Origin of the sequence: Bacillus sp. FSL K6-2841 (assembly GCF_037976435.1) — a bacterium.
Taxonomy (GTDB): domain Bacteria; phylum Bacillota; class Bacilli; order Bacillales; family Bacillaceae; genus Bacillus; species Bacillus pumilus.
On sequence record NZ_CP150266.1, the window covers coordinates 1,091,477 to 1,322,162 of the forward strand.

243 protein-coding genes, 1 tRNA gene, 2 pseudogenes, 7 riboswitches and 2 other annotated features (2 of these 255 cut by a window edge) are annotated in these 230,686 nt (G+C 41.0%); of the genes and pseudogenes, 171 read left to right on the plus strand and 75 right to left on the minus strand.

Features of this window, described 5'->3' with window-relative positions; all coding sequences use genetic code 11:
* The 4 genes in view from addA to MHH68_RS05330 are tightly spaced (at most 26 nt apart) and all read left to right on the plus strand, a layout consistent with a single transcriptional unit that may run on beyond the window.
* Positions 1-1,833 carry the final stretch of a helicase-exonuclease AddAB subunit AddA gene (gene addA / locus MHH68_RS05315; RefSeq protein WP_339165443.1) on the plus strand. It extends 1,866 nt beyond the left edge of the window, so 1,833 of the gene's 3,699 nt are visible here — the last part of the coding sequence; the start codon falls outside the window, past its left edge; the stop codon is at positions 1,831-1,833.
* Positions 1,834-1,859: 26 nt separating this feature from the next.
* Positions 1,860-3,035 carry an exonuclease subunit SbcD gene (gene sbcD / locus MHH68_RS05320; protein ID WP_058014359.1) on the plus strand — a complete coding sequence of 392 codons (1,176 nt, stop codon included), beginning with the start codon at positions 1,860-1,862 and terminating at the stop codon, positions 3,033-3,035.
* Positions 3,032-6,427, plus strand: coding sequence for an SMC family ATPase (locus tag MHH68_RS05325; RefSeq protein ID WP_339165445.1), 3,396 nt, complete (start codon positions 3,032-3,034; stop codon positions 6,425-6,427). The genes sbcD and MHH68_RS05325 overlap by 4 nt, the downstream gene beginning before the upstream one ends.
* Before the next feature lie 17 nt (positions 6,428-6,444).
* Positions 6,445-6,744 carry a hypothetical protein gene (locus tag MHH68_RS05330; protein ID WP_017360217.1) on the plus strand — a complete coding sequence of 100 codons (300 nt, stop codon included), beginning with the start codon at positions 6,445-6,447 and terminating at the stop codon, positions 6,742-6,744.
* Between the two features lie 47 nt (positions 6,745-6,791).
* On the opposite strand, the gene MHH68_RS05335 is transcribed toward MHH68_RS05330, so the two are convergent.
* The 8 genes from MHH68_RS05335 to MHH68_RS05370 form a co-directional block, all read right to left on the minus strand.
* Positions 6,792-7,010 (minus strand): spore germination protein, encoded by a 219-nt coding sequence (locus MHH68_RS05335; protein WP_003211468.1) that lies wholly within the window; start codon positions 7,008-7,010, stop codon positions 6,792-6,794.
* 22 nt (positions 7,011-7,032) lie between these two features.
* A complete protein-coding gene (locus MHH68_RS05340) occupies positions 7,033-7,467 on the minus strand; it encodes a spore germination protein GerPE (protein ID WP_058014356.1) in 435 nt (144 codons plus the stop codon).
* Positions 7,467-7,643, minus strand: a complete 177-nt coding sequence (locus MHH68_RS05345) for a hypothetical protein (RefSeq protein WP_058014355.1) — start codon at positions 7,641-7,643, stop codon at positions 7,467-7,469. The genes MHH68_RS05340 and MHH68_RS05345 overlap by 1 nt, the downstream gene beginning before the upstream one ends.
* Positions 7,640-8,254: a spore germination protein GerPC gene (locus MHH68_RS05350; protein WP_058014354.1), complete on the minus strand. Its 615-nt coding sequence runs from the start codon at positions 8,252-8,254 to the stop codon at positions 7,640-7,642. The genes MHH68_RS05345 and MHH68_RS05350 overlap by 4 nt, the downstream gene beginning before the upstream one ends.
* 31 nt (positions 8,255-8,285) lie before the next feature.
* Positions 8,286-8,519, minus strand: a complete 234-nt coding sequence (locus MHH68_RS05355) for a spore germination protein GerPB (protein ID WP_058014353.1) — start codon at positions 8,517-8,519, stop codon at positions 8,286-8,288.
* Positions 8,520-8,533: 14 nt separating this feature from the next.
* A complete protein-coding gene (locus tag MHH68_RS05360; RefSeq protein WP_003211745.1) occupies positions 8,534-8,755 on the minus strand; it encodes a spore germination protein in 222 nt (73 codons plus the stop codon).
* Between the two features lie 127 nt (positions 8,756-8,882).
* Positions 8,883-9,044, minus strand: a complete 162-nt coding sequence (locus MHH68_RS05365) for an aspartyl-phosphate phosphatase Spo0E family protein (protein WP_012009503.1) — start codon at positions 9,042-9,044, stop codon at positions 8,883-8,885.
* A gap of 122 nt (positions 9,045-9,166) precedes the next feature.
* The gene (locus MHH68_RS05370; protein WP_180309266.1) at positions 9,167-10,261 is read right to left on the minus strand and encodes a CotH kinase family protein; all 1,095 of its coding nucleotides are present in this window, start codon (positions 10,259-10,261) and stop codon (positions 9,167-9,169) included.
* Positions 10,262-11,204: 943 nt separating this feature from the next.
* Between MHH68_RS05370 and MHH68_RS05375 the strand changes: the two genes are divergently transcribed.
* Positions 11,205-12,110, plus strand: a complete 906-nt coding sequence (locus MHH68_RS05375; RefSeq protein ID WP_058014351.1) for a fumarylacetoacetate hydrolase family protein — start codon at positions 11,205-11,207, stop codon at positions 12,108-12,110.
* A gap of 92 nt (positions 12,111-12,202) precedes the next feature.
* Positions 12,203-12,571, plus strand: a complete 369-nt coding sequence (locus MHH68_RS05380; protein ID WP_058014350.1) for a YisL family protein — start codon at positions 12,203-12,205, stop codon at positions 12,569-12,571.
* Positions 12,572-12,609: 38 nt separating this feature from the next.
* Here MHH68_RS05380 and MHH68_RS05385 read toward each other — a convergent pair whose 3' ends face one another.
* Entirely contained in the window at positions 12,610-13,137 is a 528-nt protein-coding gene (locus MHH68_RS05385) for a DUF2777 family protein (protein ID WP_268466943.1), read from the minus strand.
* 156 nt (positions 13,138-13,293) lie between these two features.
* Here MHH68_RS05385 and asnB point away from each other — a divergent pair, with 156 nt between their 5' ends.
* The 4 genes from asnB (at position 13,294) to MHH68_RS05405 (ending at position 19,105) form a co-directional block, all read left to right on the plus strand.
* Entirely contained in the window at positions 13,294-15,135 is a 1,842-nt protein-coding gene (gene asnB / locus MHH68_RS05390) for an asparagine synthase (glutamine-hydrolyzing) (protein WP_306011968.1), read from the plus strand.
* Between the two features lie 148 nt (positions 15,136-15,283).
* On the plus strand, positions 15,284-16,801 hold the full coding sequence (gene crtI, locus MHH68_RS05395) for a phytoene desaturase family protein (protein WP_339165451.1): 1,518 nt from the start codon (positions 15,284-15,286) through the stop codon (positions 16,799-16,801).
* Entirely contained in the window at positions 16,798-18,273 is a 1,476-nt protein-coding gene (crtI, locus tag MHH68_RS05400; RefSeq protein ID WP_339165453.1) for a phytoene desaturase family protein, read from the plus strand. The genes crtI (MHH68_RS05395) and crtI (MHH68_RS05400) overlap by 4 nt, the downstream gene beginning before the upstream one ends.
* Positions 18,266-19,105: a phytoene/squalene synthase family protein gene (locus MHH68_RS05405; RefSeq protein ID WP_339165454.1), complete on the plus strand. Its 840-nt coding sequence runs from the start codon at positions 18,266-18,268 to the stop codon at positions 19,103-19,105. The genes crtI (MHH68_RS05400) and MHH68_RS05405 overlap by 8 nt, the downstream gene beginning before the upstream one ends.
* Positions 19,106-19,129: 24 nt before the next feature.
* Here the strand turns inward: MHH68_RS05405 and MHH68_RS05410 are convergent, their stop codons facing one another.
* Positions 19,130-20,506: an MATE family efflux transporter gene (locus tag MHH68_RS05410; protein WP_339165456.1), complete on the minus strand. Its 1,377-nt coding sequence runs from the start codon at positions 20,504-20,506 to the stop codon at positions 19,130-19,132.
* 113 nt (positions 20,507-20,619) lie between these two features.
* Here MHH68_RS05410 and MHH68_RS05415 point away from each other — a divergent pair, with 113 nt between their 5' ends.
* The 4 genes from MHH68_RS05415 (at position 20,620) to MHH68_RS05430 (ending at position 22,693) form a co-directional block, all read left to right on the plus strand.
* The gene (locus MHH68_RS05415) at positions 20,620-21,486 is read left to right on the plus strand and encodes an AraC family transcriptional regulator (protein ID WP_339165458.1); all 867 of its coding nucleotides are present in this window, start codon (positions 20,620-20,622) and stop codon (positions 21,484-21,486) included.
* A gap of 14 nt (positions 21,487-21,500) precedes the next feature.
* Positions 21,501-22,061, plus strand: coding sequence for a GNAT family protein (locus MHH68_RS05420; protein WP_339165459.1), 561 nt, complete (start codon positions 21,501-21,503; stop codon positions 22,059-22,061).
* Between the two features lie 68 nt (positions 22,062-22,129).
* A complete protein-coding gene (locus MHH68_RS05425; protein WP_339165461.1) occupies positions 22,130-22,396 on the plus strand; it encodes a hypothetical protein in 267 nt (88 codons plus the stop codon).
* Positions 22,397-22,432: 36 nt separating this feature from the next.
* A complete protein-coding gene (locus tag MHH68_RS05430) occupies positions 22,433-22,693 on the plus strand; it encodes a hypothetical protein (RefSeq protein WP_081042294.1) in 261 nt (86 codons plus the stop codon).
* On the opposite strand, the gene MHH68_RS05435 is transcribed toward MHH68_RS05430, so the two are convergent.
* Positions 22,688-23,227 carry a serine acetyltransferase gene (locus MHH68_RS05435; protein WP_235567023.1) on the minus strand — a complete coding sequence of 180 codons (540 nt, stop codon included), beginning with the start codon at positions 23,225-23,227 and terminating at the stop codon, positions 22,688-22,690. The genes MHH68_RS05430 and MHH68_RS05435 overlap by 6 nt on opposite strands.
* Positions 23,228-23,610: 383 nt before the next feature.
* Here MHH68_RS05435 and MHH68_RS05440 point away from each other — a divergent pair, with 383 nt between their 5' ends.
* Genes MHH68_RS05440 through MHH68_RS05465 form a run of 6 tightly spaced genes read left to right on the plus strand, consistent with a single transcriptional unit; the run spans position 23,611 to position 31,921 of the window.
* On the plus strand, positions 23,611-24,957 hold the full coding sequence (locus MHH68_RS05440; protein ID WP_058014339.1) for an aspartate aminotransferase family protein: 1,347 nt from the start codon (positions 23,611-23,613) through the stop codon (positions 24,955-24,957).
* Positions 24,944-26,440, plus strand: a complete 1,497-nt coding sequence (locus MHH68_RS05445; protein ID WP_339165463.1) for an aspartate aminotransferase family protein — start codon at positions 24,944-24,946, stop codon at positions 26,438-26,440. The genes MHH68_RS05440 and MHH68_RS05445 overlap by 14 nt, the downstream gene beginning before the upstream one ends.
* Positions 26,437-28,218, plus strand: coding sequence for an IucA/IucC family protein (locus tag MHH68_RS05450; RefSeq protein ID WP_339165465.1), 1,782 nt, complete (start codon positions 26,437-26,439; stop codon positions 28,216-28,218). Before MHH68_RS05445 ends, MHH68_RS05450 begins: the two co-directional genes overlap by 4 nt.
* The gene (locus MHH68_RS05455) at positions 28,215-28,769 is read left to right on the plus strand and encodes a GNAT family N-acetyltransferase (RefSeq protein ID WP_061407324.1); all 555 of its coding nucleotides are present in this window, start codon (positions 28,215-28,217) and stop codon (positions 28,767-28,769) included. The genes MHH68_RS05450 and MHH68_RS05455 overlap by 4 nt, the downstream gene beginning before the upstream one ends.
* Positions 28,744-30,093: a lysine N(6)-hydroxylase/L-ornithine N(5)-oxygenase family protein gene (locus MHH68_RS05460; RefSeq protein ID WP_144462366.1), complete on the plus strand. Its 1,350-nt coding sequence runs from the start codon at positions 28,744-28,746 to the stop codon at positions 30,091-30,093. Before MHH68_RS05455 ends, MHH68_RS05460 begins: the two co-directional genes overlap by 26 nt.
* A 13-nt stretch (positions 30,094-30,106) precedes the next feature.
* The gene (locus MHH68_RS05465; RefSeq protein WP_339165468.1) at positions 30,107-31,921 is read left to right on the plus strand and encodes an IucA/IucC family siderophore biosynthesis protein; all 1,815 of its coding nucleotides are present in this window, start codon (positions 30,107-30,109) and stop codon (positions 31,919-31,921) included.
* Between the two features lie 245 nt (positions 31,922-32,166).
* Here MHH68_RS05465 and MHH68_RS05470 read toward each other — a convergent pair whose 3' ends face one another.
* The 4 genes from MHH68_RS05470 to MHH68_RS05485 form a co-directional block, all read right to left on the minus strand.
* Positions 32,167-33,024 (minus strand): GNAT family N-acetyltransferase, encoded by an 858-nt coding sequence (locus MHH68_RS05470; RefSeq protein ID WP_339165469.1) that lies wholly within the window; start codon positions 33,022-33,024, stop codon positions 32,167-32,169.
* Between the two features lie 125 nt (positions 33,025-33,149).
* The gene (gene metH / locus MHH68_RS05475) at positions 33,150-36,578 is read right to left on the minus strand and encodes a methionine synthase (RefSeq protein WP_339165470.1); all 3,429 of its coding nucleotides are present in this window, start codon (positions 36,576-36,578) and stop codon (positions 33,150-33,152) included.
* Positions 36,562-38,403, minus strand: a complete 1,842-nt coding sequence (locus MHH68_RS05480; protein ID WP_339165472.1) for a bifunctional homocysteine S-methyltransferase/methylenetetrahydrofolate reductase — start codon at positions 38,401-38,403, stop codon at positions 36,562-36,564. Before MHH68_RS05480 ends, metH begins: the two co-directional genes overlap by 17 nt.
* A 78-nt stretch (positions 38,404-38,481) precedes the next feature.
* Positions 38,482-38,600, minus strand: a riboswitch (SAM riboswitch).
* 81 nt (positions 38,601-38,681) lie between these two features.
* A complete protein-coding gene (locus MHH68_RS05485) occupies positions 38,682-39,173 on the minus strand; it encodes a YajQ family cyclic di-GMP-binding protein (protein WP_003211707.1) in 492 nt (163 codons plus the stop codon).
* 237 nt (positions 39,174-39,410) lie between these two features.
* Between MHH68_RS05485 and MHH68_RS05490 the strand changes: the two genes are divergently transcribed.
* From MHH68_RS05490 to MHH68_RS05500, 3 genes are all read left to right on the plus strand, one after another.
* Positions 39,411-40,259: a S1 RNA-binding domain-containing protein gene (locus tag MHH68_RS05490; RefSeq protein WP_339165474.1), complete on the plus strand. Its 849-nt coding sequence runs from the start codon at positions 39,411-39,413 to the stop codon at positions 40,257-40,259.
* Positions 40,260-40,490: 231 nt separating this feature from the next.
* Positions 40,491-41,468 carry a BMP family ABC transporter substrate-binding protein gene (locus tag MHH68_RS05495; protein ID WP_268498104.1) on the plus strand — a complete coding sequence of 326 codons (978 nt, stop codon included), beginning with the start codon at positions 40,491-40,493 and terminating at the stop codon, positions 41,466-41,468.
* Entirely contained in the window at positions 41,465-43,114 is a 1,650-nt protein-coding gene (locus MHH68_RS05500; RefSeq protein WP_058014328.1) for a methyl-accepting chemotaxis protein, read from the plus strand. Before MHH68_RS05495 ends, MHH68_RS05500 begins: the two co-directional genes overlap by 4 nt.
* A 48-nt stretch (positions 43,115-43,162) precedes the next feature.
* On the opposite strand, the gene MHH68_RS05505 is transcribed toward MHH68_RS05500, so the two are convergent.
* A complete protein-coding gene (locus MHH68_RS05505; RefSeq protein ID WP_061407345.1) occupies positions 43,163-44,020 on the minus strand; it encodes a DegV family protein in 858 nt (285 codons plus the stop codon).
* A 140-nt stretch (positions 44,021-44,160) separates the two neighbouring features.
* Here MHH68_RS05505 and MHH68_RS05510 point away from each other — a divergent pair, with 140 nt between their 5' ends.
* Positions 44,161-45,003 carry a YitT family protein gene (locus MHH68_RS05510; protein ID WP_003211320.1) on the plus strand — a complete coding sequence of 281 codons (843 nt, stop codon included), beginning with the start codon at positions 44,161-44,163 and terminating at the stop codon, positions 45,001-45,003.
* 14 nt (positions 45,004-45,017) lie between these two features.
* Complete coding sequence (locus MHH68_RS05515) at positions 45,018-45,473, plus strand: BsuPI-related putative proteinase inhibitor (protein ID WP_144462354.1); 456 nt, start codon at positions 45,018-45,020, stop codon at positions 45,471-45,473.
* Between the two features lie 59 nt (positions 45,474-45,532).
* Here MHH68_RS05515 and MHH68_RS05520 read toward each other — a convergent pair whose 3' ends face one another.
* From MHH68_RS05520 to MHH68_RS05530, 3 genes are all read right to left on the minus strand, one after another.
* Positions 45,533-45,724, minus strand: a complete 192-nt coding sequence (locus MHH68_RS05520; protein WP_024425070.1) for a DUF3813 domain-containing protein — start codon at positions 45,722-45,724, stop codon at positions 45,533-45,535.
* On the minus strand, positions 45,721-45,870 hold the full coding sequence (locus MHH68_RS05525; RefSeq protein WP_058014325.1) for a hypothetical protein: 150 nt from the start codon (positions 45,868-45,870) through the stop codon (positions 45,721-45,723). The genes MHH68_RS05520 and MHH68_RS05525 overlap by 4 nt, the downstream gene beginning before the upstream one ends.
* Positions 45,871-45,958: 88 nt before the next feature.
* Positions 45,959-46,771 (minus strand): Cof-type HAD-IIB family hydrolase, encoded by an 813-nt coding sequence (locus MHH68_RS05530; RefSeq protein ID WP_117729925.1) that lies wholly within the window; start codon positions 46,769-46,771, stop codon positions 45,959-45,961.
* A 136-nt stretch (positions 46,772-46,907) separates the two neighbouring features.
* Between MHH68_RS05530 and MHH68_RS05535 the strand changes: the two genes are divergently transcribed.
* From MHH68_RS05535 to MHH68_RS05595, 13 genes are all read left to right on the plus strand, one after another.
* A complete protein-coding gene (locus MHH68_RS05535) occupies positions 46,908-47,693 on the plus strand; it encodes an alpha/beta fold hydrolase (protein WP_058014323.1) in 786 nt (261 codons plus the stop codon).
* A gap of 45 nt (positions 47,694-47,738) precedes the next feature.
* Positions 47,739-48,047, plus strand: a complete 309-nt coding sequence (locus MHH68_RS05540; RefSeq protein WP_003211530.1) for a metal-sulfur cluster assembly factor — start codon at positions 47,739-47,741, stop codon at positions 48,045-48,047.
* A gap of 122 nt (positions 48,048-48,169) precedes the next feature.
* Positions 48,170-49,615 (plus strand): FAD-binding oxidoreductase, encoded by a 1,446-nt coding sequence (locus MHH68_RS05545; RefSeq protein ID WP_339165479.1) that lies wholly within the window; start codon positions 48,170-48,172, stop codon positions 49,613-49,615.
* Positions 49,612-50,160: an MFS transporter gene (locus MHH68_RS05550; RefSeq protein ID WP_012009539.1), complete on the plus strand. Its 549-nt coding sequence runs from the start codon at positions 49,612-49,614 to the stop codon at positions 50,158-50,160. The genes MHH68_RS05545 and MHH68_RS05550 overlap by 4 nt, the downstream gene beginning before the upstream one ends.
* 137 nt (positions 50,161-50,297) lie before the next feature.
* Positions 50,298-51,335 (plus strand): N-acetyl-gamma-glutamyl-phosphate reductase, encoded by a 1,038-nt coding sequence (argC, locus tag MHH68_RS05555; RefSeq protein WP_058014496.1) that lies wholly within the window; start codon positions 50,298-50,300, stop codon positions 51,333-51,335.
* 20 nt (positions 51,336-51,355) lie between these two features.
* Positions 51,356-52,576 carry a bifunctional ornithine acetyltransferase/N-acetylglutamate synthase gene (gene argJ / locus MHH68_RS05560; RefSeq protein ID WP_339165482.1) on the plus strand — a complete coding sequence of 407 codons (1,221 nt, stop codon included), beginning with the start codon at positions 51,356-51,358 and terminating at the stop codon, positions 52,574-52,576.
* Positions 52,577-52,590: 14 nt separating this feature from the next.
* Positions 52,591-53,367: an acetylglutamate kinase gene (gene argB, locus MHH68_RS05565; protein ID WP_058014320.1), complete on the plus strand. Its 777-nt coding sequence runs from the start codon at positions 52,591-52,593 to the stop codon at positions 53,365-53,367.
* Positions 53,364-54,515 carry an acetylornithine transaminase gene (locus MHH68_RS05570; RefSeq protein WP_058014319.1) on the plus strand — a complete coding sequence of 384 codons (1,152 nt, stop codon included), beginning with the start codon at positions 53,364-53,366 and terminating at the stop codon, positions 54,513-54,515. The genes argB and MHH68_RS05570 overlap by 4 nt, the downstream gene beginning before the upstream one ends.
* A gap of 69 nt (positions 54,516-54,584) precedes the next feature.
* Positions 54,585-55,646 (plus strand): carbamoyl phosphate synthase small subunit, encoded by a 1,062-nt coding sequence (locus MHH68_RS05575; RefSeq protein ID WP_058014318.1) that lies wholly within the window; start codon positions 54,585-54,587, stop codon positions 55,644-55,646.
* Positions 55,639-58,719 carry a carbamoyl phosphate synthase large subunit gene (locus tag MHH68_RS05580; RefSeq protein ID WP_339165484.1) on the plus strand — a complete coding sequence of 1,027 codons (3,081 nt, stop codon included), beginning with the start codon at positions 55,639-55,641 and terminating at the stop codon, positions 58,717-58,719. The genes MHH68_RS05575 and MHH68_RS05580 overlap by 8 nt, the downstream gene beginning before the upstream one ends.
* A complete protein-coding gene (argF, locus tag MHH68_RS05585) occupies positions 58,716-59,666 on the plus strand; it encodes an ornithine carbamoyltransferase (protein ID WP_144462346.1) in 951 nt (316 codons plus the stop codon). The genes MHH68_RS05580 and argF overlap by 4 nt, the downstream gene beginning before the upstream one ends.
* Positions 59,667-59,768: 102 nt before the next feature.
* Complete coding sequence (locus MHH68_RS05590) at positions 59,769-59,948, plus strand: YjzC family protein (protein WP_003211282.1); 180 nt, start codon at positions 59,769-59,771, stop codon at positions 59,946-59,948.
* A 169-nt stretch (positions 59,949-60,117) separates the two neighbouring features.
* A complete protein-coding gene (locus MHH68_RS05595; protein WP_058014315.1) occupies positions 60,118-61,383 on the plus strand; it encodes an MFS transporter in 1,266 nt (421 codons plus the stop codon).
* A gap of 116 nt (positions 61,384-61,499) precedes the next feature.
* Here the strand turns inward: MHH68_RS05595 and MHH68_RS05600 are convergent, their stop codons facing one another.
* Entirely contained in the window at positions 61,500-61,694 is a 195-nt protein-coding gene (locus MHH68_RS05600) for a YjzD family protein (RefSeq protein ID WP_339165487.1), read from the minus strand.
* Between the two features lie 211 nt (positions 61,695-61,905).
* On the opposite strand from MHH68_RS05600, the gene MHH68_RS05605 reads away from it, so the two are divergent.
* The 4 genes from MHH68_RS05605 to MHH68_RS05620 all read left to right on the plus strand — a co-directional run bounded on the left by MHH68_RS05605 (position 61,906) and on the right by MHH68_RS05620 (position 64,558).
* Complete coding sequence (locus MHH68_RS05605) at positions 61,906-62,646, plus strand: hypothetical protein (protein ID WP_058014314.1); 741 nt, start codon at positions 61,906-61,908, stop codon at positions 62,644-62,646.
* 75 nt (positions 62,647-62,721) lie between these two features.
* Positions 62,722-63,297 (plus strand): nad binding enzyme, encoded by a 576-nt coding sequence (locus tag MHH68_RS05610; RefSeq protein ID WP_339165489.1) that lies wholly within the window; start codon positions 62,722-62,724, stop codon positions 63,295-63,297.
* Positions 63,298-63,387: 90 nt separating this feature from the next.
* Positions 63,388-64,350, plus strand: coding sequence for a BMP family ABC transporter substrate-binding protein (locus MHH68_RS05615; protein WP_058014312.1), 963 nt, complete (start codon positions 63,388-63,390; stop codon positions 64,348-64,350).
* Between the two features lie 10 nt (positions 64,351-64,360).
* Positions 64,361-64,558: a ComZ family protein gene (locus tag MHH68_RS05620; protein ID WP_169056285.1), complete on the plus strand. Its 198-nt coding sequence runs from the start codon at positions 64,361-64,363 to the stop codon at positions 64,556-64,558.
* Between the two features lie 10 nt (positions 64,559-64,568).
* Here the strand turns inward: MHH68_RS05620 and MHH68_RS05625 are convergent, their stop codons facing one another.
* A complete protein-coding gene (locus tag MHH68_RS05625; protein ID WP_339165491.1) occupies positions 64,569-64,802 on the minus strand; it encodes a hypothetical protein in 234 nt (77 codons plus the stop codon).
* Between the two features lie 169 nt (positions 64,803-64,971).
* Here MHH68_RS05625 and MHH68_RS05630 point away from each other — a divergent pair, with 169 nt between their 5' ends.
* The 9 genes from MHH68_RS05630 to MHH68_RS05670 all read left to right on the plus strand — a co-directional run bounded on the left by MHH68_RS05630 (position 64,972) and on the right by MHH68_RS05670 (position 74,955).
* Positions 64,972-65,910: a beta-ketoacyl-ACP synthase III gene (locus MHH68_RS05630; RefSeq protein WP_012009552.1), complete on the plus strand. Its 939-nt coding sequence runs from the start codon at positions 64,972-64,974 to the stop codon at positions 65,908-65,910.
* Between the two features lie 21 nt (positions 65,911-65,931).
* Complete coding sequence (gene fabF, locus MHH68_RS05635; protein WP_339165493.1) at positions 65,932-67,173, plus strand: beta-ketoacyl-ACP synthase II; 1,242 nt, start codon at positions 65,932-65,934, stop codon at positions 67,171-67,173.
* A 76-nt stretch (positions 67,174-67,249) separates the two neighbouring features.
* Positions 67,250-68,053 carry a DUF2268 domain-containing protein gene (locus tag MHH68_RS05640; protein ID WP_339165494.1) on the plus strand — a complete coding sequence of 268 codons (804 nt, stop codon included), beginning with the start codon at positions 67,250-67,252 and terminating at the stop codon, positions 68,051-68,053.
* Between the two features lie 160 nt (positions 68,054-68,213).
* A complete protein-coding gene (locus MHH68_RS05645; protein ID WP_339165496.1) occupies positions 68,214-69,194 on the plus strand; it encodes an ABC transporter ATP-binding protein in 981 nt (326 codons plus the stop codon).
* Entirely contained in the window at positions 69,191-70,213 is a 1,023-nt protein-coding gene (locus tag MHH68_RS05650; RefSeq protein ID WP_065098859.1) for a dipeptide ABC transporter ATP-binding protein, read from the plus strand. Before MHH68_RS05645 ends, MHH68_RS05650 begins: the two co-directional genes overlap by 4 nt.
* Before the next feature lie 83 nt (positions 70,214-70,296).
* Positions 70,297-71,931, plus strand: a complete 1,635-nt coding sequence (locus tag MHH68_RS05655) for a peptide-binding protein (protein ID WP_339165498.1) — start codon at positions 70,297-70,299, stop codon at positions 71,929-71,931.
* A gap of 213 nt (positions 71,932-72,144) precedes the next feature.
* Positions 72,145-73,095, plus strand: a complete 951-nt coding sequence (locus MHH68_RS05660) for an ABC transporter permease (RefSeq protein ID WP_044139928.1) — start codon at positions 72,145-72,147, stop codon at positions 73,093-73,095.
* Positions 73,096-73,128: 33 nt separating this feature from the next.
* Complete coding sequence (opp4C, locus tag MHH68_RS05665; protein ID WP_339165781.1) at positions 73,129-74,028, plus strand: oligopeptide ABC transporter permease; 900 nt, start codon at positions 73,129-73,131, stop codon at positions 74,026-74,028.
* A gap of 174 nt (positions 74,029-74,202) precedes the next feature.
* A complete protein-coding gene (locus MHH68_RS05670; protein WP_339165501.1) occupies positions 74,203-74,955 on the plus strand; it encodes a YjbA family protein in 753 nt (250 codons plus the stop codon).
* Positions 74,956-74,990: 35 nt separating this feature from the next.
* Here the strand turns inward: MHH68_RS05670 and trpS are convergent, their stop codons facing one another.
* A complete protein-coding gene (gene trpS / locus MHH68_RS05675; RefSeq protein WP_169056293.1) occupies positions 74,991-75,986 on the minus strand; it encodes a tryptophan--tRNA ligase in 996 nt (331 codons plus the stop codon).
* Between the two features lie 53 nt (positions 75,987-76,039).
* Positions 76,040-76,258, minus strand: a binding site (T-box leader).
* A gap of 482 nt (positions 76,259-76,740) precedes the next feature.
* On the opposite strand from trpS, the gene MHH68_RS05680 reads away from it, so the two are divergent.
* The 8 genes from MHH68_RS05680 to spxA all read left to right on the plus strand — a co-directional run bounded on the left by MHH68_RS05680 (position 76,741) and on the right by spxA (position 84,071).
* Positions 76,741-78,378, plus strand: coding sequence for a peptide ABC transporter substrate-binding protein (locus MHH68_RS05680; RefSeq protein WP_339165504.1), 1,638 nt, complete (start codon positions 76,741-76,743; stop codon positions 78,376-78,378).
* Between the two features lie 116 nt (positions 78,379-78,494).
* Positions 78,495-79,439 carry an ABC transporter permease gene (locus tag MHH68_RS05685; RefSeq protein ID WP_061407358.1) on the plus strand — a complete coding sequence of 315 codons (945 nt, stop codon included), beginning with the start codon at positions 78,495-78,497 and terminating at the stop codon, positions 79,437-79,439.
* A 3-nt stretch (positions 79,440-79,442) separates the two neighbouring features.
* Complete coding sequence (locus MHH68_RS05690) at positions 79,443-80,360, plus strand: ABC transporter permease (protein ID WP_058014299.1); 918 nt, start codon at positions 79,443-79,445, stop codon at positions 80,358-80,360.
* Positions 80,361-80,363: 3 nt separating this feature from the next.
* Positions 80,364-81,452, plus strand: coding sequence for an ABC transporter ATP-binding protein (locus MHH68_RS05695; RefSeq protein WP_106072466.1), 1,089 nt, complete (start codon positions 80,364-80,366; stop codon positions 81,450-81,452).
* A gap of 1 nt (position 81,453) precedes the next feature.
* Positions 81,454-82,374, plus strand: a complete 921-nt coding sequence (locus MHH68_RS05700; RefSeq protein ID WP_058014297.1) for an ATP-binding cassette domain-containing protein — start codon at positions 81,454-81,456, stop codon at positions 82,372-82,374.
* A 105-nt stretch (positions 82,375-82,479) separates the two neighbouring features.
* Complete coding sequence (locus tag MHH68_RS05705; protein ID WP_058014296.1) at positions 82,480-82,767, plus strand: hypothetical protein; 288 nt, start codon at positions 82,480-82,482, stop codon at positions 82,765-82,767.
* Positions 82,768-82,903: 136 nt separating this feature from the next.
* Positions 82,904-83,482 carry a GNAT family N-acetyltransferase gene (locus tag MHH68_RS05710; RefSeq protein WP_058014295.1) on the plus strand — a complete coding sequence of 193 codons (579 nt, stop codon included), beginning with the start codon at positions 82,904-82,906 and terminating at the stop codon, positions 83,480-83,482.
* A 193-nt stretch (positions 83,483-83,675) separates the two neighbouring features.
* On the plus strand, positions 83,676-84,071 hold the full coding sequence (spxA, locus tag MHH68_RS05715) for a transcriptional regulator SpxA (protein ID WP_003211421.1): 396 nt from the start codon (positions 83,676-83,678) through the stop codon (positions 84,069-84,071).
* 40 nt (positions 84,072-84,111) lie between these two features.
* Here spxA and MHH68_RS05720 read toward each other — a convergent pair whose 3' ends face one another.
* A complete protein-coding gene (locus tag MHH68_RS05720) occupies positions 84,112-84,777 on the minus strand; it encodes a TerC family protein (RefSeq protein ID WP_058014294.1) in 666 nt (221 codons plus the stop codon).
* A gap of 262 nt (positions 84,778-85,039) precedes the next feature.
* On the opposite strand from MHH68_RS05720, the gene mecA reads away from it, so the two are divergent.
* The 4 genes from mecA (at position 85,040) to pepF (ending at position 90,675) form a co-directional block, all read left to right on the plus strand.
* Entirely contained in the window at positions 85,040-85,705 is a 666-nt protein-coding gene (gene mecA / locus MHH68_RS05725; protein ID WP_012009573.1) for an adaptor protein MecA, read from the plus strand.
* A gap of 85 nt (positions 85,706-85,790) precedes the next feature.
* Positions 85,791-87,311, plus strand: coding sequence for a cardiolipin synthase (gene cls / locus MHH68_RS05730; RefSeq protein WP_339165508.1), 1,521 nt, complete (start codon positions 85,791-85,793; stop codon positions 87,309-87,311).
* A gap of 162 nt (positions 87,312-87,473) precedes the next feature.
* On the plus strand, positions 87,474-88,634 hold the full coding sequence (locus MHH68_RS05735; protein WP_339165510.1) for a competence protein CoiA family protein: 1,161 nt from the start codon (positions 87,474-87,476) through the stop codon (positions 88,632-88,634).
* 214 nt (positions 88,635-88,848) lie between these two features.
* The gene (pepF, locus tag MHH68_RS05740; protein WP_284906233.1) at positions 88,849-90,675 is read left to right on the plus strand and encodes an oligoendopeptidase F; all 1,827 of its coding nucleotides are present in this window, start codon (positions 88,849-88,851) and stop codon (positions 90,673-90,675) included.
* 103 nt (positions 90,676-90,778) lie between these two features.
* Here pepF and MHH68_RS05745 read toward each other — a convergent pair whose 3' ends face one another.
* The 5 genes from MHH68_RS05745 to MHH68_RS05765 form a co-directional block, all read right to left on the minus strand.
* Positions 90,779-90,952 (minus strand): hypothetical protein, encoded by a 174-nt coding sequence (locus tag MHH68_RS05745; protein ID WP_044139629.1) that lies wholly within the window; start codon positions 90,950-90,952, stop codon positions 90,779-90,781.
* A gap of 296 nt (positions 90,953-91,248) precedes the next feature.
* On the minus strand, positions 91,249-92,160 hold the full coding sequence (locus MHH68_RS05750) for a ClpXP adapter SpxH family protein (RefSeq protein ID WP_169056298.1): 912 nt from the start codon (positions 92,158-92,160) through the stop codon (positions 91,249-91,251).
* Positions 92,157-92,555 (minus strand): thiol management oxidoreductase, encoded by a 399-nt coding sequence (locus tag MHH68_RS05755; protein ID WP_008355333.1) that lies wholly within the window; start codon positions 92,553-92,555, stop codon positions 92,157-92,159. Before MHH68_RS05755 ends, MHH68_RS05750 begins: the two co-directional genes overlap by 4 nt.
* A gap of 276 nt (positions 92,556-92,831) precedes the next feature.
* A complete protein-coding gene (locus MHH68_RS05760) occupies positions 92,832-93,599 on the minus strand; it encodes a lytic transglycosylase domain-containing protein (protein ID WP_339165513.1) in 768 nt (255 codons plus the stop codon).
* A 21-nt stretch (positions 93,600-93,620) separates the two neighbouring features.
* Positions 93,621-94,199 carry a CYTH domain-containing protein gene (locus MHH68_RS05765; protein ID WP_339165515.1) on the minus strand — a complete coding sequence of 193 codons (579 nt, stop codon included), beginning with the start codon at positions 94,197-94,199 and terminating at the stop codon, positions 93,621-93,623.
* A 236-nt stretch (positions 94,200-94,435) separates the two neighbouring features.
* Here MHH68_RS05765 and MHH68_RS05770 point away from each other — a divergent pair, with 236 nt between their 5' ends.
* From MHH68_RS05770 to MHH68_RS05785, 4 genes are all read left to right on the plus strand, one after another.
* Positions 94,436-94,801, plus strand: coding sequence for a hypothetical protein (locus tag MHH68_RS05770; RefSeq protein ID WP_058014288.1), 366 nt, complete (start codon positions 94,436-94,438; stop codon positions 94,799-94,801).
* A gap of 33 nt (positions 94,802-94,834) precedes the next feature.
* Entirely contained in the window at positions 94,835-95,464 is a 630-nt protein-coding gene (locus MHH68_RS05775; RefSeq protein WP_003211990.1) for a GTP pyrophosphokinase family protein, read from the plus strand.
* Between the two features lie 65 nt (positions 95,465-95,529).
* Positions 95,530-96,330 (plus strand): NAD kinase, encoded by an 801-nt coding sequence (locus MHH68_RS05780; RefSeq protein WP_058014287.1) that lies wholly within the window; start codon positions 95,530-95,532, stop codon positions 96,328-96,330.
* A 44-nt stretch (positions 96,331-96,374) separates the two neighbouring features.
* Positions 96,375-97,241, plus strand: coding sequence for an RluA family pseudouridine synthase (locus MHH68_RS05785; RefSeq protein ID WP_058014286.1), 867 nt, complete (start codon positions 96,375-96,377; stop codon positions 97,239-97,241).
* A 42-nt stretch (positions 97,242-97,283) separates the two neighbouring features.
* On the opposite strand, the gene prpE is transcribed toward MHH68_RS05785, so the two are convergent.
* Positions 97,284-98,027 (minus strand): bis(5'-nucleosyl)-tetraphosphatase PrpE, encoded by a 744-nt coding sequence (prpE, locus tag MHH68_RS05790; RefSeq protein WP_058014285.1) that lies wholly within the window; start codon positions 98,025-98,027, stop codon positions 97,284-97,286.
* 162 nt (positions 98,028-98,189) lie between these two features.
* Between prpE and MHH68_RS05795 the strand changes: the two genes are divergently transcribed.
* The 10 genes from MHH68_RS05795 to MHH68_RS05840 all read left to right on the plus strand — a co-directional run bounded on the left by MHH68_RS05795 (position 98,190) and on the right by MHH68_RS05840 (position 107,210).
* Positions 98,190-100,031 carry a monovalent cation:proton antiporter family protein gene (locus tag MHH68_RS05795; RefSeq protein WP_058014284.1) on the plus strand — a complete coding sequence of 614 codons (1,842 nt, stop codon included), beginning with the start codon at positions 98,190-98,192 and terminating at the stop codon, positions 100,029-100,031.
* Positions 100,032-100,090: 59 nt separating this feature from the next.
* A riboswitch (TPP riboswitch) is annotated at positions 100,091-100,200 on the plus strand.
* A 78-nt stretch (positions 100,201-100,278) separates the two neighbouring features.
* Positions 100,279-100,989, plus strand: a complete 711-nt coding sequence (tenA, locus tag MHH68_RS05800; protein ID WP_061407363.1) for a thiaminase II — start codon at positions 100,279-100,281, stop codon at positions 100,987-100,989.
* Positions 100,964-101,581, plus strand: coding sequence for a thiazole tautomerase TenI (gene tenI / locus MHH68_RS05805; protein WP_061407366.1), 618 nt, complete (start codon positions 100,964-100,966; stop codon positions 101,579-101,581). Before tenA ends, tenI begins: the two co-directional genes overlap by 26 nt.
* Entirely contained in the window at positions 101,565-102,677 is a 1,113-nt protein-coding gene (thiO, locus tag MHH68_RS05810; protein WP_339165518.1) for a glycine oxidase ThiO, read from the plus strand. The genes tenI and thiO overlap by 17 nt, the downstream gene beginning before the upstream one ends.
* Entirely contained in the window at positions 102,674-102,877 is a 204-nt protein-coding gene (gene thiS / locus MHH68_RS05815; RefSeq protein WP_180309222.1) for a sulfur carrier protein ThiS, read from the plus strand. The genes thiO and thiS overlap by 4 nt, the downstream gene beginning before the upstream one ends.
* A 4-nt stretch (positions 102,878-102,881) precedes the next feature.
* Positions 102,882-103,649, plus strand: a complete 768-nt coding sequence (locus MHH68_RS05820) for a thiazole synthase (protein ID WP_058014279.1) — start codon at positions 102,882-102,884, stop codon at positions 103,647-103,649.
* A complete protein-coding gene (locus tag MHH68_RS05825) occupies positions 103,646-104,659 on the plus strand; it encodes a thiazole biosynthesis adenylyltransferase ThiF (protein WP_339165521.1) in 1,014 nt (337 codons plus the stop codon). The genes MHH68_RS05820 and MHH68_RS05825 overlap by 4 nt, the downstream gene beginning before the upstream one ends.
* Positions 104,660-104,675: 16 nt before the next feature.
* Positions 104,676-105,482 (plus strand): bifunctional hydroxymethylpyrimidine kinase/phosphomethylpyrimidine kinase, encoded by an 807-nt coding sequence (thiD, locus tag MHH68_RS05830; protein ID WP_339165523.1) that lies wholly within the window; start codon positions 104,676-104,678, stop codon positions 105,480-105,482.
* 150 nt (positions 105,483-105,632) lie between these two features.
* Entirely contained in the window at positions 105,633-106,409 is a 777-nt protein-coding gene (fabI, locus tag MHH68_RS05835; protein ID WP_003211867.1) for an enoyl-ACP reductase FabI, read from the plus strand.
* Positions 106,410-106,523: 114 nt separating this feature from the next.
* Entirely contained in the window at positions 106,524-107,210 is a 687-nt protein-coding gene (locus MHH68_RS05840; RefSeq protein WP_339165525.1) for a CotO family spore coat protein, read from the plus strand.
* 35 nt (positions 107,211-107,245) lie between these two features.
* On the opposite strand, the gene MHH68_RS05845 is transcribed toward MHH68_RS05840, so the two are convergent.
* The 5 genes from MHH68_RS05845 to MHH68_RS05865 form a co-directional block, all read right to left on the minus strand.
* Entirely contained in the window at positions 107,246-107,689 is a 444-nt protein-coding gene (locus MHH68_RS05845) for a CotY/CotZ family spore coat protein (protein WP_339165526.1), read from the minus strand.
* 205 nt (positions 107,690-107,894) lie between these two features.
* Positions 107,895-108,386, minus strand: a complete 492-nt coding sequence (locus MHH68_RS05850) for a CotY/CotZ family spore coat protein (protein WP_003211658.1) — start codon at positions 108,384-108,386, stop codon at positions 107,895-107,897.
* Between the two features lie 146 nt (positions 108,387-108,532).
* The gene (locus tag MHH68_RS05855) at positions 108,533-109,021 is read right to left on the minus strand and encodes a spore coat protein (protein ID WP_058014275.1); all 489 of its coding nucleotides are present in this window, start codon (positions 109,019-109,021) and stop codon (positions 108,533-108,535) included.
* A gap of 88 nt (positions 109,022-109,109) precedes the next feature.
* On the minus strand, positions 109,110-109,445 hold the full coding sequence (locus tag MHH68_RS05860) for a hypothetical protein (protein ID WP_058014274.1): 336 nt from the start codon (positions 109,443-109,445) through the stop codon (positions 109,110-109,112).
* Between the two features lie 44 nt (positions 109,446-109,489).
* Entirely contained in the window at positions 109,490-109,876 is a 387-nt protein-coding gene (locus tag MHH68_RS05865; protein WP_058014273.1) for a spore coat protein, read from the minus strand.
* Positions 109,877-110,053: 177 nt separating this feature from the next.
* On the opposite strand from MHH68_RS05865, the gene MHH68_RS05870 reads away from it, so the two are divergent.
* From MHH68_RS05870 to MHH68_RS05890, 5 genes are all read left to right on the plus strand, one after another.
* Positions 110,054-110,404, plus strand: a complete 351-nt coding sequence (locus MHH68_RS05870) for a DUF1360 domain-containing protein (protein WP_058014494.1) — start codon at positions 110,054-110,056, stop codon at positions 110,402-110,404.
* Positions 110,405-110,476: 72 nt separating this feature from the next.
* On the plus strand, positions 110,477-110,605 hold the full coding sequence (locus MHH68_RS05875; protein WP_003211271.1) for a hypothetical protein: 129 nt from the start codon (positions 110,477-110,479) through the stop codon (positions 110,603-110,605).
* 86 nt (positions 110,606-110,691) lie between these two features.
* Positions 110,692-110,913 carry a hypothetical protein gene (locus tag MHH68_RS05880; RefSeq protein WP_061407379.1) on the plus strand — a complete coding sequence of 74 codons (222 nt, stop codon included), beginning with the start codon at positions 110,692-110,694 and terminating at the stop codon, positions 110,911-110,913.
* An 84-nt stretch (positions 110,914-110,997) separates the two neighbouring features.
* Entirely contained in the window at positions 110,998-111,135 is a 138-nt protein-coding gene (locus MHH68_RS05885) for a YjcZ family sporulation protein (RefSeq protein ID WP_003212017.1), read from the plus strand.
* A gap of 138 nt (positions 111,136-111,273) precedes the next feature.
* Positions 111,274-111,531, plus strand: coding sequence for a stage VI sporulation protein F (locus MHH68_RS05890; protein ID WP_003212292.1), 258 nt, complete (start codon positions 111,274-111,276; stop codon positions 111,529-111,531).
* A 16-nt stretch (positions 111,532-111,547) separates the two neighbouring features.
* Here the strand turns inward: MHH68_RS05890 and MHH68_RS05895 are convergent, their stop codons facing one another.
* Positions 111,548-113,860, minus strand: a complete 2,313-nt coding sequence (locus MHH68_RS05895) for an ATP-dependent helicase (protein ID WP_339165527.1) — start codon at positions 113,858-113,860, stop codon at positions 111,548-111,550.
* Positions 113,861-113,986: 126 nt separating this feature from the next.
* Here MHH68_RS05895 and MHH68_RS05900 point away from each other — a divergent pair, with 126 nt between their 5' ends.
* Positions 113,987-114,244 (plus strand): hypothetical protein, encoded by a 258-nt coding sequence (locus MHH68_RS05900; RefSeq protein ID WP_058014270.1) that lies wholly within the window; start codon positions 113,987-113,989, stop codon positions 114,242-114,244.
* 83 nt (positions 114,245-114,327) lie between these two features.
* On the opposite strand, the gene MHH68_RS05905 is transcribed toward MHH68_RS05900, so the two are convergent.
* The 3 genes from MHH68_RS05905 to MHH68_RS05915 are packed head-to-tail and all read right to left on the minus strand — an operon-like array spanning position 114,328 to position 116,077.
* Complete coding sequence (locus MHH68_RS05905) at positions 114,328-114,762, minus strand: GNAT family N-acetyltransferase (protein WP_058014269.1); 435 nt, start codon at positions 114,760-114,762, stop codon at positions 114,328-114,330.
* Positions 114,763-114,768: 6 nt separating this feature from the next.
* The gene (locus MHH68_RS05910; RefSeq protein ID WP_058014268.1) at positions 114,769-115,284 is read right to left on the minus strand and encodes a YjcG family protein; all 516 of its coding nucleotides are present in this window, start codon (positions 115,282-115,284) and stop codon (positions 114,769-114,771) included.
* A gap of 52 nt (positions 115,285-115,336) precedes the next feature.
* On the minus strand, positions 115,337-116,077 hold the full coding sequence (locus tag MHH68_RS05915; protein ID WP_339165529.1) for an esterase family protein: 741 nt from the start codon (positions 116,075-116,077) through the stop codon (positions 115,337-115,339).
* Between the two features lie 221 nt (positions 116,078-116,298).
* A riboswitch (SAM riboswitch) is annotated at positions 116,299-116,420 on the plus strand.
* Positions 116,421-116,500: 80 nt separating this feature from the next.
* Here MHH68_RS05915 and MHH68_RS05920 point away from each other — a divergent pair.
* From MHH68_RS05920 to MHH68_RS05930, 3 genes are all read left to right on the plus strand, one after another.
* Complete coding sequence (locus tag MHH68_RS05920; RefSeq protein WP_169056315.1) at positions 116,501-117,619, plus strand: methionine biosynthesis PLP-dependent protein; 1,119 nt, start codon at positions 116,501-116,503, stop codon at positions 117,617-117,619.
* Positions 117,616-118,794 (plus strand): cystathionine beta-lyase, encoded by a 1,179-nt coding sequence (gene metC / locus MHH68_RS05925; protein WP_339165532.1) that lies wholly within the window; start codon positions 117,616-117,618, stop codon positions 118,792-118,794. Before MHH68_RS05920 ends, metC begins: the two co-directional genes overlap by 4 nt.
* Before the next feature lie 128 nt (positions 118,795-118,922).
* Positions 118,923-118,995: transfer RNA gene (locus MHH68_RS05930), tRNA-Val, on the plus strand.
* A 255-nt stretch (positions 118,996-119,250) separates the two neighbouring features.
* Here the strand turns inward: MHH68_RS05930 and MHH68_RS05935 are convergent.
* The gene (locus MHH68_RS05935) at positions 119,251-120,237 is read right to left on the minus strand and encodes a YhdH/YhfP family quinone oxidoreductase (RefSeq protein ID WP_169056317.1); all 987 of its coding nucleotides are present in this window, start codon (positions 120,235-120,237) and stop codon (positions 119,251-119,253) included.
* Between the two features lie 112 nt (positions 120,238-120,349).
* Between MHH68_RS05935 and MHH68_RS05940 the strand changes: the two genes are divergently transcribed.
* Both MHH68_RS05940 and MHH68_RS05945 read left to right on the plus strand, forming a co-directional pair.
* Positions 120,350-120,769: a MarR family transcriptional regulator gene (locus MHH68_RS05940; protein ID WP_034325091.1), complete on the plus strand. Its 420-nt coding sequence runs from the start codon at positions 120,350-120,352 to the stop codon at positions 120,767-120,769.
* Between the two features lie 164 nt (positions 120,770-120,933).
* Positions 120,934-121,092, plus strand: a complete 159-nt coding sequence (locus MHH68_RS05945) for a hypothetical protein (RefSeq protein WP_081042292.1) — start codon at positions 120,934-120,936, stop codon at positions 121,090-121,092.
* Between the two features lie 199 nt (positions 121,093-121,291).
* Here the strand turns inward: MHH68_RS05945 and MHH68_RS05950 are convergent, their stop codons facing one another.
* Both MHH68_RS05950 and MHH68_RS05955 read right to left on the minus strand, forming a co-directional pair.
* The gene (locus MHH68_RS05950; protein ID WP_058014262.1) at positions 121,292-122,233 is read right to left on the minus strand and encodes an acetyl-CoA carboxylase carboxyltransferase subunit alpha; all 942 of its coding nucleotides are present in this window, start codon (positions 122,231-122,233) and stop codon (positions 121,292-121,294) included.
* A gap of 32 nt (positions 122,234-122,265) precedes the next feature.
* Positions 122,266-122,712, minus strand: a complete 447-nt coding sequence (locus MHH68_RS05955) for a MarR family transcriptional regulator (protein WP_058014261.1) — start codon at positions 122,710-122,712, stop codon at positions 122,266-122,268.
* A 1,270-nt stretch (positions 122,713-123,982) separates the two neighbouring features.
* On the opposite strand from MHH68_RS05955, the gene hag (MHH68_RS05960) reads away from it, so the two are divergent.
* Complete coding sequence (gene hag / locus MHH68_RS05960) at positions 123,983-124,951, plus strand: flagellin Hag (RefSeq protein WP_058014260.1); 969 nt, start codon at positions 123,983-123,985, stop codon at positions 124,949-124,951.
* Positions 124,952-125,607: 656 nt separating this feature from the next.
* On the opposite strand, the gene MHH68_RS05965 is transcribed toward hag (MHH68_RS05960), so the two are convergent.
* The 3 genes from MHH68_RS05965 to MHH68_RS05975 form a co-directional block, all read right to left on the minus strand.
* The gene (locus tag MHH68_RS05965) at positions 125,608-126,003 is read right to left on the minus strand and encodes a hypothetical protein (RefSeq protein ID WP_061407382.1); all 396 of its coding nucleotides are present in this window, start codon (positions 126,001-126,003) and stop codon (positions 125,608-125,610) included.
* A gap of 458 nt (positions 126,004-126,461) precedes the next feature.
* Positions 126,462-127,685: an MFS transporter gene (locus tag MHH68_RS05970; protein ID WP_268498073.1), complete on the minus strand. Its 1,224-nt coding sequence runs from the start codon at positions 127,683-127,685 to the stop codon at positions 126,462-126,464.
* An 87-nt stretch (positions 127,686-127,772) separates the two neighbouring features.
* Positions 127,773-128,570: a dihydrodipicolinate synthase family protein gene (locus MHH68_RS05975; RefSeq protein ID WP_061407387.1), complete on the minus strand. Its 798-nt coding sequence runs from the start codon at positions 128,568-128,570 to the stop codon at positions 127,773-127,775.
* A 285-nt stretch (positions 128,571-128,855) separates the two neighbouring features.
* Here MHH68_RS05975 and MHH68_RS05980 point away from each other — a divergent pair, with 285 nt between their 5' ends.
* The 6 genes from MHH68_RS05980 to MHH68_RS06005 all read left to right on the plus strand — a co-directional run bounded on the left by MHH68_RS05980 (position 128,856) and on the right by MHH68_RS06005 (position 133,933).
* Complete coding sequence (locus tag MHH68_RS05980; RefSeq protein ID WP_061407390.1) at positions 128,856-129,770, plus strand: LysR family transcriptional regulator; 915 nt, start codon at positions 128,856-128,858, stop codon at positions 129,768-129,770.
* A gap of 115 nt (positions 129,771-129,885) precedes the next feature.
* On the plus strand, positions 129,886-130,716 hold the full coding sequence (locus tag MHH68_RS05985) for a sialate O-acetylesterase (RefSeq protein ID WP_061407393.1): 831 nt from the start codon (positions 129,886-129,888) through the stop codon (positions 130,714-130,716).
* 127 nt (positions 130,717-130,843) lie between these two features.
* Complete coding sequence (catA, locus tag MHH68_RS05990; protein ID WP_339165536.1) at positions 130,844-131,506, plus strand: type A chloramphenicol O-acetyltransferase; 663 nt, start codon at positions 130,844-130,846, stop codon at positions 131,504-131,506.
* Positions 131,507-131,711: 205 nt separating this feature from the next.
* Positions 131,712-132,830 (plus strand): Rap family tetratricopeptide repeat protein, encoded by a 1,119-nt coding sequence (locus tag MHH68_RS05995; RefSeq protein ID WP_061407399.1) that lies wholly within the window; start codon positions 131,712-131,714, stop codon positions 132,828-132,830.
* Positions 132,820-132,993 carry a hypothetical protein gene (locus MHH68_RS06000; protein WP_012009624.1) on the plus strand — a complete coding sequence of 58 codons (174 nt, stop codon included), beginning with the start codon at positions 132,820-132,822 and terminating at the stop codon, positions 132,991-132,993. The genes MHH68_RS05995 and MHH68_RS06000 overlap by 11 nt, the downstream gene beginning before the upstream one ends.
* 109 nt (positions 132,994-133,102) lie before the next feature.
* Positions 133,103-133,933 carry an SMI1/KNR4 family protein gene (locus tag MHH68_RS06005; RefSeq protein WP_061407402.1) on the plus strand — a complete coding sequence of 277 codons (831 nt, stop codon included), beginning with the start codon at positions 133,103-133,105 and terminating at the stop codon, positions 133,931-133,933.
* 41 nt (positions 133,934-133,974) lie between these two features.
* Here MHH68_RS06005 and MHH68_RS06010 read toward each other — a convergent pair whose 3' ends face one another.
* On the minus strand, positions 133,975-134,223 hold the full coding sequence (locus MHH68_RS06010) for a DUF2651 family protein (protein WP_058014254.1): 249 nt from the start codon (positions 134,221-134,223) through the stop codon (positions 133,975-133,977).
* Between the two features lie 541 nt (positions 134,224-134,764).
* On the opposite strand from MHH68_RS06010, the gene MHH68_RS06015 reads away from it, so the two are divergent.
* On the plus strand, positions 134,765-135,661 hold the full coding sequence (locus MHH68_RS06015; RefSeq protein ID WP_058014252.1) for a macrolide 2'-phosphotransferase: 897 nt from the start codon (positions 134,765-134,767) through the stop codon (positions 135,659-135,661).
* Positions 135,662-135,705: 44 nt separating this feature from the next.
* Here the strand turns inward: MHH68_RS06015 and MHH68_RS06020 are convergent, their stop codons facing one another.
* From MHH68_RS06020 to MHH68_RS06035, 4 genes and pseudogenes are all read right to left on the minus strand, one after another.
* Positions 135,706-136,581, minus strand: a complete 876-nt coding sequence (locus MHH68_RS06020) for a LysR family transcriptional regulator (protein WP_268498071.1) — start codon at positions 136,579-136,581, stop codon at positions 135,706-135,708.
* A gap of 23 nt (positions 136,582-136,604) precedes the next feature.
* Positions 136,605-137,303: an amino acid racemase gene (locus tag MHH68_RS06025; RefSeq protein WP_268498070.1), complete on the minus strand. Its 699-nt coding sequence runs from the start codon at positions 137,301-137,303 to the stop codon at positions 136,605-136,607.
* 112 nt (positions 137,304-137,415) lie between these two features.
* Positions 137,416-137,970, minus strand: a pseudogene (locus tag MHH68_RS06030) (GNAT family protein).
* A 9-nt stretch (positions 137,971-137,979) separates the two neighbouring features.
* On the minus strand, positions 137,980-138,876 hold the full coding sequence (locus MHH68_RS06035; protein WP_339165540.1) for a LysR family transcriptional regulator: 897 nt from the start codon (positions 138,874-138,876) through the stop codon (positions 137,980-137,982).
* Between the two features lie 127 nt (positions 138,877-139,003).
* Here MHH68_RS06035 and MHH68_RS06040 point away from each other — a divergent pair, with 127 nt between their 5' ends.
* Complete coding sequence (locus MHH68_RS06040; protein ID WP_339165542.1) at positions 139,004-140,158, plus strand: MFS transporter; 1,155 nt, start codon at positions 139,004-139,006, stop codon at positions 140,156-140,158.
* Between the two features lie 117 nt (positions 140,159-140,275).
* On the opposite strand, the gene lpdA (MHH68_RS06045) is transcribed toward MHH68_RS06040, so the two are convergent.
* Positions 140,276-141,670 carry a dihydrolipoyl dehydrogenase gene (lpdA, locus tag MHH68_RS06045; protein ID WP_339165544.1) on the minus strand — a complete coding sequence of 465 codons (1,395 nt, stop codon included), beginning with the start codon at positions 141,668-141,670 and terminating at the stop codon, positions 140,276-140,278.
* A 186-nt stretch (positions 141,671-141,856) separates the two neighbouring features.
* Here lpdA (MHH68_RS06045) and MHH68_RS06050 point away from each other — a divergent pair, with 186 nt between their 5' ends.
* The 11 genes from MHH68_RS06050 (at position 141,857) to hag (MHH68_RS06100) (ending at position 152,015) form a co-directional block, all read left to right on the plus strand.
* Complete coding sequence (locus tag MHH68_RS06050) at positions 141,857-142,426, plus strand: TetR/AcrR family transcriptional regulator (RefSeq protein WP_339165546.1); 570 nt, start codon at positions 141,857-141,859, stop codon at positions 142,424-142,426.
* Between the two features lie 31 nt (positions 142,427-142,457).
* On the plus strand, positions 142,458-142,883 hold the full coding sequence (locus MHH68_RS06055) for a GNAT family N-acetyltransferase (protein ID WP_339165548.1): 426 nt from the start codon (positions 142,458-142,460) through the stop codon (positions 142,881-142,883).
* Positions 142,884-143,052: 169 nt separating this feature from the next.
* Entirely contained in the window at positions 143,053-143,574 is a 522-nt protein-coding gene (locus MHH68_RS06060) for a ClbS/DfsB family four-helix bundle protein (RefSeq protein ID WP_339165550.1), read from the plus strand.
* Between the two features lie 172 nt (positions 143,575-143,746).
* On the plus strand, positions 143,747-144,880 hold the full coding sequence (locus MHH68_RS06065) for a Rap family tetratricopeptide repeat protein (protein WP_058014243.1): 1,134 nt from the start codon (positions 143,747-143,749) through the stop codon (positions 144,878-144,880).
* 224 nt (positions 144,881-145,104) lie between these two features.
* Positions 145,105-145,338, plus strand: a complete 234-nt coding sequence (locus MHH68_RS06070) for a hypothetical protein (RefSeq protein WP_041815429.1) — start codon at positions 145,105-145,107, stop codon at positions 145,336-145,338.
* 227 nt (positions 145,339-145,565) lie between these two features.
* Positions 145,566-146,015 carry a GyrI-like domain-containing protein gene (locus MHH68_RS06075; protein ID WP_144462280.1) on the plus strand — a complete coding sequence of 150 codons (450 nt, stop codon included), beginning with the start codon at positions 145,566-145,568 and terminating at the stop codon, positions 146,013-146,015.
* Between the two features lie 137 nt (positions 146,016-146,152).
* Positions 146,153-146,782, plus strand: coding sequence for a hypothetical protein (locus MHH68_RS06080; RefSeq protein WP_339165553.1), 630 nt, complete (start codon positions 146,153-146,155; stop codon positions 146,780-146,782).
* Between the two features lie 165 nt (positions 146,783-146,947).
* Entirely contained in the window at positions 146,948-148,129 is a 1,182-nt protein-coding gene (alr, locus tag MHH68_RS06085; protein WP_339165554.1) for an alanine racemase, read from the plus strand.
* A 108-nt stretch (positions 148,130-148,237) separates the two neighbouring features.
* Positions 148,238-149,833, plus strand: coding sequence for a kelch repeat-containing protein (locus tag MHH68_RS06090; protein ID WP_339165556.1), 1,596 nt, complete (start codon positions 148,238-148,240; stop codon positions 149,831-149,833).
* Between the two features lie 231 nt (positions 149,834-150,064).
* The gene (hag, locus tag MHH68_RS06095; protein WP_095285038.1) at positions 150,065-150,904 is read left to right on the plus strand and encodes a flagellin Hag; all 840 of its coding nucleotides are present in this window, start codon (positions 150,065-150,067) and stop codon (positions 150,902-150,904) included.
* A gap of 289 nt (positions 150,905-151,193) precedes the next feature.
* The gene (hag, locus tag MHH68_RS06100; protein WP_044141245.1) at positions 151,194-152,015 is read left to right on the plus strand and encodes a flagellin Hag; all 822 of its coding nucleotides are present in this window, start codon (positions 151,194-151,196) and stop codon (positions 152,013-152,015) included.
* A 31-nt stretch (positions 152,016-152,046) separates the two neighbouring features.
* Here the strand turns inward: hag (MHH68_RS06100) and MHH68_RS06105 are convergent, their stop codons facing one another.
* Entirely contained in the window at positions 152,047-153,519 is a 1,473-nt protein-coding gene (locus MHH68_RS06105) for an FAD-dependent monooxygenase (protein ID WP_339165559.1), read from the minus strand.
* Positions 153,520-153,739: 220 nt separating this feature from the next.
* On the opposite strand from MHH68_RS06105, the gene MHH68_RS06110 reads away from it, so the two are divergent.
* Positions 153,740-154,564, plus strand: a complete 825-nt coding sequence (locus tag MHH68_RS06110) for a methyl-accepting chemotaxis protein (protein ID WP_058014231.1) — start codon at positions 153,740-153,742, stop codon at positions 154,562-154,564.
* Between the two features lie 36 nt (positions 154,565-154,600).
* Here the strand turns inward: MHH68_RS06110 and MHH68_RS06115 are convergent, their stop codons facing one another.
* Positions 154,601-154,972: a DUF5412 domain-containing protein gene (locus MHH68_RS06115; RefSeq protein ID WP_058014230.1), complete on the minus strand. Its 372-nt coding sequence runs from the start codon at positions 154,970-154,972 to the stop codon at positions 154,601-154,603.
* A 244-nt stretch (positions 154,973-155,216) separates the two neighbouring features.
* Between MHH68_RS06115 and MHH68_RS06120 the strand changes: the two genes are divergently transcribed.
* Positions 155,217-155,840, plus strand: a complete 624-nt coding sequence (locus MHH68_RS06120) for a poly-gamma-glutamate hydrolase family protein (protein ID WP_061407445.1) — start codon at positions 155,217-155,219, stop codon at positions 155,838-155,840.
* 16 nt (positions 155,841-155,856) lie between these two features.
* Here the strand turns inward: MHH68_RS06120 and MHH68_RS06125 are convergent, their stop codons facing one another.
* Positions 155,857-156,405 carry an ImmA/IrrE family metallo-endopeptidase gene (locus MHH68_RS06125; RefSeq protein ID WP_061407448.1) on the minus strand — a complete coding sequence of 183 codons (549 nt, stop codon included), beginning with the start codon at positions 156,403-156,405 and terminating at the stop codon, positions 155,857-155,859.
* A gap of 310 nt (positions 156,406-156,715) precedes the next feature.
* Between MHH68_RS06125 and MHH68_RS06130 the strand changes: the two genes are divergently transcribed.
* Positions 156,716-157,615 (plus strand): N-acetylmuramoyl-L-alanine amidase, encoded by a 900-nt coding sequence (locus MHH68_RS06130; protein ID WP_061407451.1) that lies wholly within the window; start codon positions 156,716-156,718, stop codon positions 157,613-157,615.
* Here the strand turns inward: MHH68_RS06130 and MHH68_RS06135 are convergent.
* The 6 genes from MHH68_RS06135 to MHH68_RS06160 form a co-directional block, all read right to left on the minus strand.
* The gene (locus tag MHH68_RS06135; protein ID WP_260850301.1) at positions 157,604-157,735 is read right to left on the minus strand and encodes a hypothetical protein; all 132 of its coding nucleotides are present in this window, start codon (positions 157,733-157,735) and stop codon (positions 157,604-157,606) included. The two genes, MHH68_RS06130 and MHH68_RS06135, sit on opposite strands and share 12 nt — an antisense overlap.
* A 100-nt stretch (positions 157,736-157,835) precedes the next feature.
* On the minus strand, positions 157,836-158,012 hold the full coding sequence (locus tag MHH68_RS06140; RefSeq protein ID WP_080984789.1) for a type II toxin-antitoxin system SpoIISB family antitoxin: 177 nt from the start codon (positions 158,010-158,012) through the stop codon (positions 157,836-157,838).
* On the minus strand, positions 157,981-158,751 hold the full coding sequence (locus tag MHH68_RS06145) for a type II toxin-antitoxin system SpoIISA family toxin (protein ID WP_339165562.1): 771 nt from the start codon (positions 158,749-158,751) through the stop codon (positions 157,981-157,983). The genes MHH68_RS06140 and MHH68_RS06145 overlap by 32 nt, the downstream gene beginning before the upstream one ends.
* A gap of 137 nt (positions 158,752-158,888) precedes the next feature.
* The gene (locus tag MHH68_RS06150) at positions 158,889-159,887 is read right to left on the minus strand and encodes an inorganic phosphate transporter (protein ID WP_058014225.1); all 999 of its coding nucleotides are present in this window, start codon (positions 159,885-159,887) and stop codon (positions 158,889-158,891) included.
* A gap of 15 nt (positions 159,888-159,902) precedes the next feature.
* The gene (locus tag MHH68_RS06155; protein ID WP_003212390.1) at positions 159,903-160,520 is read right to left on the minus strand and encodes a DUF47 domain-containing protein; all 618 of its coding nucleotides are present in this window, start codon (positions 160,518-160,520) and stop codon (positions 159,903-159,905) included.
* 206 nt (positions 160,521-160,726) lie between these two features.
* A complete protein-coding gene (locus tag MHH68_RS06160; protein ID WP_339165564.1) occupies positions 160,727-161,185 on the minus strand; it encodes an ASCH domain-containing protein in 459 nt (152 codons plus the stop codon).
* Between the two features lie 227 nt (positions 161,186-161,412).
* On the opposite strand from MHH68_RS06160, the gene ggt reads away from it, so the two are divergent.
* The 14 genes from ggt (at position 161,413) to MHH68_RS06230 (ending at position 175,397) form a co-directional block, all read left to right on the plus strand.
* On the plus strand, positions 161,413-163,164 hold the full coding sequence (ggt, locus tag MHH68_RS06165) for a gamma-glutamyltransferase (protein ID WP_339165566.1): 1,752 nt from the start codon (positions 161,413-161,415) through the stop codon (positions 163,162-163,164).
* Between the two features lie 653 nt (positions 163,165-163,817).
* The gene (locus tag MHH68_RS06170) at positions 163,818-164,285 is read left to right on the plus strand and encodes a PTS sugar transporter subunit IIA (protein WP_058014222.1); all 468 of its coding nucleotides are present in this window, start codon (positions 163,818-163,820) and stop codon (positions 164,283-164,285) included.
* Between the two features lie 53 nt (positions 164,286-164,338).
* Positions 164,339-165,712, plus strand: a complete 1,374-nt coding sequence (locus MHH68_RS06175) for a PTS transporter subunit IIC (RefSeq protein ID WP_058014221.1) — start codon at positions 164,339-164,341, stop codon at positions 165,710-165,712.
* Between the two features lie 19 nt (positions 165,713-165,731).
* Positions 165,732-166,010 (plus strand): PTS sugar transporter subunit IIB, encoded by a 279-nt coding sequence (locus MHH68_RS06180; RefSeq protein ID WP_003212259.1) that lies wholly within the window; start codon positions 165,732-165,734, stop codon positions 166,008-166,010.
* Positions 166,011-166,073: 63 nt separating this feature from the next.
* The gene (locus MHH68_RS06185; protein WP_339165569.1) at positions 166,074-166,520 is read left to right on the plus strand and encodes a hypothetical protein; all 447 of its coding nucleotides are present in this window, start codon (positions 166,074-166,076) and stop codon (positions 166,518-166,520) included.
* Positions 166,517-167,548 carry an alcohol dehydrogenase catalytic domain-containing protein gene (locus MHH68_RS06190; protein ID WP_339165570.1) on the plus strand — a complete coding sequence of 344 codons (1,032 nt, stop codon included), beginning with the start codon at positions 166,517-166,519 and terminating at the stop codon, positions 167,546-167,548. Before MHH68_RS06185 ends, MHH68_RS06190 begins: the two co-directional genes overlap by 4 nt.
* 182 nt (positions 167,549-167,730) lie before the next feature.
* Entirely contained in the window at positions 167,731-168,714 is a 984-nt protein-coding gene (locus MHH68_RS06195) for a thiamine pyrophosphate-dependent dehydrogenase E1 component subunit alpha (protein WP_058014219.1), read from the plus strand.
* A 31-nt stretch (positions 168,715-168,745) separates the two neighbouring features.
* Positions 168,746-169,726, plus strand: a complete 981-nt coding sequence (locus tag MHH68_RS06200) for an alpha-ketoacid dehydrogenase subunit beta (protein ID WP_144462509.1) — start codon at positions 168,746-168,748, stop codon at positions 169,724-169,726.
* A 17-nt stretch (positions 169,727-169,743) separates the two neighbouring features.
* Positions 169,744-171,069: a dihydrolipoamide acetyltransferase family protein gene (locus MHH68_RS06205; protein ID WP_323640227.1), complete on the plus strand. Its 1,326-nt coding sequence runs from the start codon at positions 169,744-169,746 to the stop codon at positions 171,067-171,069.
* Between the two features lie 12 nt (positions 171,070-171,081).
* The gene (lpdA, locus tag MHH68_RS06210; protein WP_339165572.1) at positions 171,082-172,464 is read left to right on the plus strand and encodes a dihydrolipoyl dehydrogenase; all 1,383 of its coding nucleotides are present in this window, start codon (positions 171,082-171,084) and stop codon (positions 172,462-172,464) included.
* A 25-nt stretch (positions 172,465-172,489) separates the two neighbouring features.
* Entirely contained in the window at positions 172,490-173,191 is a 702-nt protein-coding gene (locus MHH68_RS06215) for an SDR family oxidoreductase (RefSeq protein ID WP_199800893.1), read from the plus strand.
* Entirely contained in the window at positions 173,169-173,954 is a 786-nt protein-coding gene (locus tag MHH68_RS06220) for an SDR family oxidoreductase (RefSeq protein ID WP_058014215.1), read from the plus strand. Before MHH68_RS06215 ends, MHH68_RS06220 begins: the two co-directional genes overlap by 23 nt.
* A 93-nt stretch (positions 173,955-174,047) precedes the next feature.
* Complete coding sequence (locus tag MHH68_RS06225) at positions 174,048-175,004, plus strand: sugar-binding transcriptional regulator (protein ID WP_058014214.1); 957 nt, start codon at positions 174,048-174,050, stop codon at positions 175,002-175,004.
* Between the two features lie 63 nt (positions 175,005-175,067).
* Positions 175,068-175,397, plus strand: coding sequence for a hypothetical protein (locus MHH68_RS06230; RefSeq protein WP_008358910.1), 330 nt, complete (start codon positions 175,068-175,070; stop codon positions 175,395-175,397).
* A 124-nt stretch (positions 175,398-175,521) separates the two neighbouring features.
* Here MHH68_RS06230 and MHH68_RS06235 read toward each other — a convergent pair whose 3' ends face one another.
* Positions 175,522-176,847, minus strand: a complete 1,326-nt coding sequence (locus tag MHH68_RS06235) for an amino acid permease (protein ID WP_058014213.1) — start codon at positions 176,845-176,847, stop codon at positions 175,522-175,524.
* A 318-nt stretch (positions 176,848-177,165) separates the two neighbouring features.
* Between MHH68_RS06235 and MHH68_RS06240 the strand changes: the two genes are divergently transcribed.
* Positions 177,166-178,122, plus strand: a complete 957-nt coding sequence (locus tag MHH68_RS06240) for a ring-cleaving dioxygenase (RefSeq protein WP_339165573.1) — start codon at positions 177,166-177,168, stop codon at positions 178,120-178,122.
* Between the two features lie 121 nt (positions 178,123-178,243).
* Here MHH68_RS06240 and MHH68_RS06245 read toward each other — a convergent pair whose 3' ends face one another.
* On the minus strand, positions 178,244-179,560 hold the full coding sequence (locus tag MHH68_RS06245) for a trypsin-like peptidase domain-containing protein (protein ID WP_339165575.1): 1,317 nt from the start codon (positions 179,558-179,560) through the stop codon (positions 178,244-178,246).
* Between the two features lie 168 nt (positions 179,561-179,728).
* On the opposite strand from MHH68_RS06245, the gene proG reads away from it, so the two are divergent.
* The 10 genes from proG to MHH68_RS06295 all read left to right on the plus strand — a co-directional run bounded on the left by proG (position 179,729) and on the right by MHH68_RS06295 (position 190,124).
* Positions 179,729-180,553, plus strand: coding sequence for a pyrroline-5-carboxylate reductase ProG (gene proG / locus MHH68_RS06250; RefSeq protein WP_339165577.1), 825 nt, complete (start codon positions 179,729-179,731; stop codon positions 180,551-180,553).
* A gap of 189 nt (positions 180,554-180,742) precedes the next feature.
* Positions 180,743-181,567 (plus strand): M55 family metallopeptidase, encoded by an 825-nt coding sequence (locus tag MHH68_RS06255; protein ID WP_058014209.1) that lies wholly within the window; start codon positions 180,743-180,745, stop codon positions 181,565-181,567.
* 18 nt (positions 181,568-181,585) lie between these two features.
* Positions 181,586-182,521 carry an ABC transporter permease gene (locus MHH68_RS06260; RefSeq protein WP_003211100.1) on the plus strand — a complete coding sequence of 312 codons (936 nt, stop codon included), beginning with the start codon at positions 181,586-181,588 and terminating at the stop codon, positions 182,519-182,521.
* Positions 182,518-183,480 carry an ABC transporter permease gene (locus tag MHH68_RS06265; RefSeq protein WP_044138912.1) on the plus strand — a complete coding sequence of 321 codons (963 nt, stop codon included), beginning with the start codon at positions 182,518-182,520 and terminating at the stop codon, positions 183,478-183,480. The genes MHH68_RS06260 and MHH68_RS06265 overlap by 4 nt, the downstream gene beginning before the upstream one ends.
* A gap of 7 nt (positions 183,481-183,487) precedes the next feature.
* Entirely contained in the window at positions 183,488-184,498 is a 1,011-nt protein-coding gene (locus tag MHH68_RS06270) for an ABC transporter ATP-binding protein (RefSeq protein ID WP_339165579.1), read from the plus strand.
* Positions 184,498-186,120, plus strand: a complete 1,623-nt coding sequence (locus MHH68_RS06275; protein WP_339165581.1) for a peptide ABC transporter substrate-binding protein — start codon at positions 184,498-184,500, stop codon at positions 186,118-186,120. The genes MHH68_RS06270 and MHH68_RS06275 overlap by 1 nt, the downstream gene beginning before the upstream one ends.
* Positions 186,121-186,231: 111 nt before the next feature.
* The gene (locus MHH68_RS06280; protein ID WP_339165583.1) at positions 186,232-187,173 is read left to right on the plus strand and encodes an LD-carboxypeptidase; all 942 of its coding nucleotides are present in this window, start codon (positions 186,232-186,234) and stop codon (positions 187,171-187,173) included.
* Entirely contained in the window at positions 187,170-188,249 is a 1,080-nt protein-coding gene (locus MHH68_RS06285; RefSeq protein ID WP_058014204.1) for a dipeptide epimerase, read from the plus strand. The genes MHH68_RS06280 and MHH68_RS06285 overlap by 4 nt, the downstream gene beginning before the upstream one ends.
* Positions 188,249-189,166: a C40 family peptidase gene (locus MHH68_RS06290; protein WP_339165586.1), complete on the plus strand. Its 918-nt coding sequence runs from the start codon at positions 188,249-188,251 to the stop codon at positions 189,164-189,166. The genes MHH68_RS06285 and MHH68_RS06290 overlap by 1 nt, the downstream gene beginning before the upstream one ends.
* A complete protein-coding gene (locus MHH68_RS06295; RefSeq protein ID WP_058014202.1) occupies positions 189,156-190,124 on the plus strand; it encodes an oligopeptide/dipeptide ABC transporter ATP-binding protein in 969 nt (322 codons plus the stop codon). Before MHH68_RS06290 ends, MHH68_RS06295 begins: the two co-directional genes overlap by 11 nt.
* A gap of 38 nt (positions 190,125-190,162) precedes the next feature.
* On the opposite strand, the gene MHH68_RS06300 is transcribed toward MHH68_RS06295, so the two are convergent.
* Positions 190,163-191,044: a dimethylarginine dimethylaminohydrolase family protein gene (locus tag MHH68_RS06300; RefSeq protein WP_339165588.1), complete on the minus strand. Its 882-nt coding sequence runs from the start codon at positions 191,042-191,044 to the stop codon at positions 190,163-190,165.
* A gap of 179 nt (positions 191,045-191,223) precedes the next feature.
* Here MHH68_RS06300 and MHH68_RS06305 point away from each other — a divergent pair, with 179 nt between their 5' ends.
* The 5 genes from MHH68_RS06305 (at position 191,224) to MHH68_RS06325 (ending at position 194,109) form a co-directional block, all read left to right on the plus strand.
* Positions 191,224-191,745 (plus strand): acyl-CoA thioesterase, encoded by a 522-nt coding sequence (locus MHH68_RS06305; protein WP_058014491.1) that lies wholly within the window; start codon positions 191,224-191,226, stop codon positions 191,743-191,745.
* A gap of 114 nt (positions 191,746-191,859) precedes the next feature.
* On the plus strand, positions 191,860-192,186 hold the full coding sequence (locus MHH68_RS06310) for a PadR family transcriptional regulator (RefSeq protein WP_058014200.1): 327 nt from the start codon (positions 191,860-191,862) through the stop codon (positions 192,184-192,186).
* Positions 192,187-192,190: 4 nt separating this feature from the next.
* Entirely contained in the window at positions 192,191-192,943 is a 753-nt protein-coding gene (locus MHH68_RS06315; RefSeq protein ID WP_339165590.1) for a hypothetical protein, read from the plus strand.
* Positions 192,944-193,057: 114 nt separating this feature from the next.
* Positions 193,058-193,546, plus strand: coding sequence for a small multi-drug export protein (locus MHH68_RS06320; protein WP_061407489.1), 489 nt, complete (start codon positions 193,058-193,060; stop codon positions 193,544-193,546).
* A gap of 17 nt (positions 193,547-193,563) precedes the next feature.
* Positions 193,564-194,109, plus strand: a complete 546-nt coding sequence (locus MHH68_RS06325; RefSeq protein ID WP_339165594.1) for a GNAT family N-acetyltransferase — start codon at positions 193,564-193,566, stop codon at positions 194,107-194,109.
* 15 nt (positions 194,110-194,124) lie between these two features.
* Here MHH68_RS06325 and MHH68_RS06330 read toward each other — a convergent pair whose 3' ends face one another.
* On the minus strand, positions 194,125-195,168 hold the full coding sequence (locus MHH68_RS06330; RefSeq protein ID WP_339165595.1) for a trifunctional transcriptional activator/DNA repair protein Ada/methylated-DNA--[protein]-cysteine S-methyltransferase: 1,044 nt from the start codon (positions 195,166-195,168) through the stop codon (positions 194,125-194,127).
* Positions 195,169-195,359: 191 nt separating this feature from the next.
* Positions 195,360-195,494 (minus strand): YrzI family small protein, encoded by a 135-nt coding sequence (locus MHH68_RS06335; protein WP_081042291.1) that lies wholly within the window; start codon positions 195,492-195,494, stop codon positions 195,360-195,362.
* A gap of 220 nt (positions 195,495-195,714) precedes the next feature.
* Positions 195,715-195,823: riboswitch (guanidine-I (ykkC/yxkD leader) on the plus strand.
* Positions 195,824-195,889: 66 nt separating this feature from the next.
* Here MHH68_RS06335 and MHH68_RS06340 point away from each other — a divergent pair.
* Both MHH68_RS06340 and MHH68_RS06345 read left to right on the plus strand, forming a co-directional pair.
* The gene (locus tag MHH68_RS06340; protein ID WP_339165597.1) at positions 195,890-196,219 is read left to right on the plus strand and encodes a multidrug efflux SMR transporter; all 330 of its coding nucleotides are present in this window, start codon (positions 195,890-195,892) and stop codon (positions 196,217-196,219) included.
* Positions 196,216-196,530 (plus strand): multidrug efflux SMR transporter, encoded by a 315-nt coding sequence (locus MHH68_RS06345; protein ID WP_012009690.1) that lies wholly within the window; start codon positions 196,216-196,218, stop codon positions 196,528-196,530. The genes MHH68_RS06340 and MHH68_RS06345 overlap by 4 nt, the downstream gene beginning before the upstream one ends.
* A 32-nt stretch (positions 196,531-196,562) precedes the next feature.
* On the opposite strand, the gene MHH68_RS06350 is transcribed toward MHH68_RS06345, so the two are convergent.
* Positions 196,563-196,748: a hypothetical protein gene (locus MHH68_RS06350; protein WP_058014194.1), complete on the minus strand. Its 186-nt coding sequence runs from the start codon at positions 196,746-196,748 to the stop codon at positions 196,563-196,565.
* A 162-nt stretch (positions 196,749-196,910) separates the two neighbouring features.
* Here MHH68_RS06350 and purU point away from each other — a divergent pair, with 162 nt between their 5' ends.
* From purU to MHH68_RS06385, 7 genes are all read left to right on the plus strand, one after another.
* The gene (gene purU, locus MHH68_RS06355) at positions 196,911-197,813 is read left to right on the plus strand and encodes a formyltetrahydrofolate deformylase (protein WP_058014193.1); all 903 of its coding nucleotides are present in this window, start codon (positions 196,911-196,913) and stop codon (positions 197,811-197,813) included.
* A 43-nt stretch (positions 197,814-197,856) separates the two neighbouring features.
* Positions 197,857-198,075 (plus strand) — a binding site (T-box leader).
* Positions 198,076-198,130: 55 nt separating this feature from the next.
* Positions 198,131-199,228 (plus strand): glutamate 5-kinase, encoded by a 1,098-nt coding sequence (gene proB, locus MHH68_RS06360; RefSeq protein WP_180309119.1) that lies wholly within the window; start codon positions 198,131-198,133, stop codon positions 199,226-199,228.
* 12 nt (positions 199,229-199,240) lie between these two features.
* Positions 199,241-200,488, plus strand: a complete 1,248-nt coding sequence (locus tag MHH68_RS06365; protein WP_339165600.1) for a glutamate-5-semialdehyde dehydrogenase — start codon at positions 199,241-199,243, stop codon at positions 200,486-200,488.
* Positions 200,489-200,612: 124 nt separating this feature from the next.
* Entirely contained in the window at positions 200,613-201,749 is a 1,137-nt protein-coding gene (locus tag MHH68_RS06370) for a Rap family tetratricopeptide repeat protein (RefSeq protein ID WP_058014190.1), read from the plus strand.
* The gene (locus MHH68_RS06375; protein ID WP_339165602.1) at positions 201,739-201,873 is read left to right on the plus strand and encodes a phosphatase; all 135 of its coding nucleotides are present in this window, start codon (positions 201,739-201,741) and stop codon (positions 201,871-201,873) included. Before MHH68_RS06370 ends, MHH68_RS06375 begins: the two co-directional genes overlap by 11 nt.
* Positions 201,874-202,116: 243 nt before the next feature.
* The gene (locus MHH68_RS06380) at positions 202,117-202,953 is read left to right on the plus strand and encodes an ETX/MTX2 family pore-forming toxin (protein ID WP_339165604.1); all 837 of its coding nucleotides are present in this window, start codon (positions 202,117-202,119) and stop codon (positions 202,951-202,953) included.
* 398 nt (positions 202,954-203,351) lie between these two features.
* Positions 203,352-203,780: an organic hydroperoxide resistance protein gene (locus tag MHH68_RS06385; RefSeq protein WP_044138892.1), complete on the plus strand. Its 429-nt coding sequence runs from the start codon at positions 203,352-203,354 to the stop codon at positions 203,778-203,780.
* A gap of 32 nt (positions 203,781-203,812) precedes the next feature.
* On the opposite strand, the gene MHH68_RS06390 is transcribed toward MHH68_RS06385, so the two are convergent.
* Positions 203,813-204,259 (minus strand): MarR family transcriptional regulator, encoded by a 447-nt coding sequence (locus MHH68_RS06390; protein ID WP_339165606.1) that lies wholly within the window; start codon positions 204,257-204,259, stop codon positions 203,813-203,815.
* Between the two features lie 161 nt (positions 204,260-204,420).
* Here MHH68_RS06390 and MHH68_RS06395 point away from each other — a divergent pair, with 161 nt between their 5' ends.
* Positions 204,421-204,837 (plus strand): organic hydroperoxide resistance protein, encoded by a 417-nt coding sequence (locus MHH68_RS06395; protein WP_106049103.1) that lies wholly within the window; start codon positions 204,421-204,423, stop codon positions 204,835-204,837.
* Positions 204,838-204,895: 58 nt separating this feature from the next.
* Here MHH68_RS06395 and MHH68_RS06400 read toward each other — a convergent pair whose 3' ends face one another.
* The 3 genes from MHH68_RS06400 to MHH68_RS06410 form a co-directional block, all read right to left on the minus strand.
* Entirely contained in the window at positions 204,896-205,366 is a 471-nt protein-coding gene (locus MHH68_RS06400) for a nucleoside deaminase (RefSeq protein WP_012009701.1), read from the minus strand.
* Between the two features lie 139 nt (positions 205,367-205,505).
* Positions 205,506-207,794: a 5-methyltetrahydropteroyltriglutamate--homocysteine S-methyltransferase gene (gene metE, locus MHH68_RS06405; protein WP_339165609.1), complete on the minus strand. Its 2,289-nt coding sequence runs from the start codon at positions 207,792-207,794 to the stop codon at positions 205,506-205,508.
* A gap of 153 nt (positions 207,795-207,947) precedes the next feature.
* A riboswitch (cobalamin riboswitch) is annotated at positions 207,948-208,140 on the minus strand.
* A 113-nt stretch (positions 208,141-208,253) separates the two neighbouring features.
* A complete protein-coding gene (locus MHH68_RS06410) occupies positions 208,254-209,213 on the minus strand; it encodes a S8 family peptidase (protein WP_012009704.1) in 960 nt (319 codons plus the stop codon).
* Positions 209,214-209,659: 446 nt separating this feature from the next.
* On the opposite strand from MHH68_RS06410, the gene MHH68_RS06415 reads away from it, so the two are divergent.
* The 7 genes from MHH68_RS06415 (at position 209,660) to MHH68_RS06445 (ending at position 215,645) form a co-directional block, all read left to right on the plus strand.
* A complete protein-coding gene (locus MHH68_RS06415; RefSeq protein WP_058014183.1) occupies positions 209,660-210,346 on the plus strand; it encodes a response regulator transcription factor in 687 nt (228 codons plus the stop codon).
* Between the two features lie 3 nt (positions 210,347-210,349).
* A complete protein-coding gene (locus MHH68_RS06420; RefSeq protein ID WP_339165612.1) occupies positions 210,350-211,699 on the plus strand; it encodes an ATP-binding protein in 1,350 nt (449 codons plus the stop codon).
* Positions 211,700-211,765: 66 nt separating this feature from the next.
* Positions 211,766-212,455, plus strand: coding sequence for a PepSY domain-containing protein (locus MHH68_RS06425; RefSeq protein WP_058014181.1), 690 nt, complete (start codon positions 211,766-211,768; stop codon positions 212,453-212,455).
* A 93-nt stretch (positions 212,456-212,548) separates the two neighbouring features.
* On the plus strand, positions 212,549-213,067 hold the full coding sequence (locus MHH68_RS06430) for a PepSY domain-containing protein (protein ID WP_058014180.1): 519 nt from the start codon (positions 212,549-212,551) through the stop codon (positions 213,065-213,067).
* Between the two features lie 76 nt (positions 213,068-213,143).
* Positions 213,144-213,284 (plus strand): hypothetical protein, encoded by a 141-nt coding sequence (locus tag MHH68_RS06435; protein WP_003212346.1) that lies wholly within the window; start codon positions 213,144-213,146, stop codon positions 213,282-213,284.
* Between the two features lie 131 nt (positions 213,285-213,415).
* Positions 213,416-213,579: riboswitch (M-box (ykoK) riboswitch) on the plus strand.
* A gap of 207 nt (positions 213,580-213,786) precedes the next feature.
* Positions 213,787-215,145 (plus strand): magnesium transporter, encoded by a 1,359-nt coding sequence (mgtE, locus tag MHH68_RS06440; protein WP_058014178.1) that lies wholly within the window; start codon positions 213,787-213,789, stop codon positions 215,143-215,145.
* A 101-nt stretch (positions 215,146-215,246) separates the two neighbouring features.
* Positions 215,247-215,645: a hypothetical protein gene (locus MHH68_RS06445; RefSeq protein WP_339165615.1), complete on the plus strand. Its 399-nt coding sequence runs from the start codon at positions 215,247-215,249 to the stop codon at positions 215,643-215,645.
* A gap of 85 nt (positions 215,646-215,730) precedes the next feature.
* Here the strand turns inward: MHH68_RS06445 and MHH68_RS06450 are convergent, their stop codons facing one another.
* Positions 215,731-216,594, minus strand: coding sequence for a LysR family transcriptional regulator (locus MHH68_RS06450; RefSeq protein WP_339165617.1), 864 nt, complete (start codon positions 216,592-216,594; stop codon positions 215,731-215,733).
* A 215-nt stretch (positions 216,595-216,809) separates the two neighbouring features.
* Here MHH68_RS06450 and MHH68_RS06455 point away from each other — a divergent pair, with 215 nt between their 5' ends.
* Positions 216,810-217,181, plus strand: a complete 372-nt coding sequence (locus MHH68_RS06455) for a cupin domain-containing protein (RefSeq protein ID WP_081042290.1) — start codon at positions 216,810-216,812, stop codon at positions 217,179-217,181.
* 398 nt (positions 217,182-217,579) lie between these two features.
* Here MHH68_RS06455 and MHH68_RS06460 read toward each other — a convergent pair whose 3' ends face one another.
* Entirely contained in the window at positions 217,580-217,909 is a 330-nt protein-coding gene (locus tag MHH68_RS06460; protein WP_012009715.1) for a MerR family transcriptional regulator, read from the minus strand.
* A gap of 190 nt (positions 217,910-218,099) precedes the next feature.
* On the opposite strand from MHH68_RS06460, the gene MHH68_RS06465 reads away from it, so the two are divergent.
* The 3 genes from MHH68_RS06465 to MHH68_RS06475 all read left to right on the plus strand — a co-directional run bounded on the left by MHH68_RS06465 (position 218,100) and on the right by MHH68_RS06475 (position 219,278).
* Entirely contained in the window at positions 218,100-218,255 is a 156-nt protein-coding gene (locus tag MHH68_RS06465; protein WP_200964041.1) for a hypothetical protein, read from the plus strand.
* A 38-nt stretch (positions 218,256-218,293) separates the two neighbouring features.
* Positions 218,294-218,458, plus strand: a complete 165-nt coding sequence (locus MHH68_RS06470; RefSeq protein ID WP_058014174.1) for a hypothetical protein — start codon at positions 218,294-218,296, stop codon at positions 218,456-218,458.
* A 355-nt stretch (positions 218,459-218,813) separates the two neighbouring features.
* On the plus strand, positions 218,814-219,278 hold the full coding sequence (locus MHH68_RS06475; protein ID WP_144462220.1) for a MarR family transcriptional regulator: 465 nt from the start codon (positions 218,814-218,816) through the stop codon (positions 219,276-219,278).
* Between the two features lie 30 nt (positions 219,279-219,308).
* Here MHH68_RS06475 and MHH68_RS06480 read toward each other — a convergent pair whose 3' ends face one another.
* Positions 219,309-221,732, minus strand: a complete 2,424-nt coding sequence (locus MHH68_RS06480) for an EAL domain-containing protein (protein ID WP_058014172.1) — start codon at positions 221,730-221,732, stop codon at positions 219,309-219,311.
* 245 nt (positions 221,733-221,977) lie between these two features.
* Here MHH68_RS06480 and MHH68_RS06485 point away from each other — a divergent pair, with 245 nt between their 5' ends.
* From MHH68_RS06485 to MHH68_RS06500, 4 genes and pseudogenes are all read left to right on the plus strand, one after another.
* Positions 221,978-222,592, plus strand: a complete 615-nt coding sequence (locus tag MHH68_RS06485; RefSeq protein ID WP_058014171.1) for a DedA family protein — start codon at positions 221,978-221,980, stop codon at positions 222,590-222,592.
* Positions 222,593-222,671: 79 nt separating this feature from the next.
* Positions 222,672-222,779, plus strand: a riboswitch (yybP-ykoY riboswitch).
* A pseudogene (locus MHH68_RS06490) lies at positions 222,775-223,666 on the plus strand (TerC family protein). It overlaps the preceding riboswitch by 5 nt.
* Before the next feature lie 215 nt (positions 223,667-223,881).
* Entirely contained in the window at positions 223,882-224,637 is a 756-nt protein-coding gene (gene sigI / locus MHH68_RS06495) for an RNA polymerase sigma factor SigI (RefSeq protein WP_034662939.1), read from the plus strand.
* The gene (locus MHH68_RS06500) at positions 224,634-225,818 is read left to right on the plus strand and encodes an anti-sigma factor domain-containing protein (protein WP_339165620.1); all 1,185 of its coding nucleotides are present in this window, start codon (positions 224,634-224,636) and stop codon (positions 225,816-225,818) included. The genes sigI and MHH68_RS06500 overlap by 4 nt, the downstream gene beginning before the upstream one ends.
* A 39-nt stretch (positions 225,819-225,857) precedes the next feature.
* Here the strand turns inward: MHH68_RS06500 and MHH68_RS06505 are convergent, their stop codons facing one another.
* Complete coding sequence (locus tag MHH68_RS06505; protein ID WP_003211343.1) at positions 225,858-226,052, minus strand: alpha/beta-type small acid-soluble spore protein; 195 nt, start codon at positions 226,050-226,052, stop codon at positions 225,858-225,860.
* A 122-nt stretch (positions 226,053-226,174) separates the two neighbouring features.
* On the minus strand, positions 226,175-226,888 hold the full coding sequence (locus tag MHH68_RS06510; protein WP_061407541.1) for a DUF1836 domain-containing protein: 714 nt from the start codon (positions 226,886-226,888) through the stop codon (positions 226,175-226,177).
* Positions 226,889-227,169: 281 nt separating this feature from the next.
* On the opposite strand from MHH68_RS06510, the gene htpX reads away from it, so the two are divergent.
* From htpX to MHH68_RS06535, 5 genes are all read left to right on the plus strand, one after another.
* Positions 227,170-228,069 carry a protease HtpX gene (gene htpX, locus MHH68_RS06515; RefSeq protein ID WP_339165621.1) on the plus strand — a complete coding sequence of 300 codons (900 nt, stop codon included), beginning with the start codon at positions 227,170-227,172 and terminating at the stop codon, positions 228,067-228,069.
* Positions 228,070-228,212: 143 nt separating this feature from the next.
* Positions 228,213-229,559 carry a TrkH family potassium uptake protein gene (locus tag MHH68_RS06520; RefSeq protein WP_339165622.1) on the plus strand — a complete coding sequence of 449 codons (1,347 nt, stop codon included), beginning with the start codon at positions 228,213-228,215 and terminating at the stop codon, positions 229,557-229,559.
* Between the two features lie 97 nt (positions 229,560-229,656).
* Positions 229,657-230,175 (plus strand): YetF domain-containing protein, encoded by a 519-nt coding sequence (locus MHH68_RS06525; RefSeq protein WP_058014165.1) that lies wholly within the window; start codon positions 229,657-229,659, stop codon positions 230,173-230,175.
* A gap of 6 nt (positions 230,176-230,181) precedes the next feature.
* Complete coding sequence (locus MHH68_RS06530; RefSeq protein WP_200964040.1) at positions 230,182-230,346, plus strand: hypothetical protein; 165 nt, start codon at positions 230,182-230,184, stop codon at positions 230,344-230,346.
* Positions 230,339-230,521: a hypothetical protein gene (locus MHH68_RS06535; RefSeq protein WP_339165625.1), complete on the plus strand. Its 183-nt coding sequence runs from the start codon at positions 230,339-230,341 to the stop codon at positions 230,519-230,521. The genes MHH68_RS06530 and MHH68_RS06535 overlap by 8 nt, the downstream gene beginning before the upstream one ends.
* 27 nt (positions 230,522-230,548) lie before the next feature.
* On the opposite strand, the gene MHH68_RS06540 is transcribed toward MHH68_RS06535, so the two are convergent.
* Positions 230,549-230,686 carry the 3' end of an acyltransferase family protein gene (locus MHH68_RS06540; RefSeq protein WP_339165627.1) on the minus strand. Its footprint extends 882 nt past the window's final position, so only the last 138 of its 1,020 coding nucleotides appear in the window; the start codon falls outside the window, past its right edge; it ends in the stop codon at positions 230,549-230,551.

Genomic DNA, 230,686 nt, shown 5'->3' on the forward strand with positions numbered 1-230,686 from the left:
ACAGAGGTGTCTGTCATTCTTTCTTTGTTAAAAGTCATCGATAATCCATATCAGGATATCCCGCTTGCTGCTGTTTTAAGATCACCTCTTGTTCATTTAGATGAAAATGAATTGGCTCTGATTCGAACAAGTGATAAAAAAGGCACGTATTATGATGCTGTAAAGGCATTTATGAGTGTGACGCATTCTGATCACCCTACATGCAAAAAGCTAGAGCGATTTTTCCAATTCCTGCGCAAGTGGCGTGATTTTTCTATCAATCATTCGGTGGCAGAATTAATTTGGGAAGTCTACCGTGACACGCAGTATCTTGATTATGTTGGCGGGATGCCTGGAGGTAAGCAGCGGCAGGCGAATCTTCGTGCCCTTTATGACAGGGCCAAGCAATATGAAAAAGCTGCCTTTAGAGGGCTATTCCGATTCCTTCGTTTTATTGAAAGAATGCAGGAGCGTGGGGATGATCTTGGTGCGGCAAAAACGTTCAGTGAAACAGAGGACGTTGTGCGTATGATGACGATCCACAGCAGTAAAGGATTAGAATTTCCAGTCGTCTTTACCGCAGGACTCGGCAGGAACTTTAATATGATGGACTTAAACCAGTCCTATTTACTTGATAAAGAACTAGGGTTTGGAAGCAAGTACATCCATCCTGAACTGAGAATTAGTTATGCGACATTACCGCTTGTGGCGATGAAAAAAAAGATGAGAAAAGAGTTATTATCTGAAGAGCTGAGAGTCCTATATGTGGCACTCACAAGGGCTAAAGAAAAATTATTTCTGGTCGGCTCTGTCAAAAATCAGGTGAAAGCATTAAGTAAATGGCAAAATGCCGCAACCGGAGAAGAGTGGCTGCTTCCTGATTTTGAACGGTATCAATCAAAAACATACTTAGATTTCATTGGACCTGCCCTCATCCGTCATCAAGCGATGGCATCTGTTTTAGAAGAAGCAGGAGATGTTGTTCTTTCACATCCGTCTACATTCACTATCTCATTTACGCAAGCTTCTGATCTTTTAACGGAAGATATGTCACTTGAAAAGAAGGAGCAAGACGAGATTGTACAAGCATTGATGGATGGTCTGCCTGTTGAAGGATATGGTGATGCTGATGAGAAGGTGGCAGAGAGGCTCTCATGGAAATATCCGTATCTAGCGGCCTCGCAAGTCGGCACAAAGCAGTCAGTTTCCGAGATAAAAAGAATGAAAGAAATACAGGATGAGTACAGTGTTCCTTCTTCTATTCGAAAAGCTCGTGCAACATTGTATGACCGGCCGGCTTTCATGAAGAAAAAAACACTCACTGCCGCAGAGCAAGGCACCGCAATGCATACAGTGATGCAGCATATCCCGCTTCCTTCTGAGGAGCCTTATGATGAATCACAGATAGGACACTTGCTCGAATCTTTACAGCAGCGAGATTTGCTAACAGATGAGCAGATCCGGTCAATTAATCAAGAAGGAATTGCATCTTTCTTCTCTACTTCAATTGGCCAAAAACTGCTAAAAGCGGACTGGGTGAAACGAGAGGTGTCTTTTAGTATGGTGTTACCTGTTAAAGAGGTATACCGTCATATAGATACTGAGGGAGAGCCTGTTCTGATTCAAGGAATGATTGACTGTTTATTTGAAACAGATGGAAAGCTATATTTACTAGATTATAAAACTGATAGAGTACAAGGCAGATATACAGTTGACGCTGCTGAATCGATCTTGAAAAAGCGTTATGAAACCCAAATAGCATTATATGCAAAAGCTGTAGAGCGTTTGACAAACAGAACATTAGAGGAGAAAATTCTTTATTTCTTCGATGGGAATTTAGAAATCTCTTTATAAATGTATCGAAATGAGAGGTGAATCACATGAGGATTCTGCATACAGCGGATTGGCATTTAGGGAAAACCCTTGAAGGTCGAAGCCGGCTCGATGAGCAAGCACAGTTTTTAGATGAGCTGTATCAAATCGTGAAAGACGAACACATTGATGTCATTGTGATGGCCGGTGATGCCTTTGATACAGTGAATCCGCCTGCTAGAGCAGAGCAGCTTTTTTATGAAAGTCTATCTGCTTTATCTGATAAAGGAAAACGCCAGGTAGTGGTCATTTCAGGCAACCACGATAATCCGGATCGTTTATCAGCCGCATCTCCTTTAACAAATGATCAAGGGATTCATTTAATTGGATATCCGACAAATGACATCATCCGTGTCGATGTTTCTTCTGCGGATGAACGTTTATCCATTGCAGCACTCGCTTATCCGTCTGAGGCGAGGCTAAATGAGGTGCTGGCTGAAACATTCGAAGAGAAATTGCTTCGTGATCATTACAATTTAAAGATTCAACAAGCGTTTCAACATTTAAGTACTCAATTTCAACCGGATACGGTCAATATCGCAACAAGCCACATTTATGTGGCAGGAGGAAGTCAAACAGATTCAGAAAGACCGATTGAAGTAGGCGGCGCATATACCGTTGCGGCTGAAAGCCTGCCAGAATCCGCTTGCTATGTTGCACTTGGTCATTTGCACAGGCCGCAAACGATCAAACGTGCCAAAACGATTGCTCGTTATTCTGGATCACCTCTTGCTTATAGCTTTTCTGAATCAGGCTATGCCAAATCAGTCACAATTGTGGAGGCAAAACCGAATGAAAAAGCGAGCTGGAAAGAAGTGTTTTTATCAAGTGGAAAACCACTTATGAAATGGAAGGCGACTGAGGGACTGAGTCAAGTGTACGAGTGGCTGGATGAAAAACGGGATCTTCAGGCATGGATTGATCTAGAGATTCATTTAACAGATCAGCTCTCTATTGAAGAGATTCATCAACTCCGAAAGCAGCATAGTGGGTTTGTTCACATTCGTCCAAAATTCAAAGAACTACAGCAAATAGAAGAGCAAAAGCAAGTGGAAAAACTCTCGATCGAAGAGAGATTCGTGAAGTTTTATGAGCGCCAGACAGGTGGCGGTCTGCCTGATGAAAAAACAGTCAAACTGTTTTTAGAGCTAGCCAATGATATGCAAGAGGAGGAAGCGACTTGAAGCCGATTACGCTGACCATTAAAGGACTTCATAGCTTCAGAGAAGAACAAACAATTGACTTTAGCTCATTATGTGATGCGGGTGTGTTTGGCATATTTGGACCGACAGGAAGTGGAAAGTCGTCCATATTAGACGCTATGACACTGGCACTCTATGGCAAAGTGGAGCGTGCGTTAAATAATACACATGGTATTTTGAACCAAGCGGAAGAAAAGCTGTCGGTTTCCTTTACATTTGCTTTGCAAAAGGAACACCACATTTCTTATAAAGTCGAGCGTGCTTTCAAACGAGCGGATGAAATGAAAGTCAGAACGACTTTATGCCGCCTGATTGAAATCGGTGATACGCAGACAGTTCTCGCAGATAAAGCGAGTGAGGTGAATCGTAAAGTAGAAGAACTACTCGGATTAACCATTGATGATTTTACCCGTGCGGTCGTCTTACCTCAAGGGAAGTTTGCAGAATTTCTCTCCTTAAAAGGGGCAGACAGACGTCAAATGCTTCAGCGGTTGTTTAACTTGGAGAAATATGGGGATCAGCTCGTCAAGCGATTGCGTGCAAAGGCTCAAAAGCATTATGGACAAAAAAATGAACTGCTGGCTGAACTGAATGGTTTAGGAGAAGCTGGCCCAGAGGCGCTGGCAAAAGCAAAGGAAGCAGCAGAGCAGGCAAAGGCTATTTTTCATGAGAAAAAACAAGCGCGGGACGAAGCGCTCACTGCTTTTACAAAGGCGCAAACGATCTGGCAGTATCAAAAGGAACAAGAAGCTTACGAGACTGAACAAAACAAGCTGAATTTACTGGCACCATCAATAGAAGAGAAAAGGGCGAAGCTCCATATCGCAGAGCAGGCAGAGACGCTAAAGCCCTATGCGAATGCATTGACAAAGGCTGAAAAACAGCTTTCTCAAGCATCGAAAGAGAAGCAGGAAGCAGAAAAGCAGCTGCTGCATCAACGAACGATCTATGATCAAATGGCGCGGGAGTATGAGCAAGACCGGCAAAAGAAAATAGAGACAGAGCCAGACCTTCTCCAAAAGAAAGAGCAGCTGATTCAGCTAAAAGAAATTGAACGTAAAAAAGAGGCAGCTCTTCGGGAAAAGACGGGCATAGAGCGCCAAAAAAATGAAAAAGCGCAGCAGCTCCTCCAAAAGAAGAAAGAAGCGGAGAATCTCCAATCTCTATTAGAGCGTGCACTAACGAAACAAACACAGCTGAAGAATGAGCTGGAGCTGTTACAAGTTTCAGTGAAAGAACGCAAAAGTGTACAGGATGCTTTACGTTTAAGTGAAAATCTTGAAAGAATAAACTTTAGCATTCAAAAGGAAAAGCAAAAGCTGGAGGAGTTCAACAAGCGGGCCTTACAGACTTCAGAAGCATATGAAAGGCTTCAAAAGCAGCAAAACGACCATCATGAAAAAATATACCAATCGTTTCAAGCAATTGAACACCTCTATTTTTATGTATGTGAACTCGAACGAGCTCTGACAGAATGGAGTCAAAAAGAACAACAACAGAAACTCGAAAAATTAAAGCAGCGAGATGCTGTAAGAGCGGCAGAATTAAGAAAAGAATTAGCAGCAGAGCTAGTAGATGGTGAGCCATGCCCGGTTTGTGGGTCGATTCATCATGATCCAAAGGCTTTGCAATCCAATGACCATGAAGAAACCGTGGCACAAGTCGATGAAGTCATTCAACGGATGGACAAAGAGCTCAAGCAGGCAGAGGATTATGGAAGAGACATGTATGCCGCAAAGCAGCTTCTCGAAACGCATGCCAATCAATTAGTGAAGCAATTCGCTTTCTTATCTCAGAAAGCCCCTGGAGCGGAAGTCGCTGCAGCAGTAGAAATGGTACAAAATTCGCAGTCTTTGCAGGATCTGATGCAAGAATGGAAAGGCATAAAGCAAGATATTCAAGAAGTTGAGCAGAAACGAGCTCGTTTAATGGATGAAACGCATGATCAATCAGCAGAGATGAGCAAAATGAAAGAGCAAATGACTTTTGAACAGCAGCGCATTGAAGAATTAGAAGTGCTGATCAAAGAGCTTCATGCTGAGCTTTCAGAGCAAACGACTCAATTTGAACAGACCTTCCCGCATCTTACATTGAATCAAGTACAAGAAATGCAAAAGCAAATCGATGAAAAGGACCAACAAGCGGAAGGCTATAAAGAACGAATTGAGAAAAGTATTTCGTTTTTGGAAGAAAAACAGCTAGCAAAAGAGCAGCTGCAGACAGTGATATACAATGTCGAGAAAGAACTTGATAAACTAGCGCATCAGTTAGAAAGTCAGCAGCAGCTTATCCAACAATATGAAATAGATTTAGGCCGATATCCATTAAAAGCTGCCTCTATTTCTGATGAACTTATAGAGGTTGAACACACCCTTTCTCTTCTTAATGAAAAAGAGCAGCAATCGTACAAGCAATTGCAGCACGCGCAGCAGTTGTTTAGTGAGGCGCAAAGTCATTTTTCAAGCAGTGAGCGTCAGCTTCAAGAGGCGAACAAGCGAAAACAAGAAACAGCAGCAGCTTGGGAAACAGCAGCAGAATCTTCTCCTTTTCATATGCCGCAGGAAATTGAGTCTGTTTCAATGGAACAAGCAGTACGTCAATCGGTCAAACAAGAAATTGAGGAATTTGAGGATAAAAGAAAGGAATGTGCCGCAAACTTAAAGCGAATTTCTGAATTATTGAAAGAAGAGTCTCTGGATGAAAAGCAGTGGATGGACATTCAGCACAGAAAAAAGGCAGCTGAAAAAGCATTGGAAGAAGCGACTGCAATGAGTGGGTCCGCACATGAACACCTGCGTGTGATGGAAGAGAATAATCAGCGCTTTGCAAGTATTCACGAACGATTGGAAGCACTGCAGCAAGAAATTGATCGCCTTGATAAACTGCAAACTGTTTTTAAAGGGAATACGTTTGTTGAATTTTTAGCAGAAGAACAGCTGGAAAGTGTCAGTCGTGATGCATCCGCCCGCTTAGGTATGTTGACGAGACAAAGATATGCGATTGAGGTCGACTCAGAAGGCGGCTTTGTTATGCGTGATGATGCAAATGGCGGTGTTAGGCGTCCCGTGTCCAGCTTGTCCGGCGGGGAAACCTTCTTGACATCACTGGCGCTTGCCCTTGCTCTTTCTGCACAAATTCAGCTGAGAGGTGAATTCCCGCTGCAATTCTTTTTCCTTGATGAAGGATTCGGTACGCTCGATCAAGACTTGCTTGATACGGTCATTACCGCATTAGAAAAGCTTCAGTCTCACAATTTAGCAGTTGGTGTTATTAGCCACGTGGAAGAATTGAAAATGAGGCTACCGAAGAAACTGATTGTCCATCCAGCAGATCCAAGCGGGAAAGGAACAACAGTCTCAATGGAATTAATGTAAAGTGAGGTGATGTCAGGATGGCAAAGCAAACGATTGGATTATGTGAGCTGTGCGGAAGACAAGAGGTCGTCCTTACGGAACATCACTTGACCCCAAGAGAAGAGGGCGGAGCCTTTCTACCGACTGCCTTCCTGTGCATCCCTTGCCATAAACAAGTACATGCTCTTTATACAAATCAGGAGCTTGCCGCACGTTTGAACACGCTTGATGCGCTTAGACAAGATGAAAAGCTTGTTCCGTACATCAAATGGATTCGAAAGCAGCCGGCAAGTAAGTTGGTCAAAACAAAGAAATCAAGACAACGTAGAAAGAAATAAACATAAAAAAGCGCTCCTCTAAGTGAAATGGATGTAGAGGAGCCGCTTTATGCATTGCCTACCATATTCTGATCGTTTAAGTCAGGATCCACATAGTTAGTGGCGCTAATGCCATTATTTAAAATCAAGAAATCTCCGGTATTCCCCGCTCCAGAGCCTAAAGCAGATTTTGAAGAACTTTTAGGCGAAAGATAAAATGAGTCACCGACGTTTACGACGCCCCCAGAAATCGAGTTAATGTAAATGGGTCCGACAATTGCTGGCATAATCGACATCCTTTATTCGAAGTCATATCACCATCATATGCGCAGGGAGGTCCAATTGTGAGTTTGGCGGATTTTCGTCGTTGTTGCTAAATAACTCTCGAATATGCTTTACTCGTGCAACGGCATTTATCCCGCACGTAGAGCCGATTTGATAGATAGAGGAGGAAGAGACCCCTTCTACATGAATTGACGAAACTTTAATGAGAGGCTTTTCATGATAAAAGGCCGTTCTAACTTTTCGTTCTGGCAGCATCAATGGGATTGGCTCATAATACACTTCAAATTCTTTTGCATCTAGGTTTTCGGCTTCATTTCCATAAAACAAACTAATCGTTCGCTGAACAGCTAACACCTTCACGTTCGGGCATAACTCTTGTGTATCACCAATTTGAACCACACTCGAAATCCCCACAGAATTCACCTTCGAGAACTTCACTTGAGATGTGCGCTTTATCATTATCGAGGGGATAGAGGAACAAACGGGCCAATAATTAATGATTCTGGCGGTGTATCGAAAATCGATGACAATTGTACATGGTCTGTGTCCCCGATAATAAATAGGGAAGAGGACGATACCCCAACTACTTTGATGCTTCCGGTTTCGATGTTGCGGTTGACGACTGTGAAATTCATCCGTTTTCCTCTCCTTTCGTTTCATTTGGAATATGGGCTAAAAAGTGTTCGATTGCCCGTTTGACATCATGTTTCACATATTCAGCAATTTGCTCGGAACGTTGAAGTGGTGTCATATCTTCCCTTTGTGGCAGCTGTCCCGCGTAATATTTGATTCTGCTGTCTATCTGTTTTCGAATGTCCTCAATGATATGGTGCTTGTTGCTTTCATCAAGCGAGCCTTCGTATCGCTGCTCTAGTTCTTCAAGAAGCTGTGGTGCTTCTTCATTTAAGAATGCATCGACAAGCTGGCGTGTTTGATTGAAAAATTGATCAGCCATTTCTTGCTGCATCATTCCAATTCCCGGGGTTGTTGTTTGACCCACTTCAAAATTTTGAACACTATTTGGATCAGATGGATTGAGGCCGATATTTAATGTGCCTTCCAGCCGCTCGATTTTCAGTTGATCAAATTGATAATCAATCCGTTCAATTGTTGTTGTCGGTTTATCTTTGATCATTTGCATTTCCTGCTGAAGCTCATTAAGCCTTTTTTCAAGCATCATGATTTGCTGTGTTTGCTTTTGAATGATGCCATACATTTGTGAAGCGTTGTTTTGATAGTCATACATATGCATACACCTCCGGGGATTGCAGATGAACTTATGTTGTTGGTGACTGAAGCGGTACAAAAGGTGTCGTGGTTGCGCCTTGAGATTCTGCAATGCCTTGTGTGCCTGCTGCGGCAGGTGCTGATTCTACGTAGCTTCCAGTGTTATACAAATTGGATAATGCCTTGATGGATCCAGCACTTCCGATTTGCAGAACGGATGAGTTACTCACAGACTCCACTCGTAAGTAATTAATTTGTATCGCTTGATTAATATAGAAGTTCAATGGATTCTCACTCCTTACAAGTTACCAACAAGCGGTTGATCAATGACATCACTATCATACGTATTTGTCACACTTTTATAGTTGCTAATGCGTAATTGATCACCAGTATTAAAACTGCCTGCGCCAGCAAACGTTTTAACCTGACTATTTGGAGAAATGGTGATGCAGTCTCCAACATGAACGACTCCGCTCGTTCCGACGGCATTTACTTTAAAGGCTCCAACAATAGCCGGCATAGCGGTGCACATCCTTTATAAAAATAAGGCACTTTGTTTTTGGGCGTTTCACCATAGCTTATGATGGGTCTTTTAATGTGTGATTGTCTTTTTGAAAGCTTTTGATGAGAGGAATGAGGTGTATGGTTTACCCTTTTTTAGAGCATTCATTCGAGGTGTATTTGATGCCTTTATTTAAAAGTGTGTCAAGCTCTTGACTGCACCTGATGGTTTCTTCGGCATTCATCCCGAATTTTTTTGCGGTCTCAATTAAATGTAATCTTTTTTGTTCAATTTCATAATTGATCATAACGGACGCCAACTCTCACATTTTTTATCAAATAGAAGGATATGGTTAGTATACCCTATTTTTCTATAAAAAAAGTTGTTTCGTCAATATGAGTAATAAAGTGACAAAATTCGAAAGCGTCCTTACGTGACATCTCTCTCTTTTCTTATTTCAGTCTGTAAATAACGTCGTCTTTTGTTGATATACTGCCGGATGACCTCTCGTTCTGATCGTAGAATGTCTTTTCGGTCTCTTGTATAAGGATCATCTCCAATTCGCTTCTCAATAGAAGCATGCCATTTCTCAATGATTGGACAAAGCTGGTCTTCTAAAAAATGTGTATCGAGTACGTGCTGGAAAAGCGTGTAATAGGCTCTCTTAAACGAAGGGATATCTAGTAATCTAGCAGTTAACGTATTAAAGCCGCTTACTGGAATATAATCAAACGCCATTTCTTCTCCATGAATGTCACGGCCCCATGTCGCATCATAATCCCAAGGAAGCACTTGGAATCTGCCTTGTTCATTCACATAAAGAGCGTAGTTATGGACAAAGCCGTCAAAGTTTTGTGTGCACACGACACCAATGAGCCAGCGGAAATACTGGGTCACATCTAGGTAATGCCCAATCTTTTCGGCAAATATGTCATCTTTCGCTGTGTTGAGAAAGTAAATAAATTCACTCAGCTGTTGATCATGTTGAGAACTCCCTGTTTTTTTCTCGTACCCGAGGAGAAGGTGTTTTTTTGGCTTTTTATCAAATGAACTCAAAAGGGAAAAGTTGGCGTCGTCATCGACTGCATAATAAATGCCGCCTTCTGAAAGCTCTCTTTTCTGAAAAAAGTGCTCATCGACGGATTCTATTTTTAAATAAATGCCTTCTTTTCTTCCGTTTATCGTGAGAAACACATGAGCCGCAGCAGGACTTAGCACCCCTATCTGCTCGAAGAAATAAAAGGACAGTCTGTTTCGGATAAACGAAGGGTCATTGTATTCTGCATTTAAATGAAAGATCGATTCGCCTTGTCTTTGCTTTGGCTTTCGATATTCAATTTGATAGGACTTTTTTTTCAGCTTTCTGATGTGAGACCCCCGATATGAAGCATAAATGTGTGATTTGATCTGGCCAGTTTTCAAAATGCCCTCAACAGGTTCGTCGTTCCATATGTCTTTTCTTAATTCAATCAGGTCCTTTGGATGAATCCAAATATCCATTTGCTTTAAAGGTTCTGTGGTCATGCGTTCATCCTCCTCCTTTGCTCTTCTTTACGATATGAAAATGAAGGAATGTCCTGTACCCGTTTGTTAGGTATTCATGGAGTTTTAAAAGAAAGGGGCATCCGCCAAGAACACTTGTCTATCAATTCTCGTAACATAAAGCAGAGAAGATAAACAGCTTGATCTGTTTGTTTTGTCAAAGTATAGACTGGGAGGGGAATCGTTCGTGAGCACATTTGATCATTCACATATTGAGCATGCAGTGGATTCACTTAAAAGTGAGGGGCGTGATCATCACTTAGATCGTGAACCAGAATCGAGACGTTCGCATAAGTCAGCTCGTTCTCGTCATTCAAGTCGCGGTCATTGGTTCTTTGGCGGTGGTGGACGCCGTAAATCATGCCGCAGTAAAAAAAGCTACAGAAGCTATCGTTCAAAGAAAAGTTATCGCTCGAAGAAAAGCATGAAGAGTAAAAAGTCATATAAAAGCAAAAAATCTTGCAGAAGCAAAAAGAGCGAACCGAAAAAATCATGTCGCAGCAAACACAGATCCCATCATAAGAAAAGCTGCCGCAAGTCACACCGCAGCAAATGCAGATCGCATCATAAGAAGAGCTGCCGCAAGTCACATCGCAGCAAGCACAGATCGCATCATAAGAAGAGTTGCCGCAAGTCACATCGCAGCAAGCACAGATCCCATCATAAGAAGAGCCACAAGTCGCGCCGCAGCCACTCTTGCAAAAGATGTGGAAAGAAAAAGCATTATTCCCGCAGCAGAGGAAATGTTGATCGTAAATGGGATCAAGGGAACATGTGGGAGTATCGCCGCTACCGCTAAACATCAGATCATCTTTTTTGAAACCCTTTTTAAAAGAGAGTATGATAAAAAAGGGTTTTTTTTATTTCATAGAGAAATAAAATGAGACATCACCACTTAGCGAAATGAAGATTGTGAGGGGAAGACATGAAGTTTTTTACAGGTGAGATACATAGCAGGATGTTTATTGGGGTAGTCATTGATGATGAATGGGTCATGGACGTCAAAAAGGCAGAAGCCAAATTATTCGAGCTAGAGACACTGCCGAACTCTTTAGCTGAATGTATTCATATGGGGGACAAGTTTGTTGAGCATGTCAAACAGCTCCTTGACTGGGCTGAGAAAAAAGAAGAAGACCGCGGTTCTTATGTTTATCCGCTGTCGGACGTGAAACTCCATGCGCCCATTCCAAAGCCAGCTAAAAACATTATGTGTGTTGGAAAGAATTATCAAGATCATGTCATGGAGATGGGAAGTGCAGCGGATATTCCTAAAGATGTGATGATCTTTACAAAGGCACCTACTTCAGTCGTTGGACATGAAGCGGATATCCTCCTTCATGAAGATGTGACGAGTGAACTGGATTATGAAGGGGAGCTTGCGATCGTGATGGGCAAATCGGGAAAGAATATTGCACCTGAAGAAGTCAAGGATTATCTATTTGGTTACACCATTTTAAATGACGTAACGGCAAGAGATTTACAGAAAAAACACAAACAATTTTTTATAGGGAAAAGCTTAGATACAACCTGCCCGATAGGACCTTATATTGTGCATAAGTCTGTAATCGAGGATCATAGCGCGCTTCATGTGGAAACAAAGGTTAACGGAGAGGTTCGCCAGTCTGCAAGTACAGAATTAATGATTTTCTCCATCGAGAACATTGTGTCTACTCTTTCAAAAGGGATGACACTAGAAGCTGGTGACATCATTGCAACGGGAACACCTTCTGGGGTTGGAAAAGGCTTTGAACCGCCTAAATTCTTAGCTTCAGGGGATCAAATCGATATTACGATTGAACCGATTGGAACGCTATCAAATCGCGTCAAATAAAGAGTAATATGACACAGGATTGTCGTTTTGTGTTCGACTTATTTCGTGGTACGATGAGAAGGTAATTGTTCTGATAAAGGGGGAAATAACAAATGGGAACGCATTTACATATTACAGCATGGGTGCTAGGAATTATTTTATTCTTCGTGGCCTTTGCTCTAGCAGGTAAAAACGACAAAGGTGCTAAAATTGTGCACATGATTGTCAGACTATTGTACTTGATCATTATCGCCACAGGCGTAGAGCTGTATGTTCGCACAGGAATGAAGATTCCAGGTTTCGGTGGCGAGTATATCGGTAAAATGATTCTCGGTATCCTTGTGATTGGCTTCATGGAAATGACTCTTGTACGCAAGAAAAAAGGAAAATCGGTGACTGGTGTATTGATTGGTTTTATCGTACTCGCGATCGTGACCATTCTTCTCGGTTTACGTCTGCCGATTGGTTTTCATATCTTTTAACAGAAAAAGGACATTGCTTATACGAAGCAGTGTCCTTTTTATATGCCATCAAACTGTGAAACCGACCGGTGACCGTCAGAAGTGGTCCATTCAAACCGAATTTGACCTGCAGTTGAGTCGTGGTGAGATTGAAGGGCAAGCGATTGTGTATCTGTCGAAAACTGAAAGAAAGTAACTCGTTGAAAAGAATGAAAGGAGGAGAAAACACAATCATAGACGGAAAAGCCAAGCTGCTCGATCTGTGCAATGATTTCATAAAAGACGTTTTCAGGAACAAACATGAGAAGGTCAAGCAAGCCTTTGGCGAGTGATGCCGTATATTGAATTTCTTCACCGCCTTGTACTTCTAACAGCTGTCCATTTTCATGAAGTATCATGGAACCGAGCAGCTCTCCTTTTATCCACCTATCATTCTCCTTCAAACAGATCATCGTGCTTTGAAGACTTTCTGGCAGCATGAGTTCTCCTTCTTCATCTTCAATCAGACAATGCCCATTTTCAATGAGTAAATACCCGCTACACCATCTTCGGCTACAGCGTTCAAGCTGCTTCATTCGTTTTTCCATTTGCAGACGCTCCTTTCCTCTTTCTTTTTCTTACCAAAACAAGCTTGTCCTATACGCCCGAGAAAAAAGGACAAATCAACTATCGAGGAGACGATGCATAAACTAAGAAAGGCTGAATGAGAACACTTGAGGAAAAACGGATGGGAGCTGATGATGATGTGTGGAATAACAGGCTGGGCAGACTTTAAAAAGCAGCTCATCCAACAGGATCATGTAATCAATCAAATGACAGATACATTATCTAAAAGAGGGCCAGACGATACAAATACGTGGAAAAGTGAGCACGTTCTATTTGGGCATAAAAGGTTAGCGGTTGTAGATGTAGAAGGCGGAAAACAGCCGATGACATATACACATCAAAACCATGCTTATACCGTTGTATATAATGGAGAGCTCTATAACACAGAGGATATAAGAAAGGAATTGTTAAAAAGGGGCCACCGCTTTCTTGGGCATTCTGATACAGAGGTACTTCTTCATGCCTACACAGAATGGAAGGAAGAGTGTGTGACCCATTTTAATGGTATTTTTGCATTTGTGATTTGGGATAGTGAGCGTGAATTATTATTTGCAGGGAGAGACCGGCTCGGCGTCAAGCCATTTTTCTATACAGAACGTCATCATTCCTTTTTATTTGGTTCAGAAATCAAAGCGCTTCTTGCTCACCCTGATATGAAAGCAAAAGTCGATCATGAGGGATTATCGGAGATTTTTGGTCTAGGACCATCTAGAACACCAGGCCAAGGAGTGTTTAAAGGGGTAAAAGAGCTGAGACCTGCTCATGCCTTGACCTATTCAAAAGACGGACTATGTGTGTGGAGATACTGGAATGTCCAAAGCAAGGCGCATACGGACTCACTTGATGACACCGCACAGCACGTCAAGGATCTCTTTACAGATGCCGTCACAAGGCAGCTTGTCTCTGATGTGCCTGTTTGTACATTTTTATCGGGTGGCGTCGATTCGAGTGCCATTACCGCCATTGCCGCTAAGCACTTTGAGAAAATAGGGAAAGCACCGCTTCATACGTATTCTGTTGACTACGAAGGGAATGATCAATTCTTTGAAGCAAGTCAGTTCCAGCCGAATGCAGATGGTCCATGGATTGACCGCATGACCAAGGCATTTCAAACGAATCATCACAGCTGCATCATTGGACAAAAGGATCTGGCTGCTTATTTAAAGGAAGCGGTTGAGGTCCGAGACTTACCGGGTATGGCAGATATTGATTCTTCCTTGCTTTGGTTCTGCCGAGAAATTAAAAAGGACTTTGTGGTCGGTTTGTCAGGTGAATGTGCGGATGAAATTTTTGGAGGCTATCCTTGGTTCCATTCGGCAAATGAAACGAATGGTTTTCCTTGGATGAGATCGACGGAAGCTAGAACGCAGCTCTTACAAGACTCGTGGCAAAAAAAGCTGTCACTAAGAGAATATGCACAAAGCAAATATGAAGAAACCGTGGCTGAAACGCCTCTTTTAGATGGAGAAACTGGAATAGATAAAGCACGGAGAGAACTTTTTTACTTAAATATGGTCTGGTTTATGACAACGCTGCTAGATCGAAAAGACCGGATGAGTATGGGGGCGAGTCTTGAGGTACGTGTGCCATTTGCGGACCATCGCCTTGTCGAATATGTATGGAATATTCCTTGGGAAATGAAAATGCATGGAAATCGTGAAAAAGGGGTTTTACGGAAAGCATTAGAGGGAATTTTACCGAATGAAGTGCTTTATCGCAAGAAGAGTCCTTACCCGAAAACACATCATCCAGCCTATACTCAGGCTGTAAAAGAGATGTTAACAGGTTGCCTTGCGCAAAAAGATTCTGTTCTCCATGAATTTCTAGATCCACATCAATTAAAGCAGTTGATTGAAACGGAAGGAGCATCCTTTCAAGTGCCTTGGTATGGCCAGCTCATGAAGGGCCCGCAATTAATCGCTCATCTGGCGCAGATTCATCACTGGTTTGAGACGTATCGAATTGATATAGAAGCGTAATAAAGGGCCGGCTTTCTTACATTTGTTGAAGGGAAGCCGGCTTTTTTTGATACATAACATGAGACAAATAGAGCACATCGAAAGTTGATCTAATCTTTCTAATTTGTATAATTAACTTAAAGTGAATTAATTTGGAGGAAAAAGGATAATGAAAATCATTGTGATCGGAGCAGGACCAGGGGGACTTGCGGCAGCTATGATGCTTCAAAGCAAAGGACACGATGTTCATGTTTACGAAAAACAGCCCTTTGTTGGCGGACGTAATTCTAAGTTTCAACTTGGTGATTTCACGTTTGATACAGGTCCTACCTTTCTCAGCATGATTCATATTGCAGAGGAGCTGTTCACCTTTGCTGGTAAAAATCTTTATGACTATATTGATGTGATCGAATTAAAAGAAATGTATAGATTGATTTTCCGAGACGATCAGCTAGATATGATACGAGATCGTGAAGAAATGTATAGACGGTTAGAAGCCTTTGCACCTGGAGAGGGAGAAGGGTATATACGATTTATGAACGATACGAAACGCAAAATGGATCGACTTACACCTATATTACAAAGTAAAATGGATCGTTTTCATCATTATTTGCGTCCGAAGGTGCTCAAAGCACTTCCGCAGCTTTCATTGAATAAGAGTTTATATGATGTACTGTCAGATTATTTCTCAAATGAATCAGTGAAATATGCCTTTACATTTCAATCAAAGTATTTAGGCATGTCACCGTGGGAATGCCCGGGTGCTTTTTCCATTCTATCATTTATGGAGCATGACACAGGTGTGTTCCATCCGAAGGGCGGGGTCAATCAGCTGTCAGAAGCGATGGCAAAAGCAGCGGTTGAAGCTGGAGCAACGATTCATTTGTCAGCCGGCGTCGAAAAGTTGCTGACAGAAGGCAGGAAAGTAAAGGGCATTCGCTTAGAATCGGGGGAAGAAATAGAGGCAGATGAGGTTGTCGTAAATGGAGATTTTGCACATGTAATGACAAAGCTTGTAGAGCCAGGACTTTTAAAGAAATATAGCGAGAAAAAATTAAAAAAGAAAAAATTCTCATGCTCGACCTTTATGCTTTATTTGGGATTAGATACCATATATGAGGAGCCCCATCATACTATCGTTTTTTCTGATGATTATGCGCAATTCGTCAAAGGCATTACGAAAACATATGAGCTGCCAGATGATCCATCTATTTATATTCAAAATGCTAGTGTCACAGATGACTCACTTGCGCCAAAAGGAAAGTCAGCTCTTTATGTATTAGCACCCGTTGCCAATAATCAAAGCAGCATTGACTGGGAAGCGCATCAAGATGAATTCAGAGAACTTGTACTGGATACACTGGAGCGAAAAACCGGTTTTAAGAATGTAAGGCAGCATATAGAAGTCGAGCGGATGATCACACCGAAGCAATGGGAGGAAGACCTTTACGTATACGAAGGAGCCACTTTTAACCTTGGTCACCAGCTGACGCAGATGATGGTTCTAAGGCCGCACAATGATTTTGATGAATTGGATCATTGCTGGCTTGTAGGAGGAGGAACGCATCCAGGAAGTGGACTGCCGACCATTTTAGAATCAGCACGTATCACGACAAATGCGATTCTTTCAAAAGAGAAACATACGCACAAAACATTGCCGCAAGAAGAAAAGGGGAGCGCCTCATGAAAAAACATATATTGATTGCAGGTGGCGGTATTGGCGGGATGATCTCGGCACTTTATTTAAAAAGAGCTGGACATGATGTGACGCTTGTCGAAAAAAATGAACGACTTGGCGGAAGACTTGCTTTTGTACGTGAGAAAGGATATAAAGTAGATGAAGGTCCGACCATTGTCCTACTTCCAGCTATGTTAAAAGGTATTTTACATGAGGTAGGAATTGACGAAGCATCTCTTGATCTTTTGCAGCTTGATCCGCTGTATACGATTCAATTTCAAGATGGAACCTCCTACACGAAGTATTCTGATGCACTTCGTCAGCTAGAGGAAATCAGACGTGTATTTCCAAAGGAAGATCAAGGATTCCTAAGGTTTATGGAAGAAATGACAGACCGGTTTCAAGAAGGACAGCAAGCCTTTTTAGAGAAATCATTTCATGAAAAGCGGACATTTTTTACAAAAGCAAATATGAAGATTTTAATGAAATTAAAGGCGTATCGCACGGTTCAAAGTGCTCTGAAAAAGTATTTCTCAGACGAACGCCTGCGAGATGCATATGCACTTCAAACCCTCTATGTCGGAGGAAATCCATATGAAGCATCTGCTATTTATTCGCTTGTTTCATATAGTGAGCACGCACATGGCATCTACTATTTAAAAGGCGGCTATGCGAGTTTAGTAGATATATTAGAAGAACAGCTCATGAAAATGGGTGTGCATGTGAGAAAAAATGCTGAAGTCACGGAGCTCGAGTTTGAGGGGAAACGCGTGGTTAAAGCAAAAGTCATTGACGACCAGATAGCAGCTGATGCTTTTGTCATCAACGGAGATTATCCGGCTGCGTTAAAACAGCTTAGTTTAGACGAACAAGATCGGCGAAAATACGTGCCATCTTCTGGCTGTGTGATGGTGTATGTTGGGTTAAACAAAATGTACCATGATGCGCCTGTTCACCAATTCTTTATGGGCGAACACTTTGAACAGCATATGAAAGAGGTTTTTCAAACGAAGACGATCCCTCAAGATCCGTCGTTTTATACATTTAATCCATCGATTATTGATCCATCTCTTGCCCCGGAAGGCTGTAGTGTTTTATATTTGCTGATTCCCGTTCCCTCAGGAGATCATATCAACTGGGAAGAGGAGACAGATTTTGTAGAGAAAATGGTGGATCGTCTTGAGAAAAGAGGCTTTCCGAGATTGCGAGAGTCGATTGTCTGGAAAAAAGTCAGAACACCAAATGATTCCTTGCGGGAAGGGTTGTTTGAAGGCGGCAGCTTTGGACTTGCGCCTAACTTATTTCAATCAGGTGTGTTCCGCCCGCAAGTGAAGGCAGCTGAGACCGATAATCTTTATGCGGTAGGTGCTTCCATCCATCCTGGTGGCGGAGTGCCGATCGTGATGCAAAGTGCGAAGCTGATGACATCTGTGCTGTTAAAAGATTTGAATGACAGAAAGGAAGTGAAACTAAGTGGTTGATGTACAAACAGCATTGAAATTGTGTGAGGAGACCATTCAAACCCATTCCAAAACGTTTTACCGTGCCTTTTCCATGCTGCCTAAAAAGAAACGACAGGCTGTATGGGCCGTGTATTCCTTTTGCCGAAGAGCAGATGATATTGTAGATGAGTCACCCTCGCCAAAAGAGGAGCTTGCCTCCTTTCGAGAGACGTTTGATCGATTTTTACAAGGTGAGGTAGATCGGAATGATCCGATGTGGGTAGCGCTGGAACATACATTTCAAGAGTTTCGTATGGATGAAGCACCGTTCCGTGACTTGCTCCAAGGTCAGGAGATGGATTTAGAGCAGCATCGATATGATACGTTAGATGAACTGCTCATTTATTCCTACCATGTTGCTAGTACCGTTGGACTTATGCTGCTTCCTATTATTGCACCGCGTAAAAAAGAACAGCTAAAAGAAGCAGCGATTTCATTAGGAATTGCCATGCAGCTGACCAATATTCTTCGTGACATTGGCGAGGATAAGGCTGAAAGAGACCGCATTTATTTGCCAAAGCAAGTCATGGATCAATTCGGATATACAGAGCAAGAATTGCAAGAAGGCATTGTCAATCAAGCATTTCAGCACGTATGGGAGTACATTGCCTTTGAGGCAGAGGCATACTACGAGGAGTTTTTTGACCATCTTCATGAATTCCCGCTTTATTCACGTATACCAGTGAAAGCAGCTGCTCACTTTTATAAAGCCATTTTAGATAAAACAAGAGAAAATGAATACCGCGTATTTACACAGCGATCATTTATTTCAAACCAAGAAAAAGCACTTATTTTAGAAGGTATTAAGTAAAAAGGACTGCACCCGCAGTCCTTTTTATGTGGATGAAAAGCGATATTCCGTCCAAACCCTTGAACGCCAACGCCTATACATAAAGATGCCTCTCACCCATTCATCCACGATAAAAGAAATCCAAATTCCAATGAGACCCATCTCAAGCTGTATGCCTAACAAGTAAGCGATCGGAAGCCCGATGCCCCACATTGAAATCATCGCCATATACACTGGAAACTTCGCGTCCCCGGCAGCCCGCAAGGAATTAATAATGACCATATTAAACGAACGGCCCGGTTCTAAAATAATGGTCAAAAGGAGGAGGGTGGCGGCTGTTTGAATGATCTCGCTGTTGCTAGTAAAGAAAGTAAGTAAATGCGTCGATGATAAAGATAAAGCAGTGGAAGAAAGAAGGGAGATGCCAATGGCCCAGTATAAACTTTTCATGCATCTGTGATAGGCAGCATCGAATTCCTTCGCCCCAATATGGCGTCCGATTAAAATTTGTGTCCCTTGGCTAATGGCTGCACCAAATAGCATAATGAACATCATGATATTTTGAGTATAAACCTTTGCTGCTAATGCCTGCGTCCCCATAAATGTAATAAACAGTGTAATAATCATTTGGGAGCCGTTATAAGAAAGCTGCTCTCCAGCAGAAGGAATCCCGATCTTTAGCAGCTTTTTTAAATATGTCCGCTGGATGTGAAACATCTTCTTTAGTGAAAAGCGTAATCCAATTCGGCGGCGTACAATGAGGATCATGGCCATTAATCCGATCAATCGAGCGAGTGAGGTTGAAAAAGCGACCCCCATGACACCTAATATAGGGAAGCCAAACGGACCGAAAATCACCAAATAGTTACCAGCAACATTTAGCAAGTTCATTCCGATGGTGACATACATCGTATCTCTTGTATATCCATAGCTTTTTAAAATAGCACTATACGTCATAATGAGCGCTTGAATAAAGGAAAGCAGCCCGACAATTTGTAAAAATACAGTCGCATCCGGCATGAGCTCACTTGATAGGCCCATCAGATGTAAGATGGGGACAGCTAATACAAACATGAGAAGACTAATAACAAAGCTAATCAAGAAATTGGTCCCTAGCGAGACATAGGCGACTTGAGCCGCTTCCTGCCTGCGGCTTGCTCCTAAAAGCTGCGCAATCACAATCGTCGTTCCAGTTGTAATGAAACTGAACATGACAATCAATAAATTCAACAGCTGATTGCTTACACCAACTGCGGCAACACTATTATCGGAATATTGGCTGAGCATGAGGGTATCAGCGCTTCCCATGAGCATATATAAAGAGATTTCAATAAAAATAGGCCAAGTTAATGCAAATAATGAAGGGTGGTTTTTCTTCCCCCTAGCTTGAACTTTTTGAATTGGCAGTGATTGAGGTTTCATCAATCAACCTCCTTTCGTATAAATCCGATTTATAGTGTACCTTGCATCGACTATAATAAGAAGAGATGAAACCGAAACTTATTGGAGAAATCCGACTTCATAAGGGGATGAATATGAATCGATTTATTACATTTACTGTACCGCCGTTTCCGGTTTATATCGTTTCTGGCAAAGGCGTATTTTATGAAGGAGAAAGACATATCTCTAGAACCTTTACCGTGTTTGATCTTCTTTATGTCACAAGAGGGCAGCTATGGATCACAGAAAACAGGGAGGCTCACCACGTAAAAGAAGGAGAATATATCATTCTCTCACCAGGCTTGTCACATGGCGGACACCTGCCATGCGAAGAAGAAACGCACTATGAGTGGCTTCATTTTTCGATTGATCCTTTTGATTTGACGAATCGGCCGAGAGAACACTGGTTTGATATGAAACAAAATCAAGCCACCTTTGAAAAGCCGGCAACATATGAATTTAGCCTGCCCCGTATAGGAAAAGTGAAGGGGAGAAATGTATTTGAAAAGCACCTTGCACAGATGCGGGCACTAAATGATGACGCGTCTGAATTGCCGCTGAAAAAACAGCTTCAGTTTGAAGAACTGCTCATTCATTTACAAAAAGAAGCATTTCATATTCCAAGTGCAAAGGAGAATGTCGCCTCAGAAGTGGTTCATTATCTTGAGCGTCACTTTATGAAGAAACTACAAATGGAAGAGCTGGCAGAGAAACTGCACTATCATCCTGATTACATGACAAGATGCATGCAGACGGTATATGGACTCACGCCAACCCAATACATCAATCGTCTCAAGGTCGAAAAAGCCAAAAGCATGCTTGCTTCAACGAATAATCAAATCGCAGCGATTGCTGAACAGGTAGGCATTGATGACCCTACTTATTTTTCTAAGCTGTTTCGTCAAAACGAAGGCATGACGCCTATCGAGTACCGTCATCTCGCAAAAAGAACGACAAAGTAAAGGAACGTGAACAGATGAAAAGGGAAAAGGAAAAGCTTGTGAGCATACGACCATTAAATGAAGCTGATTTAGAGATGGTATGGTATTTAAGATTCAAAGCACCAGACCAGTCCTATCGAAAGTGGAATGCCCCATATTTTCATGAACACGAAATCCCGCTTGCTGCATTTAAAAAACGATACTTACAGGATACATCCATTCCGCCAAAGCTATATGGTATTGAAATAGACGGCGAAATCAAAGGCACCGTGTCATATTATTGGGAGAATGAACGTACACGGTGGCTTGAATGCGGCATCCTCATTTATGATTCGCGTTTTTGGAGCGGTGGCGTTGGGACAAAGGCGTTAAGTCTATGGACAGATGAGTTATTTACACACATTGATATTCCTCGAATTGGTCTTACTACATGGTCGGGAAATGAACGAATGATGCGGTGCGCAGAGAAATGCGGATTTGTCCTTGAAGGAAGGCTGCGAAAGGTCCGTTACTATCAAGGAGAATATTATGATTCGATGCGCTATGGGATGCTGCGTGAGGAATGGAAAAGCCTTCTGCAATATTCAACAGAATAATTCCTTTTTTTTTTAGTACAAAAGTAGCTTATGATTGAATAATCTAAAAAAGAAGGGCGGCGAATGAGTTGCGTTGGATTACCGGATGGTTTGTGTCGATCATAGTGGGCGCTTACCTATTTGTAGATGCGCCTAAACAAGGAAAGAATAAATGGCTGTGGGCGATTTTAGGCCTTTTATTCGGGCTCTTTACATTTGGAATATACCTGATCAAAACAGGAAGAAAAGGATTGGGCTGGACGGTTCTGATCGTGTCCATTATCATCTATTCTATTTTCATTCTAGTCTATGTTTTTTATTTCTTATTGCTGATTATCGGATATTCAAACGCATAATAGAAAGCACGAGTGTACATAAGGAGGAGTTTGGACGTGAGACTTACAGGGTTATTCGTTTCACTTGCTGTTGCCATTTATTTATGGTTTGATGCGCCAAAGCATGATAAAGACAAATGGCTGTGGGCCATTTTAGGTATATTATTTAGTACGATCGTTCTCGGTATTTATTTGATCAAGACAGAGAGGAAGGGACTTGGCTGGACCATTCTTATTTTAACGATTTTGTTTTACCTCATGCTGCTCATCTCTGTTTTGATCGGTATCATTCTTTTTTATCAGGTAGGTCCTTCATGATGAAGGGCTTTTTTCTTTTACCTTTTGCGCCGGCACACCTGCAATCACAATTTTCTCCTCGTGGAAGGAACGGTTTACCACAGCATTTGCTCCAATTGAAATATGATCTGCAATATAGATATCCCCAAACAGCTTAGCACCTGGGCCGATCCACACATGATCCCCAATGGTTGGTACATCTTTTTCATGATGATTCTGACCAATATTCACCCCTTGATGAATATCACAAAATGCCCCAATTTTTGCATGCTTGTTCACAATTAAGAGACCCGTATGATTGATTCTAAGACCGGGGCCGAAGACACCAATCGGGATATCAAAACCAAGCTGCATGCCTTTCTTTTTATGTAAATAGCGATAAAGCCATTTGCGAATTGTAGCACCACTATTAGAATAGTATTCATATTTTCGTAAAATCCTTTGATATTTCCATATATCATCTCCAAACCGCTTAGGTCGTTTGCGCTTAATGGCTAATGCTTTCTTGTCCTGAGCTAAGTAGTGGTGAAGATCATGCTTTGTTAAAATCATCATATCCCTCTCCATCCCCTTTTGTTTCAGAGAAATTATACCATTATAACCATTTATATCAATATAGAATGACGTTTCTTTTTTTCCTTTTCTACATCACTTTCATCCACTTTCCCATATAAAATAAGTGCTTTGTCATGAATAGAACAAAAGAACCAGGAAAAATGATTTGTAATTTTTTTCTACATTATTCCGTCTCACGCGTTTATTCTCCTTATAGCAGTAGAGGTTTGTCAAAATGACACGAAATTACTCGTTAAATAGAGAATATAGCATTCATATGCTTTTAGAATCATCTTTTTGAATACAATTGACTTTCATATCTCACATCCTCTAGGCTAGTAAATGAAAATGATAATCTTTATCAATTGGAGGAGTGTTTTATTATGTCCATCAAAACCGTTTCTAAAAATCAGCAATTTTTGGAGCAGCAAAGTCAAAGAGAATCGAATGCAAGGTCTTATCCGAGACGGTTCCCATTAGCCATGCAAAAAGCCGAAGGTATGATCGTGACAGATGCGGATGGTAGAGAGTTTTACGACTGTCTGGCAGGCGCAGGAACACTTGCACTTGGTCACAATCATCCAGTTGTTATAGATGCAATTGAACGTATGCTTCATGAAAAAAGACCATTGCATACGCTGGACATAACCTCAGAAATTAAAGAAGAATTTGTGAATGAAATTTTTTCTCACTTGCCAGAAGAGTTTGCAAAAAGAGCCAAAATTCAATTTTGTGGACCAACTGGTGGTGATGCCATAGAAGCAGCGATTAAATTAGTCAAAACAGCGACAGGGAATCGAAGCATTCTATCATTCCATGGTGCGTATCACGGTGCGACACATGCCACGATGTCATTAAGTGGGAATTTATCTCCGAAGGAAAGAGTGCAAGGGTTAATACCTGATGTTCATTTTATGCCTTACCCATATGAATATCGCTGCCCATTTGGCATTGGTGGGAGGGATTCGCACCGCATTTCAAGTTCGTATATTGAGCGCGTATTAAATGATCCTGAAAGTGGTATTCTTCCGCCAGCCGGCATGATCTTTGAAGCAGTGCAAGGCGAGGGGGGCTCCATTCCAGCATCGATTGAATGGATGAAAGAAATGAGAAGAATCACAAAAGAAAAAGGGATCCCACTCATTATTGATGAGGTTCAATCAGGCATCGGCCGAACAGGGAAGATGTTTGCCTTTGAACATGCAGGAATTGTACCTGACGTTATTGTGCTGTCAAAAGCCATTGGTGGAAGCCTGCCGCTTTCAGTGGTGATTTATGATCAAGATTTAGATCAATGGAATCCAGGTGCACATATCGGAACATTTAGAGGAAATCAAATGGCAATGGCTGCTGGAACCGCTACGCTTAAATTTATCAAAGAAAATAACCTGCTTGATCATGTAGAACGGTTAGGAGATCGTATGCAGGCGCATCTCAAAGACATCCAAAAACAAGTCCCTGCTCTCGGTGATGTTCGAGGAAGAGGTTTAATGATTGGCGTTGAAGTAGTCAATCCAAATGAGAAACAGGATGTTGACGGAAGCTATCCAGCGAATCCAGAGCTGGCCAGTCTTATTCAAAAGAATTGCTTCGACAAAGGGTTAATTGTGGAGACAGGAGGCCGTTTCGGAAGTGTCATTCGATTCCTGCCACCACTCATTATGACAGAAGAACAGCTTGAAAAAGTCATCGCTATTTTTAAAGAGGCCGTGTACGATGCAATCAACTAAGGCTCCAGTGGATTCATTATTTATCAATCAAAGCCAGCTTGGAAGAGAGTCCTTCCAAGCGGCTCTTCATACATCTATCGACAGCTTACTGGATCAATGGCAAAAAGACACAGGACCATACAGTGGGATATTGCCTGGGAAATTAGCGGCTAGTGTCGAATCGCTATTCCGATTTCAACCGTCTGGAGAATCCATTGAATCTGTCTTTCAAGATATAAAAGAACATCTTTTACCGCATTTGATTGATGTATCGCATCCTAAATGCTTGGCACATCTGCATTGTCCACCGCTCATTCCTGCACTTGCCGCAGAGGTAATGGTAAGTTCCTTTAACCAATCAATGGATTCCTTTGATCAAAGCGGTATTGCTTCTTTGGTTGAGGAAGAAATCCTCAAGTGGCTATGTGCGAAGTTTTCTTATGGCGGCCAAGCAGATGGGACATTTACAAGCGGTGGAACTCAATCTAACTACATGGGGCTGCTTCTGGCGAGAGATGCCTTTTGTGAAAACACATGGCAGTGGAATGTTCAGCAGAAAGGCTTACCAAGTGAATCTCACCGCCTGAGAATCCTTTGCTCAAAGAATGCTCACTTCACTGTGAAAAAATCTGCCTCCCAGTTAGGTTTAGGAGAACAGGCAGTCGTACTAGTCGAGACAGATGAGCATCATCGAATGGACCTCACTGATTTGAAAAAGAAGCTGGCTGAGTTGAAGGAGCAGAACTTGCTGCCGTTTGCGGTAGTAGCCACTTGCGGGACAACGGATTTTGGCAGTATTGACCCAGTTCGAGAGGTATATGACCTCGTCAAGCCATACGGTCTTTGGATTCATGCAGATGCTGCCTACGGCGGAGCACTTGTACTAAGCGAAACCTACCGAAAGAAGTTAGACGGTATTGAGCTTGCTGATTCAATCACGATTGACTTTCACAAACAATTTTATCAGCCGATATCCTGCGGGGCATTTTTGCTAAAGGATAAAAGACATTTTGGTTTGATCAATTATCATGCCGATTATCTTAATCCAAAGGAAGACGAGCTCGATGGTATTCTACATCTCGTCAATAAATCTGTCCAAACGACGCGCCGGTTTGATGCCCTGAAATTACTTCTTTCTCTTCGTTTAATTGGAGAAGAAGGCTTTGGAGACATTATTGACCATACCATTCATTTTGCAAAGGATGTGGCTGCGCTTATTGAGAGAAATGATGACCTTGAAGTGATCAATCCTGAGCCAGAAATCAATGCAGTTGTGTTCCGATTTAAGGATGACGACCAAGCAGATGACGTCAATAAAATCATTCATCGGACATTATTCAAAAAAGGAACTGCTGTCATTGCAAAAACAGTGGTTAATGACCGAACATGCTTAAAATTCACTTTGTTAAATCCAAGAACGACAATCACACATATTGAGGAAATCCTTTCTGACATCGTTGATATCGGGATTGCTCATATTCAATCCGGGAGGGTACTACGTTGAGTCAATATAAACAAATGGCTGAAAATGCAACCATGCAAAGCTTTTTAAACTGTTTTTTACGCGAAACAGGAATCGATCGATCTGCAAAAAAAGAGGTGAGAGCAGATGGCTCGTTTGTCTTCATCGCAAAACTAGCAAAACAAGATCTAGAGCTAGTGATTCCGATCCGATATGTTTCATCTGTTGGCCGTCATCTCTTTGATTTTCCGATTCGCTTTCGCCCGCAAGGCAGTGAACAAGAGGGCGCAATCGTCGATTACACGACACTTGTTGCTTTATGTTCAAAGGAGCTTCTCATTGAATATGGCCGTACAGATGCAGAGGATGAATTCATGCTTCGCATCATTTTAAGCTGCCGAAATATTGAACGGTTCTTAAAGGAGAGAGAAAGTGATCGATCCGCTCTTTCTGAAGCCGATTTTGAGTATATCGAGGCTGAGCAGTCACTTCTCCTTGGTCATTTAACGCATCCTACCCCAAAAAGCAGACAAGGAATGACAGAGGAGGAGGAAGCAATCTATTCTCCTGAGCTGAAAGGGACTTTCCAGCTTCATTACTTTAAAGCGCATCATTCGATTGTGCTTCAGGATTCGTCTATTACACAGTCTGCGGCAAGTCTAATGTTAGAGGAGCTCTTGCGCCAAGTGCCAGAAGAAAAAGAGAGGCTGAATACGTTAGTAGAAAACGGAGAATATGTGCTCCTTCCGATTCATCCGCTTCAAGTGAAGGTGGTCATGGAGAAAGCGTTCGTGAACCGTTATATAGAGGAAGGGAAACTCTCTTATTTAGGCCCGATGGGATCTGAATACACAGCGACCTCATCTTTCAGAACCGTCTATCAAAAGGATTCTGCTTACATGCTCAAATTCTCTGTTCCTGTGAAAATTACAAACTCCTTACGTGTTAATAAACAAAAGGAACTCGATCGCGGTGTAGAGATGTCGCGCATTTTAAAAACAGAATTAGGCGTTTCTTTATACGACAAATTTTCTGGATTCCGGGTCATTGAAGATCCCGCCTATTTATCCATTCAAGGAGAAGAGGCGGAATCTGGCTTTGAAGTAGTCATTCGTCAAAATCCATTTTTACATCGTGAAAAAGGAGCGAGCTTAATTGCTGGATTGTGTCAGGATCATGCGTATGGTGGAAAATCGCGATTAGCAGGGATCATTCATGACCTTGCAGACGCAGAAGGCCGATCAACGAATGATGTAAGCCAAGATTGGTTTAAGCAATATTTAACCATTTCGTTAGAACCGATGCTTTGGCTGTTTGAAACGTATGGTCTTGCGCTTGAAGCCCATCAGCAAAACGCTGTTGTGCAAATGAAGGATGGTTACCCGCACACCTTCTATTATCGTGACAACCAAGGCTACTATTATAGTGAATCGAAAAAGGATAAACTCGCAAATCTTGTCCAAAACCTGAGCGTGAGAAGTGAAACGATTTGTGCAGATGAAGTAGCCGTTGAGAGACTGCGTTATTATTTCTTCTTTAATCATTTATTTGGTCTTATTAACGGCTTTGGTACAGAAGGTCTGGCGAAAGAAGAAGACTTGCTCGCCCTTGTGAGAGACACATTGCTCGCTCATGAGGAAACATACGGTGCATCTGAACTGACAAACAGCCTACTTCGCTTAAAGGAACTCCCTTCAAAAGCGAATTTGCTGACACGGTTTGAAGATATGGATGAGCTGACAGGATCTCTGGAAACACAGTCTCGTTACACAGCTGTTTTGAATCCACTTTTTTTACATAAGGAGGCGCTGATTGGATGAGGCATCGTATTCATTTTATTCGGGCTGAATATGAAAGAGATGTCCGGCTTGTCCACAAGTGGATGCAAGAGGAGTATGTTCACCCATTTTGGCATTTGAATATTCCGTTTCCTGCTTTTGAAAAGCATTTTTATCAGGCAATTCATGATCCGCATCAAACCCTTTATTTAGGCACAATTGATGGGACACCCATGAGTTATTTTGAGGCGTACAACGTCAAAGGTGATGTCATTGAATCTTACTATCAGCCTTCTCCGCATGATCAAGGAATCCATCTATTAATAGGGGAGCCGGATTATGTGGGAAAAGGTTTTGCAGCCCCGCTGCTTCAGGCCATGACAGCATTTCAATTTGAGCAGAACAAACGAACAGAAAAAATCGTCGCTGAGCCGGATATTCGCAATGAAAAAATGATCCATGTATTTGAAAAATGCGGCTTTGAACGTGTAAAACCAGTCAATTTACCCGATAAAACCGGTCTTTTGATGTTTTGTGATCGAGAACGATTCGAAAGGAAGTATAACCATGACGCGGTTCAACAAGCAAAATAATGTAGTGGATGTAATAGGAATCGGCATTGGTCCGTTTAACTTAGGTCTTGCCGCATTATCTGAAGAGGTAAATGATATTGACGCTTTGTTTTTTGAAAGAAGTGAAGCCTTTCATTGGCACCCAGGGATGCTTATTGAGGGGACGACACTGCAGGTTCCCTTTTTAGCGGACCTTGTCAGTATGGCAGATGTGAAAAGTAAATATAGCTTTCTTAACTACTTACAGGAACAAAACCGTTTGTATTCATTTTACTTTCTAGAGGATTTTCATATCCCGCGCAAGGAATATAGTCATTATTGCCGCTGGGTCGCAGACCAGTTAGACTCTTGCCGATTTGGCATGAACGTCGAATCTGTCTCATTGATCGAGAAAGCAGGAGAAAAGCGTTATGAAGTGCATGTTCGTCATGTGAAAGACCAAACGGTAGAGGTGTTTGAAAGTAAGCATCTCGTCTTAGGAATTGGTACACAGCCGGCGATACCAGCATCGCTCCAGCCAGCTTTAGGAGAGAAGGTTTTTCATTCCGCCGACTATTTAAAACGAAAAAAAGAAGGCTGTTTCAAAGGGAAATCTGTGACAGTGATCGGCTCTGGTCAAAGTGCGGCAGAAGTGTTCTATGATATTTTATCAGATGATGAGGCTAAGGATATTCACTGGTTCACACGCTCTAAAGGATTTTTCCCAATGGAATATTCAAACCTTGGTCTTGAATATTTCTCTCCAGATTATATTGATTTCTTTTATGAGCTTCCGCAAACAAAAAAGGATGCGTTGTTAAAGCAGCAGGACTTGCTGTATAAAGGCATCAGCTCTGCAATGATCCGTGATATTTATCATTTGCTATATGAACGTTCTGCCTGCGGAAAGCAGTTGAATACAGTGCTTCAAGCGATGACGGAGGTTAACTTGATTGAGGAAACATCTCGCGGCTTGTCCCTTTCATGCACGCAATGGGTCAAGGAGGACTCCTTTACCCACGAGACAGATATTGTCGTGCTGGCGACGGGCTATCAATCGGTACTGCCGCCGTTTATCAACCCAATTTCTCATCACATTCAATGGGACGATCAAGGACGGTTCCAAGTTGAACGTGAATATCGCTTGAAAACAAATACAATGGGTGAAAATGATATATTTGTCCAAAATGCAGAGCTTCATACACATGGTGTTGGCGCCCCGGATTTAGGGCTTGGTGCTTACCGAAATAGTGTGATTATCAATGAACTTGCTCGTCAAACTGTGTATCCACTTTATCAAAAGCACGTCTTCCAGACATTTGGTACACGTATGAACGTCAACACATTTGAAGAAATCAAAGGTTAAGGAGGATGAAGCGATGAGTGTACAAGATGAATTGAAAAAAGCGGTGAATCCTGCTGCTTGGAAAAAGGCAAACCAGCGAATGGTAGCAAAAATGCTGTCTGAATACATGTATGAGGATATGCTTCATCCCGTGCAGCTAGATCATAAGGATGGCATTGCTCAGTATGAATTAATTATTCACGAACAGAAGAAATATCGCTATCTTGCAAAACCTCGTTTGTTTGATAGTTTTGATACAATCGCTGAATCAATCGAGTGCTGTCAAGATGGAAAATGGTCAAAGGATGTCAGTGCAATCGTGTTTTTACTAGACATTCAGCCGCTCATTCCAATGTCTTCTGAGACAACAGGACATCTTATAAAAGAGCTTCACCATACCCTGTTAGCGGATGTCCATTTGCTTTCGAAAAAAGCACTTCGTGCGGATGAGTTAACAGATACTGATTATGCATGGATTGAAGGAGAGATGACAGGCCATCCTTGGATTGTGTATAACAAAGGACGCATTGGATTCAGTTACGATGACTACCTAGCCTACGCACCTGAAAGGCAAGAAAGTGTGCAGCTGTCTTGGATTGCTGTTCACCGGGACCTTGCGACATTCCATGCAGTCGATCATGAAAACTATGAGCAGGTAATCGCCAAAGAGTTAGATGAAGTCACGATCCGTCAATTTCACCGCGTGCTAAAGGATGAAGGATTGATTGTAGCTGATTATTATTTGATGCCTGTTCATAAGTGGCAGTGGACACACATGATTATTCAGCATTTCCCGGAAGATTTGGCGATGCGCCGGATTGTGTATGTAGGAGAGGGACTGGACCAATATATCCCGCAGCAGTCGATCAGAACTTTTACGAACATCTCAAATAAAGGCAAGCATCATATTAAACTGCCAATGAGTATTTTAAATACGCTTGTGTACCGGGGACTTCCGTCAGAACGGACAGTCATTGCCCCTCGTATTACAGCGCATATTAAAGGGATTGCGGACCAAGATTCATTTTTATCTGATGTCTGCCGCGTGATATTACCTGGTGAGAATGCAAGTATTAATGTCGATCATCCTTACTATAGCAAACTACCTGGTGCGCCGTATCAATATCTTGAGATGCTCGGTGTGATTTTTAGAGAAAGTATTTACTCGTACTTAGATGAAGGAGAGACCCCTGTTACACTTGCGGCACTCACCTATGAGGATCATGAAGGTGAGCCATTTGTGAAACAGCTGATTGAAAAATCAGGTCTCTCAGCTAAAGAGTGGATGGCGAAATTTTTCCATGTGGTCATGCCGCCACTGCTGCATTTTATGTATCAATACGGCACCGTCTTTTCACCGCACGGACAAAATACGATTCTTGTGTTAAAAGATCATCAGCCTCATCGTTTGGCGATCAAAGATTTTGTTGACGATGTGAACATTAGTGATCAGCCGCTGCCTGAATTGGCTTCTCTAGGAGACGATTTAAAAGAAGTGCTGCGGAGTGAACCGCCGGAAGGCTTAGTGCAGTTTATCTTTACAGGATTGTTTATTTGCAACCTGCGTTACGTATCAAACGTGTTAGAGAACCATCAGCTATTAGATGAAGTGACACTTTGGAGCTTGCTTGCCGAACAAATTCAGCAGTATCAAAAGCAATTCCCACAGCTGAAGGACCGTTTTGAACTCTTTGATCTATTCCAGCCGAAGCTGACAAAGCTGTGCTTAAATCGTAATCGAATGATTGATTATGGGTATGGAGACGGAGATGACCGCCCGCATGCATCAGAGCATGGAAAGGTCACAAATGCACTCGCACATGTTCTTTCGTCCACCTGTGAGAAGTAATAGAAAAGCTGTAGACATCAAGTGTCTACAGCTCAGCGTGTAGACAAACCCTCGCATTCTTTGTCAGTCCTGTGCGCTGGTGCTCACGAATTGCAAATTCGCTCCGCGCCAGTGCTCGGCCTTCCTAGACTTCAAAGGTTTTCAATCACGTTGAAAAGAAGACAAAGGGCTAAAATAAAGATCATTTTAGCCCTTTGTCAACAATCTGAAGCTGTAGACATCAAGTGTCTACAGCTTTTTATATATTACGAAAATGCTTGAGAGGCAAGGAAATAAAGAAGGGCGGGATCGTTCAGCTTTTCTTTTCCGCGAATCATCATAAAATGAGCTTTGTTTGTTTTCGTAAAACCTGCTTCAACAAGTGATTCATGGAGGCGCTCAGCTGTTTCTTCCTGCATATCTAAACGAATCGGACCCGAATAAGACGAAATGAGCGAACGAACCAGCGAGAGAGCTGTAAGTTCATCATTTGCAGCAAGCGGTCCAATCATTAAATTGGCAGGTGTTTCAACGCCGAACGCAAAGCCAGTTGTTTCGTGATGTTCATTCTTTGCAATGATACGCTGCGCTGCCCGGTTCATCCGGTTTTTTAAAAAGCTTGATCGATTTGTGCCTGCGGCTTTTTCATCTAGTGCTTCAATACACGGAAGGTGCGATTCATCGGCAGGAGACAGGTAAATGTCATCTGACACACGAAGCGCTTCTTGGTTCGGGTTTTGTGCTTTGTAAGTCGTAATGTAACCAGCCGTGTGAAACCCGATTTTTTTGTAAACAGGCCGCCCCTGAACAGTCGCGGTTAAAAAGACAGGAATGCTGTGATCACATTGATCTAGCAGAGTGTCAATCATTTTCCTTGCAAGACCTAAGCCGCGATGTGTCCTAGATACAATGACGGCACCAATTGAAGCCATTCGATCATATTGGAAAAGTCCTGCACATGAGATGACTTGTCCATCCGCTGTTGAAAAACCTGTGAAATACCCACTTGTTAAAAGAGATGTGAGCTCTTCCGCATTGTAATCAGGCCAGTCTACCTCTTGTGACAATGCGATAAGATCTGGTATGTCATCGAGTGTTAATGCTCGTTGAACAACGTTTGTCATGACATGCAACTCCTTCTTAGCTGAATTCATCTATGTGTATCGTACCATAAGAAGGTATAGTGTAAAAATTGAAGTTTATCTAATCTTCCCATCAAAAAAGGACCTCCAATTTCGGAGATCCTGCATTAATGAACATTAAAATATCGAGCTTCAGGATGAGAAACGACGATCGCTGAAACAGATGCTTCAGGTTCCATCATAAATCCTTCTGTCAGATGGATGCCGATTTTTTCAGGCTGAAGCAGCTTGAACAGCTTTTCTTGGTCTTCAAGGTTTGGGCAAGCGGGATAACCAAAGGAATAGCGCTGTCCTTGATATTTCGCTTGGAAACGTTTTTCCATTGTGAAATCGACTGGGTCAGGGAAGCCCCATTTGTCACGAATCACTTGGTGGGTTCTTTCGGCTAACCCTTCTGCAAGCTCAAGCGCCAGAGCTTGAACCGCATGCATTTTTAAATAATCTCCTTCTTGCTTAAATTGCTGCGCGACTTCACGTATACGCGCTCCGGCTGTGACGGCAAATAAGGCAATATAATCTTTCTCCTTTTCACCGCTTCCCCGCACATAATCAGAAATGGAGCGGTATGGAAGCTTCTCCTGTCTTGGAAATTGGAACGTTTCAATGATACGGTCAGGCGCTTTGGGATCATAAATGTGCAGATCATTTCCGTTAGAACTGGCAGGATAAAATTGATAGACAAAAGCAGGCGCAAACCAGTTTTTCTCTCTGCCTTCGTTTAGAAGATCTGTGACAAGCTGCTTTAATTCCAATGCTTTTGGATGCTGTTCAGCCAACAGCTTTTTCACCTTTCCTTTTAATCCAAGGTGGTGGCCAATAAGCATTTGTTCATTCACATAAGGCATAATGTGATGCAGATCGATGTCTCTTACATAATGACGTGCCGTATTTTCTGGTGTGAAAATAGGTGCCTCAGGGAGCGCCGCACGTTTTTCTAGTAATTCAATGACAGCTTGTGGCTGCTTTGTTTCTTTCTCTTTGACAGGAGACACAGGCTCTTCATCGGGCTTTATTTGAAATTGAAGAGGATTTGCTTTTAACTCATTGGCTAAAGATAAGCCGTCCATGGCATCTTTTGCGTAAAGGACCGGTCCGTCATAATGAGGCGAAATCTTCATTTTCGTAAATTTCCGAGAAAGTGCAGCACCACCGACCAAAATAGGCACGGAAATATTCGCTTTTTGTAAATCCTGAGCGGTGAGGACCATTTGCTGGGCTGACTTCACGAGTAATCCTGATAATCCAATCATATCTGGCTTTTCTTTTTGCACAGCTTCGATCAATGTTTGCGGTGTCACCTTGATTCCGAGGTCGACCACTTGAAAGCCGTTATTACTCAAAATGATGTCGACAAGGTTTTTCCCAATATCATGGACATCTCCTTTTACAGTGGCAAGTAGAATTTTACCTTTCCCGCTTGCATGCTGCTTTTCCATATATTGTTCGAGATACGATACAGAAGCCTTCATGACCTCTGCCGATTGAAGAACTTCCGCCACAATCAGTTCGTTTTGATTAAAAAGACGACCAACCTCAGCCATTCCCTGCATTAACGGACCATTGATGATATGAAGTGGTGATTCAAATTGCTGTAGAGCAAGGGATAAATCATCGATAAGACCTTCTTTTGTTCCTTCGACGACATAGAGTGCCAGCCTTTCATCAAGCGATAAGGAGATCTTTGGTTTTTTCTCCGTTTTCTTTTTGCCGCGGTAAAATTGGGTGAATTCAGCAAGGGTTTGATCATTTGTTTCATAGAGCAACGTTTCAGCGAGCTTGATTTCTTCCTTTGGAATAGAAGCGAAGCGTTCAAGCTTTTCTGTATTCACAATGGCGTAGTCAAGTCCTGCTTGGACGCAGTGATACAAGTAGACGGCATTCAAGATTTCTCTCCCAAGAGGCGGGAGTCCAAAAGACACGTTGCTGATGCCTAAAATCGTCAGACACTCAGGCAGGTTTTCCTTGATCATTTTGATGCCTTTGATCGTTTCTTCGGCAGCGCCAATATACTGCTCGTCTCCAGTCCCCACTGGAAAGACAAGTGGATCAAAAATGATGTCACTTGCGGGAATGCCATATTTCTTCGTTAATAGATCATGAGAGCGTACCGCAATCTCGAGCTTTCGTTCTGCTGTTACAGCCATCCCTGTTTCATCGATCGTGCCGACAACAAGTGCACCACCGTACAGCTTCACAAGTGGAAGAATTTCTTCAAAGCGTTCTTCGCCATCCTCAAGGTTAATAGAATTGATGATGGCTTTCCCTTGGGAATATGTCAGCGCCTTTTCGATCACGTGTTTATCCGTTGAATCAATGACAAAAGGGGCTTTGACTTTTTTCATAGCCTCTTGTAAAAAACCTTCCATGTCTGCCGCCTCATCGCGGTCTGGATCAGCAAGACACACATCAATCACGTGAGCACCGTTTTTTACCTGTGCACGAGCAACTTCTGATGCTTCTTCAAACTTTTGTTCCGCAATGAGTCGTTTGAATTTGCGTGAACCAATCACGTTGGTCCGTTCTCCTACAAAAAGAGGTCGCATTGATTCCTCATATAGTAGGGGCTCAATTCCTGATACAGTATGCTGAGACGATTCATGCGTGATGTGACGCGGCTGAATCGTGCGTACTTCATCTGACAATGCCTGTATATGTGCAGGTGTTGTTCCGCAGCAGCCGCCAACAATATTTAACCAGCCTTCCTTGGCAAAGGCGGAAATTTTTTTAGCAAGTGAAGCTGGGGATTCATGATATTGACCTTCTTCATCAGGGAGACCAGCATTTGGATAGCAGCTAACTGCTGACTTGGCGATGGAGGATAGCGTGCGGATATGGTCTGTCATAAATTCAGGACCCGTCGCACAGTTCAGACCGATACTCATCGGTTTCATATGCTCAAGAGAAATATAAAAGGCTTCAATATCCTGACCAGCAAGGGTCGTGCCCATCGGTTCAATCGTACCTGATACCATGAGAGGCAGCTCAATACCTGTCTGCTGGAAGGCTTCCTGAATGCCTTTGAAACCAGCTTTTACATTCAGCATGTCTTGACTTGTTTCTAAAAGAAGGGCATCACATTTGCCATCAATCAGGGCGCGTGCTTGCTCTTCATAGTTTCTGACGAGCTCATCGAAGGTTGTGCCGCCTGTCACAGATAATGTTTTCGTAGTGGGACCCATCGCACCTACAACAAATCGAGGCTGCTCCGGCGTGGAGAAACGGTCAGCTTCTTCCTTTGCCAGCTGGGCAGCCCGTGCATTGAGTTCATAGGCAAGGTGGCCAAGCCCGTATTCGTCAAGGACGAGCTTTGTAGCCCCGAACGTATTCGTTTCAATGAGATCGGCGCTTGCCTCAAGGTATTCTCTATGAATCGTGCGGATGATGTGAGGGGCTGTCACATTCAAATACTCGTTACAGCCCTCATACTCCTCGCCGCCAAAGTCTTCTGCTGTGAGATTGGCATTTTGAATCATGGTCCCCATTGCACCATCAAGGACGAGAATGCGTTTCTTCAGCTGTTCAGTGATAGTTGACATGGATGTTTGACTCCTTTTCTTTCTGATGAATGTAGGTGGTTAGTTCTGCTGTTAAGTCTGATCGAAGGAAAGGAGTAATTAAATAAATGCCATTAAACAATTCACAGGCTGTATCTAATAAAGAGCGGGCAATCGCTAAGCCTTCTGCTCGCTGCTTTTCTTTATCCTCACCAGCCCTCGCCATAATGTCACGAATGGAATCAGATAATTTGATGCCTGGAATTTCATGATGAATAAACTCCGCATTTCGACTGCTTGTTAACGGCATAATGCCAATATAAATCGGTTTATCTAAATGACGGCTCTCCTCATGAATTTTCACAAGCTGTTCCTCAGAATAAACAGGCTGTGAAATAAAATAATCAGCACCGTATTCGATTTTTTTCTCAAGACGTTTGACCGCTTTATCAATGTGACGAACATTCGGATTAAACGCGCCAGCTACTGAAAAATTGGTCTTTTTGCCAAGCGGTTTCCCTGAGAAAGAAAGGCCTTCGTTAAACTGCTTAATCAGCCGGATCAAATCAAAGGAGGTTAAATCATAAACCGACGTTGCACCTGGGAAATCCCCAATCTTAGAAGGGTCGCCTGTAATGGCTAAAATATCAGTTAAACCAAGGGTGTCAAGACCCATCAAATGGGACTGAAGCCCAATCAAATTACGATCACGGCATGTGATATGGACGAGTGAGCGCATATCAAGCTGCTGTTTCAATAATGCCCCGCAAGCCACATTGCTAATGCGCGGGGTTGCAAGAGAATTATCAGCTAATGTCAAGGCATCAATGCCTGCATTCTTTAACTCATTTGCCGCGACGAGAAATTTTTCGAAGTTCAGCTTCTTCGGCGGATCAAGCTCTACAATAATCGTCCGTTTTTTCGTAGCGAGCTCATCAAGACCTGGTTCAGTCCGCTGATCTTGAATCGAAATGATTTCTTCTTTTAAAACTTTCACTTCTTTTTCAGTGATCGGTGCTAAATCCTTGACCGCTTCAGCCATTGCTTGAATATGCTGAGGCGTTGTTCCGCAGCAGCCGCCGATAATACGTGCGCCTTGATTTCTAAATTCAAGTGCACTTTTTCGGAAATAATCGTTATCTGTATCATAGACGAGTCTGCCTTCTTCAAGAGAGGGAAGACTGCTGTTAGGATAGACTGATAAATGGGAATTTTCTAAAATTGGAACGCCTTCGAGTGCCTGAATCATATGATAAGGGCCCAGCCGGCAGTTGATGCCAACGACGTCTGCACCAAGAGAAGACAATTCAGATAAACCATCCTTGAGCGGTGTTCCATCCTGCAACACACCTTGTTCATGCATGGAGACGTTCATGACAATTGGGAGAGTCGTTTCTTTACGTGCAATTTGGAGAATGGCCTTCGCTTCTTCCATGTCATAATACGTTTCTAGCAATAATCCATCAGGCTGCTCGTTTAATAGAATGTATAGCTGCTCTCTAAAGCTTCGTTTAATTTCTTCAATCGTGTAGGCATTTTTGTTAAACGTTCGAATACCACCGATCGTTCCAAGGACATAAGCGGAGCCTGCGGCTGCTTTTGCGATTTGTACCGCCTTTGTATTGATACGCTTTGTTTCTTCCTCTAAGCCGTAGCGGGATAGTTTAATATAATTTGCGCCGTACGTATTCGTTTGAATGATGTCTGCACCAGCCTGCACATATGCTTCGTGCACGCGCTTTACCTCATCTTCTTTCGATAAATTTAATTCTTCAAAGCAGCGGTCAATGCCGTAAGAGTATAAAAGTGTTCCCATTGCACCGTCAGCAATCAGTACGCGGTTTTGTAAGTCTTGTAATAGGCCCATTGGTTTCCTCCTTATTTCTATGTAACAAAAAAAGCCTTCTGATAAGAAGAAGACTTTTTGGCTGTATCGTTATTCTTCTTCTTATCTTCCAAGCAGTTGCTTGCTGGATTTAGCACCTTGGTCATAGAAAATATTTTTCTACTACACCGGTTGCTGAGGCTTCACAGGGCCAGTCCCTCTGCCTCTCTTGATAAGAAAGCGATATGAACATGTCAATGAATTGAACTTCCATCCACTGTATCGAAAAAATCGGAAATAATCAATGGAAAATTTGAAATTTATCGAAAATTTATAAATTGAACGTCAATCGGTAAATCTGCCTTGCGCATAAGAGAGATAACCTCTTGTAAATCATCTTTATTTTTCCCTGTTACACGCACTTGGTCATCTTGAAATTGTGACTTCACTTTGATGCCAGATTGCTTAATGAGTGCATTGATCTTTTTAGCGTTGTCTTGATCAATTCCGCTGATCAGTTTCGCGCGCTGGCGCACTGTTCCGCCAAGGGCATGCTCAGTTTTTCCGTAATCGATGTTTTTAGTTGGAACGTTTCGTTTAATCAGCTTTGACACAAGGACATCTTTTAGCTGCTCCAGCTTGAAGTCATCATCAGAGATGAGAACGAGCTCTTCTTTTTCAAGAGAAATATCACTTTTACTTCCTTTAAAATCATAACGGTTTTTAATTTCCTTGAGCGCTGCTTGAACGGCGTTTTGCACCTCTGGCAGTTCCACCTTCGATACAATGTCAAATGAGCTTTCTTTTGCCATAACACATGACCTCCATGTATAGATATTGCGTCTATTTTATCATGCAACGTGGGGAAGAAGAAACTTTATCGAAGAGACGAGTCAAAGAGTTCTGCCAGTAGCGGTATAAATCGTGTTCGGTTTGTCCACTTTAGCTAACAGAACTAGAGATGTTCATGTGAGGAGAAGTATAGTAGAATAAAGTGAATCAAAAGATGAACGAACGCTCTTTTAAGAGCAGATAGGAAGGAAGAGAACATGAGACCAGGTGAGCAACTGACCTTGCAAATAGAGAACGAGATGGAATACGGTTACTTTTTGACAGATGGAGAAGATTCGGTCCTTTTGCACCGCAGTGAAATGACAGAAGATATTGGTGACCAGGATGAAGTAGAGGTCTACTTATACGTAGATCATGAAGAAAGACTAGCTGCGACGATGAAAATACCTTCAATCAATGTGCATACATATGGCTGGGTAGAAGTCGTAGACGTCGTAGAAGACATGGGTGCATTTGTGGATGTCGGGCTTTCAAAGGATGCACTAGTTGCAACAGAACATCTACCGCCTTTTGAGGAAGCATGGCCGAAAAAAGGAGACAAACTTTACTGTATGCTGAAAGTCACAAGCTACGGCAGAATGTTCGCAAAGCCAGCCACTGAAGATGTGATCAGTGAATTGTTTACTGAGGCACCTGAAACCTTAATGAACAAAGAAATCACTGGAACGATTTACCGCTTAATTGCGACAGGCTCGTTTATGCTGACAGATACAGGCGTGCGAGGGTTTATCCACCGTACGGAACGAAAGGAAGAACCAAGATTAGGATCGACCGTGACAGGACGCGTCATTGCAGTGAAAGAGGATGGAACCGTAAACGTGTCTCTGCTTCCTAGAAAACAGGAAGCGTTATCTGTCGATGCAGAAGAAATCTTAACCTATATGCGAACGAGAAATGGCGCTATGCCTTATGGAGACAAAAGTGATCCAGAAGACATCCGCGAACGATTCCAAATGAGCAAGGCAGCCTTTAAACGAGCATTAGGTCATTTGATGAAAAACGGCCTAGTCTACCAAAAAGAGGGCTGGACATACGAGAAAAAATGAGCAGCGTGAAAGAGAACTCTAACCTCATGGGTTTTCACATTACACTGAAATGAAGAAAAAGGGATAAAATCATGATGATTTTATCCCTTTTTTTATATTTGTTATAAATAATGGTTTTTTTCAGTGAAAAAAGTCATAAAAAATCTGGAAAACCTTCACATAATCATTGAAACAACGCCTCTCAAATCCGATAAGAAAGGAGTAAGGATGATAAAAGGAGTGTGTGTTTGGATGAAAGTGAAAATTTCATTACTTCTGTTGGTAGCCATGCTTATGGTGTTAGCTGCATGCAGCAATCAACAAGGGAAACCACCAGCATCAAATGCGAAGCATATTGGCGTTATGCTCACAGATGATGGTCTTGGTGATCAATCATTTAACGATTCGTCATTTAAAGGATTAGAAAAAGCACGTGATGACCTAGGAATTGAATTTGATTATAGAGAAATTGCAGAAACCGATACATATGAAAAAGGGCTGACCGAGCTCGTAAAAGCTGGCAATGACCTCGTCATCGGGGTAGGCTTTAGTATGCAAGAAGACTTAGAAAAAGTCGCAAAGAAATATCCGAAGAAGCAGTTCTTGCTCATTGATGCTGTATCTGAGCTAAAAAACGTAACCTCCGTGACGTTTAAAGAAGAGCAGGGCAGCTATTTAGCAGGCGCACTTGCTGCGATGACAACGAAAAGTGATGTCATTGGATTTGTTGGCGGTGTCGATGCGGATGTGATTCATCGTTTTGAAAAGGGGTTCCAAAAAGGCGCCAAATCAGTGAATCCGAAAATTAAGATCTTATCCACCTATGCCAATACGTTTAGTGATGCGGGCAAAGGCAGTAAAATAGCCAAAGACATGATCAAAAAGAAAGCAGATGTTTTATATGCCGCAGCAGGCTATACAGGTGTTGGTGTATTAAAAGAAGCACAATCAGAGGGCAAGTATGCCATTGGTGTAGATAGTGATCAGTACTACACCGCTGAAAAAGCGGTGATTTCGTCCATGGTAAAAAAAGTTGACGAAGTGGTCTATCAATTCAGCGAACAGCTCGTCAAGAGCAACAAAATCAAAAATGGGCATGTTATTTACGACTTAAGCAATGACGGAATCGACATGGCAAGAATTCGGGTGCTGAAGAATGCTGAAGCATTGACCAAAAAAGTAAATGAACTGAAGCAGAAATTGCTAAAAGAAGAGGGGGACGCATCATGAGCTTGCGCATCAAAATTTTACTCAACTCACTCGTCTCACTTCTTTTAGCAGTTGGCGTCATCGCCTTTATCATTGTTAGTATGACAAAGATCCAATCATCAAATGAAACAGAAGTTCAAACCTTATTAAACGTTCAAAAAACAAAAGCAAGCTTTGAAAGTGTCGAACAAGCCATGACCAATTACTCAATGACACTGTCTGATGAACAGCTAGAAGTTGTTCAAACCGATATTTCTACAGCAAAAAAACAGCTGCAAACGTTAAACAAAAATGCAGGTAATATCAATAAAGATGCACTAACAAGGTTAAATGCAAAATATGATACGTGGACCAAGGAAGCGAATGGCGCCATTGGTGAAAAAAATGCATCAGATGCAAGGCGGGTAGCAGCAAGAATTGATGGCGTCTTAAACGACGTGCATACAATGAATAAAAGAGCGGAAGAAGCGTATAAACAAAATCTAGAGAATACAGCGGATAATGTGCAATGGATCATCACAAGTGCACTCGTCGCAGCCCTTACACTGATCGTCATTGCTGTCTTTTTAAATATTGGATTAACAAGATCCATCGTGACACCAATTAAATCACTTTCCTACAGAGCGAAGCAGATCGCAGAAGGCAACCTTGCTGTCGAGCGGATGGACATTCAGCGTAAGGATGAAATCGGCGGCTTGAATGAATCCTTTAATCAAATGACAGATCAACTGATTAGTTTGATTAAAGAAATCAGTAATGTCTCAAGTCAAGTAGAGACATTCTCGATCCAGTTAGATGATGAAAACAAAAAGCTGATGGAATCTGCAAATCAAGTATCTGTCTCGACAGACGAGATGGCAAATGGGTCACAAGCCATTTCAGAGGATCTCCAGCATGGCGTCAGCTTGATTGAAAAGATGGATCAGCATGGACGTAAAAATTCCGAACGTTCACAAACAGTCATCCAAAGTACAGCGGACGCGATAGAAGCAGTAGAAAGTGGAAAGCACACGTTAACAGAAACCAAAACGGCGATTGAAAAAAACACACATGCCACAAGACAAATCGAACAGTCGGCAGGAGAATTCACGCAATATGCCAGCGGGATCTCGGCTATGGCCAAAACAGTTTCTGACATTGCGGATCAGACAAACTTACTTTCGCTAAATGCGGCGATCGAAGCGGCAAGAGCAGGTGAGGCTGGAAAAGGCTTTGCCGTTGTCGCAGATGAAATTCGTAAGCTTGCCGACGAATCATCTAACGCTACAAGACAAATCTTTGATATGGTCAGTCATATTGAAAGAGGCATTCAATCCATTAGTCAAACTGTCAAAGAAGGAGTCAAGCTTTCACTTCAGCAGCAGGATGCGATGGACAAAACCTCACACTCCTTTGAAGATATAGAAACAAAAGCGCAGCACATTAAACAAGAAATGGCGGTCTTAAATGACCAAATTGTTCAATCAACAGAGCTTGGCGGACAAGTGCTCAACTCGATTGAAAATATTAGTGCGGTTGTAGAAGAAACAGCAGCTGGCAGTGAAGAAATTTCTGCCTCTGCCAATGAACAGCTGCAATCATTCCATCAAATGAACAAACAAGTAGAAGAACTCATGAGTATGACGGCAAGGCTAAATGAAACCGTCCACCGTTTTAAACTTTCATAAGTCATAAGAAAAGCACCCTTCCCGTGATGTGTCAGGGAAGGGTGCTTTTTATGATGGTTTGCCTGTAAAGAAGATGGCAAGCGTGCCTGGTCCTGAATGGGACCCAACAGCTGCGCCGACAATCTGAATATCAATTTCCTTTGGATGAAATTCGGCTTCAATCAATTCTCTCATGTCTTCTGCAAGTGCAGGATCATCACCATGACTAATGCCAACAGTTTGATTTGACCAATCCGTTCCACGTTCTTTCATCAGTTCAATAATGCGTTTCAACAGCTTTTTACGTCCGCGGATTTTCTCAAGGGGGATGAGCTTTCCGTCCTCGACGTGTAAAATGGGCTTAATACTCAATAAACCACCAACAAATGCGGACGCTTTACTGATTCTTCCGCCTCTTGCTAAATACGATAAATCGTCTACAGTAAAAATATGTTGTAAAGATTCGCAAAAATGCTTTACAGACGTTTCAATTTCTTGTATTGTATTTCCGTCAATAGCAAGTGATTGAGCGTGTTTGACAGCAAGCCCATAGCCGAGTGAAGCACATTTAGAATCAATGATTCGTAAATCAAAATCAGGGTATTCTTCCTTCACTTCGTTTGCCATCATCACAGCCGTTTGGTATGTACCGGAAAGCTCTGATGAAAAGGCAACATAGATTGCAGATGTATGGTTTTGTGCGAGAGAAACAAAGGCTTCTTTGATTCGGTTTGGTGAAGCTTGTGACGTTTTTGGGCTGGCGCCTTGTCTCATCGCATCAAATACTTGTTTTGGTTCAATGGTGATCAAATCTTCAAATTCCTCTTCGCCAAGCAATACACGGAGCGGAATAAGCGTCATGTTATGTTCATCATAATAAGAAAGAGGCAGATCAGCAGCACTGTCTGCTATGATATGAACAGTCATCAAAATCCCTTCTTTCTAAAAAAATCAGCCATATTTTGCAACTTTTTAGCCTAACTATATCACAGAAATCACTTTTTCGTGTTCAAATTCTAAATTTTAGGGAAAACCATAGAGAGAATGGTAAGTGGAGGAATGACAATATGTTCATCGGAGAAGCAAAAAAACTCATTGTCGTCGTCATTGGTGCACTGCTCAATGCGATTGGACTGAATTTATTCTTAATCCCAGCTGATGTATACGCGAGCGGGTTTACAGGGGTAGCCCAGCTGTTATCCAGCTTAATGGATCAATATGCCCCATTTTATGTATCCACAGGAATTCTATTATTTATTTTAAATATTCCAGTCGGCATTTTAGGCTGGATGAAAGTGGGCCGTTCCTTTACGTTTTACAGCATCATCAGTGTTGCCCTGACGACCATTTTCCTCGGCATCTTACCAGAAACGAGTGTTTCACATGATATTTTACTAAATGCTGTGTTTGGCGGCGTGATATCCGCAGTAGGGATTGGGATCACGCTCAAATTTGGGGCATCGACAGGCGGACTCGACATCATAGCCATGATCTTGGCGAAGTGGAAGGATAAACCAGTCGGTACGTATTTCTTCATTTTAAATGGTATCATCATTTTTACAGCAGGATTATTACAAGGTTGGGAGAAAGCATTATATACCCTTGTCACATTATATGTGACCACAAGGGTCATTGATGCCATCCATACAAGACATGAGAAGCTGACCGCGATGATTGTGACAAAGAAGGCTGATGAAATCAAGGAAGCCATTTATGGAAAAATGGTCAGAGGCATTACGACGGTACCTGCAAAGGGGGCTTTTACCAACGAGCCAAAAGAAATGATGGTGATCGTCATTACAAGGTATGAGCTGTATGAACTTGAACAAATTATTAAAGAAGTCGATCCAAAAGCTTTTACAAATATTGTGCAAACAACTAATATTCTTGGATTTTTCAGACGAGATTAAAAGGTGGGTAGCGTATGAAAAAAGGGTTGGTGCTTCTTCTCGTTGTATTGATTTTAACCGCTTGTGGACAACAAAAAAAGGATGAACCAGACAAGGAGGTATCCGGTCAAATGGGAGAAAAAACGGTTGTACTCACAGTAGACCCCGTCCAGAAAGGTTCTTCGGTTCAATTTAACATGTCACTGAAAAATGAATCAGATCGAGATATTGAATTTACCTTTAACACAAGCCAAAAATTCGAGCTCAGTGTGTATGACGAAAGCGGAAATGAACAATACCGCTATTCAAAAGACCGTATGTTCACTCAGGCCATCCAATCGTTTGTGCTAAAGAAAGGCGAAGCCTATGATTTTCAAGATACGTGGTCAAATGGTGTCAAGCCGGGAACGTATGAAGCGGTCGTCACATTTAAAGGAAAAGCAGAAGGGCTGAAGCAAATCACGGAAAAGAAAACATTCCAAGTGAAATAAGTGCTTTCAGCTTCATGAGAATCAGAAAAAGCTGTCCTTAATGGACAGCTTCTTTTATGTTAGAGATCATCGAGCAAGTCTTGGAAGGTGTGTAGCTGGTTTCTTTCTGCATCTGTCGAATTGGCAAATGCAGAAGATACGGCATTTTTGGCTCGTTTGACCGCCTGTTGACGCTCTAACCCAGATGAAAATGAAGAAGTAAGGGCTTCTTCAGTAAATGATTTGGCTTGATCAAAAAGTTCGTTTCTCACAATGAACCTCCAGAAGCATCAGTCTTCATATTTTCTTTGTCTGACACTTCTTCAAGTGTAGAACGATAAGGAAAACGTGCATCATGCAGACTGACTGAATCTTTACCTTGTTGTATAAAGCGTTTCGATTTGCTTCTTTTACCCATTCGGAATCCGCCCCTTTACACAAGCTGACAGGACAACCTGTCTAACGGTAGTATGCCCGCTTCCATCTGCTATGTATGAATGGAAAAATTAAAGCGAGAAGTAATTCGTTAGAAACTTTGCAATCCCATCTTGTTCATTCGTATCAGTGACTTCATTTGAGACACGTTTCACGGCATCAATTCCGTTGCCCATTGCCACACCGCATCCGGCAAATTCAAGCATTTCTAAATCATTGTCTTCATCTCCGAATGCCACAATCCGCTCCTGTGGAACGCCGTAATAATCACTGATCTTTTGCAGTCCAACGGCCTTGTTCATGCCTGTTTTAATGATCTCAATCACGTGCCACGGGGCAGCCCATCGCCTATGATCAATCACTTCTGCATGAACATCTGATAAATAGCTTCGAATAGCTCCAACGTCCTCTTCTTTTGCGTGAATTAACACGCTCGTCACATTCTCTCCAAGGTTGTCCCGAAGGTCTCCAACAGTCACTTTATTTGCATTCATATTAAATATATCAATGAGTTTCTCATCATGATAATGGAAATACAAATCGTCTAACACTTCAGCTAGCACATTGTGTACTTTATACTCCTCACTAATGTCTACAAGCTGTTTAACGACTTGAAGATCAAGTGACGTATGAAATCTGCCCCATTTTTCATCAAGAGGATGATGGACAAACGCTCCATTAAAATTCACAATGGGTGAATCAAGCTGTAATTGCTGATAATAAGGAGAGCTGGAACGAAATGGCCGGCCGGTTGAAATACAGACATGATGCCCGCTGTCTTTCACTTTTTGAATGACGTCAAGTGTATGCGCAGAGATGGTTTTATCATCTTTTAATAACGTGCCATCCAGGTCAAGTGCGATTAGATAAGGTTTAGTCTCCATAAAATCTCCTTTGATCTGTAAGTGATAGGAGGCAGTTCGTGCGGCGCCTCTACCTATAGTGTATCTTTATCACATCTTTGTTGTCTACATGTTAAAATAAACAAAGACGGGAATGATAAAGGAGGATTCATAGGCTGTGATCACCATTGATGAGCAAATTACGCGCGATATTCCATTTTTACATATCGTAAAAGCTGAAAATAAAGACAAACCGCTGCCGCTTGTATTTTTTATACACGGATTTACAAGTGCACGCGAGCACAATTTACACTTCGCCTTTCATTTGGCGGAAAAAGGCATGAGAGTCATTTTGCCTGACTGTGCTTATCATGGTGTAAGATCAGAAAACCTCAGCTTAGAGGAACTGGCGTCAAGGTTCTGGGAAATTGTCCTGAACGAAATACGTGAAATCGATATACTCAAAACATACTTTCAAGAAAAACATTTGATTGAAGCCGATCTGATCGGTGTTGCAGGTACTTCCATGGGCGGCATCACGACCTTTGGTGCACTCGCAAAACATGATTGGATTAAAGCGGCAGTCAGCTTGATGGGCAGTCCGAAATATACGACATTCCTACAAGCACAAATTATGGACATGCGGCACAAAGGGTTGATGAAAGAGATTACAGACGAAGAGGTTCATCAGCAATTAGACGCGCTGCGTCCTTATGATTTAACGCTGCAAACAGATCGATTAAACAAAAGACCGCTGTTATTCTGGCATGCAGAAAACGATCCAGTTGTCCCTTACAGACATGCAAAAGCTCTTTATGACGAGTTGGCAGCAACCCAATATAAAGAAGATCCGCACCTGATTCGTTTTATCACAGATGGACAGGCTGGCCATAAGGTCTCAAGACAAGCAATGTTTGAAACGATTGAGTGGTTTGTGACACATCTGAAAAGCACAAACGTTTAGTCAAAAGAAAAAGTACGTTATACTAATGGAAAAGGAGTGGATATCATGGATGAAGCATTGAAAGAAAATATTTTAGGCGCCCTAGAACAGGTGATTGACCCTGAACTGAATGTCGACATCGTCAACCTTGGACTTGTCTATGATGTCGATCTTGATGAGAATGGAAAAGCGGATATCACGATGACCTTAACATCAATGGGGTGTCCCCTTGCACCAGTTATCGTGGATGAAGTGAAAAAAGCATTAAGTGATCTTCCAGAAGTGAAAGAAACAGAAGTTCACATCGTATGGAATCCGCCTTGGACACGAGACAAAATGTCAAGATACGCAAAAATTGCGCTCGGTATTCAATAAGCACAAATAAAAATGCCTGGTATGAGTTGAACTCATGCCAGGCATTTTTTATGAAAAAATAAGGTGGAGGAAGAGAATAGTACGATATAATGGGTGTAATTTCATAGAACGGAGTACCTATAATGAAACGAAAATGGTTATGGATTGTTCTTTTCATGGGATACGCAGCTGCATTTTTTGCGTCAATCACCATTCGTGAGGAGCAAGCACACAAAAGCCAAGATCTAGAAGCTTTTACAGATGTCAGTCATCTCATGCCTGTCAAAATAAAAAAAATCGTTCAAGGAAAAGAAATAGATACTTTAAAAGAAGTATTAAAAGAAGCGAAAGCAAAAAGCCTGCCGATATCAATTGCAGGGAAACAGCATAGCATGGGTGGCCACACGTATTATGAAAATGGCATCGTGCTCGATATGACCAAATTCCGTCAGATTTTAGCATTTGATGAAAAAAAGAAAACGATTAGGGTCCAAAGCGGCGTTACATGGGATGATATACAAACATATGTGAACCCATATGGCCTTGCCGTGAAGGTCATGCAATCACAGAATATCTTCACGATTGGCGGTTCTCTCAGTGCAAACGCACATGGACGTGACATTCGCTACGGCTCACTCATAGACACAGTTCGTTCCTTCAGGCTGCTTCAGGCAGATGGGGACATCGTTACAGTGAAGCCGGGCGATGATTTGTTTACTGCCGTGATTGGCGGATATGGTTTGTTCGGCGTCATTTTAGATGTTGAGCTTTCGTTAACGAAAGATGAGTTATACAAAATGGAGACAACCTCTCTTGATTATCGCGAATACAGCAATTATTTTCAAAAACATGTCAAACAAAATAAAGAAGTACGCATGCATCTTGCCAGAATCTCAACAGCGAAAACAAACTTTTTGAAAGAGATGTATGTAACGAATTATTCCCTCACTTCACAACAAGAGATCGAATCATATCAAGAGCTGAAAGAGGATCAACTCGTCATGCCACTCAAATTTATGCTCGGCCTTTCAAGAAGATTTGATATGGGGAAAGATCTGCTCTGGCATTTACAAAAGAAGTATTTCCAAAGTCAAAATGATCAGTTGATCACAAGAAACAATGTGATGCGCTCAGATTCTGCTTTTTTAGAATATGAAAATGAGTCAGATACAGATGTGCTTCAGGAATATTTCGTCCCAGTGGACCGCTTTCGTGCGTACATTGATGACATGAGAAGCTATTTACAACAGGAAGAATTGAATTTAATGAACATTACGATACGATACGTACAAAAAAATGAAAAAGCGGATCTCTCATATGCGAAAGAAGATATGTTTGCCCTTGTTCTTTTAGTGAATTATGGTTTTGAGAAAGAAAAGAAGGCAGAAGCAGAGCGGATCATCCGGCAAATGACAGATATCACGCTTCGGCACCATGGAAGCTATTACTTACCGTACATGCCTTATCAAACGAAAGCGCAAATGAAGCGGGCCTATCCTAAAACCGATGTATTCTTCCAAAAGAAACAGCAAGCAGATCCAGATGGCAGATTTATCAATTACTTTTATGAAAGGTACAATACACAATGAATGCAAAAGCAATGAAATGGTTCGTCTACTCACAAAGCCTGCTGTTTTTCGCCAGCAGTTTGATTTTCCCTTTTTACATTCTTTTTATTAAAAATGTTGGTTCAAGCTATTCACAGTTTGGTCTTGCCTATGGCTTGTTTGGTTTAAGTGGAGCGTTTATTCATTTACTCTTAGGAAAACTGCCCGAAACTACTGACAGGCGGCTCTTTTTAATTATTCATTCGTTCGGTATGGCATTTCTTTTACTGCTATTTCCGCATATAACAGAAGTGGAGCAGGTGTATATGATTCAGCTTGCACTTGGTGCGCTTGGCGGCTTTCAAAAGCACGGGGAAAAACTGCTTGTCACGGAACTGACAACAGAGAACAAAAGAATGAAAGAGGTCGGCCGCTATCATTTTTGGACAGCTCTTTTTTCATCGATAGCCATTATGCTTGGGGGCCTGTTTGCAGATTTCTTCACCGTTTATTTCATTTTTTATGCAAGCTCCATATTATATTTATGCAGTGCTCTCATAGTCATCATGATGAAATATGAAAGATAAATCCGCATGTCTTATGAAGATATGTGGATTTTTTTATGAAAAAAAATGAAAAGAAATATTAAATATACAATTGAATTAATTTTTATACATGTTATAATGTTAAATAATTTCACAAAGATCAAGAGGGTGTATTGACGTTGAAAATAGGTATTATAGGTGCTACGGGATACGGTGGTGCGGAATTAGTTCGTATCTTCAAGCAGCATCCACATGTCGATGAATGTATATTGTATTCATCGAGTGGTGATGGACAATTATACAGTCAATCTTATCCGCATCTAACAACGATTACTGATCAAACATTAAAAGCCATTGATCCTGCTGCCATTGTGCGAGAAACAGATGCTGTGTTTTTAGCGACACCAGCAGGCGTATCAAGTGAACTCACACCGAAGCTCATGAACCAAGGAGTGCCTATCATTGATTTATCAGGTGATTTGCGTATTCAAGACGGTGCAACCTATGAAGCTTGGTATAAACGAAGGGCAGCTGATCAAGCATCTGTTCAACAAGCTGTGTATGGGTTATCGGAATTGAATCGTGAAACGATTGAGCAGGCTGAAGTCATTGCAAACCCAGGGTGCTTCCCTACCGCAGTTCTTCTCGGTTTAGCACCGCTGATGAAACAGAATCTAATCGATGAATCTATGATCATCATAGATGCAAAAACAGGAGTGTCCGGTGCAGGACGATCTGCCTCACTTGGAACGCATTTTTCAGAGCTAAACGACAACTTCAAAATTTATAAGGTAAATGAACATCAACATACACCTGAAATAGAGCAAATATTAAGAGAATGGAATCCGCAAACGGCGAACATTACATTTTCAACGCACCTTGTTCCGATGACAAGGGGGATTATGGCGACGATGTATACTCAGCTGAAATCAGATATCACAAAAGAGGAATTGATGAAGCATATGAAAGGCTTTTATGAAGATTCCTATTTTGTCAGAGTGAGAGATCACGAAGTATATCCGCAAACAAGGGAAGTATACGGCAGTAATTTCTGTGACATTGGCTTTCATTTAGATGAACGTACAGGCAGACTCACAATTGTGTCTGTGATCGACAATCTCATGAAGGGCGCAGCCGGTCAAGCGGTTCAAAACTTCAACATCATCAAAGGCTTAGATGAAGAGGCGGGCCTCACAATGACACCTCTCTATCCATAAGAACAAGGGAGACAACAAACATGATCGAATTGAATGAAAAAAGCATTGTTAAAATAGACGGTGACGTATCATCACCAAAAGGCTTTGAAGCAAAGGGGATTCATATTGGATTACGTTATTCAAAAAAAGACCTTGGACTGATCGTCAGTGAAGTGCCAGCAGCGAGTGCAGCGGTATACACACAAAGTCACTTTCAAGCTGCGCCTCTACAAGTCACTCAGAAAAGCTTAAAAAAGACAGGGCAATTAAAAGGTGTCATTGTCAATAGTGCCATCGCCAATGCATGTACCGGTGAGCAAGGTTTGAAAGACGCATACGAAATGCAGGCAGCCTGCGCAGATATGTTAGGGGTAGAACCTGATTACATTGCTGTTTCTTCTACTGGTGTCATTGGAGAGTGTCTGGATATGGATAAAATCAAAAAAGGCATCACTCAGCTGAAAGAAGCAAAAGCAGGAAATGGTCATTTTGAAGAGGCCATCTTAACAACAGATACAGTCATTAAAAACACAACATACACCCTGACGATAAACGGCAAAGAGATTCTCATTTCAGGTGCAGCGAAAGGCTCTGGTATGATTCATCCGAACATGGCAACAATGCTTGGCTTCGTGACAACAGATGCAAATGTCGAACAAGAAGCTCTGCAAAACGCACTTCGTGATATTACAGATGTAACCTTTAATCAAATTACCGTCGACGGAGAAACATCGACAAACGATATGGTACTCGTAATGGCAAATGGCATGGCAGAAAATGAAATTCTAAATGAAGAGCATCCAGAATGGCCATTGTTCAAGGAAGGATTAAAGCTAGCTTGTGAGGATCTTGCCAAAGATATTGCTAGAGACGGAGAAGGTGCAACGAAATTAATTGAAGCGCAAGTCACTGGTGCTAAAAATCATTTAGAAGCCGGCATCATAGCGAAGAAAATCGTCGGTTCAAGTCTAGTGAAAACAGCCGTATATGGCACCGACGCCAACTGGGGGCGTATCATCGGAGCGATTGGCCATAGCGCAGCGTCAGTCACACCACAAGAGGTAGAAGTGTATTTAGGCGGGCAATGTCTGTTTAAACATAATGAACCGCAGCCATTCTCTGAAGAGGAAGCAAAAGCGTATCTAGAGCAGGATGAGATCACGATTTTAATTCAAATGAATGAGGGAAATGGTGAAGCAGCGGCATGGGGCTGTGACCTTACTTATGATTATGTGAAAATTAACGCGAGCTATCGCACATAATGAAGGAGATAGACATGGATAAAACGATCGTATTCAAGTGTGGCGGCAGTGTCATTCGAGAACTTTCAGATACCTTTTACGAAAATGTCCGCTCACTTCAAGCTGCTGGGTTTAAGCTGGCTATCGTCCATGGCGGAGGCCCTGAAATCACGAACATGCTTCAAAAATTAGAAGTGAAAACAGAATTTGTTGACGGGCAGCGCAAAACAACGAAGCCAGTATTAGAGGTAGCCGAAATGGTCCTTTCAGGAACGGTCAATAAATACTTTGTATCAGAGCTCGCAAAGCATGATATCTCATCTGTTGGCGTGTCTGGCAAAGATGGACGGATGCTTGTCGCTGATTTTCTTGATCAAGACGTGTACGGGTACGTTGGTGAAATCAAAGAAGTGCATCCAGAAATGGCAGAAGCATTAATGGAGAAACAATTTATTCCTGTGATTGCACCACTGTCTATGACAGAAGAATGCCAAACGTTAAACGTAAACGCTGATTTAGCAGCATCCGCTGTCGCAGGAGCGATGAAAGCTGATAAGCTCATGTTTGTGACAGATGTCGAAGGCATTTTAAAAAATGGTGAATTATTAGATGTTGTCACCGAACAAGAAGCTCTCACGCTCATTGATGAAGGCATTATTTCCGGGGGAATGATTCCAAAAGTACAATCCGCTTTGAATGCTCTATCAGGAGATGTGGATGAAGTCATGATCGTCAATGGCAAAGGCAGTATCTTTACAGGGGAAACCTTTAAAGGAACAAGAATTGTGAAGGAAAAGGAGGCGGTCCTGTGAGTCATCTCTTTCAAACATATGGACGGTGGAATATTGAAATTAAAGAGGCAGCAGGTTCTTGGGCAGTCGATACAAATGGGAAAAAATATTTAGACTTTATACAAGGCATAGCAGTCACAAATCTCGGTCACAATCACCCAAAGGTCAATCAAGCCATCAAGAAACAGCTTGATCACGTCTGGCATGTATCGAATCTATTTGAAAATGGACTGCAAGAAAAAGCAGCAGAAAAACTGGCTGCAAACAGTTCAGGGGATCTCGTGTTTTTCTGTAATAGCGGAGCTGAGGCAAATGAAGGTGCGATCAAATTAGCGCGTAAAGCAACAGGGAAAACAAACATCGTGACATTTTTGCACTCTTTTCATGGGCGTACGTATGCTGGTATGGCTGCTACAGGTCAAGATAAAATCAAAACGGGTTTTGGCCCCATGCTGGAAGGCTTTCATTATGTACCGTTTAATGATCCAGAAGCGATTGCCGCATGTGAAGTCGATAATGTGGCAGCGGTGATGCTCGAGGTTGTGCAAGGAGAAGGTGGCGTAAATCCAGCGACAACAGAATTTCTAGAAGCTGTTCAAGCGTTTTGCCAAAAGCATGAAGCACTTCTGATCGTAGATGAGATTCAAACGGGTATAGGACGTACAGGAACAGCATTTGCATACGAACAAACGGGACTTGATCCTGATATTATCTCTTCTGCAAAAGGATTAGGGAATGGCTTCCCAGTCGGTGCAATCATCGGGAAAAAGGCTTTAGGAGACGCATTCTCACCAGGTTCACACGGAACAACCTTCGGTGGCAACATGCTTGCCATGGCAGCAGTGAATGCAACACTCGATGTCATTTTCAAAGATGAGTTTCTGACAGAAGTGAAAGAAAAAGGCGCTTATCTGTTAGAAAAGCTGCAAGATCTGAAACAACTGAATATCGTAAAAGAAGTACGCGGAAAAGGATTGATGACAGGGATTGAATGTCATCAGCCAGTGGGGGATTATATCACAGCTTTGAGAGAACAAGGATTGCTAGTACTTCCAGCTGGTCCGAATGTGATTCGGTTATTGCCTCCGCTGAATGTAGAAACAGCAGAAATAGATCAAGCAATAAAAGCGATTACTCATGTTTTAGCAAATGAAACAGTGACGGTATAAATTTTTTTACACCAAAACGCATAAAAATGCATTTATATTACTAATTATTCAATTTGGGGTGACACAAGCATGAAAGGTTATTTAAATTTAGAAGATGGAGCCTCTTTTGAAGGAGATCTGACAGGAGAAGCTGGCAAGACAGGTGAAGTGGTTTTCTTTACAGGGATGACAGGTTACCAAGAGGTACTCACAGATCCTTCCTATAAGGGACAAATCATTGTTTTCACATATCCACTCATCGGAAATTACGGCATTAATCATGAAGACTTTGAGAGCAAAAAACCACAAGTGAAAGCGGTCGTTGTGTATGAAGCAGCCGATCATTTCTCTCACCATCTTGCTGCGGTTAGCTTAAAAGATTATTTACAGAAGTGGAACATCCCGCTTCTGACACATACAGATACACGTGCAGTCGTGCAAAACATTCGGGCAAATGGGACGATGAACGCTGTGATCAGTGTAGACGAAAATGAAACACCGCCGGCCATGAAACAAGACAATGTGGTTGCACAGGTGACAGACGATGATATCTACACTCAAGGCAGCGGCGAGGAACATGTAGCGCTTATTGATTTTGGCTTTAAAAAATCAATAGCAGATTCGCTTGAAGCGCGCGGCTGTAAAGTAACCGTCATTCCGTACAAACAGCTGGAAAAGGTGTTTGAAATGAAGCCAGATGCGGTCCTGCTATCAAATGGACCTGGAGATCCCAAAACATTGAAGCCATATTTAAAAACCATTCATGAGATCATGATGACCTTCCCGACACTTGGGATCTGCTTAGGTCATCAATTAATCGCTCTTGCACTTGGCGGGGATACGTATAAACTTCCATTTGGCCACCGCGGGGCGAATCATCCTGTACAAGATACAGAATCCAAACGTGTGTTCATGACAAGTCAGAATCACAGCTATGTGGTGAATGAAAAAAGCATGAATGACAAAGAAGTGGACGTGAAATTCCTTCATGTTAATGATGGATCTGTTGAAGGATTCATTCATAAAGAGAAGCTCATTATGTCAGTTCAATTTCATCCAGAAGCACACCCAGGGCCTGCTGAAAGTGAATGGGTATTCGATGATTTTATTGAGAAAGTGAAACAAGCAAGGAGAGAAGTCGCACATGCCTAAAGATCAAAGCATACAAACCATTCTAGTCATCGGGTCTGGTCCAATCATCATTGGTCAGGCAGCAGAATTTGATTACTCAGGAACACAAGGATGTATGGCCCTAAAAGAAGAGGGCTACAAAGTGATTTTAGTGAATAACAACCCAGCAACCATTATGACAGACGAATCATTTGCTGATGAAATCTATTTTGAACCGCTTTCAGTTGATTCAGTGACAAGAATCATCGAAAAGGAAAAACCAGATGGTCTTTTAGCCAACCTTGGCGGACAGACCGCTTTAAACCTTGCTGTCGAGCTAGAAAAAGCCGGTGTGCTGAAAAAGCACGGAGTAACCCTGCTCGGAACGTCAGTTGAAACAATTGAAAACGGTGAAGATCGAGAGAAATTCCGTGCTCTCATGAAGCAGTTGAACGAACCTGTACCAGATAGTGAAATTGTGGATAATGCAAAGGATGCCCTTCAATTTGCAAAAGAAGTAGGCTTCCCAGTCATTCTAAGACCAGCATACACACTTGGCGGTAAGGGCGGCGGAATCGCTTTAACAGAAGAAGCGTTTAAACCACTTATTGAAGGAGCCCTTTTAGCGAGCCCGATTCATCAGTGTTTAGTTGAAAAAAGCATCGCGGGCTTTAAAGAAGTGGAATATGAGGTCATGAGAGACCGTCAAAATACGTGTATCACGGTTTGTAATATGGAAAATATCGATCCAGTTGGTGTGCATACAGGAGACTCAATTGTCGTTGCACCTTCGCAAACATTAACGGATCAGGATTATCAAATGCTTCGTTCAGCGAGCCTGAAAATCATTTCAGCACTCGATGTAGTCGGTGGATGTAATATTCAATTCGCCCTTGATCCGCTTAGTAAAGAATACTTTGTCATAGAGGTGAATCCGCGGGTTAGCCGTTCATCCGCTCTTGCCTCAAAAGCAACGGGCTATCCGATTGCTAAAATGGCAGCAAAGCTTGCGGTAGGCTATACACTAGACGAACTCAAAAACCCGCTCACAGGCACAACTTATGCTAGTTTTGAGCCGGCACTCGATTATGTCGTCGTGAAATTCCCGCGCTGGCCGTTTGATAAATTTAAACAGGCAGATCGTCAATTAGGTACAAAAATGAAAGCGACGGGCGAAGTCATGGCGATTGACCGTAATTTAGAGTCAGCCATCCAGAAAGCCGTTGCCTCCCTTGAAATTAAAACAAAGGGCTTCCACCTGCCAGAATTGAAAGGTCAATCGACTGAACAACTATTTGAGCTTGTCAAAACACCAGACGATCGACGTTTCTTCGCTGTTATGGAGCTTCTTTCAAGAAAGGAAACGGTTGAAGCGATCCATCAAGCGACGAAAATCGATCTATTCTTCTTACATGTGTTCAACAATATGATCACGCTCGAACAGGAATTGAAGAACCATGATGGAACGCTCTCTAAAGACACCTTGAAAAAGGTAAAGGAAAAGGGGTTCCTTGATGAAACGATTGCTCTTCTAACAGGCAATAGTGAAGAAGCTATTAGACAGCTTCGTCAAGAATATGGCATTACGGCTTCATTTAAAATTGTCGACACATGTGCAGCGGAATTTGATGCAAAAACGAACTATTTCTATTCCACATACTTTGGTAAAAGTGATGGAGAGCATCAAGAGAAAACAAAACAGCGTGCACTCATCATTGGCTCTGGTCCAATTCGAATTGGGCAAGGAGTCGAGTTTGATTATAGTGCGGTGCATGGCGTTCTTACCCTGCAAAAGCTTGGCTTTGAAACCATCATGATGAACAACAATCCCGAGACGGTCAGTACGGATTATGAAATTGCAGATCGTTTATATTTTGAGCCCATTACATTAGAGCACATCTTAAACGTTGTGGAAGCAGAGCAAATTGATTTTGTGATCGTTCAATTTGGCGGACAGACTGCCATCAATGTAGCAGAAGGCTTAGAAAAAGCGGGCATTACGTTGTTAGGTACATCTTTTGACACGCTAGATGCGCTGGAAGATCGTGATCTGTTCTATCAGCTTCTTGATGAACTGAACCTTCCTCATGCAAAAGGAGATACAGCTCATTCTAAAGAAGAAGCACTCACGCATGCTAAAAGCATCGGTTACCCTGTGTTAATTCGCCCATCGTATGTCATTGGCGGAATGGGAATGATGGTTGTCCAGTCAGAAGCGCATTTGACATCACTACTTGATCAGCCAGATCATTTGCCATACCCAATTTTAATTGATGAGTATGTCACTGGAAAAGAAGTTGAAGTGGATCTGATTTCTGACGGAAAAACGACCTTCATCCCAACGATCGTCGAGCATATTGAGAAAGCGGGCGTCCATTCAGGTGACAGCTTTGCCATCCTACCAAGTGTCTCCATCAGTGAAGACATCAAACAGCAGGTGCATACTGCGTCCGAACAAATAGCGAATAAATTAGCGTTTAAGGGCATTATGAATATCCAATTTGTGATCAAAGGGGATCAGGCGCTTGTACTAGAAGTGAACCCGAGGGCAAGCCGGACCGTTCCAGTTGTCAGCAAGGTAATGGGCATTGACATGATTCCGCTTGCGACTCAATTATTAGCGGGTGCAACGCTTCAAGAACTGAACCCAGTAACGAAAAACAAAGGGGGCACAGCGGTCAAATTCCCAGTTTTCTCATCACATGCCATTCAAGATATTGACTTAAAGCTAACACCTGAAATGAAAGCGACAGGAGAAGGAATGTGTGTAGGTAAGAACGCCGAAAGCGCCTTGAAAAAAGTGTTTGCGTCAATCTGGCATCAGAAAGGCAGCTTATTTATAAAAGGCAGTGAACAATTGGTAGATGAAGCAAAACATGCAGGTTTTGATGTCTGGACGGACAGCTTTGACACTTGGCTGCAAAACGAAGATAAATCCCTTCATATCCATTTAGGCGAAGATGAAGAGGCAAAAGAGCAACGCGTAAAAGCACTCACACATGGCGTCCAAGTTCTAACCGAATATGAAACCGTTCAAGCATTCCTGCAAGGGAAAAATGGAGATGTATCACCAGTATCGCTCCAAGAATTATACAAAAAGGAAGTGACGGCATGAGTCAAGTTGACCTGCAACCGACATTATACGGAAAAGACTTTTTATCATTAAAAGATTTCTCAATCAATGACATTGCTTATTTAATTGAAAAAGCGGAAGAAATGAAACAAAACCCATACCAAGATTTATTTAAAGGGAAAACATTAGCGATGATTTTTGAAAAATCGTCAACTAGAACCCGTGTATCATTTGAAGCGGGAATGACGCAGCTTGGGGGACATGCGCTCTTCCTCAGCTCAAATGATTTGCAAATCGGCAGAGGAGAAACGATCAGTGATACAGCGCAGGTGCTGTCTGGCTATGTAGACGGCATTATGATTCGAACCTTTGAACATGAGAAGGTCGAGGAGCTGGCACAATATGCGTCCATTCCTGTCATCAATGGACTGACTGACTACTCCCATCCATGTCAGGCACTTGCTGATTTATTGACAATAAAAGAAGCAAAAGGAACATTAAAAGGAATCAAAGTCGCCTACATCGGTGACGGAAATAATGTGGCGCACTCCTTGATGGTTGGCTGTGCGCAGCTAGGCTGTGATATTGCAGTTGCATCTCCGAAAGGCTATGAACCACTTCAAGAAGTAACAGACACAGCACGTGAGTTTGCAAAACAATCAGGCGCAGAAGTCATCGTTACGACAGATCCTGTCGCTGCTGTCCAAAATGCAGATGTCATTTATTCTGATGTGTTTACAAGCATGGGGCAGGAAGCAGAAACAGAGAAACGCCTTGCTGAATTTAAAGAATATCAAGTCAATGATGAACTAATGCGTCATGCAGCAAAAGATTATATTTTCCTTCATTGTCTCCCAGCACACCGCGGAGAAGAAGTGACAGCAGACATTATTGACGGACCGCACTCAAAAGTATTTCAGCAGGCAGAAAACCGCCTGCATGTACAAAAAGCATTAATCAAAGAGCTCATGTATCAACAAACCAAATAAATGAAAAGCATCCCTGACTCGTAGGAGCAGGGACTTTTTGCATAAAGGATTGGAGAGGCAAGTCACGGGACATAATAACATCATCGAGAAAGGAGGATGGAAATGGGTCAGCAGCATCAGTTTAAATCAGGGAATAAAGCACCAAATAATGGTGTGTATGTCGAGATCGGTGAAACCGGCAGTATGGTGAAAGATCCTTTAAAGATTAAGCTTCAAGCAGGCGACGTCTTTCCGGATAACTCAAACCATAACCGTGTTTGGACCTATCAGAGAAAGCCGTAAGCAATTGACTAAGAGTCGGTTGGAATAAGTCTTTAGAGGCATGTGTCATGCCTCTTTTTTCTTTATAATAAAAAACAATTAAGTTCAAATTTTCAAATAAATAGTATGAATAAAAGAGAAAATAAGGTAAAATATGTAATTGTAATATATTGTTGAAAGGATTTGTGTGATGGAAAAGACGAATCTCAGTGAAAGTGTTTGGAATAAACGCTTCACCTCATTATTCATATCAAGACTCATTAAAAACACAGGAGAAAGTTTTGCTTTTACATCCGTCCTTTGGCTATTGATTTTGAGAGGGGATGGAGCGCTCGGTACAGGACTTCTCCTAGCAGTAACCGTACTTCCTTCATCTTTGCTAGCCCCAATACTAGGACCTCTTATGAAAAAGCACCATTTGTCTAAATGGATGTTCGCTTCAGACGTCGTTCGAGCAACCATTGTACTCATTATTCCGCTACTGCATTTTTCGCATCTATTGCCTTTATGGTTATTGATCTCATTAATGGTTATTCAATCGGCAACTGGTGCAGCGTATAACCCAGCTTCTGTGGCAATTTTACCTCAGATTGTACCGAAGCATCTGATTCAAAAAGCAAATGCCATCCTGCAATCTTCTTTTGAAATTGTTGCACTTGCAGCAGTCATGGTGGCTGGTCTCTTAGTCAAATTAATCGGACCTGCAGATACCCTGCTTATCACCACTGCCTTATTTATCATATCCGGCCTGTTTATTATCGGCGTTAAATTAAAGAAAACCGATGAAGACAAAGCAGCAGGCATTAAACAAGCAAAGAATACATATTTGTATAACTTAAAAAGAGGGTTTCTCGTCGTTAAAAATCATCATATTTTATTTGCGCTGACGTTGTATTGTATTTTAATGAATGTCGCCGCAGCTCCGTGGCAGGCACTTTCTGCTGTATATGTAGCAGAAGCATTGCAAAGCGATTCCATGGTGTATTCCATTTTAAGAGGAGTTGCTGCAGTAGGTGCCTTTATGATGGGCTTTGCTCTAGCGAAAGTGAAAATTAAGAGATTTGGTTTGTTCTTTATTGTCGCTGGTATGATTGAAGGGGCTGCATTCTTTATCACAGGGATGAGTACATGGCTGCCGGTCGTTTTACTTGCTTCCTTTATATTCGGTGCCGCCGTTAGTGCGATCAATGTACCTGAAATGGTCATTATTCAAACGTCTGTCGACCAAGATGATCAGCCGCAAGTATACGCAGTGATCAATGCTTCATCAAATGTTTTCCTCCCGCTTGCAGCTGTCGTATCAGGCGTCCTGGCAGAAAGATTTGGAGCGGGACCTGTCATTGCTGGCGGTGGGGTCCTTGAAATTTTATCAGGTATCGCAATCTTCCTGTTTACAGGGCTTGCGAAAAGCCATTTGACAGCAGACAAACAGAAGTCCGAAACCGTCGAGGTGTAGGCAATAAAAAACCCCCTGTGGCTGCAGGGGGTTTTAGCGTACCTCTTTTCAAGCAAAAAGAAAAAGAGCTAAAAACAAGATCATTTTAGCTCTTTCTCACATTCATCTCTTACGTATTAAGAGTGTTTTGTTGAACTTTCCGTTTCTTTCAATGGACTTACTTCAGCAAAGATGAATAAAATAACCGTAAACACCACTGCAAGAATAGAAGTCAAAGTAAAGTCATAAGCAGCGCCATTCATCGAAGCAACGATGTAACCAGCCATATGTGTCAGCAGAAAAGTCCAAATGAGGGTGATAATATAATGCATAATCCCACCGTCCTTTATGTAACAATCTATTGATTATCATACCATAGATACGAGTGAGGGGAAAAGACTGTTTTAGCCTTTATGTGACCATTTTTAGACCTTCTGCTATAAAAATAAAAAGAATTCTTCTGTCATTAGGGGATTTCCTTATTCCTACAAGAGTTGTTGTTCATATCATAGAAAGCAGAATCACTGAAAGGAGGCTGGCCATATGGGTGTAAGCGAACGGTTTTTCCAGCTTGGTTCCCAGTGGAACGTCATTCACCTTCCTCAAAAACCAAATGGCTTTGGCATTCTTATCCTCGGTGACCGAAATCACTTTGTGCAGGAAAATACATCATTCTGGCTTCAACACTATGGAAGAAACCAGCTTTTAACTGCCTTAAAGGATGAAGGATATACATTGTTTAATAGTCATCTTCATGGGAATCACTGGGGATGCGAAGATGCTGTTTTTAGTGCAAAGCAGCTCGTTCATCACACATTAAAACAAGAAATATTAAACCGAGAAATTCATGTGCTGGCAGAGGGGATGGGCGCACTCGTTGCTATGAGTCTTGCAGAAGAGATGCCAGAAGTGCTAAGATCCATTGCACTGGTGAATCCATGTCTGCATCTCCATGCACAACGAGAAAGAGAAAAGGAACACAAATTCTTTTATAAACAGCTAATCAAAGAATTAGCGAAGAGCTACGGCTGTTCTGAAAAGGAAGCGGAAACGTATCAGCTCCCGGCTTGCCCTGTTCATTCTGCTCATGTACCAATTCACATATGGCAAAGACTAAACGGTGCACCCTATGCATATGAACTGCATGCAAAGCCTTTTATTGATCAGCACATGAAGAATCCAGAGCATTGTCAGATCGATCTCACTTTGCATATGTTTGATCATCCGAGAAGAATCTTTCAATCCATTCACAAGTTTTATAAATCGCATGAAAAAGAATTGTGATGAATAGGATGATAACAGCCCTTCATGGAAAGGGCTCTTCTTTTTATTCGATAAGCTAAAAAAGGGGACATGAACATGGAGACAGGACTGATCATAGGGGCAGATGAATTTTTTGGCCTAGCGCTGTGTGAATATATGATGAAAGAGGGCATTCAAGTGGAAATCACATGTCCTCATGATCAAACAGAAGAGCAAAAGATGTTATTAGAAGAACGAATGATGTGGCTTGGCAGAAATGAGCTTTTCCGTGTCATTGACCTTCAGGATGGAAAAGACACGTATGATCTGATCTTTATTCAATCAGATGAATCAGATAAAAGACAGGAAGACTTGAAAGCGGCGCATGGCATGTACCGTGTTCTTTACGAAAAAACCGAAGACAAATCATCCAACCAGAATGTGCCGGCAGTTATTCTACCGCGCATGTTTGGACCATGGACACTTGATGAAGAAAGAACGAAGCGTGAAGAAGCATTTTTTGTAGAAGATGTAGCTAGGGATTTGTTCAAGTGGGCATCGGGCTCTGAACAAAGACAGGAAATGACACATGAATTGAAGGTAGAAAGACAAATAGATGACAAACAAGCAGAAGAAATGATAGCAGAATGGAAAAGACAAAACTCAACATTTTTCGACAAAAAGCAAGAATGATCTTCCATCTTATCTTTTTTCAGTATAAAATAAACCTATATTTAACATACAGGTTCATGCCTGCATGTGGCAAAGGGAGTTGAACATGGCATGAAGTATCAGCGGCTTGTCATGATCTTTTCGTTCCTTCTCCTATTATCTGCCTGCTCACAGGCACCTTTAAAAGGACAGATTGAGAAGGTGGGTTTACTCGTCCCCGATACTATTAATGATCAAGTTTGGGGAACGAAAGGTTATAAAGGCTTATTAAATATTCAATCAACATTTGGTGTAGATGTTTATTATAAGGAAGGAATGGTCGACAAAGAGAAAATCGTTGATGCCATTGAAGAATTTCACAAAAAAGGAGTCAATTTGATTATTGGCCATGGCAATGAATACAGCGAAATTTTCAATTTAATCAGTGAAGATTATCCGAAAACACAATTTATCACGGTAAATGGAAACAAGCCTCAGGCGGATAATGTTGCGAATGTGACGTTTAAAGGTGAAGCGATGGGCTTTTTCGGAGGCATGACAGCAGCACATATGTCAAAATCAAAAAAGATTGGTATTCTTGCTACATATGATTGGCAAAGCGAAGTAGACGGCTTTATCAAAGGTGCAAAATATCAAGATGAACATGTACAAGTGCTTGCTGAGTTTGTCGAAAACTGGGATGATGCGGACAAAGCCGTGGAGCTCTATCAAAAATTGAAAAAACAAGGCGTAGATGTTGTATATCCAGCAGGTGATGGTTATAATATCCCTGTCATTGAACAAATCAAAGCCGATAATTTATCAGCGATCGGATATGTCACCGATCAATCCAACCTCGGCAGCCATACCGTTTTAACAAGCACAGTCCAGCATGTGGATAAAGCGTACGGTATTATTGCGAAGAAATTTAATGAAGGCAAGCTAAATGCACAAGGTGAGTACTCCTTTGACTTTAAAGAAGGAGTGATCGAAATGGGGAAATTTAGTTCTACCATTGACCGTGCTTTTTTGAAAGACATTGAAAGTGATATTGCGACTTACAAAAAAACTGGCAAACTGCCAAATGAAAAGTGAGGATACGACGATGCAGCACGAAAAATCGATGGAGTTTTTACAAATTGCCATGAAGTATTTTCCGCAGGCAAAAGAAGAATTAGATAAAGCAGGTATTCAGCTTGAGCCCGAAGCTCTTCAGCCGCTTTTATCATTGTTTACATCTGTCATGCAAGAGGCATATGAGCTTGGAAAAGCAGATGCAGAATCAGGAAAAGCCACAGAATAGTGGCTTTTTTTTATGATAATTTTTTTTTGAAGGCACTAATCATAGGCCCAACATCTTTAAACACAGGCTTCAATTCATCGATGGAGTTCATAATGTTCCCAATTTGATTCATGACATGCATGTAGTCAATGGAGTCTTCACTTGAAGTTGTTTCTGCTCGTTCCTCCTTTGCTTCTGTCTTGTCTTTCTCCTTTTCAAGCGGCTGTCCAAACATCATCGCCGAAAAAATATCTTTTTGTGCCATATCAAATGCTCCTTTCTACTATCGGTATATCAATAATCTATGAAAAAAGTGAGAGGAAAGGTTAGACGTTTGTATTGCCAAGGAGAAAAAAATAAGGTAAAATTAGTACCAGATACTAATATAAGATCACAATATCACATGCTCGTATGAGTAAAAGGAGTCTTATTCAATGAATGCTGGAATTATTGGCCTTGGCCGCTACATACCTGAAAAAGTGTTAACAAATCTTGATTTAGAAAAAATGGTTGAAACTTCTGACGAATGGATTCGTACTAGAACAGGTATAGAAGAAAGAAGAATTGCTTCTGATGATGTCAATACATCACATATGGCGCTTGCTGCTGCAAAAAAAGCATTAGCTGACGCAGATGTAGCTGCAGAAGATATCGATATGATTCTTGTGGCAACAGTCACGCCAGATCAAGCATTTCCGACAGTCGCTTGTATGATTCAAGAGCAGCTCGGTGCACATAAAGCATGTGCAATGGATATTAGCGCTGCGTGTGCTGGCTTTATGTATGGGCTTGTTACTGGAAAACAATTTATCGAATCAGGTACGTTCAAGCACGTGCTCGTCGTTGGCGTTGAAAAACTTTCTCGTATTACCGACTGGGATGACCGCAATACTGCTGTTCTGTTTGGAGATGGAGCAGGTGCTGCTGTGTTAGGAGAGGTCAGCGAAGGGAAAGGAATTCTCTCATTTGAGCTTGGAGCCGACGGAAGAGGCGGTAAGCACTTGTACTTAGATGAAAAAGATCATACAATCATGAATGGACGAGAAGTATTTAAATTTGCTGTAAGACAAATGGGCGAGTCAAGCGTAAACGTCATCGAAAAAGCTGGACTATCAAAAGAAGACGTTGACTTCTTGATCCCGCATCAAGCAAATATTCGCATTATGGAAGCAGCCCGCGAACGCCTAGAGCTGCCAGTTGAAAAAATGTCGAAGACAGTCCATAAATATGGAAACACATCAGCAGCATCTATTCCAATTTCACTATGTGAAGAAATCGAAGCCGGAAAAATTCATGACGGCGATGTGATTGTAATGGTAGGTTTTGGTGGTGGATTAACGTGGGGCGCAATCGCTATGCGATGGGGCCGATAAAAGAGTGAGGTGCACAAATTAATGGATAAAAAACGAGTAGTTGTTACAGGGTTGGGTGCTTTGACACCTCTTGGCAACGATGTAGAATCAACATGGAAAAATGCTTTAGCAGGTGTATCAGGAGTTGGACCAATCACACGTGTCGACTCAAGTGAATATACAGCAAAAGTGGCTGCAGAATTAAAAGATTTTAACATTGAAGATTACATGGAGAAAAAAGAAGCACGAAAAATGGCACGCTTCACGCAATATGCAGTTGTTGCTGCTCAAAAGGCTTTAGAAGATTCACGTCTTGAAATCACAGATGAAATCGCACCGCGTGTTGGTGTATGGGTTGGATCTGGTATTGGTGGACTTGAAACATTTGAAGAGCAGTTTGAAGTGTATTCAAATAAAGGGGCAAGACGCGTAAGCCCGTTCTTCGTTCCAATGATGATTCCAGATATGGCAACAGGCCAAATTTCAATTGCACTTGGCGCAAAAGGAGTTAACTCTTGTACTGTAACAGCATGTGCAACAGGTACAAACTCAATTGGTGATGCATTTAAAGTCATTCAGCGAGGAGATGCAGATGCGATGATCACAGGCGGAACAGAAGCGCCGTTAACAAAAATGTCGTTTGCTGGTTTCTGTGCGAACAAAGCGCTTTCGACAAATCCTGATCCAGAGACAGCAAGCCGTCCATTTGATAAAAACCGTGACGGATTTGTTATGGGTGAGGGTGCAGGGATTGTCGTTCTTGAAGAACTTGAGCATGCATTAAAACGTGGCGCGACGATTTATGCAGAAATCGTTGGATATGGATCAACTGGAGATGCGTATCATATTACAGCACCGGCTCCAAACGGAGAAGGCGGCGTCCGCGCAATGAAAGAAGCGATTCGAGATGCTGGTTTGTCTGTGGAAGAAATTGATTATATCAATGCCCACGGAACAAGCACACCGTACAATGATAAGTTTGAAACAATGGCGATTAAAGAAGTGTTCGGAGAGCATGCGAATCAGCTTGCGATCAGTTCGACAAAATCGATGACAGGTCACTTACTTGGCGCAGCAGGCGGAGTAGAAGCTATTTTCTCTGTACTTGCAATTAAAGACAGCGTCATTCCTCCAACCATTAACCTTGAAACACCGGATGAAGAATGTGATCTTGATTATGTGGCAAATGCAGCACGTTCAAAAGAAGTACAAGTGGCTCTAAGTAACTCACTTGGCTTTGGCGGACATAATGCGACAATTATCTTTAAAAAATACGAAGCATAATATTTCCTAAGAGGCGGCGATCTATAAACAGATCGCCGCTTTTTTGCATATGATGAAAATGGAGGTGTTTAGCAGTATGGGTCTAGTCAATACACAATATCTCATTCATCAATCTTCATCATTTCAGGAGCTTGCGTCGCACTTTGTTCCTTATTTTAAAGGGGCGGAGGAAAAAGAATGGTCCTCTATTCTCTCCCACCTGCAGCATCACGGCATGATTCGGTCTTTTAGATCATGCATAGACATAATCGACAAGCTCAAAGAAAAAGGGTACTTCCAGCTCGTCATGAAAGAATACCGGGCGCTCCAAAAGCAGTGGAAAGGCCCTGACATTCCAGTCTTTATTTTGCCAGTCAATGAGAGCAGCAAAGAAATTAGAGAGCAATTTTATTATCAATCCGGCATGGCATTTGACGACAAGGTCTTTCTCTTTTTGTCGCCAAATACCCCGAAAGAACGTATCGGAACATTGCTGACTCATGAATATCACCATGTATGCAGGTTGCATTTTCTCACGAAAGAAGAAAAAGATTTTACATTCCTTGATACAATCATGATGGAGGGGCTCGCTGAATATGCTGTGTATCATAGATACGGAGAAAGCTATACAGCCAAATGGACCACTCTCTATGACGAAACGCAGCTTCAACGTATGTACCAGAAATGGGTATCCAGTCATCTTGATCAAAAAGTGCAGGACGACGAAAGACTGATACAGAACCTCCTTTATGGAAAAGGGAACTACCCCAAAATGCTTGGTTACGCCACTGGATTTTATATCGTGAAAAAGTATTTCAGTGAACACAGAATCAGCGAGGAGTCTATGATTGCAGAGCCGTCCGAAACTTTTTTAAAGGCGATAGACTCACAAAGTGAATGATTCACATAAAAAGAGACATATTACAAATTTACTAAATTCTTCTTGATTTCGTCATAACAATGTAATAATATACAAATATAAATTTTGATAATTCTTTTTATTCAAAAAAGGCTGAATTTTAGATCCATTTCTATTAATTGATGGTGAAAGGGGCGAATAAATGACCTCACTGCTTGAAGTGCAGAACTTAAAAACCTATTTTTTTCGAAAAAAAGAAGCGATACCTGCTGTAGATGGCGTTGATTTCAGCATCAACAAAGGAGAAACTGTTGCATTAGTCGGTGAGTCTGGATCTGGTAAAAGCATTACGTCCTTATCCATTATGGGCTTGATTAACGGCACTGGTGGAAAAATTATGGACGGTTCCATCAAGCTAAATGGTAAGGATCTCGTTACATATGGTGAAAAGGAATTATGCAGCATTCGTGGTAATGACGTATCGATGATCTTTCAGGAGCCCATGACCTCACTTAATCCCGTCCTAACTATTGGGGAACAAATAACAGAAATCCTCATCTATCACAAAAAACTTTCAAAAAAAGAAGCGACGAAAAAAGCGATTGACCTGCTGAAGCTTGTTGGTTTTTCCAGACCGGAACAAATCATCAAAGATTATCCGCACCGTTTATCAGGCGGCATGCGGCAAAGAGTGATGATTGCCATTGCGCTAAGCTGTGACCCGAAGCTTCTCATTGCAGACGAACCGACAACTGCCCTAGATGTTACGATTCAAGCCCAGGTGCTCACATTGATGAAAGATTTATGCACGACATTTGGTACATCGATTCTCCTCATTACGCATGATCTAGGTGTCGTGTCTGAAGTGGCAGATCGAGTCATTGTCATGTACTGCGGACAGGTTGTTGAAAATGGGACCGTCGAAGAATTATTTGATCAGCCACTTCATCCTTACACAGAAGGGCTGCTTGAATCGATTCCTGTCATTGACGGAGACATACAGCCGTTAACGGCGATAAAAGGGAATGTCCCTGCGCCAGATCAGCTTCCAGCCGGCTGCCGCTTTGCTCCTAGATGCCCGCAAGTGAAGGAGCGATGCCTAGGCGAACTGCCTAAGCTGAGGACTTTTGAAAATGGCAGAAGCGTCAGATGCTTCTTATATGAGGAGGCAGACCGAACATGACCCTTGCTCAAAATCAGCCACATGCAACAGATCTAATAGAGAAAGAAACCATTCTTGAACTGAAACAGATTAAAAAACATTTTCCGATTAAAGCAGGCGTCTTTCAGAAGAAAGTCGGTGCAGTCAAAGCTGTTGACGGCATAGATTTGAAGATTTATAAAGGTGAAACGTTAGGGATAGTGGGGGAATCAGGATGTGGTAAATCGACATTAGGCCGGACCATGATTCGTTTATATGAGCCAACTGACGGTCAAATCCTTTTTAAAGGGCAAGATATCTCCCGCGTATCAGAATCAAAGCTAAGACAATCAACGCGAAAAAACATCCAAATGGTTTTTCAAGATCCCTTTGCATCACTCAACCCTAGAAAAACACTTCGAAGCATCATCAAAGAACCCTACAAAACACACCACTTATATTCCTTAAAAGAAAGAAATGAAAAAGTAGAACAGCTTTTATCAAAGGTGGGCCTTCATCCAAGCTTTGCAAATCGCTATCCCCACGAATTTTCTGGCGGGCAGAGGCAGCGAATCGGCATTGCTCGTGCGCTTGCCATGAATCCCGAAATGATCATCGCAGATGAGCCGGTTTCAGCACTTGATGTATCCATTCAGGCGCAGGTGATTAATCTGATGGAGGAACTTCAGGAGGAATTTGACCTGACATATCTATTTATCTCTCACGACTTAAGTGTGGTCAGGCATATTAGTGATCGAGTCGGCGTGATGTATCTCGGTAAAATGATGGAGCTTGCCGATAAGCATAGCTTGTACGATGAACCGCTCCACCCATATACACAGGCATTGCTTTCTTCTGTCCCTGTTACCCGTAAAAAAGGTCAGATCAAAAGAGAACGGATCATGCTTCAAGGCGATCTGCCAAGTCCTGCAAATCCGCCAAAAGGGTGTGTATTTCACACAAGATGCCCGCATGCGAAACAAATCTGTAAAGAAAAAATACCAGCATTTCAAGAATTAAAACCAAACCACTTCGTTGCCTGTCACCTCTACGACGCTTAATCGGCTTGGATGAATTCATCTTTGAGAGGGGGGATGAAGCGGCTTCTGTCGTCATTTCTAAAAAAGGATAGGGGGAATTGTATATGAAAGGTAGAAATAGAAAATCCATATTGTTCAGTTTACTGCTGATCTTCACGCTCATGCTTGCGGCTTGCTCTAGTGGAAATAAAACCTCTGGAGACAGTGAAAAGAAATCCACCGGTAAACCTGTGCAGGGCGGAGATCTTGTCATCGGTTCCATTGCAGAACCAACATTATTTAACTCGCTTTATTCAACAGATGTGGCTAGCTCAGATATTGAAGAAAGAATCTACAGCTTTTTACTTCAAACTGACGGAAAGCTGAACCCTCAGCTATCACTCGCAGAAGATATTAAAGAATCTAATGACGGCAAGCAGTTTGATGTGACCATTAGAAAAGGCGTGAAGTTTCATGATGGAGAAGAACTGACAGCTGATGATGTTGTGTTTACATACAGCATTCCGATCAATAAGGACTACAATGGGGAGCGCGGATCAGGCTTTGAAGTATTAGATTCTGTTAAAAAGACAGGGGATTACTCAATCGAATTCAAGCTCAATAAAAAAGATCCTTATTTCTATAATGTCACACTAGGAAGCTATGGCATTTTACCTAAGCATATTTTAGGTGATGTGCCTATAAAGGATCTCGGTGAAAATGAATTTAACCGAAAAAAACCAATTGGTTCTGGTCCATTTAAATTTGCCGAGTGGAAAGAAGGCGACTACGTGAAACTAGAAGCCTTTGACGATTATTGGGATGGGCGTCCATATCTTGATACCGTCACGATTAAAACCATTCCTGATCAGAACGCAGCAATCGCCCAGCTTTCAGCAGGTGATATTGATTTCTTTGCGGTACCGGGATCTGAGCTGCAAACAGCCGAAAAAGTCAGCAACATTAAAATTGAATCTGATCTCGGACTCAATTATTCATACATTGGCTGGAACCAGAAAAATGAACTCTTCAAAAGTAAAAAGGTCCGCCAGGCGCTGACACATGCCATTGACCGCCAAACGATTGTCGATCAAGTGTTGGATGGAGACGGCAAAGTAGCCAACATTCCAGAAAGTCCACTGTCATGGAACTATCCAAAGACTGATCGTGTTCCAGTATTTGAGTTTGATCAAGAAAAAGCGAAAAAGATGCTGAAAGAAGAGGGCTGGGAGGATGCAGATGGAGATGGCTATCTTGATAAGGATGGCAAAAAATTCTCTTTTGTCATAAAGACCAACCAAGGAAACAAAGTCCGTGAAGACATTGCTGTCGTTGTCCAGCAGCAGCTCAAGGAAATTGGTGTGGAAGCGAAGCCACAAATTGTGGAATTCAGCGCACTCATTGAACAGACGACACCGCCTAAATGGGATTATGATGCGCTGCTGCTCGGCTGGAGCCTTGCGACATTCCCTGATCAATACAGCATCTTCCACTCAAGCCAGTCAGAAAAAGGCTTGAATAACATTTGGTATAAAAATAAAGAGGTCGATAAGCTGTTAGTAGATGCGAAGAATTTAAGTGATCGAAAAGAATACTCAAAGGCATATGAAAAAATTTATGAACTGATCGCAGAGGATCAACCATATACGTTCCTTTACTATGCCAACTCACATCGCGCGATGCCATCTAATCTCCAAGGCTACTCATACCACCCGAAAGATGAGTATTACAAAATCGAGAAATGGTGGATTGAACAGTAGGCTGCTAGTGAAAGAAGAGGAAAGTTCTCTCAGATAACCCCTTTCATCGGTGTCAATCAGGCGTGCTGGCGCTCACAATTTTATTCACCGTGCACCAGTTAGATTGAGAGGGTTTTCATATCACGATGCAATGAAGACAGAGGGCTAAAAGAAAGATCATTTTAGCCCTTTTTCATCACAGTATGGCGATCCGATGAAAAAGGAGTTGTGCATATGGTTACATATATCATTAGAAGGACATTGCTTTCCATTCCCATCTTATTTGGGATTACCATTTTGTCCTTCGCCATCATGAAAGCAGCACCAGGCGATCCGATGTCACTTATGATGGACCCAACCATTAGTGCGGCAGACCGGGAAGCCTTTATTGATAAGTACGGCTTGAACGATCCTGAATATGTGCAATATATGAAATGGCTTGGCAATATGCTTCAAGGTGATTTTGGCACCTCCATTGTTAAAAAGGGAACGCCAGTGGCTGATTTGATTTTTGCAAGGCTGCCAAATACCCTCATCCTCATGATCTTTTCTACATTAGTTGCCCTGATCATCGCCATCCCATTCGGTGTTCTTTCAGCAAAACGTCCATATACAAAGCTAGACTATGGTATTACAGTTACATCTTTTATCGGACTGGCTATTCCGAACTTTTGGTTTGGACTCATCCTCATTATGGTTTTATCCGTGAATTTAGGATGGTTTCCAACTGGCGGAGTCTCTACCTTGAATGCCGATTTTAATGTGTTTGACCGGCTCCATCACATCATTTTACCAGCCTTTGTTTTAGCAACGGCTGATATGGCAGGGCTCACTCGGTACACAAGGTCGAGTATGCTTGATGTCATGAGGCAGGATTACATTCGTACCGCAAGAGCGAAAGGCTTTCGAGAAAACAAGGTCATTTTCAAGCACGGGTTAAGAAACGGTCTTATGCCTGTCATTACGATTTTTGGATTGATGATTCCATCCTTTATTGGTGGTGCAGTCGTGGTGGAGCAAATTTTCACTTGGCCAGGGCTAGGGAAGCTGTTTATTGATTCTGCTTTTTCGAGAGATTATCCGGTCATTATGGCGATGACTGTTATTTCCGCAGTGCTCGTGGTGGTTGGAAATTTAATTGCGGATATTCTCTATGCGATCGTTGATCCGCGTATTGAATATTAGAAGGGAGCTGAAGCACAATTGGCACAGCCTAATATGGGAACACCTCCTGTTGATCTCAAATTAAAGGAGGGTCTTCCGCCAAAGCCAGAGACGATGCTGCGTTTATTTTGTGAGAAGTTTTTCAAAAATAAATTGGCGGTTGCCGGCTCCGTGATCTTATTGGTCATTATCTATTCAGCCATTTTCGCTCCAGTGATTGCCCCTTACGCACCAGAGCAGCAAGATTTATTAAAACGGCTTCAGCCGCCAAGTGCTGAGCATTTGATGGGAACTGACAAGTTTGGTCGCGATATTTTCTCAAGGGTGCTATATGGCGCGAGGGTCTCTTTATTAGTCGGTTTCGTCTCGGTGGTCGGTGCGATTACCATTGGTACTGTGGTAGGAGCGGTAGCAGGGTATTTCAAAGGATTTGTTGATTCCTTGTTAATGAGATTTGTGGATGTCGTGTTGTCGATTCCCGATATTTTTCTCTTGATCACGCTCGTTACCATTTTCAAACCGGGTATTGATAAATTGATTTTAATCTTTGCTTTGACCGGATGGACCACAACCGCGAGACTAATCCGCAGTGAATTTTTATCACTGCGAACAAGAGAATTCGTACTCGCAGCAAGAACCATTGGAACGAAAAACCATGTCATCATCTTTTCGCATATTTTACCGAACTGTATCGGTCCTATTATTGTGTCAGCTACACTAAAAGTAGGTTCCGTCATTTTAGCCGAATCAACGCTGAGCTATCTAGGGTTTGGCATACAGCCGCCAACGGCGAGCTGGGGCAACATGCTGCAAGATGCACAAAATTTCTCGATTATGGTGCAGGCGTGGTGGTATCCATTGTTTCCAGGTTTACTGATTCTACTGACCGTTTTATGCTTTAATTTCTTAGGAGATGGGCTGAGAGATGCACTTGATCCTAAAAAGTTAAAGTAATGCCTCATTTGTATGACAAGATGAAAGGGACTCTGCGACACCCTTTCTTTTCTTTATGTCATAAAGAAAAGCATGCCATCATTCACTCAGCTTGAAGTTTAATAAAGTTGGAATAATTTCTCTATCCCTTGCCCATACTGTGGACAACAGTTTTTATAAAGTGAGGGATTGGTTATGTTATTTCTTCATGACGTATGGGTGAATTGGTTTGAAGGGGAAGAAAATGGCTACAATGTGTGTCATTTTCATGAGTGGCGTAAGGAGGACAGCGTGGAGCTGTTAGATCAAGTACCTTTACTCAAGGTGCAGAGTCCTTTGTATGATTACATAGAGAATGATCTTTCAGAACTGCCAAAGACGCTGCTAGAAGCAGTATTTGAGAAATCATATATTCGAAAAAATCATGAACGGCGCAAATTAGAGTATTGTTTTGTGGTGACGGACGGTATACGAATTATTGCTGTGGATACGATTGGGTATTCCATTCCTGTGAGGAAAAGCCGCTTAATCCCAAGGCAGGAGCAATTGGTGTATGAAATGGTGAAAGATGTGAGGGCTGAGGAATATGAATTCTCTCAGGACAGTCTTGAGTCAGCGAAGGAGTATCATATTTTGTCTTTGCCGCCGCAGCATATCTGTGGATTAACGAGAAAAGAAAGACAGTTGAAGCAGCTCATGTTTATGGCGCTCGATCAATTAAAAGGTCTTCAAAACAGGGCGGAGATTGCGTATTGGTATACGGAATGGAACCCTCGCATGTACAATCAAATCAAACGAATGTCATTCGAAGAGATTTGGAACATGCTTTACAATGAAACCATTGATGGATGGTCAGAAAATCATTTAACATTTTGTGAAAAAATGATTAAGGGACAGCCGTTTTTTGAAAAGCTTTGGGAAATAGAAAACGAATCAAAGGTGAATTAGAAAAAGCTTGCAGCGTGATGTGCTGCAAGCCTTTTTTATTTGCGTTTTCTGCCAAGACCCATTGCATTCTCCATTTTTTTCAGCATTTTATTTGCTGCGCGGTTTGCTTTTTCAGCACCTTCGTCAAGAATACGATCAAGCTCGTCTGACTCAATGAGTTCATTGTATCGATCTTGAATTGGTTTTAAAGCATCAATGACGACGTTCGCAAGATCTCCCTTAAACTCACCATACCCTTTGCCTTCATACTTTTGCTCAAGCTCTGCAATCGATATGTTACCTAATACAGAGTAAATCGTCAGCAAGTTGGCAATTCCAGGCTTGTTCTCTTTGTCATACTTAACGATGCCTTCTGAATCCGTCACAGCACTTTTGATTTTCTTTTCAAGCTGCTTTGGTTCATCTAATAAAGTAATGAAGGATTTTTGGTTCGGATCGGATTTGCTCATCTTTTTCGTTGGATCTGCTAAAGACATAATCCGAGCGCCTTCTTTTGGAATCTTCACTTCAGGTACAGTGAAGATGTCATTGTATTTTCGGTTAAAACGTTCAGCAAGCGTTCTAGTCAATTCAAGATGCTGTTTTTGATCTTCTCCGACAGGAACTAAATCAGTACCATATAATAAGATATCGCCAGCCATTAATGGAGGATACGTTAATAGTCCTGAAACAACCGCTTCCTTACCAGCGGATTTATCCTTAAATTGGGTCATTCTCTCTAATTCCCCAATATAAGCAACACATTGAAGCATCCATCCTGCCTGGGCGTGAGCAGGTACCTCTGATTGGATAAACAATGTCGCCTTCTCAGGATCAAGTCCCACTGCTAAATAAAGAGCTGCTAAGCTTCTAATATTTTGTCGAAGGGCTAAACGATCCTGATTCACCGTGATGGCATGCTGATCGACTACACAAAAGTAGCCATTATAATCATGCTGGAGATCGACAAATTGCTTCATCGCTCCAATATAGTTCCCCAATGTCACAGAACCGCTCGGCTGAATGCCTGAAAAAATCGTCTTCTTTGTCATACTAAAACCTCTTTTCCTCAATATAAAAAGGCCCACCCGTCACTTTTCAACAGAAAAGGGACGAATGAACCGTGGTACCACCCTTGTTATTTCACATGGAAATCACTCAAGACGTTGATATCGGAGACTGCTCCGTCTAAGCCTACTTACTTTCAAAAGTGTTCGGTTAGCTGCTCCAAAGCCCATTCCATATATGCCATTGTCTGCTCGCACCGGCCGCAGACTCTCTGTTAATGGTGAATATATGTACTCTTCTTTTTCATCGCAACAGTATGTCTATCTATTATAAAGGATGACCATAAAAAAGTCACGAAGCCCCTTATGTGACCTTCTCATCATGTCGTTTGACACTTAAAATTTTAGGTAAAATACCAACTATCTGTCACAATTTTTTAAAAAGGGATGATTAATTATATGTATAAAACATTATTCCTGCTGAATTTGTTAAATTATTTTAATCAATTTCCGCTTTAATTTGTTGAAGTGATTGAGACTTTAGTTTATAAAAATCCCTCTTTATCCCCATTTACGTTTTTTAAAAATATATGAAATTGATATTGCAATAAATTATTCTATTCATTATAATTAATTTGTTCACACGTTTGTGCTAGGCTCTTTACATAGTGAAAATTCAGAAAAAACAAAAGAAATAGAAAGTAAGCTATTTAGGGACTTTTTTACGCTATTTCTTAAATCTGAATCTCATCTTTTATCGAGACCTTTGAACTAAAACATATTATAAGGGGGAATACAGTTGAAAAAGCGTTGGTCTGTTGTTACTTTAATGCTTATTTTCACACTTGTATTAAGCGCTTGTGGTTTCAGCGGAAACAAATCAGGCGACAGCACGAGCAGTTCTGGAGAGGCTAAAACAACACTAAATGTGAATATCTCCACTGAGCCTTTTTCTCTACATCCGGGATTGGCAAATGATTCAACTTCAGGAAGTGTCATCCGTCAGACTTTTGAGGGATTAACAAGAATTAACGCTGAAGGTAAGCCAGAAAATGCAATGGCTTCTGATATCAAAACAAGTGCTGATGGTAAAACATACACATTCACACTTCGTGATGCAAAATGGTCTAATGGTGACCCTGTCACAGCTGAAGATTTCGAATATGCTTGGAAATGGGCATTAGATCCTAAAAATGAATCTCAATATGCTTACCAGCTTTACTATATTAAAGGTGCTGAAGAAGCCAACAAAGGGAAAGCGAAAGTTGCTGATGTTGGCATTAAAGCAAAAGACAAAAAGACGCTTGTCGTTGAGTTAGAGAACCCAACACCGTTCTTTACTGAACTAACTGCATTCTATACGTATATGCCAGTCAACAAAAAAGTGGCTGAAAAGAATAAAAACTGGTACACAAATGCTGGTGAAAACTACGTATCTAACGGACCATTCGTTCTTTCTAAATGGAAACATGGCGGTTCTATCACGCTTGAAAAGAACAATGAATACTGGGATAAAGATACTGTGAAATTGAAAAAAATCAACATGTCTATGATCAAAGATACAAACACTGAGCTTAGCATGTTCAAAAAAGGCGAGCTTGACTGGGCTGGTATGCCAACTGGAAGCCTTCCAACTGAGTCTTTAAAAACATTGAAAAAAGAAGGCGGTCTGAAAATCCAAACGATCGCAGGTATTTATAACTACAAATTCAACACAAAAGTAAAACCATTAAACAATGCAAACATCCGTAAAGCCCTTACTTATTCAATCAACCGTCAAGCGATCGTTGATAAAATTACGCAAGGTGAACAAGTTCCAGCAATGGCAATCGTTCCACCAACAATGAAAGGGTTCACTGATAACAAAACTGGCTACTTCAAAGATCATGATGTAGCAACTGCTAAAGAACTTCTTGAAAAAGGTGTGAAAGAATTAGGTTATAAGTCTGTTTCTGATCTTCCAACATTGAAACTTTCTTACAACACAGATGAAGGCCACCAAAAGATTGCTCAAGCAATTCAAGAAATGTGGAAAAAAGATTTAGGTGTAAAAGTTGAACTTGATAACTCTGAGTGGAACGTATACATCGACAAAATCCACAGCGGAGACTACCAAATCGGACGTATGGGCTGGTTAGGTGACTTCAACGATCCAGTGAACTTCCTTGAGCTGTACAAAGATAAAGACGGTGGAAACAACGACACTGGCTGGGAAAACAAAGAGTACAAACAATTGTTGAATGATTCTGCAAAAGAAACAGATCAAACGAAGCGTGAAGAAATGCTGAAAAAAGCAGAAGAAATCATCATCAACGATATGCCTGTAGCACCAATTTACTTCTACACTCAGCCTTGGGTACAAGATCCAAAACTAAAAGGTGTGGTTGTATCTGGACTAGGTGATGTTCAATACAAATGGGCACATTTCGAAAAGTAAGAATTATAGTGTAAGAGATCTACGGCAAGGATCTTAAGGTATATGGAGGATGTCTCTCCATATACCTTTCTTGCTGATTAGAGAAAATGTTGTAAAATCATGGAGGTGCAATTCCGTTGCTTAAATATATCGGTAAGCGATTAATATATATTTTAATCACACTGTTTGTTATTGTAACTGCAACTTTCTTTCTCATGCAGGCAGCACCGGGTGGTCCATTCTCTGGTGAGAAGAAACTTCCTGCTGAAATTGAAGCAAACCTAAACGAGCACTACGGGTTGGACAAGCCCTTATTTGTTCAATATGTAAGCTACTTAGGTTCAGTTGCAAAATTAGATTTTGGTCCCTCATTTAAATATAAAGGACAAACTGTAAATGACTTAATCAGTTCTGGATTCCCCGTTTCCTTTACCCTCGGAATTGAGGCAATTCTCCTCGCATTAGCATTTGGTGTATTGTTTGGGGTCCTTGCAGCGCTCTATCATAACAAGTGGCAAGACTATACGATTGCCATTTTAACGATCTTTGGAATTTCAGTTCCAAGTTTCATTTTAGCTGCGCTACTACAATATGTATTTGCATCTGAGGCAAGCGTTATAGCGATTTTCCCAGTTGCAGGATGGGAGACTTGGGCCAGCACCGTACTACCTTCTATTGCACTTTCCTTCATGCCTATGGCATTTATCGCTAGACTTGCACGGTCAAGTATGCTTGAAGTTTTAAACAGTGACTACATTAGAACGGCTAGAGCGAAAGGATTAACGAAATCAGCTGTGACGATTAAACACGCCATTCGAAACGCATTGTTACCTGTCATTACATATATGGGACCAATGGCTGCTTCAGTTTTAACAGGTAGTTTTGTCGTGGAGAAGATTTTCGGTATTCCTGGATTAGGCTCTCACTTTGTCACAAGTATTACAAACCGTGATTACACCGTCATCATGGGTGTCACAGTCTTCTACAGTATTATTCTATTAATTAGTATTTTAGTCGTTGACGTCCTCTACGGTATTATCGATCCTAGAATTAAACTGACGAAGGCGAAGAAAGGGGTCTAACACATGGAAGAGATGAGAAAAGATTTATTTGTTCCTGCGACAGCTGACGCAGCAGAATCTGAAAAAATTTCTAAACCTAGTCTATCTTTATGGAAGGATGCTATGCTTCGCTTCCGTGCAAATAAACTTGCAATGGTTGGTCTTACAATCATTTTTATTATTGTGATGTTGGCCATCTTTGTTCCGATTTTTTCTAAGTATGATTATTCAACGACTGACTTACTGAATGCGGACCAGCCGCCTTCAAAAGAGCACTGGTTTGGTACAGATGATTTAGGACGTGACATGTTTGTCCGGACATGGGTCGGGGCAAGAATTTCGATCTTCATCGGTCTTGCTGCAGCTGTTCTTGACGTCATCATCGGGATTATTTGGGGAAGTATTGCAGCATTCAAAGGCGGCCGTACAGATGAAGTGATGATGCGTATTGCTGACGTTTTATGGGCAATTCCAACACTACTAATGGTCATCTTAATGATGGTTGTTCTGCCAAAAGGATTATTAACGATTATCCTTGCCATGACAGTTGTAGGCTGGATCAACATGGCACGTATCGTTCGGGGACAGGTTTTACAATTGAAGAGTCAAGAGTACGTTCTTGCCGCACAAACATTAGGTGCGAAAACATCTAGACTTTTATTTAAACACTTAATACCAAACTCAATGGGACCAATTCTTGTGACGATGACATTAACCATTCCTTCTGCTATTTTTACAGAGGCATTCTTAAGCTATCTAGGGCTTGGTGTACCTCAGCCATTAGCGAGCTGGGGAACAATGGCGTCTGACGGAATTCCAGCCATGACGTACTACCCGTGGAGATTATGGTTCCCAGCCGCATTTATCTGTATTACAATGTTTGGTTTTAACGTGGTTGGAGACGGACTAAGAGACGCTTTAGATCCGAAGTTGCGTAAATAAGGAGTGATTAGGATGGAACGTGAACGTATTCTAGAGGTGAAAGACCTTGCAATCTCATTTAAAACATATGGTGGAGAGGTTCAAGCCATTCGTGGTGTGAACTTCCACTTAAATAAAGGCGAGACACTTGCTATTGTAGGTGAATCTGGCTCTGGTAAAAGTGTGACATCACAGGCCATCATGAGATTAATTCCGATGCCGCCGGGTTATTTCAAGCGCGGACAGATCCTGTTTGATGGGCAAGATATTGTTAAGAAAACTGAAAAACAAATGCAAAACATTCGAGGTAAAGACATCTCAATGATCTTCCAAGATCCAATGACTTCTTTGAATCCAACGATGAAGGTCGGGAAACAAATTACAGAAGTGCTGTTCAAGCACGAACAAATTTCAAAAGAAGCGGCTGAAAAAAGAGCCATTGAATTACTGGAGCTTGTTGGAATTGCAATGCCTGAAAAAAGAATCAAACAATACCCACACGAATTTAGTGGCGGGATGAGACAAAGGGTTGTCATTGCGATGGCACTTGCAGCAGACCCAAAGCTATTGATTGCCGATGAGCCGACAACAGCACTAGATGTAACGATTCAGGCGCAAATTTTAGAATTAATGAAAGAAATTCAGCAAAAGGTGGAAACGTCAATTATCTTTATTACACATGATCTAGGTGTTGTCGCCAACGTCGCTGATCGTGTAGCTGTTATGTATGCAGGTCAGATTGTCGAGACAGGAACGGTTGATGAAATTTTCTACAATCCACAACATCCATATACGTGGGGACTTTTAGCGTCAATGCCAAGCCTTGATACAGATGGCGGAGATGAAGGAAAGCTGACTGCAATCCCAGGAACACCGCCAGATCTGACAAACCCGCCGAAAGGAGATGCATTTGCACTCCGAAGCGATTATGCAATGAAAATTGACTTTGAACAAGAACCGCCAATGTTCAAAGTATCAGATACGCATTATGTGAAATCATGGCTACTTCATCCGAATGCACCTAAAGTTGAACCGCCTGCTTCTGTAAAGGCGAGAATGCGTGAACTAGAAGGTAGCTACGAAAAACCTGTATTAGTAAAAGAGGGTGAATAGCATGGCAGAAAAACTGTTAGAAATCAAAAATTTAAAGCAGCATTTCCATACAGCAAGAGGGACTGTGAAAGCAGTTGACGGCGTTTCATTTGATATTTATAAAGGTGAAACACTTGGCCTTGTAGGGGAGTCTGGTTGTGGTAAATCCACTACTGGCCGTTCCATCATTAGGCTTTATGATGCGACAGATGGTGAGGTTCTTTATAAAGGGGAAAGTGTACACGGGAAGAAATCAAGACAAAAAATGCTTGAGTTCAACCGTCAAATGCAGATGATCTTCCAAGATCCATATGCCTCACTGAACCCTAGAATGACAGTGCTTGATATCATTGCAGAAGGCATCGACATTCATGGTCTTGCGAAAACAAAGAAAGCACGTAAAGAGCGTGTGTACCAATTGCTTGAAACTGTTGGTTTGAACAAAGAGCATGCAAACAGATATCCGCATGAATTCTCTGGTGGTCAAAGGCAGCGTATCGGGATTGCCCGTGCATTAGCAGTTGAACCAGATTTTATCATTGCCGATGAACCAATCTCTGCATTAGATGTGTCGATCCAAGCACAGGTCGTCAACTTAATGAAAGAGCTTCAAGAAGAAAAAGGGTTAACGTACTTATTCATTGCCCATGACCTGTCCATGGTAAAATACATCAGCGATCGTATTGGCGTGATGTATTTCGGGAAATTGGTAGAGCTGGCACCAGCGAATGAATTATACGAAAACCCGCTTCATCCATATACAAAATCATTATTATCTGCGATTCCGCTTCCAGATCCAGATTATGAGCGTAACCGCAAACGGATCAAGTATGATCCATCTGTTCACAAAGGAACAAACACTGAGTTCCGTGAAGTGAAGCCAGGTCACTTTGTGAGCTGCACAGAGGAAGAATTCAAAGAGCTTCAGGCAAAACAATTATAAGAAGGAAGAAGCGCTGCTATGTCAGTGCTTCTTTTTTTATTTTACAAAAAAACGAGATGATGGTAATTTCTAGTTAACAACAAGCGGGTTCTAGGAGGAAATCAGATGTCGATATGGAAGACGTTTCGCTATTCATTCTTTCACTTTCTCATTGTATTCATGCTTTTTTCAACGTCATTTTTGAGAAAGCCAAATGGAGGACAGTGGATGCTCATATTTATGGTGCTCATTGGCATCGTGTCTTTTTCCGTGGAATATATGCTTCACCGGAAAACGAGCAATCAGAAAGAGGAAGCACGTCGCAGGAAGTACCTTTATTTCATCATGTTTCAAACCGGGATGACACTCATCCTGTTTGTCTGTTTTCAATTACTCATGGAACGTTCGATATAAAACTTTTTTCTGTTGTTTGAAAAAAAGTGAAACTAGAGGAGACTTTGCTGCGTCTTACTAGTACAGGCGTTTAAATAGCAGGAAATCGGGAATATCTAAGGAAGTGGTTCTTAACGATATCATAAGGAGCGGATCCATGAATTGGTATGAAAAGCTCAGTGAATACTTCCCGATAGAAGAAATGAAGTCAAAAGAGCATATGGAAGCTTTATTAAAGGAAAGAAGTGATGTTTATCATAAGGAGGAAGGACCTCATCATGTGATGATGTACGCCGAATTTGATAATTTTATCTTTATTGATTATTTATTTGTTTCCAGAGATGCAAGAGGTGAAGGCCTCGGATCAAAGCTCATTCATAAGCTGAAGGAAAAAAAGAAACCGATCTTGCTTGAGGTTGAGCCTGTAGATGAAGATGATGCAGATACTGCAAAACGCCTAAAGTTTTACCAAAGAGAGCACTTCAAGCATGCAGAATCAATCGGTTATAAACGCAGGTCACTTGCAACAAATGAAGTGAACCGCATGGAAATCCTTTATTGGTCGCCTCTTACAGATAATGAAGAAGAAATGATGGAGGCTATGAGGAAAACCTATGAACGAATCCATACGTATAAAGATGAAGAATGGTATGGGCAGTCGTATGAAGATGTTGATGATGTATTGAAGGTCATTGAAAATCGAAAACAAAAAAATATTTTCGATCATCTCGACTAAATGAGAATGTTCAGACATCAAGCAACACGAAAAAATGAATGAAATTGTCTAGTTTTTGTCACAAAAATTGCAAGAAAATCTGTTCACACTTACTTTTTTATAGTATAATCACTATAAAGATTACTTATTTAGAACAATTTTAATTTAAGAATACAGATCAATATTCATTCTACAAATTGAGGAGTGAAGATTTATGGTAACATTATACACATCACCAAGCTGTACATCATGTAGAAAAGCAAGAGCGTGGTTAGAAGAGCACAATATTCCGTATCAAGAGAGAAACATCTTTTCAGAGCCTCTTTCAATTGATGAAATCAAAGAAATTCTTCGAATGACTGAAGACGGTACAGATGAAATTATCTCAACACGTTCAAAAGTATTCCAAAAGCTAAATGTGAATGTTGAGACAATGCCTCTCCAACAATTGTATAAACTAATCAATGAGCATCCAGGTCTTTTAAGACGTCCAATTATCTTGGATGAAAAAAGACTACAAGTTGGCTACAATGAAGATGAAATTAGACGTTTCCTTCCAAGAACGGTTCGTACATTCCAACTAAGAGAAGCTCAGCGACTTGCTAACTAATAGAAAAAACGAAAAGCTGCCGATGTTTTGGCAGCTTTTTTTATTTGTTTTCAGCCGTTTGTTCGTAAAACAGGCTGGCTAAAATGACCATGACGACTGTTAAAAACGGAAGCATCAATTCAAGAGTCGCATGCTGAGCCATAAATTCATTCAATTTCACATCACGAACAATCATTTCACCGCCAGTAAAAGCCAAAAGAGCACTTCCTCCGTATAAAAGATACGGAAATTTGGTTAGAGCGGTATGAATCAGTTTACTTCCCCAAATAATAATCGGTACTGAAATCATCAGGCCAAAAGCAGTCAGCAGCATGTTGCCTTTTGCCGCCCCTGCAACTGCAATCACATTATCAAGTGACATAAAGAGGTCGGCAATCACAATGGTCTGAACCGCACGCCAAAGGGAGCCGCTGCTTTTAATGCGAATCGATTCTTTCTTTTGTTCAATTAACAAATTGTATCCTATATAAAGGAGAAAAAGTCCGCCGATAAATTGTAAATAAGGGATGGTTAATAAATAAACTGCGGCACCTGTCATTGTAATTCTCATCAGCACGGCCAAAAGTGTGCCGATCCATATGGCTTTATTCCGTTTGTCATTTGACAAGCTGCGGCTAGCCATCGCAATGATCAATGCGTTATCTCCGCCTAAAATCAGATCAATGCCAATAATCATCAGTAAGGATATGATCCACTCTGTTTCCATCCATTTCACCTCATGTCTAATAGAGCTCGTACAACCAATATATGAGGACAATTCAAATATATGTTTCTGTAAGTTTTCTCTGCAAAAAATGCGTTTTTATTTCTTTTATTCATGTTTTATCATAAAATAGACAGTACGAAGTGATACCTCAATTCTTTAAAAGGTTAACATGTAGACGGAACGGGTAAAGTGTAGTAAAGTACTATTAATTGGGAGCTTGTATGTCCCTTCAACATCTTATATAGAAGGGAAGGTTGGCAAAATGGAAATCGAAAGAATTAATGAACATACAGTGAAATTTTATATTTCCTACGGTGATATTGAAGACCGCGGATTTGACCGTGAAGAGATTTGGTATAATCGTGAACGCAGTGAAGAGCTGTTTTGGGAAGTAATGGACGAAGTGCACGAAGAAGAAGAATTTGCAGTTGAGGGGCCGCTTTGGATTCAAGTGCAGGCACTTGACAAAGGTCTTGAAATTGTCGTGACGAAAGCCCAACTTTCTAAAGATGGACAAAAGCTCGAATTGCCGATTCCAGAAGATAAAAAAGATCAAACAGATGAAGAAAGTCTAGATGCACTGCTTGATGATTTTCAAAAAGAAGAGCAGGATCAAGAAGATCATAATGAGAAGGACAAAAAACTTCAACTTCAATTTGTGTTGAAAATGGATGACTTTGAAGATTTGATTGCACTTTCTCAATTAAATATGCAGGATTTCACCACAAGTTTATATTCGTTTGAAAACCGTTATTATCTATATGTTGACTTCCACGAGGATTTGTCAGATGAGCAAGTGGAGAATAAGCTCAGCATTTTGCTTGAATATGCTCATGAATCAGTGGTCAGCATTTACAGACTGAAAGAATACGGTCAGCTGATTATCGAAGGAAATGCCCTTGAAACGATTCAACAGCACTTCTCGTAACCAACAAAAGTCGATTTCTATAGAGGAATCGGCTTTTTTATCTGAATGAATAGGTAAATAAAGAGATCGGCAAGGAGAAAATGAAATGAGAAATTTAGTCAAAGTTCTATTTTTTCTTATCATTACGATAGGTGCTTATTTAGTCATTCAATTAATTGCTGGTGATTTAGCGGTCAGTGTATTAAGTTCTGTCAGTGTTCTATTCACTTTATCGATTATCTTCATCGGGTTTGTCATATTCTTGGAGAACCGGAATCCATCTCAAACGATAACGTGGCTTGTCCTGCTTGGCAGCTTTCCGTTATTCGGCTTTCTGTTCTATATTTTCTTTGGACGCAATATCAAAAAACGCCGGCTGTTTGAAAAGAAAGCCATCCTGGACGAACAGTTAATCCAGGAAGATGAACATATTCATAGAGAAGCGATTGAGAAAATGACACATATGGGTGATCATCAGCAGCTCTTATTTAAGCTGGCCCACAGACTTGGACATACCCCTATTACGTATCGCACGTCCTCTAAAGTCCTGACCAATGGAGAAGAAACATTCTCTCATATTTTTGAAGAAATTAAAAAGGCGACACATCACATTCATTTAGAATATTATATTCTCCGTCATGATGACCTTGGACAAGAATTAAAGGATATTCTCATTGATAAAGCGAAAAATGGTGTGATTGTCCGCTTTTTATATGATGATGTAGGGAGTTTGAAGCTCTCTCGTCAATATATTGCTGACCTCGAAAAGGCTGGCGTTCAGATCGTTCCATTTTTACCTGTGAGGCTGCCTCTGTTAAATAATAAAATCAATTTCCGAAATCACAGAAAAATTGTCGTGATTGATGGAGAAGTTGGATTTGTTGGCGGGCTGAACATTGGAGACGAATATTTGGGCAGAAGCAGACAATATGGTTTTTGGCGTGACACTCATTTGATGATTAAGGGTGAAGCTGTACGTGATCTGCAGCAGATTTTCATGCAGGATTGGTACTATATGACGAATGAAAGATGCGCAGGTGTGGACTACTTTAAAGATTTCAGCTATCTTGAAAGTACAACAGAAGGCGTACAAATGATCGCTGGTGGCCCTGATAAACAGTGGGAGGTCATTAAAAATCTCTTTTTCTCCATGATTATCTCTGCCAAAAAGTCTATTTGGATCGCTTCACCATATTTTGTGCCGGATGATGATATTTTGTCTGCATTGAAAATTGCTGCTTTAAGCGGAGTAGACGTACGGATTATTGCACCGAAGAATCCAGATAAACGGATCGTCTTCCATGCGTCCCGTTCATACTTCCCGGAGCTTTTAGAAGCAGGGGCAAAGGTGTATGAATATGATCAAGGCTTTATGCATAGTAAATTTATCATTGTGGATAGCGAGCTGGCTTCGATAGGAACGGCCAACATGGATATGAGAAGCTTTCATTTGAATTTTGAAGTGAATGCCTTCCTCTACAAAACGAGAAGCACTGAGAAGCTCGTAAACGACTTCTTAGGTGATTTAGAGCAGTCACACGAGATAATCCCAGAAGAATTTGCAAAGAGACCGTTAAGGGTAAGGCTCTTTGAATCAACAGCAAGATTATTATCGCCATTACTATAAAGATTGTATTTCCCCCCTTTTTATCAGAGGGGGTTTTTCATTTTCTTCAGTAAAACATCAGTAAAATCATATTTTCACACCATAAAAGTTCATTTTGCCTATTCGCTCTCTTATAGATGAACAAGCTATAATACGGTCATCAAAGACTAAGGGGCGAGCTGAATGAATACAGCGATCATGGATAATGGTAAGCTTATTCGTATTACACATCATTTATCTAAAAACCGGCTGGAGCATGTCAGGACGACGTGCAAGTTTTACTGCCCAGAATGCAGGGAAGAAGTGCAATTAAAGCTTGGTGAACAACGTGTTTATCATTTTGCACATAAACAGCTCACTGCATGTCCACTAGCCTCAGGCGAAACGGCTTATCATCAGGCCGGAAAAGAAGCCATTATGAATTGGCTTCAGCGGCTTGGGCATAAACCGGTGCTTGAAAAGTATGTGTCAAAGGTTCATCAGCGTCCTGACGTGGCCGTCTCTATTGGAGGAACAAGCTATGCAATCGAATATCAATGTTCAAATATTTCGCGGCAAGAGCTAAGTAAAAGGACAACAGGACTCCGTCAAGCAGGGCACTTCCCTATATGGATCATAGGAGCAAATCGTTTAAAGCGAAAATCTGCCCAGCTCTTTTCCTTCTCCTCCATTCATTGGGGAATGTTAAGGGAATCACAGAAAGGAAGCCTGATTTTTTATTGTCCGCTTCAGAATCGATTCATCCATCTTGCTCAATTCCTTGTATTTCAACCAACAAAAATATGTGCCGCTATGACTGTCAGATCGCCAACAGCATTCCGCCAATTTTCAGATATCCTATCGCAGCCCTCAAGCAAGCGCCAAGTCTCCAAGCAATGGCTAAGATGTATACAGCAATTTAGACAGCGGCCACCTCGTATTTTATCAAATGAAAGCAAACGGTTAAGAGACATTTTTTATGAGCATCATCAAACAGCTTTCCCTTTTCTGCCGGCTGAATTATTTATCCCGCTGCCAGAAGCGTACATCTTTACAAGCCCCGTTTATGTCTGGCAGGGGTGTCTATATGATTGGATCATAAGAAAAAAAGGAAGCAGTCCAGTGACGATTAAACTGCTGATGAAAGAAATGAAGCGGTGTATCCAGATGAAAGAAGTAAAACTTCGATATGGCGATGTTTCAATAGAAGAAATGAAAGAGGTTATCACCTCATATGTTCATGCGATTGTCAGACAAGGGTTTTTGCATATGACGAAAGAGGGTAATTATGAAGTAGCGTCAAAACAAATGCCGATACAAACAGTAGATGAAGCGTTCAAACGAGATGCTTTCTTATTTCATTAGCATGTTTCATGTCCACTTTGATCATGATAAGAAAAAGGTGGTGCTGCGATTGAATAGAAAGAAACGCTTTTTTCTCATTTTTTTAGTCTGTTTGGTATTTATTTCTGCATATGATTTGACAAATATAGTTCAAAACAAAGAAGATAAATACAACACCAATTTCTTTCACTTTCCGAAAGGTTGGTTCAACACAACTTATGCAAGGGGGATTCATATGACTTCACAAAGCAAAAACAACCATTTACCAGACAGAAGCGAAGTAAAAGAAGAAAACAAATGGCGGCTTGAAGATATTTTTGAAAGCGTCGATGCATGGAACAAGGAATTCGAAGCGGTCAAAAAAGAAATTCCTAAGCTCGCCCAATTTAAAGGCAAGCTCGCCCATTCTGCTGATGTACTGTATGAAGCCCTAACCTTTCAGGATCAGCTTTCTGAAAAGCTTGGTAAGCTTTATACATATGCGCACATGAAATACGATGAGGATACTACGAACTCATCATTTCAAGCGCTGAATGATAAAGCATCGAATTTATTTACACAACTCTCTAGTACTTCTGCTTATATTGTTCCAGAGATTTTATCGATTCAAGAAGATAAATTGCAGCAGTTTATTTTGGAAAAAGAAGAATTAAAACTGTATTCCCATGCTCTTGAAGAAATTAATAAAGAACGTCCACATATTTTAAGTGAGGAGCAAGAGGCCTTATTAGCTGAGGCATCTGAACCTCTCTCAACTTCATCTACTACTTTTAGTATGTTTAACAATGCTGATATTTCGTTCCCTTCTGTAAAGGATGAAAATGGGGAAGAAAAGAAGATTACCCATGGCAACTTTATTACATTTTTAAACAGTGATGACCGTGAAGTGAGAAAGAATGCCTTTAAAGCTGTGTATAAAACGTATGATCAGTATAAAAACACGCTTGCTTCGACACTGAGCGGTTCGATTAAAAAGGATAATTTTTATGCAAAAGTACGAAATTATAAATCGGCAAGAGAATCAGCACTATCTCGGAACAGTATTCCAGAAGAAGTATATGACAATCTAATTGATACCGTTCATCAATATTTACCGTTATTACACCGTTATATTGAATTGCGTAAAAAGGTATTAAAGCTTGATGAAGTGCATAACTATGACTTGTATACGCCACTTGTAAAAGATGCTGGCATGAAGCTAACCTACGATGAAGCAAAGGATTATATGCTAAAAGGGTTAGCACCATTAGGAGAAGAATATGTATCCGTGTTAAAAGAGGGACTCAATAATCGCTGGGTGGACGTTTATGAGAATAAAGGGAAACGTAGCGGTGCGTATTCATCTGGAAGCTATGGCACAAATCCATATATCCTCATGAACTGGCAAAATAACATTGATAATTTATTTACACTGGCTCATGAATTTGGGCACTCTGTCCACAGCTACTATACAAGAAAACATCAGCCATATCCGTATGGAAACTATAGCATCTTTGTAGCTGAAGTAGCTTCTACGACAAATGAAGCGTTACTTGGCGAATACCTGCTGAATCATCTAGATGATAAAAAACAGCGTTTGTATGTGTTAAATCACTTGCTAGAAGGATTTAGAGGAACGGTATTCAGACAGACAATGTTTGCTGAGTTTGAGCATCTGATTCATGTGAAAGCACAAGAAGGAGAGGCTTTAACGCCAGAATTCATGACGAACCTCTATTACGACCTGAACAAGAAGTATTTTGGAGACGGCATGGTTGTGGATAAAGAAATCGGGTTAGAATGGACGAGAATCCCTCACTTCTATTACAACTATTATGTATATCAATATGCAACGGGCTATAGTGCAGCACAGGCATTAAGCAAGCAAATCTTAGAAGAAGGAAAACCTGCGGTGGAGCGCTACACAGACTTCCTTAAAGCAGGAAGCTCTGATTATCCAATCAATGTGCTGAAAAAAGCAGGTGTTGATATGGCTTCCAAAGAACCAATCGAAGCAGCATGTCAATTGTTCGAAGAAAAATTAAAAGAAATGGAAGAGCTCATCTCTAAAACGGGTGAGTAATGAAAAGACTTCTGTCAGACGTGTGAGTGCAAACTCATCTTTTGACAGGAGTTTTTTTCTCACAAAAAAAGACCTCTTCGCATGTAGAGGTCGCTTCTTATCATCACCCTTTAAATCCCTTAAAGGTCTTCCGATGGTTCATTCGATAAAGTGTAAAAAGTATTGCAGCAAATAAGAGAGGCGATGTGAGATAAAGAGGAAGCATTTTCATTAAGCCTAATATATTTAAAAAGAAACATAAGCCAATGGAAACAAGTCCAATGGTTGTGCTGCGCATGCAGATCCCTCCATTTTTTCGTTACTTTCACTATATGAAAGTGACAACCCTCTTATGTTTTGTGACAAAAATATGAACATATAGTATATCTGTTGTCATAAGTCGACAAAATTTGATATACTACAGATGTGAAATTAATCACATACAAACATTACCCCTTTGTTTGACCGTGAAAAATTTCTCCCATCCCCTTTGTTGTCGTTAAGACATAGTGAAACCGCGCTTATCCCGGCGCGGTTTCTTCGTGGTTTAAAAAAGAACAAGTGTTCCTTTTTGAGGTAAAGAAAAAACATGGGTCAGCACCCATGTTCATTCTCACAGCGATAGACATCAAGATCTGAAGGATGATCATCTTCTTTGTAGCGCCAAAACATTTCTTGATGCACTTGTACACGTTCGACTTTTTTAGCGAAAGCCAGCTTTTTCATTTCTCGTTCAACTTCTTCAAGTGTCAGGTCATATACGACCGCAATCTCTTTGGCAGATGCAAATTGAAAGTAAGCAATAAACCATTCAATTGGAGGCCGTACTGATGGGGTCGGTTTTTCACCAATCATTTCAAAAAGGATTTCCTCGTATACATCGTAAGAGTACGCACCTGAAATTTTTAATCCTTCATCTCCGTTTACTGTATTAAAAAAGGCAAAGGTCGGAAGCTCAGACACGTCCATTTCAGCGGCAATTTTCATATCACATTTTAGTGCTTTGACAGCACTTTGAGAATGAATATCGCGCTGGAATTCCTCGATATCTAGTCCAGCGCTTTTTGCATTTTCTAGCAGTACATGTTCACTTGTGACATCTTGCTGATGGCAAAAAAGTGATTCTTGAATGAGACGCAGAAATTTCATTCCGCATTTTCTGCCTTGAAGTTCAGCCGCTTTTAATGCAAGCGAGGCGAGATAGGGTGAGGTCACAATTTGTTCAGACAGCATTTGTTCTTTTTTGGTCTGAGTTTTGGTCGCGAATTTCCCCCATGCTTCGGTGAGTAAATGCTTTTTTCGTTTTCGATTCAATGCATTAATACTAGAGCTTGTCACCGTTCGTAAAGTGAAAAAACGGCCGTACTTCATTTTCAATTTTTTAATGGATGGCTCTAATAACCAGCAGTCTGGACTTAGAGGGTCAATGAATACATAGATTTCAATCGGCTTTTGAGGATGTCCGTGACAGTGTGAGAAATATTGATCGTGCGTATTGCAGCTCAAGATCGTCCATCCTTTTCAGGTGTTTGATTGACCATATGACGAGCCGTTAAAGAGAGCCGCTCAAATAAAAAGTCACGAATATCGCCGGTTAATCCTACTTGATCCATTGCATCCTCCATGCATTCAAGCCATGCGTCAGCCCGCTCCTCAGTAATCGGAAAAGGGAGATGTCTCGCCCGTAGCATAGGGTGACCATGCTCCTCTGTATAAAGCGGGGGTCCGCCTAAATATTGAGTTAAAAACTGTTTTTGTTTTCTTGCTGTTTCTTTTAAGTCATCCGGGAAAATAGGATGAAGCAAAGGATGACACTTTACATTTTCATAAAAAGTATCAACAAGTTGCGATAGAAGTTCCTCTCCAACCGCTTCGTAAGGTGCGTTAAACGATTGTACCATGTTGACTACTCCTTTTACTCGTAGTTAATAGGATGAAGCGCCCTATTGTGAATTCATTTATTTCAAAAGTGATATTCAGTTTGTTCTATTTTATTGTTTCTATTCTTGTATATTTATTTTAACAACCTCAACTCAATTCCACAAACAAACCGCTTTGGTCTATTGGAAATAAGGGGAGAGGCGGGTTCCGTGATCAATTGACCATATCATAACACATTCAGTCAAAAAAGGGTGAAAAGCGACATACAAAAAACCGAAGAGGTTATTCTCTTCGGTTTAAGCGAAATATTGTGCTGTGATTTTCTTTACATAATTTTGTGTTTCTTTAAATGGTGGAATGCCGCCGTATTTATCGACATTTCCTGAGCCTGCATTATAAGCAGCTAAGGCGAGTGAGACATTTCCATTATATTTCTGAAGCATTTGTTTTATATATTTCGTACCGCCTTCGATGTTTTGGGCCGCATCAAAGGCATTATTCACACCAAGGGACTTAGCTGTAGAAGGCATAAGCTGCATGAGGCCAAGTGTGCCTGCATGGCTAACCGCATTCGTACGATAGCCGGATTCTTGCTTAATGACCGCATGAATCAGCTTTTCTGGAACACCATGTTTTTGAGCCATTTGTGACACAATTTGATTAATTTCTTTTGATGATGAGCCGCTTGAAACAGCCTTTTGAAGCGGCGGCGTGTAGCTGTTGTTTAAGACATTTCCAATACCATTTGCTGTATTCAATTGAGCGTCATTTGCATATGAAGGTTGAGCTTGAAGCTGCTCACCACCAGCGATAGCAGATAAGTATGGGTTTGTACGCGCGTATTGCGTGTTCGGAGCCGTTGAAGGGTCCGTTCCCATCAATGCAGAAATTGAAAGCGGCAGGCGTGATAATTCTGATCCGCCTAAAAAATCTTGCAGCAGCGACTGAAATGAAGCTTGTGCATTCGATTCTTGGCCGCCCGGCATTTGCGTTTGTCCAGGGTCTGATTGTAACGTTTTAAGCGCTTGGAGCTGCATAAAGGATTGAATTTGATTGACGTTCATCTTGTTCCTCCTTCAAGGAATTCATCTATTCTGTGTTTTCATTTTCTCTTCATAAAAACGTACAACTTTGTTTTTCGTGTTTCGTACAGGGATTTGAAATTGTTGGAGCAATGCGGAGAATGCGGCTTGTCCGATTTCCAGGTCGCTCACTTCAAATTCAAGTTCATAGTCCTCTATTGTTAAATATCGGCTGTGATCCAAAACAATTAAGCCTTCTTTGATCATTTTTTCAGCTCTTGACGTTTCAAGTGAACCAAAATACACAATTTGATCCTTTTGAATGTTCAAATGGTCTAGCCTGTCAGCCACTTCACCTTTTGGCAGCTGAAAATCGTCAAGGCTTGAAGGAGGAGCAATTGTTTGGTGGGTTTCGAGTAAGCCTATTTCGTGTGGTTCCTTTAACGTGAGAACCCACTGATCGTTTTTTTCTCTCATTCTTAATGCAGTAAATTGAGATTTTATATCAAATTGGGGTGTATCAAAGTAATAGTTGGTTTGTGTGTGAAAATCCGAATCCTTCAATTGAAAATGTTGTTTCAACTGTTCAAATTCTTCTTTCATTAACAATTGCTTTAGTTCTATTTCAATTTCCTGGGCCATTTTGACATCAACCTTTCATTTAGAGGAAATATGATTATTGTACATGAAGTATGTTCATCATGTAAAAGACAGTTTTTATCTATTATTTCTCTTTCCGCATGTACCAAAATCAATGGATAATTACGTGAAAGGATCATTTATAAGAAGAAAATAGGATTTTCTCAAAAAGTTCGGTTTATCAATATTGAACTTGATATGATAAAATAAAGCTGTACTTTGTTGTAAAGGAGATCATGATGCAAAACCGAATTGAAATCGCAGAAGCAACTTTAAAAGAAGACAGGCTGATTTTGACGACCAAGTCAGAAGAGCAAATCCAAAAAGCAAAAGCATCAGGACAAATGCTTGTTGATTCTGATCACTTTGCGTTCGTTTACATACTTGAAAACGAGGAGTCCTTTTCATATCTTATCTTAGGGGAACATACATGGGCTCCATTAAAAGAAGCAATGAATCTTGACATCCCTGTCTATTTGACAGCAGGAGGCCATTCGTTAGAACTCATTCAGCTTCATCAAGAATTACATTATTTAATCGACAATATTAAAGACAATGCCAATTACGGAGATATGGAAGAGAAAGTGAAGAGCACATTCCTCTGAAATAATTAGGTATATGGAATTGGGGGAAGTTTCATGGACAAAAAACAATGGGATCAATTCCTCGCACCGTATAAACAAGCAGTCGAAGAATTAAAAGTGAAACTAAAAGGCATTCGAAAGCTGTATGAATTCGAGGATGACCATTCACCAGTAGAATTTGTCACAGGCCGAGTGAAACCCGTTGCCAGCATATTAGAAAAGGCAAAGCGTAAAAACATCCCAATGCATGAAATTGAAACGATGCAGGATATTGCTGGGCTTCGCATTATGTGCCAGTTTGTAGAAGACATACAAGTCGTGAAAAAAATGCTCCAGTCACGAAAAGACTTCGTGGTTGTTGATAAACGCGACTATATTGCAGAGCATAAAGAAAGCGGATACCGTTCGTACCACCTTGTTGTGTTATATCCGCTGCAAACGATCAATGGAGAGAAACAGCTCCTTGTCGAAATCCAAATTCGTACACTTGCGATGAATTTCTGGGCGACCATTGAGCATTCTCTGAATTATAAATATAGCGGGAATATCCCGGAGAAAGTCAAGCTGCGCCTTCAAAGAGCTTCTGAGGCAGCATCTCTTCTTGATGATGAGATGTCCGAAATTAGAGGGGAAATTCAAGAAGCACAAGTAGCATTTTCCCGGAAAAAGAAAAACGATAGCTGAGCCTGTGCTTGATCAAATATGATGCTGCCCTCTTATAGCAGCAAGGTGGAAAAGGAGAAGAATTCATGAAATTTGCAGTTTCTTCGAAAGGGAATTCTGTATCTGACACCCTCAAAAATAAAATTCAGACCTACTTATTGGATTTCGGAATGGAACTCAATGAAGAGGAACCAGATCTTGTCATTACGGTTGGTGGTGACGGCACCCTTCTTTATGCATTTCACCGTTATAGCGACCGTCTGAATGAAACAGCTTTTGTGGGTGTTCATACAGGTCATCTTGGTTTTTATGCTGACTGGGTGCCAAGTGAAATTGAAAAACTCGTCTTAGCTATAGCGAAAACACCTTATCACATTGTGGAATATCCAATCTTAGAAGTCATTGTCAGATACAACGACGGCGGCAGAGAAGAGAAATATTTAGCCATGAATGAATGTACGATTAAAAGTATGGAAGGGACACTTGTGGCAGATGTTGAAATTAGGGGTCAGCTGTTTGAAACATTCAGAGGTGACGGTCTTTGTCTGTCTACACCGTCTGGCAGTACAGCCTATAATAAAGCACTTGGGGGCGCCATTATTCATCCTTCCATTAGAGCCATTCAGCTGGCAGAAATGGCTTCAATCAACAACAGAGTGTTTCGAACGGTCGGTTCGCCGCTTATTTTACCAGACCATCATACTTGTGTCATTAAACCGAGGAATGATGTTGATTTTCAGGTAACCATTGATCATTTGACGCTGCTTCATAAGGACGTCAAATCCATTCAATGCCGGGTAGCAGACGAGAATGTCCGCTTTGCCCGATTTAGACCATTTCCATTTTGGAAAAGGGTGCAAGATTCCTTTATCGGAAAAGGTGAATAAGAAAGAGGTCGTTCTCGCTGGAATACTTTACACTAAACAAAACCATGACAGCCAAAGAAGAAGGGCTGCTTTTAAAGGATTATTTAATAGATATTGGCATTTCGAAAAGAATGCTTACGGATATTAAATTTGATGGCGGTGATCTCCTCATTAATGGAGAGCATGTGACTGTGAGATACAAGCTGCATAACGGAGACAGGCTCACTATTTTATTCCCCGAGGAAAAAGTGAGTGAAGGGCTGAAGCCTGCTCAGATTCCGCTTGATATTTTATTTGAGGATGAGCACGTCCTTGTGCTGAATAAAAAGCCATATATCCCGTCTATTCCTTCTCGGGAGCACCCAGAGCACAGTATTGCGAATGGATTGCTGCATCATTATGCAGAGCAGTCCGTTCGGCTGACGGTTCATTTAGTGAACCGCCTTGATCGTGATACATCTGGCGTCATGCTTGTGGCCAAGCATCGCTTTGCCCACAGCCTTTTATCAAAAGCGCAGAAAAGTGGAGCGGTCAAACGAACATACAGAGCGTTTACACATGGCTTGATCAAAGAAAAGCGTGGAACCATTCGTGCAAAAATTGCCCGAAAAGGAGATAGTATCATCGAGCGAATGGTCGATGATACTGGGCAGGAAGCTGTGACGCATTTTACAGTGCGAGCGGTGGACGCTGAGTTGAAGATGTCAGATGTGACGCTGGCACTTGAAACGGGGAGAACCCATCAAATTCGTGTTCATATGCAGTATCTTGGTCATCCGCTCATCGGAGATACGTTATATGGTGGGACGAGTGAGCAGATGAACCGGCAGGCACTGCATAGTGAGACTCTTGTCTTTCCTCATCCGATGACCGGGGAGGAAATGACATTCTCGGCTCCGCTTCCTGAAGACATGAAATCATTGCTGCTTTAAATAGAGAAACCCGGCTACCTGCAAGCTCAGGACCGGGTTTTTTTATGATGTGAAATGCTGAAACCTTGAATCGTCATAAGGCATAGAGGATGGAACAGAAACCGTTTCAAGCTCAGGGTATTTAAGGGCAGACAGCCGGTGGCCAAATACACAGCCTGTATCAATGTTGACGGTTCTGCCAACGAATCGCGGTTCTTTCACTGGTGTATGCCCGTAGACAACCCATGGTTTTCCGCGATATTCCTTTGCCCAATCCTTCCGCACAGGTCGTCCATCCGGCCATGTTTCTCCTGTGACTGCGCCAAATAATAGATAGGATCGCATCTGTTTGTTCGGCTTTCTACCAATGTCCTTTTCCTTCATCGCTGCGTGAGCAATCATTAGTTCATCAGGAATAAGTACATCGTAAAGCGGAGCCTTCTCAAATAGCTGCTTAAATTCATGTGACAATTTCGTTTGTTCATGAAGGGGAAGCATTTTTATTTCGTTCACTGTGGTTTCAATGCCATGAAGTAATTTCACGGGATTTCCTTTCAAATAGCGATATAGTTTAAAGCAATGGTTGCCAGGTACGTAGCGGATCGCGCCGTGTGCGTAGGCATGAATGACAAAGCGCATGACATCTACTGACTGAGGTCCTCGATCTGTTAAATCACCGACAAGTGCTAGCGTTCTCTTATCAGGATGGACGGGTAATCCATGTTTGAGTTCGTATCCTAGTTTGTGTATGAGGGTAAGCAGCTCTTCGTAGCAGCCGTGGATATCACCAATGATATCAAATTTCATAAGATTTCCTCCTGATTTTACTCATCCGTTCATCGGGGTTAAAGAAGTTTGAATTTTAGAACATATAACGAATGGCTTTCTTTTCATTTAGGCAATTGTTAGAATCAATGCTTTAACGTAAACCTTAAAAGATTAAACATCAATGTTAGGAGGCTTTAGCCAATGGAGCATACATCTGTTTCATCACTCGTTGTCGTTATTATTGTTGCCTTTTTCACCCCACTTTTATTGCACCGATTTAAGCTGACCATTCCGGTCGTTGTTGCTGAGATCATCATGGGGCTCATCATTGGAAAAAGCGGTCTTCAACTGGTTGTTGAACATGATGCGTGGTTAGATACGTTATCCATGCTCGGTTTTATTTTTCTGATGTTTTTAAGTGGACTTGAAATAGATTTTTCTTCTTTCGAGTCAAAGAAGAAAGCACGAGAACTGCCAAATGGTCTAAAAGAACCAAATACGTTTATTGCAGCCACTATTGTTTTTCTTGGCGTATTTAGTATTTCTTTTATCCTGTCTTATGCGTTTGTTCTTGCAGGGTTTATCCAAAATGCCTTTTTAATGACGCTCATTATATCGACGATCTCATTAGGGGTAGTGGTTCCCACCTTAAAAGAGGAAAAATTGATGCAGACGAATATCGGTCAAATCATCTTGCTTGTCGCTGTCATTGCTGATTTGGTGACAATGATTTTACTTGCTGTATTTTCCTCCATTTATGGCGATGGTACAGGGAATATGTGGCTTCTGCTCTTATTATTTGCTGCAGGCATCCTTCTTTATTTATTTGGCCGCGTATTTAAGACAAAGTCAATTTTTCAGTCCATGTCAAAAGGGACCGTGCAAATTGGGACAAGGGCGATCTTTACTCTCATTATAGTCTTAGTTGCCTTATCTGAATCACTCGGTGCTGAAAATATTCTTGGGGCATTTTTAGCAGGTGTGCTTGTGTCTCTTCTTTCGCCGAATAAAGAGCTTGTTCAGCAGCTGGATTCATTTGGCTACGGATTTTTGATCCCTATCTTCTTTGTGATGGTCGGAGTTGATTTGAATATATGGGCACTGTTCAAGGACCCAACCATTATGATCATGATCCCGCTGCTATTTATTGCATTACTGATTAGTAAGCTCATTCCGATCCTTTATTTGAAAAAATGGTATGACATGAAAAAAGTGATCGGCTCTGGCTTTTTATTAACATCGACGTTATCACTCGTCATTGCAGCAGCGACGATCGGGGAGCGGCTTGGAGTCATTGATCACAAAATGTCTGGCGCGCTGATTTTAGTCGCGGTACTCACGAGTATTTTAACGCCTGTTTGGTTTAAAGCGCTGTTTAAAAAAGAACAAGCTGCGAGCCATAAAAAACGTGTGACCTTTATTGGTGCAAATCAGCTCACCTTACCTGTCACACTCGATTTACATCAGGATGAATATGATATTCGAATTTTGCATGTCTTTCAAGAAAATAAAGAAGCGCTGCTTGCCGACTCCATCTTTGAAGTGGAATCGATTGAGAAGTACGACGATGAGACGCTGCGAAAGGCAGGCGTTGGCCGGGAGGATGTCCTCGTCGTCGCAACAGGCAGTGAGACAAAAAATAAGGAAATTGCTTTATTTGCAAAGGAAGAAGGAGCAAAACAAGTTATTGCGAGTGTGAATAAAGCTGAGGCAGAGCTGACATTGAAGGAAGCGGGCATTGATACGTTTTCTAATTTCCTATCATCTAAAACGGTGCTAAGAGCTCTGATTGAAGCACCAGATGCGATTCGATTATTAACAAATGAGGATACTTCCTTGTATCAAATTCAAATGAACAATCATCGCTTTCACAATGTCATGCTCAGGGAGTTTCCGTTTACCGGCGATTTGGTCTTTGTCCGTATTTTCAGAGGGGTAGACAGTTTAGTCCCACATGGAGATACGACGCTTAGAAGCGGCGACCGTGTGCTTGTGTCGGGCTCTCGTGAATATGTGGCAGGACTAAGAGCCCAATTAGAGTAACAATGAACCCTTGACCAATGAACAATTCCTGATTAAGATAGAAGTACAACATCATATATTTGATCCACTAGGGGAGTCCTTTAAAAGGGCTGAGATAAAAGTATTGACTTTTAGACCCTCATTACCTGAACAGGTTCATACCTGCGTAGGGAAGTGGTGCGGTTTTTGATTATGCTTTTGACAAATTCCAAGCCACTTTCCATATGGAAAGTGGTTTTTTTATATGGAAAAACAGGAGGAGAGAAACATGACGTTTTCAACTGAATGTAAAGAAGCAGCAGCAACATGGTGGAATGGAAGCTTTACACACCCCTTTGTGAAAGGGATTGGAGATGGCACGCTGTCACTCGATCGTTTCACTTATTACGTGATGCAGGATTCATATTATTTAACTCATTTTGCAAAGGTGCAAGCATATGGAGCGGCGATTAGTGAGGACTTACATACGACGGGCAGAATGGCATATCATGCGCAGGGGACGTATGAAGCGGAGCTGTCGCTGCATAGAAAGTTTACAGAGCTTTTAGAGATTTCAGATGAAGCCATCGAGAACTTTAAGCCATCTCCAACTGCTTACGCGTATACCTCACATATGTACCGATCTGTGAAAAGCGGACGATTCGAAGAGATATTGGCTGCGTTATTGCCGTGCTACTGGCTTTATTATGAGGTGGGTGAAAAGCTGAAACAAACCACACCTGACCATCCGATTTATCAAGAATGGATTTTGACATATGGAGGGGATTGGTTTAAGGAGCTCGTCTTTGAACAGGTCAACCGCTTTGATGAACTAGCCGAAAAAGCACCAGAACATGTGCAGGCCAATATGAAAGAAAATTTTGTGATTTCTAGCTATTACGAATACCATTTCTGGGAGATGGCGTATCAAAAAGAAATGTGGCAAACAGCATGCTTAGATGGGGTTGGTGCAAATGGAACTCCACGCAGTGACAAATGATTCGCTTCCTGCGGAAGAGCTGATCAAACAAATAATAGCCATTGTATCTGAAGTGGATTTTATTCATATACGGGAACGGTCTAAAACAGCAAGTGAGCTTGTTGATATCGTGAAATGTCTCCTTTTAGAAGGTGTACCAAAAGAGAAGCTCATGATCAACGACAGAGTAGACGTTGCGCTGCTCACCAATATTCACCGGGTACATCTCCCGGGCCATAGCTTTTCGCCAAAAGAGCTGCGGAAAAAATTCCCTCATCTTCATGTGGGTGTCTCCGTTCATTCGATAGAAGAAGGGAAAGCAGCTGAGAAAAATGGAGCAGAATATGTCATGTTTGGGCACGTATATGACACCACTTGTAAACCAGGACTTCAGGCAAGAGGCATACAGCTTGTGGAAGAACTGACATCTGTACTGTCTATACCAGTGGTGGCAATCGGTGGTGTGACACCTGAGCGCGTTCCAGAATTGAGACAAGCGAATGTGAAAGGGATTGCTGTCATGTCTGGAATTTTTACTCATCATCAGCCGCGCAAGATGGCACAAGCATTTTCTAAACAAGTAAAGGAGAATCCTTATGAAGAAGCATTATGATGTGGCGATCATTGGTGGTGGAGTCATAGGGATGTCCATTGCCTATCACCTTGCAAAAGCAGGAAAGCAGGTCGTTTTATTTGAGGCGAATGAGGCAGGGAAGCAAACGACAAGTGCTGCTGCTGGGATGCTTGGTGCACATGCTGAAGGAGAGGGTCATGAGGATATTTTCTTTCAAGCAGGCAGAGCAAGCCAGGCATTGTACGAGAAGTTAAAAGTCGATTTACGGCATGAATCTGGCATTGATATTCGAACATCAGTGGGCGGTATCATGAAGGTAGCCTTTACCGAAGAGGAGAAACAAGCACTTTGCCGGATGCAGCATTTGTCTACATTTGAGTGGATGGACGCAGGCAGCGTAAAAAAATGCATGCCTCAAATGGCAGAGAACATCCTAGGAGCAGGTTTGATTAAAGAGGATGTCCATGTCGAACCTTATGCGGTATGCCGAGCATTTTGGCAGGCGGCGGTCAGGTACGGGGCAGAAGTGAAAGAGTGTACACCCGTGATCGAAGTGAAGCGGGAGAAAGAAGCGTTAGCAATTAGAACAACGATGGGAACATTCACATGTGATGAACTAACTGTAGCAAGTGGTGTATGGTCTGGCCATTTTTTTGAAGAGCTTGGATTATCTCATTCTCTTTATCCAGTAAAAGGGGAATGTGTGTCTGTATGGAATCATGGTCCAGCACTCCAACACACCATTTACCATGATCATTGTTACATCGTTCAACGAGATAGCGGCAAACTGATCGTTGGCGCAACGATGAAGCCAAACGAGTGGCAAACTGTTCCAACGCTTGGCGGTATCGAAGCTGTCATTCAAAAGGCGTCACAGCTGATGCCTTCGATCAAGGAGATGCCGATTGATCAGTGCTGGGCTGGCCTTCGTCCGGCGACAAGCGACCAGCATCCCTACATCGGAAGACACCCAGAAGATCGGCGTATTCTTTTTGCTGCTGGTCATTACAGAAATGGTATTTTACTTGCTCCGATTACTGGAAAGATCATTCGCGACCTGATATTAGGTGAACCGGTCAAAAAAGAATGGCTTCACGCGTTTCGTATTGACCGAAAGGAGGCACTGTTTGTATGAAAATTCAATTGAATGGCAGAATCGTTGATTTCGATCAAGAGAATGGAACGATCTATGACCTGCTATCAGACTATCACCTTGAAAATCGAGTAGTGATTGTGGAAAAGAACCAAGAAATTATTGATAAAGAAGCGTTTCAACAAGTGAAAATTCAACCTAATGACACAATCGAAATCGTTCACTTTGTAGGAGGAGGATGACAACATGCTGCATATTGGCGGAAAAACATTCACATCTAGATTATTACTTGGTACAGGGAAGTACCCATCATTTGAAATTCAAAAAGAAGCTGTGAACGTATCAGAAGCAGAAATATTAACCTTTGCTGTGAGAAGAATGAACATTTTCGAAGCATCTCAGCCTAACTTTTTGGAACAGCTTGATTTATCTAAATATACGCTGCTTCCGAATACAGCTGGTGCAAGTACAGCAGAAGAGGCAGTTCGTATTGCTCGCTTAGCGAAGGCTTCCGGACTGTGTGACATGATCAAGGTAGAAGTCATTGGCTGCTCAAGGTCTCTTCTACCAGATCCAGTCGAAACGTTAAAAGCATCCGAAATGCTACTCGAAGAAGGATTTATCGTGCTGCCATATACATCTGATGATGTGGTACTGGCAAGAAAATTAGAAGAGCTTGGTGTCCATGCTATCATGCCAGGTGCTTCGCCGATTGGTTCAGGGCAAGGCTTACTAAACCCTCTGAATCTCTCATTTATTATCGAGCAGGCGAAGGTACCAGTGATTATTGATGCTGGTGTAGGCTCTCCAAAAGATGCGGCTTATGCGATGGAACTAGGAGCTGACGCTGTATTACTGAACACAGCTGTGTCAGGCGCTAAGGACCCTGTGAAAATGGCAAAAGCCATGAAACTGGCGATTGAATCAGGAAGACTAGGCTTCGAGGCAGGACGCATTCCATTGAAAAACTACGGGACAGCAAGTAGCCCGCAGGAAGGAATGCCGGCATTTTGAGCACTCGTTATTCACGTCAAGAGCTCTTTCAGCCAATCGGCACAGAGGGGCAAAAGCGGTTAAATGACTCAAAGGCTGTCATTATTGGTGCAGGGGCGCTTGGAACAGCTAGTGCCGAAATGCTCGTTCGTGCTGGCGTTGGATCTGTCACCATTTTGGATCGAGATTATATTGAGTGGAGCAACCTTCAGCGTCAGCAGCTTTACACAGAGCAAGATGTGCAGGATCGGCTGCCAAAGGCCGTGGCGGCTGAAAATAGACTCAAACAGATAAATAGTGACGTACAGGTCAAAGGAATCGTCGTCGATGTGACCGCTGAACATATTGATGAACTGGTCAGCGGCGCTTCAATCGTTGTCGATGCAGCGGATAATTTTGAAGTGAGAATGATCGCTAATGATGCTGCTGTGAAACATCAAATTCCATTCCTTTATGGAGCTTGCGTTGCCAGCTATGGTATTCAATTTACTGTCATTCCTGGTGAAACACCGTGTTTACACTGTCTGCTTGAACATTTACCCGCACAGGGCATGACATGTGATACAGCCGGTATCATTAGTCCAGTTGTGCAGCAGGTGGCAGCATATCAAGTGGCAGATGCCCTGAAGTATTTAACGGGTCATCAAGTGACGCCGATTTTAAGATCGTTTGATTTATGGACCAATGAACGGTCTGACATCCGATCAGCCAGTTCCTTAAAGAAAAAACAATGTCCAAGCTGCGGAATGAAAACATATCCTTTTCTCTCCTATGACAAGAGAGCAAAGGCAGATGTACTATGCGGCCGCAATACGGTCCAAATCCGCAGTGCAGCTGAAACTCCGCCTTCGTTACACGAAGTGGCTCTTCGGTTAAAGAAAGCAGGGATGGATGTCCTTGAAAATCCGTATTTGCTTTCCTGTCAAAAGGATGAATATAAGCTTGTCTTATTTAAAGACGGCAGAGCCCTTGTCCATGGCACAAATGATATGGCAAAAGCAAGAACCATTTATCATCAATGGATTGGCTAATGAGAGGTGTGATGAAATGACGATTAAAAAAGCATTTACAATCGCAGGTTCTGATTCTGGCGGCGGAGCAGGCATTCAAGCTGATTTAAAAACCTTTCAGGAGCTCGGTGTGTTCGGAATGTCTGCAATCACAGCGATTACAGCACAAAACACACTAGGTGTTCATGGGGTATATCCGCTTTCAATCGAGGCGTTAGAAAGTCAAATTGATGCAGTGGCAGAGGATTTACTGCCAGATGCCGTCAAAACAGGGATGCTGTGGAGTGCAGATATGATCAAGATAGTTGCTGAAAAAACGGTTCAATATGACATGAAGCTCATTGTCGATCCAGTGATGATCGCAAAAGGAGGCGCTTCTTTATTAAATGAAGATGCGGTCTTAGCGATGAAAACACACTTGCTACCTGTCAGCTATGCCGTAACGCCGAATCTTCCTGAGGCAGAAGTGCTGACAGGCATGCGCATTCAGACAAAAGAGGATCGCTATCTAGCAGCGGAGCGTTTATATGAGCTTGGTACGAAACATGTCGTGATCAAAGGGGGACATGGCCCCTCTGGCGGGATGATAACAGACCTGTTGTATGATGGAAAAGGCTTTATAGAAGTCACAAACGAACATATTGATACCCCGCATACACATGGCACAGGCTGCACGTTTGCAGCGGCATTAACAGCTGAAATTGCGAAAGGATACTCCATGAGAAAGGCTTTTGACACAGCAGAAACCTTTGTCCATGAAGCCATCAAATTCCCTTTGAATATTGGAGCTGGACACGGACCTACCAACCATTTTGCTTATCAGCAAAACAGGCTCAAACGATAAGAGGATCGAACCGTCTTCACTTGAGAGGACGGTTTTTTGATGAAAAAGAAACTTTCTTGCAGCGGAAATTGTCATTCTCTCGTGATCTGTGATAATATTATGATCAGGTACTAATACTATGTCTTGAAAAAATAGGAGGCTTTATTACATATGAACTTTTCTTTAGAAGGCCGTAATATCGTGGTAATGGGTGTTGCCAACAAACGAAGCATCGCATGGGGAATTGCCCGCTCACTTCACGAAGCTGGAGCTCGTTTGATTTTTACTTATGTTGGAGATCGTCTTGCTGAATCTGTAAAAGAACTTGCAAGCACACTTGAGCGCGATGATTCAATCATTCTTCCATGTGACGTGACAAGTGACGAAGAAATCGAAAAATGTTTCGCTACAATTAAAGAAAAAGTACAAGTCATTCATGGCGTTGCGCATGCGATTGCATTTGCAAACAAAGAAGAACTTGTCGGTGAATACTTAAACACGAACCGTGAAGGTTTCCTTTTGGCGCACAACATTAGCGCATACTCATTAACAGCTGTAGCAAAAGCAGCACGTCCATTGATGACAGAAGGTGGAAGCATCGTCACGCTTACATACCTAGGCGGAGAGCGTGTAGTTTCTAACTACAACGTAATGGGTGTAGCAAAAGCAGCACTTGAAGCAAGTGTGAAATACTTAGCAGCTGATTTAGGCGCAGAAGGTATTCGTGTGAATAGTATTTCTGCTGGTCCAATTCGTACGCTGTCTGCAAAAGGCATCAGTGGCTTTAATACCATTCTGAAGGATATTGAAGAGCGTGCACCGCTTCGCCGTACAACGACTCCTGAAGAAGTTGGCGATACAGCGCTATTCTTATTCAGTGATCTATCACGCGGCATGACAGGTGAGAACCTGCATGTTGATTCTGGCTTCCATATCATTGCCCGCTAAACAACTAAATGATTTGCAGCATACCGAATAAGGGTATGCTGTTTTTTTATTTTTCTTCTGATTTGAGTCGTCCGCTCATATATATAAGGAATGAATCATTCGGGAGGGATTAGTATGTCAAATAAAGGTGATGAGAACCAGAAGCCGCTTATGTATATTGTTCAGCCGAGCTATGATGAATCAATGCCGGCCATGCAAAATATTGTGAGAAAGCGAAAGAAATCAGAAAAACCGCAAGAAAGTCATCAGAGTGCAAAAGACGTGATCGAAGAAAGTACGCACGAGGAGCCTGTGGCTCAAGAAATCGAGAAGAAAAAAGAAGCCGAGCCATCTGAACTTCAGCAAGAACAAGACATTACAGAAGAAGCTGAGGTTACACAAGAACAAGACATCACGCAAGAAGCTGAGGTTACACAAGAACAAGACATCACGCAAGAAGCTGAGGTTACACAAGAACAAGACATCACGCAAGAACCGGAACTTACACAAGAAAGAAAGCCCCAGCAAGAAGAGGAAAAGCCGCCAGAAGGTGTATTTCATGAAACAAAAGAAGAACCTAGAAGAAAACGAGTGAAAAAGCCTTTAAGTCAGATGAGCATTGACGAAAAAGTCGATTTTCTCACAAGCCTGCCTCATAATATGCCAAGAGCCCTTTGCCTGATTGAAGCTGATGGTAAAACTTATAGAGGGATTATCATGGATCGAAAAGAAGATACAGTGGTCATTCGAACAGCGGGCGGGGGAAATCCAGTTGAATTAGCAGTAGATGAAATTTCCTCGATTCATCCACTTGGTTTTTAACAAATAAAAAAAGTCCCATAGAGGGACTTTTTTTGTTAGCAGTTACGGTTGATGAGTCGTGGATTTAAGCACTCGATTGCGCAGAAGCAGTCAAGATCTACTTCAATGCAATACTTCGATTTTTCTAATCGGAACACATCACATACGGAATCTTTATCTGTAAAATCTAAAATATGACGGTCTTTGTCAAATGCGATAAGCAAGCTGAGTGTTGCGCAGTGGTCAGAGATGTGTTCGACTCTGAAAAATGTAGTGCTAAAGCAAGGACCTGGATCTACTTCTCCAACGTTTCCGAATGCGACGAATGGTTTTGATTTAGAGGTAAAGAGAACAAACGGGACAGTGTCACCTAATGAATGGGATGGAGAAAGGAGATTGCTGTAACAGCTGGTCGGACATTTTTCTTCAACGGCATTTTGTAAGTCGTTAATATTTTCAACAGCCTCTGCTACACAATTCCATGAATGTTTGCGGCTCATATTCAACCCTCCTATACTAGGGAATTTGTTTGAGTGTTTGAGCACTGTCATCATCTACAAGCTTTTTGTTTTACCGGTTGATACTTCTACTTTCAATCAATGCGGAAGCGGCAGCTCTTATGCTGACTGTTCCGCATGATTGACTGTCATTCGTAAGGAAGGGGATGCTTTGACTCATGACAAGTTAGGTCAACGGATGATTGATTTAGCCGTGGTGATGATGCTTTTTATCTTTCGATGGCATGACTCTGTCTACTAGTTCTGGGTTTAAACATTGGATTGCGCAGAAGCAGTTTAGATCAACCTCAATACAAAAGTCCGTTTTTTCTAGACCAAAGAAGTCAGGGTCACAAGGGTGACACACGCTGAGCGTATGTCCGTGTACATCAACAGGTCTTAATACAGATAACGTAGCACAGCAGTCGTGTAATTTTTCAACCCGGAAGAAAATGGATTCGAAGCATTGGCAATCGTCAACAAATCCTCCAATGTTTCCGAAAGTAGAAAACAATCCGCCCTTTTTATCAAAAAGTAAAAACGGAATTGTATCTTTTCCAGAAACTGTCGGGCTTAATAAATTACTGTAGCAGCTCGTAGGACATTTATCTTCTACAGCTTCCTGCTCTGCTAAAATCTTATCAACCGCATCGCATACACAGTTTTCATCATGTCGGCCATGGTGTTTTCCGCAGCTCATGGATTTCAGCTCCTTTAACAAGGTATTTGACTTTAGTCCTTAACAACATATGTATGCGCCCTCTAGTTGGTGTGGGTAAATGACTATTTATATTTGTTGTATTTTTATAAAAGGAAAAGCAGAGCTTTTCGCTCTGCTTTTGGACATTAGAGGATACCGATTGCAACGATTGTCGCAACAAGTGTTTGAGTAAGTGTTTGGATTGCGATCGAGATGTCCGCATCGATTGTTGATACTGTAACGTTTCTAGAGTTTTCAATGACAAGTTTCTGGCGGTTTGTTTGTTTGTGAGTAGCGGCTTGTAAGAGATCTTGTGTGACGCGGTCTGCTAAATCACCATCTGCGATTGAGATGTTTGTAATGGTAATGATCGCTGTTTGAACAGCTACTTGGATAGATGCTGCAACCTGTGCATCAACAGAAGAGACGTTAATGTCACAAGAGTCTCTAACGATAATGACTTCCTCAGATGTCTGCTTTGTCACACTTACTTGATCAAAGTCTTGCAAGACGTCTTCATCATCATAATAGTGGCCGTCACAAACTGCTTTTCTTTCATAGTTGTAATCGCCGTGGTGTCCGTGGTGTGTACAGTTACGATCTAGAGCGACCCAAGAATATGGTTTAGAATCCATTTCTATTCCTCCTTCCGTTTACTTTATTAAATGCTGGAATGCATGGTTTTGTCTCAGGCATTTACCCTATCACGCAACCCATTTTTATTTAATCGTTGTTTCGCTGCGCATCACGGCGCTGTTGAATACGATCTCGAAGTGAATTTCGTTTTGGACGTACTTGCGGTTCAGGGGCTACTTCTTCCACATGTTTTGCTGACTCAGCCTGCCTTTTTTTCTCCTGCTGCTGTTGTACGAAGTCATCTGCTTTCTTTTGTAAGTCCTCAACTAATTTCAAAATCATTCTTCTTTGATCATCTGAAATATTTGCTTTCTGATCATCTGTGATATTGTTTTTGTTTAAAATATCACTTACAAGAAGGCTCGTTAATGGATCAACCTCAGTGTTGATTTGAAATTCCTTTTTTTCGTTCTCTTCAGCCACGATTATTTCACCTCTTTCATACATAATGTTAGAAAAAGAAAGGGTCAAAGAATGCCGGCTTCAACTAATAGTACATTCAATGTTTGAGTGAGAATTTGTACGGAGTTCATAATGGATGCATCAGATAGTGTAATCGTGACGTTATAGCAATTGATGATTTGAATCACAGTCTTCTTTTGGACTGTCACTTGTTGTGTGGCTAAAAGCTGATCTGTGATATCTGCAGCCAATTCATCGTCTGGTACAAGAAGTTGGATTAAAAGAGTAATGATTGTCGTTACGGTCGCTTGAAGGGAGAGTGCGGCTGTTACATCTGTTTTATGAATCGTGACATTTTCGGAATCTTTGATTTCAATGAAATCATCATAATTGCTGATTAATTCGTTTAATAGTTGTGTGTATAATAAATCAGCACTTTCTTCAATAGACAATACTTTCACTCCTTTCTTATCTATACATTATTTAATGCAGCAGAGGCTCAAGGTGGAATCGGAAAGTGTGAAAAAGTACAACCCAATTTTATTTCCGCTCGATTCATCATGGCGGTCTTTCTTTTTGCATATATAAAGAAAGGACGCAAAAAAGAAGAAAGAAGGAGGTGGAGGCTCCTGAGCGGTGCTTTGTCATTTGTCGTGTTTGCCCTCGCATCCTTTAGACTGACGAGGCTCATTGTGTTTGATACCATTACTGCTCCTTTCCGCCGTTTATTTCATGAAGAACAAGAAGAGATCAATGAACAAGGTGAAGTAGAGACATATATCATCATTAAAGGTAAAGGGCTGCGGTCTTGGATAGGAGAGCTGTTAAGCTGTTATTGGTGTACTGGTATGTGGTGCACTGCTGCTTTACTTCTGATATACATACTATTTCCTGTCATCAGCATGTGGCTTAATTTACTATTAGCCATTGCAGCAGCAGCAGGCATTATTGAAGCAATTGTCTCAAAGCTGGTGAAATAAACAGGCATTCTCATCAGACACGCTTTCAAAAAATGCATATACTATCATGGAATAGGGAAAGGAAGGGTTGCGATGAAACCAACTGAAACGCCGTCACATACGCTTCAAGGTTATCCAGCGCAGTCAAATCAACAATCTGTTTATACGAAGAAAATTAAAAAAGCAGGCTGCGGCTGTGGAAACAAAAAGAAACCTCAATAGAAGAGAAAACAAAAGCCGGATTTATCCGGTTTTTTTGTTGCCCTTTTTTTGAGTGATGCATATGTAAGAGAGAAGGGGTGACCAGAATGGATGCATTCGAACAATTAATCGGCTCCTTGTTCACTAAACCCCATGATGGGAAAGAGCAAGCGCACGAAAAGGGTGAAATGGATCTAGCGGATAAAGCGAAGGATCTTGAGCAGCACTTAAAGGCATTTGGCGAGAAGATGGATGCTTTTGCGAAAGAAACAGAAGCATTCATTGTGCGTCATGGAGAGGCAGATTACGTCTTTAAACAGCAGAAATAAAAATTCCGCACTTTTTTATGTGATCGTCCAAACCATTTGTAGTATTTTTCATATTTTGTAAGGGAGAAGAGGAGGTGCTTATATATGAGTTGTTACGGTTACGGTGGCGGTTCTTGCGGCGGCTACGGCGGAGGTTACGGCGGCGGATATGGATCAACATTTGTTCTTGTCGTTGTGCTTTTCATCCTTCTAATCATCGTTGGTGCTTCTTTCTTTAACTAAACAGTAAGAAGGTGAGGGAAGCAATGGGGGAGCCTTTTGCTTTCCTTTCTCTTTGGGCAAACCAGGCTTTAGGATAGGCACATATCTCGCCTATTTTCATATAGTAAGGTGATTACTCCATAAAGAGGAGGCAAATGAATGGATAATAAATTCTTTAAAAGCGTTGAAAATAAAACGGGTGTGAATATGAACGATGTCTTTAAGCTTGCAGGTTCTTTGCAAAATGCTAACTTTAAAGATGAAGCAACGGTTCGAGGCGTCATTAAAAAAGTCGCGCAGCTTGCGAATAAACGTGTACCGAAAGAAATGGAAGACAAAATCGTTCAATCGATTACAAGTGGAAAAGAAAAGCTTGATTTCAATACCATCGCTAAAATGATGAACAACAAAAAGTAAACAACAGGCTCTCCGCTTAAAGGGGGGCCTGTTGTTTTTCTGTGAATAATGCTCGATTTTTCTTTAGTAGGGGATATAAAAAGCGCGAGCGATGAGTGGTTTTCCCTCGTCTAAATGATGGAACCGATAGATAAAGAGACTGTTCAGCTCTTGTCATAGCCACATATAATAAACGGCGCTCTTCTTCCAAGGCTTCATCATCACCGTTTCTCAGTTCATCGAGTGAGAAATCATGTGGCAGTGCTCCGTCGACCACGCAAGTGATGTACACCGTTTGGAATTCCAGTCCCTTTGCACGGTGAATCGTCATGAGCTGAACACCTGGTTCGTCTGTCTTTTCCTTTTCGGCAGACTTCATATGCTCGGCATGTGAGAGAAAGGCTTCAATCGTTTCAAAGCGTTTGGCAGCGGTTTTTACATCTCGTACATCATCTGCCCCTTTTTCAAGTACATTCGTATCGTTCACTCGTTTTTTTAAGAAATCACCAAGTCCCATCTTTTGTTCAATAAACGCCACAGCGTCAGACGGCTTTAAATTTCGTAACGTGCTGAACAGAGGAACAATAGATTGCAGCTTTTTTCGTTGAAACGGCTGAATATCTGTTATTTTTCCGAGTGCGTCGACCATTGAACAATCTTCCGTGATGGTTAGTGCCTTCATTGTGTTTAAGGTCTGCTGCTTTAAAAAGAAAACCGGAAGCAGCTGTTTCATAGCGGACACATCATCGGCATCCTGACTTAAAGAGAGAAAGGCGAGAAGAACCCGAACAATTCGTCTGCTGTAGAAGGCTTTGACACCAGCCTCCGTCTCATACGGAATCGCGGATTGATGCAGACGCTCATAAATCGCGCGGCCTCCCGTATTGGTGCGAAAGAGCACGCAGATATCACTCGGCTTTGCGCCGTTTTTAATTTTCTCCTGAATATCTGACACGATCATGGTCGCTTCCTCTTCCTCGTCATATGGATAAAAGAGCGTAGGAGGGATTGTCTCCGATCGGACGGCTTTTAACGTTTTCTCATAACGATGCTGATTTTTCTTAATAACGGCATCCGCACTTGCGACAATCGTATGATGCGACCGGTAATTGGCATGTAAATGAACAATCTGAGCCAAAGGATAATCTCGTTTAAATTCAAGAATGAAAGCAGGATTACTGCCCCTAAAGGCATAAATGGCTTGATCATCATCACCGACACAAAATAGCTGCTCAGATTCTCCAGCTAACAGCTGAATCAATTGATATTGAACTGGATTTATATCCTGAAATTCATCCACCAATATATATTTGAACCGTTCTTGATACCGTTTCAGCAGTTCAGGCTGTTCAGTCAGCATGTGCAAGCAGGCAATGGCCATGTCATCAAAGTCAAATTGCTGATTGTCTCGTTTTTGCTGTTCATAAGATTGATAGATCGTCCACATGTGTTTTTCCTTTTCATCCTTCAAATCAGGAAGATCGCCTGGTAAAAAAGCATTTTTCCAATAGCCGATCGATTGCAGGACTTGATCGGTAGGGTAGTCTTTTTCATCTAGTCTTTCATTCATGATGGCTTTTCGAATGTACTGTTCCTTCTGCCAATCAAACTTGATCAGGTGCTGGCCGTTCCATTTGTTTGCGTCATCGTGAAGCAGCATTTTATAAAAAAGACTGTGGAAGGTGCCTGTCACCACTTGGCTTGCTTGTGATGGGTGCAGCTGATATTGCTTGCGCAGTCTTTCTTTCATTTCACTGCTGGCTTTTGTGGTGAACGTCACGAGTAAGATATGGTGAGCAGGAATATGATGATGTGACATGAGATAAGCCGCTCTTGCTGTCAGGACTCTTGTTTTCCCGCTGCCAGCACCAGCCAGCACAAGCATCGGACCATCTTTATGTGTGACAGCTTGAAGCTGCGGTGTGCTAAAGGTGATATGCGGAAAGAGATCGATGGTATGTGCTTGTTCATTTTCTTCTAAATGTATCACATCGCTAAATTGAATCGACCTTGGTTCCTGCCAGTCATATGATTCATTCGTTTGCGAGATGATTTGTTTACCTGTTGGAAAACGGAAGCCCCCAAGTTCTTTATAAGAAGCACTTTCCTCTCGCTCTGCGTGTTTTTTCTGATCTTCTTGTTCTTCTGCTTGTTCACACAGCTCTTGCTGAGACATATGTTTATGAATAAAGGCAGGTTCTTCATGTATATTTAATCTGAAAAAGACTGGTTGTCCGCAATATGGGCAGAATAAGTGCCCTTTTTTTCCCTCGTCATGGAGGAATTGATAATGTTCTCTCGAATACGTATGTAATGAGATCGTTCGATCATGTCGTCGTGCGCATTTCAAAGCTAGTCCTCCAATAGTTAATCAATCTTAAAAAGAAACACATCTAATCATATCAAATGAGACGTGTTTCAAACAGTCATTATTAGGGAATAGTAGAGTAGAAGAGAAGCAAAGGAGGCGTTCTTGATGGGATATATAGCCCCGATTCAGCCGGATCTGTATTTTCAATATATCAATCGTCCTGCTCCTCAGGATAAAGAAGACTACGCGAAAGTAACTAAGGTTACTCGCACCTTTCATGACAAGGTATACAGAGAACTGGAGAAAAAAGAGGACTTAGTGACAGAAGCGGAAACGAAAGTACAGCAAAAAAAGCGGGAACGCTTTGTACGAGATATGTTTATGGAGGAAGGCAAAGGCGTTCATATTAATACGTATATATAAATGATTGCGCTTTCTTCCATTGACGAACGATGATAAAGAAAAAGCCAGGACATCATGGATGATGCTCTGGCTTTTTCTTTTGGTCAAACAGACAGCGTTTTTGTCATTTTGACATGTGTGATCCCTGCTTCTTCAAATGGTTCAGATACGGCTTTGTAGCCTTTCTTTTCGTAGAAAGGAAGAGCTTGGACTTGTGCGTGCATAACCGCTTCCTTCGCTCCATTCGCAATGGCTTCTGTTTCCAGCGCTTCTAATAGTTTGTGGCCAAGGCCGAAAGCGCGCGCCTCTTTTAACACGCAAATTCGTTCTAGCTTTGCCTTTGGTCCTTCAATGATCCGCAATCTAGCAGCTGCCTGAGGCTTCATTTCATCATTATAAATGACAAAATGAATGGCCTCGTCTTCTAATTCATCTATTTCAATCTCTAACGGGACTTCTTGTTCTTTGACAAATACTTCTTTTCGAACGTAATATGCATCTTCTCGTTGTGTTTGTGCTGTTGCGATAACTGTTTTCAAATGTACTTAACCCTCTTCTCCTAAAATAAATGTTTCATAGACGGTCCAAGATCCGTTCTCTAATTGATATAAAAGGTGGAAGCGATCCACTGTTTCTTCATGGTCAATCTTTCTCAGCTTTAATGTGCCAAGAACGTCTGAATGCTCATCATCTGATAGTTTTTGAGCCACTGTCACATGCGGAACAAAGGCATATTCAGGTGTACCTTCAAGTGGATCTGCATACAACCTTTCATTGAGTGCCATGATTTCTTCGTTCGGTTCTACTTTCATATAAATAACGTTGTTTACAGGAGCGAATGAACTGAATTTTTTAATACGTAATGTAACAGGAGAAGCATTTTTTGCATACTCTCTTAGCGTTGAGACGACCTCAGCCGCTTCTAGATCCGTTAATTCAAAAGGTGTTCTAAGTGTTAAATGAGGCGGTATGAGTGCATAGTTCGGATCATAACGCTTCCGGTAAGAGTTCGCAATATCTTGCAATTTTTTTGATGGAAATATAACAACTCCGTATTTCATCTTGTTCCCTCCTGATTAAGAAAGTATTTATTATTGTTTATTATAACAAAATTCAGTTGATTAACGAATATGGGAGCATTCTTTTTAACGAAGGCGCAATGAGCGGCTGCCAATACGTCCATTTATGATCTCCTTCGAATGTCTCAAATAAATAATCTGCACCTGACTGTTCAAGAAGTGTCTTTAAATCGTCGTTCGGCTGAATAAAATCAAGCACTTGGCCGTCTGTCGTTTTCACAGCCGTTTCTTCCAGTCCAATTTGATGAATAATCGCATAATGAGAAAGGGCAGTCGACTGTTTAACAGCTTCTAAGACTGACTCATCAACGTAAGGAGACTGCAAAATGAGTCCGCCAAATAAAGAAGGATAATCTATCGCTGTCATAAGAGAAATTGTAGCACCCAGTGAATCACCAATAAACGTGCGTCCTGAGCCAATTTGATAGGTTGGATAGTGCGTATCAATATAAGGGACAAGTTCATTTGCTAAAAAGCGTTTATATGCTTCAAATTTTGTGCCATCTGGATGATACGTATTCCGTCTTTCCGTGACATTTTCATAAGGGACACCAATGATAATGGAGCGTTCCATATCTTTGTTTTGCATCAATTCTTCTGCCTGTCTGCCTATTTTGCCTAAACGGAAATAATCATGACCATCTTGGGCAATGATGACATGATATGTATAAAGGGGGGAGTAATTGACTGGCAAATAGATCAAAAGGGTCATATCCGCCCCAAGTTCTTTTGAATGTAAGGTTTCTTCTTGAATAATGCCTGTTTTCTTCACCATAATCCATTCCTCCAGCTAACCGATTTCATCACAAAGTGAAATGTTTCCATTCATTGTAACATGAAAAATAATGTTGTTCCTATATGCTAACATGCAATCAATTCAGTTAACACCGAATCTGTTATAAAATACAGAAAATTTCAATTAATTGTTCCATTTCCTCTTGAAAAATGAGATTTAATGCGTTACAGTATTAAGAATTAGAACAGACAGACAACACATTCTTATCGTGAGAGGTGGAGGGACTGGCCCTTTGAAACCTCAGCAACCGGTATGCATCACTTCATGTGATGTACCAAGGTGCTAAATCCAGCAAGCAGCTTTTTTGCTTGGAAGATAAGAGGAAGCGATTAAAACCCCTTCTTCTTATGAAGAAGGGGTTTTTCTGTTTTGAAATCAGATTTTTACTTAGGATGGTGTCAAATGACAGAACATGTGGAAACGACATTAGCGCAAATTGGAAACCGGAGCGAAGAGGCGACTGGTACGGTCAGTCCCCCCGTTTATCTTTCAACAGCATACAGACATAGAGGTATAGGGGAATCAACCGGATTTGATTACATTCGAACGAAAAACCCAACAAGGCAGCTTGTAGAGGATGCGATTGCTTCACTCGAAGAAGGGACCGCCGGATTTGCCTTCAGTTCGGGAATGGCTGCGATCCAAACGATTATGGCCCTATTTGAAAGCGGTGATGAACTCATCGTCTCATCAGACCTATATGGCGGTACATACCGTTTGTTTGAAAACGAATGGAAAAAGTACGGCTTACGTTTTCTTTACGATGATTTTTCAGATGAAGACTGTTTACGCTCTAAAATCACGCCAAACACAAAAGCAGTCTTTATTGAGACGCCGACAAATCCACTGATGCAGGAAGCGGATATTCAAAAAATAGCGAAGGTTGCAAAAGAACATGACGCATTGGTCATTGTTGATAACACCTTTTACACACCCGTTTTGCAAAAGCCGATTACGCTTGGAGCAGACATTGTCATCCATAGTGCAACCAAATATCTAGGCGGGCACAATGACGTTCTCGCCGGGCTTGTGGTGACAAAAGGAGAGAAGCTCTCTGAAGACATGTTCCAGCATCAAAACGCAATTGGCGCCGTTTTATCTCCATTTGACTCATGGCTGTTAATGAGAGGGATGAAAACACTGGCTCTTAGAATGCGCCAGCACGAGGCAAATGCGAAGGAGCTAGCAGCGTTTTTAAAGAAACAGCCAGAAATTCAAGATGTCCTTTACCCAGGCAAGGGAGGAATGCTGTCATTCCGTGTAGCCGAAGAGGACTGGGTCAATCCATTTTTGAAGCAGCTGAAAACGATTTGTTTTGCTGAAAGTCTTGGCGGAATTGAAAGCTTCATTACGTATCCAGCGACGCAAACGCACATGGATATTCCTGAGGAAATTCGCATTGCAAACGGTGTGTGTAACAAACTGCTCCGTTTCTCCGTTGGTATTGAGCACGTAGATGATCTGAAGGCAGACCTAAAGCAGGCACTATCACAAGTAAAAGAGGAGGTACATGCTAAATGACCACACATGATTGGACATTCGAAACCCAACTCGTTCATAATGCATTCAAAACAGATCGTTCAACAGGTGCTGTCAGTGTGCCGATTCAGCATGCGTCCACCTTTCATCAAAGCAGCTTTGATGATTTTGGTCAATATGACTACTCAAGATCGGGGACTCCTACACGTCAAGCATTAGAGGATACGATTGCGGCGCTAGAAGGAGGAACAAGAGGGCTTGCTTTTGCATCAGGCATGGCAGCCATCTCCACTGCTTTTCTGCTATTATCAAAAGGAGATCACGTCCTTGTCACAAGAGATGTGTATGGCGGTACTTTCAGAATGATTACTCAAGTTCTTTTGCGATTTGGCATTGAGCATACCTTTGTGGACATGACGGATTTGAATGAAGTCAAAAGAGGCATTCAATCGAATACAAAAGTCATTTACTTGGAAACACCGTCAAACCCGACTCTAGGAATTACGGATATTGGGGGTGTCGTCCAGCTTGCCAAAGAACATGACTGTCTGACTTTTTTAGATAATACATTTCTAACACCCGCTCTTCAGCGTCCGCTCGATCTTGGCGTTGACGTTGTCCTGCATAGTGCAACGAAATTTTTGAGCGGACACAGTGATGTACTATCAGGCTTAGCTGTAGTAAAAGACGAGAAGTTAGGTGAGGAGCTGTATTCGCTGCAAAACTCCTTCGGTGCGGTCCTTGGCGTGCAGGATTGCTGGCTTGTGTTAAGGGGATTAAAAACCCTTCAGGTGAGATTAGAAAAAGCCAGCCAAACGGCATTTGAACTCGCTTCATTCCTCAAAGAACATCCTGCGGTGAAAAAAGTATACTATCCAGGCTTAGATGACCATCCTGGGGCAGACATTCAGCGAAAGCAAGCGAGCGGAGCTGGAGCCGTTCTCTCATTTGAATTAGAAAACGAAGTAGCGGTCAAAGAATTAGTGGATGCTGTCACATTACCAGTATTTGCCGTCAGCCTTGGCGCTGTCGAATCCATTCTGTCATACCCAGCCAAAATGTCACATGCGGCTATGCCAAAAGAAGAAAGAGAAAAAAGAGGGATTACAGATGGCCTGCTTCGATTAAGTGTAGGAGTAGAAAACGGAGAAGACCTCAAACGCGACTTCAAACAAGCACTCGATCAACTCAAGCCCGTTCTTGTCAACCAATCATAAAGGAAGAAAAAAGCCGGTCCGTCTACCGGCTTTTTGACCTTTTTTGAACAAAACCATTGACGACTGGTTATGCTGGTTATATAATAGAAACTGTCAGTAACAGAAAGCCCAGAACTGATACATAACCCGATTCCGTAGCTCAGCTGGGAGAGCGCTACCTTGACAGGGTAGAGGTCGCTGGTTCGAGCCCAGTCGGAATCATCGTTGAAACCCTTGCGTAGCAAGGGTTTTTTTGTTTTTTGCAGGTTGTTTTTTTAGGTTAAAACGATTAAAGTGTTCTGCGGTGTTAAATTCTAATTTGTTTGTGACATGATTATAAATATCTGAGGGTATTTTAGCACTAGCATGTCCCGCTCTTTTTTGAATAGATGTACCCCACCTGTTTGGGATGGGGTATCTGCATCAATACATTCAATATTTGTCTGGTGTAATTTAAATAAATAAAGTTCGTTTATCTTAATATTTAATAATGGTTCTTCCTAAATGTTGGCCATTTTTAATGGCTTCAATTTTTTCAGGTAACGTATCGAGCGTAATCTCATTGACTAGAGTCGTTTGGGAGATATTCCATTCGTTTGCTATCTCGTTCCAAATTACTTTACGTTTATTGATTGGTACATTTACAGAATCGATCCCTAGAAGGTTGATCCCTCTTAGAATAAAAGGTAACACAGTTGTTGTTAATTTAAATCCACCTGCATTCCCGCACATGCTCATGCTTCCACCATAAGAAATTTGAGGAATGATCACAGAAGCCACATCTCCTCCTACGGTATCTAAGACGAAGTCAAATTTTTGCTTGTTTAATGGTTTTTTTAGCTCTCCTAATTCGTTTGCAAAAATGACATCAGCTGCTCCTAAAGATTTTGCTATATCAACTTGATTATCTTTACGCACTAAAGCAAAAATATTGTTGTACCCAATTTTAGATAATAATTGTATAGCAATGCTACCAACTCCACCAGTTGACCCTGTAACGAGTATATTAGGTTGATTTTTCGTACTCATACCATTTTCCTGTAAAGCCATGATAGAAAGAGCTGCGGTAAAGCCTGCTGTTCCAAAAATCATTGCTTCTTTTAAAGTCAAGTTATTTGGCAAAGGAACAATCCAATCCGCAGGTACTCTAGCATATTCAGAAAAACCTCCAGTGTGGCTCATGCCCATAGCGAAACCTGTGACAATAACTTGTTGACCCTCTACGAAACGATTATCTGTTGTATGAACGATAGTCCCACTTAGATCAATTCCAGGAATCATTGGATAGTTACGAATTACACCTCCATTTTTTTGAACAGCCAGCATATCTTTATAATTGATTGAAGAATATGCTACTTTAATTAATACTTCTCCTTCAGATAAATCATTAACACTTACATTTTGAAGATCATAACTAACTTGATCATTTTTTTCTGTAACTAGAATCGCTTTAAATGAATCCATCGTGTATCTTCCTCTCTAAAAATATATTACAACCAAATATTTCTGGTCCAAAAGTATTTCAATTAAAAAACTACCATGATATTATAGGTGAAGTCAATGTGGGGGAGATAAAATGGAATTATCAGAGTGCATAAATTTTTTACTAAGTGTTAGTCAAAATAAAGTGTTCAAGTACTTTAGTAAACTTTTAGAGGAATGTGATTTGACACCCGCTCAATATGGTGTGTTGAACTGTCTATGGAGAGAGGGCCAGCTATCTCCTAAACAAATTGGAGAACTTGTATATTTAGAAGCCTCAACCGTTTCTGGAATATTAGATAAAATGCAAAAAGCTGACTTAATTGAACGCACAATAGATCCAAACAATCGAAGAAATATTTTAGTAGAGGCTACTCAAAAATCTTTAGTCATTAGAGATCAAGTTGAAGCAGCAACAATTGAGCTGAACAAGACAGCGCTTCAAAACTTGTCAAATGATGATAAGGTTGTACTAAAGAAAGCATTAAGTACAATTATAAATAATTTTCAATGATGTACTTTTATAAACAAGTTTCATATTAAATCTATAACTATCACAAGGCTCCTTTACAGGAGCTTTTTTCAGTTTCTTTTCGGTGCGTTGTAAATTATTGGATGTGATAATAAATATAATATTAAGTTTTTTATGGAAATTAGGTAAGGAATGGAGAAGATTCAATGTTGATGGCAGCTATTCAGAATGGTTGGCTTGAAGCAAATGTTGTAATTGAAGAATCATTAATGTCGTTCAAACGCGCTGGATGCGATGGCATTTTGACTTATTTTGCTTTAGATATGGCTTGGCGACTGAGAGATGAAGAATCTCAAAACATATAGGCAAAATGAAAACAGACCATGCAGGGTCTGTTTTTTATGAGGAATTATTTGAGGACCTTCAGAAAAAGTATTGATGGAAGAAATCCTTTTTCATACCGATCACACATCTTTTAATAGTATCAGCATATTCAGTTTAAGAGGTTACTTACAAAATATTTAGAACTATCTTGTAAGAATCCTCCTAAATGTAATACGGACTTTAAATATTTTCTATTTGTCTATACTTTTCATATCGCTGTTGTATAAGCTCTTCTGAGGATAATGGTGTCAATTTTTTTAGAGATGATTCGATCACAGATTCAATCATTTGTGCCTGTGATTTTATATCATTTTGTGCTCCACCTTTCATTTCAGGGATGATTTCATCAATAATTCCTAACTGTTTTAAATCTTTTGCTGAAATTTTCATATGTTCAGCAGCTTCTGGAGCATACTTAGCGTCCTTCCATAGGATAGATGCTGCTCCTTCTGGCGAAATGACCGAGTACCATGAATACTCTAACATATGGATATGGTTACCGACACTAATGCCAAGAGCTCCACCACTTGATGCCTCTCCAATTACAATACAAACAATTGGCACTTTAAGTGTAGCCATTTCAAATAGATTTCGAGCTATCGCTTCAGAAATTCCACGTTCTTCAGACCCTTTCCCTGGATAGGCGCCTATTGTATCAATAAATGTAATAATAGGGCGATTAAATTTATCAGCTTGTTTCATAAGTCTTAGCGCTTTTCTATAACCTTCTGGATGTGCCATTCCAAAATTTCTTTCTATATTTTCCTTTGTACTTCTACCTCTTTGATGACCAATAATCGTAACGGGCATCCCTTTAAATTTTGCAATACCACCTATCATTGCTTTATCATCACCATATAATCGATCACCATGAAGTTCTAGAAAGTTTGTAAACAATAAAGGTATGTAGTCCAATGTCGTGGGCCGGTTACGTAGCCTTGCAATTTGAACTCGTTGAAAAGGTGTAATATTAGAATAAATTTCATCTTGCATTTTATTTAAACGTTTTTCTAATATATGAATTTCTGAAGATAAATCTACATCATGTTCTTTCATTATTTTCTTTAATTCATCAAATTTCTCTTTTAATTCAATAATAGGACGTTCAAAATCCAAACTCATTATACCCTCCAAATGTTTTGATTTACCTCACTCTAATCAAAAGGCTTAGAAATAGAATCAATAAATAATTCAAAACCAGCCACAACTATTTTTTGTTCTGATTCTGATAAGTTATTGAGAATATTTTGATAAAATGTAATGGATTGCTCTCTTAAGTATTCAACAGTTGTGTGACCTTTTTCTGTGAGGTGCAGAAAAAGTTCTCTTCTATTTTTTTCATTTACTTCACGATAAACAAGCCCCTTTTTTACTAACTTATCTACCAATCTACTCACAGTTGAAGTCTCTAATCTAAGTTTATTGGATAGTTGCCAAACAGTTAATTTTTCCACCTCTAGTTCCTCTAACGCCATCATTTGAGAAGTTGGTAGAGGTTTTTCAAATGGTCCATTGGGCAAATTTTGAGATTCAAAAACCCCAGTTATTATAATCATTTTCTTAATATCTGATCTTAGTTTTAAGGCATCTTCTCTTTTCAAAAAGGTTACCCTCCTACAATTCATGTATCATACATCAATTGTATTATACATGAATGTGTTTTTTTCACAAGTTTAACGTAAGCCAATATTAAAATAAGGATGAGATATTTCTACTTGTTAAAATGGTATAAACCGATTTATTTTAATAATATAAATGAGGAGCAGCTTGCCGAGGTCTTTCAGTATTTAGAGCAGAAACAGCGTTTCGCTTATGCTGAAGCATGCTAGATAGTATATGCAGATGAGTATGGGAAACAAGGTCGATTTGAAGAAGCTACGGTTGCTGATCAAAAGGTATTAGAAACACAATTCAAAACTCAGAGAGGGATTGTTTGTATGACTTTAAAGGAGGGTTTTACGTTGATTGCTCTTACAGTGATTGCAGCTGATTGAAACACAACATCTCAAAACGTATAGGCAAAATTAAAACAGAACATGAAGGGTCTGTTTTTTTATGGGGACGAACCCTTTCAGTTTTCTTCAGAAATGCACATTTTTTATCAGAAAGCCTCATCATAGAACTTTATTAAATCAGTCTTTTTCAGGGGGAAATCAGTTACTTCGGATGATTATTCACCTTGACAAGGGAGAGTTGCTGGTTCGAGTCCAGTCGGAATCATCGTTGAAACCCTTGTTAAGCAAGGGTTTTTTGTTTTTTAAACATTAAAAAACAACTCTTCAAAAGACATTAAAACATAAAAACCCCTGTCCTTTATAGGATAGAGGTTTTTTTATGTTTTAAATGGTGTAACTCTACTTGTAGTCAAAATTTAATGCTTTGGATTTGTAAATAATAGTCTCAGCAAAACCTACTAAAACTAGTCCTGTTATTCTGTCAATGATCATTTGAACTTTTATTGATAATGAATTTTCTGATGTAGCCAAGCAGAAATACGATCCATAAAACTGTAGTTGATTGAATTTTATCATCCTTATCTGGTTGTTAAATGTGTCGAATTTGTGAAATTAACAATTTCCACAAACTAAAATATGTGGAAGGTCTGTCTATAGTAGGTAACATAATACTCATTGTTATGGCGAGTATCTAGTCTCGTAAAAGTGACAAGAATAATCATTTTGCTTGATAGAAGGAGGTTTCAGGATTATTGCCATAACTGATGTTACATAAGGTAGTAAAGTTAGAGAACCAAAAGATGCTCTGCGTTACTACTATACACATGCCTTAGAAATCGAAAATTCTAAGGAAGAGCTTCTCATCTAAATGGACTTTACAGATAAGCTCTAAAAAATTACACGGAGGTAATAAGAAATGAGAATTAACCACAATATCGCAGCACTTAACACTTTAAACCGTCTGTCTGCAAACAACGGTGCGAGCCAAAAGAACATGGAGAAGCTTTCTTCTGGTCTTAAAATCAACCGTGCAGGAGATGACGCAGCAGGTCTTGCAATCTCTGAGAAAATGCGTGGCCAAATCCGCGGATTAGAAATGGCATCTAAAAACGCACAGGACGGTATCTCTCTTATCCAAACAGCTGAGGGTGCATTGACTGAAACTCACTCAATCCTTCAACGTGTTCGTGAACTAGTCGTTCAAGCTGGAAATACTGGTACACAGGATAAAGAGTCTGATCTTCAATCTATTCAAGATGAGATTAAAGCTCTACAAGAAGAAGTAGACGGTATCTCAAACCGTACAGAGTTTAACGGTAAGAAATTATTAGATGGTACGTTTAAAGCTGGAACGCCGGGAACTCCAGCAATTCCGGGAGATCCAGATGATCCAGATGATGCAGGTACACCTGCAGTCCCAGCAACTGGTAATGATTTGGTGTTCCAAATTGGTGCTAACGCAACTCAACAAATTTCAGTTCATATTGAAAAAATGAGCACAGATGCATTAGGAGTTAAAGACGCTGATGGAATTGTTGCAAATCAATCTTTGAAAGACATCGATGTTAGAAAATTTGCTGATAATGCAGCTGATGCTACTGATGTTGGTTTTGATACTCAACTAAGTATTGTTGATGCAGCTATTAACCAAGTATCTGCTCAACGTGGAAAACTTGGTGCAGTACAAAACCGTCTAGAGCACACTATTAACAACTTGGGGGCATCTGCTGAAAACTTAACTGCTGCTGAGTCTCGTATTCGCGATGTCGACATGGCAAAAGAAATGAGTGAGTTCACTAAGAACAACATTCTTTCTCAAGCTTCTCAAGCTATGCTTGCACAAGCGAATCAACAGCCACAAAACGTACTTCAACTATTACGTTAATATACCCAAAGTCCCTTTCTAAAGGGGCTTTTTTGTTTGTCTATATTCGGTTCAATGTTTCATTTTATTGATCGTTCTAAAAGACGTTTCAACGCCAATGAATACGACAAAGAATATTACTATCCAACTGACCAAATCTAGCCAAAGATTTGACGTGTTAATCACGTCGAACTTACTTAATCCCGATTGAATTACAAATGAGATTAAAGCAGTTATAAACATAGACAGAAACCAATTTGTTTTTCTCAATTAAACTATTCCTTTCAAAAATTAAAGGAATTTTCCATTGTAGGAAGGGGATTTTTTTGCTTGTTGATTAAGTAACATCGAACAAGTAAACTTTCTAACATATTGTTAAATATCTATCTAAAGCATTTGCATCAATAAAAAACATACATAACAAGGATTTATGTAGAAGCCATTTTGGGCTCTAAAATTGGAGGGGGTGTTTTTAACTCTGGCCATGCCGAAGCGTAATTGTAGGTGCTGGAGCTAATGGAGCGCTATGGAGGACAAAAAAACTATAAATAATAAATACCTCGCTAAAAGACACCCTTACTTTTGTTAGGGTGTTTTTACACTTATTATATCTAAAAAGCGTATGGAATTTGTATCACAACGCCTTTTGAGTCACCTAATAAATGGACCAGTAATGTTTAAATCCTATATGATTTTATTTCCTTTATCTTTCCAGACTTTGCAGCACTACTAAAAATATATACATCACAGAAATCAATTTTTAAACCATTCGCTAATAACATTACACCGTTAATTGAAGCAAATTTTCCGTGTGTTATGACTTGGTAAATTTCAAGGTTGCCAACGATTTCTCTGTCCTCTTTGTACAAAGTGGAGATTAAGGCATTTCGCCCTTCAAGCTTTGTATTACCCTTTAACTGATACCAGATAATAGATTCAACCGCATATTCCTTAATAACTTCAGTTTGCTGCGTTAATATAGCTACTGTAAAATCAATGACTATTTGTTTCCTGGGAGCATTGTCACATCCTGTTGGAACGATAAGCTTCAATTCATTGGGGGAACTGTCCACTAATGTAAACCTCCTAAAAATTCGTTTTATAAAAGTTTCTTGTGATGTAATCTGGATCGCTTGTTAAAGTTCAAAAAGGCATTTTTAAACTGATATTGAATTATATCATAAAGAATTTATATTTCATTTCCCGAAGATGGGAGAGATTAATTTAGAAAAAAATTTTTATTTTGCAACTTTCAGTTTTCTTCAGAAGTGCACATTTTTTATTAGAAAGGCCCATCGTACCTTATTAAATCAGTCTTTTTAAGAGAACATCTGGTAGCTTCGGATAAGGTCTTTCACCTTGACAGGGGAGAGGTCGCTGGTTCGAGTCCAGTCGGAATAAACGTTGAAACCCGTGCTAAGCAAGGTTTTTTTTCGACAACAGATATTTGTTTTTATTTTTTTTGAAAAGGGACGAATTGGGAAATCTTTACGATTAAAGTATCATAAAGATTCTTAATGAATGTTACCATTTATGTAGCAGAAGTAACATATACGTTCTTACCAGAATTCACACCAGTAATTAAAATAATGACTGAAATGAAGATTAGCATGAACAGGGGAACAGTCCATTGATAAGTAATGTCATGTAACCAGCCGAATAAAATAGGCCCTAAAGCTGCTAATAGATAACCTAAAGACTGTGCCATACCAGATAATTCTGCTGCTTCTTGTGTATTTTTGGTGCGTAAACTAAAAAACATCATGGCTAAGCTAAAGGCCATTCCAATGCCAATCCCAATCATTATCATCCACAGGGGTATAAGGAATGACACGCCAAATAAAAAGCCCATTAAGCCAACAACAAGCAAGAGAAATGAAATCCATACTAATATCTGTTGTTTGCTAAAACGTCCAGCTAAAATAGGTACAATAAATGTAACAGGAAGCATTGAAAGTTGCATCAATGATAGCATCCATCCACTTTCATTAGCATTTAACCCTTTAGTTTCAAGAATTTCAGGTATCCATGAAATGACTGTGAAAAATACGAAGGACTGAGTCCCCATAAACAATGTAACATTCCACGCTAGCTTAGAACGCCAAAGGCTGATAGGTCTTTTCTTATTCTCTTTTCGAAAAAAATCCAAAGATTCTTGGTTGTTCCTTAGTTTTGGTACCCAAAATATCATGGTAAGAAGAGTTAAGATTCCCCAGCACCCCAGGGAGCCTGACCATCCGAAACCTAATGATGAAGAAATGGGGGCGCTAATCCCTGAACCAATAGCGCCAAATAAATTCATAGAAACAGCATATAGGCCAGTCATCGAACCTAATTTGGTTGCAAAATGATGTTTAATGAAGCTAGGTAATAAAACATTACAAATCGCGATTGAAGAACCGATTATAATGGTTCCTATAAATAACGTGTCCACTCTACCAAAAGAACGTATTCCAATTCCAACTAATAATAATGTTATCGACATAAACAGTATGAATTCCATGCTGAAACGGCGAGTGATCTTGGGGGCAAAAGGAGAAAACAATGCGAATGTGAGTAAAATGGCTGTAGGGATTGTACCAGCTAATGTGTTAGAGATACCAAGATGATCACGAATGGAAGATAATACTGGACCGACTGATGTAATTGGGGCCCTAAGATTTGCTGCAATTAGAATAACACCAACAACAGTTAATATCTTTTTATTTGTCTGCATACTCGATCTTTTCTTTTGCTCCGTTTGTGGAATACTCATGGCAGCTATAGACCCCTCCAAATTTTTTATAACGAATTGGGGCAAGCTGGATTAAATGATTCGAACCTGCTTGCAATGAATTAATAATTATCGAATGGGAGAACGACACCTACCTACCTTTATGCCTAAAGCATTGTAATGGTTTTTAATATTGACAATCGCGTGTCCACGTGTCACCTCATCGATTAATTGATTTATTTTTTGAAGATTCACAGGCTTATTTGCAACTAAGTCACTAAAAAATGTTTGAATCTCTTTTGGATAAACATTTCCTACCATACTAGAAAGCCCGTTACATCCGTTTAATATTTTTTCAGTAAGGTTTACGTCCCCTCCAGCGAACATGATAAAGTCATCTGGTAAAGTTGTATTTTTCAGGCGTCTTACATCACTCTCTTCTTTCATCCCAACCAAATGAGAGTGTTTTTGATTCATAAGAGTGTGAAATGAGTCAGCACTCAATTCAAACCCTGTGCGCAAAGGATTATTATAAAGAACAACATGTTTTGTGGTTTGCTCTAACAATTCATTCATGTAAGACATCGCTTGTTCCTGAGTTGGTCGGATATAAGGAGGAAATTGAATGAGAATCGAGTCGAAAACTGAATCATCGAGACTTTCAATCAATTTTAATGCATTTTTTGTCGTTGTAGCTGATACACCAAACATTAGTTCAACATGTTTAAAGTCTTGCTGATTAAAAAAATCAATAATTTGTATCCTTTCTTCAATACTCATTGAGTTTTGTTCACCTGTAGTTGCAGATACGAGTAGTGAATCAATACCATTTTCAGCTAAATATTCAACGATTGGTTTAAATCCATCCAAGTACAGACTTTCATCTTCATGAAAGGGGGTTGGGATTGCGACATTTAAATTCTTCATTTTTTAACCTCCAACATTAAAATTTTTATCATTTATAAAAAATGTTACTTGTTCTCGTTATATCGACTGACCTCCTTTACACGGTTTGAAGGATTCCTTTGTGCATGTAAATCTAGCCTTCATGTAATAGTCTAAGACACTTATTTTTATAGAACAATTCAATTATTTATATAATAACTATAGTTTGTACCTATGGTTTTATTTGTATAATAATGTATATTAGATGTTGATATTTAAAAATCATAAAGTTGGTACTTGTGAAAATTTCTAATTAGGAGTCGAAGAATGGAATTAAAACAATTAGAGTATTTTTATGCAATGTGTCAAGAACTGCATTTTACAAAAGCTGCAGAAAAGGTTGGAATATCTCAACCATCTTTAAGCCAGCAAATCAAACTTTTAGAGCATGAAATTGGAACACCTTTGTTTGACCGTATTGGTAAGAAAACGACTCTTACTGAATCAGGAAAACTCCTATTAAAATATACTCGCAATATTTTTCACGAAATTGAACAAGCAAAAATATCGATCAATGAATTGAATGGACTTCAAAGAGGATCGATCTCAATTGGGACATTACTAACAGTCGAGAACTATCTTATTCCACCGGCACTATTTAAATTTCATCAGCAATACCCAGCTGTTAAAATTTCTGTACTAGGTCTGCGTACTGGGGATATTCAAAAACACTTAATAGAAAATAGAGTGGACTTAGGAATTGTCTTTTTACCAATGGAAGGGGATGAATTTGAAACAATCTCTTTATACATGGAAGATATGGCTTTTGCAGTACCTGTTAAACATCCCCTTGCACAAAGTGAAAAGTTGGGGTTAGAAGTATTAGAAGAAACCGCTTCAATTTTGTTTCCTGAGCAATTTTATATCAGACAGTTAATCAACAAAAGTTGTAAAGATATTGGTTTTCTACCCGACCCTATTTTTGAAGTAACAACTATGCAGTCATTAATTAATATGGTGGTAGATGGCATAGGGATAACGGTCTTACCAACTCCTTATCTTGAATATCTAAACGAACCTCGATTAAAGATTATTCCTATAAATAATGCTAATCTTATTAGAAGTGTAGGGATCGTTTATAGGAAAGACAAACACCTAGGAGCGGCCATTCACATTTTCATTGATATATTAAAAGAGATTGCTTTTGGTTTGAATTATGTTTATGAGTCGAGAAAGAAGTAATAGATTTTAAGGGAATTTCAAGAGATGATTGAAATTCTAGAAATCACAGCGCAAGGGTAAACTGATAACGTTCAGGTAGATATATATTTGATAAAATATTTAGAGGGGGAAAGGTATGAAGTCATTTTTACTAATTGGACAATCTAATATGGCGGGTCGAGGCTTTAAGCATGAAGTGCCGCCAATTTATAATGAAAGAATCATGATGCTGCGAAATGGAAGATGGCAGATGATGACTGAACCTATTCATTTTGATAGGCCGGTCGCTGGTGTAGGACTGGCCGCTTCCTTCGCGGAGACTTGGTGTAAGGATCATGAGGGAGAAAAAATTGGTCTTATTCCATGTGCTGAAGGTGGCAGTTCCATTGATGAGTGGTCACGAGATGGGGCATTATTTCGTCATGCAATAAATGAAGCTAAATTTGCAAAGGAAGATAGCGAATTGGCCGGGATATTATGGCATCAAGGAGAAAGTGACAGCCAAGATGGGAAATACAAAGAATACGATGAAAAAATACGAAGATTATTTCATGAACTAAGAACTGAATTATCTGTCCCTAACATTCCGCTTTTGATAGGAGGTTTGGGCGATTTCTTGGGAAAGGCAGCATTTGGCGCAGGGTGTGTGGAATATCAACGTATTAATGAGGAACTACAAAAATATGCACAACATCATGAAAATTGTTATTATGTTACTGCGAAAGGCCTTATATCTAATCCGGACGGAATTCACATCAATGCGATGTCCCAAAGAATATTTGGTATAAGATACTATGAAGCATTTCGAAGAACACAACATATACATGAACCATTACCAAATGAACATGAGCTAGTGAATGAATGTCATAATAGAATGAATACCTCAGCGGAGAAAACATATATAGCACTAGAAAAATTCACGTTGGGCAAGATGACTTACGAAGAGTTGCTGCAGGCTTTATCGTAAGCAAAGCTCATGGTAGACTTTGAATAGACAGAAACATGACATATCTTTTGAAAGGATGATTGTGGTGGTGAAAACAGATAAAGTTTCCTCCTGAATACAGTAAATCAAATTCAGGAGGAGATAAAAAATGTTTCAACAAATAGACGAAAATTACCCGCGAAAAGAGCACTTTCATCATTATATGACATTAACCCGATGCTCATATAGCTTGGTGGTCAATCTAGACATCACGAAATTACATGCAATATTAAAAGAAAAAAAGCTAAAAGTATATCCTGTGCAAATTTATTTGTTAGCAAGAGCTGTGCAAAAAATTCCTGAGTTTCGGATGGATCAAGTGAACGATGAGCTTGGTTACTGGGAGATTCTCCATCCTAGTTATACAATTCTAAATAAAGAAACAAAGACGTTTTCAAGTATTTGGACGCCTTATGATGAAAACTTTGCTCAGTTTTATAAAAGCTGTGTAGCCGACATTGAAACATATAGCAAAAGCAGCAGCCTATTTCCGAAACCTCATATGCCAGAAAACATGTTCAATATTTCAAGTCTACCGTGGATAGATTTTACTTCTTTTAACCTTACTGTATCTACAGATGAAGCTTATTTACTGCCAATATTTACGATAGGCAAATTTAAGGTGGAAGAAGGAAAAATCATTTTGCCCGTTGCCATACAAGTACATCATGCTGTTTGTGATGGCTATCACGTGGGTCAATATGTGGAATATTTGAGGTGGCTTCTTGAACATTGTGAAGTGTGGTTAAATGATTCATTGCATATTACCTGAAGACAAAAGGTGTTCTCATGGAAATCTAGAAGATGAAGGCAGACTGAAATGAGTCTGCCTTTTTGTTTTGTGATGATCATGAATTGTGTCAAAGGTTTATTGATGTAACAATCGTTCTTTTTGCGGTTTCTTTTCGGTGCTTTGTAAATTACTGTATGTGATAATAAATGTCATATAAGGGATTTTGGTGGAAGGGGAATAAGGGATGGAGAAAGTTCTTTCTTCACATGTAGGTGTGAAAATAAATGAATGGTATAAAATGATTCGGCAATTCAGCGTTCCAGATGCAGAGATTTTGAAAGCTGAGGTAGAACAAGAAATTGAACGGATGGAAGAAGATCAAGATTTACTCATTTATTATCAACTGATGTGCTTTCGACATCAGCTTATGCTTGATTATATCAAGCCTTCAGAAAAAAGATCACCTTCTGTTTCTGATTTGGTTGATAAAATTGAGAATTCTAATCATCAACTTTCCGGTATGTTGCAATATTACAATGCCTTTTTTAGAGGAATGCATGAATTTAGTAAGAAAGAATACATACAGGCCATTCAATATTACAAGATCGCTGAGAGGCAGCTAGCATTGGTTGTCGATGATATTGAGCAAGCGGAGTTTCATTTCAAGGTGGCTGAGGCCTACTATATTATGAAGCAAACGCATGTGTCTATGCATCACATCATAAAGGCACTAGATATTTATAAAGAACATGAACAGTATAGAGTTCGTCAAATTCAAAGTCTAATTGTCATAGCAGGAAATTATGATGATTTCATGAGATATGAAAAGTCGTTGCAACATTTAAAGACTGCTTATTCAATTGCTGTGGGCGCAAACGATCAACGTTTAGTAGCAAAAACATTATTAAATATTGGTAATACATATGATAGGCAATCAAAGTATACAGAGGCAATAAAGCATTATAAAGAAGTGTTAGATGTCATTTCTTCGGAAAAAAGTGACATAAAGCCAATCACTCTATTTAGTTTGTGTTGGTCGCTGTACAAGTCTAATCAAACTGATGAAGCGGATCTGCTCGTTGAAGATGGACTTATATATTCCTCAAAGGTAAATGATTCGCTAAGTGTCTTGTTATTTAAAGCATTAAAAGCTATTTATATGGATACTGATGAACAAGCTTTGAAAGAAGTGTTTGATATTTTTGAAGAAAAGAAACTACATGTCTATGTGGAAGCATTTGCTCAAAGTGTCGGGTTATTTTATGAAAAAAAAGGGGACTTTGAAAAAGCTACCGAATATTATAGAAAGGCTCTTAAGGCTCAAAATGATATTCAAAAAGGAGAGTGTCTGTATGATTATTAAAAAATTACTAATCATTTTATCCATTGTATTGTTAAGTGTTTCAACAGCAGAAACTTTAAAAATCATTGAAACAAAATCAATTCGGAATACAACAATGGAGGAACAAAAATCAAATCGAAACACGACTATGATTGATCGAAATACAACCTCTGAAAACGTATAGACAAGATTAAAACAGACTTTAAGAGTCTGTTTTTTTATGAAGTAGAATGAGCAAATGAACAGTTGGTCAATGTTATACTTATCTCAATAGATACGAGGAGGCACCCACTTTGAAATCATTCTGGGAGAAAGAGGAAGAGAGTCCTTTTACGTTAAAAAAGATAGATGAGGAACAAATTCATGAAGCAGAGGGTACACTTGGAGTCATTTTACCTGATACATACAAAAAGCTCATTTTAGAATGGAATGGCGGGTTTACAGTTCGTAATGCTTTTCCAACCGAACAGCCGAATTCATGGGCTGAGGATCATGTTCAATTTGACCATTTAAGAGGAATCGCCAAAGATGATGGCAACATGAATAGTCTTCGGTTAAGTAATGAATTGGATCTGCCTGAGGGACTTGTGATCATCAGCGGAGAAGAAGATACATGGATCGCCATGGATTATCGAGAAACGAAGGAACATCCTTCTATTCACTATTTTGATTTAGAGCTGGAAGTAGATTTTAAGCTGGCAGAAACTTTCGATGATTTTATTGAGAAGTTATATACAGCTGAAGATGCGATGGTCGAAGTAGTAGAGATTAAGGAGGAAGATTCTGATTTATATGTCAGTAAAGAAGAGCTTGAACACATATTTGAGAGGCAGGACCTTCGTCAGCAGAATCTATTCAAAATGGCACATTATCCGATGGAAGAAACAGAAGAGATCGAATGGTTTTTCAATCGTATGAAACTATGCATCCAACAGATAAACGATCAACATGTTTTGTATGAAACAGCCACAACGATTCACTCCATCCTTCTGTTAAACCCGGATATGCCAAGAAATAACCGTATCAATCAAGAGCTGCAAGAAATGGCTGAGTTTTTAGAAAAGAGTGGAGATCCTAATACCGCTTTTTTGGGAGAAGACATTTATCCAGTGGAAAAACGATAGTGAAAGAAGAAAAGCCCCTGTAAAGGGCTTTTTAAATGTATTTAAGACCTCTTTTTATTTAAAATTTTCATGATGAATAACGCTAAATATGAAGCAATGATTGAGCCTAAAGTGTAGACAACTACCCAGCCTAAGAAAGAGACATTAAAAAGTGTAAATGTCAGGATGAGTAAAATGATAAAGCTCACAACTGGCATGAAATAAATCTTTTGTACAATCAATGTGACGATAAAAGAAGCGATGATCATACTGACTGGAAGCAAGCCGAATGCGAATTCTAAATGAGTCATACCAATTCTCCCTTTAAATGACTTAGCTACATTTGAGTTTCATAAATTATTAGACAAAAGAATTAATAACCATATCATAACATGAATAAACACAATTATCATTTTATGTAATTTAATGAAATATATGGTTGTTTTAAATCCTTTATTTTGTCATCTTATTGAAAGTCATATTTAAATAAAGTATAGTAACTTTATATGACAAAGAGGAGGATGGTTAAAGATGATGCATGCAGGAAGATTACGCCAACAAACTTTGAACAATTAGTAATTTCATATGTTCAAAGGCTCTGTTTTCATCAAAACGGAGTAAACGGGGTAGTCTGCACATTTTTAATGATCTTCAGCGGGAAAGTATGCAATTTCACTAGAAAAGAGGCAGTTAATCGTTCTGTCTTTTTTTTGTATGTTTTTTATGATGCAAAGAAAATTATAAGTCTAGCTTTGTTTACTCTGACCACAGAAAGTAGCCTGTTTGTGGGTTTTGTGATGATATTCTTGATGCCTATTGATCATGACTAAATGAGCAATTGGAGGAATGGATATGAATAGACTGGAATTAAAGCAGTTAGCCAAACATCACGGATTAGAGATTTTAGAGAATACCATCAAAATAAATGAATCAGGTGTGGATTTCCGTGTCGCACACGTCGAAGATATACATGGTGATCAATGGATATTAAGAATGCCTCGCAGACCTGAATCAATGAAACATACTTTACAAGAAAAAAAGACATTAGATCATATGAGTAAGCAGGTTTACTTTCAGGTCCCTAATTGGTCTATTTTTACAGAAAGTCTAATTGCTTATAAACAATTAGAGGGGATACCGGCGGCTAGTATTGATGTGGAACAGCAATCTTATGTGTGGAGTTTTGACCCAACGAATGTACCGCAAGCTTATTATGAATCATTAGGAAGCGTTCTAGCGAATATACATTCCTTAGATCAACAGCCTTTTAAAACGATCGGTGTGGAGATGCTCAGTGCTCATGAATTAAGAGAATCAATGAAACAGCGAATGGAACGTGTCAAATCGCAATACACCATTAACAGCGGTTTATGGGAGCGCTGGCAAGAATGGCTAGCAAAAGATTCTTTATGGCCGCCTTTCGTGGGGGTGAAGCATGGAGATTTACATCCTGGCCACATTCTGATTGATGAAAATCAATGTGTTAAGGGTGTGATTGATTGGTCTGAACTGGGGATTGGTGATGTATCTGCAGACTTTTTGTCACATCAACTTCTGTTTGGGAAAGAAGGATTAATAAAACTTATCCATGCGTATGAAAAAGCAGGCGGAAGAACTTGGCCGGGAATGGATGAACATATAATAGAACTTCTGACTACAAGTGCGATCACTGTGGCCGAGTACGCTCAGAGATCAGGATTAAAAGATATGCATGAAACTGCAGCGTATATGTTAGCAAACGAAAGCTAATCAATCAGAATGAATCCAAAAAAAGCCCCTAAAAAGGGCTTTTTTTAATCTAAATCATGAAAAAACTGTTTGAGTTGATCAATGAAAACGGATTTTGATTTTCCTTTTTTATAAATGAACTCGATATTGATGTTGAAATTGATGGATGGATCGATTGAAATTTGTTTTAAGGTACCTTGTTCTACCTCATTTCTCACACAATGATGAGGTAGAAACGATAGTCCCATTCCTTGCAGAACTAAGTTCTTTGCGGTTTCCATATGATCAACCTCAATGGAAATGTTCGGTGTGATGTTGTTTTTTTGAAATAATCGGTGAAGCATCAACCAATCAAATGACCCATAGTCAAAGAAAATAAAAGGCTGTTCTTCTAGTTCTTTCATATTGATATTGTCAAGGCTGGCAAGCGGGTGATGAGTTGGGACGAACAGCCCAATTGGATCGCTGAAAATTGGGAGCGATTCAATTTGAGGATGTGTTTCAGTTCTGACAATGCCAAAGTCTACATGGTTGTTAATCACTTTTTGGACAACATCCTTTGAATGTCCTGTTACAATTTTCACTTTCAGGTTTTCGTATTTTTCTTTTAGGGCGGGCAATATGTTAGGCAATAGATTATTGGAAATAGAGGATGCGCATCCAATTGTCAATTCATAAGGGATCATCGTTTGTTTGAGACTATGCTTTGCTTCTTGATAAGAATGGAGAATCTTTTTGGCATGCGGGTAAAACTGTTCACCTTTTTCCGTCAAAGATAATTTATTTCTCTGTCTATCAAATAATTTCAGGTCTAATTCCTTTTCTAACGATTGAATACGTGCCGAAACAGAAGGCTGGGTTAAATAGAGTGCTTCTGCAGCTTTATTGATACTGCCTAGCTGGCATACATAAATAAACGCTTCTATATTCTCAATATTCATGTTATCCCCTTATATGACGTTCTTTAAATGTTTAGCTTTTCAAGCTCATACACCAATTTTACAGCTTCTTTCGCCAAAATGACAGTAGGGTCAATCACTTTCACAGCTTTGGTTGGCCTTAGAACTAAAGGAATTTCTGTACAGCCGGCAATGATGGCTTCGGCTCCTTGGTTGATTAAAATTTCTGAAGCTAATGCCAGTTCACTTTCGCCTTTGCTCAATTTCCCTGCTTTCACTGCATATATCCCATTCATGACATTTTTCTGAAGCTCTTCACTTGGGATCATGACGTCAATCTTGTGATGAGCACAAGCTTTTTGGTAGAGCTTGGTTTTTAATGTGCCATCAGTACATAGTAAGCCCACAGACGTATAGTGATGTTTGTTTAGGTAATTTGCGGTTTCTAATGGCATATTCATGATAGGGATATGAGTGGATTGTTGTACGTTTTCTAAAAAGAAGTGAGCGGTATTGCATGCAATCAGAATAAAGTCCGCTCCTGCGCGTTCTAATCTTTTAGCTGATGCAATCATATATTCTGTAGGATCTTCGCCTTTCCCAAATATGGCATTGGTTCTATCAGGAATTTGGGGATAATTATCAGCAATCACATGAAGATGATCCTGATCTTTTATCGCTGGAGTATGTGAAATGATTTTTTTCATCAGATCAACCGTTGCTAAAGGACCCATCCCGCCCATGATTCCGATCGTTGTAGACATATACGCCACCACATTTCTTTTTTTTTATTATAAAAAAAGAAAGCATGCTGAGCGTTATAGAAAAGTTCTATATGTATATAGAAGGTTTATCAAGAGCGTCTTTTAATGCCGCTTAAGCGGCCCACTCCGATTGAAGAATCGCATATTGATATTCATCAACCCAATGTCCTTTTGACATATCATTTTGAAGCAAATGTCCTTCGCGTCTCATGTCTAAACGTTCCAGCACTCGAATGGATTTTTCATTGCGCACATCAGTATAGGCAATGATTTTATGCTTGTTCAGTGTAGTGAAAATATATTCGATCATTGAACTCAAGGCTTCGTGAATATAGCCTTTTCCTTGAAATTCAGGTGCGAGTGTAAATCCGATTTCGACGATTCTAGGCTCACTGTCAAGTGTATGAATGGCGCAATCTCCTATCAGTTGATTGGATTCAGAAAAGGCAATGGCGTATTGAAACCATGTCCCTGGTTGATTAGGTGTTTGCGTCATTTGTTGCTAAACAAATGATTCAGCTTGTTCATACGTATAGTTTTCCCAGGATTGATAGGTTGCAATAGAGGGGGTTGCTCGATACTGATAAAATGCCTCAATATCTTGTAGATCAAATTGACGAATTACTATCCGGTTTGTTCTTGTAAATACGCTGTTTGCATTCTTCATGTTTTATCCTCATTTTTCATTTGTTTTTGATTTAAAAAAGTCAATTAACCATTCAGATAGCTGCTGCTGTGCTTTACTGACAAATCGATCTGCATAATAAGTTAATTCTAAGTGACGAACAGGTGCCGGATCAGCAATAGGAATCGACACAATATTTGACCATGTCGCATGTTGTTGCAGCAATCCTCGCGGCTGAATGGTTGCACCGATGCCGGCTTCAACCAGCTGCAATAATGAAGATGCGGAACCAACTTCCATGACAGTGTCTAGTTCAACACCCTGTTCTTTACATACGTCATCTACTAAATCTCTTCCTAGATATCCCTTCGGATACATGACCAAAGCATGCTGCGTCAGCTCTTCCAATGTCACTTCACATTTTTGGGCTAGTTCACTTTCTGAATGAGCAAATAATTCGTAGGGCTCACTTCCAAGTGGAATTTGAATGAGCCGCTTATCCGCAGGCCCTCGCAGCCCAATGCCAAGATCCACTTTATGCGACAGTACTTCTTCACGAACGAAGATCGTTGAATATGCTTTCAAATTGGTTTCGGGATAATGTGTTTTAAATTCTACAAAAAGCGGAACAAGCTGAAAGTCAAGATCGGAGGGGAGAACGGCAAGTCGAACGTTTCCTCGTTTTTCAGATAATAGTTCTTTCATCGCATTTTTTGCATCTCTTTCAGCTTGAAGCATTTTCATCCCATATTGATAAAGAAGAGAACCCGCTTCGGTTGCAACGACTTTTTTGCCGATTCGATCAAAGAGTGGCATCCCAACTTCTGCTTCAAGCAGCCGAATCTGCTGGCTTAATGTAGGCTGTGATATCCCTAATTGCTCAGCAGCTTTTGTGAAATGTAAATGATCGAATACTGCCATGAAATATGTAATATGCCGAGTATCCATTTGTCATCCTTTCATTAATCATAGTTTTTTACTATCATCATAATACGAATTATTGTATTGATCAATGAATGCGGCGGATTTATACTCAAAGTAACTTCAACAAGTTGAGAGAGGAAGAAGTGCATTGATGAAAAAAATATTTTATTTAGCCGCTTTATTTTTAGCTGCATTAAACTTGCGCCCAATCATTACGTCCGTCGCTTCTATGATGAGTATGATCCAATCAGAGCTTGGTGTGAACGCACTGACAGCAAGTCTTTTAACCACTTTACCTGTCCTTTGTATGGGGGTATTTGCTCCCGTTGCGACGACACTCAGCCGGCGATTTGGTTTAGAGAGAACGCTTTTTTTCTCGATTCTTCTCATCACGATCGCTACAGCGCTGCGGGGTACAAGCCAATCGGTCGCTATCCTGCTCATGACTGCATTTGCAGGAGGGGTAGGGATTAGCTTCGCTGGTCCTTTATTGTCTAGTTTTATTAAAAAGTATTTCCTGAGAAATCCTGGTATCGTCAGTGTATATTCCATTTCGATGACAATAGGTGCAGCACTTGCTTCCGGCTTCACCATTCCGATTTACCTACGCAGTCACCATCTTCCGTTTGCATTGTCTTGCTGGGCTATTCTAGGGGTGATCGCGCTTATTCTCTGGGTAGGTATTGCTCGCAAAAATGAGCAGAGTGATTTTGTTACCTTGCCGCTAAAATTGCCGCTGCGAAACAAAAAGGCGATTCAATTTACCTTGTTTTTTGGCTTTATGTCCAGCATGTTTTATTCTTTGACGGCATGGATTTCACCGATTGCTCTTAGTTTCGGAAACAGTCCGCAATATGCTGCCATGCTGCTGACCATATTTACACTCATTCAGATTCCGGTGGCACTACTCGTTCCAGCGGTCGTTACTCGATTAGGAAAACCGAAATTATTTCTCATCTTATGCAGTCTGTCTGAGCTGATTGGTCTCATCTTTCTTCTTTTGCCAATGCCAATCTTGCCAGCTGTCATTTTCCTAGGTATGGGGGCAGGTGGATTATTTCCTTTAGCGCTCATGCTACCGATTATAGAGACGCGTACTCCAGAGGAAGCCGGAACTTGGTCCGCCATGTCGCAGATGGGCGGGTATATCATGGGAGGATTCGGTCCGTTTTTCATTGGCTTAGTTTTCGATCTAAGCGGACATTTTTATGCTTCTATTGTGGCAATGCTTGTCATCGTCATGCTGATGATTGGCGTTCAGTTATCTATGAATCTCGGTAAAAAGCGCGAAGTAGAATCCAATTAATGATCAATTGACCGACGTTTTAATATCAATACTCATTTGACATCGCCATAGCCTATTCCTAAATAAATAGGCTATGGCGATTATTTTGCTCAATTGTAGAAACTACACATTAAACAATTATCGTGATAGATATTTTTCAACTTTACGGGTGGCCATTTCTGCAGCTTCCATGATTATTTCACCTAATGTTGGATGAGGATGAATCGTCATTGTTAAATCTTCTACTGTAGCACCAACTTCAATAGAGAGAGAAAGTTCTGATATAAGAGTAGATGCTTCTGTACCTGCGATTTGTGCTCCTAAAATAAGGCCAGATTCGGCATGGGCTACAATCTTCACAAATCCTTCTGGTTCTTTTAGTGCCAGCGCTCGACCATTAATGGAGAACATTGATTTTCCAATGACAGTCGGAATGGATTGTTGCTTGCAATCTGTTTCGCTCAGTCCGACACTCGTCAATTCTGGGCTGGAAAACACAACAAGTGGGATTGCTTTATAATCTATCATCGAAGGTTTCCCAGCGATTGCTTCAGCTGCCACCTTCGCTTCATAGGAAGCTTTATGAGCCAGAGCAGGACCCTCGGTGATATCACCAATGGCATATATGTGCGGAATGGATGTTCTGCATTGTTCATCAATTTCAATCAGTCCGTGAGGGGTAATAGACACCCCGATAGAATCAAGACCTAATGTTCCATCTGTATTTGGTTTTCTTCCGACAGTAATCAGAGCATATTCCGCTTTCACCGTGTAGCTTTCTTTCTGTTTCTCATAATGAAGATCAATTCCGTTTATATGCTGCTTGGCATCTGTGACATTTGCTCCTGTAATCAGGGTGATGTTATCTTCTTTCAATTGTCGAACGACAGGTGAGACAAGTTCACTTTCAAAGCCAGGCAATACTTGATTGCCGCCTTCCAAAATGGTGACGTTTGCCCCGAATCTTGCAAACATCTGTCCAAGTTCAACCCCAATATAACCACCCCCAACTACGACAAGGCTTTTCGGAATTTTAGGAAGGGATAGTGCTTCAGTTGAAGACAATATACGATCCCCGAAAGGGAGTGATCTCATTTCAATTGGACGGGAACCAGTTGCTAGTATTAGGTGTTTGAAGTTGATTCGCTTTTCACCATTTTCTGCAAGTTGAATCACCGCTGTATGCTGATCGATTAAGCTTGCCTCGCCTTCCAGAATGGTAACTCCCGCTGACTTTAGCAAAAATTGGACGCCTCCAGCTTGTTTTTCCACAACAGCTTTTTTGAACGCTTGAGCTTCATTGAAAGAGCCGCCTTCTTGAAAACCACTCCATTGTGTGCGGAGTTTGAAACGCTCTGCTTCTGCTATCAGTGCTTTAGATGGGATACAGCCTACATGGGTACACACTCCACCTAATTGATCACGCTCTACAATCGCTGTTTTCATGCCGAGGTGAGCTGAACGTAATGCCGCCACGTAGCCTCCCGGACCTGATCCGATCACTAATGTATCTACTGTTTCTAAATGAATCATTTCTTGCACCTCCATCTTCAAAATATGATGATCATAATATATTATATCCATCATATTTTAATGAAGTCAATCCCATCTAAGTGAGGGAAGTTGGATTTCAGTCAATTGACACTCGAAAATATGATGATTATAATATTTTGATAAACACACTTAGCAAGAGTTAAAGTGAAGGAGGGGAGAAAGAAGATGCCTTATCCGAAAGGTCATAAGTCAAAAGTGAGAGAGCAAATCATTGCAAGTGCTGCACGAGCATTTCGAACAAATGGCGTTCGTAATATCAGTTTGCCATTCATTATGAAAGGGGCAGGCCTAACTCATGGAGGGTTTTACGCTCACTTTAAGAACAAGGATCAGTTGGTGATAGAGGCTTTTCATTTTGCTATTACTGATACGATAAAGCTGCTGCAAAGTGTTGCAAACAAGAAAGCAGATCAGCCTCGAATTCAGACGATCATTGAATTCTATTTAAGTTCCGTTCACCGTGATCAGACGGAGGTCGGCTGTATACTGCCTGCGCTTGCAGGGGAGATTTCTCAATTATCGCAAGAGGTACGGAAAGTTTATACTGATGAACTGAAACGATTTATGGCGTTTATAGCTGATGCTGGAAACATAGATCTCTCTAAGAGTTACGCACTAGTAAGCAGCATGATTGGTACAATTGCTCTTGCACGAGCTGTCAATGATTCGCAGTTCAGTGATCAATTGTTATTGGCAGGCAGAACACAGGCAAAACACATTCTAGAGGCGACATAACATTCAAATAAAAAACATAGGGGATGATGCGATGTTGATTAGAGAAGCAAGCATAGAAGATTATCCACAATTAAGACAAATCTATTTAGCATCCCGCCGTCAGAGCTTTCAATGGCTTAATACAGAAGAAATCAATCTGCAAGACTTTGATCAAGATACGCAGGAAGAGCAAATTTTCTTAGCTGAGAAAAACAACAAAATCCTTGGATTCATCTCGCTCTATGTACCAGATCGTTTTATTCATCTCTTGTTTGTGCATCCAAAAGCTGCTGGTCAAGGGGCTGGTGATTTGCTGCTCAAACATGCTATCAAAGTCCTCGGAACACCGGTCACCCTCAAATGTGTCTCTGACAATCACAAGGCTTTATCTTTTTATCAAAAAAGAGGCTGGAAGGCTGTTGTAGAAGAAGGGGAGCCTGGGGAGAGATACTGGGTGTTTGTTTATGATGGAACGTAAAGAGTGTCTTCTTTTTTCGCAGCCGCTCTTATAGCTTTACTTTATTGAGCTATTGCTTTTTCGCTCGATTAAGAATAATTTCAGTATCATGAGCTACAGTTACTTTTTTGTACTTTTGCAAGATATGTTCCGAGAAAAATTTGCACAAAAAAAACTAGAGGTGAGTCATATGACAAGCTATGAGTCAAAAGATGTTTTAAAGCAAGCAATCATGAAATCGTACAATCAATACGATGAAGAATTCGATATGATCCCAGAAGAAATGAAAGATGATCAAATAGAGGATGTAAGCCGAACTCCTGCAGAAAATTTGGCCTATCAAGTTGGCTGGACTACCCTGCTACTTCAATGGGAGCAAGACGAAACTGAAGGAAGGGTTGTCCATACGCCAGCAGAAGGTTATAAATGGAATCAGCTTGGCGCATTATATTCTCTTTTTAATGAGAAGTATGCTTGTCAATCACTTGTCGCATTAAGAGCTCAGCTCAAACAGAATGTTTTAACTATTTGTAATATGTTAGATCGTATGAGTGAAGATGAAGTGTTTGAACCTCATCAACGAAAATGGGCGGATGACGCTACAGCAAAGGCTGTCTGGCCAGTTTATAAATTTATTCATGTGAATACCGTTGCCCCTTTTAAAAATTTCCGTACTCAAATTCGTAAATGGAAACGATTAAAACAAGTATGACGTGAAGGATATACTAGATGTAGACCTGAATGTATCATTAGAGAGTACAGGAGGAGAGGTCTTCTTTAAAGAAGCTTTTTTTGTTCTTTTGCGGTTTCTTTTCGGTGCCGGACGATTTATGAAATGATAATATATGTCATTATAGGGAAAATAGAGGAAGGGGTAAGGGCTGATGGAGAAAGTGCTTTCTTCTCACGTCGGTTTGAAAATCAATGAATGGTATTATCACATTCAACGATTTAACGTACCAGACGCCGAAGCATATAAAGAGGAAATCAAATCAATGCTTGATCATATGGAAGAAAATCAAGATTTATTATTGTATTTCTCACTTATGGAGTTCAGACATAAATTAATGCTTGATTACTTGAATCCTTTAGAAAATGGGAAAGAGCGGGCGAACTTTAGGGAACTCGCACTGAAGATCAAAAGGGATCAAGAGAAATTAACAGGATTGCTCGAGTATTATTTCAATTTTTTCTACGGCATGTATGAATTTGAAAACTATGAATACCTAAATGCGATTACCTTCTATAAGCGGGCAGAAAAAAAGCTGTCTCTTGTCAGCGACGATATTGAACGTGCCGAGTTCAATTACAAGATGGCAGAAATTTATTACCACATGAAACAAACCCACATGTCGATGCACCATATTGCACAGGCGATAGACTGTTACAGAGAAAAAGATACATACACAGTGAGAGAAATTCAATGTTCTTTTGTGATTGGATTAAACTATATCGATATGGGCTGCCCCGAAAAAGCGATACCCCATTTTCAACACGCACTAGAAAAAGCCGCCGACAACTCAACAAAACGATTAAAAGGATCAGCACTTTATAATTTAGGGTTGAGTTATTTTCATAACAAAGAATTAGCACAAGCGATTACTCATTTTAATGATTCAATTCGAGCATTTAAAGAGCAGGGATACGAGCATTTAAATAGAATCTTAGATCCGCTCATTATGTTGTCAAAAGCCTACTTCAAAAAGAAAGAACAGGACTTAGGTACATATGCATTAAATAACGGTATAGAACTATCTGAAAAGCTGAAAGACCATGTTCTATTATTGATATTCAAGTTTTTAAGATCTCTATACATTGACAACAATTTTGAGCAGTTGGAAAAAATAATGGAATTGTTAGAAGTAAAGTCAATGTATCCTGACCTCGAAGATTTAGCAAAAGATGCTGCAAAATATTATAATGAAATGGGAGATAAAGACAACGCGATGCATTTCTATGAAAAGATTCTTTATTTCCAAACTCAAGTAAAGCGGGGGGACTGTCAGTATGAAATTTAAAACGTTATCAGTGGTATTCGTGATGATTAGTGTCATAAGTGTTGTTGGTTATTTTACGTCTGAAGTGACAGCAAGTCATGATGAAGCTAGGAGAGGTCACACTGCAAGTATTGGTTATACTGCTTAAGTAAAAAGCCCTTTAAGGGCTTTTTACTATAAAACGGAATATACGCTATGAACAAAGAATATTTTCTCCATAGAAAACATACTGAGGAGGAAGTGAAATGACAATGTTAAAATCAACAGTATTTCGAAAGATTTTCATTATATTTTTTGCTTTAACCTTTATGATTAGTCTGTTCAATATGGCTGTGTTTCCAGGGACACCAGTGTCTTATTATGTTGGCCTGGTTTGTAAGATGTTGTTTATCAGCTTGTTAAATGGTCTGTTTTTCGGAACAATTATCTATTTGATTGTTACCCTTCTCTTTGCTAAATCTTCAAAGGAAAATCAATAAACCAGTGAGCGGCTAAAGACCGTTCTTTTTTATTTTTAAAAATGGGATATGCTATTTAAAGAGATGATGAGATGACTTAATTTATGATCTAAATCGCAATTCCAGTGAATATTTTTCCAACATAATTCAATTATTTTTAATAACCTGCTGTATTATATTTTAAAGGATGTTACCGTTGGATGTAAGGAATGATTGGCCAATCTTCCAATAAGAGTTGGAGGGAAATCATGAATTACAAAATTGAAATGTTAACGAATATGAAAATGGTGTATATGAGAAATATAGGACCATATGGCAGCAAAGAAAATGTAGAGATGATGAAGAGATTTAAAAAATGGATCAATCAACATCAATTAATTGATGAATTAAAGGAATTTGGTATATATGGTGTTCCTCAAGATGATCCTGAAAAAATTTCATCAGAAAAATGCAGATACGACCTCATGTTGATGACAAATAGAGATTTCTCAAAAGGTCAAATGGTTCAGACTGGACATTTTGAAGGGGGAAAGTATGCTGTGTTTACAGTGACACATACAACCGAAAAAGTGAATTTGTTTTGGAGCCAATTGCCTCAAATGATCCAAAACAATCAATTGAACATGCGTCAGGCATCTATTATGGAACGATATAGAGAAGAAGAAGGCGTGTGTGAATTCTTACTGCCTATCTTTTAAACACTTGAATGAAGTTCAATGGGAAAACAGATCTTTATGGTCTGTTTTCTTCATATAAATATTCTTAAATCACCTTACTTCAAATGCTATACTATGGCTAAACCATTCATGAAGGGTCATGATAGGAGGAGCATTGTGTGATATTCATCATAGGCATTATCATTGCTTTTATGATTGCTATTTTAGGTTTTACTGTTTTCGTAGATGTAGGGAATGGATTGGTAACGGCTCTTAGCATCATCGGAGGAATGGTCATTTTATTCATTGCCGGTAGATTACAAAGGCGAAAAGAACAGAATGATCCAAACATATTAATGGATAAAATGATGATGCTTTTTCACGAAGATGGGTTTCGAGCATCTACCTATTTCTTCTCAGAGCAAGTTGATAAGGGATTTGCGATTGATGATGAGTTAAAGAAAATGCGCTTTATTGAACATCAGCCTGATGGGTCAACTAGTAAAAATAGATTTGCAGTCACTGAGCTATACTTGAAAGATTTGAAACAAGTTGTGATGTTAGAAGATGGGGTGCCGATTGCTTCAGCTGAGAGAGATGATAAAGAAGAGGTCTCAACGCTTGAATTAAGATTAATAATGAATGACCGAGAGTCATCAACGATCACGATCAACTTCTTGCAATTTGATGTGCCTGTTCATAAAAGCAATGCTCAATACTTAGCTGAACGGGAAAATTTGCAGGAGATTTATCATGATATGGATGCAATGATGAAATCGGCGGATGAAATTGAATATCATCGCACATAGAGAAGAAATCACAGTTGATGTGGTTTCTTTTTTTTTGTGAGACAAGACAAAGCAGGTTCAGTCATTGTAGCTGAATGTTTTTCTCAAAAATGAATAAAGATAGACTAGACACAAAAGCGAACATGGATATAGAAAGAACGCTCATGTGATGAGGAGGAAAAATAAATGAAAAAGCTATGCAGGGAAGTCTGGATCGAAGTCAATCTTGATGCGATTAAAAGAAATATCGAAGCCATTCAAGCGCATATTCCGAGGAAAAGTAAGATCATGGCTGTTGTGAAGGCGAATGCTTATGGACATGGCTCAGTGGAGGTAGCTCGGCAGGCACTAGAAAGCGGTGCGACGGAGCTTGCAGTTGCTAGCTTGGAGGAAGGCATTGTGCTGCGAAGAGCAAAAATTGAAGCGCCGATTTTGGTTCTTGGGTTTACGCCGCTCGACTGTGTGAAAAGGGCTGCGGCCTGGAGAATTGATCTATCTGGCCTTCGTGAAGACTGGATTGTTGAAGCAAATGAGATCTTAGCAGAAGAAGAAAGTCAGCACCGTCTTGGGATTCATGTCAATGTCGACACAGGGATGGGACGATTAGGTGTACGAAGGAAGGAAGAGCTTTTAGGCGTAGTGGAGGCACTAGAAAAGAGTGAAAACCTTAGCTGGAACGGAATTTTTACGCATTTCTCCACTGCGGATGAGCCTGACCCTGATTTCACGCTGCTGCAGCACAGTATTTTTATTGATTTTCTTCGCTTTTTGAAAAAACAAGGAATTAAGCTGCCGACCGTACATATGAACAATACAGCGGCTGCTATCGCATTTCCTGAATTTAGCGCCGATATGATTCGGCTAGGCATCGGACTTTATGGACTGTATCCCTCGCAATACATTGAAAGCTTAGACGCTGTTCAGCTAGAGCCGGCTCTCAGTTTAAAAGCGAGAATTGCGTTCGTGAAGGAAATGGTCACAAAGCCAAGGACCGTCAGCTATGGGGCAACGTATGTAGCAAAGCCTGATGAAGTTATTGCCACCATACCAATCGGTTACGCAGATGGGTACTCACGTGCTTTATCAAATCGGGGATTTATGCTTTTCCGCGGAGAACGAATGCCGATTGCTGGCCGAGTCACAATGGATATGACGATGATCAGTTTAGGAGAAATGAAAGCAAAGCAAGGCGAGGAAGTCGTCATATACGGACGTCAAAAGGGCGGAGAAATTTCTGTCGATGAAATCGCTGAAATGCTCAATACAATCAACTACGAAGTCATCGCCACCCTAAGCCGCCGCGTCCCAAGATTTTATCGTCGAGGCGGGAAGATTATTAAAATATCGACGCCGGTGATGTATGTGTGAAGGTAAATAACAGGAAATGCTGATTCTAGTAAACAGTGATAAAAATTAAATTTTATTACAAATATGTCGATAAGAGGAGGGCTATTTAAGATATGGAGGAAAAAAATGATGAAAAAAGGATTATTTCTAGTGCTTTTGACCATTTTTATGATGGTCACAATTCATCCGTTAAAAGCTGATGCAGCTGAGGCAAATGGCTGGACGAAGCGAGCGGATTTACCGGAAGAGAGACTTCATTCAAGTTCCGTAGTAGTAGATGGGAAGATTTTTGTTTTTGGGGGAAGTAGTGAAAAATCACATAGTAATAAAAATACCTACATGTATGATCCTGACAAAAATGAGTGGAGTTCAAAAGCTGAAATGCCAAGAGAAAGAACAGATAGTGCGGCAGTGGCGATAGGGAAAAAAATATATGTCATTGGAGGAGCATATCAAGATAGCACAAAAACAATTGATATTTATGATGTAGAATCCGATACATGGTCAGAAACACCAATTAATATACCAAACCTAGCTGTGACAAAAGGGGATATAAGCGCGAGTGTTGTAAATGATAAGATTTATATTCTTGCAACGAATAAAAGTCCTTATCAAGAACATAATTTTTATAGTTATGATACAAAAACGGATACATGGCAACAATTAAAAATGTTTCCTCAGCAACTTACTGGTATGTCTATGTCAGAAGTCATTAACAACAAGATTTATGCCACAGGTGGAGAAAGAACAGTTAGTAATCTCCATAATGCCCAAGTATATGAATATAACATTGAAACAAATCAATGGGTACAAACGAAATCAAAGTTAAATTTTTATCAACTAGGGGCTGCATTTACGACATATCAGGGGAAATTGTTTATGGCTGGAGGACAGTATGACGACAGATCCAGTCTATTATCACCATACACACAGTTTTATGATGCTAAAACGAATTCTGTGAAAAGAAGCTCGATCAATTTACCTGAAGCTAGAGTAGGTTCAAGTGCTGTAACGATTGAGGATACCATATATATCATAGGTGGACGAAATTTCAAGCAAGATTATCATTCAAAATCGATTAAAAGTGATTACAAATCAGTAATCTCTATCTCATTAAAAGACTTGCAAATTGCTGAAGGTGAAACAAAGCCAGACGATGGTTCAGCAGAAGAACCAAAAGATCAGGACGGGACAAAGCCAGGTGATGGCACAGCAGAAGAACCGAAAGATCAGGACGGGACAAAGCCAGGTGATGGCACAGCAGAAGAACCAAAAGATCAGGACGGGACAAAGCCAGGTGATGGCACAGCAGAAGAACCAAAAGATCAGGACGGGACAAAGCCAGGTGACGGCACAACCGAAGAACCGAAAGATCAGGACGGGACAAAGCCTAGTGATGGCACAACTGAAGAACCAAAAGATCAGGACGGGACAAAGCCTAGTGATGGCACAACCGAAGAACCGAAAGATCAGGACGGAACAAAGCCAGGTGAAGAAGTAACAAAAGGTATACTTTCAATTACCATGATAAACGGGTTGCAAAAGGATTATTTGCTTTCAATGAAAGAAATTAACGATTTTCTAAACTGGTATAAAGAGAGAAGTTTTGGAATTGGGATGAACTTCTATGAAATCAATGATGAGCATAATAAAGGGCCTTTTACAAGTAAGAAGGATTATGTGGTGTACCAAAATATCTTAATGTTTGATATCAAGCAATACTGATATTCATAAAACGATAAAGCTGCTGATGATAGATCAGCAGCTTTTGTTTTTATAGAATTGTTCAAATTAGGATCAACATCATGAAAAAATACGATATTTTTTTAAAAATCTGCTAAACATCCTATAACTATGTCCGATAATAGAATTGTCAGGGTTGATAAGCCCTAGAACAAAGGACTTTTTTCAGACAAGGACGTCTGTCAGGTCCCACATACATGGAGGTAATAGGAAATGAGAATTAACCACAATATCGCAGCACTTAACACTTTAAACCGTTTGTCTGCAAACAACGCTTCAAGCCAAAAGAACATGGAGAAACTTTCTTCTGGTCTTAAGATCAACCGTGCAGGAGATGACGCAGCAGGTCTTGCGATTTCTGAAAAAATGCGTGGACAAATCCGCGGATTAGAAATGGCTTCTAAAAACGCACAAGACGGTATCTCTCTTATCCAAACAGCTGAAGGTGCATTGACTGAAACTCACTCAATCCTTCAACGTGTTCGTGAACTAACTGTTCAAGCGGGTAACACTGGTACGCAAGATGCAACTACAGATCTTAAAGCGATCCAAGATGAGATCGACAACCTTTTAGATGAAGTAGATGGTATCTCTAATCGTACAGCATTCAACGGTAAAAAATTACTTGATGGTACGGCTACAGATGGATTCACTTTCCAAATCGGTGCTAACAAAACTCAACAATTAACTGTTAATATTGGTAACATGGGTACTGCTGCTACTGGTCTTGATATGTTGAAAGCAGATTATGTTGTAACAACTGCTACAGCTGCTAATACAGATGCTTTATTAGACAAAGTAGATGCTGCAATCAATAAAGTATCTTCTGAGCGTGGTAAACTTGGTGCAGTCCAAAACCGCCTAGAGCACACAATCAACAACCTTGGTGCTTCTGGTGAAAACCTAACAGCTGCTGAGTCTCGTATCCGTGACGTTGACATGGCGAAAGAAATGAGTGAGTTCACAAAGAACAACATTCTTTCTCAAGCGTCTCAAGCAATGCTTGCACAAGCGAACCAACAGCCACAAAACGTACTTCAATTACTACGTTAATGAAGAGCCCCTTTTATGGGGCTTTTTTTTATGCTGTTTTTTCTTCGCATTTTCTCCAGTCTTATGATTCTTAAATCCCTCTGACAAATCATGAAAAATGACCTTTAGATTTGGCATACTCTAGCGAAACGATCATAACGAATGAGACTTTTACCTCATTTATCCCTTTTTTGTTAAACAAATTCCATTAAAGTTCGATAAATGGATTGTAAGGCTTACAAAAAAATTCTAATTTAGAACTTTTGGACAAGGATGTTCAATTGGTTCAAACACATGGAGGTCATTTAATATGAGAATTAACCACAATATCGCAGCACTTAACACACTGAACCGTTTGTCTGCAAACAATGGAGCAGGGCAAAAGAACATGGAGAAGCTTTCTTCTGGTCTTCGTATCAACCGTGCAGGAGATGACGCAGCAGGTCTAGCCATTTCTGAAAAAATGCGTGGACAAATCCGCGGATTAGAAATGGCATCTAAAAACGCACAAGATGGTATCTCTCTTATCCAAACAGCTGAAGGTGCATTAACTGAAACACATGCGATCCTTCAACGTATGCGTGAATTAACAGTTCAAGCGGGTAACGTTGGGACTCAACAAACAGAAGATTTAACAGCTATTCAAGAAGAGCTCACGGCTTTGGTAGATGAAATTGATGGGATTTCTCAGCGTACAGCATTTAACGGAAAAAATCTGTTGGATGGTAGCGTTGAAGATGGATTCCAATTTCAAATTGGCGCTAACATTGAGCAAAACATCAACGTTCAGATCGGCAAAATGGACGCTGAAACCTTGACTGTCAAAGATATTAAAGTAAATGAAGATGGTTTTGACTTTGACGTTGAAGTAGCAAAAATTGATGAAGCCATCGGCGCAGTATCTAAACAGCGTTCAGCACTTGGTGCCGTCCAAAACCGCCTAGAGCACACAATCAACAACCTTGGTGCTTCTGCTGAAAACTTAACGGCTGCTGAGTCTCGTATTCGTGACGTTGACATGGCGAAAGAAATGAGTGAGTTCACAAAGAACAACATTCTTTCTCAAGCATCTCAAGCGATGCTAGCACAAGCCAACCAACAGCCACAAAACGTACTTCAATTATTACGTTAATCAAAAAGCCCCTTAAAGGGGCTTTTTTGTTTCAATTGAATGACAGTAGTTGCTGTAAACGAAAGTCAGGAACCGCTTCATGGAAAAAAGCCCGATTGCGTTCTTCGTCCTCTTGATCCCACTGACTCCACCATTCAGCCGTTTCGCCAGAAGTGTCGGCTTGAATCATGTCATGCAGCTGTTCTAAGTTGATGATGTCTCTCGGTTCAGTTAAAAAAGAATGCATTCGGTGATACGCCTCAAGACGTTCAGGCTGTTTTGTTACTATGGCGTATTGTACGTAGCGATTTAAAAATCCTTGTACGAATGTCAAATGGGGAATGGTTGTTTCTCCTTTTAATTCAACGCCTTCCCACGCCATATCAGCAATCGCACAAAGCCACCAGCCAAGTTCATTGGCATGCTGCATTTGTTGTAATGTGTCCTTTTCAAAAGATAGCTGCTTATTTTTTTGTGCTTGTTTGAGCATACGCTCAAGAACTTGTGCTTCGAGTGCGGCCTTTGTCATTCCTTGCCCGTGAATAGGATCTAATGTACACAAGGCATCGCCCATCACCAATAATCCACTTGGCCATTCGTGCATTTGTTCATAGTGATGTCTCACGCAAGAAGGAACTCTAAACCCTTTTGGTTTTGTATAGGGCGTTAAATGAGTGATGGCCTCTGCTATTGCTGGATGCGCGAGTGCAGCCGTTTCTGAATCAAATTGATCAGCATCCGTTGTTGGATAATGTGATCCGCCAGCTGCAGAGAGAAGAACAGCTACTAAATCATGATCTACGCGTTCAAACAGTCCTGTTGGAATTTGCCTGTCTGGCTGACCCACGACGACCATTGATTGCTGGTATGGCGCTTCTGGTGGTATTTTGTAATATCTAGTGCTGTAACCGAGTGACACACTTAATTCATCTGTCTGCGGTAAGGTCAGTCCAGCATCTTTCAGCCATTTTGGCAATTTAGACATTCTTCCAGACGTATCGATCACTAAATCTGCTTTCATTTCAAAAATGCGTCCCGGCTTTTGATGCCGATCTTTCACGATCAGTCCGATGACTTGATTCGTTCCCTCTTTCAACTGAAGTGAGAAGGCTTCATGTTTTTCTAAACATTGCACCCGTCCCTCATTTAACATTCTTTGCATTAGCACCCACTCTAGCATGGCACGTCTTGTAACGGCTGTTTCTTCTGTATCAGTAAGCGTTAATTCACCATCTTTTGTGATAAATCGAGAGGTTTGTTGCCATGTATTAAATCCGCCCATTGTCAATAACTCTTTTGTATAGCCAGGGAATAGACGTTCAACGATTTGCTTGCCTAGTGGCAGCATTCTATGTGGATGAAAAGCTTGAGGAGTGCCGAGACGATTCTTAGGAGAGTCTGGCATTTCGTCCTTTTCGATAATAAAAACTTGATGATAAAACGTTGATAAAACTTTTGCAGCGAGTATTCCCGTCATACCGCCGCCAATGACGATCGCCCGCTCATAAGTCATAGGTTGTCTCACAACATGCGCCTCCAATGAATATATATAAAATGATTACATGACCATTTCATCATATGTTGATACTTAAATTATAGCAAATTTACGTTTTGTTGAATATAGAGAGGGAATTTCCCTCTTTTTACTCATACATATGAGAAATAACTTTCATCATCATTATTTTTAAAAAATAACTATTATTTTAAGAAAAGCGACCGATAAATAATATAAGGGGGTAGAGAAATTGGATATACTACAGAGTATAGTGACAGCAGCACCTTATATGATGCAGATTTTAAAAAATGAAGTGACGATGGGTGTCATTGACCGAGAGAAATTTTTGCTGTATTTGCCATCGAAAGATGTTGATTTTCAAATTCGAGCTGGTGAACGTATTAAACCAGATGATCTGAATATGAAAAAAGCGCTGAGAGGTGAGACATCGAGTATGTTTGTGCCTGAATCAGTATATGGAGTACCTTTAAATGCAATGGGATTGCCCATTTTTGATGAAAACGGGCAAGTGATTGGTGCCCTCGCTTTAGGATTTCCGCTCAAAAATCAAATAGAGCTTGAAGCGTATATGGATTCATTGAATGACATTATTCAAAGTATTCAAGAAAAGGTGCACGTGGTGGCGGCGCATTCAGAGGAGCTTTCTGCTACAAGTGAGGAGATGACCTTACAAACGCAGCAAACTCTTGAAAGCTCGAAACAAACAGCCGATATTACAAAAATGATTAAAGGCATCTCGAAACAAACGAGTTTGCTAGGATTGAATGCGTCAATTGAAGCGGCCAGGGCAGGAAAAGACGGAGCAGGTTTTAGTGTTGTAGCAAGTGAGGTTCAAAAGCTTTCAAGTGAAACTTCACGTGCAACAGAAAACATCGAAAGCTCATTACAAGGAATTTCCTCCAATATACATACATTACTTGAAAGTATGGACCATATGAAAGGTTCTTCATCAGAACAGGCTTCACTTGTGACGGAATTTAGCGAAATTGTTGATCGATTGACAACGGTTAGTACAGATATGAAGAAATTTATGCAAACCGTCATGGCAACGTAAAAAACGAATCCAAGAGGATTCGTTTTTTGTATGTCGTTATTTTCTCTTGTTCTGATCAAAGCGATAATCGTAGGTGTCGCCTTTCACCACATTTAAAAACTCATGTCCAATTTGAACAAGCTGTCCGTTTTTCCATTTGATGAGAGGGTCCTTATCAGGGTATTTCCAGTAAATCGTTTTCTTGCGATGGGTCAGTTTGTTTTCAATTTCTGCTCTGACTGCGTTTTCCTTTAGCTTTCCTCCGCTATGCTGATAGGTGTTGATGATATACATTCCGTCAGGTGATGACATCGAGCGGATGAATGTTCCGTGAGACACGCCTTGAAGAGAGAAGCATTTCCAATAAATAATGCCAGCGAAGCTAAGGAGTAAGATGATAAGAGTGAGGGTGGTTTTCTTTTTTAACATGAATTCCTCCAGATGTAGATCACAATATTTCTAATTTATGAGAGAGAATACAAAAAGATTCATATAGTCCAAAAGTTCTATTCGTTTCAATTATCGGTCATTTTTTCTCAAAATTCAACAGAATGCCGTAAATGTAAGGAAAATTTAAGGAAGAATTCAAGTGGTATATTTGATTCGAAACCTCTTTACAAAAGAATGAGGGATCAGTAGACTTATGCTCATATAAAGAAATGGAGCAGATGACATGATGCAAATTATCGATACGTATCAAAATTATGAAGAGCTCTCCGCTCATGAAAGAAAAGGGATTGATTATCAAATTCTTCACGAGCGGAAAGGTGACCAGCTGCTAGTTTTGTCTCCTCATGCTGGAGGAATTGAATCAGGCGTGAGTGAGCTTGTTCATGAAATTTCTAGTGACTATTCTATGTATTTATTTGAAGGCCTTAAAGTAAAAGGCAATCATGTGCTTCATATTACAAGTACACGCTTTGATGAGCCGCTTTGCCTTTCAGAGGTGCATACCCATCATTATACGTTTGCACTTCATGGCTACGGAGAAACAGAGGAGCTTCAAACGTTAGTGGGAGGTACGGACAGAGAAAGAGCGGCAGAAACTGTGAAGCGTTTAACGCAAAATGGCTTTCAAGCATTGCTGCTAGCCGAATCTGATCGTTTTTCTGGAACGCATCCTGATAATATCAATAACAAATGTCTGACAGGAAAAAGTGTACAACTTGAAATTAGTCAGGCTCAAAGAAGAGCATTCTTTCAAGACTTTAGGCGTCAATACCGGCGAGATACACAAACTGAACAATTTTATCGGTACACAAATGTACTCAAACAAGTATTAGCTCTTTATGTATAAACTTTTATGCGATAATTTACGTTTGATAAGCAGCTTCTTTTTCAGCGACTCTTTCTGCTTTCATTAAATAAGACGTAAACTCCTGCTGAAAGCGAATACCTGCTTTTCGCTGTTCGAATAAGGCAAGCCGCTTTTCAGCAAAAGTCCAAGTGACATGAAACGTTTGAGCAATATGAAAAATGGCTTGCTGCCGAAGGGGTGGAAGCTTCATTTTCATCAGCATAAAGGTTGGAACACAAAAGTGATACATGAATTGTTTTGCCTGAAACTCCTGCAATTCTCGAAAGAGTTTGTTCATTTTGAAATGATTGCCTGTATGCTTTAGCACATGACAAAGCTCGTGGGCAAAATCCTGCCACTGTTCTTCAGGTGATAGGGATCTGTTTAAGATAATACTGTAAAGACCTTGATGCTGGATCATCATGCTGCCAGTCTCCTCGTAATGGACCCATACGCGAAATTCAGAAGCGATCCTTTGCATCTCTCTATAAGCAGGACCGCTTATTTGTAATTGAGCATATAAACGCTTAATATCTTCTTCTAAATGGGTTAAAAAACCAGTCATTTGAAAACCTCCATACAAACGTATGTTCTATTTTTGGCGTAAAAGAAAAGTCCATATAGGACTAAATAGCTAAATGAGCTATTACTTACTTTTATTATCGGTTTATTTTTAACAATTTTAACATAAAATCAAGGAAAAATGGAATTAATTCCTGTTTTTTTCTGTATTTTTGCACGTTTCACGACTAAAAAGAGTGAATTGAATTCAAATTTTACCATAGTCTTCTCATGAAAACAAACAAGTATTGTCTTACGAATGCCACCGATTGATGAGAAAGATCAATTCAATCTAGCAAAAGGGAGTGCAGTACATGGTACAAATTTATCAAGATTTTATTCCAGTTGGAAACGGAAACCGCCCAGGGTATGCGATGGCACCGGAGTATGTAACGGTGCATAACACAGCAAACACGTCAAAGGGAGCGGATGCGAAAAGTCATGCGGCCTATGTAAAAAGCCCAACGACAGAGGTGAGCTGGCACTTTACAGTGGATGATCATGAAATCTTTCAGCATCTACCGTTAAATGAAAATGGTTGGCATGCAGGGGATGGTCATGGGAATGGTAACCGGAAGTCGATCGGAATTGAAATTTGTGAGAATGTAGATGGGAATTTTCAGCAAGCGGTCAAACATGCACAATGGCTCATTCAAAAGCTGTTAAAAGAACATCACATACCGCTAGCAAATGTGGTCACACATCAGTACTGGTCAGGAAAAGCATGTCCACGCCAGCTTCTATCTACTTGGAATGAATTTAAAAAAGGGATTGAAACAGCAGAAGATCCTGAGACGGTCATCACATATGTCGTGAAAAGCGGGGATACGTTAACGAGTATTGCAAAAGCTCATGGGGTCACAGTTCAAGATTTACAGAAGTGGAATGACATTAGTGATCCGAATAAGATTCAAATTGGACAAGTTCTCAAAATTTATCGTAACGATGCAAAGAGCTTGTATGAGCTGCCAGATGGGGTTTTAAAGGTGACTTCTCCATTGACAAAGGGAGAGCACGTACGCCTCGTCCAGCAGGCGCTTGCTGCTGTTTATTTTTATCCTGATAAAGCAGCTGCAAATAAAGGAATAGACGGAGTTTACGGAGAAAAAACGGCGAACGCCGTAGCGCGTTTTCAGCTGGTAAATGGTCTGACAAGTGATGGGGTATACGGACCTAAAACGAAGGAAAAGCTTCTGAAGCTGTTAAATCAGTGAGTGTTTCTGTTTGGATGATTGGATGACTGCTTCACTTTGTTCATTTAATCGACGCATATAAGGCGACGACTTAAATTCAGCAAACTGAACATATCTCAATTGTTTGATTTTCTTTTTCATTTATTGGCACCTCAATCGTTGCAGCGTATAGATTATTGTATGCAAGTCTATGTAAAAATGGAAGCAGGACGCGGATTTTGTTCCGCGTCCTTTAGTGTAATCATGCCCTTTTATTTTTATACTCATCCAATAGCTGTTCATTCTTTTTAAAAATACGTTCTGTATGGGGGCTTACCTTGTAATCCGCCATACTGATATGTTGCTTTTTCTTTAAAATCTTAAAAGGGTTTTTCTTGCGATTGTTGTTATCCCCTTGAAGTGCGTGGTCCATCTTCATCACCTTCCTCTTCGTCAGGCAAGATTAGGTCATAAATTGTTGTAAGTGATGTCATTAATAAATAGTCGAACTCAGTGACAATGTCATCAGAGGTGAGCTTAATGACGAAGTAATCATCTGCTACAGAAAACGGGATGAGCACCAATTTGCCGAAATCATCGTAATAGACTTCCTGCCTGTCAAGCTTCGCCTGAATAAGAGCTCGTTGGTCAAGTGTCCGGAGCAGGTCATCTTTTTGTTCCTGCGTATCGTAAGGACAAAGCACTGCTTGAATATTCATCTTGTCGGCAAAGGAATAAATGAGCCGTTCAATTCCCTCTATATATGCCTCTACACTTCCATAATATACATGAATCGGTTCGTTTTTCAATAGGTATTGGTACGTTTTTAGTTTATTGAGGTAAGAATGAAGTAGATCATTGTTTTGTTCTAGGAGTTGGTGGGTGTCGGTTTCTAGTTCGTGATTTCCGAATTTTTTAATATAGGAGCTGAGAAAGATGAATGCATCGGTTAATGCGAAAAAAACGGCAATAATTAAGTAGTGCATCCAATCGGTGAAGATTGAAGAAGGGTCATTTGTCCAGTACACAACAGCACCAGCTACATAAATCCAATACCACGTTTTACGAATGGCAAACATCTTTTCTTTTACTTTTTGTTCAAAACGCCATACGGCAAATACATATACAGCAAGGGCACCCAGCAATAACCACACGGTCAATTGAAAAAATAATAGCATGATTTTCTCTCCCATAGACAGATGGATACTTACTTTATTTCTATGGATATGATTGGAAACCCTGCTTCATGAAAAAATGACTTGTAGGAAAAGGGTGCAGACAAATAAAAAAAGACCTGTCAGACAGGTCTTTGATATTAGATAATCGCATTTAACACAAAGTATATAAGAGCCCCGAGAGTTCCTGAAATCGGTAATGTAATTACCCAAGTGACAAGCATACGTTTTGCCGTACCCCAGTTTACCCCTTTTACTCTGTGTGCAGAACCTACACCTAGAATAGAAGATGAGATCACGTGAGTGGTACTAACAGGTAAGTGAATAAATGTCGCACCGAAGATAATAGCTGCACCCGTTAAATCGGCAGATACTCCGTTTACTGGACGAATTTTCATAATTTTACCGCCGACTGTTTTAATAATCTTCCAGCCGCCAATAGACGTACCTAGTCCCATTGCAAGCGCACAAGAGAATTGTACCCAGAAAGGAATATCGTCTGTTGTATGCAAATTCCCTGCAATTAAAGCCATCGTAATAATTCCCATCGCTTTTTGCGCATCGTTTGTTCCGTGGGTATACGATTGTAGTGCTGCAGTTAAAATTTGAACACGACGGAATTGTTTATTTGTTTTTGCGAGATTGTGGTTTCTAAATATAAATTTGACAATGGTGTACACGATATATCCTAATACGAAAGCTAGGATAGGTGAAAGCAACAGTGCTTGAATGATTTTAATGAACCCCGAATAGTTTAAAGCGCCAAAACCAGCAGATGCAATAACAGCTCCTGCAATTGATCCGATCAGTGCATGCGAAGAACTACTCGGAATCCCGTAATACCAAGTAAGCAAGTTCCAAGTAATGGCCGCAATTAAAGCAGCCAAAATGACGACAGAACCGTTTTGAAGTGTAAAAGGATCTGCGATGTCTTTTGTAATGGACTTTGCCACACCTGTAAATGTCATTGCTCCTAAGAAGTTCATAAACGCTGCCATAATAATAGCATGTCTAGGCTTTAACGCCTTTGTTGAAACCGAAGTGGCAATGGCATTTGCTGTATCGTGGAATCCGTTGATGAAATCAAAAGCAAGTGCACAAATGACAATAAATATGGTAAGGATGAGTAATGTGTCCATGTTTAACTAACCCCGTTACGCATTCTTCATTATGATTGTTTCTAGATTGTTGGCAACACTTTGACAGGAATCAGCAATTTCTTCAAGTGTTTCGTAAATTTCTTTGTATTGAATGACCTTGATTGGATCCGTTTCTTTTCCAAACAAGTTCTTGAGTGATTTACGATAAAGATTGTCACAATTGTGCTCGATCTCTTTGATTTTGATTGCGTGTGGTTGAATATCTTTTAAGCGATTTTCAGCCAGTAAATCGATTGTAATTAAAATTTCCTTCGCACATTCTCTGATGTAGTGGCTGAATTTGTCGATATGTTCGTCAGAGCTTGTCATTGAATAAATTTCCATTGTCGCTGAAAAATGCTCAATTCCATCTAAAACATCGTCGAGGCTATTCGTCAATTGAAGAATGTCTTCACGTTCAATCGGTGTAATAAAGGCTTTGTTCAGCTCTTTAATCATAGTATGAACATGATTATCACCTTTTGTCTCATATTCCTTCAATGTGTCAGAAAATTCTTTCAGAGTGGTTTGATTTGTTACTTTATAGCTAACAAAATACTCAGCAGTTTCATCTAAATTTTTAGCAATTTCCGTTAACAAGACGGAAAACTTGTCTTTTTTCCTTTTTAACATGTAAAAACCCTCCATTGTATAAATGAGACAATGCACACATCAAATAATTATATATTCTTTTGTCGAAAAAAAACAGGTGTAGTCGAAAATTTCTTCACTTTTTCTATTTGATCTTATTCTGACCTAAAGATGTGTTCTCATCACACCTTTTTCAGAAAGGAGAAAAGAAATGAAAAAAGCGGTCCTTTTTTGGCGCCGCTTAAAGCTTAAGAAGCTGAATAAACAAGTTTAAATCGCTCGCAAACGAGGAGCATGTCTTCTTTAAATTCTAATCCGTACGGTTTGAGTGATTCTGTGAAAAATGCTTCATGGGCTCTGTACCAATAGTGATAAGAAAGATCGCCTTCACCTTCTGCTTGGGCAAATGATTCTGGAACTTCATTCATTGGCATGACATCTACATGCGTGATCTCTATGATGGCTTTTGGTTCGTCATGGCTGTCCAAAATGACCGCATATTGTCCTGCCTTTGGAAGCGGCTCCTGTTCCTTTTCGTAAAAAAGATGTCCAGAACATGTCGCTGTTTTTTTCCCTTGCAGAACAAGGTCAAGTAAATGATCTGGGTCTGCTCCAAATGCCCAAGCGGAAACAGATGCGTCAATTAGTGCGCTTTCTGATTTTTCTTTCCAATAAGTTTCCCAAAATAAAGTGCTTTTTTGATTCATCATTCTTCCCCCTTTGCGATGCGTTTATTATACCGCGAAATCAAAAACATGAAAGGATAGTGTCTTTATCCCTACTTAGTACGTGTGTCATATGTTTTGAAAATCCACTTTACATTTGATGAATATAGGATGATAGAATGAAAATTTTAGAAATTTTAGAATAATCTATTGTATTCTGGTCAAGAAGTCGGTATGGTCAAAGTAAGAATATGGAAGGGGTGTTGTGTATGAAACGCATTTCTCTAACTATTTTGTCCATATGTCTGTTGGTTTTCTCGTTTTTTCTGCCTGTCGGTCAGGTCACTGCAAACGAAACTCATGGGAATAAAGTAGCTGTTGGGAAAGATGGCATGGTGGCTACTGCCCATCCGCTCGCATCAGAAGTGGGTGCAGATGTATTAAAGAAAGGTGGAAACGCTGTTGACGCTGCTGTTGCCATCCAGTACGCACTGAATGTGACAGAGCCAATGATGTCTGGAATTGGTGGCGGAGGATTTATGATGGTTTATGATGGGAAGACAAAAGAAACATCCATCATCAATAGTCGAGAAAGAGCACCACAAGGCGCAACACCTGACATGTTTTTAACAGATGAGGGGAAAGCCATCCCGTTTGCTGAGCGATCCACACATGGTAATGCTGTTGGTGTTCCAGGGACTGTGAAAGGTCTTGAGGCGGCATTAGATAAGTGGGGAACCCGCTCAATGAAGGAATTGATTAAGCCTTCCATCCAGCTTGCAGAGGATGGATTTGAAATCGATTCTGTCTTGGCAAAAGCCATTGATGATCATCAAGGAAAATTGAAAAAAACGGCTGCAGCGCCCATCTTTCTTCCAAATGATCAGCCGCTCAAAGAAGGAGACCTCCTAGTTCAGCCAGGCCTTGCAAAAACATTTAAGCTCATTGCGAAAAAAGGAAGCAAAGCATTTTATGAAGGAAAAGTAGCAAAGGCACTTGCAAATACAGTCCAAGATTTTGGCGGGACAATGACAACTGATGACATTGGTCGTTATGAGGTCGAGAGTGACAAGCCTATCTGGGGAGACTATAAAGGATACCAGCTTGCAAGTATGCCTCCACCAAGCTCAGGCGGGGTGTTTATGCTGCAAATGCTCAAAATACTTGACCACTTTAACCTATCTCAATATGACCCCAAATCATTCGAAAAATATCAACTACTTGCTGAAACGATGCATCTCTCCTATGCTGACCGTGCTGCATATGCCGGCGACCCCGAGTTCGTAGATGTTCCACTAAAAGGACTATTAGACGATGATTACATTTCAGAAAGAGCCTCTCTTATTCAATTAGACAAAAAGAATCTTAACCCGAAAGAAGGAGATCCGTGGGCGTATGAGGATGAAAAAAATCCATCTCCTATTGTACCGCAGCCTGAAGATAAAACCATTGGTGAGACCACACATTTTACTGTTGCCGATCAGTGGGGAAATGTTGTGTCGTTCACGACAACCATTGAACAGTTATTTGGTACGGGGATTCTCGTCCCGGAATATGGTTTCTTCTTAAACAATGAACTAACAGATTTTGATGCAATACCAGGCGGAGCAAATGAAGTTCAGCCGAATAAACGACCGTTGTCCAGTATGACACCGACCATCATTTTTAAAGATAATGAGCCTGTCATGACAGTAGGTTCACCGGGAGGAACAACCATCATTGCTTCTGTTTCACAAACTATTTTGAATTTGCTTGAATATGAGATGGAGCTTCAGGATGCAGTTGAAGAACCAAGAATTTATACAAACAGTCCTACTTCTTATCGTTATGAAGTAGGTGTCCCTCTCGATGTGAGAACAAAACTTAATGATATGGGGCATCGTTTCGGCAATTCGCCTATTGATATAGGAAATGTTCAAGCGCTACTCATTGATCGAAAAGCAGGAACCTTTACTGGAGTGGCTGATTCCTCAAGAAACGGAACTGCCGTTGGCGTCGATTTAAAGCTCTCTGCCCAATAAGAACATTTCCCGGGAAAAGAAGCGCCTCTTGAGGATGGCGTTTCTTTTTTTATTTATATAAAAGAAACACAGCGGATCAGGGAATCGAAGACGCTTTGGCCATTTGAAGTACAGACTGTAATGTATTTCAATGGCTAAGGGTCTTTTTGCGTATGAATGACAAAGTTGTTGCTTACATCAAAGAGCAAGTACTGAGTGATTAGAAGAAGTCACATTTAATAAGAAGTAGAGCAGAGTTGATGAAAGATGCAGAAAAGACTGCATCTCAGCGTGTAGACAAACCCTCGCATTCGGTGTCAGTCCTGCGCGTCGGTACTCACGGATGTTAAATTCGTTCCGTTCCTGTGCTCGTCCTTCCTAAACTGCAAAGGTTTTCTATCACGCTGAAAAGAAGACAAAGGGCTAAAATAAAAATCATTTTAGCTCTTTGTCAACAATCTGAGAGGCAGAAAAAACTGCATCTTTTTTTATAAAATTTTTCCTAGGAACATTGACTTATAATTTAGAATATTATAATATCTTTACAAAGGTAACAACATTGAACATTTTTCTATATGTGTATTTGTAAGCGCTTTATAAAAGGTTCTATTCTAAAATGTTCTTTCTTTTTGTTACATGTGTTCACATTTATACCAAATGAAAGGGGTGGTTGTTTGAACAACTTGTTTGAGTTAGATGAACAACTGATCAAGCTGCAGTACGATGCATCTTCGAGAGAGGAGGTGACCACATATTTAGCAGAGCAATTAGAAGCAGGAGGATATATTAAGTCGAGCTTTTTACCAGCGGTGCTTGAAAGAGAAAAAACATATCCTACAGGCCTTCCACTTGCGACCTTTGGGGTAGCAATTCCACATACAGATCCTGAGCATGTGAACAAACCGGCGATTAGTGTAGCCACTCTAAAGGAACCTGTTATGTTTCACAAGATGGGGAGCCCTGATGAAACTGTGCTGGCCAAAATTGTGTTCGTCCTAGCAATCTCTGAACCTAGTAAGCAGCTTGTGATGTTAGAGAAGCTCATGACACTTTTTAGAAAAGAAGAGGTGATGACGAAGCTGTCTGACATGACGTCGTATGAAGAAGCGGTTGCTTTGCTTCAGAAAGAATTAAACCAATAGCCTTTGACAAAATAATGTAAGCGCTTTATTCGAAAAATCCAGGAGGTGGATGTATGATCAAGCAAGCTGTCGATTTTATATTAGACCTTGGACCAACTATTATGCTCCCGATTATTATGACGCTTTTCGGTATGATTTTAAGGCAAGGCTTTAAGAAATCCTTCCGAGCCGGTATTACGATCGGAATTGGGTTTGTCGGTGTCAACCTTGTCATTAATTTGCTTGTGAGCGGCCTTGGGCCAGCAGCAAAAGCCATGGTTACTTCCCTTGGGCTAAAGCTCGATATTTTGGATGTTGGATGGCCGATTGGAGCTGCTATATCCTTTGGAACACCCGTTGCCCCTTTGATGATTCCTCTTGTGCTTTTGTTAAATGTCATCTTATTGTCCGTTAATTTTACGAAAACATTGAATGTGGATATTTGGAACTTCTGGCATTTGATTTTCGCAGCCTCTGTGACTTACTACGCTTATCATAATATGTTCTTGGCACTTGCTGTTGGTTTGATCGTCTCTGCTATCACACTTAAATTAGCCGATTGGACGGCACCGACAATCGAACACCACTTTGGATTGAAAGGCGTATCGATGGCTCATGCTGAAACGGTCAACTTTGCGCCGCTTATGTATGCGTCTAACCGCATCATTGACAAGATCCCTGGTTTAAACAAAATTCATGCTGATCCAGAAACATTGAAGAAACGTTTTGGCATTTTTGGCGAACCACTTGTGATGGGTCTCATACTTGGTATCATTATTGGTCTTTTAGGTGGATATGATGCGAAAGGCGTCATGACGCTTGGTATTCAAATGGCAGCAGTTCTTGTACTAATGCCAAGAATGGTTGCGTTATTAATGGAAGGTCTTATTCCAATCTCTGAGGGCGCTCGTTCTTATATTCAAAAGCGCTTCCCTGGAAAAAATGTCTATATTGGTTTAGATACAGCGATTGTGATTGGTCATCCGGCAAATATGGCGGTAGCCCTTCTTATGGTGCCGATTACGATTCTACTTGCGGTCGTTCTGCCTTACAATGGCATGCTGCCGTTTGCTGACTTATCAGTTCTGCCGTTTACAGTTGTATGGGCAGTAGCAGCCGCTCGTGGAAATATTATTCGTGGCCTTATTAACAGTATTTTTACATTAATGATTGTCTTCTTTATCGCAACAAATCTCGCACCGCTTGCGACAACAATGGGGAAAGCAGTCGGATTTGACTTCCCAGAAGGAGCCAATATGATTTCAGGTATTGACCTTGGTTCCCACGTCATTCCTTGGATCATGGTGAGACTTCTTGATCCGAGCAACCCATACTTTATTGCAGCCATCATCTGTGCTTTGGCTTATGCGCTTCTATGGTACTGGGTGCGAAATGATATTAGAAAGCAGTATGCGAAAGAAATGGGCTTAGATCAGAAAGATCAATAAACGAGCTGGAGGGATTCTTATGGCAAAGAAAATATTGGTTTCATGCGGAACAGCGGTTGCAACGTCAACGGTTGTTGCTAAAAAGGTCGAAGAGACGTTAAAGGAAAAAGGATACGATGTTGTGGTGGAACAGTGCAAGGCATCTGAAGTCCCGCAAAAAGCGGAGGGCGCCGATTTAATCGTAACGACAACACCAGTGAGTGATACGAAAGGAACGCCTGTGATTCAAACATTATCCTTTTTAACCGGATTTGGCATTGAAGATGATATTGAAAAAATCATCGATCATATTAAGTAAACAATCATTCCATGGAGGAGCTTTCCCGGCTCCTTCTATGTATCTCTGAAAGGAGGACGTCTCATGCAGCATCATGCTTATAACCGAACGTCTGCAGTGTTGTCTATTTTTCTTCCAGCCGTACTCATCTGTCTGTTTTTCCTTTGGTCTCTTTATACGTTAATGTCAGCAGGGCCTGAACCGTTAGCTGTGTTAGGCGTTTATACGCTGCCTATCCTCATGCTTTCTAGTATCACTGGACTGAACCAGCCGACAAACGTCATCATTAGTGAAGATAAACTCAAAATCGGAGCGTTTGGCAGATGGCACACATATGCGGTCTCTGATATTAAAGGAAAGCTTTTTATTAAGCCATACCCTCATATCGGAAAAGTCTATGTCAGGGTGGGCCCATCTCGTATATTCGGAGGACGTTACTGGATATCCAGTGAGATGAGTGAGTACAAGCAGCTTGTGCAAACGTTGCAGGATTTTGCGAAAGGTGATGAAAAGGAGGATGCAGCTACATGAAATCAGCTGTCTTTTATTCTTCAGAGGACATTCGGTATGAGAAGCGGAACCGGCCTGCGATAAGTGAGGATGAAGTTCTATTAAGGATGCGTGCCTGCGGCTTATGCGGCACAGATATTTACAAAGCAACACATGAGACGGTACCTCCAGGAACGGTACTAGGGCACGAAATCGCTGGTGATATTGTTGAAACCGGAAAGCATGTGACAAATATAAAAACGGGAGACAGGGTTTATGTTGCGCACCATGTGCCTTGCTTTACCTGTGACTTTTGTCAAAGGGGATTTTATACAATGTGTCCGCAGTTTGCAGCCACTAATGTAGAGCCAGGCGGGTTTTCAGAGTATATCCGCGTACCTGCATTACATGTCAAGCACACAATGGGCAAGCTCCCAAATGACGTCTCATATGAGCAAGGGGCGATGGTGGAGCCAGTCGCCTGCTGCCTGCACGGTTTTGAACGAGCACCTGTTCATCCAGGAGATTCTGTACTGATCCTTGGAGCGGGGCAAATTGGCTGCATTCAACTACAGCTTGCCAAACATTACTTGGCTGGGAAAGTGATGATAACGGATGTGAATGAGAACCGGCTGCTGCAAGCGAGAAATTTAGGGGCAGACGTCGCTTTTCATCCAGCGTCTGAGCCGGTGGAAGACCGGGTCATGAGAGAAACAAATGGAAAGGGAGCAGACCTCGTCATTATTTCTGTTGGGAGTAGTGCGCTTTTAAAAGAAGCGTTTCAAGCAGTAGCGAGAGGCGGAACGATTTTAGTATTTGCTCATTTCCCAAAGGGAGACGTCTCCATTCCGGCTGATCGGTTTTTCCATGATGAAGTGAAAGTAGTAGGAGCCTATTCCTCGCATCCTTATCACTACCTCGAAGCCTTTGAACTTCTAAGAGCAAAAGTGGTCAACACAGAAAAGATGGTGACGCATCGTTATCCGTTAAGTCAGCTCCTTCAGGCGATAGAATGCGCAAGGCACCCTGAAGGTGAGAGTGTCAAAATCATGATGTATCCAGATAAATGAGAACGTAAGGGATTGGGAGAGAAAGAGAAGTTCTTTAGAAAAGGGCTTTGCCTTTCTCTTTTTTTCTGATAAAAGGTGAAAACGCTTAAAAATGAAAGAGAAATGCTTGACTTCAATGATACTTAAACGTATGATAATTACAAATGTAACACATAAGAACAAATGTAAAGGGGAGAGAAGAAATGCAAAAACAAATCACTTTGCCTGAACAAATTAGTCATGAGAGATTAGCAGATTTATATAAACAAATGTGGTTAGTGAGATATTTTGATGAAAAGGTCGATCAATTCTTTGCGAAAGGACTTATCCATGGAACCACTCATTTATGTGTCGGACAGGAAGCGTCAGCTGTTGGATCAATTGCCGTATTAAAGGACGAAGATAAGATCGTCAGTACGCACCGTGGACATGGTCACTGTATTGCAAAAGGTGCAGAGGTCAATAAGATGATGGCGGAACTATTCGGGCGTGAGACTGGTTATTGCAAAGGAAAAGGCGGCTCGATGCATATCGCTGATTTAGAAAAAGGGAACCTTGGCGCAAATGGAATCGTTGGCGGCGGTATCCCGCTGGCAACAGGTGCAGCGCTCACATCTAAAATGAAACAGGAAGGCTTTGTCGTTCTTTGTTTCTTCGGAGATGGAGCGACAAATGAAGGAAGCTTTCACGAAGCATTAAATCTTGCATCCATTTGGGATTTGCCTGTTGTATTCATTTGTGAAAACAACCAGTACGGTATGTCTGGCCCTGTAAAAGAAATGATTAACATTGAAGACATTTCAACAAGAGCAGAAAGCTATGGAATCCCAGGAAAATCAATTGATGGAAATGACATGGTTGAGATTATGAACACAGTAGATCAAGCGGTCAGCCGTGCAAGAGCTGGAGAAGGTCCATCACTTGTTGAAATGAAAACGTATCGCTGGAAGGGTCACTCTAAGAGTGATGCGAAAAAATACCGTACACGTGAAGAAGAAACAGAGTGGAGACAAAAAGACGGGATCAAGCGCTTTAAATCTCTCTTGATTGAACTAAATGTTTTGACAGAAGAGCAGGCAGCGGTCTTACAGGAAGAAGCGAAGAAAGAAATTGAAGCGTCTGTAGAATTCGCTAAAAACAGTAAAGAACCGTCAATCGATACACTATTAGAGGATGTATACGCCTAATTAGGAGGGGAATCACGTGACAAAAACAACAGTGAGAGAGATTTCATATTTAGAAGCCGTTCGAGAGGCTATGAGTCAGGAAATGAGAGAGAACCAAGATGTATTCATTTTAGGTGAGGATATCGGCGTATATGGCGGTGCTTTTGGGGTCACGCGCGGCATGATTGAAGAGTTCGGTCCAGAGCGCGTGCGCAATACACCAATCTCTGAGGCTGCCATCGCAGGAGGTGCAGTCGGAGCGGCTTTGACAGGTATGCGTCCGATTTTAGAGCTTCAATTCTCTGACTTTATTACAATCGCAATGGATCAGCTTGTAAACCAAGCAGCTAAAACACGATACATGTTTGGTGGAAAAGGAAAAGTACCACTTGTTGTGAGAACACCAGCAGGATCAGGAACGGGTGCCGCAGCGCAGCATTCACAAAGCTTAGAAGCGTGGATGGCTCATATTCCGGGATTAAAGGTGGTTCAGCCTTCAACAGCTTATGATGCCAAAGGACTTTTAAAAGCAGCAATGGATGATGACAACCCTGTCATTTTCTACGAGCACAAGCTTTTATATAAAACAATCGGCGAAGTGCCTGAAGAGCCTTATTCGATTCCTTTAGGGAAAGCTGATGTGAAAAGAAGCGGGAAGGACGTCACAATTGTAGCAACAGCGATTATGGTACACAAAGCATTAGAAGCGGCGAAGGAACTAGAAGCAGAGGGAATCGATGTTGAAATCATTGACCCAAGAACACTCGTCCCATTAGATGAAGAAACCATTATCGAATCTGTGAAGAAAACGGGTAAATGTATCGTGGTTCATGAGGCGGTCAAACGAGGCGGCTACGGCGGAGAGATTGCAAGTATGATAGCGGAAAGTGAAGCGTTTGACTACTTAGATGCGCCGATTAAACGACTTGGCGGCCTTGCAGTTCCAATACCATACAACCCGACACTGGAAAAAGCGGTCATTCCACAAGTGCCAGATATTATTGAAGCAGCAAAAGAGCTTGCACGCTCTTAAATAAAGGGGAGAAGATCATGCCAAAAGAGATATTTATGCCGAAGCTAAGCAGTACGATGGAGATCGGAACCTTGCTTCAATGGTTTAAAGAAGAAGGAGATTCGGTTGAAATCGGTGAGCCTCTTTTTGAAATTATGACAGACAAGATCAACATCGAGGTGGAAGCCTATGATGACGGCATTTTTCTAAAAAAATACTACGAAGCTGATGATCAAATTCCAGTCAATGCTGTTATTGGATATATTGGAGAGGCAAATGAACAGGTGCCAAGCGAGCCGCCAGCACAGGCAGATGAGGATTCCTCAGAAAGCAGCGAACCATCTTCACCAGACTCGTCTTCATCCAGTTCTACTGAAGCTCCAAAAACATCTGATGAAAAAGTACGTGCCACGCCCGCAGCGAGAAAAACGGCAAAAGATCATCATGTGGCGATTCAAGAGGTATCTGGCACAGGACCAAAAGGCAGAGTCCAAAAGCGGGACGTCGAGGCAGTCGTTCATTCTAGTGAGAAAGACCGACGCGTCTCACCACTTGCAGAAAAAGTCGCTGCTCGTGAAGGAATCGATTTAGCAGCAGTTTCTGGATCTGGCGCTCACGGCAAGATCATGAAGAGTGACGTACAAGCAGCAGCAACGCAAACAACAGAGGCTTCGCCTGTGAAAACACAAAAATTAGCTGGCATGAGAAAAGTGATTGCTGATCGCATGTCACAAAGTGCCTTTACAGCACCGCACGTCACATTAACAAGTGAAATTGATATGACGAAAGCAAAAGAAGTGCGTCAGCAGCTACTCCCGGCGATTGAAAAAGAGACAGGCTACCGGTTGTCGTTCACAGAAATCATCATTCATGCGGTCAGCCATGTACTCACGCGCCACCCGCAGATCAATATGACATTTGAACAAAATGAGCTCCATTTCCATGAGGATGTACACATTGGTCTTGCTGTTGCAGTGAAAGACGGCTTGATGGTACCAGTCATTTCTCATGCGAATCAAAAAGGGTTAAAACAACTAACAAAAGAAGCGAAAGAAATTGGCCGAAACGCACGCGATCAAAAGCTGCTTCCGGACCAGCTGAAAGGGTCCACTTTTACGATTAGTAACTTAGGCATGTATGCTATTGATACCTTTACCCCGATCATTAATCAGCCGGAAGTGGCGATTTTAGGAGTAGGACGGATTCAAGATAAGCCTGTTGCAGTGGATGGAGAAATTCAGGTGCGGCCAATGATGGGTGTCAGTTTATCGTTTGATCACCGAGTGGTAGATGGCGCACCAGCAGCTGCCTTTTTAACAGACCTTAAAAAAGTGCTTGAACAACCATTTGAATTGCTAATGTAGGAGATGAATCGGATGACGAAAACGTATGATCTGACAGTCATTGGCGGAGGGCCTGGCGGGTATACTGCCGCCCTTCAAGCGGCTGAGCGCGGACGGAAGGTTGCTTTGATTGAGGAGGATTTTCTAGGCGGTACTTGTTTAAATCGAGGCTGTATCCCTTCAAAGACCCTGCTGAAACATGCAGAAGTCATTGAATCAATCGAGAAGGCGAAAAGCTGGGGAATCGAAACAGGTGACATGATCCTTTCCTTCGATAAAATGAGAAAGCGCAAAGATGACGTCATTGAAAAGCTCAGAGGCGGAATCGCCTTTTTATTAAAGCAAGGAAAGATTGATGTATATAACGGCAGAGGCACAGCGGTGACCAAGCATCGGATTGAAATAGAAAAACAAGATGGATCAGAATCGATTGAAACGAAAGAGTTAATCATTGCTACTGGATCTTCACCGGCCATTCCGCCAATACCGGGGCTTAAAGATATTTCATTTGATACAAGTGATACAATCTTTGACATCCCAGATATTCCTGCTTCTGTCGTCATTATTGGCGGAGGTGTCATTGGTCTTGAACTTGCTTGTATCTTCCAAAGTCTTCAATCAAAAGTCACCATTATTGAAGCGGCACCGTCCATTATCCCGCAAGAGGATGAAGAAGCATCTAAGCTACTGGAAAGAGAACTCAAGAAAAAGGGCATCCATATTGCGAAGAAGACCACTGTGACAGAGTTGACGGAAAGCGAAGGAGTCAAAGCGGTTCATGCAACAGATGATAAAGGGGAGACGCACATCTTTACAGCGGAAAGACTGCTTGTCTGCGTTGGAAGAAAACCGAATGTATCAGCTGTTAGCCAGCTTGATCTTCAGCTCGATGGTCCGTTTATCAAGGTGAATGATCAGATGCAGACAAGTGCTGATGGTGTATACGCAGTTGGGGATGTCGCCGGCGGCTATCAGCTGGCTCATGCGGCGATGGCAGAGGCTGCTGTTGCGGTCAGCAATATTTGCGGCGTGCCTGAAAAAATGAATGCTGATATTATGCCTAGATGTATTTATACATTACCAGAGGTGGCAAGTGTAGGTCTAACGGAGAAAGAGGCAAAAGCCAAAGGGCTCAGCGTACAAACAGAACGATTTGATTTAGCGGTCAGTGGTAAAGCGTTAGCGGCAGGTGTTCAAACAGGCTTTATCAAATTGGTGTACGATACAGCATATGGTGAAGTGATCGGCGCAACGATGGTTGGCCCGCATGTCACAGAGATGATTTCAGAAGCTTCTTCCTTTATGTATTTAGAAGGAACAGCAGAAGAGATGGCGAAAATGATTCATCCTCATCCGACCATCTCAGAAGGTTTTTATGAAGCAGCTCTTGAGATCGTGAGTAAGCTGAGAAAATAAATGCTAAACAAGGGATAGGGAGGAGATGCATGTGCACGTCCAGCTTCATCAGAAAGCGGCACTTGTGACAGGTAGCACAGATGGATTTGGAGAAGCCATCTGCCTGGCTTTAGCCCGGGCAGGTGCACATGTTTTTTTACACACATTTCATGATGAATCAAAGGCTAGAACCATTTGTGAAGACATTCAAAAAATGGGCGGTCAGGCGAGTATCATCATGAACCCGCTGGAGACGCCGCGTGATGCCACGCGTATGATGAGGCAAGTGATCGATACGTGCGGGAAACTGGATATTTTGGTCAATCAAGCAGCACAAGGAGCGGAAGCGGAGCTTGATGCCACTCACCCTAATGAGTGGATGGACGAAGTAGAAACAGCTGTGAATACTGTCTTTCTTTCCAGTCAAGCTGCCGTATGGCACATGGTTGACCAGAAGAAAGGCTGTATTATTAATATATCGTCATCAGGCAGTATCACAGGTGATGGCGGGATTTCACATGCGACATCGAATTCTATGCTGAATGCCATGACAAAAGGGCTGGCGCGAGAATTTAAAGACAAAGGCATTCGGGTGCTCGCCTTATTACCGCCGCCTCTCCATTTGATTCCTAACACAGAGCAAATCAAGGAGACTGTGGCCCATATGACGGTCTTTTTAAGTACATCATATGGCGCATTTACAGATGGTGCAGCGATTATGCTTGATGGGGGTGAGAGTGCTGGCTAATGATCAAAAACCAGTTCTCATCGTTGGCGGTGCCCAAGGGATAGGAAAGGAAATTGCCGAGCGTTTTTTAAAAGAAGGACACAGAGTGGCTGTGTCTGATATAGATGAACAAGGACTTTCACTTTTAAAAAAACAGCATTCTGAGCTGCTGACATTTCAAGCTGACGTTTCATCGTGGGAAAGTGTTCAGCAGATGATCTCAGCAGCTGAAAGGGAGCTAGGCGGCATTGCTCATCTTGTGTATTCAGCTGGGATGACAAAATCACTTCCTTTTTTAGAAGTCGATTTTTCACTTTGGAAAAAGACACTGGCTGTGAACTTGTATGGTCTTTATTATTGCATCAAAGCGTCAGCACCTTATATATGTGAGCGGCAAGAAGGAAGCATTGTCATGATTGGATCAGGATCTGCTATAACTGGCTCAGGCGGCGGAATTCAGTATTACGCCTCAAAAGCAGGTGCTTTTGGTCTGATGCGTTCGCTCGTAAAGGAATTAGGGGCGCACCATGTGCGTATCAATGTGATTGCCCCCCGCGTAATTGAATCTCAAATGCTTGATACGCTCTATCCTACTGAGGTGGAGAAAAGGCAGCTGCAATCGCTCATTCCTGTCGGGAGATTAGGAAGACCAGACGATATTGCAGGACTCACTTTATTTCTTACAAGTGACGAGGGAAGCTATCTGCACGGACAAATTATCCTGTTAGACGGCGGGAGAACGTATCAGCCAAAATATACGGAGGGAAAAAGAGCGGAGAGGTAATCGCTCTTTTTGTCATTTTCGTAACAATTGTTCCAATTAGAAACGAATGTTTGGTATACTGGGAATCATAGTATATTAAAAGGATGATGTCACATGCTGAATTGGGAAGAAAGACGACAGCTCGTCAAAGTTGCTCATCTTTATTATACAGACGGGTGGACGCAGCAGGAAATCGCAAAAAAGCTCAATGTCTCGAGACCAGTCATTTCAAAGCTCTTACAAAAAGCAAAAGATGTGGGAATCGTTGAGGTGTACATTAAAGACGAAAGTATTCACACGGTGGAACTGGAAAAGCAGCTAGAAACAACTTTTCAATTAACAGATGCTGTCGTTGTCCCAAGTGTCGGGACAATGTCTGAGATGGTGAAACGTGCCGTCGGTCAAGCTGGCGCCTATTATTTATCTAAAAACATGAAAGATGCGGAGAAAATCGGCATTTCATGGGGAACTACGCTAGCTGAGCTTGTAAAGGAATACCCGTTCGAGCGAAGAAACGATGTGAAGGTCATTCCATTAGAGGGTGGAATGGGCAGGCAGGCAGTCGACATTCATGCCAATCAGCTGGCATATGAGCTGGCAAAGAAAATGAATGGCACGTGTTCCTATTTATATGCCCCGGCGATTTTAGAAACAGAAGAATTAAAAGAGCGGCTTATGGCAATGCAGGATATAGAAGCTGTGCTTGAAGAAGGTAAAAATGTCGACATTGCCCTCATCGGTATTGGCAACCCGCATAAAGGTTCAACGTTAAAAACAGTTGGTTACTTAAAAGAAGAGGATTTATCTGGTTTAAGGCAATCAGGGGCTGTAGGTGATATTGGCTTTCGTTTCTTTGACGGTCAAGGCAAACCTGTCCAAGATGAACTGAATCAAAAGGTCATTGGTTTATCACTGGAGCAGTTAAAGAGCGTCAAAACGGTCATCGCTGTTGTAGAAGGAACCCATAAAGCTGAAAGTATTTTAGGGGCTTTAAATGGCGGATTTATTCAAGTGCTGGTGACAGACGAACTAACGGCGGCAGCCATTTTAAAGGAAGCTTCCGTCCAATAAACGGCTCATAGCCATCGAATTGTATAAAAAGAGCAACATCAAACGAGAAAGGAGCTGTGTATCTTGAAGAAAACCGAAATGGAAGCGAACCTACATTGTACTCGGTGCCAAGAAGAGACCCTCCACAGCATCGTTTATGTGAATGATCAGATGAAAAGCGTTGAGTGTACAGAGTGTCATCAGAAGATCAGTGTGCAAGTCGACATCATGAAGGAATTTTACAAAGAAGTATACGAAAAAATTGCGACAAAGCCAAAACGGATGACGCAAGAATATAAGGCGAATTTGAATGGATTTATCTCAAGACTCCCAATCCGCGTGCTTAGTAAGCCATACCGGCTCATGAGATATTTAAACGAATCATACAAAGTGATTAAGCAATATAAAAAATAGCAGAGCACTAGCGCGTTTAGACAAAACCTCGCATTCTTTGACAGGTCTGCGCTCAGATGCTCGTTCTTTCTAGAAAGCAAAGGTTTTCTATCACGCTGTGAAGAAAGAAAAAAAGCAGAGCTGATTAGCGCTCTGCTTTTTTGTGTGCTTTTTTCATATAATAATAAATAGGCAGTCCAGCAATTCCGATCAGCATGGAGATGAGACAGCTTTTCCAGTCGGTGATCATGGTGCTGATTAAGACGAATAAAGAACCGATAATTGCAACGATTGGAGTGAGCGGGTAAAGTGGTACGCTATAAGCACGCTCCATTCCTTTGTTTTGTTTTCTCAATTTAAAGACTGCGAAAAAGGCCATGACATAAAAGATGTAGATCATGAAAATCGAAACCTCTGACAGTTTTTCTGGATTGCTGACGATCATAAATACAATGGCGATCAAAATTTGTACAAATACCGCAATCCACGGTGTTTTAAATGTAGGGTGAATACGCGAAATCGCGTTTGCGAAAGGAATTTGCTTTCGCTCTGCCATCGCGAAAATCACACGTGGGAATGAAAGAACCTTTCCGTTCAAACAGCCAAAGATACTAATGATGATGCCGATACTAATGACCTTACCGCCGATTGGGCCAAAGAGCATTGTCGCAGCAGTACTTGTCGCATTTTCTCCAAGCTGTACGATTTGATCTGCTGGTAACACGTGTAAAAGAGCAACATTAATAAAGAGATAACAAGCCGTGACGATTAAAATCCCGCCTGCCATTGCACGAGGCAGCAGCTTCTCTGGGTTTTTCATTTCACCGCCAAGTGCTGCAAGCAATATCCAGCCATCATAAGCAAACAACGTAGCCAAAATCGCTGCACCAAAGTTCATTTGAGCGATACTATCGTTGACTGCCATCAAAATATTTTCGTTTCCTTTCCATAAGCCAAACACAATAATAGCGGCAATCGGGACAAGCTTTCCGATGGTGGTCAGTCCTTGTACAAAACCGCCATATTTTGTGCCCATAATGTTAATTAAACATAAAAATAAAACAGTGATAATGCCGATTGTTGTCGACCATAAAGAAGAAAGAGAAAATAAATTGGCTAACAATGAACCAAAATAAAGACCGAGCGCACCGATGATGGCAGGCCCGTAAATGATAATCTGTACCCAGCCGCATAAATAGCCCCAAAACTCACCATACACTTCTTCAAGGTAGGCATACAATCCGCCAGTCCGAGGGATTTGTGTGCCAATTTCAGCAACAGTGAGTCCGCCTGCAAGGGTTAAAATGCCACCTAGCAGCCAAGCGAATAATGCGATATCTGAGCTTCCTGAATAGGAAAGGACGTTGCCTGGCTTCATAAAGACGCCGGACCCGATAATCGTCCCGATGACAAGAGATAGGGCGAAAAATAAGCCGATGTCCTGTTTTAACGCTGGTTGTTCTTTGTTCATTACACACGACCTCCTGCATCACTTTCGTACGTTACTGTGACATGTATTTTGTTCATTGTAATACGATTTTAGGAAAACAAGAATTAAAAAAATTTTCTGATTTTCGTATTTGTATTTAAAAGTGTTCGTTTATTGGAGAAATCAGGGTAAATGTTTCGTTAAAAACGAACGATAAAAGATTATTTTTGATTTAATGTTAATTTTATCGTTAGAAACCGAACATCTAGCCAAATGGTTGACTTTTCTTGAAAAATGACCTATTTTATTCATAAGGATATTATCTTGAATTCGAGATATTTTGAAATAGGAGTGAATATAATGAAAATCAATGGGATTCACCACGTATCTGCATTAACAGCCAATGCTCAAAAGAATGTTGATTTCTACCGCCAGATTCTTGGCTTAAAACTTGTAAAGAAAACAGTCAATCAGGATGACCCATCTATGTATCACTTATTTTATGGAGATGAGGTCGCTTCACCGGGAACGGAGCTCACCTTCTTTGAAATTCCAATGCTCGCCCGTCGTTTGAAAGGAACAAATGCCATCACAAGCACAGGCCTTCTCGTTTCTTCTGAAGAAGCACTTTCATTTTGGGAAAAGCGTTTTGAAAAAAAAGGCGTGCAGCAAGAAACGGCTTCCTTAAGAGGGGGTAGACCTGCCTTGCGCTTCCAAGATCCAGAAGGGCAGCAGCTATTTTTAACAGTAGAACCGAACGCACAAGAAGCAGGCTCACCGCCAGTGCATGATGATATTCCGGCAGAGTTTGCCATTAGAGGTTTGGGGCCAGTGGAATTAACCGTTGCAGAAGCGGACAAAACGATCCGTGTTTTAACAGACATCCTTGGCTTTACCGAAAGAGCGCGTGAACAATCAAATGATGGTGAGATCGTGACCATTTTTGAGTCAGGAAATGGCGGTGCTGGAACAGAAATTCATGTGATCGAAAAAACGGAAGGACCTTCTGAGCGTTCAGGCAGAGGAAGTGTGCATCACGTAGCCTTTCGCGTGGAAGATGCTGAGGAACTGGAAAAATGGTATGACAAAATATCAAAAGCAGGCTTCACGAACTCTGGTGTTGTGGAACGTTTCTACTTTAAAGCCCTTTACTTTAGAGAACCGAATGGTATCTTATTTGAAATCTCAACAGATGGTCCTGGGTTTACAGTGGACGAAGGAGTAGATGAGCTTGGCGATCAATTAGCCCTTCCTCCATTTCTAGAGCACAAACGAGCAGAAATTGAGCAGAGATTAACGCCAATTCAGTCATCATAAGAGCAGTTCATTCATGTATAGATAAATTCTTTCATTTTTTGTCATTTCTGCAAATATTTTCTATCAAACTGAAAAGAAAAAAGGGTAAAATCATCTTGATTTTAGCCCTTTTTCTTTTGCATTAGGAACTTTCCTGCTTAGATTCAGTTTGTGTTAATGTCACCTTCTTCGTTTCTTCCTTTCCGTTTCGAATGAGTGTGATGTTTACGGTGTCTCCAACTTTCGTATTCGTGTATAGTTCATGACGTAATTCACTTCCGGTTTTGATTTGTTTCCCATTGATGGCGGTAATGACATCCTCAGACTTTAAGCCGGCTTTGGCGGCAGGTGAGCCTGCGGCGATTTCTTTGATGTATACGCCCTGATCAAGCTGACTGTTTTTGAGACCGAGTGTTTCTTTCTGATATATGTCTGGGACTTGTTCGAGATCCAGCATGCTGATGCCGATATATGGACGCTCAATCTTTCCTTTTGCGAGAAGCTGATCGGCGATTGGTTTGACATCATTGATTGGAAGCGCGAATCCAATACCTTCAACACCTGTTTCAGAAATTTTCATACTCGTGATCCCCACAACCTTTCCATCTGTCGTAAGAAGTGGTCCGCCGCTGTTTCCTGGGTTAATAGCTGCATCTGTTTGAATCACATTAATGCTGCTTTCGCCTGCTGATGTGTTCATTGAGACTGTTCGGTCGACACCGCTGACAATTCCTTGGGTCACGGTTCTTGATAGATCTTCACCAAGCGGGTTTCCGATCGCGATGACAGTTTCCCCAGCACGCAGCGAGGAGGAATCGCCTAATGCCGCGACCTTCGTTACATGACTGCTGCTAATTTCTACAACTGCTAGGTCAGTCAGCGGGTCAGCTCCAACCAATTTACCTTTGGTGGTTTTGCCATCGTGCAAGGATACTGTGAGTTTATTTGCCCCTTCAATGACGTGGTTGTTTGTTAAGATATAGGCTTTGCTGCCGGATTTTTTGAAAATCACCCCTGAGCCTGTACCGGTTTTTTCCTCTTGACTGCTTTTATTTTGCTGTGATTCATCAAAAGGCGTATTGAAATCGCCAAAGCCCATGTCTGTTTGACTTTGCGCTTGATAGTTTGTAATGCCGACAATGGCTGGCGATACATCTTCGACCATGCTTGAGATACTGCTTGATGAATGTGATGTTTGGACAGCAGTTGTTTTTGACGAACTGGCACTTGTATCATTTGTTGATACAGCTTCTGTTTTTGCAGCAGAATCGCTTGCTGTGTTGTTTGATGCGTGCTGGGCATATGGCGTAAGGACATACACACCTAACGCTAGTATGCCGCCTACAATGCCGCTAACAAATGGCTTAAACCAGCTGTTTGGCTTCTTCTTTTGTTTTTGTGGCTGCTTCATTGTTTGAATCTCATGAGAAGGTTGGTTTTCATGTTTGTGATGTGTCATTCGAATCACTCTCTTTCTTCAATTTTTCATGTATGGTTCGAGGTGGGATGACCTTAATGTGTGGCGATTGGCTTTATCGTAAGAAAAAAGTGTGGGATAAAAATGAAAACATTGTGGGAAATTGTTAAAATAAGTAGTGAATCTAAGCCAAATAGAGGAGATTAAACTGTGGAGAAAATTGGAATCATTGGATATGGAAGCATGGCTGATATGATGGTGCAAAAATGGCTGGAAAAAGAAGTGCTCAATGCCCATCAAATCATGATCCATACAAGAAGTGAAACGGACCGCCTGCTTCAACTCAAAGACAAGCATCAAGAAATAAACATCTGCTCATTAGACGAACTTTCTGCGTCATGTGATGTACTTTTTATCTGCGTGCCGCCGCTTGCTGTACTTGATGTACTCGATCAACTGCCTTCAGCAGCCAAATCGGTTCATATTGTGTCAGTAGCCGCGGCTGTGACGTTAGACAAGTTATCAAAGCATACGACTCACCCAATTTCCAGATACATCCCAACGCTCACGTCAGCAGTTGGAACGGGCGTATCCCTCGTTGCGCATGGTGAAACTGCTGGAGAGGAAGAAAAGGTGCGTTTGCATCGCCTCCTTTCAGCTTTTAGTATCGTACGTGAAATAGGGGAAGACCAGTTTGATGCGGCGAGTAACTTGACGAGCTCATCTCCTGGTTTTATCGCTGCTCTTTTTGAAGAAATGGCGAGAGCCGCTGTGAGAAATAGTGAACTTTCATTAGAGGAAGCGTATGAATTTTTAACGTATGCCCTTTTAGGCACAGGTCAAGTCCTTGTAGAACGAGGCCTCACCTTTGCTGAAACCGTCGATAGGGTGGCGACAAAAGGGGGCATTACAGGAGAAGGCGCCGATGTTATTCAAAAGCAGGCACCTCAGATGTTTGATGATCTATTTACACAAACCATGAAGAAATATGAACAGCTAAAATCACAGATTAACGAAGCGGACAAACACCACTAAAGACATAGTTAGTGGTGTTTTATTTGTTAAAAAAATCCTTTGTCACAAAGTCTTTTGACCTGTATTATCTGAGTCTAATTTCCTTATTTTCAGAAATTGTATTGAAAAATCAATCAAGTAATCATATAATTTTTTAGAAAATTTAGAAAAATATACACAAATTTTAAGTTTAATTAAAGGGGGATGGGGATGAAGCTCTATGTATCTGTCGATATGGAGGGGATTACTGGTCTAGCTGATCATACATTTGTCGATGCCCGTCAGCACAATTATGAACGGGGCAGAAAGATCATGACAGGTGAAGTGAATGCCTGTGTGGAGGCTCTTCTTCAGCATGGCGCAACCGACATTTTGGTCAATGACAGTCATTCCAAAATGAATAATTTGTTGATTGAAGAATTGCATGAAGAGGCATCTCTTATATCTGGTGACGTCAAGCCTTATTCAATGGTTCAAGGGCTAGATCAATCCTATGACGCTGCTGTTTTTTTAGGCTATCATGCGAGGGCGTCTATGAAAGGTGTGATGTCCCACAGTATGATTTTTGGTGTCAGACATTTTTACATAAATGATCATCCAATTGGTGAAATGGGCTTTAATGCGTATGTTGCAGGCTACTACGGTGTGCCGGTGATTCTTGTTTGCGGAGATGATCAAGCAGCACTTGAAGCAGAAAAGCTGATGCCTGGTGTGAAAACAGTGGCAGTAAAAGAGACCATATCAAGATCTGCTGTGAAATGTCTCACTCCTGCCAAAGTCAACCAACAAATCTCGCAGCAAGTGGAAGCCGCAATGAAACAGATTCATTACATCAAGCCGCTGACGCCTCCTGATCAGCCGCTGCTGAAGATTGAATTTGCCAATTATGGACAAGCTGAATGGGCGAATTTAATGCCAGGTACTGCCATCATAGAAGGAACAACAACGGTGACGTATCAAGCAGAGAATATATTAGAAGCCTACCAAGCGATGCTTGTCATGACAGAGCTTGCCGCACGTACAACATTTTGTTAAACGAGGGGGAGACGGCAGATGACCAGCTTTTTGCTCAAGCGTTTTATTGCGATGATTGCCACGATCTTAACAATTACAACGTTAACGTTTATTTTAATGAAGGTCATCCCAGGATCGCCTTTCAATGAAGAACGAAATACAAACGAAACGGTCCAGCGAAACCTCGAAAGCTACTATCACTTAGACGAACCACTGTATGTTCAATATGTCATCTATTTAAAATCCATCGTTACCTTTGATTTTGGTCCTTCCATTAAAAAGCCTTCTGAAAGTGTCAATGATCTATTGGCGAGAGGCTTCCCAGTCTCATTAGAACTTGGTCTTATCTCAATATTGATTGCTGTCATCTCCGGCATCCTGCTTGGGGTCATGGCTGCCCTCCGGCACAATGGCTTGATTGATTATATCGCCATGACCATTGCTGTTTTCGGTATATCCATTCCAAACTTTATCTTTGCTACTTTATTAATTCAGCAGCTTGCTGTGAATTTGAAGCTCTTTCCTACAGCGATGTGGACAAGTCCGATGCATATGGTGCTGCCAACCATTGCTCTTGCCGTTAGTCCGATGGCCATTATTGCCCGGTTAACAAGATCGAGCATGATTGAAGTGCTGTCTCAGGACTATATTCGCACTGCTAAAGCAAAAGGGCTTTCTCCCTTTAAAATTGTGTTCAAACATGCGCTTCGAAATGCGCTTTTGCCTGTTGTGACCATTCTTGGCACACTTGTCGCAAGTATTTTAACAGGAAGTTTTGTCATTGAAAAAATCTTTGCGATTCCTGGCATGGGAAAATACTTTGTCGAGAGTATTAACAACCGTGATTATCCTGTCATCATGGGAACCACTGTTTTTTACAGCATTATTTTAATCACACTTCTTTTCATTGTTGATGTGGCGTATCGCCTGCTTGATCCGAGGATTCAGCTGCATCAGAAAGGAGGAAAGGCATGAGTATACACCTCCAGCAGGATCAACCGAATCCGCATCATGAAGTGCCGGACGAATGGTTTTCTCCGAGAGAGCAAAAGAAAACGGAGGCCCATGCCATTAAAAGACCCTCTCTTTCGTATTGGGCAGACACATGGAGACGACTGAAGCAAAATAAGCTTGCGATGTTTAGTCTATCGGTATTGATTTTTCTTTTTATCATGGCACTATTAGGCCCATTGCTTGCACCTAATAGCGTGACAGAGCAGCGTCTTTCGATGCAAAATCTGCCGCCATCGGCTGCTCACTGGTTCGGAACGGATGAGCTTGGACGAGATGTGTTCACGCGTACATGGTACGGGGCACGTATTTCGTTATTTGTAGGCGTCATGGCAGCCCTGATTGATTTTGCTATCGGCGTGATCTATGGAGGGATTGCCGGTTATAAGGGCGGGAGATATGACCATGTCATGATGCGAATCGTCGAGGTGCTCTACGGTCTTCCTTATTTACTTGTTGTCATTTTATTGATGGTTCTGATGGGGCCAGGGCTTGTCACCATTATTGTAGCGCTCACTGTCACCGGATGGATTGGAATGGCAAGAATCGTGAGAGGTCAAGTTCTTCAGCTGAAAAGCCAGGAATATGTCCTTGCCTCAAAAACCTTTGGTGCAAAGAGTCTGCGGATCATTCGCCGCAACCTGCTGCCGAATACGATGGGGCCGATTATCGTTCAGATGACCTTAACTGTACCGACCGCGATATTTGCAGAAGCGTTTCTAAGCTTTCTTGGTTTAGGCATTCAAGCACCGTTTGCAAGCTGGGGCGTGATGGCAAATGATGCGCTGCCGACAGTGCTGTCAGATAACGGGCATTGGTGGCGTTTATTTTTCCCTGCGTTTTTTATTTCACTCACGATGTTTTGCTTTAACAATTTAGGTGATGGCTTGCAGGATGCGCTTGATCCGAAGATGAAGAGGTGATGGCGCTTTGAAAAAAGTTCTACAAATCATCGATCTGCACGTCAGCTTTCGGACATATGGCGGCTCAGTTCGAGCGGTACGCGGAGTGAATGTGGATGTATATGAAAAAGAAACCCTTGCCATTGTAGGAGAATCAGGCTGCGGGAAAAGTGTGACTTCACAAAGCATCATGAGGCTGCTGCCAGCATACAGCGCTCTTGTTGATCAGGGAGAAATCTGGTTTGAAGACCGCAATTTACTGTCTTTATCTGAAAAAGAAATGCGTGCCATACGAGGTGTCGATATTTCGATGATCTTCCAAGATCCCATGACCGCACTGAACCCAACCTTGACAATCGGCGATCAGCTCATGGAGGCGGCAAAGGAGCATCAAAAGCTGACGAAAAAGGAAGTGAAAGAAGCCGCCATTCGGATGCTTGATTTGGTCGGCATTCCGCAGCCGAAGGAAAGGCTAAAGCAATACCCTCATCAGTTCAGCGGGGGAATGAGGCAGCGGCTCATGATTGCCATGGCACTGATTTGCGAGCCGAAAGTGCTGATTGCTGATGAACCGACGACCGCACTGGATGTGACCATACAGGCACAAATATTAGAGCTGTTTAAAGAGATTCAGAGAAAAACAGGGGTCACCATTATTTTAATCACACATGATTTAGGGGTCGTAGCCCAAGTCGCAGACCGAGTGGCGGTCATGTACGGAGGGAAAATGGTGGAGGTCGGAACGAGGCGAGATATTTTTTACAGTCCGCAGCACCCTTATACAAAAGGACTTCTGCAATCCGTTCCAAGACTTGATATGAAAGATGAACTCATTCCAATTGAAGGAAGCCCGCCTGATTTATTTGCTCCGCCAAAGGGCTGTCCGTATACAGATCGCTGCCCTGCCGCCATGAAGGTATGTGATCATATCATGCCGCATGAAACGCAGCGGTCACCTACCCATACAGTGCATTGCTGGCTCCAAGATGAGCGTGCGAATCAAACCGTTTTATCTTCAACACAAAGGGGGAGTTTTTGATGAGAAAAAAGGGATGGATCATCAGTATATGTTTGTTAGCGATCATGCTGCTCGCAGGGTGTACAGCCAATGAGCAAGCAGGGAAAGGATCATCAAGCAAAGAGGGTGAAAAGAAAGTATTAACCTTAAATAACGAAAACGAACCGACGTCGTTTGATCCGCCGATTGGTTTTAATAATGTATCGTGGCAAGGACTCAATAACTTAATGGAGGGATTAACAAGACTGAATGAAAAGCACGAACCATCTCCTGCAATGGCGGAAAAATGGGAGATTTCAAAGGATGGAAAAACGTATACGTTCCATTTAAAAGATGGCATCAAGTGGTCAAATGGTGATCCAGTGAAAGCGAGTGACTTTGAATATGCGTGGAAGCGGCTTCTTGATCCGAAAACAGGCTCTTCTGCATCGTTCCTAGCATACATGATTGAAGGCGGAGAGGCATTTAACAGCGGCAAAGGAAAGAAAGAAGACGTGAAAGTCAGTGCTGTAAATGACAAAACGCTTAAGGTCACACTAGCATATCCGCAGAAATCGTTCTTAAATATGACCGCAAACCCTGCCTTTTTTCCTGTCAATGAACTGGTCGCAAAGAAGGACCCAAACTGGGCAAAAGACGCCAAAACCTTTGTCGGAAATGGACCGTTCAAGCTGACAGAGTGGAAGCATGATGAGAGCTTCACAATGGAAAAAAGTGAGACGTATTGGGATGAAAAATCAGTTAAGCTGGATCAAGTGAAGTGGCTGATGATCAGTGATCGAAACACAGACTATCAAATGTATCAATCAGGAGATTTAGATACTGCCTTTGTCCCAGCAGAGCAAAGTGAAAATCTGCTGAAAAATAAAGATGTACAAATTGAAGACCAGGCTGGATTGTTCTTTTATCGTCTGAATGTAAACATGGAACCTTTTCAAAATAAGAACATTCGCAAAGCTTTTCAAATGGCGATCAACCCGCAAGATATCGTGGATTATGTGACAAAAAATGAAGAGAAGCCAGCACGTGCTTTCGTCTCGCCAGGCATTCTAGATTCAAAGGGCGAGGATTTCAGAGAAGCTGGCGGTGATCTTGTGAAGAATGATAAGAGTGAAGCTGCGAAGCTATTAGAAAAAGGGCTGAAAGAAGAGAACTATTCAAAACTGCCAGCCGTCACATTGACATATAGTACAAAGCCTGAGAACAAGAAAAAAGCTGAAGCCATCCAACAGCAGCTGAAAGAAGCGCTAGGTGTAGATGTGAAGCTTGCAAACATGGAAGCCAATGTATTTGCAGAAGATCAAAAGGCGCTGAAATTCCAATTCTCACAAAGTTCATTTTTAGCAGACTATGCAGATCCGATCAATTTCCTAGAGAGCTTTCAAACAGGGAATGCGATGAACCGGACAGGATGGTCCAACGATACCTATGATCAGTTGATCAAAAAGGCAAGCCAAGAAGCAGATGAGCAAAAGAGAAACAACATTCTTCATGATGCAGAGGCACTTCTCATTGAAGAAGCACCGATCATCCCGATTCATTTTTATAATCAAGTCCATTTACAAAAAGAAGGCGTGAAAGGGATTGTCCGTCACCCTGTTGGGTATATCGATTTGAAATGGGCACAAGTAGATGGAGAGTGATATTAGGATCAAAAGACGCTTTGTAATAAAAGCGTCTGTTCCTTTATTCGTTCATGTTATGAAGCAGAAACCCATAGATTGAAAGAAACGAAGAGAAAGAGGGGATATGGCATGAGCCAGCTGCCAGTGGCACTTCAAACAGGGGATACGGTGGGGATTATTGCACCAGCAAGCCCGCCTGATGAGCTGAAATTAGCAAAAGGAATTGCCTTTTTAGAAAGCCTCGGGCTAAAGGTGAAAAAAGGGAAGTATTTGGGCCGCCGGTACGGGTATTTAGCAGGTCATGATCATGAAAGAGTGGAGGATTTCCACCGCATGTTTCAAGATCCAGAAGTGAAAGCGGTTATTTGTGCTTGCGGAGGATATGGGACTGGCAGACTTGCGGAAGCCATTGACTATGACCTGATTCGCCGGAATCCAAAAATCTTTTGGGGCTATAGTGATATTACGTTTTTACATACGGCCATCCAGCAGCAGACGGGTCTTGTGACGTTTCATGGTCCAATGCTCTCCTCTGATGTGGGACTTGAGGAGGTCCATCCTTATACGAAAGATACCTTTTTACAGCTGTTCGCACCGAAAACCTTTACGTATGCGCACCACTTGTCACCCCTTCATACTTTCTATCCGGGCACCGCTTCAGGTGAGATTGTTGGAGGAAATCTTGCCCTCATCGTGACAACACTTGGTACACCTTTTGAAATCGATACGAAGGGAAAGCTTTTGTTCATTGAAGATATTGATGAAGAGCCCTATAAAATTGATCGAATGATGCAGCACCTCATATCTGCGGGAAAATTGGATGATGCGGCTGGATTCATCATTGGAGATTTTCATCAATGTGAACCAAAAAAGAAAGATCAGTCCCTCACATTGAATCAAGTATGGGACACCTATATTGTGCCGCAAAAAAAGCCTGCACTTGGGGGCTTTCGGATTGGCCATTCTTCTCCGAACTTTGCCATTCCAATGGGCACGCGGGCTGCATTAGATGCGACAGGGAAAAAACTGCACATTTCTCCCGGCGTTGCAGCGAAAGAGGCGATCAAATGAAAATCGTCGATGTTCGTACATGCAGAATGAGCGTACCGCTAAAAAAACCGTTCAAAACCGCTTTGCGAACGGTGTATGACGCAGCATCTCTGATTGTTATCATCACATATGATCAAGGTGACGTCAGCTACGGAGAGGCAGTCCCGACAGCGGTGATTACAGGTGAAACGCTGGAAAGCATCGACTATGCCATCTGTGAAGTGATCAGACCGATATTGCTTGGGGCTTCCTTGTCCGAGTATGAACAAATTTTTTCTCGTTTGAACCGTGTGCTCGCTTGCAACACAAGCGCAAAGGCAGCGGTTGACATGGCCATTTATGATGGCTTAGCGAAGCAGGCAGGACTTCCGCTTTATCAATACCTTGGCGGATATCGCAGTCAGCTTGAAACAGATTATACGGTCAGTGTGAACCGGCCGCTTGAGATGGCGGAAGATGCGAAGCAATACGCAGCAGAAGGCTTTCAGACATTAAAGATCAAGGTAGGAAAAGATGATATAGACACGGATATTCAGCGTATCAAGCGAATTCGAGAAAAGGTCGGACCGGATATTCAGATCAGGCTCGATGCGAATCAGGGCTGGACGTGGAAGGAAGCGGTCGTAGCCATTCGAAAAATGGAGGCGCTGAATATCGAACTAGTCGAGCAGCCAGTGCCAAAAGAAGATATCGAAGGTCTGCGCCGTGTGACGGAGGCAACAGATACACTCATTATGGCAGATGAAAGCATTTTCAGTTTTCATGATGCGATCAAGGTGCTTGAAACGAGAAGCTGTGATTTGATCAATTTAAAATTAATGAAATCAGGCGGCATAAAAGAAGCCTTAAAAATCAACGCTTTAGCAGAAGCATACGGCGTAAAGTGCATGGTTGGCAGTATGATTGAGTCAAAACTCGGCATTACAGCAGCCGCTCATCTCGCCGCAAGCCAGCCGAATATCAACCGCTATGATTTTGATGCCCCGCTGATGCTAAAAGAGGACATGGTAGACGGAGGAATCGTGTACAAAGGAAAAGATATCTTTTTCCCGCCGCATCATGGATTAGGCATTCAAGGGGTGAAAGGAGTCTCATGATGATATTTGAATCAAAGGTTCCAGTTGCGAATGTATGGACAGCGCCGCAGTCACCGAGAGAAATCGATCAAAAGGTACTTCAGAGCTCCTTCAAAATCAAAGAGTGGATTGACAAGCAAACATATGAAGAAAAACTGGCTTTATGTGAAGAAAATCTGATCCAGTCGCAAGTACTGCTCGGTGAACGAGTCATTGGATTAGAAGAGACAGACGGCTGGATGAAAGTCGTTATTCCGCAGCAGGCCAGCCGGAAACATCCACAAGGCTATCCTGGCTATATACCTGCGAACCAACTAAAGCAAGTGACAGAAGGAAGTGCGCCAGCTATATCTCATATCGTTTGTCAGAAAAAAGCCACGCTCTATCAAAACGGGCAAGCGGACATGGAAATTAGTTTTTTAACAGAGCTCGCAGCTTTAGAAGAAACGAGTGATTGCTTTCGTGTTGTCACACCAGCAGGGACGAGAGAAATCAATAAAGAAGATGTGCAGCCAGTTTCCTCCACTTCCTCTATGACCGGAAAAGATGTTGTAGACAAGGGAAAACAATTTATTGGTCTTTCGTATTTATGGGGCGGCATGAGCAGCTTTGGCTATGACTGTTCGGGGTTTGCTTACAGCATGTATAAAGCGAGCGGATATCTTTTGCCGAGGGACGCAAGTGACCAAGCAGTGCAAGGAACACTGGTCGCATCAAGCCATTTAGAACAAGGCGACTTATTGTTTTTCGCCAATGACAATGGAAAGGGAGCTGTCCGCCATGTAGGGATCTATGCAGGTGACGGTATGATGCTTCACTCGCCTAAAACCGGCAGAGAAATTGAACTTCTTTCCCTTGCTGGCACTTCATATGAAAAAGAATGGGCAGGTGCAAGACGGTATTTGCCAAGCGAGAGGAGCAAAGGTCATGGCAGTTGAACCACTTTTACAAGTAAACAATCTCAAAAAACATTTTCATCTATCGAAAGGAAAAACGTTAAAAGCGCTAGACGGTGTCTCCTTTCAGCTGAAACAAGGTGAAACGTTTGGTCTTGTTGGCGAGTCTGGCTGCGGGAAATCCACACTTGGAAAAGTGCTTATGCGTCTTTATGAACCGACAGATGGGGAAGCCTTATATGAAGGGAAAAGCCTTCATCACCTTTCACAAAAGGAATCCTTTGATTTTAATCGGCAAATTCAAATGGTGTTTCAAGACCCGTATTCCTCCTTAAATCCGCGGCTGTCTGTTAAAGATATTATGCTGGAGCCAATGGAGATTCATAACCTTTATGGGAGTCAAAAGAGAAGGGTTGCCAGGGTGAAAGAACTACTGGAAGCTGTTGGACTTAGCTATGACTTTGCCACTCGCTATCCTCATGAATTCAGCGGAGGGCAGAGGCAGAGAATCGGTATTGCAAGAGCACTCGCCTTAGCACCGAAATTTATTGTGGCAGATGAGCCAATTTCTGCACTGGATGTCTCTGTTCAAGCGCAGGTCGTGAATCTGTTGAAGAAACTGCAAAAGGAGGAAGGGCTGACATTTCTCTTTATTGCACATGACCTGTCGATGGTCAAATATATTAGCGACCGAATCGGTGTCATGTATTTAGGTCATCTCGTCGAATTGACCAGCAGTGATGCGTTATATCAAACACCGCTTCACCCCTATACACAAGCATTGCTGTCTGCGATCCCCATTCCAGATCCTGACGTGGAGGACAAGCGCAAAAGGTTCATTTTAAAAGGAGAAATTCCAAGTCCAGTGAACCCGCCAAGCGGCTGTGTATTTCGAACAAGATGTCCTGCAGCGATGGATGTGTGTGCTGAAAAAAAGCCAACATTACAAGCAGTAGAAGAAGGGCATGATGTCGCCTGTCATTTATACGATCAGAAATAAAATAGGCAGATAAAAAGCCAGCAAGTAGACAAGCTGTTCTACACGCTGGCTTTTTTAGTGGATGAACGCCGAATCGGCAATGTGCAGCATCTAAAAGAGCCGCCAGATTTAATGATTTCTGAAAAATTCACTTCAATGACAGTGTAGCCGTGAGCGGTTAAAGCAGCATTTGTTTCTTGATTGATAGGCAAACTAATCACTTTTTTCTGTCCAATGGATAAAACGTTTGGACCGAGTGTGAATTGCTCTTGTTCGCTTATTTCAATGAGATGATAATGCATGTTGAGCAGGTGAAGATCCTCTTTTTTGAACGCTTCAGGATAAATCAATATCTCATCATGAGACAGAATATTCATCACACAATCGAGATGCAAAATGTGAGGAGGAAGATGAATGGGAATGATGTCATGATCCGGCAGTTCTTTTTTTAGCTCATGAATAGCGGCTGGGTTTGTTCTTTTGCTTGTTCCAACAAATACACGTGTTTGATCCACAAGGACATCGCCGCCTTCAATTGTTCCGTTTGTCAGGGTAACAGTATTCATTCCAATTCCCTGTGCCCACTCTTTTAACAATTGTTCTTCTCCTTGCCGAACCGGAGCGGCCATGCTTGAAACAAAGAGTGTATGTCCAATCGTAAACCCAATATCCCGAGTAAAGACCTGTTCAGGAAAGCGGTCATTTGCAGGAAGCATAATGGGGCGTACTTGATGGTCTTGTAGGGTTTGGATCAATTGCTTATGCTGAGCAATGGCTTTCATTTGAGAAATATTTTCTCTTGCAAAATGCTTTTGGGTTTCGTTGATGATCTGTTTGATTTCCATATAGATGGGACTGCATAAAAGGACTTCTTGTAAATCGTCATATTCACTCATGCATTGCGGCATTTTGTGTATTTGTTCTGCTCTCATAGAATCCATCAAATGGCCTCCTTGTTTGTTCATAGTTCTATTATTCCTCGTTCTAGTCATAGTTGAAACATTTCCGAAAGAAAATCTCTCACAAGAGACTAAAGCAAAAAGTTTAGACAAACCTAAAAGAATAGTGTTTAATAAAAGTCGTTCCGCATTCACGAAAACAGCAAGAAGGAGCTATGATGATGAGAGAAGAAAATTTCAAATACTGCAAGGAATCGAAAGTTGTAAAAACCAGCAGGGTATTCCCTCTCGATACGAATAATCACCAAACCTTGTTTGGCGGAAAATTAATGAGTTATATAGATGACATTGCTTCCATCTCGGCAGCAAGGCACAGCCGCAGTGAAACGGTCACGGCTTCTATGGATTCTGTTGATTTTTTAGAGCCAATTGGACAAAAAGAGTCAGTATGCTTGGAATCCTATGTGACATGGGTTGGCACGTCTTCCATGGAAGTGTTCGTTAAAGTTATGAAAGAAAACTTGATGTCTGGAGAGCGCAGACTCGCAGCGACTTCATTTCTGACATTTGTCTCGCTAGATGAAAATGGGAAGCCAAAACGAGTCCCGCAAGTCATGCCGGAAACAGAGGAAGAAATCATGCTGCATCAAACAGCGAAGCAGCGGGCAGAGGAAAGAAAGAGCCGCCGAAAGCATAGTAAAGCTTTGGCTGACGCACTTGGGACAGATAAGCCTTGGGCGTAAAAATCACCCTTTAAGCGGTGATTTTTTTCTAGGGTGGTATCTTGCATGGCAAGATAGTGTGTGGTAAGATGATGCTATCTTGTGATGCAAGGTACTGGAATCGGAGGAACAAAGATGACAACATCCACACAAATGCTAAAAGGAATTTTAGAAGGCTGCCTGCTGTCGATTATTTCAGAGGGTGAGATTTATGGATATGAAATGACGAAGAAGCTCGCGCATTACGGGTTTGATCAAATTAGTGAAGGAAGTATCTATCCGATCCTGCTGCGTATGCAAAAGGAACAGCTCGTGACCACTGTCACAAAAGCATCAGCAAGCGGGCCGAAAAGGAAATACTATACGCTCACACAAGCTGGAGAAAAAGCGCTCATAGAGTTTATTACCCGCTGGAGTGAGCTTTCAAAAAATGTAAACTGTTTACTACAAAAAGGGAAGTGAGATTATGGTATCAAAAGAAACAAGACACGTTCTACTAGAGCTGAAACTCTATCTCATCTCAAAAGGAAAAAATCAGGACGAAATTGATGAGCTGATGGATGAACTGACGACACATGCGGTTGAGGCTGAAAAAGACGGTAAAACAGGGGAGGCTTTGTTTGGCGGAGATCCGCGGGGCTATGCTGATGAACTTGCAAAAGAGCTGTCAGGAAACCATAAAGACTGGATTCCTTTTGTCAGTGCCTTCTTAATTGGTTCACTCTTTTATATGATTTTATCAGATGCGATCAGTCAAAGCTTATCCTATTCTTGGTATGCATTGATTGGTTATCCGCTCGTTTTAGTAGCCAATGTCATCATGATCATTGTCATGTTTAGAGCGTCTTCCTTTCAAACAGGAGGCCGGGCATTTCTTTATTTCTGGATCTTAGGAATCTTTCAGTTGACTTCAATGGTCACAATCAAACTATTGGATCAAAAACTCGGCACACCATTACTTGTACTGACTTCAGGTCAAAGATGGGGCGTCATCCTGCTTATGCTGTTATGTATCATTGTCTTTAATGCAATCATGAAAGCGAATCTCATTTCACTGATTCCAATCATCTTTTTCGGACCGCAGCTCATATTCGAATGGATTGGCTGGACATCACCAAGCGTGCTTCTCTTGCAAAGTCTACTATCTATTGTGATCTTAATCGGGCTTGTGCTCATTGTTTTACGCCGAACGAATAAGAAAAATGAAAATACGATGTAAAAAAACAGGGCACATCCCATCAGATGTGCTTTTCTTTTTCTAAAAAAATGTAGAAATGGTAACGTGTTTTTCATTACAATGGGAAGAGGACAAAAATGAAAAGGGGTTCTGTGTTTGGATATTTTATGGGGATATGTACTTGTTTTTGTATTGGCTGCTTTGCCTTTTTTTGAGGTGGTAGGGGTCGTTCCGCTGGCCATTTTAAGTGGCATGCATCCTGTACCGGCAGCGGTTATTGGGTTCATCGGCAATTTTTTTACCGTTTTCCTTCTCATTGTTTTCGTAGACCGCTTTAAAGCATGGCGGTTAAAGAGAAAAGAGGACAAAAGCAATGAAAAAGGAGAAAAAAAGCAGCAGCGGGCGAGAAAAATTTGGGAACGTTATGGTCTCCCGGGATTAGCGATAGTCGGTCCTTTTATCATTGGCAGTCATTTAGCAGCGTTTATGTGCATGAGTTTCGGGACGAAGAGAAAGCAAGTTGCGGTGTGGATGACAGTCAGTTTAATGATGTGGACGGCGCTGGCAGCTAGTTTAACCGGTGCGGGAATCCATTACTTTGCCCCAGATTCAAATGGACTGTTCGGTGATCTTTTTAATCAGTAAGTGAGGGGGGATCATAAATGAAACTTCAAACACGCACAGTGCTTGAAACAGAGCGACTTAGACTGAGAACGATGAATGAACATGATGCCTCGTTTTTATATGACATGTTGTTCCAAGATGAAGAAGTAATGAAGTATTATCCTTCTTTGAAGGATAAGCAGCAGACGAAAGAGTGGATTGCATGGAATCAAAAGAATGACCGTATGTACCATACTTCTCTCTGGATCATTGAAGACAAAGAAACGAATGAACTACTTGGACAAAGCGGAATTGTTCTGCAAAACATTGAAGGACAAACAGAACTTGAAATCGGCTATATGCTTAAGAAAGCAGCGTGGGGGAATGGCTATGCTGCTGAAGCCGCAAAAGGCTGCCTCACCTATGGCTTTGAAGAAATGAAAGTCAGACGAATGGTAAGCTTAATCCGCCCGGACAATGAAGCATCGGTAAAGGTCGCTTTAAAAATGGGCATGAAAAAAGAAAAAACCATTTCAAAATGGGACCAAATCATTGATGTTTACAGCATTACCAGAAACGAAGAAAACGGCTCGCTTACAAAATAAGCAGAGCCGTTTTTTTTATATCCGCTGTTCTAGTTGAAGTAAATATTTCTTACGTTCTATCCCGCCGCCGTAGCCGCCGAGCTCACCACTTGTTTGAATGACGCGGTGGCAAGGAATGATGATCGCCAACTGATTGGCACCATTTGCATTCCCTACCGCCCGGACCAAATGCGGATCGCCCAGCATCACAGCAAGATCTCGGTAAGAACTAGTTTCGCCTGAAGGAATACGTGTGAGCAGGTCCCACACCTTCATTTGAAAAGGGGTGCCATGCATGGAAAGTGGTACTGTAAACTGCGTCAGTTTTTTCTCGAAATATAAGGTCAATTCCTTTGTTAATTGCTGGTGGATGTTTGTTTCCCCAACTAAAATACGCGCATGATGCTTTTTTCTCATGTTCTCAATTTCCTTTTCTAGTCCCCGCCTGTCCATAAATTCCAGTAAATACACATGCGTCGCATCTGTCACGCTGATCATCCGTCCAATCGGTGTAGAAATAAAATTAGCGTGAAGAATCTTGGTTTGCGTCTTTTTAGGGGGATTCCCCATGATTTTCGTAAAGGCATCATTGAAGGCACTTGAAGAATCATAGCCCAATGCGACCTGCTGATCAATCACTTTTTTTCCATTCATAATTTCTTTAAAGGCAAGCCCCATTCGGCGTGATCTCGCATATTGAACAAAGGTCATGCCATAGATTTCTTTGAATTTCCGCCTGGCCGTTGCAGAGTGTATCCCTAACTCGCGAAAGTCCTCTTCTTTCCAGCGTTTTTCAGGATGTGTTTCAACTGCAGAAACGAGTGTTTTGACTTCTTCTGGAATGCTGTTCGGATATGTTAATGGAGTGCAGCGCTTGCACGGACGATATCCTGCTAGCAGTGCTTCCTCTGCTGTAAAGAAAAACTCACAGTTCTCATATTTTGGTTTTCTAGCGGTACATGTGGCATGGCAGAAGATACCGGTGGTCTTAATGCCGGCGAAAAACGTGCCGTCATATTGCGGGTTCTTGTCAACCAGTGCTTGATAAAATTCATGTTTCTGTTCGTTGGTTATCATCATATGATCCACCTCTTGGTTTTCTATAAAATGTTTTTCAGCATTGTTTAGGCCGATACAACGGATAATCTGTAAATGCAGCATCCTAAAGTGGAACGTTCATCTCATCAATCTGAGTTCATTATACCAGCGATATGACCGTTCCTTTAATGTCTGGGCGTTTCTAACTTGGTCCTTCTTCCATTTTTTCTGTTTTAGTTCATATACTTTAGTTGTTTCTGTTTCATTTCTTCATAAATTGTTTCGACTTCTTGTTCGTAAAGAACGGTCTCCATGTCCTTGTATTTACGCTTGATCGTCAAAGTAATAAAAAATAAATGGATTGTCATATACGCTCATTTCCCTTCGGTTGGCAGCACGGAAATATCCCGCAGATCTTCTTTATCAGTTGATCTGTTTCTAACACTTAGTATACGCCGGTCCGAAATCATTTCTTTCGAAAAATGAACAAGTATATTTGAAGAGGGAGAGCAAACTGGTAGACCGGCATATTGGGGTGTGGTAAGATTTTTAATACAGAATCTGCTCTAAGTCAGATCTGTTTATCATGAATTGGTTTTCTAGGGTTCCGTGCGCTGGTGCAGTCTGGTCCGAGAGAAAACACATAGGGTCTTTAGAAGAGGCCGTATGGACACGGAGGGATAAAAGCCCGGGAGATTTGATCAAACGATCGATTTCCAGGCTTTTTTTGTTGGTTGGAATCGTTCAGAAAGGAGAAGATCAGATGAAATGGGGAAATGTCTTTATCGCGGCCATCTTTGAAGTCGGCTGGGTGATGGGGCTGAAATATGCCCACTCGCTCATAGAATGGGGCGCAACCATCGTTTGTATTATCGTGAGCTTTTATTTACTCATGAAAGCAACAAATGTACTGCCAGTTGGCACACTTTATGCTGTTTTTACCGGGCTTGGTACAGCAGGTACCGTCGTCATAGGCATGGTGCTTGGTGAGCCGGTTCAGCTTGTCAAACTGCTTTTGATTGTCATGCTTTTGAGCGGTGTATTAGGACTGAAGCTGACAACAGGTGAAAAGAAGGGAGAGGCTGAATCATGAGCTGGCTTTTACTTATTGGAGCAGGCATCTTAGAAATGCTTTGTGTGACCATGATGAACCAATTCCAAAAAGACAAGCATGTCAAATGGATTTTATTCATTGCGGCTGGCTTTTCGATGTCCTTTCTGATGCTGTCTCTTGCGATGAACACGATTCCGATGGGAACGGCGTACGCCATTTGGACTGGAATTGGAGCTGCTGGAGGCGCCATGGTCGGTATGCTCTTTTACGGAGAGTCGAAAGATGCAAAACGTATTTTCTTCATCGCATTGATTTTATCTGCGGCAGTAGGGTTGAAAATCATTGAATAAGAAAAGGCTGGCAGATAGATGCCAGCCTTTTGTTACATCGAATGATGATTGGAATCGTTTTCATTTTTGCGGTAAAGCTGGCTCACAAGTAGAAAACACACACCAAATGTGAGAAAAGGAACGAGTCTTTCGCCGGCTATAAAAAGGGAAATACCTGTGATCAGACAAACGATGCCGAGCCAAAAGCTCACTTTACCAAACAAAGTCATACTTTTCATCTCCATCACTCCTTTTATGCTAAAAGGTCTATTCACATTATATCACGCTAGGGGCAGAATTGAATGAATATTCAATAAAAAATGGGGCTCTACATTGCTTTTTCTCTTTCCAGTCCAGTATAATATTTCATTAGAATGAAAACGTAAATGAGGTCATGATACATGAGAACTTTGATAACAGAGAAACTTGAATTACACAGACAAAAGCATGAGCAAAAAGGAAGATTGCTTGTCAGCTGCCCGGATCAGCCTGGAATTGTATCAGCTGTTTCTTCCTTTTTATTTGAGAACGGAGCAAATATCATTGAATCCAGCCAATACACAACAGACCATGAAAGCGGCCGGTTCTTTTTAAGAATTGAATTTGATTGGAAAGACATCTCGGCAAATATGGATCAGCTGAAGCGGCAGTTTGAGCCAATTGCAGCATCTTTTCAAATGACGTGGAGCATGTCGCGTGCAAGTGAGCTTAAAAAGCTGGCAATCTTTGTGTCAAAAGAGCTTCATTGTTTACATGAGCTGCTATGGGAATGGCAAAGCGGCAATTTGATGGCTGAAATTGCGGTCGTGATCAGCAATCATGAAACGGCAAAAGATACAGTAGAAGCGCTTGGAATCCCGTTCCATTTTGTGAAGGCGAACAAAGACATTCGCAAAGAAGCGGAAAAACAGCAGCTTGCATTATTAGAAGAGTATGATATTGATGCCATTGTGCTTGCTAGATACATGCAAATTTTAACACCTGCTTTTATAGAACAGCACCCGAACAAAATCATTAATATACATCATTCCTTCCTGCCAGCGTTTATCGGTGCGAATCCATATAAGCGGGCATATGAGCGAGGTGTCAAATTAATTGGCGCAACTTCTCATTATGTGACCAATGATTTAGACGAAGGACCGATCATTGAACAGGATATAGAGCGTGTAGATCACCGGGATGATGCGGAAGCTCTAAAAAATATTGGTCGAACAATTGAGCGGAGTGTGCTAGCACGTGCCGTCAAATGGCATCTAGAAGATCGAATTATTGTGCATGAGAATAAAACGATTGTATTTAATTGACCGCTTGACTTTTCCTTTGCAATTGGTGATAATATAAAAAAATTAACGAGCGTTGAAAAGGAATAGTAAGCAGGAACTGATGCGTAAAGAGAGCAAATGACATGCTGAAACATTTGCCGCAGACAGCTGCTGAACCTGCCCTTTGAGCCTTAGAGGAAAAATCTAAGCGCGTGCCTGGCGTTACAGGAGTTGAGTGGAATAAGCTAGAAGTATGCTTATTCAATGAAGGTGGTACCACGGAAAATCCCTTTTCGTCCTTTACATAAGGAGAAAAAGGGATTTTTTTGTGCCTAAAGGTATAGCGGAGGGAATCAATAATGAAAAAGCAAAGGATCGTCATCAAAATTGGCAGCAGTTCATTAACAGAGCAAAAAGGAGCCATTGATGAACAAAAAATGCAGGATCATGTGAAAGCGATAGCAAAGCTGAAAGAGGCTGGGCATGAAATTATTTTAATTTCATCAGGAGCCGTGGCAGCAGGGTTTGGCAGCTTAGGGTATCCATCAAGACCTGTGACCTTAAAGGGAAAACAGGCGGCAGCCGCCGTTGGTCAAGGCTTGTTAATGCAGAAATATACAGAACTATTTTCACAGTTTCACATGACACCTGCACAAATGCTTTTAACCCGTAATGACTTTTCAGATCGAACAAGATATCGAAATGCTTACGCAACGATGATGGAGCTGCTGGAAAGAAAAATTTTACCGATCATTAATGAAAATGATTCTGTCTCCATTGAGGAGCTTACTTTTGGGGATAATGACATGCTGTCAGCTCTTGTCAGCGGTTTAATTCATGCAGACCAATTGATCATCTTAACAGACATTAACGGAATTTATAATGCAAATCCAAATGAGCATCCTGATGCGAAGCGTTTTGATGTACTAACACACATTTCAGAAGAATTGTTTTCATATGCGAAGAGTACAGGCTCAAAAGTGGGAACAGGCGGGATGAAATCAAAGCTGTCTGCTGCACAAACGGCACTTTCACTAGGCGTGAAAGTCTTCATTGGTACAGGTACTGGTGAAGATAAGCTGCTTCATATTCTTGCGGGTCAAGGAGACGGAACGTATATCGGAGAACAGGACTTATCAGCGATCAACAACCGCCGTCAGTGGATTCAATTCCATTCACCCGTTTCTGGGAAAATCATGATAGATGCAGGAGCAGAAGCGGCGATTTTGCATCATGGGAGAAGTCTTCTTCCAGCTGGAGTTATTGATGTCGCTGGTGACTTTTCTAAAGGAGAGGTCGTTGAAGTCGTCGGTCCGAATGGGCTAGTAGGTAAAGGACAAACCTTGTACGCATCCGATGAGCTTCTCGGTATTAAAGGACTGCGAAGTGATGAGCTTTCAAATGAGAAGCCTGAAGTCATACACAGAGATCACTGGGTACAGCATGTACAAAACTGAGGAGGGAATATGATGAATGAAGTTCTTGAAAAAGCAAAAAAAGCAAGTGTAGCCAAAGATCAGCTGCTCCTAAAAACGACGGAGCAAAAAAATACAGCTTTACATGCCATCGCAACTGCACTTAAAGCATCTTCCGCTTATTTACTCGATGAGAATAAAAAAGATGTGCAGGCTGCTGAGGAAAAGCAGTTCACGCCTTCTGTTATTGACCGGATTACACTCACAGAAGAGAGAATTGAAGCCATCGCAGACGCGACCCTTCAACTCATTCACCTAAAAGACCCAATTGGTGAAACATTAGAAACCATTCGAAAAGAAAACGGTTTGTTCATTGAAAAGGTGCGTGTACCTCTTGGAACGGTTGGAATGATTTATGAAGCAAGACCAAACGTGACTGTAGATGCTGCCGCCCTTTGTTTGAAAACTGGGAATGCTGTTATTCTTCGCGGGAGCTCCTCTGCCATTCATAGTAATAAAGCGATTGTGAAGGTGATCCATGAAGCGCTTCACACAACGGAAATTCCAGTAGACAGTGTGCAATTGATTGAAGATACAGGCCGTGAAACGGCGAAAACGCTGTTCACTTTAAATGAATATTTGGATGTCCTTATTCCGCGCGGCGGGAAAAATTTAATTGATCTTGTCGTGAGAGAGTCTACCGTGCCAGTGCTTGAGACAGGGGCAGGGAACTGTCATATCTACATTGATGAAACAGCGAAAAACGAAATGGCTGAGCAGATTGTGCTGAATGCTAAAACCCAAAGGCCATCTGTTTGCAACGCGATCGAGAGCATTGTCATTCATGAAACATGGGCAAAAACATATGGCGCTTCATTATTTGAAGCCCTTCATGCAAATGGGGTAGAAATACGGGGCGATGAAGCTGTATGTGCCCTTGCGCCAAGTGCTTCATTAGCGAGCACAGAGGACTATGAAACAGAGTTTTTAGCGCCGATTGTCAGTATTAAAACCGTAGCCAACATAGAAGAAGCGATTCAGCATATACAAACGTATAGTTCCAAGCACTCTGAAGCGATCATTTCGGAAAATGATCAAAATGCGTCACTTTTCTTAACAGCTGTCGACGCTGCCGCTGTCTATCATAATGCCTCTACTCGGTTCACAGATGGCTTTGAATTTGGCTACGGAGCAGAAATAGGGATTAGCACACAAAAACTGCATGCAAGAGGACCTATGGGTCTGCCTGCCTTAACCTCTGAAAAGTTTGTCATTCGCGGTCAAGGACAAATAAGAGAATAACGAATTCAAAAGAGAGTCTTGTGACAATAGGCTCTCTTTTTCCTTTCATTTTTGTATTTCTTCGGTCAAGTATGATAAAATATGGTAATGTTTTATATTTTGAAAAGATTGGAGAAGGCAACGTATGGCGAAAATCATTCCCTCTTCGGATATTGGAGTGAAAATCAACAAGTGGTATGAATTAATCCGCAGATTTGATTCAGAACAAGCAGAACAACTAAAGCAGGAAATTCGCACCTCTCTTGATTCAATGGAAGAAGATCAGAATTTGCTTCTCTATTTTTCTTTAATGGAATTCAGACATGAGGTCATGCTCGATTATTTAAAGCCATTAAAGGAAGGAAAGCTTCGCGCCAACTTTTCCGAGCTTTCGAAAGAAATAGATGAGCATCAAACACATGTCACAGGCATGCTTGAATACTACTATCATTTTTTCAGAGGCATGTATGAATTTGGCCGTAGGCAGTATATTGCTGCCATCTCGTCTTATCAAAAGGCAGAGCACAAGCTTTCTTTTGTGTCAGATGATATTGAACGTGCGGAATTTCATTTTAAAATGTCAGAAATATATTATCACATGAAACAAACACATATCTCGATGCATCATGCCAAACTGGCGCTGGATGTCTATATTCAGCATGAGCTATATGCGCTTCGCACCATCCAATGCGAATTTATTGTGGCAGGTAATTATGATGATATGAGAAGACATGAAAAGGCATTACCACATCTCGAGAGAGCACTTGCGAGATCAAGAGACTTTCAAAATGTGCGTTTTATTGCTTCCTCTTTGTTTAATATGGGCAACAGTTATTACCGAATGGGAGATCTTGACCGCGCACTCGAACTAATGAAAGAATCCATCTCGTTATTTGACCAAAATCAATCTGATCACCTTCGTCGATCCATAGACCCTCTTTATACAGCTGCTCAGATATTATACAAACAAGGTAAACACGAAGAAGCCTTACACTACAGAGAAGAATGTATGAAGCGAGCAGAAGCACTTCAGGATGACATTCATATTCAAAAGACGATATTTTTAGAAGCATTGTATTTAAAGCAAGACGCGGAGCATATTAAACGAATTTTTCATTTTTTAGAGTCTGCCTATGCATATCCAGATATAGAGGAGCTGGCATTAGACACCGCAAAGTATTATAATGAAATGGAAGATTATGAAAAATCTTCCACGTTCTACGGAGAAGCAGAACATGCTCGAATCTATATTCAGAGAGGGGATTGTTTATATGAATTTTAAAAAATGGGCAGTCGTCTGTACAAGCATCACCATCTTGGCGTTATGGCTGGCAGCAGCAAATGCCGACCCGGATAACAGAAACCATACGTTAGAAAAACCGAATCCGAAGCATATCACGATCTAAAAGTCCTTTTCACAGGGATAAAGCTGTCGAGAAAATCTCGACAGCTTTATTTTTTATAAAATGTACATACCCTCATTTTATGGAAAAAGACGTTTATCGGATACCTATTTATAGTTATGGTGTTGCATTAATTAAGAATCTTGCAACAGCATCTTTTAGATGGTATCATGAATAACGAATTCAAAAAATGTTTAATTTTTCCATGAAAATATCTTTTAACAATTAAAGAGTGGGGGTTTTATTTTGAAACAAGCGATTACGATTACCAATATTAATAACAATTTAAATCAGATCGGAGAATACTATTATAAAAACAACTTAGCAGATACAACAATGGATCGTATGTACAAATTAGATAAAAAACCTCAATCCGTATCCTCTAGAGCCGATTTAGACTTTGATCCTAATAGTGATAATTTAAATTTAAAACAATCTGTTCCTAATTTAATATACGTTGGAGAGAATCTATTTGATAATACTACTAGTACTGATCAAAGTTATGTGACAACCAATTATACTAAAGCCGTGACACAAACTGTATCTACTTCTACTACAAAAGGATTTAAGCTAGATGGGCAAGGATTAGAATTTAAATTACCACTATTTATTGGAGGAAATAAAATTACTGCATCCTTTAATTCCGGTACAACAACAACGAACACTGATACTACTACCGAAACGATTACCTCAGGTGCACAGCCAGTTAAAGTTCCCGCACACAAAAAATATAAGGTTACTGTCTATTTAGAGGAGTTTACTTTTAATGGAACATTCGACTATAAAGCAAAAGGCACAAATTTGTATAATAACATCACCGCAAAGGGCTTGTGGATAGACCGTAATGGAACCCCATATAGAAAAATATATAATTTTCATGAATCAGTCGGTGACGAATGGAACAGTTTAAATTCATCTCAGAAAGCAAGTATCAACGAAATAAAAATTAATTCTAGTGATAATAGTATGATTGTTGACGGTTCTGCTGAAGTAAAAGGTGTTATAGGTACTAGAATGTTAATAAAAACTTATGATATTACTGATGGGGAGAATAATCTTATGAGAACCCAAGTTATTGAGTGATAATCTTTGAAAGTTTTTTAAACCTAGTGACATTCTAGAAAAAGAAGCGAAGAGAACAACAAATGCGAAGAATGTTAGTTAACTAGAATTCGGGCTGTCGAGAAAATCTCGACAGCTTTATTTTTTCCTTAAAATTTGCATATTTTCATGTTCTACACTAGAAATTTTTTCAGCATGAAACTGAATTTGTATTGCTGGATCAATGCATTTGTCATAGTAATACTGAATCTGAAAATCGCTTTTATTGCGTACTCATCTCAAATCATCCTGCATTGACCACTCATAAAAATGAAATTCGGAGGAAAGATGAAAGTGAGTGTTTTTCATTGACTCTTAAATTTAAATTGTGTACAATTCAATTGTAGAAAATATTATTGGAGAGAAAGAGGGTTATATACATGTCAGAAGTTTTATTTACTGCAACGGTATCAGCTGTCGGAGGAAGAGAAGGAAAGGTCGTTTCAACTGATGGAGTGCTTGAGCATGATGTAGCAATGCCTGGAACACCAAGAGCGAAAAAAATAGAAAAAGCAACAAATCCAGAGCAATTATTTGCAGCAGGCTACTCTGCATGTTTTGATTCAGCCCTTCAAATGGTCGCAAGACAAGAGCGTATCCGTTTTGAAAGCGAAGTAACAGCACATGTCAGTTTAGTAAAAGACAGTTCAGATGGCGGCTTCAAACTAGGCGTTAAGTTAGAAGTAAAAGGAACTGGAATCGAGCAATCAGCATTAGATGAGCTTGTTCATAAAGCACATGGCGTATGCCCATATTCAAAAGCAACTCAAGGAAATATCGAAGTAGAATTAGTAGCTGTCGCACAATAATTGATATCATAAAAGGCTGAGGGAATAATCCCTCAGCCTTTTGATTGTGTTAATTTTTGCAAAAGCTCATGTAAAGAGGCGCGCAGCGTTTTTAACTCTTCTTCCGATCTGCCTGTCCCAGACAGCATCTGAAATGGAATTGCAGTAGCCTTCTCTTTTAGTTGCCCTCCATATTCCGTTAAACGAATTTGCACAGAACGTTCATCCTCTTTCGAGCGCTCGCGGATGATGAGTCCGTTTTGCTCCATCCGTTTCAGCATAGGTGTGAGTGTACCGGAGTCTAAATACAAAAGCTCTCCCATCGTTTTCACATTTAATGTCCCATGCTCCCACAATAAAAGCAGTGCCAAATATTGCGGATACGTAATGTCTAACTCTTCTAATAACGGTTTATACTGCTTCGTCATCTCTCTTGAACTTGCATATAACAAGAAACAAAGCTGATTTTCCAGCTTCATGTGCTCGAATTCATTTGTCATGTCAGTCACCAACTATTTTTTGTCATACTTATTATTGTATAAGATTTTCTTCTTTTTTAAAATAAATACAGCCCAAAAACGAAAAATTCTTTAATGTGCGATAAATGTTTGAGAAATGGATAGAACGTGAAAGGAATAAATAGATAAAGGAGGAGATAAAGATGAAACCATTATTCACAGCAAAAGTAAAGGCACAACACGGAAGAGCTGGACACGTTCGCTCAGAAGATGGTGTGCTCGATCATAACATTGTCATGCCTAATGCAAAGAAAGACGGAGAAACTGGTACGAATCCAGAGCAATTATTTGCAGCGGGCTATGCAGCTTGTTTCGGAGGGGCGCTTGAACAAGTAGCGAAAAAGCAAGGGGTCGACATTGAATCAGAAGTCGAGGGACATGTCAGTCTTTTAAAAGATGAAAGTGATGGCGGATTTAAGCTTGGTGTCAAGCTGATTGTATCTGCAAAAGGCCTTGACCATGACAAAGCGAAAGAGCTAGTCGAGGCTGCGCATGAATTTTGTCCATATTCAAAAGCAACAAGAGGGAACATCGAAGTAGAGCTTGAAGTGGCTGAATAAAAAGGTTCTCTATCACGCTGAAAAAAAGAAACACCTGCTCATGAGCAGGTGTCTTTTTTTAATATTCTTTCTTTTGTTCATATGTTGCCCATGCTTCAAATGGTGCAAGGGTTTTTTGAAGTGTCAGCTGATAAAATGGAATATTTCTTGATTCGTAATCTTTATTGATTTCTTCATAAATAAATGAGTCATCAAAACCAGAAACTGCCGCATCCTGATGTCCAGCAGCAAAATAGACCGCTTTTGGTCTAGCCCAGTAAATAGCGCCAAGGCACATCGGACAAGGCTCACAGCTTGTATATAAAATACAATCTTCTAATTGGTATGTATTCAGCGTTTGGCACGCCTTTCGAATGGCTGTGACCTCAGCATGTGCGGTTGGATCATTCGTTGTTGTCACATTGTTGCTTCCCTCGGCAATAATCTGTCCATCCTTGACAATGACTGCTCCAAAAGGACCGCCAGTACCACTATTGACTCCTTCTACTGCAAGATCAATTGCGCGTTGTAAAAAATCTTCGTGATTCATTGTCTTCCTCCCTATGTTCGTCTGACTTCTCTAGTATAAACGAATCATGCTAGAAAAGGAAACCTCCTAGTAGATGGTCAATCAGGACAATTTACGCATTAAAAATCCCCCGCCATGATAGCAGGGGAGAGGAAATCAATTATGCATGCTGCGTCAGCTTTTTACGAGCGACTTCAGCCGCCGTCACCATGTTTTTCAAAGCAGCAATGGTTTCAGGCTCTTGTCTCGTTTTTAGTCCGCAGTCAGGATTCACCCAGAAGCGATCTGTTGGGCATACGTTCAATGCATCATCAATGATTTGACTCATTTCTTCGACAGATGGAACGCGCGGGCTATGGATGTCATATACACCAAGTCCGAGACCTTTCAAATACGGATGTTTCTCTAAATAATCGAGGAATCCGCCATGACTGCGTGAATGTTCAATTGTGATCACATCGGCATCAAGGTCTTCGATCGTATCGACAATATCCTCGAAGTTACTGTAGCACATATGTGTATGAATTTGCGTTTCATTTTGAACAGATGATGTTGATAGACGGAATGACTCTGCTGCCCAGTTTAAATAGTCTGCCCAATCACTTTCTTTGAGCGGAAGACCTTCTCTTAGTGCAGGTTCATCCACTTGAATGACTTGAATTCCTGCTTCTTCTAACGCTTCTACCTCTTTACGTAATGCGAAAGCGATTTGGAAGGCAATGTCCTTTCGGGAGATATCTGTTCTTGGGAAAGACCAGTTTAAGATCGTGACAGGACCTGTCAGCATTCCTTTGACCTTTTTCTTCGTTAAGCTTTGTGCGTAAACCGTCTCTTTCACAGTCATTGGTGCTGTAAACTCAACATCTCCATAAATAATTGGCGGCTTCACGCAGCGTGATCCGTAGGATTGTACCCAAGCAAATTTCGTAAAGGCAAATCCGGCTAGTTTTTCACCAAAGTATTCAACCATGTCTGTACGTTCAAATTCTCCATGTACGAGAACGTCCAGACCGATTTCCTCCTGAATATCAATCCATCTTTTTGTTTCTTCCTTAATAAATTCATCATATTCTGCATCTGTCCATTCATTTTTACGCCATTTTTGACGAGCACTTCGCACTTCCGCAGATTGCGGGAAGCTGCCAATGGTTGTTGTTGGCAAGAGCGGCAGTTCAAGAGATTCGTTTTGGATACGAAGGCGCTCTTCAAAGGCAACTGGACGTTTAAAGTCTTTCGATGAAAGATTGTTGCGTTCTTTTGTGAAATCCGCATTGGTTCCTTTTGCAAATTCTTTTAAAGTAAGAAGTGCTTGCTTGGCTTCATTGATGGCGGCTTCAATCGCTGCGGCGCCTTTTGTTAAGCCTTCTTTTAATGTTGTTAATTCAGCCAGCTTTTCAGTAGCATAAGACAGTCCGTTTAATAGTTTTTCTTCAAGCTGTTCGCTTGGGTGTTTTGCAACGGGTACATGCAGCAAACTGCTTGATGGCTGCAGCCATACTTCCTTTGGCTGAGCGTCAGCAATAACCTCAGAAACGAATGACAATCTTTCGCCAAGATCTGATCTCCAAATATTTCTTCCATCAATGACGCCTGCTGCTAAAACTTTGTCTTTCGGGAAGCCGTGCTTTTTCACTTGATCAAGATTGCGCCCTTGATCATGGACAAAATCAAGACCGATGGCTTCAACAGGATATGTGACAAGCTCTTCATACGCATCTACTGAATCAAAGTATGTTTGAAGAAGAATATTTAAGGCAGGTACGGCTTCTTTGATCGTTTGATAGATTTCTTTGACGGCTTTCACGTCTTCATATGAAGCTGTGACAAGTGCTGGTTCATCAATTTGTACCCATTTGACGCCGGCTTCTTCAAGTTCTTTTAAAAGCTGAGTGTAAAGTGGGATGAGACGCTGCTGAATCTCTTTTACTTCATTTGGTTCATAGCCTTTAGAAAGTGAGACAAATGTATAAAGACCAAGTACAACAGGTTTTGTTTCAACACCAAACGCCTTTTTCACCTTTTCGTAAGCTTCAAGCGGTTTGTTATGTGTGAGTTTGAATTCCGTGCTTTTTTCGTATTCTGGAACGATGTAGTGATAGTTTGTATTAAACCATTTTGTCATTTCACTTGAGACAGCATCTTTTGTTCCTCTTGCCATCGCAAAGTATGTATCTAGCGGGTCTTTTAAGCTGCGGAAGCGCTCTGGAATCCAATTGAACATAACAGCAGTATCGAGCACGTGATCGTAGAAGGTAAAGTCTCCAGAAGGAACAACATCAATTTGTTGATCAATTTGCGTTTTAATGGCAGCTGAAAATTGTTCATCAAGTGTGCTTAAGAGGGTTTCACGGTCTGTTTGACCTTTCCAATAAGACTCAAGTGCTTTTTTCCATTCTCTGTTTAAACCAATTCGCGGAAAACCTAGATTACTTGTTTTAACAATTGTCAATTCCAATTCCTCCTCTAAATATAAAAAGACACTTACACTCATGGTGAAGATTGATGAGGGCAAATGTCTGGTTTAAAAAGACAAAATGTGTGTGCGAAATAAAGCGTGAGCAGAACTGACGCTTTTTTCCGACATCTCCTATCAACCGTAGGGGGTTTGATGTGATAGAGCGGCTGGTATCCTGGCTGGTGAATCTGCAAGCTTTTCATCCTTCCCGTCCTTATGACAGTGGATTCATAAGAAAAGCTCTCCTCACTCACAGTGGCGGGACCGCGCCGGATTTTCACCGGTCTTCCCAATTAAAATTCGATGTGTGATTCGAATTACCGACTCTCAAACTATGAATTTATTGTGTTCGATTATATAACGTCCACTTCATTTCGTCAAAGTAAATTTTGAATAATTTTAATTAAAAAAATCCTGAGAAAATTCGATCTATTCTCAGGACCTCTATTCAAGTTATAGCGATAAAAGATCTGCTTCCAATGTCTTTTCTAAAAGCACATCAGGTGCAGTTAAATATAAAAATCCATTCCCAACGAGGGCTTTCGACTGCTTCAGTGGCAGGGTTCTTCTGACAAGCTGAGCATAGACCTCAGGCTCTGACAGCTTGCGCTGGAACGCTTCTTCCTCGGCATTTTTTATAATGGCTAGTGCACCGCTTACGTGTGGGGCGGCCATTGAGGTGCCTGTCAGTCTGCCGTATTTATGGTTAGGGAGAGTGGATAAAATGTCTTCTCCTGGCGCGACGAGGTCGATTTCTTTATTGGCGTTGGAGAATTCAGAGGATTCTCTTGCAAGGGAGACAGAGCCGACGGCAATGACTTCATTGTATGCTGCTGGGTAGGAGAACTCTTCCGTACGCTCGTCTCCGTCCCCTTCATTTCCTGCTGCGCACACAACAAGTACTCCGCTTTTTACCGCGTTTTGAATGGCTTCCTGTAAGGCGGGCTCATTGCTTGGACCACCGAGAGACATAGAAATAATATCCACCTTCTGCTCAGCGGCATAGTTAATCCCGTTAATGATCCATTCATATTTCCCGCTGCCATTTTCGCCGCCAAGAACTTTCACGATCAGCAGCTTTGCTTCAGGGGCAACCCCTAAAATTCCACCATTTTGATCTGTAGCAGCAATCGTTCCTGCTACATGGGTACCATGTCCGTTATAGTCTTTCACATTTTCAGCATCTCCGTTGTCATCATCGGTAAAGTTTTTGCCTCCGATAATCTGATCTTTTAAGTCGGGATGCTCCGTGTCGCAACCTGTATCAAGGACAGCAATGGTTATGCCTTTTCCTTTGAAGCCACTTGACCAAAGTTCGGGTGCTTTAATCTCCTGAATACTTTCCGGCGTCTCTTTCGCTTCCATCACATTGGCTTTTACTTCATACGGAATTAAGCGAATTTCACCTTTCATAAGAAAGCCCTCCTTATTTTGTTTTCAAAGTAGATTCAGGCTGCGTAATGTTATTGTATAAAAGAAACTTTTGATCGGAAAGGGTCAATTGTAATAATTTTTCAAATAATCAATCTATTATCAAAAGTGCAGTTCTTCTCACATCTTGACGAAAGAACTCATCTTTTGAGGAAAACTCTTGATATCATATGAAAAAGAAGGAAATGCTGCATAGTGAGCTTGCACCTGTTTAGAGGAAAATGGGTGAAAAGGACTAAAAGAGGCAAACTACATAACAATGAGATCAAGCAATAAATGCGATGTGAAAAGGATGTGTAATGTTTTTGTTGAAAAATAAATGTTTCTTTCATAAAAAAATAGACGTGAAGATTGTGTCTGTTCCAAATGCAAAAGGCAACATATAATAATGGAAAGACAAGCTTGCCTTTTAGATAGGAGAGATAGAGATGAACAAAGGGAAGATACTCGTAGTCGAAGATGAAAAGAAAATTGCAAGGGTGCTGTCACTAGAGCTTGAGTATGAAGGGTATGAGGTGACGGTCAAAGAGACAGGAATGGATGGACTACAGGCTCTTGAAGAAGAAAGCTTCGATCTGGTGCTGCTTGACGTCATGCTGCCGGAATTAAGCGGTCTTGAAGTGCTGAGAAGAGTTAGAAAGACAAATACAGCGACACCTATTATGTTGATTACAGCAAGAGATAGTGTGCCTGATAAGGTAAGCGGACTTGATCTTGGAGCGAATGATTATATTACAAAGCCTTTTGACATAGAAGAATTATTAGCGCGAATTCGTGCGCAACTCAGATTGAATATAAACGAGCAAGAAGAGAAGGAGACAGAGCTCAGCATAGCAGATTTGACTGTCAACGAGAAAACAAGAGACATACAAAGAGCAGGCCAAATGCTTGAACTCACGCCGAGAGAATATGACCTGCTTGTCCACCTGCTGAAGCATCAGCAGCAAGTGCTCACAAGAGATCAGCTTTTAACAGCTGTTTGGGGTTTTGATTATTTCGGTGATACGAACGTGGTGGATGTCTATATTCGTTATTTAAGGAAAAAAGTCGATTACCCATTCGAAAAACAGCTGATTCACACAGTGAGAGGTGTGGGTTATGTGATGAAAGGATAAAGAATGAGATTAAAAAATAAGATCCAGCTTTATACGTCGTTGTCATTGTTTTTAATGGTGCTCTTATTCCATACAGCCATTTATTTTATTTTTTCAATCACCTTGACGCAAAAAGATATGTTCCGGCTGTCTGAGGTGGCTGAAAATATCGCCATTGCTTTAAAGAAATCAGAAGAAGAAGGTCTTCCATCATCAGAGCTGCTGAAAGCCTACCTGCCCCAAAATGGCATGATCCGTGTCGTGACAGAAACGGGTGAATCAAAGCTGACTGTCACAAAGGAGTCAACGTTTAGTTCACTGCCTTTTACATATGAATCTGGGCAGACAGCAGAAATCAAAGAATACAACAAGCATATGGTTGCGTTCGCTGCGATTCCGGTTATTTGGACAAATGGCGAGATTGTGTCGCTCCAAGTATATGAAGAAATCGAAAATACGGAAGAGAACTTAGCGTTATTAAAAATGATTTTAGTTGCTGCGGGTGTTTTAATTATTGTGCTTTCTTACTTTGCAGGCCATATTTTAACAAAACAAATCGTCCGGCCGATTAGTCGAATGACGAGTACCATGAAGGCGAGTATGAGGGAGAAGGCGTTTAAACGAATCGAACTAACAGGCGATTCTAAGGATGAATTGTATCAAATGGGCCAAACCTTTAATGAAATGTCAGAAATCCTCGAGAAGCATTATAAAAAAGAGCAGCAATTTCTGCATGATGCCTCACACGAGTTGAAGACGCCGATTACGGTCATTATGAGCTACAGCAATTTACTCAAGCGCTGGGGGCAAACACGTCCAGAGGTTGTAGAAGAATCCTCCCAAGCGATACATGATGAAGCGAAAAAAATGAAAAGACTGACAGATCAATTGCTGACACTGGCGAAAAATGGTCAGCCGCTATATGTGGATATGAAGCCAGTTGATCTTGGTCATTTGTGCAAGCAGCTTTGCCATACACTTGAAGTGGCCACTAATCGAACGATTCAATCTCGTGTGCAAACAGATCAGCCGCTTATTGCGGAAGGAGACGAAGAGAAAATCAAACAGCTTTTGACCATCTTGATTGATAATGCCGTCAAATATAGTACAGAGCCAGTTGATGTGACCTGCGGATGGAGAGGAGAGAAGCCGTTTATTTCAGTCATTGACCATGGGATTGGCATAAAAGAAGAGGATCTCCCAAAAATCTTTGACCGCTTTTTCCGTGTAGATGAAGCAAGAAACAGTGAGACCGGCGGAACAGGTCTTGGTCTTTCAATTGCGAAGCAAATTGCAGAAGAGCATGGAGCTGAGCTGAAGGTAGACAGCCGAATCGGCAAAGGGACAACCATGACCATTCTTTTCCCGAAATAAATGGGTCTTTTCTCATCAATTTCTCATTTCCTCCTTATAAAATAGGAAATAGGAAGGAGGCGCTGCATGTCTAGAAAAACGAAAATGGTGCTTGCGCTCGCAGGATGTCTCGTCGTTCTTGCGGCCTTTGCAATGCTCATGATTCAAACCATTGATCAAAAAATATTAAGTGAAGCAGAAATCAAAAAAATGATTGCAAAAGACTACAATGGAAACATTACACAGATTGATTTAATCAATCATAAACAGGACTATACATTGACGCTGGAAAATGCAAATGGCATTTATCAAATCATTGCATCTTCCGCAAGCGGTCAAATGAAAGAGATTAGACAAATAAAGAGCTATCAAAAACCAAATGAAAAAAATGCTGAGCTTCAAGCAGAAGAAGCGGCTGTTAAAAAGGTGAGCGGTACGGTCATTCAAAAGAAAGAAAAGTCCGATCGTTATATCTTTACAATCCAATCAAAAAAAGAATTATATCAAGTCGATGTTGACAAGCAAACGTTTAAAGTGCTTGAAGCAGAAAAGAAAAACCCGACCTCTAAAGAAAAGAAAATGACAAAAATCACGGTCGAAGAAGCCATCCGAATTGCAGTAAAAGAAGTCGGAGGGACAGTGGATGATGCTGATCTTGAAACATTTAGCGGTATGCTCGTATTTGAGGTGGAGCTGGATTTGCCTGATGGGCGGGAGGCAGAGGTACTTGTAAACGCATATACAGGAGATATTGAAGGAATTACGTACGAAAACTAATCCTTTTCTCATGATTTTCTCATGTTTCTTTCCTTCCTTTATCATCTTGTTTCTTTAAGATAAAGGAGAAATCAAATAGAGGAGGATATGAATATGATGAAAAAAGTACTAGTAGCTACAGCATTAACAGGAACTCTTGTCGCAGGTGGTTTCACACTTCAAGCGCAAAATACAAATCAAACAGCACACGCGGAGCAAGTGGTGCAAAAGAAATCTTCGTTTGTCTCTAAGAAACAAGCAGAAAAAGCTGCCCTAAAAGTGGTGAAAGGGTATGTGGACGATGTGGATCTTGAGCGTAAAAAAGGAAAATGGGTGTATGAGGTTGAGATTAAAAAAGGCGGTTTTGAATATAAAGTATATGTCGATGCCAAAACAGGAAAAGCGCTGAACGATCCAGTCAAAGAAAAGAAACAGAATGTGAAAATTACTAAAAAGCAGGCTGAACAAATTGCCCTTGCAAAAGTAAAAGGAACAGTCACAGATTCTGATTTAGATAAAGAAAATGGTGTGTACTTATATGAAGTCGAAATCACCACACCAAAAGGCGAGGAAGTTGATTTTGAGATTTCCGCTAAAACAGGCAAAATCCTAAAGCAAGAATGGGATGATTAAGCCATCACGAAACCTTACACTTTCATGTGTAAGGTTTTTGCATTGGGACAAACTACGGGAAAGGAGGCGAGAGAATATGAAGAAAAAAGAAGAAGAGCAAACAATGGACCATGCGGAATATGTTCCGCATCCTGACGGAGAAGGATATGCTTTGTTTTTGCATGATTCCTTTCATCTCCTCTCCCAAGAGGATATGAATCAGCCAGAAGAGGAATAAAGACATGAAAGGGCGATGGTCTACTTTGTCTATCGCTCTTTTTTTCAAATGTAAGCGAATACATAAGGGAACTTAGCATCTTGCTTATTGACATCACTGCGCTTTTTCTGTAATCTCAGTGTGTCAACAATATGAGACTTCGTTAGGTGAGGCTCCTGTATGGAGATACGCTGCTGCCCAAAAATGTCCAAAGACGCCAATGGGTCAACAGAAATCATCGACATAAGGTGATTTTTAATGCAGCTGGATTTTTCCTATGCCATACAGTGCTAAAGCTCTACGATTGAAGGAGCAAGTGTTTATTTGTCATGCTTACAAAGCGCCTTCATTCGGTTGAAGGTGTTTTTTTATGGGAAAAGGAGGTGTGGGGATGGATCATCCCGATTCGAGACACATAGAGAATATGTCAAAAGATCAGATTGAGACATCAGATAGAGGAGATCCTGACCCCCGCACATTCTAAGGGATTCGGGTATCTCCTGACTTTGGGGAGGTAACAGCGATGATACAAAATATAACGTACGATGAACTCATTTTACGCATCATTATTTTACTAAGAGATGGAAAACGAAAAGAATTTAAAAACATTATGGAAGAACTTCAGCCATATGATATGGCCTACTTATTTAAAGAACTTCCAGAGAAACACCGCAGCCGCTTCCTCAGCTTTTTACCAGTCGATGACGTGACAGAAATGATGGGTGAGCTGGAGCGGGAATATCAAGAAATCGTTCTTGAAAAAGTAGGGAAAGACAAAGCGACCTTCGTCACAAACAAAATGGATAACGATGATCTAGCCAACTTGTTTGATGAGATGGAGGATGAGCTAAAGGATCAGCTATTATCTAACATGGAAGCAGAGGAATCCAAGGCCGTCCAGCTTCTTATGAATTACCCTGCTGAGACAGCGGGACGGATCATGACCAACCGTTACGTTTGGATTCCTCAGCATTTTACAGTACAGGATGCAGTTGTGAAGCTGAAAAGCTTTGCTGAAATCGCGGAATCAATCAACTATTTATATGTGATTAATGATCAAAAACAGCTTGTAGGCGTTCTCTCATACCGGGATCTCATTTTAGGTGAACCGGATGAAAAGGTACAGGATCTCATGTTTACAAGAGTCATTGCCGTTGGAGCCTTTCAGGATCAGGAGGAAATCGCAAAGCTGATTGAACGATATGATTTCCTTGCGATTCCTGTTGTGGAAGAGAACAATGTCCTAGTCGGAATTGTTACAGTTGATGATATCATTGATGTTGTGATTCAAGAGGCAGGCGAAGACTATGAAAAGTTTGCTGCCTCTGGTAAAGATATCACGTTCGACACACCGGCATTTGTGGCGGCATACCGCCGTCTTCCGTGGCTCATTTTGCTCTTGTTCATTGGGCTGATTTCAGGCAGTATTTTAAATTATTTTGAAGATACCCTTCAGCAAGTTGTTGCTTTAGCGTTCTTCATGCCGATGATTGCCGGGATGACAGGTAATACAGGAACACAGTCTCTTGCCGTCGTCATTAGAGGACTCTCAAAAGAAGAATTAACGAAAAAAACCATTATGCGCCTTATTTTTAGAGAGCTGAGAACGAGTATTTACATTGGGATTGTTTGTTCCATTATTATTACAGTTGTCGCAATGGTGTGGCAGGGCAATATGATTTTAGGTTTTGTTGTCGGTTCCTCGCTGCTTGCAACACTGATTATTGGGACAATGGCAGGTACGGTCGTGCCGATTATTTTACACAGATTAAATGTGGACCCGGCCATTGCATCTGGGCCGCTGATCACAACATTGAATGATATTTTATCCTTACTGATCTATTTTGGAATTGCAACAGCATTCCTTCATACACTGATGTAGCATGAAGACTGTAAAACGTGACGTTTTACAGTCTTTTTTGAATAAAGATTGCATATAGCGCTTCCATCCTTTACATTTTAAGGAGAAGGTGGGAGAGAAAAATGAAGAAGTTTTTATTCATTTTAATGTGCATTGTTTTGCTAGGTGCATGTTCAAGAGAAGACGAGGGGAAAGACAGAAGACTGGTGGCAGCAGAGCATATGATTGAAGCTATTAGCGAAGGAAATAAACGAAAAATAGAAAATATTTATGTTGAAGGCGCTGTCCCAAGTCCGAATGACATTCTAAAAATGAAAAAAGAATGGGGCATAGAGACACTTTCTTATGATGATTTTCAATTGGAAGAAGCCAGCATTCATGTCTTTCATGCGAATTACGAAGATGAAAAAACAGGGGAGAAAAAGGCGCTGGCCATGCGGGTCATAGAAGATCCTGAAAAAGGCGGTGTACGGATTGACTTTGTAGGGCTCGTTGAAGGAACTGACGCTTCCTCTCAATGAAAGCTAAAATGATTTTATTGAAAAGGATAGAAGAGCTGAAAGAATGTCGCTCTATCTATCCTCTTTTTTACCATAAATGACCCGATCATATATGAGTTATGCCCAATAATTCCATAAACCGTGAGAGGGCACTAGTCATGTACGAATTGCGGCGCCTTATAAACACAGTGGGCACGATTCTATGTGGTTCCGGTAAAGGATGACAGGTAAATCTGCCTTGCATCCGAGATTCAACCATAGATTTTGGTAATACGGTAACCCCTAGCCCGTTTTCAACGCATTTAAGCACGCCCTCTAAAGTGCCATATTCCATTACCTTCATCGGAGCAAAGCCATTGCTCTCTAACCATCGTTGCCAACGCCCCAAATAGATGCAATGCGCAAATGACGAAAGCAATGGTTCATGTAAAATTGATTCTACCTGGAATTCCTCCTCAGAGTAGCTTGTAATGAGAACAAGGGATTCTTCTAATACCGGATATTCAATAATGTCGGGATGAAGAATGGGCCCATCAACCAATGCACCGTCTACCTTGTAGTTGAGAATAGCATGAACCTGATCTACAGTAGGTGCCATATACATGCTTAATTCTACTTGTGAAAATGTCTTGTGATATGCTGCGAAAATGCTGGGCAATCTTGTCGAAGCGGTAGACTCTATAGATCCAATGTGCAAAGTTCCTCGCGGAGTAGAGGAAAGCTTTACGGCCTCTATCGCTTCTTCAAAATTGTAGAGTAATTTGTTTGCATATGGCAGCAGTTCTCGCCCTGCAGGCGTTAAGGATATCTTTTTGTGATATCGATAGAAAAGAGGAACACCTAATTCTTGTTCAAGACGCTGGATTCGTGCAGTGACATTCGACTGCACATAATTTAATTTCTCGGCAGCTTTTGTAATGCTTTGTTCAATAGCTACTGCTTTAAATATCTCCAAAGATGTAATATCCAAAATAATGCTCCTTTTTGCATCACAAATTGTGATGAACTATACACTATTTTTTGATTTTACGTGATCCAATAGAATAAGTAAACTTAATAATATAAGAGGTTGATGCTCATTGTGTCCCTTGATGTTTATCATGAGGAGGAGAATTTGCAAGGTAGGGAGTTTTAGCTTAAGAAAGATAAAAAAAGACGTTTCCAAGTAAATGAGGAGGGAATTTATTGATTTCAAAGGTTAATATCCAAGAGAAATTTTCGCAAATAAATGATTATTGGAATCCTAGAATAAGTGGAGAGTTGAACGACTCATACATGAAAATGGTAAAAATTAAGGGTGAATTCATTTGGCATCATCATGATGACGAGGATGAAATGTTCTTTGTATGGAAAGGAAATCTAGTCATCCGTTTTAGGGATAGAGAAATAGCGCTTCATGAAGGGGAGTTTCTTGTGATTCCAAAAGGAATTGAACATCAGCCATTTGCTGAAGAAGAAGTTCATTTGCTCTTGATTGAACCAAAAACGACGCTAAACACGGGGAATGTGGTCAATGAACGAACTGTTTCGATTCCTGAACGAATGGATGAACGCTAGATCGACTGCACTTAACAATATACTAAACGTTATTTGATAGAGTGTTGGTTCTTAGAATGAAATGTTATTGAACGCCGCCTGAAAAAAGTAAATTTAAACTGATTCCTTGCTTATATAGCTTATTTCACTTAATAGGATTTGGCATTGTGCTCAAATTAAGATAATGTTGAAAGTTTGTTGGAATAAGTAATAAATAAGGGGATAAAGCAGTGAATGAATTTTATAACGCGTTAATGGCATGAACAATACAAATAGTTAGCCAGCACAAGAACTATTAAAGCTATACTCTAACTAAAATAGCTCTAAGCCGTAAATGGAACGGAGACAGCAAAAAAGCTGTCTCTTTTTCATGAAGCCATGACCAAAAAGCCTAAAAGAGTCAGCAATACTTTATTTGTTTATCGATTTTTGTACCGGAAGTGTGCGTTAATTTGACCTTCCAGCATTTTTTTCTTATATTGTCCGCTTTTTAATGCCTGTTCTTTTTTCTTCATGTCTTTCAAAATCTCCGCTGTTTGCACACCGTCTTCTCGTTTGTTGGCGATATCCATTAAACGTTCTACATCAGAAAAAGAATATTTACGCGTGCCTCTTGTTGAGCGCTGGGGGTAGATGAGTCTGCGTTCCTCATAATATCGGATTTGCCTGACGGATAGCCCTGTTAATTCACTGACAATCCCGATTGAAATGACTTTTTTATCTTTATATGATACATCTTCCTGCGTCATATACTCACCCCTGCAAGTTTTTTCTTCATATTATACAGAATGAAAACGAAAAAAAAACATCGTTTGTTAGAAAATATAACATAAAAACATAAAAATGAAAAACGATGGAAGGAAAGTTGACAACAGATGTGAAATGATTGCTGCGCATGCATATAATGATGATGAGTTGAAATAGGAGGAGGAGCATATGATGGAGCAAACACGGATCATCTGTATGGCAAAAGAAATCATCGCATTAGATATAAAGAGGGATGAATTACTGGAGCGATTCATGCAGGCGGCAGGTCAGAATGCACATGCTCTTCTAAGAGCCGTACAAAATGATTTGTATAAAAGGTCTTCATAAGCACCTAGTCCAGATCAATTGATAGGAGGGGATAATCGGTGCGGCGTATCTTAACAGAAGCTTTAGCAAAGGAAAGATATTACTATACGAAGCAGCTCTGTTCATTGGGCGTGTACAGTCCTAGTGCGGCCAAGAACATGACAATTAGTGACTTAAAAAAAGAGTATCACTTCTTTTTCAACAAAACAGAGCGTGATTTGTGAAAATCCCCTTGAAATGTGCGCATGTCACATAAGGGGTTCTTTTTTGTTTAATATTATAGCAATATTGAATTTTGTAGAAATTTGACGAATGCAGTGTGAGAAAACATAGAGTCTTTACAGATTATGTTAAACCATGTCGTATCTTGATGGTTTGCTAAAAAACCTTTTTTTCGAGATGGTTGTGAAAAATAAGAAGGATTTTAAAAGTTTATATCGAAATCTTATACATAACACGAATGGAGTCACTTATGTGGTTGAAAGGGTTTTCAAAAACGTACTTCTATTTTTTACGAAAGGCTCCAACTGCACCGCAAGAAAGCCTTGAAGTTAAAAAAATATTATAAGAGGTAGATATGTGATGAGACTATCGTTTAATGAAGAAGAAGTAGAACGTGCAATGACACTTTACAAGGTATTTGCAAGAGCATTTAAAAGCGTTTCAGAACACAGCATTAGAGACAGCAAAGAGCATGGATTTAATCCAACTGAATTTGCGGTTCTTGAATTGCTGTATACAAGAGGTGCTCAAAAACTTCAGCAAATCGGCTCAAGACTCCTGCTTGTCAGCGGGAATGTGACGTACGTAATTGACAAATTAGAACGAAATGGTTTTATTGAAAGAGAGCAGGACCCAAAGGATAAACGGTCGGTTTATGCCCATTTAACAGATAAAGGGCGCAGTTATCTTGATAAGATTTACCCGATTCATTCTCTGCGGATTGCGCGTGCCTTCTCAGGCCTCTCGCGAGAAGAACAAGAACAATTGATTAGTCTATTGAAAAAAGCAGGTATTCACAGTCAACATTTATTATTTAGATAGAACGAAAAGGTGCCATGATTGGCACCTTTTTTATGTGTCCAGCTGATGCGCTGGATAGGCAATGAATTTTTCGATATCGTTTGCTGGAAGAGGCTTTGCATAATAAAAGCCTTGCAGGTCGTCACATCCTTGCGCAGATAAAAGCTGCGCCTGCGCAAAGGTTTCAACACCTTCTGCTATGACCTCAAGAGAAAGTTGATGTCCCATCGCGATAATGGCACCTGTAATCTGTTCGGATTTCGAATCATGTAAAATATCTTCAATGAAGGATTTGTCGATTTTCAGTCGATGAATGGGCAAATCCTTTAAATAGCTTAAGGAGCTATGCCCTGTACCAAAATCATCAATACTAATGCGGACGCCCAGGTGTTTCAGTGACGTCAGCACCTGTTTTGATTGCTTAATATTGTCCATTGTCATACTTTCTGTGACTTCAAGCTCAAGCAGTGACGGTGTCAGATCGTATTTTTTTAATGTCAGCTTAATCAAATCAATTAAGTCTTCAGAATTAAATTGTTTCGCAGATAAATTGACAGCCACAGGAATTTTCAGCCCGTTATCATACCACGTCTTAGCCTGCCTGCACGCGGTATCAATGACCCATCTGCCAATATCAATGATCAGCCCTGATTCCTCTGCCAGCTCAATAAAAGCCTCAGGTGATTTTAACGAGCCATCTGGTGCTTTCATTCTTAGAAGAGCTTCTACGCCAGTCATCTGTCTTGTTTTCGCACTGACTTGCGGCTGGTAATGAAGCACAAACTGTTCTCTTTGAATCGCATCCCGTAACTCAAGCTCTCGGTTCAATCTGTCTTCACTTGATCTTTCCATTGATTCGGTGAAAAACTCATAACGGCTTTGCTTATGTTTTTTGGATAAATACATCGCCATATCGGCTTTCCTCATTAATTCCATCCCATCTTTGCCATTCTGAGGTGAGATAGCGATTCCAATGCTGATAGATGTAATGAGCTGATGATTCTGGATGAAAAAAGGACGCTCAAATTGACGAATGATATTTTGAGAAAGCTGTTCAATTTTCTGTGTGTCATGCCCCATGTCAGGAAAGATCATTAAAAATTCATCTCCGCCTAGTCTTGCTATAAAGCCGTTGTCTGGTAAACATTGTGTCAGTCTGTTTGCAGCTGCTTTAAGAAGTAAGTCCCCTATGTTATGACCAAGTGCATCATTAATAATTTTAAAACGATTTAAATCAAGAAACAGAACAGCTGTCGATGTTCCTGTCTCTTCTTGAGCCGAGAGAACATCACTTAAATGGTTGATGGCATGGCGCCGATTAGGAAGCTCAGTTAATGCATCATAATGTGCCATGACATGAATTTCTTTTTCTGCAATCCGCTGCTGCGTTAAATCTTTTAAGACAAGATAAATACTGTCAAGCGTATTGTTGACATGAACAGGTATGTAAGTGACATGATAATAATAAAAGCGATCTGCTGCTTTTAGTTCTGCTTCACGCGTGATGGCTTTTTTTGACTCGCAAATAAATTCTTCCCACATGTCAGTTGGCATGACGTATTGGCTAACATCGTCACCAATCCAAGAATTGCACATTTTTAGGATTTGTTTACCTGAGTCGTTCGCAGAAAGCACCTTTCGATTGACCGATAACACGATAATGCCATCGATATTATGTTTGATGAGCGATTGGAACCGCTGTTCATTTTCCTTTAGCTTATCTGCCTGCTTCATGATTCGGTGATCGATATAGGCACCAAAAATCATCAGTGTTTGGACAATCAGTGTCATAAGGCCGATGAAAATCGACAGACTGAATGGTGATAATTCAAGAGAACCACCCCCAGAGGACTGTCCGTCTGAATGAAAAAACATAGTAGAAGCAGCCATACCGGTATAATGCATCCCAGAAACAGCCCCGCCCATCACGAGTGCACCAGCTATTTTTAATAGATGATCCTCCTGTTTTTTCCCGGATCGATGGAGCCGAAAAAAGAGATGAAGCGAAAAGAAAGACGCTATCGCAGCAATGACAAACGAAAGAAAAAAGAGGACTGGATCATAGCTGATGGAGACATTGGCCATTGATTCCATTCCAAGATAATGCATGCTGCAAATAGCTGAGCCCATGGTGATTGAACTAATGAGCAGCCGTCTTGTGGAGAGCTGCTCTTGAATGCATATTGTGAATGCGATCAAGGACCCGGCAAAAGATGCCAAGATCGATAAAATGAGCAAGGGTGTTTCATATGTGATGCCAGCACGCACGTGAAATGCCATCATGCCAATAAAATGCATCGACCATATCCCCATTCCCATGATCAAGGCACCAACGATCAGCCATACCTTTTTCTTTGCACTGCTTGACTGTGCCACTCGGCTGGCTAAATGAAGAGCTGAGTAGGAGGCGACAGCGGCGACTGCGATTGACAGAAAGACAAGCCATCCATTGTAGCTTCCTGTTAAATGGGTCATGTAAGAAAACCTCCAGTATCTTAAAACAGACGTATACTTAATATATCGGATCGAATGGCTTCTGTGTTCACTTTTCCTTCACTTAAATACCACAATCAACGTTTTCTTCACTTGTCTTTTATAGTAAAATCAAATTTAATGTAAAAAAACGACGAAAAGTGAATCGTTTCTTCGGTTTTATTCGTTTAATATATGTGCGATTCTAAAAGAGATAGAATCAGTTAAACGATTATGTGTGAAAGGGATTGATAAACATCGAAGATTTTATTATTTCTTTAGCTGATGCCTTTAAGAACTTGTCGTACTTTGGCATCTTCCTTGCATTATGTATTGAATTTGTTCCTGCTGAAGTGGTTCTGCCTCTTGCGGGTTACTGGGTCTCAGAAGGGGACATGGCCTTCATCGGTGTTGTGGCAGCCGGCTCTATTGGCGGCGTGGCTGGCCCTTTGACCTTGTACTGGTTAGGACGTTATGGCGGCAGACCTTTTTTAAATAAATATGGGAAGTACTTTTTTGTTAAACCGGAGTCGCTTGATAAATCGGATGCCTTCTTTGAAAAGCATGGTGGATTCGTCGCATTTAGCGGCCGGTTTATTCCAGGGGTCAGAACGCTTATTTCCATCCCGTGCGGTATTGCCAAGATGAATGTGTGGGTCTTTTGCCTGTACACGTTTTTAGCAATTACGCCTATTACATTTGTATATGTGTATCTTGGATTTGTGCTCGGGGAGAACTGGAAAGAGGTTGGCGCAATGTTAGATCCATATCTTCTGCCGATTGGGATCGGGATTGTGTTGCTTTTCGCGATGTATATATGGATGAAACGTAGAAAAAGAAAAGCAGAAACACCAACTGCCTAATCACTGGACCCGAGGTGAAAGTCACCTGTTGACAATACAGTGTCTATTGATTAAAATATAAGTAATCTAAATATTCTTAAATCCCACCAAAGGGGAGTAGCGTCCGGTTTTTACCGGAAACAAAGTCGTCATTACATGGACTTAAGTTCCATCGGCTTTGTTGGCATGATTCTACATATCACATGTCTAGCAAGACCTTTGCCATTACAGGCAAAGGTCTTTTTTGCATTCATAAGCCTTTGTCTGTTGTGGGACAATAGATAAAAACAAGGAGGAATGATGATGGATGCAGCAATTATTTTAGAGTACGGGTGGGTTCTTCTCGTACTGATTGGATTAGAAGGGATTTTAGCCGCTGATAATGCGCTGGTCATGGCTGTGATGGTGAAGCACCTTCCAGAAAAGCAAAGAAAAAAGGCGTTGTTTTACGGACTTGCGGGTGCGTTTGTTATGCGATTTGGCTCCCTGTTTCTTATTTCGTTTTTAGTGGATGTGTGGCAAGTTCAAGCCATTGGTGCAATTTATCTTCTTTATATTTCCATTCACCATATTTTAAAATCGCACGTATTTAAGAAAAAGGAATCAGACACAAACATGAAGCAAAGCGGCTTCTGGGCAACAGTCGTAAAAGTCGAGCTTGCTGACATCGCTTTTGCTGTCGATTCGATCTTAGCGGCCGTCGCATTAGCCGTAACATTGCCGAAAACAAGTCTTCCGCAAATCGGTGGACTTGATGGCGGTCAATTTATTGTCATTCTTTTAGGTGGTATCATCGGTTTGATCATCATGAGATTTGCAGCAACTGTCTTTGTGAAACTGCTCAAAACAAGACCGAGCCTAGAAACAGCAGCCTTTGTCATTGTCGGGTGGGTTGGTGTGAAGCTCACGCTTTATACACTGTCACATCCAGCCATTGGGATCGTGTCCTCTCATTTTATTCATTCAGCATTATGGAAAGTGATTTTCTGGACAGTGCTTCTCGCAATTGCAGCATTTGGCTGGTTTTTATCAAGTCCATCAAGAAAAGGTGGGCAACAAAACAAAGAAAAACAAGAGGAACGCCTAGAAGAGTAGGTTTTTTGAAAGAAATATCATTTCATTTTCATAACACATATATTACAAATAAGGGGGAGATACCCCCTTATTTCTTTGCTTTTAGACGAAACATTGTAAAGTAGATGATGATATTCATGTCACAATTGAGTAACAGGAAATGAATTCCTCATTTCTTCCTTTGCGCTTCCCTCATAAATTAGCTATCATAAATGAGTAATATAGGGAGAACTGAGGTGAAACCATTGCTTAGCCTTTTGTTTAAAAAAGGAAAGAAAAAGCAAACATTAGAGCAGTCGGCTATTAGTATTCAACAAGGTGATATCGAGCTGCAAAATGCATTAATAGAGCAATACAAACCATTTGTCGCTAAGACGGTTTCATCCGTTTGTAAACGATATATAGATGAAAAAGATGATGAATTCAGCATAGGCTTAATTGCCTTTAATGAAGCGATAGAAAAATACTCTGCCGAAAAAGGAAACTCACTCCTTGCTTTCGCAGAATTAATTATTAAAAGAAAAGTGATCGACTATATTCGAAAAGAAGCGAGAAATGCGCCAACGGTTCAAATGGACCTGCAAGAAAGTGAAAATGGCGAGTACTCTCAAAGCATGATTGAAGCAGAGCTGTCTACAAACGAATATAGACGTTTAATTGAACAAGAACACAGAAGAGAAGAAATTGAACATTTTAAAGAACGATTGAAAGTATACGGTCTCACGTTTCAAGAGCTGCTTGAACATTCACCAAAGCATGCAGATGCCAGGCAAAATGCCATTAAAGTAGCCCACACACTCGTTGAACACGATGAGCTCCGAACCATTTTATTTCAGAAAAAACAATTGCCAGTCAAACAGCTTGAAAAGCTAGTGGAAGTCAGCCGCAAAACGATTGAAAGAAATAGAAAATATATCATTGCGATGGCGATCATTATGACGGGTGATTATGTGTATTTGAAAGATTACCTTAAAGGGGTGCTTAATTCATGAGAAGAGGCATTATAGTAGAGAAAAACAAAAAATATGTCACGCTGCTGACCCCTGATGGACAATTTCTGCGGACAAAATATGAACAGCAAGATTATGAAATCGGTCAAGAAGTGACATTTCCGAATGAATCACGTCTCGAAAGAAAAAAAGCCGGTTTTTTTGACTTGCTTCGTTTACGTCCATTAAATGCAGGAATCCTATCAATCGCAGCGATTATTGTCGTGATTTTTACTATGATGCCATCGTTCTCAAGTCAAAAAGCATATGCATATATGACGATTGACATTAATCCAAGCTTTGAACTAAAGCTTGATCACAATTATCAAGTGATCGGTGTCACGCCACTGAATAAAGATGCGAAACAAGTACTGGCCAGTATGAAGGGTTTAGAAAAAAACGACATGACCAAAGTCGTGCAGGAAATCATAGATGACTGTGACAAAAAAGGTTACGTGAACCACTCTAAGAGCATTTATATTTCAACGGTTTATGAAAATAAGCAGGACCATACATATAAAACCAACGTCAAAAGTAAAATTAACACCATCTCTGGTGAATATCAAAAGCGCGATTACAAGCTAGAAACTGTAGAAAGTGACCTGGAAACAAGAGAAAAAGCTCAAAAGGCAGGCATTTCAACAGGCACATATATCAGAAATCAAGAAATGCAAGACAAAGAACAAGAAGACATTCAACAGGATGAAGACGCAGCAGAGAGTGATGCTGTCAAAGAAGAAGAGCCTAAAAAAGATGATGAAGATCAAGCAGACAAAGACAAACAAGAAGACGTCAAGACAGACGATAGCGAAGAGTTGAAGCCAGATCAAGAGGCTCCTGAAGCTGAAGACGAAGAGCAGAAGGATCAAGAGAGGGAAGAGCAAGGATCTATTCAAAAGCCTCACCAAGCAAAACCTGATGATAAAAGCAAAGACAATCAAATAAAGGAAGAAAGGGATCGTTCTATCGATAAAGAACAAAAAAAAAATCACTCAACGGAACCTGATGACAAAAGGAATCCAAATGGCACATCACGTGGTGGTGCTGAAAAGCACGTAAAAAAAAACGACAGGGATCAGAAACAGCCGTCCGCTGAACGAAAAAAAGAACATGTGAAGAAGCAAGGAAATGGTGCACCGTCCCCGTATCGTGAGAACCGGTATGAGCACACATATGAGCAATAAAAAAACGCCAGAATAGCTCCGGCGTATTTCACCATGTTTTTATTTAGATTGATTGCCCATTTGTGATTGAGCCTGTTGAACGAGTCTTTTTGTAATTTCGCCGCCAACAGAACCGTTTGCACGTGCGACTGTATCTGAACCGAGAGTCACGCCAAATTCTTGAGCGATCTCGTATTTAAATTGATCTAATGCTTGTTCTACTCCAGGAACAAGAAGTTGATTTCGATTTGCCATGTCCGTATTCCTCCTTTCACCTTATGTTTGTTGCGCCTTCTTATTTTGAAGAAAACGACATGTAATTATGCTGGCAATTGCTGTACAAAAAAACCGAGGTGATGATTCACCTCGGTTCTTTTTTAATCCTGATGCTGCAGTGTATGAAACATCATTTCTTGTGCCGTACTTTGCAAGTGTGAAGTAAAGACAGAAAAAACGGTTGAACTGATAATACCTTTGATCAAACGCCATTGGTGCTGCGATAATTCAGCAAATTCTTCACGGAGCTTATCTGTCTGTTCCTCTGTGATTTCCCGTAAGTTTGTTTCTTTTAACGGAAAAGGAGTATGATGATAAATAAAATCAAGGACATGCGCATATGCTTCATAAAAACGTAGTGGACTAATAATATCATCAGTTCGATCCGTAATCGTGTTAAATAAGGCAGATAAGATGGTGCGGATGGCATCAAAGTCAAAAACTGATTTTAAATCTCTCACAATTAATAAAATAACGACCTGATCAATTGAGTACTTCTTTCCAAGCTCAGGGTGGCCAATCATATCTTTAATATCACGCTTGATCCAGTTTTGAATCGCTGTCGATTTAAGAGAAGTCAGTTCGCATAGATTTCCTAATTCTACAATTTCATTTGTGGAGAGTCCATGCTCTGATTTTTGTTTCCGCCGTTCAAGCCTCTCAAAAAAAGAAGGGATGATAAGCTCGTCAAGTTCGTGATGTTTGTCTTTTTTTACAGATAAATTTAATAGCTGAAGCGGAGTTAGATCTCCCTCTCCTTTTAGAGAATAAAGAAGACTTGTCATGTCAATTCTCGTTAATTTAAAAGCACCCATTGTTCCACCTCGTTTTGTGTGTCAAAAACGTCATATTTGATCTAATTCAACATCATAATCTCTTTTTGATAAAAATGCAAAATAAACTAAAATCCAGAAAGCGGCGTCACAGTTTATTCACTTTTCAGCTGTGGCATATGTCGTAAATATTGAAGTGACGGGGCTTAAGACGTTATGATAAATAGAGGAAATGATCCCTTTTTCCTTGCAATTTGAGACGTTTATTTTTATAATTTTATTAATAAGTTCAAATGAACTTAATATGACAGCGGAGGTTATGTATGGGTAAAAGAATATTTCTGTTTATATTAACGAACATTCTTGTTATCACTACGATTGGTATTGTACTATCGGTTATTAGTGCAGCAACTGGTGTTGGTTCTTATATAGGAGCAGACGGTGGAATTAATTTGGTGGCACTGTTAGTATTCAGTGCAGTTGTTGGTTTTGTTGGCTCGTTCATGTCACTTGCGATGTCTCGCTGGATGGCAAAAATGATGATGGGTGTACGTGTGTTAAACCCTGAAAAGGATTCATTAACATATGATGAGCAGCAGCTTGTTGACCGCGTTCACAGATTATCAAGAGCAGCAGGTCTTACTAAAATGCCTGAGGTAGGTATTTATCAATCATCTGAAGTAAATGCTTTTGCGACAGGTCCTTCTAAGAGAAGATCACTTGTTGCGGTTTCCACTGGATTACTTCATGAAATGGATGATGCAGCAGTTGAAGGTGTCATCGCTCACGAAGTGGCTCACGTTGCGAACGGAGACATGGTGACAATGACTCTGCTTCAAGGGATTGTCAACACGTTCGTTGTCTTCCTTTCAAGAATTGCGGCATGGATCGCAAGCCGCTTTGTTTCGCGTGAAGAGCTTGTGCCGATTGTTCATTTTATTGCAGTGATTGTTTTCCAAATCATTTTCTCTGTCCTAGGAAGCCTTGTCGTGTTTGCCTATTCTAGACACCGTGAATTTCATGCAGACCGCGGCGGAGCTGACCTTGCTGGTAAAGATAAAATGGTTCATGCGCTTCGCTCGCTTGAGGCGTATACGTCAAGAATCAAAGATGATGATCAAACAGCAGTTGCTACGCTTAAAATCAGTGGTAAACGAAAAGCTTCTCTTTTCTCAACACACCCTGATTTAAACGAAAGAATTAGAAGACTAGAAGCAAAATAAGAGAGACAAAAAGACATTCTGTTACAGGATGTCTTTTCTTTTTTGATGAAAAAGTAAATAAAGCATAAAATATCTTTAAAATCATGTCTCTTTTCATTAAAATGATAAGTATTGAAAAATGAAAGTTAAAAGAAGGAATGACAATGAACCCAATTAAAAAGCTAATTGACCGGCTATCGGCTTTCCAGCTGATTGCCCTTTATTATTTTCTCGCTGTAACCGTCTCATTTATTCTTCTCAGTTTGCCAGTCGCTCATCAAGATGGGGTGAAGTGGACATTTATCGATGCTTTATTTACGGCGGTGAGTGCGGTAAGTGTCACAGGACTCACGGTTGTTGATACTTCGCAAACATTTAGTGTCGCAGGTATGTGGATCCTTGCGTTTGTCCTCCAAATCGGAGGTATTGGCATTATGACGCTTGGTACCTTTGTGTGGATTGTCATGCGAAAAAGGATTGGGATTAAAGAAAGAAAGCTCATTATGGCAGATCAAAACCAGAGCAATTTATCAGGAATTGTGAAATTAATGAAGCAGGTCTTATATTTAATTTTGCTCATTGAGTTTGTAGGCGGTCTGATTTTAAGTATGTATTTTCTCAAATATTACGATGTACAGACAGCATTCTTACATGGCTTCTTCTCAAGTATTAGTGCGACCACCAATGGTGGCTTCGATATTACAGGGAACTCGCTCATCCCATACAAAGATGATTATTTCGTGCAATTTATTACGATGCTGCTGATCATCTTTGGAGCTATTGGCTTTCCTGTGCTCGTGGAAGTAAAGGATTACTTATTTAATCAGGACCGAAAGCATGCATCGTTCTCGTTGTTTACAAAAATCACAACGATTACGTTTGGCAGCTTAGTCATTGTTGGTGCTATTGGGATTTATGCTCTTGAAGCACGGTTTACGTTTTTAGGGAAGAGCTGGCACGAAGTTTTGTTTTATTCATTGTTCCAATCGACGGCCACAAGAAGTGGGGGACTTTCCACATTAGATATTACTCAATTGACAGAACCAACGCTGTTATTTTTATGTCTGCTCATGTTTATCGGGGCATCTCCAAGCTCGGTGGGGGGCGGAATTCGGACAACCACCTTTGCCCTTAATTTACTTGCACTGTTTCATTTTGCTCGGGGAAATAAGTCCATTAAAATCTTCAAAAGAGAACTGCATCAAGCAGATATAAACAAATCTCTAATGGTGACGATGATGGCCTTTATCTTGGTGTTTGGCGCTACATTCTTATTAACTTTATCCGAGCATAATACGCTTCTTCAAAATTTATTTGAAGTCTGTTCAGCATTCGGAACAACAGGGCTATCACTAGGGATTACCTCTGAGCTCTCTGTTTTCGGTAAGTGTATCATCATGATGGTCATGTTTATTGGTCGGATCGGCATTCCAAGCTTCTTGTACTTAATTGGCCGAAGAGAAAGCGAAGCGAATTATCATTATCCGAAAGAGCGTGTCATCATCGGCTAAACAGCATTCCGAGCGAATGCTGTTTTTTTATTTCCATTATATAACTGGCTAAATCACGCGAGATGTTCGCAATCTAAAGGTAAGAGGTGAACGAGACGTGCTAGATGTGATATGGAAAGCAATTGTCATGCTGCTAGTTGGTACCTTGCTGCTGAGAATAGCAGGACCCAAATCCATTAGTCAATTAACTGTTCAACAAACAGTGATCATGATTTCAATCGGATCGATTATTATCCAACCCTTTATTGAGCACAATTTACTTGAAACGATTTATGCAGCCGCTACATTTATCATTGCACTCGTCATCATGGAAAAATTGTCTATCCAATCTGATTTCTTTGAAAAATTGGTTTCTGGGAAATCTGTGGTCATTTTGCAGGATGGAAAAATGCTTGATCACAAGCTGAAGAAAACGAGGCTCACAAGGGATGAATTCAAAATGCGCTTAAAGCAGCAAGGCATTACAGAGATCAGCAGTCTCAAAAAAGCCACCCTAGAAGCCAATGGACAAATCGGCTATGAGTTAAAGCCAGAGGAAAGGCCCGTGACGGTCAAACAAATGAAGGAACTCCTAGACCAATTAAAAGAAGAACTAAATATGTTAAAAAAGGACTGATTTCAGATGAAAAGAAAAGCAGCGAAAAATGAAGCACTGACAAATAATATGACACCGACAGAGAGCATGGCACATGATCAAGGACAAACTCAATTTGATGAACAATCTAGAGACCGTCAGGCAAACCGAAATTCTCACAAAGGGAAACAAGGGGGAGAATCTCGTGACTAAGAAGCATGTAAAAAGCAAGGACATGAAAGACCATAAAAAGCCAATGGACCCAGATATCTTAGAAGAGGAATTTGGCAGTGAGCTTGGAGATATCAACAGCAGCAAATGGATTGATACTCTTGTAAAACCTAAGAAAGATGATGAATGCCACAATGGATATATGAATGAAAAATAGAAAAAACGATCCGCGAAGGATCGTTTTTTATTTGCTATAACTGCCTTGTCTGCCGGTGATTGTACGCATGAGACTGGTCATTTTGAGCTCAATCACTGGCTGTGCAACGGTTTTAACAAAGGTGCTAGACAGGGTGAAGGTAAGCAGAATGGTCAGCAGCAATAA

Bases quoted from the DNA above. Each gene is read 5' to 3' on its own strand.
- sbcD (WP_058014359.1), top strand. From the start codon at position 1,860: ATGAGGATTCTGCATACAGCGGATTGGCATTTAGGGAAAACCCTTGAA.
- MHH68_RS05330 (WP_017360217.1), top strand. From the start codon at position 6,445: ATGGCAAAGCAAACGATTGGATTATGTGAGCTGTGCGGAAGACAAGAG.
- MHH68_RS05335 (WP_003211468.1), bottom strand. From the start codon at position 7,010: ATGCCAGCAATTGTCGGACCCATTTACATTAACTCGATTTCTGGGGGC.
- MHH68_RS05340 (WP_058014356.1), bottom strand. From the start codon at position 7,467: ATGATAAAGCGCACATCTCAAGTGAAGTTCTCGAAGGTGAATTCTGTG.
- MHH68_RS05345 (WP_058014355.1), bottom strand. From the start codon at position 7,643: ATGAATTTCACAGTCGTCAACCGCAACATCGAAACCGGAAGCATCAAA.
- MHH68_RS05350 (WP_058014354.1), bottom strand. From the start codon at position 8,254: ATGTATGACTATCAAAACAACGCTTCACAAATGTATGGCATCATTCAA.
- MHH68_RS05360 (WP_003211745.1), bottom strand. From the start codon at position 8,755: ATGCCGGCTATTGTTGGAGCCTTTAAAGTAAATGCCGTCGGAACGAGC.
- MHH68_RS05365 (WP_012009503.1), bottom strand. From the start codon at position 9,044: ATGATCAATTATGAAATTGAACAAAAAAGATTACATTTAATTGAGACC.
- MHH68_RS05370 (WP_180309266.1), bottom strand. From the start codon at position 10,261: ATGACCACAGAACCTTTAAAGCAAATGGATATTTGGATTCATCCAAAG.
- MHH68_RS05375 (WP_058014351.1), top strand. From the start codon at position 11,205: ATGAAGTTTTTTACAGGTGAGATACATAGCAGGATGTTTATTGGGGTA.
- MHH68_RS05380 (WP_058014350.1), top strand. From the start codon at position 12,203: ATGGGAACGCATTTACATATTACAGCATGGGTGCTAGGAATTATTTTA.
- MHH68_RS05385 (WP_268466943.1), bottom strand. From the start codon at position 13,137: ATGGAAAAACGAATGAAGCAGCTTGAACGCTGTAGCCGAAGATGGTGT.
- asnB (WP_306011968.1), top strand. From the start codon at position 13,294: ATGTGTGGAATAACAGGCTGGGCAGACTTTAAAAAGCAGCTCATCCAA.
- crtI (WP_339165451.1), top strand. From the start codon at position 15,284: ATGAAAATCATTGTGATCGGAGCAGGACCAGGGGGACTTGCGGCAGCT.
- crtI (WP_339165453.1), top strand. From the start codon at position 16,798: ATGAAAAAACATATATTGATTGCAGGTGGCGGTATTGGCGGGATGATC.
- MHH68_RS05410 (WP_339165456.1), bottom strand. From the start codon at position 20,506: ATGAAACCTCAATCACTGCCAATTCAAAAAGTTCAAGCTAGGGGGAAG.
- MHH68_RS05415 (WP_339165458.1), top strand. From the start codon at position 20,620: ATGAATCGATTTATTACATTTACTGTACCGCCGTTTCCGGTTTATATC.
- MHH68_RS05420 (WP_339165459.1), top strand. From the start codon at position 21,501: ATGAAAAGGGAAAAGGAAAAGCTTGTGAGCATACGACCATTAAATGAA.
- MHH68_RS05435 (WP_235567023.1), bottom strand. From the start codon at position 23,227: ATGATGATTTTAACAAAGCATGATCTTCACCACTACTTAGCTCAGGAC.
- MHH68_RS05440 (WP_058014339.1), top strand. From the start codon at position 23,611: ATGTCCATCAAAACCGTTTCTAAAAATCAGCAATTTTTGGAGCAGCAA.
- MHH68_RS05445 (WP_339165463.1), top strand. From the start codon at position 24,944: ATGCAATCAACTAAGGCTCCAGTGGATTCATTATTTATCAATCAAAGC.
- MHH68_RS05455 (WP_061407324.1), top strand. From the start codon at position 28,215: ATGAGGCATCGTATTCATTTTATTCGGGCTGAATATGAAAGAGATGTC.
- MHH68_RS05460 (WP_144462366.1), top strand. From the start codon at position 28,744: ATGACGCGGTTCAACAAGCAAAATAATGTAGTGGATGTAATAGGAATC.
- MHH68_RS05465 (WP_339165468.1), top strand. From the start codon at position 30,107: ATGAGTGTACAAGATGAATTGAAAAAAGCGGTGAATCCTGCTGCTTGG.
- MHH68_RS05470 (WP_339165469.1), bottom strand. From the start codon at position 33,024: ATGACAAACGTTGTTCAACGAGCATTAACACTCGATGACATACCAGAT.
- metH (WP_339165470.1), bottom strand. From the start codon at position 36,578: ATGTCAACTATCACTGAACAGCTGAAGAAACGCATTCTCGTCCTTGAT.
- MHH68_RS05480 (WP_339165472.1), bottom strand. From the start codon at position 38,403: ATGGGCCTATTACAAGACTTACAAAACCGCGTACTGATTGCTGACGGT.
- MHH68_RS05485 (WP_003211707.1), bottom strand. From the start codon at position 39,173: ATGGCAAAAGAAAGCTCATTTGACATTGTATCGAAGGTGGAACTGCCA.
- MHH68_RS05490 (WP_339165474.1), top strand. From the start codon at position 39,411: ATGAGACCAGGTGAGCAACTGACCTTGCAAATAGAGAACGAGATGGAA.
- MHH68_RS05495 (WP_268498104.1), top strand. From the start codon at position 40,491: ATGAAAGTGAAAATTTCATTACTTCTGTTGGTAGCCATGCTTATGGTG.
- MHH68_RS05500 (WP_058014328.1), top strand. From the start codon at position 41,465: ATGAGCTTGCGCATCAAAATTTTACTCAACTCACTCGTCTCACTTCTT.
- MHH68_RS05505 (WP_061407345.1), bottom strand. From the start codon at position 44,020: ATGACTGTTCATATCATAGCAGACAGTGCTGCTGATCTGCCTCTTTCT.
- MHH68_RS05510 (WP_003211320.1), top strand. From the start codon at position 44,161: ATGTTCATCGGAGAAGCAAAAAAACTCATTGTCGTCGTCATTGGTGCA.
- MHH68_RS05515 (WP_144462354.1), top strand. From the start codon at position 45,018: ATGAAAAAAGGGTTGGTGCTTCTTCTCGTTGTATTGATTTTAACCGCT.
- MHH68_RS05525 (WP_058014325.1), bottom strand. From the start codon at position 45,870: ATGGGTAAAAGAAGCAAATCGAAACGCTTTATACAACAAGGTAAAGAT.
- MHH68_RS05530 (WP_117729925.1), bottom strand. From the start codon at position 46,771: ATGGAGACTAAACCTTATCTAATCGCACTTGACCTGGATGGCACGTTA.
- MHH68_RS05540 (WP_003211530.1), top strand. From the start codon at position 47,739: ATGGATGAAGCATTGAAAGAAAATATTTTAGGCGCCCTAGAACAGGTG.
- MHH68_RS05545 (WP_339165479.1), top strand. From the start codon at position 48,170: ATGAAACGAAAATGGTTATGGATTGTTCTTTTCATGGGATACGCAGCT.
- MHH68_RS05550 (WP_012009539.1), top strand. From the start codon at position 49,612: ATGAATGCAAAAGCAATGAAATGGTTCGTCTACTCACAAAGCCTGCTG.
- argJ (WP_339165482.1), top strand. From the start codon at position 51,356: ATGATCGAATTGAATGAAAAAAGCATTGTTAAAATAGACGGTGACGTA.
- argB (WP_058014320.1), top strand. From the start codon at position 52,591: ATGGATAAAACGATCGTATTCAAGTGTGGCGGCAGTGTCATTCGAGAA.
- MHH68_RS05575 (WP_058014318.1), top strand. From the start codon at position 54,585: ATGAAAGGTTATTTAAATTTAGAAGATGGAGCCTCTTTTGAAGGAGAT.
- MHH68_RS05580 (WP_339165484.1), top strand. From the start codon at position 55,639: ATGCCTAAAGATCAAAGCATACAAACCATTCTAGTCATCGGGTCTGGT.
- argF (WP_144462346.1), top strand. From the start codon at position 58,716: ATGAGTCAAGTTGACCTGCAACCGACATTATACGGAAAAGACTTTTTA.
- MHH68_RS05590 (WP_003211282.1), top strand. From the start codon at position 59,769: ATGGGTCAGCAGCATCAGTTTAAATCAGGGAATAAAGCACCAAATAAT.
- MHH68_RS05595 (WP_058014315.1), top strand. From the start codon at position 60,118: ATGGAAAAGACGAATCTCAGTGAAAGTGTTTGGAATAAACGCTTCACC.
- MHH68_RS05600 (WP_339165487.1), bottom strand. From the start codon at position 61,694: ATGCATTATATTATCACCCTCATTTGGACTTTTCTGCTGACACATATG.
- MHH68_RS05605 (WP_058014314.1), top strand. From the start codon at position 61,906: ATGGGTGTAAGCGAACGGTTTTTCCAGCTTGGTTCCCAGTGGAACGTC.
- MHH68_RS05610 (WP_339165489.1), top strand. From the start codon at position 62,722: ATGGAGACAGGACTGATCATAGGGGCAGATGAATTTTTTGGCCTAGCG.
- MHH68_RS05615 (WP_058014312.1), top strand. From the start codon at position 63,388: ATGAAGTATCAGCGGCTTGTCATGATCTTTTCGTTCCTTCTCCTATTA.
- MHH68_RS05620 (WP_169056285.1), top strand. From the start codon at position 64,361: ATGCAGCACGAAAAATCGATGGAGTTTTTACAAATTGCCATGAAGTAT.
- MHH68_RS05625 (WP_339165491.1), bottom strand. From the start codon at position 64,802: ATGGCACAAAAAGATATTTTTTCGGCGATGATGTTTGGACAGCCGCTT.
- MHH68_RS05630 (WP_012009552.1), top strand. From the start codon at position 64,972: ATGAATGCTGGAATTATTGGCCTTGGCCGCTACATACCTGAAAAAGTG.
- fabF (WP_339165493.1), top strand. From the start codon at position 65,932: ATGGATAAAAAACGAGTAGTTGTTACAGGGTTGGGTGCTTTGACACCT.
- MHH68_RS05640 (WP_339165494.1), top strand. From the start codon at position 67,250: ATGGGTCTAGTCAATACACAATATCTCATTCATCAATCTTCATCATTT.
- MHH68_RS05645 (WP_339165496.1), top strand. From the start codon at position 68,214: ATGACCTCACTGCTTGAAGTGCAGAACTTAAAAACCTATTTTTTTCGA.
- MHH68_RS05650 (WP_065098859.1), top strand. From the start codon at position 69,191: ATGACCCTTGCTCAAAATCAGCCACATGCAACAGATCTAATAGAGAAA.
- MHH68_RS05655 (WP_339165498.1), top strand. From the start codon at position 70,297: ATGAAAGGTAGAAATAGAAAATCCATATTGTTCAGTTTACTGCTGATC.
- MHH68_RS05660 (WP_044139928.1), top strand. From the start codon at position 72,145: ATGGTTACATATATCATTAGAAGGACATTGCTTTCCATTCCCATCTTA.
- opp4C (WP_339165781.1), top strand. From the start codon at position 73,129: ATGGGAACACCTCCTGTTGATCTCAAATTAAAGGAGGGTCTTCCGCCA.
- MHH68_RS05670 (WP_339165501.1), top strand. From the start codon at position 74,203: ATGTTATTTCTTCATGACGTATGGGTGAATTGGTTTGAAGGGGAAGAA.
- trpS (WP_169056293.1), bottom strand. From the start codon at position 75,986: ATGACAAAGAAGACGATTTTTTCAGGCATTCAGCCGAGCGGTTCTGTG.
- MHH68_RS05690 (WP_058014299.1), top strand. From the start codon at position 79,443: ATGGAAGAGATGAGAAAAGATTTATTTGTTCCTGCGACAGCTGACGCA.
- MHH68_RS05700 (WP_058014297.1), top strand. From the start codon at position 81,454: ATGGCAGAAAAACTGTTAGAAATCAAAAATTTAAAGCAGCATTTCCAT.
- MHH68_RS05705 (WP_058014296.1), top strand. From the start codon at position 82,480: ATGTCGATATGGAAGACGTTTCGCTATTCATTCTTTCACTTTCTCATT.
- MHH68_RS05710 (WP_058014295.1), top strand. From the start codon at position 82,904: ATGAATTGGTATGAAAAGCTCAGTGAATACTTCCCGATAGAAGAAATG.
- spxA (WP_003211421.1), top strand. From the start codon at position 83,676: ATGGTAACATTATACACATCACCAAGCTGTACATCATGTAGAAAAGCA.
- MHH68_RS05720 (WP_058014294.1), bottom strand. From the start codon at position 84,777: ATGGAAACAGAGTGGATCATATCCTTACTGATGATTATTGGCATTGAT.
- mecA (WP_012009573.1), top strand. From the start codon at position 85,040: ATGGAAATCGAAAGAATTAATGAACATACAGTGAAATTTTATATTTCC.
- cls (WP_339165508.1), top strand. From the start codon at position 85,791: ATGAGAAATTTAGTCAAAGTTCTATTTTTTCTTATCATTACGATAGGT.
- MHH68_RS05735 (WP_339165510.1), top strand. From the start codon at position 87,474: ATGAATACAGCGATCATGGATAATGGTAAGCTTATTCGTATTACACAT.
- pepF (WP_284906233.1), top strand. From the start codon at position 88,849: ATGACTTCACAAAGCAAAAACAACCATTTACCAGACAGAAGCGAAGTA.
- MHH68_RS05745 (WP_044139629.1), bottom strand. From the start codon at position 90,952: ATGCGCAGCACAACCATTGGACTTGTTTCCATTGGCTTATGTTTCTTT.
- MHH68_RS05755 (WP_008355333.1), bottom strand. From the start codon at position 92,555: ATGGTACAATCGTTTAACGCACCTTACGAAGCGGTTGGAGAGGAACTT.
- MHH68_RS05760 (WP_339165513.1), bottom strand. From the start codon at position 93,599: ATGAACGTCAATCAAATTCAATCCTTTATGCAGCTCCAAGCGCTTAAA.
- MHH68_RS05765 (WP_339165515.1), bottom strand. From the start codon at position 94,199: ATGGCCCAGGAAATTGAAATAGAACTAAAGCAATTGTTAATGAAAGAA.
- MHH68_RS05770 (WP_058014288.1), top strand. From the start codon at position 94,436: ATGCAAAACCGAATTGAAATCGCAGAAGCAACTTTAAAAGAAGACAGG.
- MHH68_RS05775 (WP_003211990.1), top strand. From the start codon at position 94,835: ATGGACAAAAAACAATGGGATCAATTCCTCGCACCGTATAAACAAGCA.
- MHH68_RS05780 (WP_058014287.1), top strand. From the start codon at position 95,530: ATGAAATTTGCAGTTTCTTCGAAAGGGAATTCTGTATCTGACACCCTC.
- MHH68_RS05785 (WP_058014286.1), top strand. From the start codon at position 96,375: ATGACAGCCAAAGAAGAAGGGCTGCTTTTAAAGGATTATTTAATAGAT.
- prpE (WP_058014285.1), bottom strand. From the start codon at position 98,027: ATGAAATTTGATATCATTGGTGATATCCACGGCTGCTACGAAGAGCTG.
- MHH68_RS05795 (WP_058014284.1), top strand. From the start codon at position 98,190: ATGGAGCATACATCTGTTTCATCACTCGTTGTCGTTATTATTGTTGCC.
- tenA (WP_061407363.1), top strand. From the start codon at position 100,279: ATGACGTTTTCAACTGAATGTAAAGAAGCAGCAGCAACATGGTGGAAT.
- tenI (WP_061407366.1), top strand. From the start codon at position 100,964: ATGGAACTCCACGCAGTGACAAATGATTCGCTTCCTGCGGAAGAGCTG.
- thiO (WP_339165518.1), top strand. From the start codon at position 101,565: ATGAAGAAGCATTATGATGTGGCGATCATTGGTGGTGGAGTCATAGGG.
- thiS (WP_180309222.1), top strand. From the start codon at position 102,674: ATGAAAATTCAATTGAATGGCAGAATCGTTGATTTCGATCAAGAGAAT.
- MHH68_RS05820 (WP_058014279.1), top strand. From the start codon at position 102,882: ATGCTGCATATTGGCGGAAAAACATTCACATCTAGATTATTACTTGGT.
- thiD (WP_339165523.1), top strand. From the start codon at position 104,676: ATGACGATTAAAAAAGCATTTACAATCGCAGGTTCTGATTCTGGCGGC.
- fabI (WP_003211867.1), top strand. From the start codon at position 105,633: ATGAACTTTTCTTTAGAAGGCCGTAATATCGTGGTAATGGGTGTTGCC.
- MHH68_RS05840 (WP_339165525.1), top strand. From the start codon at position 106,524: ATGTCAAATAAAGGTGATGAGAACCAGAAGCCGCTTATGTATATTGTT.
- MHH68_RS05845 (WP_339165526.1), bottom strand. From the start codon at position 107,689: ATGAGCCGCAAACATTCATGGAATTGTGTAGCAGAGGCTGTTGAAAAT.
- MHH68_RS05850 (WP_003211658.1), bottom strand. From the start codon at position 108,386: ATGAGCTGCGGAAAACACCATGGCCGACATGATGAAAACTGTGTATGC.
- MHH68_RS05855 (WP_058014275.1), bottom strand. From the start codon at position 109,021: ATGGATTCTAAACCATATTCTTGGGTCGCTCTAGATCGTAACTGTACA.
- MHH68_RS05875 (WP_003211271.1), top strand. From the start codon at position 110,477: ATGAAACCAACTGAAACGCCGTCACATACGCTTCAAGGTTATCCAGCG.
- MHH68_RS05880 (WP_061407379.1), top strand. From the start codon at position 110,692: ATGGATGCATTCGAACAATTAATCGGCTCCTTGTTCACTAAACCCCAT.
- MHH68_RS05885 (WP_003212017.1), top strand. From the start codon at position 110,998: ATGAGTTGTTACGGTTACGGTGGCGGTTCTTGCGGCGGCTACGGCGGA.
- MHH68_RS05890 (WP_003212292.1), top strand. From the start codon at position 111,274: ATGGATAATAAATTCTTTAAAAGCGTTGAAAATAAAACGGGTGTGAAT.
- MHH68_RS05900 (WP_058014270.1), top strand. From the start codon at position 113,987: ATGGGATATATAGCCCCGATTCAGCCGGATCTGTATTTTCAATATATC.
- MHH68_RS05910 (WP_058014268.1), bottom strand. From the start codon at position 115,284: ATGAAATACGGAGTTGTTATATTTCCATCAAAAAAATTGCAAGATATT.
- MHH68_RS05915 (WP_339165529.1), bottom strand. From the start codon at position 116,077: ATGGTGAAGAAAACAGGCATTATTCAAGAAGAAACCTTACATTCAAAA.
- MHH68_RS05920 (WP_169056315.1), top strand. From the start codon at position 116,501: ATGACAGAACATGTGGAAACGACATTAGCGCAAATTGGAAACCGGAGC.
- metC (WP_339165532.1), top strand. From the start codon at position 117,616: ATGACCACACATGATTGGACATTCGAAACCCAACTCGTTCATAATGCA.
- MHH68_RS05935 (WP_169056317.1), bottom strand. From the start codon at position 120,237: ATGGATTCATTTAAAGCGATTCTAGTTACAGAAAAAAATGATCAAGTT.
- MHH68_RS05940 (WP_034325091.1), top strand. From the start codon at position 120,350: ATGGAATTATCAGAGTGCATAAATTTTTTACTAAGTGTTAGTCAAAAT.
- MHH68_RS05945 (WP_081042292.1), top strand. From the start codon at position 120,934: ATGTTGATGGCAGCTATTCAGAATGGTTGGCTTGAAGCAAATGTTGTA.
- MHH68_RS05950 (WP_058014262.1), bottom strand. From the start codon at position 122,233: ATGAGTTTGGATTTTGAACGTCCTATTATTGAATTAAAAGAGAAATTT.
- hag (WP_058014260.1), top strand. From the start codon at position 123,983: ATGAGAATTAACCACAATATCGCAGCACTTAACACTTTAAACCGTCTG.
- MHH68_RS05970 (WP_268498073.1), bottom strand. From the start codon at position 127,685: ATGAGTATTCCACAAACGGAGCAAAAGAAAAGATCGAGTATGCAGACA.
- MHH68_RS05975 (WP_061407387.1), bottom strand. From the start codon at position 128,570: ATGAAGAATTTAAATGTCGCAATCCCAACCCCCTTTCATGAAGATGAA.
- MHH68_RS05980 (WP_061407390.1), top strand. From the start codon at position 128,856: ATGGAATTAAAACAATTAGAGTATTTTTATGCAATGTGTCAAGAACTG.
- MHH68_RS05985 (WP_061407393.1), top strand. From the start codon at position 129,886: ATGAAGTCATTTTTACTAATTGGACAATCTAATATGGCGGGTCGAGGC.
- catA (WP_339165536.1), top strand. From the start codon at position 130,844: ATGTTTCAACAAATAGACGAAAATTACCCGCGAAAAGAGCACTTTCAT.
- MHH68_RS05995 (WP_061407399.1), top strand. From the start codon at position 131,712: ATGGAGAAAGTTCTTTCTTCACATGTAGGTGTGAAAATAAATGAATGG.
- MHH68_RS06000 (WP_012009624.1), top strand. From the start codon at position 132,820: ATGATTATTAAAAAATTACTAATCATTTTATCCATTGTATTGTTAAGT.
- MHH68_RS06010 (WP_058014254.1), bottom strand. From the start codon at position 134,223: ATGACTCATTTAGAATTCGCATTCGGCTTGCTTCCAGTCAGTATGATC.
- MHH68_RS06015 (WP_058014252.1), top strand. From the start codon at position 134,765: ATGAATAGACTGGAATTAAAGCAGTTAGCCAAACATCACGGATTAGAG.
- MHH68_RS06020 (WP_268498071.1), bottom strand. From the start codon at position 136,581: ATGAATATTGAGAATATAGAAGCGTTTATTTATGTATGCCAGCTAGGC.
- MHH68_RS06025 (WP_268498070.1), bottom strand. From the start codon at position 137,303: ATGTCTACAACGATCGGAATCATGGGCGGGATGGGTCCTTTAGCAACG.
- MHH68_RS06035 (WP_339165540.1), bottom strand. From the start codon at position 138,876: ATGGATACTCGGCATATTACATATTTCATGGCAGTATTCGATCATTTA.
- MHH68_RS06040 (WP_339165542.1), top strand. From the start codon at position 139,004: ATGAAAAAAATATTTTATTTAGCCGCTTTATTTTTAGCTGCATTAAAC.
- lpdA (WP_339165544.1), bottom strand. From the start codon at position 141,670: ATGATTCATTTAGAAACAGTAGATACATTAGTGATCGGATCAGGTCCG.
- MHH68_RS06050 (WP_339165546.1), top strand. From the start codon at position 141,857: ATGCCTTATCCGAAAGGTCATAAGTCAAAAGTGAGAGAGCAAATCATT.
- MHH68_RS06055 (WP_339165548.1), top strand. From the start codon at position 142,458: ATGTTGATTAGAGAAGCAAGCATAGAAGATTATCCACAATTAAGACAA.
- MHH68_RS06060 (WP_339165550.1), top strand. From the start codon at position 143,053: ATGACAAGCTATGAGTCAAAAGATGTTTTAAAGCAAGCAATCATGAAA.
- MHH68_RS06065 (WP_058014243.1), top strand. From the start codon at position 143,747: ATGGAGAAAGTGCTTTCTTCTCACGTCGGTTTGAAAATCAATGAATGG.
- MHH68_RS06070 (WP_041815429.1), top strand. From the start codon at position 145,105: ATGACAATGTTAAAATCAACAGTATTTCGAAAGATTTTCATTATATTT.
- MHH68_RS06075 (WP_144462280.1), top strand. From the start codon at position 145,566: ATGAATTACAAAATTGAAATGTTAACGAATATGAAAATGGTGTATATG.
- alr (WP_339165554.1), top strand. From the start codon at position 146,948: ATGAAAAAGCTATGCAGGGAAGTCTGGATCGAAGTCAATCTTGATGCG.
- MHH68_RS06090 (WP_339165556.1), top strand. From the start codon at position 148,238: ATGAAAAAAGGATTATTTCTAGTGCTTTTGACCATTTTTATGATGGTC.
- hag (WP_095285038.1), top strand. From the start codon at position 150,065: ATGAGAATTAACCACAATATCGCAGCACTTAACACTTTAAACCGTTTG.
- hag (WP_044141245.1), top strand. From the start codon at position 151,194: ATGAGAATTAACCACAATATCGCAGCACTTAACACACTGAACCGTTTG.
- MHH68_RS06115 (WP_058014230.1), bottom strand. From the start codon at position 154,972: ATGTTAAAAAAGAAAACCACCCTCACTCTTATCATCTTACTCCTTAGC.
- MHH68_RS06120 (WP_061407445.1), top strand. From the start codon at position 155,217: ATGATGCAAATTATCGATACGTATCAAAATTATGAAGAGCTCTCCGCT.
- MHH68_RS06125 (WP_061407448.1), bottom strand. From the start codon at position 156,405: ATGACTGGTTTTTTAACCCATTTAGAAGAAGATATTAAGCGTTTATAT.
- MHH68_RS06130 (WP_061407451.1), top strand. From the start codon at position 156,716: ATGGTACAAATTTATCAAGATTTTATTCCAGTTGGAAACGGAAACCGC.
- MHH68_RS06135 (WP_260850301.1), bottom strand. From the start codon at position 157,735: ATGAAAAAGAAAATCAAACAATTGAGATATGTTCAGTTTGCTGAATTT.
- MHH68_RS06140 (WP_080984789.1), bottom strand. From the start codon at position 158,012: ATGAAGATGGACCACGCACTTCAAGGGGATAACAACAATCGCAAGAAA.
- MHH68_RS06145 (WP_339165562.1), bottom strand. From the start codon at position 158,751: ATGCTATTATTTTTTCAATTGACCGTGTGGTTATTGCTGGGTGCCCTT.
- MHH68_RS06150 (WP_058014225.1), bottom strand. From the start codon at position 159,887: ATGGACACATTACTCATCCTTACCATATTTATTGTCATTTGTGCACTT.
- MHH68_RS06155 (WP_003212390.1), bottom strand. From the start codon at position 160,520: ATGTTAAAAAGGAAAAAAGACAAGTTTTCCGTCTTGTTAACGGAAATT.
- MHH68_RS06160 (WP_339165564.1), bottom strand. From the start codon at position 161,185: ATGAATCAAAAAAGCACTTTATTTTGGGAAACTTATTGGAAAGAAAAA.
- ggt (WP_339165566.1), top strand. From the start codon at position 161,413: ATGAAACGCATTTCTCTAACTATTTTGTCCATATGTCTGTTGGTTTTC.
- MHH68_RS06175 (WP_058014221.1), top strand. From the start codon at position 164,339: ATGATCAAGCAAGCTGTCGATTTTATATTAGACCTTGGACCAACTATT.
- MHH68_RS06180 (WP_003212259.1), top strand. From the start codon at position 165,732: ATGGCAAAGAAAATATTGGTTTCATGCGGAACAGCGGTTGCAACGTCA.
- MHH68_RS06185 (WP_339165569.1), top strand. From the start codon at position 166,074: ATGCAGCATCATGCTTATAACCGAACGTCTGCAGTGTTGTCTATTTTT.
- MHH68_RS06190 (WP_339165570.1), top strand. From the start codon at position 166,517: ATGAAATCAGCTGTCTTTTATTCTTCAGAGGACATTCGGTATGAGAAG.
- MHH68_RS06195 (WP_058014219.1), top strand. From the start codon at position 167,731: ATGCAAAAACAAATCACTTTGCCTGAACAAATTAGTCATGAGAGATTA.
- MHH68_RS06205 (WP_323640227.1), top strand. From the start codon at position 169,744: ATGCCAAAAGAGATATTTATGCCGAAGCTAAGCAGTACGATGGAGATC.
- lpdA (WP_339165572.1), top strand. From the start codon at position 171,082: ATGACGAAAACGTATGATCTGACAGTCATTGGCGGAGGGCCTGGCGGG.
- MHH68_RS06215 (WP_199800893.1), top strand. From the start codon at position 172,490: ATGCATGTGCACGTCCAGCTTCATCAGAAAGCGGCACTTGTGACAGGT.
- MHH68_RS06220 (WP_058014215.1), top strand. From the start codon at position 173,169: ATGGGGGTGAGAGTGCTGGCTAATGATCAAAAACCAGTTCTCATCGTT.
- MHH68_RS06225 (WP_058014214.1), top strand. From the start codon at position 174,048: ATGCTGAATTGGGAAGAAAGACGACAGCTCGTCAAAGTTGCTCATCTT.
- MHH68_RS06235 (WP_058014213.1), bottom strand. From the start codon at position 176,847: ATGAACAAAGAACAACCAGCGTTAAAACAGGACATCGGCTTATTTTTC.
- MHH68_RS06240 (WP_339165573.1), top strand. From the start codon at position 177,166: ATGAAAATCAATGGGATTCACCACGTATCTGCATTAACAGCCAATGCT.
- MHH68_RS06245 (WP_339165575.1), bottom strand. From the start codon at position 179,560: ATGACACATCACAAACATGAAAACCAACCTTCTCATGAGATTCAAACA.
- MHH68_RS06255 (WP_058014209.1), top strand. From the start codon at position 180,743: ATGAAGCTCTATGTATCTGTCGATATGGAGGGGATTACTGGTCTAGCT.
- MHH68_RS06260 (WP_003211100.1), top strand. From the start codon at position 181,586: ATGACCAGCTTTTTGCTCAAGCGTTTTATTGCGATGATTGCCACGATC.
- MHH68_RS06265 (WP_044138912.1), top strand. From the start codon at position 182,518: ATGAGTATACACCTCCAGCAGGATCAACCGAATCCGCATCATGAAGTG.
- MHH68_RS06275 (WP_339165581.1), top strand. From the start codon at position 184,498: ATGAGAAAAAAGGGATGGATCATCAGTATATGTTTGTTAGCGATCATG.
- MHH68_RS06280 (WP_339165583.1), top strand. From the start codon at position 186,232: ATGAGCCAGCTGCCAGTGGCACTTCAAACAGGGGATACGGTGGGGATT.
- MHH68_RS06285 (WP_058014204.1), top strand. From the start codon at position 187,170: ATGAAAATCGTCGATGTTCGTACATGCAGAATGAGCGTACCGCTAAAA.
- MHH68_RS06290 (WP_339165586.1), top strand. From the start codon at position 188,249: ATGATATTTGAATCAAAGGTTCCAGTTGCGAATGTATGGACAGCGCCG.
- MHH68_RS06295 (WP_058014202.1), top strand. From the start codon at position 189,156: ATGGCAGTTGAACCACTTTTACAAGTAAACAATCTCAAAAAACATTTT.
- MHH68_RS06300 (WP_339165588.1), bottom strand. From the start codon at position 191,044: ATGGATTCTATGAGAGCAGAACAAATACACAAAATGCCGCAATGCATG.
- MHH68_RS06305 (WP_058014491.1), top strand. From the start codon at position 191,224: ATGAGAGAAGAAAATTTCAAATACTGCAAGGAATCGAAAGTTGTAAAA.
- MHH68_RS06310 (WP_058014200.1), top strand. From the start codon at position 191,860: ATGACAACATCCACACAAATGCTAAAAGGAATTTTAGAAGGCTGCCTG.
- MHH68_RS06315 (WP_339165590.1), top strand. From the start codon at position 192,191: ATGGTATCAAAAGAAACAAGACACGTTCTACTAGAGCTGAAACTCTAT.
- MHH68_RS06325 (WP_339165594.1), top strand. From the start codon at position 193,564: ATGAAACTTCAAACACGCACAGTGCTTGAAACAGAGCGACTTAGACTG.
- MHH68_RS06330 (WP_339165595.1), bottom strand. From the start codon at position 195,168: ATGATGATAACCAACGAACAGAAACATGAATTTTATCAAGCACTGGTT.
- MHH68_RS06335 (WP_081042291.1), bottom strand. From the start codon at position 195,494: ATGACAATCCATTTATTTTTTATTACTTTGACGATCAAGCGTAAATAC.
- MHH68_RS06340 (WP_339165597.1), top strand. From the start codon at position 195,890: ATGAAATGGGGAAATGTCTTTATCGCGGCCATCTTTGAAGTCGGCTGG.
- MHH68_RS06345 (WP_012009690.1), top strand. From the start codon at position 196,216: ATGAGCTGGCTTTTACTTATTGGAGCAGGCATCTTAGAAATGCTTTGT.
- MHH68_RS06350 (WP_058014194.1), bottom strand. From the start codon at position 196,748: ATGAAAAGTATGACTTTGTTTGGTAAAGTGAGCTTTTGGCTCGGCATC.
- purU (WP_058014193.1), top strand. From the start codon at position 196,911: ATGAGAACTTTGATAACAGAGAAACTTGAATTACACAGACAAAAGCAT.
- proB (WP_180309119.1), top strand. From the start codon at position 198,131: ATGAAAAAGCAAAGGATCGTCATCAAAATTGGCAGCAGTTCATTAACA.
- MHH68_RS06365 (WP_339165600.1), top strand. From the start codon at position 199,241: ATGAATGAAGTTCTTGAAAAAGCAAAAAAAGCAAGTGTAGCCAAAGAT.
- MHH68_RS06370 (WP_058014190.1), top strand. From the start codon at position 200,613: ATGGCGAAAATCATTCCCTCTTCGGATATTGGAGTGAAAATCAACAAG.
- MHH68_RS06375 (WP_339165602.1), top strand. From the start codon at position 201,739: ATGAATTTTAAAAAATGGGCAGTCGTCTGTACAAGCATCACCATCTTG.
- MHH68_RS06385 (WP_044138892.1), top strand. From the start codon at position 203,352: ATGTCAGAAGTTTTATTTACTGCAACGGTATCAGCTGTCGGAGGAAGA.
- MHH68_RS06390 (WP_339165606.1), bottom strand. From the start codon at position 204,259: ATGACAAATGAATTCGAGCACATGAAGCTGGAAAATCAGCTTTGTTTC.
- MHH68_RS06395 (WP_106049103.1), top strand. From the start codon at position 204,421: ATGAAACCATTATTCACAGCAAAAGTAAAGGCACAACACGGAAGAGCT.
- MHH68_RS06400 (WP_012009701.1), bottom strand. From the start codon at position 205,366: ATGAATCACGAAGATTTTTTACAACGCGCAATTGATCTTGCAGTAGAA.
- MHH68_RS06410 (WP_012009704.1), bottom strand. From the start codon at position 209,213: ATGAAAGGTGAAATTCGCTTAATTCCGTATGAAGTAAAAGCCAATGTG.
- MHH68_RS06415 (WP_058014183.1), top strand. From the start codon at position 209,660: ATGAACAAAGGGAAGATACTCGTAGTCGAAGATGAAAAGAAAATTGCA.
- MHH68_RS06420 (WP_339165612.1), top strand. From the start codon at position 210,350: ATGAGATTAAAAAATAAGATCCAGCTTTATACGTCGTTGTCATTGTTT.
- MHH68_RS06425 (WP_058014181.1), top strand. From the start codon at position 211,766: ATGTCTAGAAAAACGAAAATGGTGCTTGCGCTCGCAGGATGTCTCGTC.
- MHH68_RS06430 (WP_058014180.1), top strand. From the start codon at position 212,549: ATGATGAAAAAAGTACTAGTAGCTACAGCATTAACAGGAACTCTTGTC.
- MHH68_RS06435 (WP_003212346.1), top strand. From the start codon at position 213,144: ATGAAGAAAAAAGAAGAAGAGCAAACAATGGACCATGCGGAATATGTT.
- mgtE (WP_058014178.1), top strand. From the start codon at position 213,787: ATGATACAAAATATAACGTACGATGAACTCATTTTACGCATCATTATT.
- MHH68_RS06445 (WP_339165615.1), top strand. From the start codon at position 215,247: ATGAAGAAGTTTTTATTCATTTTAATGTGCATTGTTTTGCTAGGTGCA.
- MHH68_RS06460 (WP_012009715.1), bottom strand. From the start codon at position 217,909: ATGACGCAGGAAGATGTATCATATAAAGATAAAAAAGTCATTTCAATC.
- MHH68_RS06465 (WP_200964041.1), top strand. From the start codon at position 218,100: ATGGAGCAAACACGGATCATCTGTATGGCAAAAGAAATCATCGCATTA.
- MHH68_RS06480 (WP_058014172.1), bottom strand. From the start codon at position 221,732: ATGACCCATTTAACAGGAAGCTACAATGGATGGCTTGTCTTTCTGTCA.
- MHH68_RS06500 (WP_339165620.1), top strand. From the start codon at position 224,634: ATGAGAAGAGGCATTATAGTAGAGAAAAACAAAAAATATGTCACGCTG.
- MHH68_RS06505 (WP_003211343.1), bottom strand. From the start codon at position 226,052: ATGGCAAATCGAAATCAACTTCTTGTTCCTGGAGTAGAACAAGCATTA.
- MHH68_RS06510 (WP_061407541.1), bottom strand. From the start codon at position 226,888: ATGGGTGCTTTTAAATTAACGAGAATTGACATGACAAGTCTTCTTTAT.
- htpX (WP_339165621.1), top strand. From the start codon at position 227,170: ATGGGTAAAAGAATATTTCTGTTTATATTAACGAACATTCTTGTTATC.
- MHH68_RS06520 (WP_339165622.1), top strand. From the start codon at position 228,213: ATGAACCCAATTAAAAAGCTAATTGACCGGCTATCGGCTTTCCAGCTG.
- MHH68_RS06530 (WP_200964040.1), top strand. From the start codon at position 230,182: ATGAAAAGAAAAGCAGCGAAAAATGAAGCACTGACAAATAATATGACA.